Genomic DNA, 229,166 nt, shown 5'->3' with positions numbered 1-229,166 from the left:
GCCGCGACAGCTTCCTCTATCCGCGTCAGGGCGTATATCAGAACCTTTACGCCGAGTTGGCGACCCCGGTCGGTGACCTGCAGTTCTTCAAGGCCGGTTATCAGTACCAGCACTGGTTCCCGATCGGGCGCGACTACGCCCTCATGCTCAATGGCGAGATCGGCTGGGCAAAGGGCCTGGGCGGCAAGCCGATGCCGTTCTACAAGAACTTCTATGTTGGCGGCCTGGGCTCGGTGCGCGGCTTCGAACAGAGTTCCATTGGTCCCAAGGACAATGAGGGCGATGCCATGGGCGGCACCCGCAAGCTGGTCGCCAATGCCGAGTTCTACTTCCCCTTGCCGGGTTCCGGTCAGGACCGCTCCTTCCGCATCTCGACCTTCCTCGATGCCGGCTATGTCTGGGGCGAGGATCTCAACGGTCGTCAACAGAAACTGCGTTTCGGCGATCTGCGCGCCAGTACCGGCTTGGCCGTGTCGTGGAACTCGCCGGTCGGTCCGCTGAAGTTCAGCCTCGGCTTCCCGATCAAGAAGGGCAATGACGATGAGCCCGAGCGCTTCCAGTTTCAACTCGGTTCGATATTCTGACCGGTGCATGGGCCCGGTTCAGGTGGAGGTTTAAGTGAGAGTCCGTACCCTGTCCATTCTTGCTGCGCTGATGCTGGGCGTGAGCGCGCCGGCCGTGTTCGCACAGTCGAAGATCGGTTTCGTCGATTCCGACCGCGTGATGCGCGAGGCCGCGCCGGCCTTGCGTGCCACCGAGCGCTTGGAGCGCGAGTTCGAGCGTCGTGACCAGGAACTGCAGCGCATGGCCGCGGATCTGCAGGCCCTGCAGGACGAACTCGAGCGCAGTGGTCTGACCATGTCGGAGAGCGACCGCCGCAACAAGGAGCGCGCCTTCAACGATCTCAACCGCGACTTCCAGCGCAAGCAGCGCGAGTTCCGCGAAGACCTCAACCAGCGCCGCAACGAGGAGCTGGCGCTGGTGCTCGACAAGGCCAATGCGGCGGTGAAGAAGATCGCCGAGGATCAACGCTTCGACATCATCCTGCAGGACGCGGTTTATGCCAGCCCCCGTATCGACATCACCGACGCGGTGATCCGCGAATTGGCCGGCGCACGCTGAGCGATCGGCAACGCGATGTTCCGCCTCGATGAACTGGTTCACCGCCTTGGCGGCGAGTTGATCGGCGATGGTGCGCTGCAGGTTGCGCGGGTGGCGACGCTGGATCAGGCCGGGGAGGGCGATCTGGCCTTTCTGGCCAATCGCAAGTATCTCGCCCGTCTCGCCCAGTGCCGGGCCTCGGCCGTCATCGTCGCGCCCGATGCGCGCGGGCTCACTGCGCTGCCGCGCATCGTCACCGCCGATCCCTACGTTTATTTCGCCCGTGTCGCGCAGCTGTTCAATCCGCCCGTGCTGCCCGCTGCGGGCGTCCATCCGGCTGCGTGTGTCGAGGCAGCCGTGCCCGCCTCGGCCAGCGTGGCTGCTGGCGCGACCATCGCTGCCGGCGCTAGCATCGGCGAGAACGTGGTCATCGGTCCGGGCTGCCACATCGGGCGCAATGTCGTGATCGGCGACGATACGGGGCTTGAAGCCGGGGTTTGCATCTATCACGACTGCGTGCTGGGCGCACGCTGCCTGGTTCATGCCGGGGTGGTGATCGGCGCCGATGGCTTCGGCTTCGCGCGCGAGCGTGACGGCAGCTGGGTGAAGATCCCGCAGAGCGGGCGGGTGGTGATCGGTGACGACGTTGAAATCGGCGCCAACACCACCATCGATCGCGGCGCGCTCGACGACACCGTGATCGGCGATGGCGTCAAGCTCGACAACCAGATCCAGATCGCCCACAACGTGCGCATCGGAGCCCACACTGCGGTGGCCGGTTGCGTGGGCATAGCCGGCAGCACGGTGATCGGCGCGCGCTGCATGATAGGCGGCCAGGCCGGCATCATCGGTCATCTGCACATCGTCGACGATGTGGTGATCTCCGCTGGTACGCTGGTGACCAAATCCATCCACCGTGCAGGGGTGTATACCGCCAACCTGCCGGTACAACCGCACGCCGACTGGGTGAGGAATTTCGCCCACCTGCGCCATCTCGATGCCCTGACGGACAGGCTGCGTGCGCTCGAACAACGTCTCGACAAGGCAAGCAGCGCCGACTAGTCATGGAAATCAACGAAATCCTGCAATACCTCCCGCACCGTTATCCCTTCCTGCTCGTTGACCGGGTGCTTGAGCTGGAAGAGGGCAAGCGCATCCTGGCGCTCAAGAACGTCACCATGAACGAGCCCTTCTTCCCCGGCCACTTCCCCAACCATCCGGTGATGCCCGGTGTGCTGATCGTCGAGGCGATGGCCCAGGCCGCGGCGCTGCTGTCCTTCAAGACCATGGGGGTGAAGCCGGACGAGAACTCGGTGGTGCTGTTTGCCGGCATCGACAACGTGCGCTTCAAGCGCCAGGTGGTGCCGGGCGACCAGCTCATGTTCGACGTCGAGATCCTGCAGGGCAAGCGCAACATCTACAAGTACAAGGGCGTGGCCCGCGTCGGTGACCAGATCGCCACCGAGGCCGAGCTGATGTGCGCGCTCAAGACCAAGTCATGATCCATCCGACCGCTATCGTCCATCCCGGCGCCCGTCTCGGGGCCGGCGTCGACATCGGCCCCTACGCCATCGTCGGCGAACACGTCGAGATCGGCGACAACACCCGCATCGGCCCCCACGTGGTCATCGAGGGGCACACCCGCATCGGGCGCGACAACGAGATCTTCCAGTTCTGCTCGATCGGCGCACAACCGCAGGACAAGAAGTACGACGCCGAGCCGACCCGTCTGGAGATCGGCGACCGCAACACCATCCGCGAGTTCTGCTCCTTCAACGTTGGCACCAGCCAGGACGCCGGGGTGACCCGCATCGGCAACGACAACTGGGTGATGGCCTACGTGCACGTGGCGCACGACTGCCAGGTCGGCAATCACACCATCTTCGCCAACAACGCCACCCTGGCCGGCCACGTGCATGTGGGCGACTGGGCGATCCTCGGCGGTTTCACCGGTGTGCATCAGTTCGTCCGTGTCGGCGCGCACAGCTTCTGCGGGGTCGGCACCGTGCTGTTGCAGGATCTGCCGCCTTTCGTCACGGTGTCCGGCAATCCGGCCCAGCCGCATGGCATCAACAGCGAGGGCCTGAAGCGCCGGGGCTACTCGTCCGAGGGCATCATGGCGATCAAGCGTGCCTACCGCGCGCTCTACCGCAGCGGACTGAAGCTCGACGAGGCGCGCGAGCGCATTGCTGCGATGGCTGCCGAACACCCCGAGGTCGAACCCTTCGCGACCTTCATCTCCACCAGCGGGCGCGGCATCGTACGCTGAGCAGCGCCACCCGGCCCGAAACCCGAACCCGTACCACCTCCTCGCCGATGCCGCTCAGAATCGCGATGGTCGCCGGAGAAGCTTCCGGCGATCTGCTCGCCAGCCATCTCATCCGTGCCATACGCCGTCATCACCCGGATGCCGAGTTCTTTGGCATCGGCGGCCCCAAGATGCAGGCCGAAGGCTTCGACGCACTGTGGCCGTGCGAACTGCTTGCCGTTCATGGCTATGTCGATGCCTTGAAGCGCTACCGCGAGTTGTCGGGCATCCGCAAGGCGTTGCTGGCGATCATCCGCGCCCAGCGCCCGGCCGCCTTCATCGGTGTTGACGCACCGGATTTCAATCTCTGGCTGGAAGGGCGGGTCAAGGATGGCGGTACGCCCGCGATTCATTTCGTCAGCCCGTCGATCTGGGCCTGGCGAGGCGGGCGTATCCGCAAGATCGCACGCTCGGTCTCGCACATGCTGTGCCTGTTTCCCTTCGAACCGGCGCTCTATGAAAAGGCTGGAGTGCCGGTGAGCTATGTCGGGCATCCGCTCGCCGATGTCTTTCCTCTCCATCCGGATCGCAGCGGCGCCCGCGAAAAGCTCAACCTCGCGCTTGGCATCCGGGTGGTGGCGATGCTCCCCGGCAGCCGCCAGTCGGAGGTGCGCAATCTTGCCGACACCTTCATCGCCACCGCACGACTGCTGCATCGGCGGCATCCGGAGGCGGTCTTCCTGGTGCCGCTGGCGACACGCGAGACCCGCCAGTTGTTCGAGGCCGCCGTGCACCGCAACGATGCCCGCGAGTTGCCCATCCGCATGCTCTTCGGCCACGCGGTGGAGGCCATGACGGCTGCGGACGTGGTACTGGTGGCCAGTGGCACCGCGAGCCTGGAGGCGGCCCTGCTGAAGCGTCCGATGGTGATCAGCTATCGCATCGGCAAGTGGCAGTACCGCCTGATGAAGCGTATGGCCTACCTGCCCTGGGTGGGTCTGCCCAACATCCTGTGCAATGACTCGCTGGTTCCCGAACTGCTGCAGGACGACGCCACTGCCGACAAGCTTGCCGCCGCTGTGGACCGCTGGCTGGGCGACCCGGTGGCCTGCCGGCGTGTCGCCCAGCGCTTCGCCGAACTTCACCTCAGCCTCCGGCAGAACACCGCCGAGCGCGCCGCTGCAGCCATCCTGCCCTACCTCGGTGACGGAGTGCGGTCGTGAGCGCGCCTGCCGGCGCGCTGCTGTGCGGTGTCGATGAGGCGGGGCGGGGGCCGCTGTGCGGTCCGGTGGTCGCTGCAGCGGTGATCCTCGATCCGCAGCGCCCGATTGCCGGGCTGGGGGACTCCAAGAAGCTCTCCGCGAAGACCCGCGAACGCCTTGCCCTGCTCATCCGCGAACAGGCCCTGGCGTGGGCGGTGGCCGAGGCCACGGTAGAGGAGATCGACCGTCTCAACATCCTCCATGCCACCATGCTGGCCATGCGTCGCGCCGTCGACGCGCTGGCGCTTCGTCCCGACGAGGTGCTGGTCGATGGCAACCGCTGTCCGCAGTTGAGCGTGCCGGTGCGCGCCATCGTCAAGGGCGACGCGCTCGAAGCGGCGATCTCGGCGGCCTCCATCCTTGCCAAGACCAGTCGTGATGCCGCCATGCTGGCGCTCGATGTGTGCCATCCGCAGTATGGGCTGGCCGCCCACAAGGGCTATCCCACCGCTGCCCACCTGGCAGCGCTGCGGCGTCATGGCGTGGCGGACTTCTATCGCCGCAGCTTCGCACCGGTGCGCGAGCTGCTTGCCAATCCGCCCCTGTGGGTGGATGAGGAAGGGCGGTGAAGCTGATCTCCTCGCGCGACAACCCTGCCGTGCGCCGCCTGCACGGGCTGGCACATTCGGCGCGTGAGCGCCGTGAACACGGCTGCACGGTGCTCGATGGCGCCCATCTGGTGGGCGCCGCCCTCGATGCGGGGTGGGCGCTGCAAGAGCTGGTGCTCAGCGAAGAGGGCGCCACGTGCGCGGAAAACCGTGTCCTGCTCGAACGCGCGGCGACGGTGCCCGCGCTGCTGCTGCGCGACAAGCTGTTCGCCCATGTCAGTCCGGTCGACACCCCGTCCGGCATCCTCGCCGTGGTGGCAGTGCCACCGTCCCCGCCGGCGGCGCCGTTGAGTGCTACCGTGGTGGTCCTCGACGGCGTTCAGGACAGTGGCAATCTTGGCACCATCCTGCGTACCGCCGCGGCCGCCGGTGTCGGCGACGTGTTGCTTGCTGCCGGCTGCGCGCAGGCTTGGTCGCCCCGTGTGCTGCGTGCCGGCATGGGGGCCCACTTCGCGCTCCGCATCCACGAACGCTGCGACCTCGCTGCCGCGCTTGCGGGCTTTCCGGGGGCAGTGGTGGCCACCGCGTTGGGGGCCGGCAGTATCGATCTCTATGCGGCCGAACTCGGCGGCGCGGTGGCCTGGCTGTTCGGCGCCGAGGGGCGCGGGGTGTCGCCGGAAGTGCTGGCGCTGGCCGATACGCGGGTGTCGATTCCGATGGCGGCGGGCGTCGAGTCGCTCAACGTCGCTGCCGCTGCAGCGATCTGCCTCTTCGAGCAGCGTCGACAGGTGCGACTGCGGGCAAACCCCGCTTGACAGTGCTGCGCAGGGGCGCAGAATCCTCTGTCTTATGCAATACTGGCTCGTTATCGAGCGCGTCCGCGCCTGGCTATCCTGACCACTGAGGAGTTTTCGTTCCGCAGCAAGGCGTTCCACACCGAGGAGACAAGATGACCGCGATTTTTGCCAAGACCCGCAAAGGGCAGGAAGAAATCGAACAGCGCAGCGGGGGACTGGGCCCGCGGCCCAGGCGCGTGCTGATCCTGATCGACGGCAAGCGCCCGCTGGACGAAGTGCGGGCGATGATGCCCGATCCGCGCCTCGACGAGGCGCTCGCGCAACTGCAGGAAGAGGGCTACATCGAGCGTATCGGTGGCAGCGATGCACCTCCGCCAGCGGCGGTGGACGAGGCCGTCGCCGCGCCGGCAGGGCCGGTCGATCCTGCGCAGATGGACAAGGCGCGCAACTTCATGCTCAATGCCCTGCGCACCTTCAATGGCCCCTATGGCAATCTCGGCCTGATGAAGCGCATCAATGAAAGCCGCACGCCTGCCGATCTGCGCGGCTTGCTCGAGGATTGGCTGGCGACGCTGAATCTCACCAAGATGGGGCAACTGCGCTCCGAAGAGCTCAAGGGGCGCCTGCTCGCCGTGCTATGAGGGCAGTTCGAGCGCTCCGGCGACGGCGGCGAGCGAACGGCTGAGCAGGTCGGGCGGGTTCATGGGCGGTCCGTGGAGGCGACGGGGGCGGGCAATGTTGCGCAAAGGGCGGGCCGCTGTCAAACCGCCACTGCCGTCATTTGCTAACATCGGCAAGTTGCCCACTTCCGCACCGGATCCCCATGCTGCTGGTCATCTCCCCCGCCAAGGCGCTCGATTACGAGACGCCGCCCGTCACCGCCCATCACAGCCAGCCGGCCTTCCTCGACGAAGCCGCCGCCCTGATCGATATCCTGCGTCCGCTGGCGCCGCAGGACGTGGCCGCGCTGATGGATCTTTCCGATCAGCTCGCTACCCTCAACGTTGCCCGCTACGCGCAGTGGTCGCGCCCTTTCGATACCCGCAATGCCAAGCAGGCGGTGCTGGCCTTCAATGGCGACGTCTATGAAGGGCTGGATGCAGCCAGCCTGAGCGAGGACGACCTGCTGTGGGCGCAGGATCATCTGCGCATCCTCTCCGGCCTCTACGGCGTGCTGCGCCCGCTCGACCTGATGCAGGCCTACCGCCTGGAAATGGGTACCCGGCTGGCCAATCCGCGTGGCCGCAACCTCTATGCCTGGTGGGGTGAGCTCATCACCCGTGCGTTGCAGGGCGAGCTTGCCGCCCAGCGCGAACGCGGCGAACTGCCGGTGCTGGTCAATCTGGCCTCCGAGGAGTATTTCAAGGCGGTGAAGGCCGACAAGCTCGGCGCGCGCGTGCTCACCCCGGTGTTCGAGGACTGGAAGGGCGGGCGCTACCGCGTCATCAGCTTCTATGCCAAGCGTGCACGCGGACTGATGTGCCGTCACGTGGTGACCCGGCGGGCGGGCGACATCGACGCCCTGAAGGACTTCGCCAGCGAAGGCTACGCCTATGCTGCCGAGGCCTCCGGCGACGATACCCTGGTCTTCCGCCGGCGCGTGGAGTGAGCGTGAAGATCAGCCACAACTTCGACGCCGGTGCCATCGAGGTCGTCGACCTTGCCGACCCGCAGGACATCCGCCTGCGCCTGCGTGCCGACAACGCCGCGGATTTTCGCCAGTGGTTCCATTTTCGTCTTCAGGACGCTGCCGGCGTGGCGCTGCGCATGGTCTTCGAGAATGCCGCGCAGGCGGCTTATCCGGACTGGAACGGCTACCGCTGCGTGGCCTCCTACGATCGCCGCAACTGGTTCCGCATCGCCGCCACGCGCTACGAGGACGGCCGCCTGGTGGTCGAGCACACCCCGGAACGCAACAGCGTCTACTACGCCTACTTCGAGCCCTATTCGCACGAGCGCCATCTCGACCTGCTGGGTTGGGCGGAGATGTCGCCGTTTGCCCAGGTGCGCAGCCTCGGCAGTACCGTCGAGGGACGTGACATCGACATGGTGATGGTCGGCCGCCCCGGGCCGACGCGCCAGCCGGTATGGATCATTGCCCGCCAGCATCCCGGCGAGACGATGGCGGAGTGGTTTGTCGAAGGCCTCCTCGAACGTCTGCTCGACGCCGCCGATCCGGTGGCGCGCAAGGTGCGCGAGCATGCCGTGCTCCACATCGTGCCGAACATGAACCCCGATGGCGCGATCCGCGGCAACCTGCGCACCAATGCCGCCGGGCGCAACCTCAATCGCGAATGGCGCGATCCCGACCCCTTGGCTGCCCCGGAAGTGGCCGTGGTTCGCCAGACGATGATGGATTCCGGCTGTGCACTGTTCCTGGACATCCATGGTGACGAGGAGATGCCCTACGTGTTCTTCTCCTCGGCCGCCGAGGTGCCCGCCTTCACGGCTGAACTGGCCCGCCGGCAGGCGCTATTCGTCGATGCCCTGCTTGCCGCCAGCCCGGACTTCCAGACCGAGCACGGTTATCTGCCCGGGCGCTTCGGCGAGGAGCTGCTGAGCCTGGCGAGCAAGTGGGTGGCCAACCACTTCGGCTGCGTGTCGCTGACCCTGGAGATGCCCTTCAAGGACAACGCCAATCTGCCCGACGGCCAGTGTGGCTGGAGCGCGGCGCGCAGCAAGCGGCTCGGCGGGGCGATGCTGAATGCCGTGTTGCGCCATCTGCAGGGCGGGTGAGCGTCCGGAGGCGTGAGATTTGTCCGTAAGCGGGTTCATGTGCACTCGCAACATTCGGCAGGGCTGATATCATCAAACCTTTGTGCCGCCTGTGGCGGTGAGCCTTCGGGGAAGTAGCGTGGATCTTGCAACACTCATCGGTCTGCTCGGATCGCTGGGCATCGTCGTCGCGGCGATCGTGCTTGGTGCCTCGGCGCTGATCTTCATCAATCCGCCGTCCTTGCTGATCGTCGCCGGCGGCAGCCTCTTTGTCGTGCTGTCGAAGTTCAGCCTGCAGCAGTTCCTCGGTGCCTTCAAGGTCGCCGGCAAGGCCTTCGCCTTCCGCCTGCCGCCCACCGAGGCGCTCATCGAGGAGGTCCTCGACGTTGCCCAGGTGGCGCGCAAGGAAGGCCTGCTGGCGCTGGAGAACCGCGAGATCTCGGTGCCCTTCTTCAAACAGGGCATTCAGCTGATGATCGACGGCCAGCCGCCCGAGATGGTACGCAGCATTCTTGAGAAGGAGCGCCTGCTGACTCTCGATCGCCACCGCTGGGGCGCCAAGGTGTTTACCGCGATGGGCGACGTGGCCCCGGCGATGGGCATGATCGGCACCCTCATCGGCCTGGTGCAGATGCTCTCCAATATGGACGACCCCAAGTCCATCGGCCCGGCGATGGCGGTGGCCCTGCTGACCACGCTGTATGGCGCGATGATGGCGACCATGGTGTTTCTGCCGATGGCCGACAAGCTCAACCTGCGCATGACCGAAGAGGCACGCATGAACGCGCTCCTCATCGATGCCCTGATGGCGATCCAGAACGGCACCAACCCGCGCGTCATCGATCAGCTGCTGAGCAGCTATCTGCCGCCGGCGAAGCGCAAGGCCGACGAGTAAGGCACGGCGATGGATCTGCCCGAAGAGGAAAAAGCCGGCATGCCGGCATGGGTGATGACCTTTGCCGACCTGATGTCCTTGCTGATGTGCTTTTTCGTCCTGCTGCTGTCGTTTGCGGAGATGGACGCCATCAAGTTCAAGGAGATTGCCACCCAGATGGCCAAGGCCTTCGGGGTGCAGCGCGAGGTGCCGGCAATCGAGATCCCGATGGGCACCAGCCCGATCTTCGACAAGTTCTCCCCCGGCACGCCGCAGCCCACGCCGGTCGACAGCGTGCGACAGCAGACCACCCGCGAGGAGCCCCGCCTGCGCACCTTCACCGCCGATGCCGCGACTGAGGCACGGGTGCGCGAAGCGGCCGAGCAGCAGGTGGCGAAGACGGCGCAGACCCTGCGCGAGACCCTCCAGCAGGAACTCGCCGGTGGCATGCTGCAGCTTGAACAGGAGCGCAAGCGCATCGTCATCCGCATCGAGGAGCGCGGCTCCTTCCCCTCCGGCTCGGCCGAGCTGAGTGCCGATTTCGCCGCCATGATCGGACGCATCGGCCAGTCGTTGGCCGAAATTCCCGGCGAGATCGCCGTCGAAGGGCACACCGACGACGTCCCCATCAGCACTGCGCGCTTCCGCTCCAACTGGGATCTCTCCGCCGCGCGCGCCTCCTCGGTGGCCAACGCCCTGCTCGACAGCCGCTCGGTGGCCCCGGCGCGCCTGCGCGTGCACGGTTTTGCCGAAACCCGTCCGCTGGTCGATAACAGCACTGCGGCACAGCGTGCGCTGAACCGGCGGGTAGAGATCGTCGTCGATCTCGCCGGTCCCATGGAGTCTTTCGAAACCCGCGCCCATGAGCTCATCGGTCGCGGCATGGAAGAGATGGTGCAGTACATGGGCTGGCAGACCGACTGAGATACGCCGCCCTCTGGCAATGCGCCGCGGGCCCCGCTCAGTTGCCGCTCTTGCGCATTGCCGCGGCGAGGCGGCTGAACTCGGCACCGAAGTGATGGATCATGTGGCGGAACTCGGCATAGTGCTGTTCGCCGAGCGCGGCACTGGCGGCACCGCCGTCGGCCCACATCACCCCTACCGGGCGGTCCTGCAGGTGCAGGGTGCCGAGCAGGAAGCCGCCCTCGGGAGCGAGCGCCTTGAGCACTTCCGGCAGTTGTCCACGCGCGGCGGGCAGCTTTGCCGGCGTCACCCACAGGCTGCCGCCGCTGCGGCTGACGATGCGGGCGAGGAGGTTCTCGTCGCCGGCGGCGACGCTGAGCTTGCGCGCTTCCACGGCGCCACCCCAGCCGTGGGCGAAGAAACAGTTCAGCTGCGTAGCCCGCGGTGGTTTCAGGAACAGCAGGCAGCGCTGCAGGCCGAGGCCCTTTTCGAGCGTCTGTCCGGTGGCCAGCAGGAAGGCGCGCATGTCGGGGTAGCGCCCGTGCTGGCAGTTCTGCGAAAAGGCTTCGACGATGTCGACATCGGGGGCAGGTGCCGGTGCACTGGCGCCGGGTGCGACGGGCACGGCAGGCGGAGTCGTGCCGGTGGCCGCGTCGGAGGACGCGAAGCCGCTGTAACTGATCACTTCGCGCGCGCCCGGGGCAGCATTCTGGGGTGCTGCCGCAGGGTGTGCAGGCGGGCGGGCGATTTCCTGCGCGGGCGCGGGGTTTGCTGCGGGCTGCGCCTGTGTGTCCGCTGCTGCCGGGCGTGAGCGCGCACGCAGGCTGCGCGGCGGTGCCGGGGGCCAGAACAATTGCTGCGCCGGGGTGAAGCACAGGCTGGCGAACTCGGGCGAGCGGCTGGCACGCACCGCGGTCTGATGCACGCCGGCAATGACGCGGTCGAGGGGCTGGTTGAGATGGGCGGAGACCACGCGCATCAGCAGCAGGGTGCGGCGGCTGTACCAGCCGTCGGTGGCCGACCACGCGAGCATGTGCGCGAGCACGCTTACCGTGGTGCGCTGGCGCAGCCAGCGCGCCACCTTGACCGGCAGCTCGGGGGCCATCGAGGCGGCCCAGGCACAGGCCGCGGAGGCGGCCAGCATGTGGCTGTCCGGGGTGATCGCGCGCAGCAGCATGGCGTCGGCAGGCAGACCGATGTCGCGCGCTACGGCGGCATTGAGTTCATCGATCGAGCAGCCCAGCAGTTCGCGTTCGACGAGCGCACGGTGTTCGCCCGCGCGTGCGCGGCGCTCGATCTGCAGATGGACCTCGGGTGCGACCAGCGGCAGCTTCCAGCGCGCCAGGCCGAGCAGCAGGGCGACCCACTGCAGGTATTCGCCATTGCCGCCGGGATTGGGCCACTCCCAGCTCTCCACCAGCGCGGCGGCCAGGCGGCTGGTGGCGATGGCCTGCAGGCAGGCGCGGTGGGCCGGACGCCCGGCGTCGAAAGGGCGCTTCATGCGCGTGCGCACCAGACTCTGTACCTTGTCGGTGCCGAGAACGTTGAGGGCGTGCTGCAGGCCCTGCACCTCGCCGTCTATGCGCGGCAGGCGGGCAGCCATGACTACGGCATCGAGCGCCAGCGGCAGGTCGGCATTGAGCACGCGGTAGACCTGCTGCAGCGTCGCCGAAGGCAGCAGCAGGGTGTCGCGCGCTTCGCCGGTGCTCAGCACCGGTATCTGCGCCTGGTAGAGATGGCCGCGCCAGTACTCGAGTCCGTGCTTCTCGGGGGCCATCGCAGGAGGCTCAGCGCAGCACGTTGAGGATGCCGTCGAGGCCGCTGTGGTCGAGGCGGCAGTCGGCGGCCTCGCGCACTACCGGCTTGGCGCGGTAGGCCACGCTGAACCCGGCGGCGCCGAGCATGGGCAGGTCGTTGGCACCGTCGCCGGCGGCGATGGCCTGGCTGAGATCGACGCCGTGACGGGCGCAGGCCCCGGCGAGATGGGCGGCCTTGGCGGCGGCATCGACGACCGGACCGCTGATGCGGCCGCTGAGGGTGCCGTTGTCGACCTCCAGTTCGTTGGCCCAGGCCTCGTCGAAACCGAGGCGGGTCTTCAGGCGGTCGGTGAAGTAGGTGAAGCCGCCGGATACCAGCACGGTATAGAAGCCGGCCGCCTTCAGTTCGCGCAGCAGGCGTTCGGCGCCGGGGTTGAGCTGCAGGCGCTCCTCGTAGACCTGGGCGAGGGCGTCCACCGGCAGGCCGCGGAGGAGGGCGACGCGGCGGGTGAGCGATTCGGCGAAGTCGATTTCGCCGCGCATCGCCGCTTCGGTAATGGCGGCCACTTCGCCCTTTACTCCGCAGAGGTCGGCGATCTCGTCGATGCACTCGATGTTGATCAGCGTCGAGTCCATGTCGGTGACGAAGAGGCGGAAGTCGTCCAGCCGTCGCCCGCCCGGCACCCAGGTGTGGTCGAGGTGCTCGCGGGTGCACAGCGGCTCGATGTCGTCATGTGCAACGGCGTCCACCAGACGGAAGGCGTGCGGGGCGAGCTGGACGATGCTGCTCGCCGCACTCAGTGCGGCCAGGGTCTTCAACGTGAGCGCATCGACGCGCGCGCCCTGGATGACCAGATTCATTCGGGCTGACCCCGCTGTGGCAGTACCTCGCGCAGCACATCATGGGCGTTGCGCAGCATGTCGACGGTGGTCTCCCAGCCCACGCAGGCGTCGGTCACCGAACAGCCATAGCGCAGCTGCGAGAGGTCGGCGGGGATGGACTGGTTGCCGGCCTCGATGAAGCTCTCGATCATCAACCCGACCACCGAGCGGTTGCCCTCGCGGATCTGGTGGATGACGTCCTTCATCACCAGTGGCTGGAACTCCGGCTTCTTCCAGGAATTGGCATGCGAGCAATCGACCACCACGTTGACCGGCATCCTGGCCTTTGCCAGCGCCTGCTCGGCGAGCGAAATCGACACCGTGTCGTAGTTCGGCCGGCCGCCGCCGCCGCGCAGCACGACATGGCCGAGGCGGTTGCCGCGGGTGCGCAGGATGGCCGACTGGCCCTTGCCGCTGATGCCGAGAAAACTGTGCGGGCGCGAGGCGGAGATGATGGCGTTGATGGCCACTTCGAGGTCGCCGTCGGTGGCGTTCTTGAAGCCCACCGGGGTGGACAGGCCGGAGGACATCTCGCGGTGGGTCTGCGATTCGGAGGTGCGCGCGCCGATCGCCGTCCATGCGATGAGGTCGCCGTAGTACTGCGGGGCGATCGGGTCGAGGGCCTCGGTGGCGGTGGGCAGGCCGATTTCGCAGACGTCGCGCAGGAAGCGGCGGGCCTTTTCCATGCCTTCGTCGATGCGGAAGGAGTCGTTCATGTAGGGGTCGTTGATGAAGCCCTTCCAGCCGGTCGCGGTGCGCGGCTTCTCGAAATACACCCGCATCACCAGCACCATGGTGTCGGATACCTCGTCGGCGAGCGCCTTCAGCCGGCGCGCGTAGTCCAGCCCGGCGACGGGATCATGGATGGAGCACGGGCCGACCACCACGAAGAGGCGCTTGTCCTTGCGGTCGAGGATGTCGCTGAGTGCCTGGCGTCCGGCCAGCACGGTGGCGGCGGCGCGCTCGGTGAGCGGCACGCGCGCCTTGATCTCCTCCGGAGAGGGCATGTGATCGACGGCGACGATGTTGAGATTCTCGGTCTGGGCGACGGACATGGGGCGCTCCGCAGTGCAGCATTAAAATGCCGATTGTACCTTGAACGCTCCATCTGCCGCAGGTTTGCGGCCGCGTCGGCGGGCTTTCCGGTGACGCCCCCGAACGGGTAATCCACGCTCGGCCGAGGGTTTTTTGTCGACTACATCCAAGGTAATATCAGACAGACTCCATTCGTCCGTCCCCGCTGCGATGTGGGTGCGGCTCTACAAGGTTTTCCAGCATGAAGCGCGTATTGTCGATGCTGCTCGCACTGGCTGCCCTGGCGCTGCCGCCGGCAGCTGCGCAGAGCCTGGCCGTCCCTCAGGCGGTGGCGCTGCCGCCGCTCGCCGCGGAGGCGGTGGTGCTCACCGTGGCAGGGCCTGCCGGCGAGCGCCGGTACTCCCTGGCGGAGCTTGAGGCGCTGGGTACCTTCGGTGTGCACACCTCGACTTTCTGGCCTGTCGATGACGGCCACTATGTCGGCCCCACGCTGGCCGCCGTGCTTGCCGATGCCGGCCTCGGTGAGGCCGCGGCGGTGCGGGTGGTGGCGATGGACGGTTTCTCGCAGATCCTCCCGCGCAGCGACTGGGAGCGCTGGCCGGTGCTGCTCGCTACGCGGCGTGACGATCAGCCCATGCGGCGGCGCGACAAGGGGCCGCTGCGCATCATCTATCCGCGCGACATGGACGCCGCGCTGCAGGACACCCGTTACCGGCTGCGCTGGGTGTGGCTGGTGACGCGCATCGAGGCTGCGGCGCCTTGAGCCGCGCCTTGCGCTTCCTGCAGCGACGGCTGTCGCTGCTGTGGGCCTTCGTGCTGCTCTTCGTTGCCGGCAGCGTTGCCCACCTGTGGGTCAACGTCACGCAGGTGGAAGATGCCCTGCCGCTGGCCTCGTTGCACAAGGAGCGCGACTTCTCCGCGCTGCTCGGCGACGTTTCGCGGCTGGAGGGCGACCTGCGGCTGTATCTTGCCGCACCACAGGACGAGCACTACGAGCGTTTGTTGCTGGCGCTCGATCTCGCCGTGCTGCGCCAGCGCGACAACCGCATCATCTATCTCGGTACCGGAGTGCCCGGGGTGACCGAGATGCATGCCTTGCTCGGCGAGGCGCTTGCCGAACTCGATGTGGCAGTGGCCGACGGGGCGCCCGCGGCGACCGCGCTGCATGCGCCGCTGGCGGCGCTCATTGCCGTGCGTGAGCGTCTGCAGATTCTCAACGACACCGTCTTCCAGCTTTCCATGACCCAGGCGTCGGTGCAGCGCAGCAAGCTCGTCCGCCTGCGCGACACCGTGTCGGCGATGATCGTCCTGCTTGGCGCCCTCGGTGTGGCGCTGGCGCTGTCCTTGCTCCGCCAGCGCCGCAGCATCGCCGCCCTGCAGCTTCGCGACCGCGCCCTGCAGGCCGCCGAAGAGCAGCAGCGTGAACTGCGCGAACGCCTCGAGCGCGTTGCCGACAACGTCCCGGGAATGATCTTCCAGTACCGCCGCGGTGCCGACGGACACCCCAGCCTGCCCTACGCCAGCCACGGCGTGCATGAGATCTTCGGCGTCTCCGCCGAAGCCGCGGCGCAGGACAGCAGCGTGTTGCTCGACGCCATCCATGTCGACGACCGCGAGCGTGTGATCGGCGCCTTCGACGAGTCCGCCCGTAGCTTGCTCCCCTGTCTGGTGGAGTTCCGTGTCGTGCGCGACGGTATCGAGTTGTGGATGGCCAGCCATGCGACGCCCCAGCGCCAGGCCGATGGCGGCACCTTGTGGCATGGCTATACCTACGACGTCACCCGCCGCCGCCTCGCCGAGGAGGAGATCAAGCACCTCGCCTTCTACGACGCGCTCACCGGCCTGCCCAACCGCCGCCTGCTCATCGACCGCCTCCGCCATGCCATGCTGATGGCGGCGCGCAACCACCAGGGTGGCGCCCTGCTGTTCATCGATCTGGACAACTTCAAGACCCTCAACGACACCCGCGGACATGCCTGTGGCGACCTTCTGCTGCAGCAGGTCGCCCGCCGCCTGCTCGATGCCGTGCGCGCCGGCGACACCGTCGCCCGTCTCGGCGGTGACGAGTTCGTGGTGATGCTGGAGAACATCGGTAGTGCGCGCGAGACCGCGGCGCAGCACGCCGAGCAGGTCGGCGAGAAGGTGCTGGCGGCGCTGACCCAACCCTATCTCCTCAACGGCAAGGACTATCACGGCACGCCGAGCATCGGCGTCGCCCTCTTCGACGACTGCGAAGGCGGTCTCGAAGAACTGCTCAAGCGTGCCGATCTGGCCATGTATCAGGCCAAGGGAGCCGGGCGCAACACGCTGCGCTTCTTTGATCCGGCGATGCAGAGCCTGCTGGCGGCGCAATCCGCCCTTGAGGCGGAAATGCGCCAGGGGCTGCGCGCCGGCGATTTCGTCCTCCACTACCAGCCCCAGCTCGACAACGGCGGGCGGCTGGCCGGGGTGGAGGCGCTGGTGCGCTGGCAGCACCCGCAGCGTGGCCTCATTGCGCCGGGTGAGTTCATCGGTCTGGCCGAGAGCAGCGGCCTCATCCAGCCCCTCGGCCAGTGGGTGCTGGAAGCCGCCTGCGAGCAGATCGCGCGCTGGCAGCGCGACCCCGAGCTGCGCCGCCTCAGTGTGGCGGTCAACGTCAGTGCGCGCCAGTTCCGCCATCCCGACTTCGTCAGTCGCGTCATCGGCGCCATCGAACGCACCGCCATCCCTGCCGACCGCCTCAAGCTGGAGCTGACCGAGAGCCTGCTGCTCGACAACGTCGAGGAGATCATTGCCCGCATGAACGTGCTCAAGGCGCGCGGGGTGTGCTTCGCCCTCGACGATTTCGGCACCGGCTATTCCTCCCTGGCCTACCTCAAGCGCCTGCCGCTCGACCAGTTGAAGATCGACCGTTCCTTCGTGCGTGACGTGCTTACCGACCCCAACGATGCCGCCATTGCACGCACCATCATTGCGCTTGGCCAGACCCTGGGCCTGCACGTGCTTGCCGAAGGGGTGGAAACCCGTGACCAGCACGAATTCCTCGTCGCCCATGGCTGCGATGCCTTCCAGGGCTATCTGTTCGGCCATCCCCAGCACCCCGACGTGCTGAACACGGTGGCGCCGGCGCATTGACGCACTCCGGCAGGAGGGGGTGAATGCTGCGATAATGCAGCCCCATCCGTGCTTCACCCATTCAGGTACCCATGCCCATCCAGTGGTTCCCCGGTCACATGACCTCGGCGCGCAAGAAGGCCGCCGAAACCATGGCGCGCACCGATGTGGTCATCGAGGTGCTCGATGCCCGCATTCCCGAGGCCAGCTGCAACCCGATGATCCGCGAGCTGCGCGAGTTCCGTCAGCGTCCGTGCCTGAAGATCCTCAACAAGACCGATCTCGCCGATCCCGAGGCGACGCGCGCGTGGCTGGCGTATTACGAGCGCCAGCCCGGCGTGAAGGCGGTGGCGCTGTCGTGCAAGAAACCCGCCGACGTTGCCCGCGTGCCGCGTCTGGCGCAGGCCCTGGCGCCACACCGCAATGACGGTACCAAGCCCCTGCGGCTGATGATCATGGGCATCCCCAACGTCGGCAAGTCGACGCTGATGAACGCGCTGCTCAACCGCCGTGTTGCCAAGGTCGGCGACGAGCCGGCGGTGACCAAGTCGCAGCAGACCTTCGATCTTGGCGAGCACATGACGGTGACCGATACGCCGGGCATGATGTGGCCGAAGATTGCCTACGATGCCGACGGTTTCATGCTCGCCGCCTGCCATGCGATCGGGCGCAATGCGGTGATCGACGAAGAGGTTGCCGCCTTTCTCGGCAACGTCCTGCTGACGCGCTACGGCGCAGCGGTGGTGGAGCGCTTCAAGCTCAAGGCGCTGCCTGCCGACGGACATGCGCTGGTCGAAGAGGTGGCGCGGCGGCGCGGTTGCCTGATCAAGGGCGGTGGCCTCGATCTGGAAAAGGCTGCCGGTCTGCTGCTCACCGAGTTCCGCGCCGGCATGATCGGTCGCATCAGCTTGGAAACCCCGGAGAGCCGGGCCGCGATGCTGGCCGGTACCCCGCCGCTGGCGAGCGGCGATGAGGGCGATGAGGGCGACGATGTCTGAGCAGGGCGAATTCGAAGGCCGCCTGGTGGAGCTGGAAAGCAAACTCGCCTTTGCCGAGGATCTGCTCGACACCCTCAACATGACGGTGTTTCGCCAGCAGCGCGAAATCGACCGTCTGCAGCAGCACCTCGCACGCCTGCAGGAGCAGCTGCGCAACGCCAGCGCGCCCGCGCAACCCCTCAGCCTGCGCGACGAGATTCCCCCGCACTACTGACTGTCGGCGGGCTCCACGGCGGTATCGGGGGCCGCGCCGTCGGCCAGCAGCGGTGCGTGCAGGCGGGCGAAGTCGCGCGGGGCGACGTACTGCAGCAATTCCTTGCCGCGACTGTCAACGATCACTTCGAGTCCGCGCTCGGGGTAGAGGAAGTGCTCAAGGTTCTCCGCACTGCGCAGCCGCACGGCGGGTTCGCCGAAACGCTGCAGGACGGTCGCGGTGTCGAGGTCGGCGGTAGGGATGAAACCGATGGCGCGGATCGGCGTCTGCAGGGCAAGGGCGAAGTCATCCGGGTGCAGGGTGGCCTTGCGCGTCGTGCTCTCCATGTAGCTGCTGCGTGGCGCACGCTCGCGCATCGCGTCAACGGCTTCCTGCGCCAGCTCCGCGGTGAATACCATCTTGCCGGTGATGAAGCCGGCGCGGGCCTCGGCGTTGAAGGCCTCGAGCGAACTCGTGCCGTCCTTCGGGGTGATCACGGCGATCTCGGTGTCGCCGCCGTAGCGCGTGTGTACGTCGCCGAGGGTCGATACCCCGAGGGTGAAGCCGAACACCGTGCTGTGGCCGTTGGCGTCAACCTCGATCTGCCATGGCAGGGTGGCGCGTTCGCTTTCCTGCTGGGGTTCGGCAAAGGGCAGATAGGCCAGCGGTGCGATGATCAGTAGGGCGACGGCGGCAAGGACGATGGGGATCGGTTTCATCCGGGGGGCTTCTCCTCGGTGGCTCAACGGGTGGCCTGCGCGCCGGACGGCGGGCGGGTGCGGTAGAACTGCAGCGGCGCGCCTTCGGTCTGGCGCAGCACGCTCTTCTTGATGCGGCCGACGACATGCATCTCGCAGGGCTTGCAGTCGAAGCGCAGGGTCAGGCGTTCGCTGCCGTTGACCAGTACCAGCGGTTCGGCACGGATGGTGCCGGCCACCCCGGTAACGCCGGCGGTCTGCTTGGGACACAGGCTGAGGCTGTAGCGCACGCAATGTTTGGTAATCATCAGGCTGGCTTCGCCGAGTTCCTCGTGACTCTCGTAGGCCGCTTCGATGACCTGCACGCCGTGGCGGGCGTAGAAGTCGCGCGCCTTGTGGTTGAAGACGTTGGCCAGATAGCTCAGGCTGTCATCCGGATAGGGTGCCGGCGGCGCCACCGCAGCGGCGCGCGGCAGGCGCTGGCGGGCCGCGGCACGTGCCGCTTCGAGCGCTTCGATCGCCTCGCGGCGCAGGGCGTTGATCGCTGCGGCGGGCAGGAACCAGGGGCGCGGCAGCTCGATGGTGATGTGCGCGGCAGTAAAGATCGTGCCGCCCAGCTTGCCGAGTTGCTCGCGCAGCGCAGCCTCGGCGCGCGCGGCGTCCTTGGCCGCTTCGAAGGCCTGCGCCAGGACGGCGCCGGCGCGGTGGCCGTCTTCGTCCTCGACGTCCAGTGCCAGCCCGTCGGTGCACTCGCGCAGGGTCATCGACAGGGCGATGCGGCGCTCGGCGGATTTCTTCTCCAGCAGGCGGTCCCAGGCCATGTCGGTGTTGCGCGACAGCTCGGTGCCGGCGCGCAGGTCCTTCAGGCGTGCCATGCCGTCGGCCGGCCACACGCGCCAGCGCGCCAGCTGCGCTGCACTGCCCGGCTGCGCCGGGCGTTCGACCTTGTTGGCGCGAAAGCCCACCAGGTTGCGCTGCAGGTCGAAATAGGTGAGGCCGTCGCCGTTGGCCAACTGCACCGCGCTTTCCAGTTCGAAGCTGTCGCGCGCCGTGACCAGCACGTGGCCCACCGGCAGACCGGCCCAGGTCGGCGCGTCGAAGGCGCCGATGTCGTCCTTGCGGCCATTGACGAAGTAATCGGTGGCACCGCGGTTGTAGTTGCGCTGCGGGTCGGGCGTGAAGGTGTAGCTGCAGCGCCCGCTGGAGGCGCGCGCCAGATCGGGACAGGCGGCGAGGATGTCGTCGAGCAGCAGGCGGTAGTGGGCGGTGATGTTCTTCACGTAGCCCATGTCCTTGTAGCGCCCCTCGATCTTGAAGCTGCGCACGCCGGCGTCGACCAGCGCGGCGAGGTTGGCCGACTGGTCGTTGTCCTTCATCGACAGCACGTGTTGCTGGTGGGCGACGATGCGCCCGGCCTGGTCGGTGACGTTGTAGGGCAGGCGGCAGGCTTGCGAACAGTCGCCGCGGTTGGCGCTGCGTCCGGTGTGGGCGTGGCTGATGTAGCACTGGCCGCTGTAGGCCACGCACAGCGCGCCGTGGATGAAGAATTCGATGACGCAGCGCGTCGGGTCGGTGGCGGCGCGGATGGCGCGGATCTGTTCCAGGGTGAGTTCGCGCGCCAGCACGATCTGCGAGAAACCGACGTCCTGCAGGAAGCGCGCCTTTTCCGGTGTGCGGATGTCGGTCTGCGTGCTGGCATGCAGCTGGATGGGCGGCAGGTCGAGTTCCAGCAGACCCATGTCCTGCACGATCAGCGCATCCACGCCCATCTCGTACAGCGCCCAGGCGGTGCGCCGCGCTTCTTCGAGCTCGTCGTCGCGCAGGATGGTGTTCAGCGTGACGAAGATGCGCGCATCGAAACGGTGGGCGTGGCGCACCAGGCTCTCGATGTCGGCCAGGGCGTTGCCCGCACCGGCGCGTGCGCCGAAGGCCGGGCCGCCGATGTACACCGCGTCGGCGCCGTGATTGACGGCTTCGATGCCAATGGCGGCGGAACGTGCCGGGGCAAGCAGTTCGAGCTCGCGGCCGGAGGGAGGGGTGATGGACATGTGCGCAGCGGCTGAGGGTCAGGGCGCAATGATACCGGTTCGGGTGGCCGGGCAGCGCGCGTTCGCAAGGGGAGGGGACGCTGTGCATGGTATGGACCTCTGCGCCGGGGTTCAGATCTGCGTGGCCTGGGCGTCGGCAGTGACCACGTAGCGCAGCGGCCCGCCGGCGCGCACGGCGTTGAACGGCCAGCAGGTCACCAGGGTAAGCTGGCGCCCGTGCGGGGGCTGGCGCAGCGGGCGCAGATCGGTGTGATCGACGACCTCGCGGTGATTGACGAAGTAGCGCAGCACCTCGCCATTGGCGCTCTGCAACTCCAGCTCGCTGCCGTCTTCCAGCCGTTCGAGGAAGGCGAAGTGGGTGTCGCGGTGGGCGCCGAGGACGGTGTTGCCCGGCTCGCCGGGGCTGGCGGTGCCCCACACGTGTCCGGGGCCGAAGGCGATGGTGCGGCCGTCGGCGCCGGCGAGCACGTACAGATCGACGTCCTGTTCGGGTGCGCGCAGGCGTGCCACCGGCCAGGTGTCGGCCCACGGCCACGGCTTGGCGCGTTCCTCGCCGGCCAGCGTGCGCGTCCACGCCTGGGCAATCAGCGCCTGGGCGAGCCAGGCCTTGGCATGGATGTAGCCTGCATGGCCGAACTGCCATACCGTGGCGAGCACGGCGGCGGCGAAGGCGGCGCGCAGCAGGCGCTGGCGCCACGCCGGTGACGTACCGTGGCGGCTGGCGCCCAGGCATCGCGGTGCCGGCCAGGCGCACTCGACGCCGAGAAAGTCCTCGCTGGTGCAGCGGCGGCAGAGGCTTGTGCTTTTCATGGTGTTCTCCCGGAAGCGGATCAGGAAGGCCTTCACAGCGCGGCGGCGGCTTGCGGACGGCGGCGCTGCAGCGCCCACAGCAGGGCGCAGGCAAGGAGGGCGAGGGTGCCAAGGAGGAGGTTCAGGCGGGCGTCGGTGGCGCCCATCGGCAGCTGGCCGAAGACTGCTTCGTGTTCCCAGCCGTGGGGCAGGTTGGTGGGCATGGCGCCGCCTTGCAGGGCGCTGTCGGCGGGGCGCACGGGCGTGCGGTCGACCGCCACCAGGCTGGTGTAGCGGCTGGTCAGGCGGTGGGCGAGGGCAACGGCGATGACTTCCTGGCGCACTTCGTCCTCGGCGGCGCCGGCACGCAGGCTGTCCATCAGCGCGTCGATGCGCTGGCGTGCCCACAGGGCGCCGAGACCACTGCCGGTATTGGCCTGGCGGAGGTCCACCGCGGACTGCCAGCGCACCTCGCGCCCCCAGCCGCTGACCTGCACCTCACCGTCCGCCTTCTTCAGTGCGACGGCCACCACCAGCGGTTCGCCGGCATACAGGTCGGGCAGCTTGCGCGGCCACTGGTCGGCCTCGGTGCCCTCCGGCCAGCGTATTTCGATCCCTTTCAGCAGCGGCGTTTCGAGGCGGGCGAAGAGTTCCGACATGCGCGCCTGAACCTCGTCGACATTGCCGATGTAGGTGAAGGTGCCCCGCCCGGCAGCGGCGGCCTTGCGCATGAAGTGGCTGTTGGGGGCGGAGCCGATGCCAACGGTGAACAGGCGGGCGTCGCCGAGGCGCTCCTCGATGAGGCGGAAGAGGGCTTCCTCGTTGCCCACCGCGCCGTCGGTGAGGAAGATCACCTGGCGCACGCGCGCCGGGTCCTCGCCGCGGTCGAGGGCGGCGCTCAGCGCCGGGGCCATCTCGGTGCCGCCGCGGGCCTGCAGGCTGCGCACCCAGCGGGTGGCCTGTTCGATGCGTTCGGGGGTGGCGTCGCGCACACCGTCGTAGAGGGCACTGGTGATGGAGTTGAATTCGATGACGTTGAAGCGGTCCTGCGGCCCCAGGCGGCGCAGGGCGAGGGCAAGGGCCTCGCGGGCCTGGACGATGGAGGTGCCCTCCATCGAACCCGAGGTGTCGATGATGAACACCACGTCGCGCGGCAGCGGACGTTCGCCGGCCGGAAGCTGCGGCGGCACCAGCATCAGCAGGGCGTGATCAAGCTTTTCGCCGCGCTCGACGAACAGCGCAACGCGCGGGGCCTGGCCGGCGGCCAGCGTCCACGTGAGCACGAAGTCGCGGTTGGCCGGGGTGGCGCCGGCGGCCAGTTCCACGACCCGGCGGCTGGGCGTCGGGGCGCTGCTGCGGATGGCATGGTAAGGGCTGTCGAGGGCGGCCACGGGGACGCCGGCATCGAGCTCGACACGCAGCCGTACCGGGTTGATGAGGCCAGCGGACGGGTGCAGTACCGGCGGGCTGATGCGTCCGGCGTCGGCCACCTGGTCGGTGCCCCGGGTGCGGCCACGATCCTCGCCAGTCAGCGCATCGCCGGGGATGTAGCGCGGGCCGACGACCATCGGGAAGCGCAGGCTGTAGCGTCCGCTGCCGTCGATGATTTGATAGTCGAGGGTTTGCTGGTATTCGATCTCCACCTTCACTTCGGCACCGGGGGGGATGTTGGCGACGCTGGTGGTGAACAGGTTGGGGCGCTCCTGTTCCACCAGTGCGGCGCGCTGGCCGCGCTCGCGGGCCTGTTCGAAAGTGGCGCGGGCCTCCTCGCGTTCGCGGATCTCTCCTTCAACGATGCGTTCGCCGATGCGCAGGCGCATGCGATCGACGGCGGCGTTGTCGGGCAGCGGAAAGACGTAGATGCCTTCCTGCCAGGCTTCGCCGGGGTTGCGGAAGGTCTGCACCACGCGTGCCCGGGCCAGCGGGCCGCTGACGCGGATGTCTACCTCGGTGTCGAGCACCGGTACGGCGTGGGTGCTGCCGTCGGCGGCGCGCAGCAGCAGGGTGCCCTGGCCGGCGGCGGCAGCGGGCATTGCCACGGTGGTGTCGCCGGCGGCGTGCGCGGGGCTGGCGAGGAAGAGGACCAGAGCCCCCAGGGCGAGGGCGATGCCCAGTCCGCCGAGGAGGATGTGTGCCACCAGCGTGGCGATTTCCATGGCGTGATGCCGTGGCCGTTGTGCTGCGGCAGTGATCGTGTTCATCAGTGTTCTCCCTGTATGCAATGAGCGTTGTGCCAGTGATTGCATTACAGCGCCCGATGCGGTCGCCAGCGGGGGCGAAAAGGGGAGAAGTGCGGGCGAAAAGTGGCATAAAAATGGCGTTTGCGCGGCGCCGCAGGAGGTCGCAGATCTTTGCAGATCGGCGACAAGGCCATGACCGGAATGTGTATATAATCCGCTCATATACAATATGAATCGCCTGCCGCATGCTGCCCGGCTCTGCCCGGGCGGCAGCGCATCCAACCCCGAGAGGAGCGTGTCGTGCCCATCCGCTGGACCAGCGATCTGAACACCGGTATCGACGTCATCGACAAGCAGCACATGCGCATCGTCGACTACATCAACGAACTCGAAGAGGCCAGCGCGGCGTCCGACCGCGCAGCCATCGGCCGGGTCATCGACGGCATGATGGACTACACGCTGTCGCACTTCGCCTTCGAGGAGAGCGTGCAGGAAGAGGCCGGCTATCCTTTCTGCAAGGCCCACAAGCGCGTTCATGAGCTCTTCGTGCGGCGGGTCAATCTCTACGCCGAACGCTTTGGCGATGGTGAGGATGTCGCCGTCGAGCTCCACGAACTGCTCAAGAACTGGCTGCTCAGCCACATCCGCCGCGACGATGCCGATTACGCCGGGGCGGTGCGCGCCCACCTGCAGAGCCATGCGCCTGTCGACCCGCCCCCGGCGCCGGCGGGAGGCTGGTTCAGGCGTCTGTTCGGGCGCGCCGCGAACTGAGCGGGCGCGCTACCATTGGCGCTTTGCCGAAGTTCCGGGGCTGCACATGAAACGCCGCATTGCCATCGTCGAGGATGAAGCCGCCATCCGTGCCAATTACGCCGAGGCGCTCACCCGCCAGGGCTATGAGGTTGCCGCCCACGCCGACCGCGCGCAAGCGATGGCCGCCTTCCGGGTGCGCCTGCCCGACCTCGCGGTGATCGATGTCGGCCTTGGCGACGAGCCCGAAGGCGGCTTTACCCTGTGCAGCGAGCTGCGCGCGCTCTCCCGACGCCTGCCGATCATCTTCCTTTCTGCGCGCGACAGTGATTTCGATGTCGTCTCCGGCCTGCGCCTGGGCGCCGATGACTATCTCACCAAGGACATCTCCATGCCCCACCTGCTGGCGCGCATTGCGGCCCTGTTTCGCCGCATCGACGCGCTTGCCGAGGCGAAGCCGCAGGAAGACTGCCTTGAGCGCGGCGCCTTGCGCCTGGACGTGATGCGGCTGGCGGCGCAGTGGCGCGGGGAGGCGGTGGATCTCACCCTTACCGAGTTCTGGATGGTGCATACGCTGGCCAGGACCCCCGGCCACGTCAAGAGCCGCGACCAGCTCATGCACGATGCCCGTCTGGTTGACGACGGCACCATCACCTCGCACGTCAAGCGCATCCGCCGCAAGTTCGCGGCGGTCGATGACGCTTTCGACGCCATCGAAAGCGTCTACGGCATGGGCTACCGCTGGAAGGACGCATGAGCACGCCGGCGCATCCGCGCCTCAGCCTGCGCAGCAAGCTGGCGCTGCTGTCGCTGCTCCTGCTGGCACTGCCGTGGGTGGGCTACCGATACGTCGTCGAGATGGAAGCCTTCATGGTGGATGGCCAGCAGCAGGCCGTCATCGCCACCGCGCGCGCGGTGGCCACGGCGCTGCACGAACGTCCGCAACTGCTCGGGCTGCGCGAATGGGAGCCGTCTTCGGCGGTGGCTGCGGGAGATTCGCTGTTGCCCGGGGAGGAGATCATCGACGTCATGCGCACGCCGCTCGCCGCGCTGATCACCCCGCAGCGCAGTCTCGCCGAGCTGGAGGCCATACTCCGCGGGGTGCAGCGCAGCACCTCGCGCATCAGCGTGGTCAGCCGCGATCTGCGTGTGCTGGCACTGGCCGGCCAGCTCCCCGCGGCCGATGAGGCGCCGGAGGAGGGCGCGGGCTACTGGCTGGCAACCTGGCGGCGCTGGGTCGCGCGCATCGCCCAGGCGCCCGGTGAGGTGGTCGGCGATGACTGGGAGATCATCCGTGGGCGCGAGGTGCACGACGCGCTGATGGGTATCCCCGCCGCTGCCCTGCGCGGCAGTGGCGACGGCAAGGCCTTGCGGGTTTCCGCCGCCCACCCGATCTGGGAGCGTGATCGTGTCATCGGTGCGGTGGTAGTGGAGGAGGACGCCCGCTCCATCGCCTCGCTGCGCCAGCATGCGCTGGAGCGCCTGGTGCTGCTCACGGTGATCGGCTTCGGTCTCGTCGCCTTGCCGGTGCTGGCCTTTGCCTCCCATCTGTCGTCGCGTATCCGTCGCCTGCGCGACGAAGCCGAGCACGCCATCGATGGACAAGGGCGCATCACCACGCTGGTCACCGCCTCGCGCGCGGGCGACGAGGTCGGCGACCTGTCGCGCAGCTTTTCCGCGCTCCTCGAACGCCTCAGCGGCCATCATGCCTATCTCGAGAACATGGCCAGCCGTCTCTCCCACGAACTGCGCACCCCCATCGCCGTGGTGCGCTCGTCGCTGGAGAACCTCGATGCCGCGCAGCTGCCGGAGGATGCCCGCACCTATATGGAGCGCGCCCAGGGCGGGCTTGACCGCCTTTCGCGCATCCTCTCGCGGATGAGCGAGGCGACCCGCCTCGAACAGGCGCTGGCAAGCACTGCCAGCGAGCGTTTCGACCTGCGCGCGGTGCTTGCAGAATGCGTCAATGGTTATCGCGCCGTGCATCCGGCGCAGGTCTTCGAGGCCGAGCTGCCGCCCTATCCGGTGTGGGTGCGCGGTGCGCCCGATCTCGCTGCGCAGATGCTCGACAAGCTCGTCGACAATGCCGTCGATTTCACTGTCGCGGGGGCGCCGATCCGTGTCGTCCTGCAGTTCCAGACCACCACCTGCACGCTGGCGGTGATCAACCGCGGCCCCTTGCTGCCGGACGCCCTCCAGGGGCGGATGTTCGAGGCCATGGTGTCGGTGCGCAAGGCCGATGGCAGTGGCGCCGATCCTCATCTGGGTCTCGGCCTCTACGTCGCCCGCATGATCGCCGCCTTCCACGGCGGCAGCCTCAGTGCCACCAATCTGCCCGGCGGCGACGGCGTCTGCATCAGCGCGACGCTGCGCCTGGCGTGAGCAGGGCGCTTTCTTCGCGGGGGTGTTGCATCGCTGTGGGAAGGGCGGTATAGTTCGCCCCCGTCGCGCAACGCACGGCACGGAGCAAGGCTCCACAGGCAGCACGATACGCGGGAATAGCTCAGTTGGTAGAGCGCAACCTTGCCAAGGTTGAGGTCGCGAGTTCGAGACTCGTTTCCCGCTCCAGACATTCGCTGATGAGGCCTCGATGCCTCATCGGCAGCACGAAAAAGGAGCCGCAAGGCTCCTTTTTCGTTGTCGGGGGCGTCGCCGCCATTCTTGCGGTTATCATATTGCGCCGTACCGGCGGCAGTTGTCCTGCCCCGGGCGACACCTTGTGGAGCAATCGTGAGACTTCTGCTCATCTCCCTGCTGTTCATCCTCGCGCCTGCCTGCCATGCTGCAGGCGCTTATCAGGCGCGTGGTGGCGACATCATCTTTCACACCTCGCGTTCGGCACAGAGCCTGGCGGTGCAGAAGGCCACGGCATCGCCCTACAGCCACATGGGCATGGTGTTCATCCGCGACGGCCAGGCGCTGGTGCTGGAGGCCGTCGAACCGGTGAAGTTCACGCCGCTGGCCGACTGGGTGCGCAGGGGCGAGGGCGGGCGCTTCGTGGTCAGGCGCCTTGTCGATGCCGGACAGGTGCTCACGGCAGCGGCGCTGCAGCGCCTGCTTGCCGAAGGCGAGGCCCTGCTGGGGCGTCCTTACGACCTCTACTTCGAGTGGTCGGACGAGCGCGTGTATTGCTCCGAGCTGGTCTGGAAGGTCTATCAGCGCGCGCTCGGCATCGAGATCGGCGCCCTGCAGACGATCAGCGAATTCGACCTGTCCCATCCGGCCGTCCAGGCCAAGATCCGCGAACGCTGGCCAGGCCAGCCGCCCGCCGACGAGCAGGTCATTTCTCCCGCCGCGATGTTCGCCAGCGATCGCCTGGTAACTGTTTACGAGAACTGAGGCGATGCGTCAGACACTGATTCTGTGGCCTGTACTGGCCCTAGGGCCTGTTCTCATTCGCGCTGGCGGTCGCGCTTGCACCAAATGGCTCGCAGATCAAGGCGCGCCGACGCAGCAAGACTGGCCGTCTTGCAAGGAGGCGCAACGCCGAGATGCGGGCCATTTGGTGCGAGCCCTTCGGGTGGGCCAGTCTGGCCGCGCCGGCGGCGTTGCGCTCGTTGTCAAGGGAGCGGCCATTGACTGCCTCGCGCGCCTTGCCGGCACAGCCAGACTGGCCCACGCGATCCGCCAGCGCGAATGAGAACAGGCCCTAGCCTCGCTGGCCATCGACATCATGGACCGCAACCTGTACGAACGCGCCAATGACTGCCGCTGGTGGGCACTGACGAGCCTGTTCGCAACCCAGCTGGCGCACTGCCGCGCCGACTCCGCGGGGGTCGGCGCGCGCATCACCGCGGTCCTGGAGGCGATCAACGCGCTCTACACGGTGTACGACAACCTCGTCGTCTTCGACGCCGCCGGCGTCGCGCTGGCGGTCTCCAACCCCGAGTATGGCGACTGTCTGGGCCAGACCGTGAACGAGGAATGGGTGCGCCGCTGCCTGAACCTCACCGATACCCAGAGCTACGTGGTGTCGGCCTTCGCCCCCACCCCGCTGTACCGCAACCGCCACACCTACGTCTATGCCGCAGCGATCCCCGGCAACGACGGGCGGGCCTGCGGCGGCATCGGCATCGTCTTCGATGCCGAACCCCAGTTCACCGCCATGCTGCACGACGCCCTGCCGCGCAGCGCCGATGGCGAGGTGCTGGCAGGCAGCTTCGCGGTATTCGCCGACCGCCAGCGCATGGTGATCGCCAGCACCGACGCACGCTTCCCGGTCGGCAGCACGCTGCCGGTGGGCGACGGCCTGCTGCGTCTCGACAACGGTGCGCACACGGCCGACATCCAGCTCATCGGCGACAGCTACCACGCCATCGGCGTGTCCATGTCGGCCGGCTACCGCGAGTACAAATCCGCTGCCGACGCCTACCGCAACGACCTCGCCGCGCTGGTCTTCGTACCGCTGGAGAGCCCCGCGGCAGCGGCAACGGCAACCGCTCCCCAGGACAGCGTACGCCTGCCGCGTCTGCGCCAGAACGCCGCAACGGTGGCCAGCACGGAGATCGCCACCTTCTTCATCGGCGACGAATGGCTGGGCATCGCGGCCAGCCGCGTGCTCGAAGCCGTCGACGCCGTCGGCATCACCCCGGTGCCGGGCCTGCCCGCCCATGTCAGCGGGGTGTTCATGTTCCGCGAGCGCCCGGTACTCGTGCTCGACCTCAAGGACCACCTGCGCCTGCGCCGCCCGGTCGATGCCGGCAGTTACCGCCAGGTCGTGGTGGTGCGCGGACGCGACGAGGCGCCCTTCGGCATCCTCGTCCACCGCCTCGGGGAAATCCCGGAGGTCGCCAACGACCACATCGACCCGGTCAACCAGCTCTACCAGAGCAACGCCGCCCTGGCCGAGTTCGTCGTACGCCCCGAACACGGCGACGAGGCCATCCTCATCGTCCTCTCCCCCGAGCGCATCGTCGCCCGCCTGCTCGGCGGGCAGGCGCTGAGCGCCGAACACGGCAGCATGGCCCTGCAGGTGTTGCAGAGACAGGCGGGCTGATTCAGCAGCACTCCTCCTCGATGCGTTCGAGCAGCGCGAGGGCCTCGTCGTCGCCGTGGGTTTCGAACAGTTCGCGGATCATGTTGATGTAGCTATGTACCAGGAAGAGTTCGTCACAACGCTGGCTGCTGCGTCCTTCCAGCTTGTCGCGGAACTTGTCCCAGAAGGCATTGCTCTGCCCGGGCTGGTCGATGTGGCGGCGCACGTACTGCATCAGCAGACGGGCGTTGCCGTCGCAGTCGATGCCGCAGAAGCTGACGTAGCGGTCCGGCTTGTCGAGGGCCTGGGCGAAGGGGTTGGCGGCCACGGCTGCGGCGTAGGGATTGTCGGACATCGGGGCACTCCGGGCAGAAGGGGTGATGGCGCCATTGTCGCCGCCTGCCGCCGCGCTGTCTGTCAGCCAGCCGACAAACCGCCGGCGCCGGCACGCCGACGCAGCGCTGCCGGATCGAGGATGATCAGCGCACGCCGGCCGTCACGCGCCAGCACACCACTGCGCACCAATCCGGTGAGCAGGGAAGACACCGTCTGCCGCGTGGTGCCGAGCATGCGGGCGATGTCCTCGCTGCGCAGGGCGAGGGGCAGACGCAGCCCCGCGGGCAGGGCCGGATCGATAGCTGCGGCCTGTTCGAGGAGGTAGTGCGCCAGGCGCGCGGGCACGTCGCGGAAGGCGAGATTCTCGATGATGTCGATGGAGCCGGCGAGCAGCCGCGCAAGCACGCGGATGACCACCGGGGTGAGCTGCGGCTCGGCCAGCAGGCGGGCCTGGAAGCTGCGCGTGTCGGCCACCTGCACGCAGCAGTCGGTGACCGCCTCGACCCAGGCACGGCTGTGGGTGGAGAAGATCTCCCCGGGTTCGAGAAAGGCCAGGGTGAGCTCCTTGCCCTCGCCGGCGAGGAAGACCCGCGCGCGCCCGCTCTGCAGCACGAAGACGCGGTCGCCGGCCCGTCCCGGCGTACAGATGAAGCTCCCGCGCGGGTGGTGGCGCAGCTGAGCGCAGGGGAGCAGGTCGCTGGGTGCGGGATGCACGGGTTCAGCCCTCCCCACAACCCACGCCCGGCTTGTCGAAGACGTGTACAGGCTGCCTGTTCATTGTTAGCAGGCGAATGACGCGGTCACCAAACCGGGGGATGGGGGCAGCTCCGCCGCGCACCACCGCACCGGCACGGTGCAGATCGAGGCAGGCCGGCACACGACGCTGCCCGGCAGGGAACGAAGGCGACGCAGCGAGGGGCAAGGAAAGATCGGACATGGATCTGCAGGAGTGGGGCGGCTCATCAAGCCAAGCAATAGCCGGGCCAGCAGAAAGTCAGAAAAGTGTCATTTATGGCATTTTTTTTATTAATTGCAAATATGCAACCAACCCCAATGACCCACCCACACTGGGTTAAACTCCACCCGACGCGTTCAACTACACGGGAGAGCAATCTTGACCATGCCCCGGCTTTCCATCCACTTCAGCGCCGATCCGGCACCGGCCGCACTGTTCGCCCTCGCCGGGCAAGCTCTTGCCGGCGGTGCACGGGCCCTTGCCATCCTCGCTGCCGACGGCAACGACTGTCGCGCGGATGATTTCGACGACTGGTTGCGCAGGCTCGACGTGCCGGTGTGCGGCGGCGTCTTCCCGCAGCTCATCCACGAACGCCGCAACCAGCCGCTCGGCTATCTGGTGATCGGCTTCAGCACCGCGCTGACGGTGGTGGACCTGCCCGGCCTCTCCGACCCCGATGCCGACTACTATGAATCGGTGGAAGCGCTTTTCGATGGCACGGAACCGCCGCACAGCCTGCTGGTGCTGGTTGACGGCATGGCCACCCGCATCGGCGCACTGCTCGACGGCATCTACGATGTCCTGGGCAGCGAACCGGGCTATTTCGGCGGCGGCGCCGGCAGCCTCAGCTTCGTACGCAAGCCCTGCCTGTTCTCCAACCAGGGCATGCTCACCGATCATGCCCAGCTGGTCAGCCTGCCGTGGCCCCTGGACCTCGCCGTCGAGCACGGCTGGCAGCGCTTCGCCGGCCCCTTCGTGGTCACCGCGGCACAAGGCAACATCGTCACCCACCTCGACTTCAAGCCCGCCTTCGAGGTTTACCGGCAGCACGTCGAGGCCGACAGCGGCCAGCGTTTCGACAGCGGCAACTTCTTCAGCATCGCCAAGGCCTACCCCTTCGGCATGGAGCGTCCGGATGGCAGCCTGGTGGTGCGCGACCCCATCACCCGCACCGACAGCGGCGTCACCTGCGTCGGCGAGGTGCCCGCCAACAGCGTGGTGCACCTGCTGCGCGGCCAGCCGGAGGCGCTCATCGACGCTGCCGCGCGTTGCGGCAAGCAGCTCGCCGCCGGCAACGACGCAGTAATGGTGGTGGATTGCATCAGCCGCGTGCTCTTCCTGCAGGACGCCTTCACCCGCGAGCTGGAGGCCGTGCAACAGGCCGTCGGTGCACGTCCGCTGTTCGGCATGCTCACCCTGGGCGAGATCGCCAACGGCGGCAGCACCTGCCTGGAGTTCTACAACAAGACCCTGGTGCTCGCCTCGCCACGGGCCTGAGCATGCCGATGCCGCCGCTTGCCAACCAGAGCCTCGCGCTCGTCGCGCTGCAGTACGAGCTGGCCCTGCTGATCGGGCAGGAGCTGCGCCTCGGGCCAATGCTGCGCCGCTTCTTCCCGCCGGCGCTGAAGCTGCTCGGCTGCCGCGCGGCGCACGTCTGGCTGGACGAGAAGGACGGTGAGGAGCCGGTGCATCGCTTTGCCTACCCTTTGCGCGAGAGCACGCTGCTGGCCAGCGACCCCACCCTGCTGGCGGCGATGAGGCACTACGCCGCCGACCGCCAGCCCAGCGCCTGCGTAACCGGCCCCGACCACAGCCATACCCATTTCATGGCCCTGCCGGGGATCGGCCTGTGCGCACTGGTCCGCCCAGGCCGCCCCATCGACGACAGCATCATCGCCGCCCTCGAACCGATCTTCGCGCGCCTGGCGACAGCCTGCCGGGCGTGCATCAATCACGAAAGCACCGAGCAGCTGCGTGCCCTCGCCGCCGAGAACGAAGTGCGCCTGCGCACCGTACTGGAAACAGTCGGCGAGGTGATCTTCCAGACCGACTGGGCCGGCCGCATGCACTTCGTCAACACCGCCTGGGGCCGTATTACCGGCTTTACCCACAGCGACACGGTCGGCCAGCCCCTGGAGAGCTTCTTCCACGCCGAGGACGCCGCAGCGGCGCTCCCCCTGCTCGACGCAGTCAGGCAGGGGGAGCGCAGCACGACGCGCTTCGAGACCCGCCTGCGCACCGCGGGTACGCAGCGCCCGTGGGTCAGCGTGCAGGTCAGGCGGCGCGACAACATCGGCGCCCTCGACAGTGGCCTCATCGGCACCATGACCGACATCAGCGAACAACGCCAGATGATCGACGAACTGGTTCAGGCGCGCGCCAGCGCTGAAGCCGCCAGCGAAGCCAAGAGCGCCTTCGTCGCCAACATGAGCCACGAGATCCGCACACCGATGAACGGCATCATCGGCCTCGCCCAGCTCACCCTCGAAGAAACCCTGCCCGATGCCGTGCGCCGCAACCTGCAGATGATCCTGGGTTCGGCCGAACACCTGCTCACCATCATCAACGACATCCTCGACTTCTCCAAGATCGAGGCCGGCCGCCTGGAGTTCGCCGACGACAGCTTCGATCTTGCCGCGCTGCTGCGCAGCAGCCTCGCCAGCTTCGACCTCGCCGCGCAGCGCAAGGGCCTGCAGCTGGCGCTGGAGCTCGACCCGCGGCTGCCCCCCCAAGTCCGCGGCGACCCCGCACGGCTGCGTCAGGTACTGATGAACCTGCTCGGCAACGCGGTCAAGTTCACCGCCCGCGGCAGCGTGCGCCTGCTCGGCGAGCTTGGCGAGATCGCCGCCGGACACTGTGCGCTGCGCTTCACCGTCGTCGACACCGGCATCGGCATCGCCGCCGACAAACAGGCCCACATCTTCGAGCCCTTTGCCCAGGCCGACGCCTCGATCAACCGCGCCTACGGCGGCACCGGTCTGGGACTGACCATCTCGCGCCGCCTGGTGGAGATGATGGGCGGCACCCTCGACTTCGACAGCACCCCCGGACAGGGCAGCCGCTTCAGCTTCTGCGCCCGCTTCGCCCTCGCCGAGAGAGGCAGCGCGGCCTTGCCGGCCACCGTCAGCCCGCCTCCCGCGACAACGCCGGCAGCGCCGGCAACGCGTACGCGCAGCCTGAACATCCTGGTGGCCGAGGACAACGAGATCAACCGCCGCCTGATGGACAGCCTGCTGCGCAAGCTCGGCCACCAGGTCAGCTTTGCCCACGACGGCACGGCCGCAGTGCAGGCCTTCAAGGACGGGCCCTTCGATCTGGTCCTGATGGACATGCAGATGCCGGTACTCGACGGCATCGCCGCCACCCGCGCCATCCGCAGCCACGAACAGGACAGCGGCGCCACACCCACCCCCATCGTCGCACTCACCGCCAATGCCATGCAGGGTGACCGCGAACGTTGCCTGGCCGCAGGCATGGACGACTACCTCGCCAAACCGCTGCGCCGCGCCGAACTGGAACGCGTGCTCGACGCCATTGCCGGCCCGGCAGACTGAATGCCCCGCCAGCGGCGGCTGGCGCGCATCGGAGAAGATGCCAAATCTGCATTAATATGCCAATATTCGGCCCCGGCATCATATTTGGCATTTCCAGCAAAATGACCCGCAAGACCCCTTCCGCAGACTATTGCAGCACCACCCAGGCCGCGCGCCAGCTCGGCCTTTCCCTGGGCACCGTCCAGCAGATGGTGGAAAGCGGGGTCCTCGAAGGCTGGAAGACCGCCGGCGGCCATCGGCGCATCCTGCAGTCCTCGGTGGACCGCTTCATCGCCCAGTCGCAGACCGGCACACGCAACGGCAGCGCAGCGCGCCCGCACGGGCAAGCGCTGAAGATCCTCGTCGCCGAGGACGACACCGTCCTGCAGAAGCTCTACCGCCACTCCATCGATGCCTGGCAGCTCCCCGTCAGGCTCGACATCGTCTCCAGCGGCTTCGACGTCCTGCTCGCCATCGGCCGCGACACCCCCGACCTGCTGATCACCGACCTGCGCATGCCGGGCATGGACGGCTTCGAGATGATCCGCCGCATCCGCGACAACCGCCTCGCCGCCGACACCCACATCATCGTCGTCTCCGGCCTGTCAGCGGCAGAGATCGCCGAACACGGCGGCCTTCCCGAAAACATCACCGTGTTCGGCAAGCCGGTACCGATGCGCGAACTCAACGGCTACGTGCTGGCGATGGTGGCGCAACAGCGCCACGCGCGCAGTTGATCCTCGGGCAGAAAAGCCACGCTTATTCTTGACTACTCTCATTTTTGCCAGCTTTGCTGCTTTGCTACCATGCAGACAGGTGGCAAGCCCTGATCAAGAATGCTTCACATCCGCCGTTAACGCCGGTAACGATCTGCCCGGCGGGCAAGGAACGATATGCGCCGACTTCAAGACCTCCCCATCTGGCTGCGCCTGGCAGCCGCGATCTGGCTGATGCTGATCCTGGCCTGGAACACCATGATCATCTGGGAGACGCGGGTCAGCCGCAACACCGCCATCGAGCAGGCCAAGGACTTCGCCAGCACGGTCAATGAGATGACCATGGCGGGGCTGACCGGGATGATGATCACCGGCACCGTGGACCAGCGCGACGTCTTCCTCGACCAGATCAAGGAACTCTCCTCGGTGCGTGACCTGAAGGTGCTGCGCGGCGAGGCCACGGCACGGCTGTACGGCCCCGGCACCGCAACCGAGACCGCTACCGACGAGGCCGAACGCGGCGTGCTCGCCGGCGGCGAGGCGGTGATCCGCGTCGAGCGTGATGCGCACTACGGCGAGCATCTGCGCGTGGTGCTGCCCTCACGCGCCTCGGCCAACTATCTCGGCAAGGACTGCCTGGTCTGCCACATGGTCCCCGAAGGCACCGTGCTCGGCGCGGTGAGCATGCGCATCTCGCTGGACAAGGTCAATGAAGCGGTCGATGACTTCCGCAACCAGATCTTCCTCTTCGCGGTGATGGTGTCGATACCGCTGCTCGGCTTCGTCGTCCTCTTCATCCGCTCCTTCGTCACCCGCCCGCTCTCCGAACTGAGCGCCAGCCTTTCCGAGATCGCCCGCGGCGAAGGTGACCTCAGCCGCCGCCTGAAGGTCGGCGGTCACGACGAGATCGGCTCCACCGCCGGCACCTTCAACCAGATGATGAGCACCATCGGCGGGTTGGTGAAGCAGGTCGGGGAATCGGCCGCAGCGGTAAGCGAATCGACTCGCGGCCTGTCGGCGAGCGCCGCACGCCTGGCGCAGAGCACTCACCGCCAGAACGAGCAGTCGGTGAGCGCCGCCGCCGCGGTCGACGAGATGCTCGGCAACATCACCCACATCGCCTCCAGCACCGAGGACGTCCGCGAACGCTCGCGCGAGAGCCTGGCGCGCTCGCAGGAGGGCCAGCGCAGCCTGGCGCAACTGGTCGGCGAGGTCACCGAGGTGCAGCAGGCGGTGCGCCACATGGCCGATTCGGTGGGCGAGTTCGTCGAATCGACGAAGGCGATCACCACCATGACCCGCGAGGTGCGCGAGATCGCCGAGCAGACCAACCTGCTCGCCCTCAATGCCGCCATCGAGGCCGCGCGTGCCGGCGAACAGGGCCGCGGCTTTGCCGTGGTCGCCGACGAGGTGCGCAAGCTGGCGGAGAAGTCGGCGCGCTCGGCGAGCGAGATCGACGGCATCACCCAGCAGATCACCCGCCAGTCGCAGTCGGTGCAGACCTCCATCCACCGCGGTCTGGAGCATCTCGATTCGAGCCGCAAGGCCGCCGAGGAGGTCTCCGGGGTGCTGGAGGCGGCCAACGCCTCGGTCAGCGAGGTCGGCGAGGGACTCGACAACATCGCCAGCGCCACCGCCGAGCAACGCCGCGCCAGCGAGCAGGTCACGCGCAGCATCGACGCCATCGCCACCATGGCGCAGGAGAACGAACGCGCCATCCAGGACACTGTCGCCGCCGCCCAGGAACTCGAACGCCTGGCATCGGGGCTGCAGGAATCGGTGGCGCGCTTCCGGCTGTAGGTGCATGGGGCGGCAGGTGCTCAAGGCCTCGCAGAGGGCCGCAATGACGCCCGCACGGGTCCTGCAGGGACTGTTGCTGGCCATTGCCATCGCCGTGCTGGCGGGCGCCTGTACCCCCGCCGAGCGCCCTGCGCTGCGGGTAGCCTCCCATGTCTGGCCGGGCTACGAGCTGATGTTCATGGCCCGCCACGAAGGCTGGCTGGACAGCAAGGCCGTGGAGCTCGTCGCCACCGGTTCGGCGACCGAATCCATGCAGTTGCTGGCCAGCGGCGAGGTTGACGGCGCCGCCCTGACCTTTGACGAAGTCCTGCGCCTGCAGGCCAAGGGCACGGATCTCGCGGTGGTGCTGATCTTCAACATCTCCTCCGGCGCCGACATGCTGATCGGCAAGGCCGGGGTCGATTCGCTCGCTGCACTCGACGGCAAACGTATCGGCGTGGAGGACTCCGCCCTCGGCGCACTGATGCTGCACAAGGCACTGCAGGCCGCGGAGCTGCCGCACGGGGCGATCACCGCAGTGCCGATGACGATCGACGCGCAGCATGGCGCCTGGCACGACGGCAGCATCGACGCCGTCGTCACCTACGAACCGCTGGCATCGACACTGCTCGTCGCGGGAGGCGAGCTGCTCTTCGACAGCAGCCAGATCCCCGACACCATCTACGACGTGCTCGCCATCCGTCCGGCAGCGCTGCAGCGGCGCACCGGGCGGGCCGCGCTGCGCGCGCTGCTTGGGGCACATTTCCGCGCCCTCGACCATCTGCGCAGCAACCCCGCCGACGCCGGCTACCGGCTGGCGATCAGGCTGGGCGGCGACGGCCCCACCGCCTTGCGCACCTTCCGCGGCCTGCACTTGCCCGACGTCCATACCAACCACCGCCTCCTTGCGCACGGCGCCCCGCGCCTGCACGCGGTGGCGGCGGAACTGCTTGCCGTCAAGCGCGAGATCGGCGCCATCGCCACCAGCGCCGCGCCAGTACCGCAGATCAGCGCCGAATACCTCCCTCCTCCCAACGGCCAGCGCACACGATGACGGCAAGATCAGCGGAAAGCGACGAATACCCACCGTGTGGCGCGAGCAGTGCGCTGCTTGCCGCTTTCCTGCGAGCGCTCGCCACGCTCTGCATACTGATCTCCGCCCTCCCTGCCCACACCGCCCACAGCATCGTCATCGGCGTTCTTGCCCACCGCCCGGCACACGAGGTCGCGCAGCGCTGGCACCCGCTGGCCGCCTACCTGCAGGAAGAGCTCGGCAAAGGCATTACGGTGCGCGTCATCGCCCTGCCCTACGACGAGCTGGAGGCAGCCCTGGCGCGACAGCAGATCGACTTCGCGCTCACCAACCCGAGCCACTTCATCGCCCTGCGCAACCGCAATCCGCTCTCCGGCGCGCTCGTCACCCTGGTGCCGCGCGCCCAGGGCAGCGGCGCACTCAACAGCTTCGGCGGGGTGATCATCGTCCACCCGCAGCGTGAGGATCTGCGCACACTCGGCGATCTCGTTGACGTACACATCGCTGCGGTGGGTCCGTTCTCGCTGGGCGGCTACCAGGCTCAGGCCGCCCGCATGGTCGACAGCGGCCTGCCACTTCCTGCTGCCGGTCGCCTCAGCTTTGTCGGCACCCCCCATGACCGCGTCGTCGACGCGGTGCTTGGCGGGCACGCCGATGCCGGCTTCGTGCGCAGCGGCGTGATCGAGGGCATGATTGCCGAAGGTCGCTTGAGTGCGGGTGCCGTGCGTGTTCTCGCAGCCGAAACCCTGCCCGGCTACCCCCATCAGCTGTCGACCCGCCTCTACCCCGAGTGGCCGCTGTTCGCCGCCCCGCACGTCAATCCCGATACCGCCCGCCGGGTCGCCGCCGCGCTGCTGCTGCTGGATGCCGATTCGCCAGTCGCACAGGCACTCGACATCCACGGCTTCAGCGCGGCGGCGGACTACGAAGCCGTGGAACGACTGCTGCGCAGCCTGCGCCTGCCGCCTTTCGACGGTGCCCCCCAGTTCACCTGGCATGACGTCTGGCAACGCTACCTGCCGTGGCTGCTTGCCTTTGCCCTCAGCCTCGCCCTGCTCAGCGCTGCGGGCTTCCGTACCGCGCTCCTCAAACGCCGCCACGAGCAGACCCAGCGCCACCTCGCGGCCACCCTCAACGCCATCCCCGACCTGCTCTTCGAGGTCGACGGCGACGAGCGCTTCATCGGCGTACACACCGCAGACCCCGGCCAGCTCTACGCCCCCGCGGAGCGCTTCCTTGGCTGCACGGTGGCGGAGACGCTCCCCGCCGAGGTTGCTGCCGTTGCCAGACAGGCCATTCAGGAGGCACGCCTGCGCGGGCGCAGCCAGGGCCACCGCTACGCCCTGTCAACCGCCAACGGCCTGCGCCACTTCGAACTCTGCGTCGCCCGCAAGGAGGGCTCCGCATCCACGTCGCCGTCCTTCGTCTGCATCGCGCGCGACATCAGCGAGGCCCACCAGACCACCGAAGCCCTGCGCCGGGAGCGCGACCTCTTCTCCACCGGCCCGGTGGTGGTGCTGAACTGGGCACCCGACCTCAGCGGCCGGGTACTCGCGGTATCGAGCAACGTCGGGGCAGTGCTCGGCTACAGTGCTGCCGAACTGTGTGCGGCGAACGTGCGCTACACCGACCTCATACACCCCGACGACGTCATCGCAGTAACCCAAGAACTGCAAGCATGCATGAACGCCGGGCCGGATCACTTCGAGCAGTCCTACCGCCTGCGCACCGGCAGCGGCGAATACCGCTGGTTCCACGACGCCACCCGCATCAGCCGCAACCGCGATGGCGCGGTGGATGCGATCCGTGGCTACCTCTTCGACCAGACCTGGCTGAAGACGCTGGAGCTTGAGCGCGACGCCCAGGCCGCGGCGCTGGCCAAGTCGAATGCCGAACTCGAACAGTTCGCCTACGTTGCCTCCCACGATCTGCGCCAGCCATTGCGCATGATCACCAGCTATGCGCAACTGCTCGAACAGGAACTGGGCACCACGCTGTCGGGCGACACCCGCAGGATGCTCGACTTCGTCGCCGAGGGCGCCACGCGCATGGACGAGATGCTGGTCTCCCTGCTGGAGTATTCCCGCGTTGGCCGCAGCGGGGCACCGCTGAGCGACTTCCCGGTCCGCGAGGCGCTTGAAGAGGCGATCCGCTTCCTTGAGCCGGCCATCGCGGAAAGCGCGGCCGCGGTCGAGATCAGCGGCGAATGGCCGCACCTGCATGCCTGCCGCAACGAACTCGTGCGCCTGTTTCAGAACCTCCTCGGCAATGCCATCAAGTACCGGCGCGCGGGCGAAGCGCCGGAGGTCCATATCGACGCCAGTGCGCATCCGCAGGGCTGGCTGTTCAGCGTCAGCGACAACGGCATCGGCATCGAACCCGCTCAGCGCGAGCGCCTCTTCCGTGTCTTTCAGCGCCTGCATACACGGACGGAGTACGAGGGCAACGGCATCGGCCTGGCGATCAGCCGCAAGATCGTCGAACGCCACGGAGGTCGCATCTGGATTGAAGCCGGACCCGGCGGCCGAGGCAGCCGTTTCCTTTTCATCCTCGCCCCGAGGGCAAACCCCACGCCGAATTAGGGCGCATTCGCATTCTCAATGACAACCGCAAGCCACTCTGCGAAGCACCATTCAGGTGCAGCAGCCCGTCAGACAAGACTTTAGTTGTAGTAAGATGGCTCCGTGACAACAGCTTTGCAGTAATTCTGTCTCCGCCCAGCCCCCGCGGAACTTCCCCCCGATTCGACGCCCGATCAATCAGCGCGAAACGGCTTGCGGGGATGGTTTTGCGCTCCTGGCCGGACTGTCCATCGCACCGTGCGCTGCACCCTTCAAGAGGGCGAGCACAGGTGCGGCATGAAGCAGAACCTTCCGATCACGCAGGTGGAGTACCCGGTCCGCGAGGACTGCTCGATCATTTCCCATACCGATGCGAAGGGCCGCATCACCTATGTCAACGACGACTTCGTTGACTACGCCGGCTTCAGCCGCGAAGAGCTCATCGGTCAGCCACACAATATCGTCCGCCATCCGGACATGCCCACGGAAGCTTTCCGCGACATGTGGGCAACACTCAAGGAAGGACGCGCCTGGCAAGGCGTGGTCAAGAACCGCCGCAAGAACGGTGACCACTACTGGGTCAAGGCCACCGCCACGCCGTTGACCGACGGCGGCTACATGAGCGTGCGGATGAAACCGACGACGGCCGAAGTCAGCGCCGCCGAAGCGCTCTACGCCGCCATGCGGGAAGGCAGCGGCCACCGCCTGCGGCGCGGCTACGTCATCGCCCCAGGGGTTTCCGGCGCATTGCAGGAACTCGGACGGCGCTTCGGCGATCTGTCGCTGCGTGCCAAGGTGCTCCTCCCCACCCTCGCCGGAGGTCTGCTGATCGGCGCTGTCGCCACCGTCAACATGCTGATCCTGAAGGACGAGGTGCTCGCCGAGGCCGGCGAGAACACCGCCGCGGCGATGATCGAGGGCGCCCGCAACGCCCGCCAGTTCTACGTCAGGGCCATTGTTCCGAAGGCCGCGGCACAAGGGCTGCAGCTCACCCACGACTACGACGGCGATCCGCACGGCATCCCGCTGCCGGCGAGCATGATGCGTGCGCTCGCGGAGATGGGCGGCGATGGCGGTGCCACTGCACTGCGTCTGTACAGCGACGCGCCGTTTGCCTTCCGCAACGACGCCCTCGCCCGTATCGACGACTTCGGCCGCGCCGCCCTCGCGCAACTGCGCAGCAATCCGGCCGCCACCTACACGCGCGTGGACACCCTGCATGGACGCCCGGTGCTGCGTCTGGCACGGGCCGACGTGATGACCGAGGCCAACTGTGTTGACTGTCACAATGCCCACCCCGACTCGCCGCGGCGCGACTGGAAGATCGGCGACGTACGCGGCGTCATCGAGGCCAGCGTTCCGCTGGACAGCCTGGCCGCACGCATCCACGGTCCGGCGTTGCGCACCCTTGCCACCTCACTGCTGCTGAGCGCGGCGCTGTTCGGACTGCTGTGGTTCATCGTCGGCCAGCAGAACCGCCGTCTGCAGCGCGTCTGCGAGGTAACGCGGCAGATCGCCGGCGGCGAACTGCGCACCCACGTCCCGCCCGGCAAGGGCGACGAGATCGGCAGCGTATTCAACAACCTGCAGATCATGCGCAACCGCCTGTACGAGATCGCCTTCGAGATGAACCACGGCGCCGGACGGCTGGCGAGCGCCGCCAGCGACCTGGTCGACGCCAGCAGCAGCACCGCCTCCGGCGCGGTGCGGCAATCGAGCGCTGCGGCGACGATGGCGGCCACCATCGAGCAGCTCTCGGTATCGATTGACCACCTTGAAGAGAGTGCGGTGACCGCCCATGAATCGACTTCGGCAGCCGGCGATGCCGCGCACGCGGGAGCCCGGGTGGTCCACGACGCTGCCGGACAGATCTCGCGCATTGCCGAGGCTGTCAGCCACGCTGCCGACAGCCTCGGCGCCCTCAAGGGCATCTCCATCGAGATCAGCAACATTGTCGCGACCATCAAGGAGATCGCCGAGCAGACCAACCTGCTCGCCCTCAACGCCGCCATCGAGGCCGCACGTGCGGGCGAATCCGGCCGCGGCTTCGCCGTCGTCGCTGACGAGGTACGCAAACTCGCCGAGCGTACGGCGGCAGCCACCGTGGTGATAGGCGACATGGTGGCGCAGATCCAGGCGCGCACCGGCAACGCCGTCGGCGAGATGGAAACCGGTGTCACCCGCGTCGATGAAGGCGTGCACGCAGCGCATGGCGCGGGCCGTTCGGTGGCGGACATCCAGCACCGCACCGAGGAGGCAGTCGAGGCCGTGCGCCAGATCCGCGCCACCCTCAAGGAGCAGTCCACTGCCGCGCGCGAAGTCGCGCGCACCGTCGAGGAGATCGCGCAGATGGCCGAACGCAACGCTGCCAGCTCCGAACAGAGCCACGGCGCCAGCCTTCAGGTCAGCGAGATTGCCCGCACGGTCGAGCGCCTCGCTGGCCAGTTCAAGGTCTGAACGGCGCTTGCCAGGCGCCGACACTCTCCGCCATGATCAACCACCGCGCTCTCGGAAGGAGCTGACGATATCGATGACCGCTTCCACTGCTTCAGTACCCGCCTCTCCCGCAGCGGCTCGCATCCTGCTGGTCGAGGACGAATTCGTCATCCGCCGCACGCTCGCCCGCGGCATGGTTAGGGCAGGCTTCGAGGTCTGGGAGGCCGAGGACGCCCTGTCCGCAATGGATGCGGTCGGCGGGCAGGCGCCCTTTGACCTCGCCATCCTCGACGTCAGCCTGCCAGGCATGAGCGGCATCAAGTTCGCCGAGTGGCTGCGGAGCAACGCCAGCACGCCCTTCATCATGCTCTCCGGCAACGCCGACGACACCGTCGTGCAGGCCGCCATCCACTGTGGCGCGCTGTCCTACCTGCTCAAGCCGATCGAGGTCGGACAGATCGTCCCGGTGATACGCGGAGCCCTCGCGCGCGGCGAAGACATCCGCCAGTTGCGCGAAAACCAGCGCCAGATCGAGCACGCCCTGCAGAGCGACCGCTGCACCAGCATGGCCATTGGCGTGCTCATGCAGCGCCATGCCCTGGACGAGCGAGAAGCCTTCGAGCGCCTGCGCCTGGACGCCCGCCGCCATCGCGTTGCGATCAGCACCCATGCCCGCCGCCTGCTTGAGAGCGCCAGCCGCCGCAGGGCAGACAGCAAGGAGGAGAAGGAGGGCAGATGAAGGCGGCGAGCACGAATCTGGACATCCTGCTCGTCGATGACGAGCAGGCCGACGCCTTCCTGGTCCGCAAGATCCTCCGTGACGCGCAGTTCGCCGCCACGGTAGCGCACTGCAGCGACGGCATCGAGGCCCTCGACGCACTGCGCCGCCGCCGCAACGCCTCTGCGGCATTGCCGGACCTGATCCTCCTCGACCTCAACATGCCACGCATGGACGGTCACGAATTCCTCGCTGCGCTCGCCCGCGAGGAGGGCTGCGGGCAGATCCCGGTAGTCGTCCTCAGCACCTCGTCCGCCGAACTCGACATGGACCGCGCCAGCGCCGGCGGCGCCCGCGGTTACCTGACCAAGCAGGCCGACCTGCGCCTGTTCTCTTCCGCCCTGCTGGCACTGGTAAGGCAATACCTGCAACAGGCCGAACTGCCCCCGCGGGCGCGGCCGCCGGCGACCCCGCCACGTAACACACGAATACTGCTGGTCGACGACGAAGCCGCCGACGCGGAACTGGTTGCCATCGCCCTGCGCAAGGCCTGGCAGGGGGAGTTCGAACTTGTCCGCAGCGAAACCCTGGGCGGGGTCTCCGCCCAGCTCGGCGACCGTCTCCCCGATCTGGTGCTGCTCGACCTCGGCCTGCCCGACGCCTCCGGGCTGCACAGCATCGAGCGCATGCGTGCGCTGGTCGGCCGCACCCCCATCGTCGTCCTCACCGGCAACGACGATTCCGACTTTGCCCTTGAGGCCCTCGCCGCCGGCGCCCAGGACTACCTGTTCAAGAGCCGCCTCGTCGCCGCCGACCTGGTGCGGGCGATGCGCCATGCCATCGCCCGCAGCCAGCTCGAAGAGCGCCTTGCCGAATCCGAGGAGCGCATGGCCCTGGCGCTCGCCGGCGCCGAGCTGGGCATGTGGGACTGGGACATCACCCGCCGGCAGATCACGGTGGACACCCGCTGGGCGGCAATGCTCGGGGAAAGCGCCGGCGTACTCGCGGTGGACGCCCAGGGCTGGCTCACCCGAGCCCACCCCGAAGACCTCGGCGCGGCGCTGAATGCCCTCAACAGCCATTTCCGCGGCCTCAGCCCGGGGTTCCGCTTCACCCACCGCCTGCGCCACCTTGGCGGCGGCTGGGTATGGACCCTGGCCGCGGGCAAGGTCCTGCAACGCGACGGCTGCGGCCGGCCGCTGCGCGCAGTGGGCATCATGCAGGACATCGGCGAGAGCAAGCGCATGGAGGCCGACCTGCTGCGCCTGGCCACCACCGACGCGCTCACCACGCTGAGCAACCGCCGCGTCTTCGTGCAGCGCCTGGCCCACGAACTGGCGCGCATCCGCCGCCACTGGCAGGCACCGTCGGCCCTGATGATGCTCGACCTCGACCACTTCAAGCGCATCAACGACCGCTGGGGACACCAGTTCGGCGATCGCGCGCTCTGCCACTTCAGCACCATCCTGCGCAGTTGCCTGCGTGAATGCGACCTGCCCGCCCGCCTCGGCGGCGAGGAGTTCGCCGTACTGCTCCCAGGCACCGACGCCCAGGCCGCGATGACCGTTGCCCGCCGCATCAGGGAACAGCTTGCGCAACAGCCGCTGGCGGCCGAGGATGAGACAGTCGGGATCAGGGTCAGCATCGGCGTCACCACCCTGACCGCAGCCGACCCGCAGCCCGAAGCCTGCATGTCGCGGGCCGATGCGGCCCTTTACCGGGCCAAGCAGCACGGGCGCAATCGCGAGGAATTCATCGAAGATGACCGTGAACACAAGCTTGCCTGAGCACTTGCCGGCCGCCATCGATTACGCTGGCCTGCTCGATACCCTCGCCGAAGGAGTGGTGGTCATCGACAGTGGCGGACGCATCGTGGACGCCAACCCCGCAGCCGAGAGCATCCTCGGCCGCATGGGCAGCACGCTGGTCCACCGCAGCACGCAGGATCCGCACTGGAACGCCATCCACGAGGACGGCACGCCCTTTGCGATCGAAGACCATCCCGCGCTTGCCGCCCTGCGTCTGTGCCGCCCCCAGCGCGGTACGCTGATGGGTGTAACCGCCCTCGACGGCCGCCGCCGCTGGCTGCAGGTCAATGCCGACCCCCTGCTCGACGGGCAGGGTCGGGCCATCGGCGCAATGGCGTCCTTCGCCGACATCTCCACGGTCAAGCGCGCCGAACACATGCTGCGCGCAATCGCCAGCCTGCAATCGGGTTTCATCAGCGCACGCGACATGCGCAAACGCTTCGCCGGTTTGCTCGACGACTGCCTGCAGCTCACCGACTCGGCCTTCGGATTCATCGGCGAAGTCCTGCACAGGGATGATGGCACCCCTTACCTGCGCACCTACGCCCTCACCAACATCGCCTGGAGCGCGGAGACCCGCGCGCTCTATGACGCCAAGGCCGCCGATGGCTTCATCTTCGAACGTCTCGACACGCTCTTCGGCGCCGTACTCACCGGCCGTCAGACGGTGATCGCCAATGATCCCGCCAACGATCCACGCGCCGGCGGCCTGCCCCCCGGCCATCCGCCCCTGCACGCCTTCATCGGCCTGCCCATCGTCGACCACGGCGAGATCATCGCCATGCTGGGCCTGGCCAACCGCCCAGGCGGTTACGACAGCGCACTGGCGGATTTCCTCAGCCCCCTGCTCGGGGCTGCCGGCAAGGTCCTCGCCGCCGACCGCGCACGCAGTGCAGAGAAGTCGCTGCGCGCCAGCCTGCTCGAGCAGAGCCGCAACCTCGCACGCTCCAACGCCGACCTCGAACAGTTCGCCTACGTCGTCTCGCACGATCTGCGCCAGCCCCTGCGCATGATGCACAGCAATCTGCAGATGATCGAGGAAGACCTCCACGACACGCTGGGCGACGAGCACCGCGAGAGCATGCGCTACATCCGCGAGGGCGCACAGCGCATGGACCAGATGCTGGTCGGCCTGCTCGAATACTCGCGCGTCGGCCGCCAGTCCGGCCCTCACGTAGCGGTCAGCAGCCGCGCCGCAGTGGACGAAGCCTTGCGCTATCTGCGCCCCCTGCTCGATGCCAGCGGCGCGCAGGTCGACATCGCCGGCGAATGGCCCATCGTCCTTGCCGGCGAGGCCGAACTGGTGCGCCTGTTCCAGAACCTGCTCGACAACGCCATCAAGTACCAGCCGCGTGGCCAGGCACCGCACATCGTCGTCAGTGCCGCCAGCGAAGACACGCAATGGTGCTTCAGCGTGCGCGACAACGGCATCGGCATCGACTCCGCCGAGCAGGCGGCACGGCTGTTCAGGATATTCCAGCGCCTGCACGGACGCGGCCACTACCAGGGCGACGGCGTCGGGCTTGCCGTCTGCCGGCGTATCGTCGAGCATTTCGGTGGCCACATCGCCCTGCACTCGGCCGGCGAGGGTCAGGGCTGCGAAGTGCGCTTCACCCTGCCCCACCCGGGCGCCGGAAGCACTCCCCATTCCGGGGAGCAATGACAGCGGGAATCCACCGTCCTACTTCATAGGGAATATGCGCGATGCTAGACTGGCGCGGTGATCCTGCGGGCGACCCTGCGCCCTGAGTACCTGGCGATGAAAGTACTGGCCGCTCTGCTGCTCATCCTCGCGACACAACTAGCCAGCGCCGAACCACTGCGTTTTGCGCCGCTGCCGGTGCGCGACGGCGAAACCCTGCTGCGTGAGACCCTGCCCCTGCTGCGCTGGCTGGAGCAGCGCACCGGGCGTGCGCTGGTCATCGTCCAGCCCGCCGACCACCAGCAACTGATGGCCGGCTTCATCCGCGGCGACATCGATCTGGCCGTGCTCGGCCCCCTGCCCTACGTCATGCTGCGCGAACGTTTCGCCGCGGCCGAGCCCCTGGTGCACTGGCTGGAGGTCGACGGCCAGCCGCATTACCGCTGCGCGCTGGTCAGCTTTGCCGGTGACAACATCGCCCTGTCCACCCTGCGCCGCCAGCGCATCGCCCTGACCCAGCCCCTGTCGACCTGTGGCCCGCTGCTCACCGATGCGCTGCTGCGCCGCGATGCCGGCTTCGGCCTCGCCGCTACCCGCGCGGAGTACGTCGGCGGCCACGACAGCGTGGCCCTGGCGGTGATCGCCGGCGAGTTTGCCGCCGGCGGCATGCGCGAATCGATCGCCCACGAATACGCCCACCTCGGCCTGCGCATCGACGCATTGAGCGCGCCCGTGCCGGGCTTCGCCCTGGTGGCGAACAGCGAACGCGTCGATGCCGCGCTGCTCAGCGTGCTGCGCGAGGTACTCAGCGCCGCCTCGGCAACCGACCGCCGGCACTGGGGCCCCACCTACCGCCACGGCGCACGGCCGGCCAGCGATGCCGGCTACGAGCACATCCGCCACCTGATCGCCGACGCCCCGCCCGAGGTGCGCCCCTGATGCGCCCCGCCGGCCTGCGCACCCACTTGCTGCGCGCCGCGGTGGTGCCGCTGCTCGCGCTGGCCGGCATCGCCCTGCTGTGGTCCTTTCTCGACCACAACCACCGGCGCGAGACGCGCATGATGGCCGAGCAGTACGCCAGCAACCTCAGCGTAGCCTATGCCGCGGCGGTGAACCTGCACCGCCTCAACGCCGAAGCCCATTACGAAGCCTATGTCACCACCCCGGCGGTGCTCGACCTGCTGCGCCAGGCCAACGAAGTCGATGCCAACGCCCTGCCGGTGGTGCGCGGACGCCTCTACCGCCAGTTGCTGCCGGTGTATCGCAAGCTGCGGGCCCAGGGCCTGCGCCAATTGCACTTCCACACCTCGCGCAGCGAAAGCCTGCTGCGCTTTCACCGCCCCGAGCGTGCCGGCGACTCCATCGCCGATGTGCGTCCGGCGGTACGCATGGCCAACGAGCGCCTGCGTGCGGTAAGCGGCTTCGAAGGCGGCCGCGTGCTGCCCGGCTTCCGCTACATCTTCCCCATCGTCGTCGACCGCCGGCACTACGGCAGCGTCGAGTTCTCACTGCCCTTCGAGGAGATCCACCGCGAGCTCGACCGCCTGCTGCCGGGCAGCGAGATCGCCCTGATGCTCAGTCGCGCGGTCACCGTCGATCTGGTCTTCGCCGAGCACCGCAACCTGTTTTCGCCTTCGCCCCTGCACCCCGAACTGCTCATCGAGCATCCTGACGTCTCGCGCCTCAGCGGTCGCTTGGCAGACACCGCAAACGCCAGCGCGCTGATGGAGCAACTGAGCCGGCACCACGCCGTGCACGCCGCTATCAGCGCCGGCAGCCACCTTGCCCTGCCTCTGATCATCGACGGCCAGGGCTATCTCGTCAGCCTCCACGCCATCCGCGACATCGCCGGCGAGCGTGCCGGTTTCATCGTTGCCCATACCCAGGCCCCGCAGCTGCTTGCCGCACGCGCCAGCATGCGCGGCGAACTGGCCATCGGCAGCCTGCTCATCCTGCTTTGCGCCTTCGCCGCCCAGCGCCTGCTGCAGCAGCGCCGCGAACTGCGCCTGCAGCGCTCACGCCTGCAGGCCATCACCGAGCACATGGACCAGGGCCTCTACGTGCTCGATGCCGAAGGCCGCGCCACCTACATCAACGGTGCCGCCAGCCGCATGCTCGGCTACACCGCGGAAGAGTTGCGCGGCGAGATCATTCACGACCTGATCCACAACCACGCCCTCTCCGACCACATGCCGCTGGCGCAATGCCCGGCCTTCAACGCCACACGCCAGCTGGAGAGCTTCCGCGGCATCGAGTGGTTCGTCGGGCGCGACAAGCGCCTCTTCCCGGCCGAGCTGAGCTGCCGGCCGCTGATCGAGGATGGCGTGCACATCGGCTCGGTGAATCTCTTCACCGACATCACCGAACGCAAGGCGCGCGAGGATGAACTGGTGCACCAGGCCACCACCGACCCGCTCACCGGGCTGGCCAACCGGCGCCGCTTCATGCTCGAGGCCGAGCATGAGCTCGCCCGCGTGCAACGCTACAACCATGGCGAATCGACGCTGCTGATGATCGACCTCGATCACTTCAAGGACATCAACGACAAGCACGGCCACAGCGCCGGCGACGCCGTGCTGCTGCACCTCGCCGACCTGCTGCGCCACAACCTGCGTGCCCTCGATCTGGCCGGACGCTACGGTGGCGAGGAGTTCGTCATCCTGCTGCCAAGCACTTCGGCCGACGAAGGCTGGCGCCTGGCCGAGCGCCTGCGTCTTGCCCTGGCCAACTCGCCGACCGATTTCGAGGGCCTCAGCATTGCCGTCACCATGAGCATCGGCCTGACCACCCTGCGGGCCGGCGACCGCAGCATGGCGGCGGTCATCGAACGCGCCGATGAGGCCCTCTACAGCGCCAAGGAAGGTGGCCGCAACCGTGTCGAAATGCTCGCTGCGGCGCAACCGGCGGGCACCAATCAGCTCCCGAAGAAGCCATAATGGCGCCATGGCAATACGTCCTTGGATATAGGAGCAAGCCTTGAGTGAAAGCCCCGCGGTAACTGAACACTCATCCGCTACCGAGGCCCGGCGCAAGCTGCTGGTGGTCGATGACGTGAAGTCCTCGCGCATGTTGATCCGCGGCGTGCTCGGCAAGCAGGGCTTCACCGTGCTCGAGGCCGCCGACGGCGCAGAAGGCGTCGCGGTGTTCGAGCGCGAACGCCCCGATGTCGTGCTGATGGACGTGCAGATGCCGGTGATGGACGGCTTCGAGGCCAGCCGGCGCATCCGCGAACTCGACCGCGACGAGGGCACTCCGATCATCATGCTCACCGGCGCCGAGGACATCCAGTCCATCGAACGCGCCTTCGAAGCCGGCGCCACCGACTTCATCACCAAGCCCTTCAGCTGGCCGCTGCTCACCCAGCGCATCCGCTACGCCATCCGCAGCGGGCAACTGATGCGCGAGGTACGCCACAACCGCCTGCGCGAAGCCGCCGCGCAGCGCATCGCCCAGCTCGGCTTCTGGAACTGGCAACCGGAAGCGGACGACTTTGCCTGGTCGGCGGAGGTTGCCGAGATGCTCGGCTGTCCGCTGCACAGCATCGCCACCCTGGAGGGCTTTCTCAAGCTCGTCCAGAGCGACGACCGCGAGCGCACCCGCAAGGCCTTCCAGAGCGCTGCGGCGAGCAACCTGCGGGTGGACCTCGAACTGCGCCTGAGCGGCTGCAACGGCGAGCGCGTGGTGCGCCTGATCGGCGAGCGCGGCGTCGAGGGGCGCGACCTCCACACCTTTTACGGCGCCATCCAGAACGTCACCGAGAACCGCCGCACGGAAGCCCTGGTGGACTACCTCGCGCTCCATGACGAACTCACCGGTCTGGCCAACCGCCGCCTGTTCAGCCAGGCCATCCGCCAGCATCTGGAGAAGTTCCGTACCGAAGGCAGCGGCTGCCTGCTGGTGGCCTGGATAGATCTGAGCCGCTTCCACCGCCACAACGACGCCCTCGGCGAGGCCGGCGGCGACGCTCTCCTCGCCCAGGTCGCCCAGCGTCTGCGCATGCTGGCGGTCGATGGGCTGGTGGCGCGCGTCGGCGGCGACGAGTTCGCCGCACTGCTGCACGGCAGCGACCCGGAAGCCCTCGACCCCCACTTGGAACATATCCTCGACGGCCTCGACCACCCCTTCCGCGTCCTTGACCAGGAGACCTTCCTCGGCTTCAGTGCGGGCGTGGCGCGCTTCCCGGAACACAGCGCGGAGGCCGAACAACTGCTCACCCTGGCCCAGGAGGCGCAACGCATCGCCCGTGCCCAGGGGCGCCGCCTCGTTCATTGCGGCGAGATCACCGCGCAGATGCGCAACGACACCCTGAGCGTCGAACGCGACCTGCGCCGCGCCCTGCAGCAGAAGGAGTTCCATCTCGTCTATCAGCCGCAGATGGACCTGCGCCTGGGCCGCGTGGTGGGCGTCGAAGCCCTGCTGCGCTGGCGCCATCCGGAGCGCGGCATCGTTTCGCCGGTGGAGTTCATCCCCATCCTCGAAGAATCCGGCATGATCGACGCCGTTGGCGCCTGGGTGCTCGACGAAGCCTGCAGTCAGGCGCGTCACTGGGAACTCGCCGGCACACCCTTGCGCGTCGGCATCAATCTCTCGCCGCGACAGTTCCACGATACCGGCCTGTTCGACAGCATCATCACCGCCACCCGCAAATGGGGCGTGGCCCCCAAACACATCGAACTCGAAATTACCGAAAGCCTGGCCATGCAGGACCCCAGCCGCGCCATCGAACTGCTCGCGCGCCTGCGCGGCATGGGCTACAAGATCGCCATCGACGACTTCGGCATCGGCTATTCTTCGCTCGAATACCTGTTGCGCTTTCCGCTCGACACCATCAAGGTCGATCGCGCCTTCGTCCGCAACGTCACCGAATCGCGTGCCGACCGCGCCATCGTGCGGGCGATCACCGTCATCGCCCAGACCATAGGGATCAGCACCATCGCCGAAGGCATCGAGACCCTGCGTCAGTGCGACTTCATCGAAGCCCTCGGTGTCAACGAGATCCAGGGCTACCTGATCGGCAAACCGATGTCGCCGGCCGATATCGAACGCCTCATCACCACCTTCGTGCGCCCCGGCAAGGGCAACTGAGCGCGTTCAGGCCGCGGCGGCGCGAAAGCCCAGCGCGTTATACGCCCCAACGGTCTGCGCCGCGCAGGCCTGCAACTGGGCGAACTGAGCGCCGGCAGCCCCGAGGTCGCCGGCCTTGCCGCTGTGCTCCAGCGCTGCGGCAAGGGCCGCCAGCCCGGCGGCGCCGAGATTGCCGGCGCTGCCCTTGAGCGCATGCGCCTCGGCCGCCACGGCGGCGGCATCGGCTGCACCCAACGCAGCATCCATGGCGGCAAGCTGGCCATCGAGCTGGTAAAGAAAATGGCCGACGATCTCATCGAGATCCTCCGCCAGCGCATCGCGCAGTTCGGCAATGCAGGCTTCGTCGATGCGGGCCAGGGCGGCCCCTTCCTGCGCGCGCTGTCCCGCGCCTGACGCGGACCTGTCCTCACTCATCATGCCACCTCCCGCAATGGACGGGCCATGCCGGCACGACCGTCATCCGCCCCCCCGGCACGCCACCTCAACAGGATCACTTGACCTCCCCTTCAGCAGCCCGACGGCCCGCGCGCAGCCCGCGCGCACGACCGATCTCCTCGATCAGGCGGGCAGCACTGAAGGGCTTCACCACCACGCCGTCGGCACCCTGGCTGATCAGGCGGGTAACGGTGTCGCGGTCGGATTGCCCGGTAACCGCCACCGCGGTAAGGGCGGGAAACTCTCCGCGCAGCACACCCAGCGCAGCAATCCCGTCCATGCCCGGCAGCACCACGTCGATGCACACCACTTCAGGCTGATGGCGGCGGACCAGTTCCAGTCCCTGTTCCGCACTCGGAGCCTCGCCGACCACTTCCAGCCCGGCATGGCGCAACATCGCCCGCAGGGTCATGCGCACCACGGAGTTGTCCTCGATGATGACCACGGTCACGCGCCGCACCTTGCTGCCCTTCACCCGCTCCCCCTCCCGCTGCCGCGCATCTGGCCCCTGTAGGACGGATTATCGCCCACCCGGCGAAGGCGCGCGAGCGCTCATGTCCCGCTCACCTTTCCCTCACCCTCTCCACCCGCCTGCAGGCGGTGGTAGAGCACGACCAGGATGGCCGAACAAGGCTCAACGCGAAGAAGCGAAACCACAGCGGACAAGACAGGATTCACCAGCACTACCACCCGAGGGAGAACCTCAACAAGCCACCGCGACGGACAGTGGTAACTGAGTGCGGTATATAAGCAAAAAGCCATAAATACCAAGTCGTTGTTTTGACTTGCTATTCATGGCTCTTTAGCAGGATTGGCGGAGACGAAGGGATTCGAACCCTTGAGACAGGTTTTGCCCGTCTGCTCCCTTAGCAGGGGAGTGCCTTCGACCTCTCGGCCACGTCTCCGTCAGGAAGGCGCGATCATAGCGACTTCGCGCCTGCCGGTCAAACGCTGTCAGGCTGCGGCTTCGAGGCCGAAGGCCTTGTGCAGTGCACGCACGGCGAGTTCGAGGTACTTGTCCTCGATGGCCACCGATATCTTGATCTCCGAGGTCGAGATCATCTGGATGTTGATGCCTTCCTCGGCCAGGGTGCGGAACATCAGCGAGGCCACGCCCGGGTGCGAGCGCATGCCCACGCCGACGATGGAAACCTTGCACATCGTGCTGTCGCTCTCGATGGCCTTGGCGCCAATGTGCGCCTTGACCCCGTCGAGCACCTTCTGCGCCTTGGCGAGGTCGCCGCGGGCCACGGTGAAGGAGAAATCGGTCGTACCGTCATGGCCGATGTTCTGGATGATCATGTCCACATCGATGTTGGCATCGGCGATCGGGCCGAGGATCTGGTAGGCGATGCCGGGCCTGTCGGGCGCGCCGACGACGGTGAGCTTGGCTTCATCGCGGGCAAAGGCGATGCCGGAGATGACGGGTTGTTCCATGTGCTTGTCTTCCTCAACAGTGATGAGCGTGCCCGCGCCGCCTTCCTCGAAACTGGACAGGACGCGGAGCTTGACCTTGTACTTGCCGGCGAACTCGACCGAGCGGATCTGCAGCACCTTGGAGCCGAGACTGGCCAGTTCGAGCATCTCCTCGAAGGTGATGGTGTCGAGCTTGCGCGCTTCGGGGACGATGCGCGGGTCGGTGGTGTAGACGCCATCGACGTCGGTATAGATCTGGCATTCGTCGGCCTTCAGCGCCGCAGCCAGCGCCACCCCGGTGGTATCGGAGCCGCCGCGGCCCAGGGTGGTGATGTTGCCGTGCTCATCGACCCCCTGGAAACCGGCCACCACCACCACGTTGCCCTCGTCGAGGTCGCGACGGATGGGCGCTTCGTCGATGTTGAGGATGCGCGCCTTGGTGTGCGCCGAATCGGTGAGGATGCGCACCTGGCCGCCAGTGTAGCTCTTGGCCTTCTCGCCAATGTCCTGCAGGGCCATGCACAGCAGGCCGATGGTGACCTGCTCGCCGGTCGACACCACCACGTCGAGTTCGCGCGGATCGGGGTTGGCGGCCACTTCCTTGGTGAGGGCGATGAGGCGGTTGGTCTCGCCGCTCATGGCCGACACCACGACGACCACCTGGTGGCCTTCGGCACGGAATTTCGCCACTTTGCGGGCAACGTTCCTGATGCGCTCCGGGCTGCCTACCGAGGTACCGCCGTACTTCTGAACTATCAGTGCCATCGTCGTATCCAAGTGCCTGTGGATAAAAGACGCAATTCTAGCGAAAGCCGGGTAACTTTGGCAGTCGCCCGCACTCCATGAAGGCAATGAACGAAAAATAACTGTTGCGGTTAACCACAATTACCCGCTTATCCTTCTTGTATGTTTCGGGCATCTTGTTCTATACTACGTGTATCCTACCACTTAAGTTGTAGGACCCCACCAACGTCAGTCGTTGCTGTCTGCCACGCCTGACCCAACTCGACAGGAAGATGCAATGAAGAGCACTGACAAACTCGATGTTCGCGAAATCCGCCGCAAGCTCGGCATGAACCAGTCCCAGTTCTGGTCCAAGATCGGCGTCACCCAGAGCGGCGGCTCCCGTTACGAAAGCGGTCGCAACATCCCGCGCCCGGTCCAGGCCCTCCTCCGCCTGGTGCATGTCGAGCAGATCGACATCAACAAGGTCCGCAAGGAAGACGTGGAAGTGGCCGAGTTCCTCAAGGCCAGCAATCCCGACCTGTTCAAGACCCTGAAGAAGGAAGCGCGCGCCAAGCGCAAGGACCGCGCCTGAATCCCGGGCCGCCCTGCGCGGCCCGCTTCCGGCTCAAGGGCTGACCGTTACGGTCAGCCCTTTTTTTCTGATCTGCGCGGCCACCGCTTCCAGTTCCGCGCCGCTCAGCGCGCTGATGCGCGAAGCTTCCGGCTGCATCGACGGCCGTGCCACGCCGTACAGCAATACGCCGCGCAACAACCCGATGCCAGCCCCTTCCAGGAGCGCCAGGTAGGCATCCACAAAGGTCTGGTCCGGGGCCTCGCCGTCCCAGCGGAAGAAACAGGTCTGCACCCAGGTCGGACAGCGCCGCGCACATTCGGCAAGATTGCGCATCACCCGCTGGGGCTGCAGGCGCACGCCATTGACGCGGGCGAAATCCTCACTGCGCCCGCCATCGACCTTGAACCACACTTCACCGCCGATTTCGCCGAAGCGGGTAATTGCATCCCGCACGCCCGCACGGCCGAGCAGGCTGCCGTTGGTGATCAGCCGCAAGGGCACGGCGGCAAGCCCGTGACGCACCCGCAGGCGGTGCACGCAGTCGATGATCTCGCCCAGCCCCGCAGCGCTGGTCGGCTCGCCATTGCCCGAAAAGGCGATGTCGCGCACCGTGCGCAGACCTTCCGGCACGTGGCGGACGAGGTAGTCGCCACTCACCAGGGCGGTGAGAAAACCGTCCAGTTCGGCCTCCAGCGCGGCGATGTCGATGCGCGGGGCGGCGCCACGGACAAGGTCGGGCACCTGACAGTAGGCGCAATGCCAGTTGCAGGCATTGTTGGGATTGAGGTTGATCCCCACCGAGACCCCCCCGGCACGGCGCGACAGCACCGGATAGACGTAGCGCATGCCCGCAAAGTCGCGGTCATGGTCATCCACGCGCAGCAGAGGAGAGGCGGAAGTCATTGTCGGGGAAGGAAAAACAGCTTCGGCGCGAACGGCCGCGGTGATATAATCCGCGCCCTTTGACGCCGAGATTGATCATGCGCATCACCCGCCGCCTGGAATTCGATGCCGGACACCGGATTCCCGACCACGCCAGCCAGTGCCGCCATCTGCATGGCCACCGCTACGCGCTGGAGGTGACGCTCTCGGGCGACATCATCGACGCCGCCGGAGAAGCGGTCAACGGCATGGTGATGGATTTTGCCGACGTCAAGGCCATCGCCAGCCGGCATGTGGTGGATGTGTGGGATCACGCTTTCCTGGTCTATCGCGGTGACACCGTGGTGGTCGATCTGCTCGCCCGCATCCCGGACCACAAGACCGTCGTACTCGACGTCGTGCCGACGGCGGAGAACCTCGCCCGCCTCGCCTTCCGCATTCTCGACCCTCTCTACCGCGACAGCTACGGCAACCAGCTGCGCCTGGAGCGCGTACGCCTGTACGAAACCCCCAACTGCTGGGCCGACGCGTTACGCGAGGATCACAGCCCGGCACCGTAAACGGCGACGCGGGCGACAGGCCGCTGCGGCCTGCCGCCCGCGCATTGAGCGTGCGTCAGTTGCTGCCCGAGAGCAGTGCCTTCCAGCCCGCCACGGCATAGATCAGGATGGTGGTAACGGCCAGGCCGACACCGAACACCAGCGCGATCAGGAACCAGTCGGCCGGACCACCGGCATCGGTGAAGCCGGACGACGACACCTTGGCCATCAGCACCAGCGCCAGTGCGCCACCGACCAGACCAACGAGTTCGGCACGCACCAGACGGCGGCTGACGATCTTGCGCTCCTTGAGCAGCACCGCGACAAAAGCCGCGATACCGAGCACGGCGGCAAGAATCAGCACCCACAGCAAGGGCCCCAGCATTTCCTGGAAGACCGCGAGGAAGATCCACGGATCGAGTTCTTTCATGTCGTTCTCCGGTCAGGCACGGCCACGCAGCATGGCCAGGTAGGTCGGTTTCAGGGCCATGGTCTTCATCACCCAGCTCACCCACAGCTCTTCGAGCGGGGCGACGATACCGGGGAAGGACGGGGTGAGATTGTCCTGATAGTCGAACTCGATCAGCATGGCGCGGCCCAGGCGGGTGATCAGCGGGCAGGAGGTGTAGCCGTTGTACACCGAATCCGAGGTCTTGCCTTCGATGCTGGCGACCAGATGATCGACGGCCACCGGCACCTGCCACTTCACGCTCGCCGCGGTCTTGCCTTTCGGCACCCCGGCGATGTCGCCGACGCCGAAGACGTTGGGGTAACGCTTGTGTCGCATCGTGCTGCGATCGACGTCCATCCAGCCATCGGCGGCCCAGGGGCCTTCCTGCCACGGCAGCGGGCTGTTGCGCACGGCTTGCGGCGCGCGCATCGGCGGAATGACGTTGATGAAGTCGTAGGGCTGTTCGACCGGACCGTCGGGCGTGCGGAAGGTGGCAACGCGCCGGCCGAGGTCGATCTCTTGCAGCACACGGTCGTAATTGACCTTGACGCCACGCTCCTGGAACAGCATGCGCACCTTCTCATGGACGATGGGCACGCTGAACAGCGCCTTGTTGTGGGCGTTGTAGATGATCTCCGCCTTGCCGCGGTTACCGCGGCGGCGCAGATGGTCGTCGGATATGAAGGTGTACTTGAGCGGCGCGCCGGCACACTTCATTTCGGTCGCCGGACGGCTGAACACGCCAACCCCGCCGCGGTCGGCGAAGTTCGACAGCGCCTCCCAGGTCGCCGCCGCAGCAGCCGGGCTGTGGTAGATGCTGCCCATGCCGTTCTTGCCGATCTGGGCGACATCCATGCCGGGGATGGAATCGTAGTCAAGGATCAGGCCGGTGGCGACGACCAGGTAATCGTAGTCGAAGGCCTTGCCGCTTTCGGTAACGACGCGGTTGCCTTCAGGATCGAACTCGGCGACCCGCTCCTCGACCAGTTCGACACCTGCGGGAAGATATTCCCGGGTGGTGCTGACCACGTAGGACGAGGGCTTGATGCCCGCGGCGACGAGCGTGAAGCCGGGCTGGTAGAGGTGTTCCTTGCGCGCGTCGATGACGATGATCCTGGCACCGTCAAGCTGCTCGGCCAGACGCGACGCGGCCGCCAGACCGGCGGCCCCGGCTCCGGCCACGACGATGCGTGCCGAAGTCTTGACCTTCGCGGCAGCGTGCGCACTTTGCGGACGCAGCAGCACCGCACCGGCGCCTGCGGCGCCCAGCATCAGGAATTTACGCCGGTCTACGGGGATCTGCCCCACGTCTTCCGGCAGGGCCGGGGTTCCTCGCTTACGGATCATGCTCGCCTCCTCCTGGCTGTGGTCAGGGCGCATGCGCAACGGTGGCGCCTACCCTTTTGGACAAATCACTTACGCGGCTGATCATATCATAATAGGCTTATATGTTGATTATTTCACGCAGTCAACGCCTTTCACCCCGCTCAGGCTACGCCCTGCGGGGTGCGGATTCAATAACGGACGGTGTCAGCCGGCGTCGCCGCGATACAGTCCGTCCCGTCCCAACGCGGCATCGAAGCGCGGCCGCACCAGGCGTCTGAAAGCCATCTCGGTGACAAAGGACTCGCGCGAACGCGCTGCCAACTGCGCGTGGCGCCAGCGCTCCTCGGCCACAGTCGATACCGTCCGCCCCTTGATACGGTGGCCGGGGAAGATCAGCGTCTCGCCGGGCAGCGGAAAGATGCGCTGGGTGAGGCTGTCGTACAGACGTGCAGGGTCGGACTCGCTGTTGCCCACCGCACAGCCGCCGACGTCAAAGACATCGCCACAGAACAAGCGGTCACGCCACAGGTAGCTCACACAGGAAGGTGTATGGCCCGGCGTGGCAAGCACGCGCAGGACCTCGTTGCCAAACACCAGGATCTCCCCATGGGCCAGCATGCGCGCCTCGCCGGCACAGTGGCGACCGCCGCCGGCCACCCATTCGGCCGCGGTCAGGCGGGCCAGTTCGGCGCATTCGGCCGCCACCGTGGCGTCCTGGTGGATGTGGGTACGGGCGACGAAGCGCAGTGCCAGACCGCGCTCGTCGAGCAGGGCACGCACCAGCGCCCCCTGCCCGGCGGGCGGATCAATGACCACTGCCTGCTGGGCGAGCAGATCGCCGACGAGGTAGCCCAGCGCGGTGCTCGCAGTGTCTTCAAGGACGCGGAAATACATCGCCGTTACCCCTGCGGGATACCCAGCCGCCACCCCGCAAGGGCCACCGCGAGAACGCAGGCGGTGGCCGAGAACAGCAGACGGAACGGCCAATACACCGGTCGATAGCCAACACCACTGACATAGCCGGCGCTCATTGCCCAGAACATCAGCATCGCCGCGCCGTGGTCGGCGCTGCCGTCGGCTGCGGCCAGCGCCTGCGGATAGACGGTGACACCAAAGGTAATCACCAGCGCCACCAGCAGGGTCAGCGGATTGCTGCGCGTCTGCGGCGCGGTGCGCTCAAGCGCCCGGCTGCCCATCGCCCGGCCCTCCGCCCTCACCGCGACCGGCCAGCGCGGCTCGGGCTTCTTCGTTGTCTATCCACAGGGCGTTGAGGATGGCCAGCAGCACGGCAAACCCCACACCCAGAACCCAGGCGAAATACCACATCGTTCGTTCTCCCTCAGTAGGCGGCGTGTTCGTTCTCGCGGATGTAGGCCGCGGTGACCTTGCCGGACATGACCTTGTAGGCCCAGCTGGTATAGACAACGATGATCGGCATGAAAATCATCGTCGCCCAGAACATGATGGTCAGGGTGAGATGGCTGGACACCGCGTCCCACACCGTGAGGCTGGCATTGGGAACGGTGGAGGACGGCATCACGAAGGGGAACATCGACACGCCGGCGGTACCGATGATGCCGACGATGGCCAGCGACGAAGCGACGAAGGCAGTCAGCGTCCGCCCGCGCATGGCCAGCAGCAGCGCAGCGATCGCGCCGAGATAGGCCAGCGCCGGCACCAGCAGGGTGAGCGGCATGCTGCGGTAGTTGGCCATCCACGCCCCGGCCTCGCGCACCACTTCCTTGCCAAGCGGATTGGGCAGCGCCGCGAAATCGACCACGCTGGCATAGGCATAGCCGGGGATGTACTGCACCCACAGGCCGGCCGCGGTGAAGGTGACGAGCAGCACCATGCCGGCAAGCATCATCGCCATGCGGCTGCGCTGGTACACCTCGCCCTCGGTGCGGTGCATCAGGTAGATCGCGCCGTGGAAGATGATCATCGCACTCGACACCACCCCGCACAGCAGCGCGAAGGGATTCAGCAGTCCCCAGAAGGAGCCGGTGTAGTAAGGCACCAGAGTGTCGTCGAAGTGGAAGGGCACCCCCTGCAGCAGGTTGCCGAAGGCCACGCCGAAGATCACCGGCGGCACGAATCCGCCCACGAACAGCCCCCAGTCCCAGGTGCTGCGCCAGGTGGCATTGTGGATCTTGCTGCGATAGTCAAAACCGACCGGGCGGAAGAAGAGCGCCCACAGCACCGCCAGCATGGCCCAGTAGAAGCCGGAGAAAGCGGTGGCATAGACGATCGGCCAGGCGGCGAAGATGGCGCCGCCACCGGTGATGAACCACACCTGATTGCCGTCCCAGTGCGGGCCGACGGTGTTGATGACGATGCGGCGCTCAACATCGCCCTTGCCGACGAAGGGCAGCAGCGAGCCCACCCCCATGTCGTGACCGTCCATGATGGCGAAGCCGACCAGCAGTACGCCAACCAGCAGCCACCAGATGATTTTCAGCGTTGGATAATCGATGATCATGATCTGCGTTCCCCTCAGGCCTTGGCGCCGGCGTGCCCGCCGTTGCCGTGACCGACTTCATTGAGATAGCGCCCGGTACCGAGACTGCCCGGCCCCTGCCGCGCGAAGCGCACCATCAGGTACATCTCCACCACCAGCAGAAGGGTGTAGAAGCCGACGAAACCAGCAAGCGAACCGTAGAGGCTCTCCACGCTCAGCGTGGACACCGACAGGTGGGTGGGCAGCACGCCGTAGATGGTCCACGGCTGGCGACCGTACTCGGCGACGAACCAGCCCAGTTCGGAAGCGATCCACGGCATCGGCAGGAACCACAGCGCCCAGCGCAGCAGGCCACGCCGTTCGGCGAAATCACCCTTCACCGAATGCCACAGCGCCAGGCCGAAGAGCACCAGCATGGCAAAGCCGAGCGCCACCATGATGCGGAAGCTCCAGAACAGCGGCGCCACCTTGGGGATGGTGTCGCGCGCGGCGCGATCCATCAGCTCGGGGGTTACCTCGTCCATCGACGAGACGTACTTCTTCAGCAGCAGACCGAAGCCGAGGTCATCCTTGACGCGCTCGAAGCGCTCGCGCAGATCGGCATTGCCCGGGTCCGCACGCAGCGCTTCGAGCAGGCGCACGGCCTCTACCCCGACCTCGACGCGCTCGCGGTTGCGCACCACGATGTCGCGGATGCCGGGCATTTCCTGGTCAAACGAGCGCGTGCCGATGATGCCCATCACCCATGGTATGTGCAGGGCGTAGTCGTTCTTCATCTGCGCCTCGTTGGGGATGGCAATGACGTTGAAGCTCGCCGGCGCCGGTTCGGTCTCCCACATCGCCTCCATCGCCGCGAGCTTGGTCTGCTGGGCCTCGCTGACGACGTAGCCGGACTCGTCGCCGAGCACGATCACCGAGCACACCGACGCAAAGCCGAAGGCCGCGGCAATGGAGAAGGAGCGCCGCGCGAACTCCAGGTCACGTCCCTTGAGCAGATACCAGGCGGAGATCGACAGCACGAACATCGCGCCGGTGACATAGCCCGCCGATACCGTATGGACGAACTTGGCCTGCGCGTCGGGATTGAACAGCACCGCCCAGAAGTCCACCAGCTCCATGCGCATGGTCTCGTAGCTGAACTCCGCCCCCACCGGATGCTGCATCCAGCCGTTGGCGACGAGAATCCACAGCGCAGAGAGATTGGTACCCACCGCCATCAGGATGGTCACCATCAGATGCTGCTTGCGCGACAGGCGGTCCCAGCCGAAGAAGAACAGGCCGATGAAGGTCGATTCGAGGAAGAACGCCATCAGCCCCTCGATCGCCAGCGGTGCCCCGAAGATGTCGCCGACGTAGTGCGAGTAATAGGCCCAGTTGGTACCGAACTGGAACTCCAGGGTGATGCCGGTGGTGACGCCGAGGGCAAAGTTGATGCCGAACAGCTTGCCCCAGAAGCGGGTCATGTCCTTGTAGACGACCTTGCCGGTCATCACGTAGGCGCTCTCCATGATCACCAGCAGCCAGACCATGCCGAGGGTGAGTGGAACAAACAGGAAGTGGTACATCGCGGTGGCTGCGAACTGCAGCCGCGACAGGTCAACGAGTTCTTCTGTGACCATCGATCTCTCCGTCAGGGATGGGGGTGCCCCCGGCCTCACCCGCCGAGGCGTGCGCGGCCATGGCATGCCCATCCACGCTGACCTTGTGGTCACGGATGAAGGCCCACCACAGGCCGGTGAGCAGCACCAGCTTGATGAGGATGACCACCACGATTTCGCGCAGCAGTCTGTGGTCCGTCGGACTCATTGTTGGCTCCGGGGTTGATGCTTGTGACGCACGGCCATGCTCGACGCTGAATCACCAGTGCATGCCAGCCGTGCCACACCCCCTATTCAATTGCCGTGCCAGTTCCCCACGGCACTGCCAAACCCATGTATTACTGCATGTTTCAGAGGCGAAACGGTAATAAGGTTTGACTGCCGCACTGCCACGGCGACAGAATGTGGCAGCACCACTGCCATCGACTGCCAGAGGCGACAGCCATGTCCACCGACACCCGCCCCCTGCCGGAGCTCGTCTCCTTTCTCGAGACCCTCGCCGAGCCGCACATCCTGTGCGACCGCCACTACCGCATCATCGCCGCCAACCACGCCTACCGCAGCACCTGTGCAACCGGGCGCAGCGTCGTCGGACGCACCTGCTACGAGGTCTCTCACCACTACAACCTGCCCTGCGACCAGGCCGGCGAATCCTGCCCGCTGGCGCGCAGCCTGAAGTCCGGCCAGCGCGAGCGCGTGCTCCACCTGCACCACACCCCGCGCGGTGAGGAATACGTGAACATCGAACTCTCGCCGATCCGCGACGCGAGCGGCGAGGTGGCCTGGTTCATCGAAAAGATGGAGCCGCTCAACGTCGCCCGCGGCATCTCCGACAATCGTGGACTGGTCGGTCGCGCCCCGGCCTTTCAGCGCATGCTCGAACTGGTCGCCCGCGCCGCCCCCTCCGACGCCAGCATCCTGCTGCAGGGTGAATCGGGCACCGGCAAGGAACTGGTCGCCAACGCCATCCACGAGGCCAGCCTGCGCGCCGAACATCCTTTCGTCGCCGTGGACTGCTCGGGACTGCCGGAGACGCTCTTCGAAAGCGAAGTCTTCGGCCACGAGCGCGGCGCCTTCACCGGCGCCAGCGCACGCAAGCCCGGCCTCATCGAGGCGGCCAGCGGTGGCACCCTGTTCCTCGACGAACTCGGCGACATCCCCCTCGGCATGCAGGTCAAGCTGCTGCGCCTGCTGGAAACCGGCACCTACCGCCGGGTCGGCTCCACGGAACTGCGCCGTGCCGACATCCGCCTCGTCTCGGCCACCCACCGCCCGCTGCAGGAGATGATCGCGCGCGGCACCTTCCGCCAGGATCTCTACTACCGCATCAACACCTTCCCGATCACCGTCCCGGCCCTGCGCGAGCGTCCGAGCGACATCCCCCTGCTGGTTGACTCCCTGCTCGGCCGCGTCGCCCCGACACGCAAGCTGCGCATCTCCGCCGCCGCGATGCGGGTATTGATGGCCTATGCCTTTCCGGGCAACGTGCGCGAACTGCGCAACGTCCTCGAACGCGCCAGCCTGATGTGCGACGGCGACGAGATCGGCCCCGAGCACCTCGCCGAAGAACTCCACGTCCCGCCCCCCGCGGCGACCCTGCCGGCACCTGCCACCACCGGCAACTGGCAGGACATCGAGCGCGACAGCTTCCTCCACGCCGTGCGCACCCACCGCGGCAGCCGGCGCGATCTCGCCACCCGCCTCGGCCTCAGCGAACGCACCCTGTACCGCAAGCTGAAGCAGTTCGGCATTGGCTGAATGAACCGGGCAAGGGCCATGCACGCAGCAAGCACTGCCATGGACCGCCAGTTTTTCTGCCACCGCCCTGCCTCCTCTGGCAGCAACGGCAGAGCAGCGACAATCCGCCAAGGTCTCAACCTTCCGTATTAGTTCTTTTGTTTCAGCGTCTTGCGGAAACAACCGGACATCCGGAGAAAGCTGGCACGCTCCTTGAGTACACCTGTGTCAGAAGCGGGAGTCGCAAAGCCCTGCGGTTGCTGTAACGTCACCTCGACGTTCCCCCCAACCCCACAGCAACCGTTACCGGTATCTCCTCCCTCCAGACTCCCGCTTCATTTTTCAGGGCGGGCATCGCCGATGCCCGTTTTTTTTTGAATTCTCCCTGGAGGATGGTGCCATGTCCGACCATGCCTGCGAACGCCGCCGCCTGCTGCTCGCCACCTCCGGAGCCGGCGTCGTTGCCGCCGCGGCTACCGCCGTGCCGTTCGTCGCCAGCCTTACCCCTTCCGCGCGCGCACGCGCTGCCGGCGCCCCTGTGGAAGCGGATGTCGGCAAGTTGCAACCCGGCGAGATGATGACCATCGAGTGGCGCGGCAAGCCGGTGTGGGTGCTGCGCCGCACGGCCGAGATGCTCGCCGCCCTAGAAGGCCACGAAGACCGCCTCGCCGACCCGGCCTCGAGCGCTTCGCTGCAACCTGACTACACCGTCAACCGCGCCCGCGCGATCAATCCCGAATACCTCGTGGTGATCGGCATCTGCACCCACCTCGGGTGCTCGCCCACCGAACGCATCCGCCCAGGCGCCAGCAGCGGTCTCGGCGAGGACTGGCCGGGCGGTTTTCTGTGCCCCTGCCACGGTTCCATCTTCGATCTCGCCGGCCGCGTTTTCAAGAACCAGCCCGCACCGACAAATCTGGAAATACCCCCACACACCTGGCTCAGTGCCACCAGCCTGCTGATCGGCGACGACGGCAGCGGCACCGGCTGACCAAGGGGGAGACAACGCAGTACTTCACGTAGGAGAGGAGGAGGAAAACCATGAGAACCGTCATCCGGCAAGCCGTCAGGCTGGTGCTGGGCGCAGCGCTGTGCGTGCTGGGCAGCGCCGCACTGGCAGCCACTGCCGACCACACCAAATTCAAGGAACTGCAGGGCCCCTTCAGCAGCGGCGAGGAGGTCACCCGCGCCTGCCTGTCCTGTCACACCGAAGCCGCCAAGCAGGTCATGGCCACGCGCCACTGGACCTGGGAGTACGAGAACCCGCTCGACGGCACACGCCTGGGCAAGCGCACGATGATCAACGCCTTCTGCATCGGCGACCGTCCCAACCAGGCCTTCTGCCAGTCCTGTCACGTCGGCTACGGCTGGCAGGACGACAGCTTCGACTTCACCGCCGAGGAAAAGGTCGATTGCCTGGCCTGCCACAACACCGGCGGCTACCGCAAGCTCGCCGGCCTCGCCGGCCACCCCGCCTACGAACGCATGGAGTATCCCCCCAAGTCGGGCAAGTTCGTCGACGCCACCGACCTCGAGTGGGTAGCCCAGCACGTCGGCGCGACCTCGCGCGAGACCTGCGGCAGTTGCCACTACGCCGGCGGCGGCGGTGACGGCGTCAAGCACGGCGACCTCGATTCATCGCTCAACGCGCCACCGCGCGAACTCGACGTGCACATGGCCGCCGACGGACTCAACTTCGCCTGCAGCGAATGCCACAAGGCCGAGGAGCACGTCGTCCCCGGCAGCCGTATCGCGATGACCGCCGCCGACCCCCACGGCCCCATCCGCCGCGGCCAGCATAGCGACCGCAACCCCGCCACCTGCCAGTCCTGCCACGGCGACAAGCCGCACAAGCAGAGTTTCCTGCACGCCGAACGTCTCAACGCGCACACCGACACGCTGGCCTGCCAGACCTGCCACATCCCGGCCTTCTCGCGTGGCGGCGTGCCCACCAAGATGGCCTGGGACTGGTCGGAGGCCGGGCGCATGAACGCCGATGGCAAGCCCTTCCAGCTCAAGGACGATGACGGCCACGTCATCTACGACAGCAAGAAGGGCAGCTTCATCCTCGGCGAAAACGTGGTGCCGCACTACCAGTGGTTCAACGGCGAAATCACCTATTCCACCCTCGATACGGTGATCGACCCCAGCGCGCCGGTGCCCATCAACACCTTCCATGGCGACGCCCGCGATCCGCGTGCACGCATCTGGCCGTTCAAGCTCTTCCACGGCCGCCAGCCCTACGATGTCGAGCACCGCCAGCTCCTCGTGCCGCACGTCGCCACCCACGCTCTGGAAGGCAGCGACACCGCCTTCTGGCTCAACTTCGACTGGCCGAAGGCCCTGCAGGCCGGCGCCGAAGCAAATAACCGCCAGTTCAGCGGCAACTTCGATTTCGTCGACACCCGCATGCTGTGGCCGATCACCCATATGGTGGCGCCCGCCGAGCAGGCCGTGGCCTGCCAGGAATGCCACAGCGCCAGCGGCCGCCTCGCCGGCGTACCGGGGATCTACGTGCCGGGCCAGGACGGCAACCAGTTGGTACGCACCCTCGGCTGGCTGGCCGTCATCGGCGCCCTCCTCGGCGTGCTGGTGCATGCCACCATCCGCATCCTCACCCACAAGCGGGGGAACTGAACATGAGCGAACAGCACACCGTCCATCGCTTCTACGTATACAAGCGCTATGAGCGCTTCTGGCACTGGTCGCAGGCCGCGCTGGTGATCTTCATGATGCTCACCGGCTTCGAGATCGCCGGCACCTACGAGATCTTCGGCTTCCAGCGCGCCGTCGAGCTGCACACTCTGGCGGCGTGGTCGCTGCTCATCCTGTGGGCATTCACCATCTTCTGGCAGTTCACTACCGGGGAATGGCGGCAGTACATCCCCACCCTGCAGAAGGTGGACGCGATGATCCGCTACTACGCCTGGGGGATTTTCCGCGGCGCACCCCACCCCTACCGCAAGACCCCGCAGAAAAAGCACAACCCGCTGCAGCGCCTGGCCTATCTCGCCCTGCTGTCGATGGTTTCGCCGATCATCTGGGGTTCGGGACTGTTCTACCTGTTCTACGCCTACTGGAAGGACTTCGGCATCGACCGCTGGCTGACCCTGGAGATCGTCGCCACCGTGCACACCATCGGCGCCTTCATGATGCTGGTGTTCTTCATCGCCCACGTCTATCTGACCACCACCGGCCACACCATCTTCGCCCATGTGAAGGCGATGATCACCGGCTGGGAGGAAGAGCACGAGCCCCCCGCTGCCGCACAAAGCGAGCACAAGCCCCGCTGAGGCACCCCACACGGGAGCACCGGCCCGCTCAGGCGGGCCGGTCGCTGTCGGGCATGTCGTAACGGTCGGCGACGTAGGCCGGCCCCTTCATCACCATCACCACGAAGCACACCAGGGCGACGGTCAGCACCGCCGTCCACCACAGCACCACCATCGCCGCCGACCAGATGTCGGCCATCTGCAGGGCACGCAAGGCTTCCGCAGAAAGATCGCCCCCCCAGCGCCAGCGCCCGATGAGCGCCGGCAGCACGCACAGCGCGGTGCCCGCCAGGGTCACCAGAGGCAGGCGACGCAGCACCACGCGTTCAAGTCCGGCGGGCTCGCGCCGCGAGCCCGGCAAGGTCTTCCAGGGTTTGTGCATGATCGTGCTCCTGCGCTCCGGCGCCACCACGACGCCGCTCACACTCTGACCATAGCGCGTCGGCGCGGTTTCCGCAGCACACACAGTGGGAGTCGACGCCCGGCAAGCGTATCGGCACCCGCAGTAGTGACGGTGTGAGAGATGCGGGCTAGACTGCGGCAGCGATCGTCGCCATCCGCGCACCGCCGCAGCAGCCCGTGATTACCGCCCAACGAGGAGCCCACCATGATTGAACACCGCAAACTCAAGGCACTGCCGCTCGCGCTGCTCAGCGCCTTCGTGCTCAGCGCCTGCGTTTCCAACCCCTTCAAGGCCGACAGCGCCGAAGGTGGCGACAGCGCGGCCAAGCCGGCCAGCACGAGCACGTCTTCGAGCTCCGCGCGCAGCAGCGCCAGCGCCATTCCGCCCGGCATGAACGCCGCCGGCGAGGTCGTCGACTCATCCCAGATCGAGGCCGGGCACGGCCAGCAGGTGAAGGGCATCAATGACTGGGAAGGCGAGATCACCGGCAAGCCGTTCCCGGGCAGCAAGTTCACCCAACTCAAGATCGGCATGCCGATGCGCCAGGTCATGGATCTCATCGGCCAGCCCTCCGACCAGGGCTCCTATGTCACCGCCAAGGCCTGGATTCCCTTCTACTTCGGCTCCGACCGCTACCGCCACGAACTGATCTACAAGGGCCAGGGACGGCTGATCTTCTCCGGTGGCTCGGTGGGCGACTGGAGCAGCGGCCATCTCACCTGGATCATCTACAACAAGAACGAGCCGGCCTATCGCTGAGCCCTGCAGCACAGCAAAAAAAACGGCGGGAGTTCCCGCCGTTCTTCCATTCCCACGCGCCCTCCTGCACCCGCTACAGCGCGTAGCGCCGCAGGCGCAACGCGAATTCCTCGAGCTGGCGGATGCCGCTGCGCTCGGCGCGCGCGATCCAGTCGCGCAACTGCGCCAGCAGCTGCTCGCGCGAGGCGTTCGAGCGCGCCCAGATCGCCGCCAGCTCCTCGCGCATCGCCATCACCGTGGCCAGCGCCTTGCTGTCGCGGAGGATCTCCGCAAAGCGCAGCTTCTCACCCTCGGCAAGGCCGCGCTCCTCGCCGCTGAGAACCCAGCGGCGCAGGGCGCGGGCATCGAAGCTGCCCGCATGGCGCTGGCGTAGTTGCTCGATCTCCTCGCTGCAGATGCGCTTCAGCGACGCCATGTAGCGGGTCATGACATCGTAGCGGTGGGTGATCACTGCCTGCAGGGTATCGAAATCGGGCTCCGTCTTGGCAGCGTCGAAGCGCGGCTTGGGTATTACCCGCCGCGGCGTCGCCAGGCCCAGGATGGCGAGGATGCGGATGTACATCCAGCCGATGTCGAACTCGTACCACTTCGCCGACAGTTTTGCCGAGGTGGCGAAACTGTGGTGATTGTTGTGCAGCTCCTCGCCGCCGATGAGGATGCCCCAGGGCAGCAGGTTGGTGGACGCATCGGCGCAGTCGTAGTTGCGATAGCCCCAGAAATGCCCCAGGCCATTGACCACGCCGGCCGCCCAGAAGGGAATCCACACCATCTGCACCGCCCAGATGGTCAGCCCGATGGGGCCGAAGAGCACAAGGTCGACGATCATCATGATCGACACCCCGAGGACGGAGTGGCGATAGACATTGCGCTCCAACCAGTCGTCGGGCGTGCCATGGCCATAGCGCGCCAGGGTCTCGGTGTTCTTTGCCTCGGCGCGGTAGAGCTCCGCGCCCTCCAGCAGGACCTTCAGCAGGCCGCGGGTCTGCGGGCTGTGGGGGTCGTCGACGGTCTCGCATTTGGCGTGATGCTTGCGGTGGATCGCCGCCCACTCCTTGGTCACCATGCCGGTGGTCAGCCACAGCCAGAGGCGGAAGAAATGGCTCGGCAGCGGATGCAGCTCAAGGGCACGGTGGGCCTGGTGGCGATGCAGGAAGATGGTCACCGAGGCAATGGTGACGTGAGTCAGTCCGAGGGCGACGAGGACATAGCCCCACCACGGGAGTTCGATCAGGCCTGGGTACATGGATTGCTTGCCTCGCTACAGCGGAAACAGGGTGTTCAGGGTTGGGGCGGCGCTGTCGCAGTGACTGCGCCCGGGGGCGAAAGTTCTGCCGCCGACGGCAACAGGCGGACTTCACGCTGGGGATAGGGAATCTCGATGCCGGCCTGCCTGAAGCGCCGCCACACCTCGAGATTGATCGCCGAACTGATGCCCAGCGTGCCTTCCTGGGGGTCGCCAATCCAGCATCCGAGGCGCAGATTGATGCCGTTGTCACCAAAGCCGGTGAGAAAGGCCTGCGGCGGCGGGTCGCTGAGCACGCGCGGCTGTTCGGCGGCAACAGCGACGAGTATCGCCATGGCCTGTTCGACATCGGCGCCATAGGCGATCTGGAAGAGCAGCGGCATCGCCACCTTGCTGTCGCTGAAGGTCTCGTTCTGCACCACCGAGCCCACCAGGGTCTCGTTGGGAACCAGCGCCTCGATGCCGCTCGGCGCCCGCAGCACCGTGTAGCGGGTCGTGATCTGGCGCACCACGCCGCGTTCGTTGCCCACCGAGATCATGTTGCCGATGCGGATCGAGCGGTCGAGCAGGATGATGAAACCGGAGACGTAGTTGGCGGCAATCTTCTGCAGGCCAAAACCGAGGCCGACGCCAAGCGCCCCGCCGAACACCGACAGGGTGGTGAGGTCGATGCCGACCATCGGCAGCGCCACCAGGATGGCAACCAGCACCAGCGCCGCCTTGACCACCCGCAGCAGCACCAGGCGGACGTTCTGATCGACCCCCGCGGCGGCGGTGAGACGGCGCTCCAGCTCCCCGGCCAGCCACAGCGCCAGCACCAGACTGAGCGCCACCAGAGCCACGCCCTGCATCAGCATCCACAAGGACAGCCGTTGCCCGCCGACACTGACCGCCAGCGCATCGAGGGCGGCGACCACCCCCGGCAGCCAGCCAAGGATGTGCAGCGCCACCACCCCCCAAGCCAGCGCCGCAAAGAGACGTTCGAAAGCCGCCACCCAGGAACCGCGCCCGACGGCCTGGCGCACCGCGTACACCACCACCCGGATCACCGCCAGCGACAGCAGCAGCGGCACGGCGAGGTTGAGCAGGCTGACGTTGTGGAAGTTGTCGAGCACCGCGCGCGCGGCGACCACCAGAATCAGCGCGCTGAGCGGGAAGACGATGCGCAGCAGGCCGTGACGGCCGAAGCGGCGCACCTCGCTCTGCCCGGCGCGATCGCCACTGCGCACCCGCAGCGCAGTGCGCGCCGCGATGACCCAGGCGGCACCGAGGGCGAGGCCAAGCACGGCGACCTGCCACCACACGGCGACATCGCCAAAATCGGCAATCACCGCGCGGACGAGCGCGGCGAACTCGGGAGCGGGCATTTTCAGGGGTTCCAGGGCAGGCGCTGCACCGCCGTGGCCTTGGCGCGGTGCTGCTGCCAATTGTGCCGGTAAAGCTGCGCCAGCGCACAGTGCTCGCGCAGCACGAGGATGTTCTCGGCGTTGCGCTTCGCCGCCGACCAGGTGAAGTTGTAGGAGCCGGTGACCACCGTGCAGCCAGGCCCGTCGGCATCGACGATCAGCACCTTGTTGTGGGCGGCGGCATAGTCGGTTTCCAGAGCCACCGCAATGCCCGCCTCCAGCAGCGTCGGCAAGGCGTTGCGGCCGCGCTGGTGCATGCCGGCGTCAGCCAGCACCTCCACCGTCACTCCACGCCGGTGGGCGTCCACCAGGGCTGCGGCAAGCGGCCGGCTGGTGAAGATGTAGGCGTGCACCTGGATGCTCCGGCGGGCAGCACCGATGACCCCGACCAGCACCGCCTCGGGGTCGTCGGCAGGCGCAAAGGCCACCTCCACGCTGCCCTGTGCCGGCAGCACCGTGCTTGCCGCAGCGAGCGGTGCCGTGCATGCCAGCGCCAGGGCCAGCAGACGTTCAGGGCGCCGGCGCATCCGCCGGTCCGCTGAGGCGTTCGAACACCGCGGCAAAGAAGCCATCGGTGTCGTGCGCGGCGGGGGACAGGTGCAGACGCTCACCGGCGTCGATGGCGATACCCTGGGCGGCGAGCACCTCGCCCGCGGCAACGGCACGAAACTGCGGGTGAGCGGCGAGGAAGGCGTCGGCGATGGCGTCGTTCTCCTCTTCGAGCAGGCTGCAGGTGGCGTACACCAGGCGTCCGCCCGGGCGCACCAGACGCGCTGCGGCAGCAAGGATGCTGCCCTGCTTGACGACCATCTCGGCGACCGACCCGGGGCTCTGGCGCCACTTCAGGTCGGGGTTGCGGCGCAGGGTACCAAGGCCGCTGCACGGTGCATCGACGAGCACGCGATCGGCCTTGCCGGCCAGGCGCTTGAGCTTGGCGTCATGCTCGTGGGCGATCAGCACCGGATGGACGTTGCTCAGCCCGGCACGCGCCATGCGCGGCTTGAGGCGCGCCAGGCGGCGCTCGGAGACGTCGAAGGCATACAGGCGGCCAGTGGAGCGCATCATCGCTCCCAACTGCAGGGTCTTGCCCCCCGCGCCGGCACAGAAATCCACCACCATCTCGCCACGGCGCGGCTGCACCAGGCAGCCGAGCAGTTGCGAGCCCTGGTCCTGGACCTCGAAACTGCCGTCGAGGAAGGCGGGATGCTTCTGCAGCGCAGGCTTGCCGCCGAGGCGGATGGCCTGCGGCGACAAGGCCCCCGGCGCGGCCTCGAAGCCGTCGGCGCGCAGGCGGGCGAGCAGCGCATCGCGGTCGCTCTTGAGCAGATTGACGCGCAGATCGAGCGGCGCCGGGCGGTTGAGACTGTGCGCAAGGGCGAGCAACGCCGCCTCGTCGCTGCCCGCCAGCAGGCGCTCGGCCAGCCAGTCGGGCAGGTCGGCGCGCTCGGCCACGGAGAGGTCCCCTTCGCCGCTGTCACGGGCCTTCAGCTCGGCCACCCAGTCACGCTCGGTGGTGGACGCCAGGCCCTCGAAGTTGCGCATCGGCCAACCTTCGCCGCGCGCCAGCCAGGCCAGCAGCAACTGGCGCGGGCCGGCTTCCGCTCCGGCGATGCGGCGCAGCCAGCGCAGGCGGCGCAACACCCCGTAGACCGACTCGGCGATGAAACCGCGGTCGCGATGACCGATCTCGCGATGCTCGCGGAAATGCTGCGACAGCACCGCGTCAGCGGGATGCTCGAAAGAGAGCACCGCCCCCAGCACCTGGGTGGCCTGAACCATCAACGGCCGGCTGACACCGGCGGGATTGCGCGCCGCCTCCTCGCTGACGGCGCCCTGGCGCCGTCCCTTTGCTGCTCTGGGTTTCATTGCGTCCTTCCTGTGGTGCGCATGTCGAAGCGCAGTTCGCTGGCCTGCTGATCAAGCACGTCGCCGTCGTCATCGACCATGCGGATGCGTACCGGCAGCATGTTGCGGTCAATGGCAAACCACACCTCGATGCTCATGCTGCCATCGTCCGCACTGGCCTTCAGGCGCCGGGTGCGAAGCTTGCCGAGCGGCACGGTGAGCTCTTCCTCGCCCTCCCAGCTCAGCGTGGAATCTGCCGCCTTGCGCCCGGTGACCACCTGCAACGGGGCAGGCAAGGGGCGGCTGCCGGCAATGGCGATCTGGTGCCAGAGGCTGAGCACGTCCTGGGTGGCCGCGCGCAAGGGCAGCTCGCGGCGGCGCTCCTTGCGGGTCAGCACCAGTTGCCCGGCAGCCCAGTCGAAGCTGGCCTGCTCGGCCGCGCGGCCCTCGCGGGTAACGGTGAAGCGCTGCGGCTGCAGCCCGTCGGCCAGTACCCTGCCCTCACTGCGTTGCACGTACTGCAGGCGCGCGATCAGCGCCGCCATGCCCACGGTGCGCACGCGGGTCTCGATGTGATAGGTGCTGCCATCGTGCGCCCAGCTGTGACGGGCCTCGCCGACCTGCGGGCCATTGCCCATGCTCAGGTTGTAGACGATCTCACCCCGCGCCGGCCAGCCCTGCGCAGCACCCGCAAAGGCCGGCTGCAGGATCGTGCAGAGCGCGGCACCGAGCCCCAGCAGCACATTGCGCCAGCCCTTCATCGGCCGCTCTCCAGTGCCGGCACGCGCAGCGCCGGCGCCGGTGCCGCCTCGTCGCGCAGGATGACGCGGTTGCCATCGATGCGCAGACGCCCGTCGACGAACCAGCGCACCGCCTGCGGATAGATGCGGTGTTCCTCGGCAAGCACGCGCGCCGCCAGGCTGTCCTCGCTGTCGCCGTCGAGCACCGGCACCGCGGCCTGGACGACCACAGGTCCGCAATCGAGCTCGGCGGTGACGAAATGCACCGTTGCACCATGAACGCGAACCCCCGCCTGCAGCGCCCGGCGATGGGTGTGGAGGCCGGGGAAGGCCGGCAGCAGCGAAGGATGGATGTTGAGCAACCGGCCTTCGTAATGCCGCACGAAGGCATCGGTGAGCACGCGCATGAAGCCCGCCAGCACCACCAGATCGGGCGCATGGGCGTCGATCGCAGCGGCCAGCGCGGTGTCGAATGCAGCGCGCTCGGGATAGGCCTGGTGGTCGACCACCGCGGTGGCGATGCCCTGCGCGGCGGCAAACTGCAGGCCCGCGGCATCGGGACGGTTGCTGATCACCGCAGCGATGCGCGCCCCGGGGATGGCGGCACGGACGATGGCTTCCATGTTGCTGCCGCGACCGGAAACGAGAATAACGATGGACTTCATGATCCTGTGGACGGAAAAGTGGGCCCGGCGCGCTCAGCGCACGGGCAGGAAGACGGCGGTGGCCATGTTCTGGACCACCCGCGTGACGGCGCGTTCGGTCTTTTCTTCGAGCACGTCGGAAAGCACTTCGAGCTGGCCGATGATGCGCCCGAACTCGCGCTCGAAACTCAGGTTGGTGACCTCGCCGATCTCGTTGGAGAGCAGCAGCGGCTGCCCGCTGGCGTCACGCGCGCTGGCCAGCTTCCACGCCGCGATCTCGACGTTGCGGGCAGCATTGTAGATGCGCTGGGCGTCGAGTTCATCAAGAAGATAGAACTCCACCTTGTTGCCGAAGGCGGTCTGCACCATGCTCGACAGCCCGACGATGAAGGCAGTGACGCGATCGCCGGGATACTCGGGCTGAAAGGCGATCTGCAGGGCATCGATGTCGCGCCGGTAGCCCAGCTCCTCGAAGCGCCAGCCATGATTGCCGTCGAAGATGCGCGCCACCGCCGTGTCCACCCCGTCGACGCCGATCTTGCGCCACTCGCGCGGATTGCGCCGGTAGAGCTTCTCCGCCAGCCGCCGCAGGCTCATGAAGATGCGCTGCTGGTGGGCTTCGGCAAAGCGGTCGATGTCGCTCTTGACCAGATGCTGGGGCGCGAACAGTGGCAGGCGCCCCTCACGCGGCGCCGTGCCCGGCGACGAACACCCGGCCAGCAGCAATATCCCTGCGCCGACCGCCCGCAGGCAATGCCGCCGCGCCGCGCTGTGGGAAGGACACGACAAGGAACGGAACAGGGGCATAGGCAGATTTTGCACCAAGACAATGGCGGCCCACATGATACCTGACGGGAATGCCCGCGCACTGCGCCCGGGAGGATCTGCGCGGCGCGGAGAGACGGGACGAGGTTCGCGGCGGCGGGCGCTTTCCGCGATAATCGGCATTTGCCTGAGGACAGCCATCGATGAGCGTCATCCACCGCCTGCCCGACCTGCTGGTCAACCAGATCGCCGCCGGTGAAGTCGTCGAGCGCCCGGCCTCGGTGCTCAAGGAGGTGCTGGAGAACGCCGTCGACGCGGGTTCGCGGGCCATCGAGGTACAGCTCGAGCAGGGCGGCGTGCGCCGTATCCGGGTCGCCGACGACGGCTGCGGCATCGACCGCGACGATCTCGCGCTGGCCCTCGAACGCCATGCGACGAGCAAGATCGCCACCCTCGACGATCTCGAACGCGTCGCCACCATGGGTTTTCGCGGCGAAGCACTGGCCGCCATCGCCGCCGTGGCGCGCACCACCATCACCAGCCGCGCGGCCGGCGCCAGCCACGCCTGGCGCATCGACGGCAGCGACCGCAGCCTGGCGCCCGCCGCACTCAACAACGGCACCGTGGTGGACGTCGCCGACCTCTATTTCAATACCCCGGCGCGGCGCAAATTCCTCAAGAGCGAGGGCACCGAGTTCGCCCATTGCGACGAGATGTTCCGCCGTGTCGCCCTCGCCCGCCCCGACCTCGCCCTGCAGCTGAGCCACAACGCCCGCGTCATCCACCGCCTGCCCCCGGGCACGCCGCTGGCCCGTGTCGGCGCGCTGATGGGCGACGACTTCGTCACCCACGCCCGCGAGGTGGAAGCCGAGTCGGGCGCGCTGCGTCTCACCGGCCTGGCCTCGCTGCCGGCCTATTCGCGCGCCAGCCGCGACGCCCAGTACTTCTTCGTCAATGGGCGCTTCGTGCGCGACAAGCTGCTCACCCACGCGGTACGTCAGGCCTACGCCGACATCCTCCACGGCGCCCGCCACCCGGCCTACGTGCTGTTCCTCAGCATCGACCCCGCAGGCGTGGACGTGAACGTGCACCCGGCAAAGATCGAAGTGCGCTTCCGCGACGCCCGCGCCGTGCACCAGTTCGTCTTTCACGCCCTCACCCGCGCCCTCGCCGAATCCGGCGCCGCCGCAGCCGGCACCCCTGCGCCGGGTGCAGCCGTCGACGCGGAAGAGACCGCCCCCGCAGCACAGCGCCCGGCCTTTGCGTCGCCCGCCTATCCGCCCGCCGCTGCGCGCCAGGGCCAGCTGGCGATGGAAGCGGCCAGCCAGGCCTATTACGGTTTCGTCGGCAGTGCGCGCGATACGCCGGCCACCGCGCCGGCCGATCGTCACATGCCCGCCACGCCGCCGGACGACACCCAGGGGCCGCCGCTGGGCTTCGCCCTCGGACAGCTGCATGGCGTCTACATCCTCGCGCAGAACCAGGCCGGGCTGGTGCTGGTGGACATGCACGCGGCCCACGAACGGATCCTCTATGAGCGTCTGAAGACCGTCCTCGACGGCCGCCCGGCAGTGCAGCGCCTGCTGATTCCGGCCGTCTTCGGGGTCGGCGCGCGCGACATGGCGGCGGCCGAAGAGCATGGCGAAGTCCTCGCCGGCATGGGTTTCGAGATTGCCCCCGCGGGCCCTCAGGAACTGGCCGTGCGCAGCGTACCGGCCTTGCTCGCCAATGCGCCGGTGGCCGAACTGGTGCGCAGCGTGCTGGAGGAACTGCGCGAGTTCCCGGCCTCCGAGGTGGTCACCGCGCGGCGCAACGAGCTGCTTGCCACCATGGCCTGCCATGGTGCGGTACGCGCCAACCGCCAGCTCACCGTAGCGGAGATGAACGCCCTGCTGCGCGAGATGGAAGCCACCGAACGCGCCGACCAGTGCAACCACGGCCGCCCGACGTGGACCCAGCTCAGCATGCAGGAGCTCGACCGCTTCTTCATGCGCGGCCAGTAGGCGCCGCGGGGGCAAGCCCCCGTGCCGACTTCAGAGGTGGCGATCGAGGCGCTGCAGCACTACCTCGCGCCCGAGCACCTCGACCACCGCGTCGATCGACGGCGTCTGCGGCACACCAAGCAGCGCCACACGCAGCGGAATCGCCACCTGCGGCATCTTCAGGCCGTGCTCGGCCATGGTGTCCTTGATCGCCTGACTGATCGCCGCCTTGTCCCAGGGCGCAGCGGCCAGCCGCGCGCGCAGGCTGGCAAGCGCCGCCCTCGCCGCCTCGGTGAGATGCTGGCCGAGCACTTCCGGCGCCGCGTGCACGTCGACGACGAAGAGCTCCACTGCATCGGCCAGCTCGTTGAGATTGCTCACCCTCTCCTTGTACAGCGCCACCACCGCTTCAAGCGCCGGGCCGGCCTCCGGGTTCACCCCGCGGCGCGCCAGGCGGCTGGCAACCTCGCCGGCCAGACGGGCGTTGTCGGCCTGCTTGATGTAGTGGGCATTGAGCCAGTTGAGCTTCTCGGTATTGAACTGCGCCGCCGACGGGGTGATGTGGTCGAGGTCGAACCACTCGACGAACTGTTCGCGGCTGAAGATCTCGTCGTCGCCGTGGCTCCAGCCCAGGCGCGCGAGGTAGTTGATCACCGCCTCGGGCAGGTAGCCATCCTCGTCGTACTGCATCACGCTCACCGCGCCGTGGCGCTTGGAGAGCTTGGTGCCGTCGTCGCCGAGGATCATCGACAGGTGACCGTACAGCGGCACCTCGGCGCCCAGCGCGCGCAGCACGTTGATCTGCCGCGGGGTGTTGTTCACGTGGTCGTCACCGCGCAGCACATGGGTGATGCGCATGTCCCAGTCATCGACCACCACGCAGAAGTTGTAGGTGGGGGTGCCGTCGGCGCGCGCAATGATGAAGTCGTCCATCTCCGCGTTGGCGATCTCGATGCGGCCCTTGACCTGGTCGTCCCAGGCCACCACGCCCTCGGTCGGGTTGCGGAAGCGCACCACCGGCTGCACGCCTGCGGGCGGTTCGGGCAGCACCTTGCCCGGCTCCGGACGCCAGCGCCCGTCGTAGCGCGGTTTTTCCTTCCTGGCTTCCTGCTCGGCGCGCAGCGCGTCGAGTTCTTCCCTGGAGGTGTAGCAGTGGTAGGCGGTGCCGGCAGCGAGCATCTGCCCGATCACCTCCTTGTAGCGCGCCATGCGCTGCATCTGATAGAAGGGCCCTTCGTCGGCCTCCAGCCCCAGCCACTGCATGCCGTCCAGGATGGCCTGCACCGCCTCGGGGGTGGAGCGCGCCACGTCGGTATCCTCGATGCGCAGGACGAACTGCCCGCCGTGGCGGCGCGCGTAGGCCCAGGCGAAGAGCGCGGTGCGTGCACCGCCGATGTGCAGGAAACCGGTGGGACTGGGGGCGAAGCGGGTACGGACGGTGGAAGACATCTGAAGGCGCCTGGAACGTGACAAGGAGGCGATTTTACGTCACCCCCCGACGGCAGGCATAGCCGCGCCGCCTCAGCGCCCGGCGTCGAGCCCGACGAAGCGGCTCATCTGCACCAGGATGCCGGCCGTCGCCCCCCAGATGAAGTAGCCCTGCCAGGGAATGGCGTAATACTCGCGCATGCGCCCTTGATACTCGATGCGGTGGCGTTCGCGGTTGGCCGGGTCGAGGACGAAGGACAAGGGCACCTCGAAGGCTTCGGCAACCTCGAAGTCGTCGAGTGCCAGTTCGAAGGGCGGATGCACCAGCCCGACCACCGGGGTGACGCGAAAACCCGTGCCGGTGTGGTAGTCGCCCAATTCGCCGAGCAGTTCGATGCGCTCGGGGTCAAGACCGATCTCCTCCTCGGTCTCGCGCAGCGCGGTCATCACCACCGAACTGTCGTGAGCCTCCACCCGCCCGCCGGGGAAACTGATCTGCCCGGGGTGATGGTGCAGGTGCTCGGTACGCCGGGTCAGCATCACCGTCAGGGCGTCGTCGCGCACCACCACGGGCACCAGCACCGCGGCGGGCCGCAGGGTGCGCCCCGGCTCATGCTCATGCACCGCTGCAGGCACCTCTGCACCAAGAAAACGCTCACGCAGCCACTGCGCACCGAGCGCAGCAGCCGGGGCTGGTTGAAAGGCGGAATTCACCACGGGCACGCGACAACAAGCCTCGGACAGGGCCACGGCCACAGCGGCCACGGCTCACCCCACTCTATGAACTGCGCCTGTCAGCGTCAAGTCCGGCCACCGCGGGCACTCAGCACGCCACCCCGCGATCGACCCGCGGACGCCCCACGCGATTGACGACGACATTGCGTCCGCGCCCGCCCTCGCACACCGTGACGGTACCCATCAGCAGCCCTCCGCCAGATTGCCGGGTGGTGCCGCTGGGCACATAGGAGACGTAGTTGCGCACCGGCGCATTGCCGACCACGGTGAGGCGGTCGGCACGTCCGGCAGCCACGGAAAGTATCGTTTCGCCCGGATCGCGCAGCGCGTTGGCGTTGCCATCGACAAAGACAATCCAGCCGCCGTGCCAGTGCGTTCCCGCCGTGCAGGCGAGTCCGTCGGTGCTTGTGCACAAGGTCACCCGCACACCGCGCCGGATGGACTCGGAACGCGCGTGCACCAGCGCGGCAAAGTACTCATTGGCCGCACTGCTCAGGCGGGCATCGCGCTGCAAGGCCCCCAGGGCCGGTAGCGCGATACCGGCCAGAACGGCCATCACCGCGATCACCAGCATCATTTCCACCAGACTGAAGCCCGTAACCACCGGCTGCCCCCGCCGGCAATCGATCCACGCATGCATGGCCGCCCCTCCAGTAATGACTATTGCATACTAGAAAAGCTGCGCCTCATGTCAATGGCATTGTCACGAATACCCGCAGGAAACGCGGAAGGCAAAAAACAAAAAGGCCAGCATCGCTGCTGACCTTTTGTGCTTCGCGCCGGGAAGAACCCAAAGACTTATGGTGGGCGGTACTGGGATCGAACCAGTGACCCCTGCCGTGTGAAGGCAGTGCTCTACCGCTGAGCTAACCGCCCCTCCGCGAAGAAGGGCGCATTCTAGTAGAGCCCTCAAGGCGAGTCAACACGGCAGGAAACCCTCCCCGACAACGGCAACGCAGCCCCCGGCAAGATCCGTGACTGGTACCAAAGGCCAGTACACAAGACGGCGCTGCTGCATTGAAATGCACCCGGAAACAACCCGAGACCCGCCGCCGATGCCCAAGACTGCGCTGCCGCGCTTCCACCTGCCGACCGCCGACGGCCTCTACCAGGCCATTCCCTTCGTCTTCGTCAGCGAGCGCATGCTCGCCGACATCCTCGCCGAACGCCGCGCCCTGCTCGACGCCCTGCCAACTGCGCAGCGCGCCCGCCAGCAGCAACTCTTCGCGCGCTACGACCCACAGCTCAGCGGCCAGGCCTTCCAGGACATCCTTACCTTGTTCGGGACCAGCGGCAGACGCTGACACCCGCTGTACTGTCGAGGGCGCCGCGGCGGCGGTCGCGGATTGCGGATTGCGGATTGCGGATTGCGGATTGCGGATTGCGGATTGCGGCACGGAGGATGCCAGACTGTCCGGCAGCCTCAGCGAACGGCGGTGCCGGGATGCCTTGCACCAGCAGGGCCGGCTTGGGCGTCTGCGCAGGCGTACGTCCCGCCGTCAGCGCCCGGTCGCAGGCGCATCCCTACACGACGATGACAAGGCAGCAACAGCCGCGACACAATCCAGGCTGCTGCGTGCACTAGGATGCCGGCACCACCCTCAGTAGCAACTTACCGGAGCTTCCATGAAATCCACCAGACTGCTGCCTTTCGCCCTCGCCATGCTGTGCACCGCAGCCCTTGCCCAGGAAGCGCCGCGTGGCGAACGCCCGCAAGGTGACGGCCCGCGCGGCATCGCGCGTTTCGACGCCAATGGCGACGGCGTACTGACCCGCGACGAACTCAAGGACAACCCGCGCATGCTGGAGCGCTTCGACGAACTTGACAGCAACGGCGACGGTCACATCACCGAGGAAGAACTGCGCGCCGGAATGCGCCCCCGCGGCCAGGAAGGCGGCCCACCGCCGCGCTGACCCCCCTTGCACGGGACCGTCATCACAACCCCCGCAAACGACGCCATCCGCCCCCTGCACGACCGAACGCCCGTCATTCTTGCCCCACAGAACTACTCCACATGGCTTGCCAGGGCAACCGAACCTGAACACCTCGACAGCGTCATTTCATCACCCCCTGTCGTCCCGGTTGCACTCTTCCCAGTCTCCAAGGCTGTCGGCAACGTCAAAAACGACAGCCCGGACCTGATAGCGCCTGTCGAGTAGCGAGCGACTGACCTCAAACCCACCGATTCCAGGCCATCCGCAACAAGGCCGCATTGGCCGCATGACGGTCGAACCGCACCGGGTCGACATCCTCGCCGGCCCATTGCAGCAGCGGGCACCCTTCCTCATCCAGCGGTCGCTGCGAAATCTGGTCCATGAAATCCATGTAACCAGGCGCTCCGCCCGCATCCTCAGGCGGACAGGCTCTCTCCCCCGCCGACACATAGGCGTAGCCGCGCTGGTCTCCGTCAAGAGACTCAACACGCTCGACCACAACACGATGCTGCCAGCTGTCGCCGAAATCGCAGAGATAGGAGAAGTGGTCGCCGGTAGTCGCTACGCGGTCCAACCGGACTCTGCGCTCATCGATGACGTCCCGCTCCGGGTCGTCATCCGGGTGCGGTGTTGCATAGGTCTTGCCGCCAATCTCGAACTCATGCAAATGGGCGTCGGTCCAGCCCATCGCGGTTTGGATGTAGTGGTGCAGCTTGCTCAGCGTGGTGTCGCCATCGACGAGCAGCCGACGCCAGACAAGCGGCTCAATGTCCTGAAGCTCGATGCGAAGGGTGTAGGCCTTCATGGCGGTTTTTCGCGACATCCGTCCTCCCTCTTTCCTCTCTACCGACGGCAAACTGATGCCTCATCCTGGCCGCTTTCGCAGCGGTTCGACCAGCGCGCGCAAGTCGTTATGGTCCAGCTCGTGCATCAGGGCAAGCAGTTCTCCGAGTTGCCCCTTGGGGAACCCCTCCCGCGCGAACCAGGCCAGGTAATGCCCGGGCAGGTCTGCAATGAGTCGGCCCTTGTACTTTCCAAAGGGCATCTCCCGGGTCACGAGCAACTCCAGCATTTCCGGGGTCACAGCGCATCCAGCAGCTTCATGAAGTTCCGCTTGCGCTTCCACTCCAGCCGGATTTCCGCCAGTTCGTCGCCGAACATGGCCAGCTGCTTGTGCGCCACGCGCAGCGCGCGAATCTTCTTGACGATGGCGAAGGCCTCCCCGTAGTGAGAACCGCGCGAGCCACCTTCGACCAGATGCGGCAGCAGGCGCTTGTAGAGCGCTATCGCCTCCTCGTGGTGCGTCTTGCCCCGCGCATCGGCCACCGATTGCCACAGGCCGACATCGACCTTGCCCCCGCTAAATGCATCCCACATGGCCCCGGCATCGCCCTCGCGCAGAAAAATGGAGACGATGTCACCCCGGCGGGGTTTGTCCCAGGGACTGCGGCGAACACGGCTATCGGCGGCTTCATCCTCGGCGACCTTCTGCCACAGGAAGTCGAGCGCCCGCTTGCGCAGCGCGGTCTCGCGTTCAATCAGGCCAGCGACTTCCATCAACTTGAAGAAGGGGCCGCAGCCAGGGACCTGCTCGAAGCGCTGCCAGGCGAGCCGCTCGACCTCCGCATGCTGCCCAAGCGCCAGCTGCAGTTCGATGGCAAAGCTCAAGAGGTCGTCATTGCGCTCATTCGGAAACGCCGCAATCCCCTGCTCCACCCAGCGCAGCGCCTCGTCCTTGCGGCCTTGCTCACGAAACAAGCCAGCCAGCGTCATGAAGCACGACGGGGACGACAGATTCTTCGCCTGGATGGCCACCAGCAGTTCGAAGTCATCCACACAGCGGGCGATATCCTTCATCGCCGACTCCACCTGGAAGCGTCGCGTACTCCAGTCGCTGCGATAGTGCTCGGGGCCCAGCGTCGGCAATGCACCCCACTCGCGCTCGACCCGCTGCCGATAGACGGCCAGCCCTTCTTCGCCCAGCGCTTCAGCGTAGTCCGGGAGCACCTCATGAAAGGTGTCCCATTGACCATCCATCTGAAAACTGTACAGGCGCTCTGCCAGGGCAACGGGGTCGGGATGCAGGGCGTTACAGGCAGCCAGATGCACTTTTCGCAGTTCAACAATCGCCGGCATCACCTCGCCGCCGGAATCGTCAATGTGTTGCAAGGCCTCTTCCGCGAGCGCGATAGCCTCCTCGATGACTTCGATGAGTTCCGGCTGGCCGTCGGCGATGCGCTGCGACATCAGTTCTGCAAGGTCTTCCAGGCGATTGGCGTAGTTACCCGCCTCGCGATACTCGATGAAGCCGTTGGTGCGGGTCGCCTGCTCGACCACCTTGCGCAGGTCGGAAAGCCCGGAGCTCTCAGCCACAGTTGCCGCCATCAACAGCTTCTCGCGCAGGGCTTCGTCGCGCCAGGATGCTTCGAGGATTAGCTTGCGCAGTGCGGCAACATCCAACCCCTGCAGGTAAGTCTCAATCCGTGCATCCTGAGATTGCCAATCATCCATCTGCCCCATCAATCCACCAGTGCCTTCAACAACGCATCCCGCGCATCCTGGTAGAACTCGATATCCAGCTTGGTCGCCATGTCGTCCGACAAGTCGAACAGCTGCCGCCGGCAGCTATCTTCACCAGCAAGGCGTGCCCCGAGCAATTCGTTCACGAACGATGATTTACCGGCCTTGAATCGCCCGACAACCGCAACCTTGTAGTCTTCCGGCAAGTCTTGTGTTTTCAGAATCTCGCCAAGTGCTTCGGACGCTCGCTGGCATTCTTTGCCAATCTGCGCCTGCGGCTCACTCGAGCGCCTTACAAGGGCGTCTCTGACTTGGCCAAGATGCATCGTCAGCGTTTGAATATCGGAACGTAATCTCTTCGGCGACTTCATTGACACCCCCTTTTTGCGAGCGATACTTTTCTACTGCTTCTTAATTCTTAATTTGCTGTCGATTCAAACCGCCACCCAGTTCTCCAGCTGCAGGCCGGGGTAGTCGCAGAAGTCGTCTTCGTTGTTGGTGACCAGCACCGCGCCGGCGGCAATGGCGTGGGCGGCGATGAGGCGGTCGAGTGCATCACGACGGCGGTCGCGGATGGCGGCACGCAGGATGCCGAACTGCTCAGCGGCGGCTTCGGTGAACGGCAGCACCGGGATGCGTTGCACCAGCAGGGCGAGCACTTTTTCGTCGTGGTCACGGTTGTGGTGCTGTATCTCCAGTCCGGCTCGCAGCTCGGCGTAGGTAACCACCGACATCAGCGCGTCACCCTGCTGCAAGGCGGCGAGGCGCTGCAACACCTGCGGCGGATGGCGCTGGATGAGGTGAATGCAGATGTTGGTGTCGAGCATGTAGGGCATGGCGTTCAGACCCCGCCCGGCGACCGTGGCGTCTCATCCGTCTCGGACTGCGTTTCGTTCTCGCTGAACACCCCACTCCACTCGCGCTCCTTTTGTTCGTGAAACTCCCGCCCTCCGGCCATGAAGTCCGGGCTGAAGGACGCAAAAATCGCCGGCACATCTGCCAGGGTTTCGCCCTCGACCGGGCGCAACACCAGGGTGTTGCCCACGCGCTCGATTTCGACCTCGGCGGCCGGGTCGAGAAAGGCCAGCTCCTTGGGAATGCGCACGGCCAGCGAGTTGCCACTCTTGAAGATGCGGGTGAGCATGATTCACTCCTAGATGTATATACCGGATATACAAGTTTAGAAGGTGAGTGGCCCTTTTGCCACCTGGGTGAGCAGGGGTTGCTCTACCTCCGCCAGCCGAACACAAACGTCATTCTTCACCCCTTCACCCGACTGTAGTTGGATCAGCACCACACCTTGCAACTGATGCTCGCAGGGTTTGATCGAGATGGAAAGGTTTGTAAACAGTGGTTTATGTAGTGGTTTTACGAGTTCCTACTGCAGCATGTCGCGGGACGCTGGCAGGGCTTCAGCCGAATCGTTCATCAACTCAACGGGATCATGAGCCAGTGGTAGGAAGTGCCTGACGCACCCACAGCACTGATCAGGCACTCGATGGGAAGGTTCACGGGCACCACACCCACGAACCGGGCAAGCCCCGTTGATCAGCCATCTCGGGCACCCGGCGCCAGGGCGCCAGGACTCTCGTGGGACAAGGAGTTTCGTCCACGCCAGTCGCACGGCGTCGACGTGGGACAATCTTGGGACAACTGGAACACGATTTTGCAAAAAAACAACGGCCTTTGCACTTCGCGCCGTGAACGAAAAAACCGCCATAAACGGCGGTTTTTTCTCGGGAATTTTTTGGTCGGGGAAAGAGGATTCGAACCTCCGGCCCCTGCGTCCCGAACGCAGTGCTCTACCAGGCTGAGCTATTCCCCGACACGGTCTTGCCGCCTTGCGAAGCCGATAAATATATCAGTGATTTCGCTCAACTGCAAAGTCCGATAATTGTAGCAGCGCGTCCCTGTAAATGGAAGGGGGCAGCGCATCGAGCGCGTCGATGGCGCGCTGGGCTTCGGCGCGCGCGTGGCGACGGCTCTCCTCCAGCGCACCGGTGGCGTGGATGGCGGCGAGCACGGCATGGAAGTCCTCGCGGCCGCCGTTCTCGATGGCCTTGCGCACTACCGCCGCCTGCTCGGCGCTGCCGTGCTGCATGACATGGATCAGCGGCAGGGTGGGCTTGCCTTCGGCGAGGTCGTCACCGAGGTGCTTGCCGGTGGCGGCTTCGTCGGATGAGTAGTCGAGCACGTCGTCGATGATCTGGAAGGCGGTGCCCAGATGCATGCCGAAGGCGGCGACCTGCGCTTCCTGCACGGCGTCGGCACCGCCGAGCATGGCACCAAGGCGGGCTGCGGCCTCGAAGAGCTTGGCGGTCTTGTAGCGGATCACCTGCAGGTAGCCGTCGATGCCGACATCGGCATCGTGGCAGTTGAGCAGTTGCAGGACTTCACCTTCGGCGATGACGTTGGTGGCGTCGGCGAGCACCTCCATGATGCGCATTTCGCCGACCCCGACCATCATCTGGAAGGCGCGCGAATAGAGGAAGTCGCCCACCAGCACGGAGGCGGCGTTGCCGAACAGGGCATTGGCGGTCTTGTTGCCGCGGCGCAGCTCGGACTCGTCGACGACATCGTCGTGGAGCAGCGTGGCGGTGTGGATGAACTCGACCACGGCTGCCAGCTCATGGTGGTGGGTGCCGCGATAGCCCATCGCTCCGGCGGTGTACAGCACCAGCGCCGGACGCAAGCGCTTGCCGCCGCTGTGGATGATGTACTCGGCCACCTGGCGGATCAGCACCACGTCCGAATGCAGACGCTGGCGGATCACCGCATCGACGGCCTGCATGTCGGCCGCAATGGGGGCGAAAAGCTGCTGGATGGACAAGGCGGATGCGCTCACGGAAAAAGCGGAGATGGTAGGAGGCGCGCGACCGCCCCGTCAAGCTTGCTCACGACCGCCCGCGCGGGGGGCGGACACGCTCCGGACGGTCGGTTATGACACAGTCCACGCCCCAGTCGAAGAGCGTTGCGGCGCGCTGCGCGTCATTGACGGTATACACCGCAAGGCGATAGCCCGCGGCGCGGACGGCGGCGGCCTGGTCACGTTCGAGCAGCGCGGCGTCTGCGTGCACGGCGATCACCCCCAGCTCTTCGCAGCGCGCCTGCCAGTCCTCGTCGAGGCGTTCGCACAGCAATGCGCGCGGCAGTGTCGGTGCCGCCTGTGTGGCAGCCGCGAGCGCGGCAACGGAGAACGACGACAGCAGCGGCGGCAGGACGCTGCCTGCCCACAGTCTGGCGGCATCCGCCGCCACCCGAGCGCCGGTGGCAACATCGTGGCCGCTGGCCGGCTTGATCTCGACGTTGGCGGCCAGGCCCAGCTCACGACAGCGCGCCGCAGCCTCGGCAAAGGTGGGCACACGTTCGCCGGCAAAAGCGGCAGCGTGGCGGCAACCGGCATCGGCACGGCGCACCGCGTCGAGCGTGAGCGCGGCGACGCGGCCGTCGCGGTCGGTAGTGCGGGTCAGGGTTTCGTCGTGGATCAGCACCGGCTGCTGGTCGGCGGTAAGCATGACGTCGAACTCGACGCCACCACAGCCGCAGGCTGCCGCGACTTCCAGGCCGGCAAGGGTGTTCTCCGGCGCCAGCGCGCCACCACAGCGGTGCGCCAGCACCCGCGGCCACAGCCATTGCGATGCCGCGTCGGGACTCATTGCAGCGGCGTTGCCGAGCGCATCACCGCAGTATCGAGTGCTTCCTTGGCGGGCTTGATGTCGGCCCACACCGCGCTGAGCTCTTCGTCGAGCACACGCCGCACCCAGTCGCGCCCGACGATCGCCGAAGCGCCCGAATCGGCGGTGGCCGGGCGGCTGCTGAGCTGCTCCACCGCCACCCGCACATTCTCCAGGTCGTCGGCAAGGAGTTCACCCTGGTGGGCGAGCAGGCCGGCGCGATTGAGGGGCAGGAAGCCGGCCTCGCGCTGCCAGGCGACCTGATTCTCGGGCTGCAGCCAGAAGGCCACGAAGCGCGCCATGGCGCGATACTCCGCAGGACGCTTGCCGGCCGCCACCCACAGGGCGGCGCCGTCGGCGAGGGTATTCTGCGGCACGCTGACGAAGTCGTCATGGAAGGGCAGACGCAGGACGCCGACGTCGAGCCCGGACTGGCGGCGGAACGCCGCCCAGCTCGACGACGACGCCGCGATCACCGCACAGTCACCGCTGGCAAAGCGGCGTTCGGCCTCGGCTGCAGGGCCGAAGATGTGCAGGTAGCGGGCGCGGTACCAGCTCGCCATCATCGCCACGTGCTTGATCTGCACCATGCCGTTGAAGGACGGCGCATCGCTGCGCCCGCGCCGCGCGGTGACCGGCACGTTGTGCCAGGCGCTGAGGTTCTCCACCATCACGCGACCGGGCTCGGCCACCGTGTAGGGACAGCCGTGACCGGCATCGAAGAGCTGGCCGAGGGCATGCTGGAGGTCGTTCCAGGAGTTCAGTGGCACGTCCGGGTTGAGACCGGCGCGCCGGAAGGCGTCGCGATTGACGTACAGCACCGGGGTGGAATAGCCCACCGGCAGGGCGAGCAGGCGCCCCTGGGCATCGACCGGCTTGCGCGACATCATCACCGGCGGGCGCATGGTCTGCAGGCCGATGCCGGCCTCGCGCATGAGCTGGTGGAGCGGACGGTAGCGCGCCGCACCGGCAAGGAAGCGGTCTTCCTGCTCGCCGCCGAGGATCAGCATGTGGGGCAGTCCGTCGCCACTGTCCCAGTCGCGCCGGCTGAGCACGATGCGGTAGTCGCTGCGTCCCTCGTTGTAGCGGTCAACGAGGTTCTGCAAGGCCTCGCCGGCCACTGCATCAAGGCCATGGACCAGCTCCAGCTCGGTCACCTGGCCGGCACGCTGGGCCAGGGGTTGCGCCCCGGCCACTGCGGGGACGATGATGGCCAGCAACACGCCGGCACCACGAACCAGTTTCAGTACGCCATCCACAACTCGCTTCATGTCGGTCATCTTGCAACTAAGGGTGTCAAGATTCTCGCTCATCTGACGTTACTGTTGGTGAACCCCGCAGCTGCGGACGCAGGCAAGGTGTCCGCAATGTTCTGCGAGAGCGGCCCGGCGGCTGCCTGCAGGCGGCATGCGCAGCGCACCGCAACACCCGCTCCGGCGCACAGGTGCAGCGGAACAGGGGCATCAGCGGGGACCGCCACGGGGTCACGGCGGTGATTGCAGGTCGAATTTGAAAGAAGTCGTAAGCAGATGGTTCTTGAGGAACATGAACAAGCGCTCGATTGAGGAACCCAGGATCATGTCTATGCCCGCAAGACGCCTGCTGCTCGTGCTGCTGCTGCCGCTGCTGCAGGGCTGCGAGCAGATGGCGGAGCTCCTCGAACTGCCCAATCCGCAGAAGGAAGCGGAAGCGGCCGAAGCCGAAGGGCGCGCCATCGGCGGCGCCTGCCGGCATGCCGGACGCGCGCTGGAGGACTGCTACACGCTCAACCCGAAGGCGCTGAAGTCGGCGGTATTCGCCGGCTGGCGGGAAATGAACGACTACATGATGGCCAACAACATCGCCGAGGTGCCCGCCCAACTCACGCCACCGGCGGTGATCACGGCGGTACCGGCGGAAGCCGATCACGCTCCGGGCATCATCCCCGGCCAGCCCTTCACCCCCATCCAGCCGCCGCGCTGAGCGGCGCCACATTCACGGCGCCGGATTGCCGTGGCGCAGGTGGATGGCATCGATCTCGGCAAGCAGTTCGTCATCCGGACGCAGCGCCCAGGCGGAGAGGTTCTCGTCGAGCTGGGCCAGCGTGGTCGCGCCGATGATGGTACTGGTGACGCAGCCGCGGTGATATGCCCAGGCCAGCGCCATGCGCGCCGGGCTGAGGCCGCGACGGCGCGCCAGATCGACGTAGGCCGCCACCGCCGGCTGCACGCCGGGTTTGCCGTAGCGCTGACCAAAGCCGGCAAAGGCGGTCAGCCGCCCCGCGGCCGCCGGATCGGCAAGATACTTGCCCGACAGATGGCCGAAGGCCAGCGGTGAATAGGCCAGCAGGCTCACCTGCTCGCGGTGGCAAACCTCCGCCAGGCCGTACTCGAAAACGCGGTTGAGGAGGTTGTAGGCGTTCTGGGTGGACAGCACCCGCGGCAAACCATGCTCGCGCGCCAGCCGGACGAACTCCATGACCCCCCAGGGGTGTTCGTTGGACAGCCCGACGTGGCGCACCTTGCCCTCCGCAACCAGTTCGGCCAGGGCCTCGAGCTGTGCGCGGATCGGCGTGCAGGCGCGCTCACGCGCCGGCTCGAACTGCCATTGGCCGAACATCGGCTGGTTGCGCTCGGGCCAGTGCAGCTGGTAGAGATCGATGTAGTCGGTGCGCAGGCGCCGCAGGCTGCCTTCGACGGCTGCGCGGATGTTGGCGCGGTCGAGCGCCGGCGGGCCGCCGCGGATCCATTCCAGGCTGCGTGCCGGCCCCGCCACCTTGGTGGCCAGCACGATGCGTTCGCGCGGCTGGTGCGCCAGCCACTGGCCGACGATGGTCTCGGTGGCGCCATAGGTCTCCGCGCGCGGCGGCACGGCATACATCTCCGCGGTATCGATGAAGTTGATGCCGCGCTCGACGGCCATGTCGAGCTGGCTGTGCGCCTGCGCGGCACTGTTCTGCTCACCGAAGGTCATCGTGCCCAGGCACACCGCCGAAACCTTCAGGGCGCTGTCGCCCAGCATTCTGTATTCCATTCCTCAACCTCCATCCATCAAAGAACGCGCTAGGAGCCCTGCCCGGCGCGGGCTTATCATCCGCGCTTTGGTCGCGATGATACGCCCGCCCGGGCGCCTCCCACACACTCCATGTCCACCCCCACCTCCCTCGGCCTGCAGGTCTCCGGCCTGCTTGGCCTGTGCCGCGCCGGCTTCGAAAAGGAACTCGCCGCCGAACTCGACGAACTGGCCGCCGACGCCGGACTGATCGGTCACGTACGTGCGCGCCCGAACTCCGGCCTGGTGATCTACGAGACCTACGAGGCGGTGCCGGCCGCACTCTTCGAAGGCATCGCCGACTGGCGACGGCCGGTGTTCGCGCGCCAGCTCATGCTGTGGTTCGGCCGCGTCGACGACCTCCCCGAGCGCGACCGCGCCACGCCGCTGCTCGATGCCGTGAAGGCGGCCGGACAGCGCTTCGGCGAACTGGTGCTGGAGACCCCGGACACCGACGAGGCCAAGCAACGCTCGGGATTCTGCCGCCGCTTCACCGAGCCGCTCGCCCGCGTGCTGGAGAAGACCGGTGCGCTGCGCACCGGCAAGGCCGGCCTGCCGGTGCTCCATGTCGTCTTCGAAAGCGCCACCACCGCCTGGCTGGCCGCTGCCATGCCGCAGCACAGCTCGCCGTGGCCGATGGGCATCCCGCGTCTGCGCATGCCCGGGGGCGCACCGAGCCGGTCCACGCTGAAGCTCGCCGAAGCCTTCATGACCCTGCTCAACGAAGCTGAGCGCGAGGCCACCCTGCGCGCAGGCCTGCGCGCCGTCGACCTGGGCGCCGCGCCCGGTGGCTGGACATGGCAGCTGGCCACCCGTGGCATGCACGTGATCGCCGTAGACAATGGCCCGCTGGCCGATTCCGTGCTCGCCACCGGGATGGTCGAGCATCTGCGCGCCGACGGCTTCACCTGGCGCCCGCAGCGTACCGTGGAGTGGATGGTGTGCGACATGGTCGACCAGCCTTCGCGGATCGCCTCGCTGGTTGCCGAATGGGTGGCCACCGGACGCTGCCGGCGCGCCATCTTCAACCTCAAGCTGCCGATGAAGCGCCGCCTCGACGCCGTCGAGCAATGCCGCACGCTGATCCGCAAGCGTCTGGCCAGCGTCGGCAGCTACGACCTGCGCATCAAGCATCTCTACCACGACCGCGAAGAGGTCACCGCCTATCTCGCCCTGCACAAGTAGGCGCCTGATGGGGGAGTGTATAATCGCGCCTTTCCAACGCGTCCGCCCAGCGGAACCAGAAAGGCGCCCATGAGCTTCGCCGAACTCGGCCTCATACCCGAACTGCAGAAGGCCGTAGCCGATGCCGGCTACACCGAACCCACCCCCATCCAGCGTCAGGCCATTCCCATCGTCATCGCCGGCCACGACGTCATGGGGGGCGCACAGACCGGTACCGGCAAGACCGCCGGCTTCACCCTGCCGCTGCTGCACCGCCTCGCCCGCCACGCCAACACCAGCACCTCGCCGGCGCGCCACCAGACCCGCGCGCTGATCCTCGCCCCCACCCGCGAGCTGGCGATGCAGGTGTATGAGTCGGTGAAGACCTACTCCAAGCACGTTCCCCTGCGCGCCGCGTGCATCTACGGCGGCGTGGACATGCGCGCGCAGATCCAGGAACTGCGCACCGGCATCGAGATCGTCATCGCCACGCCGGGGCGCCTGCTCGATCACGTGCAGCAGAAGACCATCAACCTCTCGCAGGTCGAGATGCTGGTCCTCGACGAAGCCGACCGCATGCTCGACATGGGCTTCATCCCCGACATCAAGCGCATCCTCGCGCTGCTGCCGGCGAGCCGCCAGAGCCTGCTGTTCTCGGCGACCTTCTCGGACGAGATCAAGAAACTCGCCGACCAGATGCTGAAGAACCCCCAGCTCATCGAGGTCGCCCGCCGCAACATGGTCTCCGAGACCATCACCCACGTCGTCCATCCGGTCTCCGCGGGCATGAAGCGCAATCTGCTCGCCCATCTGCTGCGCCACAACCCGGACACCCAGGCGCTGGTGTTCGTCGATACCAAGATCGTCTGCGGCCGCCTCGCCCACTTCCTCGAACGCCACGGCATCGCCGCCGACGCCATCCACGGCGACAAGAGCCAGCAGCAGCGCACCGAAACCCTCGAAGCCTTCAAGAGCGGCCGCCTGCGGGTGCTGGTGGCCACCGACGTCGCCGCCCGCGGCATCGACATCGACGAACTGCCCTACGTCATCAACTTCGAGCTGCCGCATACCGCCGAAGACTACGTGCACCGCATCGGCCGCACCGGCCGCGCCGGCCACAAGGGCAATGCGGTGTCGCTGGTGTGTACCGAGGAAAAGCACTGGCTGGCCGAGATCGAGAAGCTCATCAAGCTGAAGATTCCCCAGGAGGTGGTTCCCGGTTTCGACCCCGAAGCGGAGTTCTTCGAGGCCGGCAGCCGTGGCGGCCGCGGTCGCGGTCACCGCGACCTTGCCGAGCGCAGCATGCCGGCACGTGAACCGCGCAGCGAAGGGCGCAGCGAACGCAGTGAACGCAGCGAAGGGCGTACCAGCACCAGCGCGCGCGCGGGCAATGCACGGCGCGGTCAGCGCAGCACGGTGGCCGCCGACGGCTTCGACTTCAGCAAGCCCTACGAGCCCGCCAGCCCACCCGCCGCCACCGCGCCGCTCGCCACTCCGGCACCCAGCGAAGCGCCGCGCCCGCGCAACGGACAGCGCCCGGTGGCCTTCCTGCTTGGCGGTCTGGGACGGAAATAGGCCCTCCCGACCCGGCTATTCCGGGCTATTGCAAAAGGCATTTCAAGTATCGTTCACGTCAGCCGTTAAGACGTTGGTACTCATGGAATGCCTTTCGCGATGAATGTAGCCCCCGACCCGCAGGGCCGTGACAACCCGGAAGAACCTTTCGTGCCGGACTTTTCCGAAGGCGCGGAGACCGGGCTCTACCTGGCCTTGCTCGAACTCCTCGACGAAGGGCTGATCATCACCGGCGACGAGGTCATCCTCGAGGTCAACAGCGCCGCCTGCCGCCTCCTCGGGCGCGACTACCGCCAGCTCGCCGGCCAGCCTCTGGCCGACATCTTTCCCTCCGAACGCGCCTTCATCAACGCCCGCGCCCGCCTCTTCATCCAGGGCGAGATGCGCGGCTGCCTGCAACTGGCCACCCCGAGCGGACCCCGCAACCTGCGTTTTGTCGCCGCGGCGCGCCTGCGCCCAGGCATCCACGCCCTCATCATCAGCCCCGACCACGCCGCCGAGCTTCATCACGACGCCATCGACGATCCGGTGTGGCCGCGGCTGGCCGCCGCGCTCGAACAGCCGGTGCTGGTCATCGACCAGCACGAGCGCGTCGCCGCCGCCAACGCTGCCGCCCTGCGCACCCTCGACTGCGAGCGCAGCGCCCTCAGCGGCCAGCCGCTGGCAAGTTGCGCCGAGGTCGTCTGGCCGGCGCCCGACGCCGCCCAGCTGGCCACGCTGACGCTGGGCAACGGCAACACGCTGTCGGCCCGCGTGCTGCCCGGACCGCGCCCGCAGTGGCGGCTGCTGATCCTGCCGCCGGTGGCGGCGATCGCCCCTGCCGTTGGCGCAGCGCCAGCAACCGACAGCGGCGACTGCTTCCGCCGCATCTTCGCCGACAGCCCGCTGCCGACCCTGCTGTGCGAAGGCGAGGCGCTCCGCATCGTCGCCGCCAACGGTGCCGCCACGCGCCTCTATGGCTATGACGACGACACCCTGCGCGGCCTGCACGCCGCCGATCTGCGCGCCGCCGACACCTCCGGCCGCCCGCACAGCGCCAGCGGCATCTGGCGCCAGCGCCGCGCCGACGGCAGCGAATTCGATACCGAAGTGCTGTGCTATCCCCTGGAGTCCCCTGCCCACCCCGACCGCATGGTGCTGATGCACGACCTGCCGGAACAGCCGCTGCTGGCTTCGCGCCTGCGCCTGCCGGTGGATGTCTTCGACAACTCGGTGCAGGCCATCCTGGTATGCGATGCCGACAACCGCATCATCACCGTCAACAAGGCCTTCACCACCATCACCGGCTACACCCTCGACGAGGTACGCGGCAAGGATCCCGCCCTGCTCGGCGCCGGCACCGGCGATGACGGCTTCGCCGACGAGATGTGGCAGGCGCTGGAGCGCAGCGGCCAGTGGCAGGGCGAAATCTGGAACCGCCGCAAGAACGGCGAAATCTATCCGGAGTGGCTCAGCGTTGCCGCAGTGCGCAGCACAGGCGGGCGCGTGCTCCACTACATCGGCATGTTCTCCGACCTCACCTCGCGCCGCCAGGCCGAGGCGCGGGCCGACTACATCGCCACCCACGACACCCTCACCAGCCTGCCCAACCGGCGCCTCTTCGAACGCCGCTTCGACGAGGCCGCAGCGCGCGCGCGCAGCACCCACCGCAGCCTCGGCATGCTGCGCATCGATCTGGACGGCTTCAAGGCGGTCAACCGCGAACATGGCGACAACAGCGGCGACGCCATCCTGCAGCAGATCGCCCGCCGCCTCCAGCTCGCCCTGCCGCGCGGGGCCACGGTGGCGCGCGAGCGCAGCGACACCTTCCTGGTGCTGCTCCCCGAACTCGGGCGCAGCAATGAACTGAGCAGCGCCGCCGAAACCCTGCGCGCGACCATCGCCCAGCCCTTCGAGATCGATGGCCGCAGCCTGAGCGTGGCAGCGAGCATCGGCATCGCGGTCTTCCCCGAGGATGGCGGCAGCTTCGAGGTCATCGCGCGCAATGCCGAAGCCGCCCTCGCCCACGCCCGCCAGCTTGGCGGCAACCACCACCAGTTCTACACCGACGAGATGAGCACCGAGGTCCTCGAACGCATGGCCTTCGAGCTCAACCTCAGCCACGCCGTCGAGCGCGACCAGCTCGAAGTGCACTACCAGCCGCTGGTCGACGGGCGCAGCGGCGCACTGCGCGGCGGCGAGGCCCTGCTGCGCTGGCGCCATCCCGAGCTCGGGCTGATCCCCTTCCGCCGCCTCCTCGGTGCCGCCCGCGAAAGCGGCGTGATCGCCGAACTGGGCGACTGGGTGCTGCACGCGGCCTGCCGCGACGCCGCCCGCTGGCCGGCCGTAGACGGCCATCCGGCCCTGCTCACCATCAACATCGCCATCGAACAGATCATCCAGGGCAACCTGCCCGAGCGCGTCGCCGCAGCGCTGCGCGACAGCGGACTGCCGGCGGCGCAGCTGGAACTGGACATTGACGAGATCATCCTGAAGGAAGAGCACGGCCGCATCCACGCCGCCCTCAAGGCCCTCGCCGCAATGGGTGTGCGCCTGGCCATCGACGGCTACGGCCAGGGCCTCAGCTCCATCCCCCGTCTGCGCCGCCATCCGCTCCACGCCATCAAGCTCGACCCCGCGCTGGTGCGCGACGTCGGCGCCAGCGAGGATGCCGAAGCGGTGGTCGAGGCCATCGCCAGCATGGCCGGCGTGCTCGGTCTGGAGATACTCGGCCGCGGTGTCGAAGGCGAAGCCCAGCAGGCCTTCCTCTGCGCACTCGGCTGCAGCCTGCAGCAAGGGCCGCTGTTCGGCCGCCCGCTGGCTGCCGACGAATTCGTCGCCTACCTCGACGAACGCAGCGGCGGCTGAACGCCGCCCTCACCATCTTCGGCGGCCAGCGCGGCCAGTTCGGCGAGCGCCTCGGCCGACCAGGCGATCCAGCTTTCCTCATAGCGGATGCCGGCCTTGAGGATCAGGTGCATCACCCGCGCCTTGCGCGACAGCACCCGCCCGGGGGCAAAGTCCTCTGCCTCGATGGCCCGGTAGGCGCGCAGCTTGTCGCGGTGCACGGCCATGTGGCGGGCGATCTCGCGCTCCAGGCCGAGCGGACCGGCAATCGCCTCGGCACGCAGGCGCACCATCAGCTCGTCGCGCAGGGGTTGCAGGGGCGCCTCCTCGCCGGCCCAGCGCAGCAACTCCTCCCGCCCCGCAGCCAGCACTGCGTAACTGCGCTTGCGGCTGCGTCCGCCGGGCGCCGGGGGCGCCGAGGCAATCCATCCAGCAGCCTCCATGCGCGCCAGCTCGCGGTAGATCTGCTGGTGCGTGGCCTGCCAGAACTGGCCGATGGCCTTGTCGAAGCGGCGTGCCAGCTCGAAGCCGGTGGCAGGAGTTTCAAGCAGCGAGGTGAGCAGGACGTGGGCGAGCGACATGGGCAGAGTCTATGCCCGCGGCAGCCAGAAGTGCAACTTGTTGCATTGCTGCGAGGCCTGCACTAAATTGTGCAACCAGTTGCATAACAACATCACAGGAGACAGCCCGATGAGCGCCTACCCGCACCTGCTCAGCCCCCTCGACCTCGGCTTCACCACCCTGCCCAACCGCGTGCTGATGGGCTCCATGCATGTCGGCCTGGAGGAGGTGGACAACGGTTTCGAGCGCATGGCGACGTTCTACGCCGAGCGCGCGCGCGGCGGGGTCGGCCTCATCGTCACTGGCGGCATCGCCCCCAATGATGCCGGCCGCCCCTTCCCCGGCGGTGCAGTGCTCAAGGACAGCCACGAGGCCGCACGCCACCGGGTGGTCACCGACGCCGTGCACCGGGCCGGCGGGCGCATCGCCATGCAGATCCTCCATTTCGGCCGCTATGCCTACCACCCCGAACTGGTCGCGCCCAGCGCACTGCAGGCCCCCATCGCGCCCTTTGCCCCCCATGCGCTGAGCAGCGCGGAAGTCGAGGACACCATCGCCGACTTCGTGCGCTGTGCGGCGCTGGCACGCGAGGCCGGTTACGACGGCGTCGAGATCATGGGCTCCGAAGGCTACCTGATCAATGAGTTCATCTGCGCCACCACCAACCAGCGCGACGACGAATGGGGCGGCGACTACGGCCGGCGCATGCGCTTTGCGGTGGAGATCGTCCGCCGCGTGCGCGAACGCGTCGGCGCCGACTTCATCATCATCTACCGCCTGTCGATGCTCGACCTGGTCGAGGGCGGTTCAAGCTTCGACGAGGTGGTGCAGCTCGCCCGCGCCATCGAAGCGGCCGGTGCCACGCTGATCAACAGCGGCATCGGCTGGCACGAGGCACGCATCCCCACCATCGCCACCTGTGTGCCGCGCGCCGCCTTCAGCTGGGTCACCGCCAGGTTGCGCGGCGAGGTCGGCATTCCGCTGATCACCACCAACCGCATCAACACCCCGGAAGTGGCGGAGAAGCTGCTCGCCGAGGGGCATGCGGACATGGTGTCGATGGCCCGCCCGCTGCTCGCCGACCCCGACTTCGTCGCCAAGGCCGCCGCCGGCCGGGCCGACGAGATCAACACCTGCATCGCCTGCAACCAGGCCTGCCTGGACCACACCTTCAGCGGCAAGATCACCTCCTGCCTGGTCAATCCGCGCGCCTGCCACGAAACCGAGCTGCGCATCGAGCCCACCACCGTGAAGCGCCGCATTGCCGTCGTCGGCGCCGGCCCGGCGGGGCTGGCCTGCGCCACCACGGCCGCGCAGCGCGGCCACGCGGTGACCCTGTTCGAGGCCGCCGAACGCATCGGCGGCCAGTTCAACATCGCCATGCGCATCCCCGGCAAGGAGGAGTTCGCCGAAACCCTGCGCTACTTCGGTCGCCAGATCGAACGCAGCGGTGTCGATCTGCGTCTGGCCACCCGGGTGAGCGCCGCCGAGCTCGTCGGCCACTACGACGAGGTGGTGCTGGCCACCGGCGTGACCCCGCGCACGCCGCCCATCGAGGGTATCGACCACCCCAGCGTTCTGAGTTACCTCGACGTGCTGCGTGACGGCAAGCCGGTCGGCAAGCGGGTGGCCATCATCGGCGCCGGCGGCATCGGCTTCGACGTCGCCGAGTTCCTCACCCACGCCGGCACCAGCCCCAGCCTGGTGCCGGAGAAATTCTTCGCCGAGTGGGGCATCGACCCCGAATACCGCCAGCGCGGCGGCCTCACCGCAGCGCACAGCGAAGCCGTGCCGCGCGAAGTCTGGCTGCTGCAGCGCAAGCCCACCAAGCCCGGCAAGGACCTCGGCAAGACCACCGGCTGGATCCACCGCACCGCACTCAAGCAGCGCGGCGTGAAGATGCTCGCCGGGGTCGAGTACCTGCGCATCGACGACGCCGGCCTGCACATCCGCGTCGGCGGCGAGACCCGGCTGCTGCCCGTCGACAACGTCGTCATCTGCGCCGGCCAAGAGCCGCTGCGCGACCTGGAAGAGGCCCTCAGGGCCGCAGGCATGCCGGTGCACCTCATCGGCGGCGCCGATGTAGCTGCCGAACTGGACGCCAAGCGGGCGATCAAGCAGGGCACCGAGCTCGCCGCGTGCATCGAGACGCTGGCCGCCACGCCGCCGGCCGCAACGCCCCTGCCCGGCCAGCCGCTGCTGTCGACGCTGAAGCTGAGCATCGACGGGCAGGTCGCCATCGTTGCGCTGAACCGCCCCGACAAGGCCAACGCCATGAACATGGCGATGTGGCAGGAGCTGCGCCAGGTCATGCAGTGGGTGGACCGCACGGCGCAGCTGCGCGCGGTGGTGCTGCATGGCGAGGGCCGCCACTTCACCTCGGGCATCGACCTGGAGATGATGATGGGGCTGCTGCCACAGGTGCGCGATGCCTGCGAGGCGCGCACGCGCGAGAAGCTGCGTGATCTGATCCTCGACCTGCAGGACACCCTGAGCAGCCTCGAGCGCTGCCGCAAACCGGTGCTCGCCGCCATCCACGGCGCCTGCGTCGGCGGCGGGGTGGATCTGGTGTGCTGCGCCGACATGCGCTACTGCGCCGCGGATGCGCGCTTCTCGGTGCGCGAGATCGACCTCGGCATGGTCGCCGACGTCGGCACCCTGCAGCGCCTGCCGCGCCTCGTCGGCGAGGGCATGGCACGCGAACTGGCCTATACCGGGCGCGACTTCGGCGCCGAGGAGGCGCAGGCGATGCGGCTGGTGAACCGGGTCTTCGACAGCCCGCAGGCGCTGCTTGCCGGTGTCTGCCGGATCGCCCGGGAGATTGCCGCCAAGTCGCCGCTGTCGATCCGCGGCGTCAAGCAGGTGATGAACCACAGCCGCGACCATTCGGTGGCCGACGGGCTGGACTACGTCGCCAACTGGAACGCCGCGATGCTGCTCTCCGAGGATCTCAACGCGGCGATCCGCGCCGGCATGACCAGGCAGGTGCCGAAGTTCAGGGACTGACGGCTATGCCCACAGCGGCGGCTCGTCCATCAGGGCGATCTGCTCGCGCAGTTCGAGGATGCGGTCCTGCCAGTAGCGCTGCGTGTTGAACCACGGAAACGCCGCGGGAAAGGCGGGATCGTCCCAGCGCCGCGCCAGCCAGGCGCAGTAGTGGAGCAGGCGCAGGGTACGCAGGGCCTCGACCAGATGCAGCTCGCAGGTGGCGAAGTCGTGGAAGTCCTCGTAGCCGGCAAGCACGTCACCAAGCTGCCGGCTCATGTCCTCGCGGCTGCCGGAGAGCAGCATCCACAGGTCCTGCACGGCCGGCCCCATGCGCGCGTCGTCAAAATCGACGAACTGCGGCCCGCGCACCTCGCCGCCTTCGCTCCACAGCACATTGCCCATGTGGCAATCGCCATGCAGGCGGATCTGCGCCACCTTGCCGGCACGCTCGAAGCAGTGGCGCACGCCGTCAAGCGCCTGCGCCACGGTGCTCGTCCACGCCGGCAGCAGGTCGGCGGGAATGAAACCGTGGTCGAGCAGATAGGCGCGCGCCGCCTCGCCGAACTCGGCAATGCCCAGCGTCGGCCGCGCCTCGAAGCGGCGCAGCGCGCCGACCGCGTGGATGCGCCCGAGAAAGCGCCCCATCCACTCCAGCGTGTGCGCATCGGACAGTTCCGGGGCGCGCCCGCCAACGCGCGGGTAGAGGGCGAAACGCAGCTCCTCGTGATGCTGCAGCGTAGCCCCGGCAAACGCCAGCGGCGCCACCACCGGCAGCTCGCGCGCCGCCAGCTCGGCGACGAAGGCGTGCTCCTCGCCGATCGCCGCATCCGACCAGCGCCCGGCACGGTAGAACTTCGCCACCACCATGCTGCCGTCGTCAAGACCGATCTGGTAGACACGGTTCTCGTAGCTGTTGAGCGCCAGCATGCGGCCGTCGGTGCGCAGGCCGAGGCTGTCTACGGCATCGAGGATGCGCGCCGGGGTGAGCGTGGCAAATGGCGTCGTGCTGACCGTCTGCGGCGCCCGCGCTGCCGCTGACGGGTTCTTCCGCTTCCTCATGGCCTGCGCCTGGCCTGGCCGAGTTGCCCCGGCCTCACCCCCAGCGCAGCGCAGACACTGCCCGTCAGCGCCTTCAGGCGCGCATGGACGGCAGACATGGCATCGGCAAACCCCTCGCGCTCAAGGGAAACCCGGTGCAGCACCTCATCTGCATCTTCGCTGTCATCGTTGAAATCGTGGAAGTGGATGAGCACACGCCGGTCATCGAAGGCCATGTAATGGGCCATGGAGAGGTATTTGTAATGTTGCTCAGAGTGCTCGGCAGCGTCGTCATTGAGAATGGTCAGCGAGCCCGGAGAAGCGCGATAGCGCCGCAGCGCATCGACGGTGTTCTCCAGCATCTGCATGCCCACGGGCTCTGAACCGGAGAAGGTACGCGAACCGGTGGGCGCAGCGCTGTCGAAGATCTCGACTTCCACGGACCATGACAGGCAGTCGGACAGCAGACGCTCATCCACCGCCTCCTTGTGCTGTGCGACGAAGGCTCTCAGTGCTTCGACGTAGGCACCAAAGAATGCCTTGCCGCTGCTGTCGGCGAGGAAATCGAGCGATACCCTGGCCATGTCGACGGTAACCCCGTCATAGCTCACCCATGACTCGGCAAGCAGTGCATCGGCGGGAATCGGAGGCAGCTGCAACGGGCTGTTGGTGGCCCACAATCCCCAGAGCTTCTTCACGGTGATCGCGCGCAGGACGCCAAAGCTGCCACCTACCCGGTAGCGCGGATCAATCAGGGCCGCAGGCCCGGCGTTGTCAGTCATACGAATGGGATTCCAGTGCCGTCGCAAAGGCGCGATTATATGACACTGCAAACCACAGCCCGGGCGTCAATGGGGCACCCCGTCGAGCCTGCGGCCGCAGCTCAGTAGTCGAGCAGGCTGCGGCAGGTCTCACGGCGCCCGGAGAGGGCGGAGAAGCGCGCCAGGCGGTCGCGCACGAAATCGTCGCTGATCGCGCTGCTGGCGCACCACTCGCGCAGCTGCATGGCCTGGGAGACGAGTTGCAGGCGCAGCGAGATGCTGGCCAGGGTGTGGAAGGGGTAGGCACTGGTGTCGCGCCAGTTCTCGTCTTCCTCGTCCGCCGCGGCGGGCGCGTCAACGGATGCGGCCGCCGCCTCGACCGCTTCGCCGGCTGGCACGACCGGCGCAGCGGCCTCCTGGGCGACGGCCGCGGTGAAACAAAGCAGAAGCGTCAGGGGCAGGATGCGGAGCGTCTTCATGCCCCTGATAACGGCAGCGCCGGCGGCCGACTTGAGCGGCCGCCGGCATTGCCGCTCAGCTCTCCAGTGCCTTGACGTGGGTGATCACCTCGGCAATGGCCTGCTGCGCACTGCCGTACAGCATGCGGCAGTTGTCCTTGTAGAAGAGCGCGTTCTCGATGCCGGAGTAACCCGCACCCTTGCCGCGCTTGACCACGATGACGTTGTGCGCCATGTCCACATTGAGGATGGGCATGCCGTAGATCGGGCTGGACTTGTCGGTACGCGCCACCGGGTTCACCACGTCGTTGGCGCCGATAACCAGGGCGACGTCGGCCTGCGGGAACTCGGCGTTGATCTCCTCGAGGTCGAAGATCTTGTCGTAGGGCACCCCGGCTTCGGCGAGCAGCACGTTCATGTGGCCCGGCATCCGCCCGGCCACCGGATGGATGGCGAACACCACCTCCACCCCGCCCTCTTCCAGCAGTTGCGCCATCTCCCACACCTTGTGCTGGGCGCCGGCCACGGCCATGCCGTAGCCGGGGACGATGATGACCTTGCTGGCGTAGCGCATCACCGATGCCGCATCGAGCGCGGAGAACTCCCGCATGCTGCCTTCGATGGCCTCGCCACCGCCCGCGGCCGCACCGCTGATCGGGGTGAACAGCACGTTGGAGATCGGCCGGTTCATCGCCTTGGCCATCAGCTGGGTAAGCAGCGTACCCGAGGCACCGACGACGATGCCGGCGACGATCAGCGCGGGATTGCCCAGGACGTAGCCCTCAAAGCCCACTGCCAGACCGGTGAAGGCGTTCAGCAGCGAGATCACCACCGGCATGTCGGCACCGCCAATGGGGCTGGTGAGGATGACGCCGAGCACCAGGGCGAGGACGAAGAAGGCGACGATGAGTTCGCCCTTCACCTCGCCGGCGGCGACGATGACGCCACCCAGCCCCACCACCGCAAGCGCCAGCAGGATGTTGACGGCGTTCTGCGCCGGCAGTCGCCAGGCCGACTTCATGATCCCCTGCAGCTTGGCGAAGGCCACGCAGGAGCCGGAGAAGGCTACCGAGCCGATCAGCGCGCCAAGTACCGCGAGGGTGGTGACCACGGTGCCATGAACCTCGCCGCGGGCAAACTCCAGCGCCGCAATCGCCGCCGCAGCGCCACCGCCCATGCCGTTGTAGATGGCGACCATCTGCGGCATGTCGGTCATCTTCACCACCTTGCCGGACCACCACGCCAGGGCGCCGCCGGAGGCGATGGCGACGATCATCAGGCCAAAGTTCTGCATGCCCGGAGTGGCAAAGGTGACCAGGGTGGCGGCAATCATCGCCAGCCCGGCCCAGACGATGCCGCGCCGCGCGGTGACCGGGGAGCTCATTGCCTTGAGGCCAAGGATGAAGACCACGGCGACGGCAAAATAGGATGCATCGATGAACCACTTGGCGGTCATTGCGCGCCCTCCTTCGCTTTACCGGCCTTGTTGGCGCCGGGCTTGAACATTGCCAGCATGCGTTCGGTGACCACATAACCGCCGGCCGCATTGGCCGCGCCGAGGAACACCGCGACGAAACCGATCGCCAGTTGCAGCGGGCTGTCGGGGTCGGCATGGCCGAGCACCACCATGGCCCCGACCAGCACCACGCCGTGGACGAAGTTGGAGCCGCTCATCAGCGGCGTATGCAGGATCACCGGCACGCGCGAAATCACCTCGTAACCGGTGAACGCGGCCAGCATGAAGATATACAGTGCAGTAAAGCCTTCCATGTGCCTCTCTCCGCTTACAGTCCCAGCGCCTGCTTCACCGCGGCGTGGCGAAGCTCGCCGCCGTGGGTGAGGCAGCAGCCCGCCATCACCTCGTCCTCCCAGTCGAGCGCCAGGGCGCCGTCCTTGATGAAGGGCGAAATGAAGTTGAACAGGTTCCTGGCATACATCTCCGAGGCATGCACCGGCATGCGGCTGGCGATGTGGGTGGGGCCGATGACCAGCACGTCGCTGATCCATACCTTCTCGCCGGCCACCGTACCCTCGACGTTGCCGCCGCTCTCGGCGGCCATGTCGACAACCACCGCACCGGGCTTCATGCGCGCGATCATCTCGGCGCTGATGATCTTCGGCGCCGCCTTGCCGGGAATCGCCGCGGTGGTGATCAGTGCATCGCACTGCGCCACCGCCTTGGCCAGGCGTTCGGCCTGGCGGGCCTTCTCGTCGTCGCTGAGTTCGCGCGCGTAGCCCCCACTGCCGGCTGCGGAAACCCCGGTATCGACGAACTTGGCACCGAGGGACTCGACCTGCTCGCGGGTCTCCGGACGCACATCGTAGGCCTCCACCATGGCGCCGATGCGGCGCGCCGTGGCAATGGCCTGCAGGCCGGCGACGCCGGCGCCGATGACCAGCACCTTGGCCGGGCGGATGGTCCCGGCAGCGTAGGTCAGCATGGGGAAGAACTTCGGGCTGTGGTCGGCGGCGATCAGCGCGCACTCGTAGCCGGCTACCGCGGCCTGGCTGGAGAGCACGTCCATCGACTGCGAACGGGTGATGCGCGGCAGCAGTTCGAGCGCAAAGGCGGTGATCCCCCTTTCCATCAACTGACGGGCGCGCTCGGCACTGCTCCACGGCTGCAGCATGCCGAGCAGCACGCTGCCCGGCTTCATCGCCGCAATGCACTCGGTGCTCGGGGGCTGCACACACAGCAACACGTCGGCGGTGCCGAACACCGCCGCCGCATCGGCAGCCAGTTCGACACCGTCAAAGACGCTGTCAGGGAAATGCGCCGGCACGCCGGCGCCCTTCTGCAGTACGACCTGGGCACCCAGGGACTGGTACTTCTTGACGACCTCCGGCACGACCGACAAGCGTCGTTCACCGGCCAGGCTTTCGCCAGGCACGCCGATGATCAGGGGCATGGGGCTTCCTCCCGCACAATATGGGTCTATCGGTTGCGCGCCGCCCCTGCCATGTGTGCAACGTGCCGGCACTTCCCGGTGCCTGCCGTTGCTTAGTTATATGACTCCCTGCCGCGCACCAGAACAGTGCCCGACCAGCGCACGTCGGATAATACCGATATTCTTACCATACGCAACCGTATTGAGGGCAAACCCCTACTCAACGCATGGTCTTGAGAAATCAGCGCACCGCCGCAGCCTGCCGCGCGGCAACGGTGACCGGGGCCTCGACCAGCTTGATGATCGCCACGGTGATGTTGTCGCCGTAACCGTCGGAACGTTCGCGGGCGTTGTTGATCAGCACCTGCGCCGCTTCGCGGGCGCTGAGGGCGGCCACCGCGCCGCCGATCTCCTCGTCGGAGAAATAGCCCCACAGGCCGTCAGAGCACAGCACGAAGCTGTCCCCGGCAACCAGCGGGAGCTGGCGGCCATGGTCGACGCGGGGTTCGCGCTCGCTGCCGAGGCAGGAGAGCAGGACGTTGCGCTGCGGGTGGTTGAGCGCCGCGGCTTCGTCGAGGCGGCCCTTGCGTTGCAGCTCACCGACGAGCGAATGATCCTGGCTGCGCGAGACCAGTTCCGAGCCGCGGAAATGATAGAAGCGCGAATCGCCGCAATGCGCCCAGTCGGCGCGCCCGGGCTGGAGCATGAAGACCACGGCGGTGCTGTGCGGATCCTGCTCGCTGGTGAAGCGGGTAAGCTTGATCACCAGGTGGGCCTCGTTGATGATCGCTTCAAGGAGGTGGGCAGGGGTTTCGGACTGCGGGGCATAGGCCTCGAAGTTCTGCCGCGCCTTGAGCAGCACCTGCTCGGCGGCCATGGCGCCGCCGGTGTGCCCGCCCATGCCGTCGGCAAGCACCGCCATCATCGTCCCCGGGCGCGTCGGATGAGCGAACAGCGCGACGCGGTCCTGCTGTTCCTTGCGGTCTCCGGTGTGGCGGGCAACGCAGGTTTCGATGGTAAGCGGCATGTTCTCGGCAAGCGGCGTGAGAGCGGCTCATCATAGCAAGGCGGCGCGGCGCCTGCGCGCTCCCCGCAGAGGGGACGCGCAGTGTCGATCAGCGCGCGTGAAATAGATCACGCCCGGACACCGAAACCCGCCCCCTGGAAGACCCGCCGCACTACAGCTTTAGTTGTAACACGGAGTCAGAGCGGAAAGCCGTTCAGACGCGCATCAACGAGCTCGATCCAGTGTCTGACGGGGATCTGCGTCCCGCCCTGCAGGTGGGCGATGCAGCCGATGTTGGCCGAGGCGATCAGACGCGCCCCGCCTTCGCCGAGGGCGGCGAGCTTGTTGTCACGCAGAAGGGTGGACAGCTCAGGCTGCAGCAGTGAGTAGGTTCCCGCCGAGCCGCAGCACAGATGAGCGTCGCGCACCGGCGTGAGGACGAAGCCGGCGGCGGCGAGCAGTTCTTCGACCACGCCGCGCACCTTGAGGCCGTGCTGCAGCGTACAGGGGGCATGCCAGGCCACGGCGAGGGCCTCGCCACGGCGGCGGGCGAGCAGTTCGCGCAGGCTGGCGGCGGCAGCGGCGACCACCGCACTGATGTCCACGGTCAGCGCGCTGATGCGTGCGGCGCGCTCGGCATAGGCGGCATCGCCGGCGAGGAGGTGGCCGTAGTCCTTGACCTGCACGCCACAGCCCGAGGCGGTCATGACGATGGCCTCGATCTCGCCACGCTCGACCAGCGGCCACCAGGCGTCGATGTTGCGGCGCGCATCGGCATGACCGCCGGCCTGGTCGTTGAGGTGATGGCGCACTGCCCCGCAGCAGCCCGCGCCGGGTGCTTCCAGCAGCGAGATGCCGAGGGTGTCGAGAACGCGCGCAGCGGCCGCATTGATCGACGGCGCCATCGCCGGCTGCGCGCAACCGGCGAGCGCCAGCATGCGGCGCGGATGGCGCGGGCGCGGCCACGGGCCGGCAGGACGCGCCGCCGGCACCTTGGCCTTGAGGCTTTCCGGCAACACGGCGCGCACCGCCCGCCCGGCGCGCATCGCGGCAGAGAACAGGGGCGCGCGGGGAATGAACTCGCGCAGCAGCCAGCGCGTGGCGCGCTCGACGCCGCGGCGCGGCACACGCTCCTCGACAATGGCGCGGCCGATGTCGACCAGGCGGCCGTAGGCCACCCCGGACGGGCAGGTGGTCTCGCAGGCCCGGCAGGTCAGGCAGCGGTCGAGGTGCTGACGGGTCTTCTCGGTGACCGGCTGGCCTTCGAGGGCCTGCTTGATCAGGTAGATGCGCCCGCGCGGCCCGTCCAGCTCGTCGCCAAGGAGCTGATAGGTCGGGCAGGTGGCAGTGCAGAATCCGCAGTGCACGCACTTGCGCAGGATCTCGTCGGCTTCGCGCCCGGCCGCGCTGTCGCGGATGAAGTCGGCAAGCTGGGTCTGCATGGTCAGAATTCCTGGTAGAGCCGTCCGCGGTTGAACACGCCCGCGGGGTCGAAGGCCGCCTTCAGGCGGCGATGGATGGCGAGCGGGGGTGCGGCGAGCGGCTGGAAGACCTCGCTCTGGCGATCACCGCCGCGGAACAGCACGGCATGGCCGCCAAGCTCCGCGGCGCGCGCGCGCATGCGCTCCACCGGTGCCGCGGAGCGCAGCCAGCGCTGGGCGCCGCCCCACTCGATGAACTGCTCTCCGGGCAGCTTCAGCGCCGGCGCAGCGCTGGGGACGGAGAGGCGCCACAGCGCCGCGCCACCGACATCGAGGCCGAACCACGGCAGGGTCTGCTCACGGACGCCGAGCCAGAAGGCTGCAGCCTCCTGGGCGCCCACCTCCTCGCCGCCCAGGCTGGCGCAGGCGGCGCGCACGGCAGCCTGCGCCCCCGACAGACGCAGGCTGAGCACACCGTCGGCCCAGGCCGAGGCCGACAGCGGCAGGGCTTGACCGCCCCAGCGGTTGAGCTGCTCGATTGCCGCACTCTCGCCGAGTTCGAAACGCAGCGTGGTCTCCGCGAACGGGCGGGGCAGCACCTTCAGCGATACCTCGAGCAGCACGCCGAGGGTGCCCAGGCTGCCGGCAAGCAGGCGCGGCACGTCGTACCCGGCAACGTTCTTCATCACCTCGCCACCGAAGCGCAGCACTTCGCCGCGGCCGTCGAGCATGCGCACGCCGAGGACAAAATCGCGCAGGCCCCCCGCGCTGGCGCGCCGCGGCCCCGACAAGCCGGCGGCAACCATGCCGCCGACGGTGGCTCCGGAGCCGAAATGAGGCGGTTCGAAGGCCAGCATCTGCCCCGCGGCGGCAAGCTCCGCCTCCAGTTCGGCAAGCGCTGTGCCGGCGCGCACGGTGACCACCAGTTCGCTCGGCTCATGGCTGACGATGCCGCGCAGGGCGCCGGTATCGAGGCGTTCGCCAGTCACCGCGCGCCCATAGAAGTCCTTGCTGCCACCACCGCGGATGTGCAGCGTGTGCCCGCCCGCGGCGGCCGCACGGATGCGTTTCGACCACTCGGCGATGAGCCCGTCCATGCTTTCCTTCATTGCCTGTCCACCTGCTCTGCTAATCGATCGTCGTGCCGCGTCAGAAACGCGGCAGCTCGGGATGCGCCAGCTCGCCACCGCTGATCCGCATGCGGCCGTACTCGGCGCAGCGGTTGAGGGTGGGGATGGCCTTGCCGGGATTGAGCAGGCCGGGCGGATCGAAGGCCGCCTTGATGCGGAAGAACTGGCGCAGTTCGGCGCTGGCGAACTGCGCGCACATCTGGTTGATCTTCTCCACGCCGACGCCGTGCTCGCCGGTGATGGTGCCACCGAGGGCCACCGACAGTTCGAGGATCTCGGCGCCAAAGGTCTCCGCACGTTCGAGCTCGCCGGGCTGGTTGGCATCGAAGAGGATGAGCGGGTGGAGGTTGCCGTCACCGGCATGGAAGACGTTGATGCAGCGCAAACCGTAGCGCCCTTCCATGGCCTGGATGGCTTCCAGCATCTCGCCCAGGCGCTTGCGCGGGATGGTGCCGTCCATGCAGTAGTAGTCGGGCGACAGCCGCCCGGCAGCAGGAAAGGCGGCCTTGCGCCCGGCCCAGAACTTCAGGCGCTCGGCCTCCGAGGCGGAGACGCGGATCTCGGTGGCGCCACTGGCGGCGAGCACCTCGCGCACGCGGGCGATCTCTTCGGCCACCTCCTCGGCGGTGCCGTCGGACTCGCACAGCAGGATGGCCTTGGCGTCCAGCGGGTAGCCGGCATGGACGAACTCCTCGACCGCCGCAGTGGCGGGCTGGTCCATCATCTCCAGGCCGGCGGGAATGATGCCCGCGGCGATGATCGCCGCCACCGCATCACCGGCCTTGATGACGTCGTCGAAAGCGGCCAGCACGCACTGCGCCAGCTGCGGCCGCGGGGTGAGCTTCACCGTCACCTCGGTGGCCACCGCCAGCATGCCCTCGGAACCGGTAATCAGCGCCAGCAGGTCGTAGCCCGGGCTGTCCAGCGCATGACTGCCGAACTCGACGATCTCGCCATCGATGCTCACCCCACGCACGCGCAGCAGGTTGTGCACGGTGAGACCGTACTTCAGGCAATGCACCCCGCCGGCGTTCTCGGCGACGTTGCCACCGATGGTGCAGGCGATCTGTGACGACGGGTCGGGAGCGTAGTACAGCCCGTGCGCCGCCACCGCCTCGGAGATGGCCAGATTGCGCACGCCAGGCTGGACGACGGCGGTACGCGCGAGCGCATCGACGTGGAGGATGCGGTTGAAGCGCGCCAGCGACAGCAGCACCCCGCGCGCATGCGGCAGAGCACCGCCGGAGAGGCCGGTGCCGGCACCGCGCGCGACCACCGGCACGCCCAGTTCGCGGCAGGTCCGCAGCACTGCCACCACCTGCTCCTCGCTGGCCGGCAGCGCCACCGCCAGCGGCACCTGGCGATACACCGAGAGGCCATCGCACTCGTAGGGGCGCAGGTCCTCCACTTCGTACATCAGCGCCCCGACCGGCAGCACCCGCGCCAGGGCCTCGATCACGGCGACCTTGTCGATGGCGCTGAAATCGGCCTCGCGCTCGCCGACCACGGGCTGGTCGTCAGCCCTGCTCTGGGTTTCCAGCATGCTTGCAGATCCTTTGAGGGGCGGCGGAGAGAGCGCCGGCAGAGGTTGAAGAAGTCGCCCGGATGCTACGCCAGAGCAGCGCGCGGCGGACATTGGGGCAATCCACCATGGCGCCTTCAGGCGCGCAGCCAGCCCAGCCCGGATTCGGTATCGGCGCCACGCGGACGGTACTCCGCCCCCACCCAGCCGGCATAGCCAAGGCGATCGAGCTCGGCGAACAGCCAGGGGAAGTTGATCTCGCCGCTACCCGGTTCGCCGCGCCCCGGATTGTCGGCAAACTGGATGTGGCCGATGTGGGGCAGCAGGCGGGCGATGCTGCGGGCGAGATCGCCTTCCATGACCTGGGCGTGATAGATGTCGTACTGGATGAAGAGACGGTCGCGCGCCGCCGCGGCGACCAGTTCGGCTGCCAGCGTGCAGCGGTCGACGAAGAAGCCCGGGACGTCGCGCGTGTTGATCGCCTCGACCAGCACGTCAATGCCCCGTGGCGCGCATGCATCGACGGCATGGCGGAGATTGCCGATCAGGGTCGCACGCAGCGCCGCCGCGTCCGCTGCCGGCGGCGCCACCCCGGCCAGGCAGTTGAGCCGCGTGCAGCCGAGTGCGGCGGCGTATTCGAGTGCCCGTGCCACCCCGGCGCGGAACTCGTCCTCGCGCCCGGGCAGGCAGCCCAGCCCGCGCTCGCCCGCCGCCCAGTCACCGGCGGGAAAATTGAACAGCACCACCTCGACACCGGCGCCGCGCGCCGCGCGCGCCACCTCGTCAGCCGGCCAGTCGTAGGGGAACTGGCACTCCACGGCAGCAAAACCCGCCCGCGCGGCAGCCTCGAAACGCTCCAGAAAAGGACGCTCGGTAAACAGCATGGACAGATTGGCACTGAAGCGCGGCATGACGGACTCCGGACGCAGCGGCAAATGGACGAAGAGCGGATTGTGCCCGCCCGCGCCCGCGCCGGCCACTGCCACACAGGGCGATTTGCTACCATGCGCAGCTTCACCGGTGCACCGCCCGCCCCATGCCGCCCACCCTGCCGGAACGCCTGTTTCCCTTCCTCGCCTGGCCGCGGCAATGGTCGCCGGCCAGCGTGCGTGGCGACGTCGTTGCCGGCATCACCGTGGCCCTGGTGATGCTGCCGCAGGCGCTGGCTTACGCGCAGCTCGCCTCGCTGCCCCCCTACATCGGTCTCTACGCTGCCTTGCTGCCCGCCGTCGTCGGCGCGCTGTTCGGCTCCTGCGGACAGCTGTCTACCGGCCCGGTGGCGCTCACTGCCCTGCTCAGCGGCGCCAGCCTGCTGCCGCTGGCGCGCCCCGACACGCCCGAGTTCATCGCCCTCGCCGCGCTGCTGGCGCTGCTCGCCGGCCTCATTCAACTCGCCCTCGGCGCGCTGCGTCTGGGCTGGCTGCTCAATCTGCTCTCGCATCCGGTGCTGATGGGTTTCATCAACGCTGCGGCACTGATCATCTGCCTGTCGCAACTGCCGCCGCTGCTCGGCCTGGCAATGCCGCGCTCAGCCCACTTCCTCGCCGATCTCGCCGCAGCCTTTGGCGGCGCCGCCCGCCCACACCTGCTCTCGGCCCTGTTCGGCGGCGGCGCCCTGCTTGCCCTCATCGCCCTGCGCCGCATCGCGCCCGCACTGCCCGGCGTATTGCTGGTGAGCGTCGCGGCAACCGCGCTCTCCGCCGCGCTCGGCTTCGCCGCCGCCGGCGGCCGGGTGGTCGGTGAGATCCCCGCCGGACTGCCGACCCTCGCCCTGCCCGCGCTCGACCTGCACGCCGTGGTGGCGCTGCTCCCGGCGGCCTTCGTGATCGCGCTGGTGAGCTTCATGGAGGTCACCTCCAGCGCCCGCCTGATCAGCGCCCGCACCCGCCAGCGCTGGGACCACAACCAGGAGCTGATCGGCCAGGGCCTGGCCAAGCTCAGCGCCGCGCTGTGCGGCGCTCTGCCGGTCAGCGCATCGTTCTCGCGCTCGGCACTGAACCATGCCAGCGGTGCCCGCAGCGGTCTGTCGGCAGTGGTCTCGGCCGCCGTGATACTGCTCGCCCTGCTCTACCTCACTCCCCTGCTCCACCACCTGCCGATACCCGTGCTGGCCGCAGTGATTCTCCTCGCCGTCGCCAACCTGCTCGACTTCGGCGCCCTCAAGCGCGCCTGGCGCGCCAGCCGCGACGACGGCCTCGCCGCACTGCTGACCTTCGTCGCCACGCTGGCCTTCGCGCCCAACATCCAGAACGGCATCCTCACCGGGTTGCTGCTGTCACTGGCGCTGATGCTGTATCGCGGCATGAATCCGCGCATTGCCCTGCTCGGCCTGCACCCCGACGGCACCTACCGCGATCTGGAACGCTTCGCGCTCGCCCACCCGCATCCGAATCTGGTCATCCTGCGCTTCGACAGCCCGCTCACCTTCGTCACCGCCGCCACCTTCGAGGAAGGCATGCTGCGTGCCGCACGCGCGCAGGACGAGGTGCGCGTGGTACTGGTCTCGGCCGCCGGCATCAATGCCATCGACGCCAGCGGGCTGCACGCGCTGGGCGGCGTGCTTGAGCGTCTGCACGCACAGTCCTGCCGGCTCGCCTTCTGCGGCCTCAAGAAACAGGTCATCGACGTGCTCCAGCGCGACGGCCTGTGGGCGCGACTGGGTGAAGCCGCCAGCTACCGCACCGAACAGCAGGCCGTCGACGCCCTCCTGAAGACCCTGCCAGACGGGCAAAGCACCTGATTTTGCGTTGACTTTTGCTGCTCTGCTCCCTAGAATGCGCGATTCTTTGCAAAACCCATCAACTGGAGCAACACCATGTACGCGGTGATAAAAACCGGTGGCAAGCAGTATCGCGTCACCACCGGCGAAAAGATCAAGGTAGAACAGATACCGGCCGACGTGGGCTCCGAAATCACCATCGACCAGGTTCTCATGGTCGGCGAGGGCGAGTCGGTCAAGATCGGCACCCCGGTGGTTTCCGGCGCTACCGTCAAGGCTTCCGTGGTTTCCCACGGCCGTCACGACAAGATCATGATTTTCAAGATGCGCCGCCGCAAGCACTACCAGAAGCACCAGGGCCATCGCCAGAACTACACCGAAATCCGCATCGAAGCGATTTCGGCCTAAGTCAAGACCAGGAGGTAATTCGTCATGGCACACAAAAAAGCTGGCGGCAGTTCCCGTAACGGTCGCGACTCAGAATCCAAACGACTTGGCGTCAAGCGCTACGGCGGTCAACAGGTCCTCGCTGGCAACATCATTGTCCGCCAGCGCGGCACCGAGTACCACCCGGGCGAAAACGTCGGCATCGGCAAGGATCACACCCTTTTCGCACTGAAGGACGGCACCGTCCAATTCACCGTCAAGGGCCCGCAAAAGCGCCGCACCGTGGTCATCGTGCCCGCTGCCGCCTGATTCCGCCCCGCAGTCCGAAAAGCCCTATCCTTGCGGTAGGGCTTTTTTGTTTCCGGCCATCACGGGCAAGCACTCATGAAGCTCCCTGACCAAGCACGCATCGAGGCCAGCGCCGGCAACGGCGCAGTGCAGGCCTGCCGCCGTGGCGTCCACACCGAGGTCCATTCCGCATGAAATTCTTTGACGAAGCGCGCATCGAGGTCATCGCCGGCGACGGCGGCAATGGCATCGCCTCCTTCCGCCGCGAGAAGTTCGTCCCCCGCGGCGGCCCCGACGGTGGCGACGGCGGCCGCGGCGGCAGCGTGTTCGCAGTCGCCGACCGCAACCTCAACACCCTCATCGACTTCCGCTACACCCGCACCCACCGCGCCCAGCGCGGCGAAAACGGCGGCAACAAGGACTGCTACGGCAAGGGCGGCGAGGACATCGTGCTGCGCATGCCGGTGGGCACGGTGATCACCGACCAGGAGAGCGGCGAACTGATCGCCGACCTCGACGAGGACGGCAAGCGTGCACTGATCGCGCGCGGCGGCAAGGGCGGACTGGGCAACATCCACTTCAAGTCCAGCGTCAATCGCGCCCCGCGCAAGCGCACCATGGGCGAGGAAGGCGAACGCCGCTCGCTGCGCCTGGAGTTGAAGGTGCTGGCCGACGTCGGCCTGCTGGGGATGCCCAATGCCGGCAAATCCACCTTCATCCGCTCCGTATCGGCCGCCAAGCCGAAGGTCGCCGACTACCCCTTCACCACCCTCGCCCCCAATCTTGGCGTGGTGCGTACCGACGAGGGCCGCAGCTTCGTCATCGCCGACATCCCCGGACTCATCGAGGGCGCCGCCGAAGGCGCGGGCCTGGGCCACCAGTTCCTGCGCCACCTCGCCCGCACCCAGGTACTGCTGCATCTGGTGGACCTCGCCCCCTTCGATCCCGATGCCGATCCCGCGCGCGACGCCCTCGCCATCGTCGAGGAACTGCGCAAGTACGACGATGAGCTGTACGCCAAGCCACGCTGGCTGGCGCTCAACAAGCTCGACCTGATCGCGCCGGAAGAGCGCGCGCAGCGCGTTGCCGACTTTCTCGCCGCCTACGGCCCGGTCGACCGCCACTTCGAGATTTCCGCCCTCACCGGCGACGGCTGCAGGCCGCTGATCTTCGCCCTGCAGGACTTCATCGACACCGAACGGGCCCGCCTGGAGGCCGAACGCGCCGAACGCCGCGCCGCCTTCGAGGCCGCCCAGGCCGCCCTGCTTGCCGAACGCCTCCGCCCCATGGAGCCGCCGCTGGATGACGACGGCGACGACGACGATGGCGCATGCCACGACGACGAAGACGACTGCGACGACACCCTCCCCCGCGACTGAATCCGACACCCGCCATGAGAACCAAGATCCGCGACGCCCGCCGCCTGGTGGTGAAGGTCGGCAGCACCCTGGTGACCAACAACGGCACCGGGCTGGACAAGCAGGCGATGGCCGACTGGGCCCGCCAGATCGCCGCACTGCGCGCTGGCGGCCGGAAGATCGCCCTGGTCTCCTCCGGCGCCATTGCTGCCGGCATGCAGCGCCTCGGCTGGAGCAAGCGTCCGCACGAAATGCACCGCCTGCAGGCCGCCGCCGCAGTCGGCCAGATGGGCCTCGTCGAAGCCTATGAAGAAGCCTTCGCGCGCCATGGCCTGCACACCGCGCAGATCCTCCTCACCCACGAGGATCTCGCGGACCGCAAGCGCTACCTCAACGCCCGCTCGACCCTCAACACCCTGCTCGACCTCGGCGTGGTGCCGATCATCAACGAAAACGACACCATCGTCACCGACGAGATCAAGTTCGGCGACAACGACACCCTCGGCGCCCTGGTCGCCAACCTCATCGAAGCCGACGCGCTGATCATCCTCACCGACCAGAAGGGCCTGTACACCGCCGACCCGCGCCGCGATCCAGCCGCCGAACTGATCTCCGAAGGGCAGGCCGAGGACCGCCGCTTCGAGGCCATGGCCGGCGGTGCCGGCAGCGGCATCAGCAAGGGCGGCATGATCACCAAGGTACGCGCCGCCCAGCGCGCCGCCCGCAGCGGCGCCCACACCTGCATTGCCAGCGGCCACGAGAGCGACGCCCTCACCCGCCTCGGCGACGGCGAACAGCTCGGCACCCTGCTCTACGCCAGCAGCACCCCGCTGCAGGCCCGCAAGCAATGGCTGGCCGACCATCTCCAGCTCGCCGGCAGCCTGATCCTTGACGAAGGCGCCGCCGCCGCCCTGCACGCCGGACGCAGCCTGCTCGCCGTCGGCGTCATCGAAGTGCGGGGCGAATTCGAACGCGGTGCCGCGGTCTCCCTGCACGACGCCAGCGGCCAGGAACTCGGCCGCGGACTGATCAACTACAACAGCGCCGAAGCCCGCCGCATCGCACGCCAGCCGAGCAGCCGCATCGAGGCCATTCTCGGCTACATCGACGAGCCGGAGCTCATCCACCGTGATCACATGGTGGTGCGCGCGGCGGGCTGAGGGCCGGCATCTGACGGACGTCGAATTTCTTTACACCCCGGCCTCACCCCACCTTCACTCACGCTTCACTACAGACCAAGAATAGAATTTTTTCTTATTGTTTTCAAAGCATTGAGAAAGAGCACAAAAACCTGGCCCGCGAGTTGCTTATAGTTGGCCCAGAAAGACCCAGCTATTGAACGCCCCAGCCAAGGAGCTCAACCATGTTCAAGAAAACCGTGCTTGCCGCGCTGCTCGCAGCTCCGCTGTCCGCACTGGCACTGCCCACCACCTTCAGCGACGTTTCGCTGGGTGGCAGCAATACCGTCACTTTCGATCAGCTGCAGATCTCCGGTGGCGGCTCGACCATCGTCCTGACCGACTCCAACTTCAACGGTGCCCTGGATATCGGCGACACCTTCGTCGAGACCGGCCTGATCGCCGGTGTCGGTTTCACTGACACCTTCGGCAACCCGATCTCCGACACCGGCCTCAACGTCGCCGGCGGCTACGAGCTGTGGGCTGTATTCGATCCGCTGGTCGGCTTCGTCTCCGGCGCCACCTTCGGATCGGTCGGACCGCTGACCGTTCAGACCTTCACGGTCAACTTCACCATGCCCTCGAGTGTCAGCATCTTCTACGACACCTCCATCGGCGGCGGCTACAACGCCGGCACTTCCGATCTGATCGGCCTGGCCACCATGCCGACGGCCAGCAGCTTCTGCACGGTGACCCGTACCAGCGGGATCGGAACCCCGCAGGAAACCGGCAGCTGCGTCCTTGAGTTCCAGTTCGATGCCGCTGGCGTGACCGCCCCCGGCGTATGGACGCGCGACGGTGTTGATGTCGGCGATCTGTCCGGCGTGAATCTGCGTGTCGACATCAACGTCGACCGCTTCAGCCCGGCCTTCTTCAGCCCGTTCTACTCCGAGATCGGCGGCACGCAGGTGGTCAATATCGACCACAACGGCTCCGCCCAGTTCCTGCCTGAGCCCGGCAGCCTCGCCCTGGTCGGCCTTGGCCTCTTCGGCGCCGCCGCCCTGCGTCGCCGCAAGCAGCAGGCCTGATCAGCGTCAACGCAGTACCCAAGCCGCCGATGCATTGCATCGGCGGCTTTTTGCCGTCCTGGCCTTGATGGCGCATACTGGCAGAGCCTGCGGCTCCGGGAGAACATCATGCCAAGCATCAACATCGCCCGCACCATCGCCAGGGAGTTGCTGAGCTTCACCCCCTGCGCGCGCACACCGGAACCGGACCTGGTGATGGCCGATGCCGAGCAGGTGCAGGCGTATACCGAGGCCGGGCGCGAATGTGGGGTAATGGCACCGGTCTATCTGCACCATTGCAGCCAGGTCTGCGACGTCATCCGCCCCGGCGACACCGTGGTCGATCTGGCCTGCGGACCGGCGACGCAGCTCGCCCAGGTGGCACGCCTGAATCCCGACTGCCATTTCATCGGCGTCGACCTGTCGGCCGAGATGCTGCGCAAGGCGCGCGCCCATGTTGCCGATCTGCAGCTCGCCAATGTCGAGTTCCGCGACGGCGACATCAGCCGCCTGGAGATGTTCGGCAATGCCAGCGTGGACGCGGTGATGACCACCATGGCCCTGCACCATCTGCCGACCCGGCAGTTGCTCCTCGACACTTTTGCCGAGGTGGCACGCATCCTCAAGCCCGACGGCGGCGTTTATCTGGTCGATTTCGGTCACCTCAAGTCGGAGCGTTCGATCCGCGAATTCGCCTATCAGTACGCCGACCGACAGCCCGAGATCTTCACCATCGACTACCTCAATTCGCTGCGCGCAGCCTTTCCTGTGGCCGATTTCCGCGCCGCGGCGCAGGCCCTCGACGGCCGCGCACAGGTCTACACGACCTTGCTGGTTCCTTATATGGTGGCGCTCAAGAGCGCACCGCGACGCGCGCCCGACAGCGCCCTGCAGGCACGCCTGCGCGAACTCCACGACGCCATGCCGGCCTACCACCAGCGCGATTTCAAGGATCTGTCGACCTTCTTCCGGCTCGGCGGCCTGCGCAGCGCACATCTGCCGCGCTGAAGCCTCGCACTACGACTTCATCAACGCGTCAAGGCTCTGCCGCAGGGAGCGCGACCACGGCGGCGCCGACTCCCCGATGCGGCACAGGAAGGCAAAACTGTCCTGCGCCCCGGCACCGACACTGCGCTCGAAGGCCTCGGCAAGCTCGGCGGCCTGCCGCCGTATGCCTTCGTCGGCTGAGAAGCTGCGCCCATCGCGCACATACCAGCGGAAGATGACTGGTGTCATCTCCGGCTGCAGGTGCAGGCCGAGGCGGGTCACCGTCAGCCACATGCGCTGCATCGCCGCCCCGGCACGTACGTGGTCCTCGATGCCGGCCGGGGCCCTGCGCGCACGCATCAGCACGTGCGCAGAGCAGGCCAGCGCGGGAATGTAGTCGAGCTGGATACGCGGCGGCACGGTGCCAAGCAGGAAACGATTGAAGAAGCGCACCCGCGCCCAGCTCTGCATCACCCAGCGCATCAGCAGGCCAGTGGCACGATCGACGCCCACCGCACGCTCGGGAATGCGGTCCGCGCTGTAGCGCGCGCCCCACTCGATGATCTCGCGATGTACTGCGAAGGCCTCCGGGCAGGTCAGGCGGATGTGGGCGTTGTGCCACATCACCGCCGCCATCGCCCGCCGCGCGGCAAAACTCTCGAAGAACTCCAGCGCGTAGTCCTCGCCTACCGCCTGCTGCAGCGCCTCGCGCTGTGCCGCACTGAGCGGAGTGGTGCGCATCGGCCGGCGTTGCACCGCACGCTGCTCGATGAAGGGCAGCAGCGCGTGCGGCTGCACACCGGGTTCCGCGCTCAGCGCCACGTCATAGACCGGCGCCCGCTCCTCACTGCCCGGGCGCAAGGACCACTGCGCACGCAGCCCAAAGGCGCTCGCGGCGATCTCCAGGGTAGCCAGCAAGGCGCCATGAGCCATGTGACTGGCGTGGCCGTCGAAGTCATACAGGCACCAGTCGCGGGTGTCATGGCCATGGATGACGATGCCTCCGCCCGCCGGCAGCTCGAAACGCCAGGGCTGGGTGTTGTCGCCGCTGGGCGCCCAGCGCGCCAGATCGAGGATGCGGTGCAGGGTATCGTCCGTGTTCATCGTGCGGCCTCCGTGGCTTTCTTCATCCGGGCGAGCTGGCGGCGCGCCACCCACAGCCCGATGCGTTGCAGCAGATTGCGATTGCCACCCGGACGCCAGGTGGTCGCCAGACGGTTGCGGTAGGCGTCGAACTGATAGCCGCGCGGCGCCACCACCAGCCGCCCCCTGCGCAGCAGAATCTTCAGTACCTCGGTAGCGGTGAAGCCGGCACAGATCTGACATGCGGCGATCGTCGACGGCCCCCGCCGCTCGGCCAGATTGACCCGCGACGGGTCGGCCAGATAGGCACGCTGCAACATCGCCGGAGACAGGCCGAGGAGGAAACGGATGGCCATTTCCTCCTCGTCGCAACCGTCGAGGCGGAAATACTCCTCGAAGGACATCCCGCCCGGCATGAACACCAGTACCGCCGCACCCATCCCCAGCGGCGCCGCGGTCACCGCGGGTATGCCGCGCCTGTGGCAGGCGGCAAACACCGCGCGGCGCGCGGCGAAGGCGAAGAAGTCGAGCCCGTCAACATAGACATCCACACCATCGAGAAAGGCGTCGATGTTGTCATCGCCGACCCCTTCCGGAAACGCTCGCAGGGCGAGGCCGGGGTTGATGTCCAGCGCCATGCGCTGCAGTACCTCGACCTTCGGCTGGCCGAGCGAGGACACCAGCGCGCCGGCCTGGCGGTTGAAGTTGACCACATCGAAGCGGTCAAAGTCGGCAATGCTGAAGGCACCGATGCCCAGCCGCGCCAGCGTGAGCAGATGCACGCCACCGACTCCGCCCAGCCCGGCGATGGCCACCCGGCTGCGGCGCAGCGTCTGCTGCTCGTCAGCCGTTGTCCACCCGAGGTTGCGCGAGAACGCGGCATCGTAGTCGAAACCCTCTGTCACCCCTATTTCTCCTTCATGTCCTGCGGCCCGTGCAGCTATGATAGAAGCTCATGCGCAGAGTGAAACGGCATCTTGGCTTCCATTCTGAATCACACCCTGCAAGTCTTCTCCCTCGCCGCCCGAAATGCAAGCCGGCAGCGCCGTCGCGCGCTGCTCGCACTGCTCATCATCTGCGGCGGGGTGATCGCCTACCTGCTCGCCGGCGGCTTCATCCACTGGATACTGCTGAACATGCGCGAGATGACCATCCACTCGCAGCTCGGGCACGTCCAGGTCACCCGTCCGGGCTACTTCCAGGAGGGGCTCGGCGACCCCTACAACTACCTGCTCCCCGACGACACCACGGTGGCGGCGCGGGCAGCCGGCGACAGTGCACTCACGGTGGCGCCGCGGCTCGCCTTCAGCGGTCTGATCAGCCACGGCGACGACACCATCTCCTTCATCGGCGAAGGCATAGACCCCGCACTGGAAGCACCGATCTCCGCCGCCATCACCATTGTCGCCGGCCGTGACCTCACCGCCAGCCCGGGCAGCTCCGTCCTCCTTGGCGAGGGACTGGCCGCCAACCTGGGAGCGGGCCCCGGCGATACCGTGGTGCTGCTCGCCACCACCGCCAGCGGCGGCATCAACGCCGTCGAACTGCAGGTTGCCGGCATCTTCGCAACCATCACCAAGGAGTACGACGACACCGTACTGCGCACGCCGATTGCCGTCGCCCGCGAGCTGATCCGCGTGCAGGGGGCCACCAGCTGGGTGATCCTGCTCAATGACACCGCCGCCACCGACCGCAGCATCGAGCGCATGCGCGCACAGCTGCCTGCAGGAGAGTTCGAAGTCATCCCCTGGCATGCGCTGGCCGACTTCTACAACAAGACCGTCGAACTGTTTTCCAAGCAGGTCGGCGTGGTCCGCCTGCTGATCGCGCTGATCGTCATTCTCAGCATCTCCAACACCCTGTCGATGGCGGTCATCGAGCGCACCAGTGAAATCGGCACCTCGATGGCCCTCGGTGTGCGCCGGCGCGGCATCCTCGCGCTGTTCATCGTCGAAGGCATGCTGCTCGGCGTGGTCGGCGGCGTGATCGGCGTCGTGCTCGGTTACGCCCTCGGCGAAGTGGTATCGCTGATCGGCATTCCGATGCCGCCCCCACCCGGCATGGCGCGCGGCTACATCGGCGAGATCGCCATCTCCCCCGCTCTGGCGATGGACGGCTTCATCCTTGCCTTCTTCACCACCCTGCTGGCCGGCCTAGCCCCGGCGTGGAAGGCCTCGCGCATGAACATCGTTGACGCCCTGCGCCACCAGCGCTGACTGCCATGCTCTTCAAGCTCGCCCTGCGCAACATCTTCCGCCAGAAACTGCGTACCGCGATGACGCTGGCGGCAATCGTCTTCGGGGTCAGTGGGCTGATCCTCTCCGGGGGCTTCGTACATGACATCTTCCACCAGCTCGGCGAAGCCATCATCCACTCGCAGACCGGCCACGTGCAGGTCTTCCGCAAGGACTTCCTTGACCGCGGCACGCGCCAGCCCGACCGCTTCCTGATCGACCAGCCGGAGCGCCTGGCGGCCACCCTGGCCGAACACGAGGCGGTCGCCGAGGTCGCCGCGCGGCTGAACTTCGCCGGCCTGATCAACAACGGCCGCCGCGACCTGGCCATCATCGGCGAGGGCATCGAGCCCGACAAGGAGGCCCGCCTCGGCACCTATCTGCAGATCACCGCCGGACGCCAGCTCGAGGACGGCGACGAATTCGGCATGCTGCTCGGCCAGGGCGTCGCGCACGCCATGAACCTGCGCCCTGGCGACCAGGCGACACTGGTGATGACCACCGCCGATGGCGCCATGAACACTCTGGACTTCGACATCGTCGGCGTCTTCCAGAGCTTCTCGAAGGACTTCGACGCCCGTGCAGTGCGCATTCCGCTGGCGGCGGCGCAGACCCTGATGGACACCCCGGGCGCCAACGTACTGGTGGTGACCCTGCACCACACCGCCGACACCGACAGCGCCCACGCCGCGGTGCGGGCGCGCATCGACGCGGCAAGCATGGAGGCACGCAACTGGCGCGAGCTGTCCGACTTCTACGACAAGACCCTGCAGCTCTACGACCGCCAGTTCGGCGTGCTGCAGTGGATCATCCTTTTCATGGTGCTGCTGTCGGTGGCCAACAGCGTCAACATGAGCGCCTTCGAACGCCTGGGCGAGTTCGGCACCCTGCAGGCACTGGGCAACCGCAAGCGCGACGTGTTCCGCCTCATCGTGGTGGAGAACCTCGTCCTCGGTGCGCTCGGCGCCACCCTCGGGGTCGTGATCGGCATCACGCTGGCGCTCATCATTTCCGCCATTGGCATCCCCATGCCGCCGCCGCCCAATGCCAACGTCGGCTACACTGCGTTCATCCGCGTCATCCCCGCCACCGTGCTCACCGCCTTCCTGATCGGCTTTGCCGCCACCGTGCTGGCAGCGGTCTTTCCCGCCCGTCGCGTCTCGGCCACGCCGGTGGTGGAAGCCCTGCGCCAGACCAACTGAGTTGCCCACATGCTGCTCTTCGAACGCTTCAACCTCGGGCACGGCTTCCGCAAGTATTTCCGCATCGCCCCGGCCGTCGACGACACCCTGCGAGACCGCGTCTATCGCATCCGCCACGAGGTGTACTGCGAGGAACTGAAGTTCGAACCCGAACGCCCCGACCGCCGCGAGACCGACGAATTCGACGCGCGCAGCCTGCACTGCCTGCTCACCACCTCGCAGGCCCCGGAGCAGCCGGTCGGCTGTACCCGGCTGGTGCTCACCCGCAGCGCCGACGAACTGCTGCCCTTCGAGCACACCTGCGCGCACACACTCGACCGCCGCATCATCGACCCCGCGCGCCTGCCCCGGGAGCGTATTGCCGAGGTCTCCCGCCTCGCCGTGCGTGCCACCTACCGCCGCCGCCGCGGCGAAGCGCGCGACGCCGCCCCCATTCACGACGAGGATTTCGGCGCCGCCGACCGCCCGCGCTTCCCCTACATTCCCATCGGGCTCTACCTCGGTGCCGTGGCCTTGGCCGCACGCAGCGGCGTCGATACGCTCTTCGTCCTCACCGAACCGCGGCTGGCGGCGCATTTCGGCAAGCTCGGCGTGGAAATCCGCCAGATCGGCGGAGGTGTCGATCACCGCGGCCTGCGGGTGCCGTCGATGATGGACGTACACGCCATCATCAAGAACATGCGCTTCATCGTAAAGCCGATCTGGCGGGTGATCCAGGAAGAGATCGAACGCGGCTTCGAGGAAGGCGCCGGCAGTTCAGGGCTCTCCGACCCGCCCACCACCTCGCGCTGAGCCCTTGACGCCGGCGTCCGCCGCACCATCGGCATCTTCCGCCAGCGCATCGCCCAGCACGCCGGTCTGCGGGCGCGTCCCGACACGGTGCGCAGCACGCGACAGCGCATGTGCAGCCAGCGGCGCAGTAGCCAGCAGCACCAACAGGGCAAACATTGCCTCCAGCGCCGCCTCGCCGCTGGTTGCCGCGGCAACGCCGCCAAGCACCATCGCCGCCCCCAGCGCCCCCGCCTTGCTCGCCGCGTGCATGCGCGTATAGCAGTCGGGCAGGCGCAGCACGCCAATGGCGCCGATAAGACAGAACAGCGTGCCGGCGAGGATCAGCACACTCGCCAGCCAGGCCAGCGGCGACGCACTCATCGCCGCACCTCCGGCACATCCGCAGCGCGCCGCTCACCGCTCGCCAGTTCCCCGGCGAGACGCTCCGCCTCACCCTTGCGCGGCGCAAACATCAGCATGAAGGCCGTGGTACCGAGGAAGGACACCAATGCCAGCACCACCGCGGCATCGAGCAGCGCAGACTGCGCGGTATGCAGCGCCAGCAGCGCAACCACCGCCACCCCCAGCAGGGTCAGCGCATCGATGGCCACCACGCGGTCGGGCGCGGTAGGCCCGCGCAGCAGGCGCACCACGATCAGCGCCGCACTCGCGCCCTGCAGCACGAAGGCCAGCGGCAGCACCCAACCCGCACCGACGATCTCCACATTCATTGCACTTCCTCCCTTGCCGGCCGCCCCGCGTCCAGCCACGCCAGCAGGCGCGCCTCGATGCGCCGCACGCTGTCCTCCACCGCCGAGGCCCCATCGGTATCCAGCGCATGGACGTAGAGGACACCGCCTGCGGCATCGTAATCGAGAGCCAGGGTGCCCGGCGTCAGCGTCAGCAGACACCCCAGCAGGGTAGCCACGCGCTCGTCGCGACGCACCAGCCTGACCCGCAGCACTGCCGGGGCGATCGCCACCCTGCGCGCCAGCACCAGGCGGGCCACATCGAGGCTGGCCTTGAGGATCTCCAGCGCGAACCAGCCCACGAAGCACACCCCGAGCTCCAGCCTCACGACATACGCGCGCATCCCCAGCAAGCGCGAGGACAGGCGCAGCAGCACGTAGATCAGCACGAAGGCCAGCACCACCCCCGAAGGCGACAGCGCATCGGCGAAGGCAGCCAGGCCGACGGCAAGCAGCAGATGAACCGCCAGCATCTCAGCGCCCTCCCGCGGCAAACACCGCGCCTGCGTACGCCGACGGATCGGCAAGCTGCGCCGCGGCAGCCACCGCATACGCCATCACCGGCCCGGCCGCCAGGCCGATCGCCACGGTGATCGCCGCCAGTACCGCCACCGCGGCATAGGCCGGCGCACTGCCGGTTGCGCGGCGCAATGCGCCCTCACCCTGGGGGTGGGCCTTGAGGAAGGCCTCGTTCCAGATCTTGCTCATCGACAGCAAGGTGAACACCCCGGTGATCAGGGCCACCGCGGCGGCAATCCAGGCGCCGGTGTCGAGGCTGGCCTTGACCAGCACGAACTTCGCCCAGAACCCCGACAAGGGCGGAATGCCTGCGAGCGACAGCGCCGGGATGGCGAACAGGATTGCCAGCCAGGGCGCGTGGGCGTACAGCCCGCCCATCGCCGCGAGGCGCTCCGAGCCGGCAATGCGTGCCGCCAGCCCGCCGATGAAGAACAGGTTGGCCTTCACGACGATGTGATGGATGAGATAGAACACTGCCCCGGCCAGCGCCAGCGGCGTGGCGAGCGCGAGCCCCAGCACCATGTAGCCGACCTGGCTGACGATGTGGAAGGAGAGGATACGGCGCACTTCGGTCTGCGCCGCCGCGCCCAGCACCCCCACCAGCATGGTGAAGCAGGCCACCCACAGCAGCACCTCATGGGCCAGTCCGGCCTGCGGCCAGACCAGCGTGACGATGCGGATCAGCGCATACACCCCGACCTTGGTGAGCAGACCGGCGAACAGCGCCGACACCGGCGTCCACGCCACGTGGTAGGACGCCGGCAGCCAGCCGAACACCGGGAACAGCGCGGCCTTGATGGAGAAGGCCAGCAGCATCAGCACCACCGCCACGATACCGCCCGCGGGCACCTCCCCGGCTGCGGCGTGCACTGCCAGCTCGGCCATGTTGAGGGTGCCGGTGGCGCCGTAGAGCAGGCCTGCGGCAAGCAGGAAAAGCAGGGTCGCGAGCAGGTTGAGGAACACATACACCACCGTGCCCGACAGGCGCCGCGCCCCGCCGCCGAGGACCATCAGCGCGAAGGAGGCGATCAGCAGCACCTCGAACCAGACATAGAGATTGAACACGTCGCCGGTGATGAAGGCGCCGCAGACGCCGGTCAGCAGTCCCTGCACGAAGAGGTGGAAATCGCGCCCCACCGCCGGGTCGCCGGGGCGGCTCACGCCATACACCACTGTCGCCAGCCCGATCACCCCGGTGATCGCCACCATCGCCGCGGCCAGCCGGTCGATGACCAGCGAGATGCCGTAGGGCGCCTGCCACCCCCCCATCTGTCCGGCGAGGATGGCGCCGTCGGCAACCTTGCCGACCAGGGCCAGGCCAACCACGGTCAGCGCCGCCGCACCAAGCACGCTGAGCGCCGCCACCAGCGGCGGATTGCGCCGCCACAACATGCACAGCACGAGGGTAACGAGAGGAATCGCGATCGGCGCGACCAGCCAGGCGTTCATGCCCCCTCCTTGCCGTCGGCGGGCAGATCAGGCGCAGGCGCCTCGGCAACACGGGTGATGCGGTCGGTCTCGGTGCTGTCATGCTCTTCGCGGGTGCGCTTGAGCACTGCCAGCGCGAAGACGAACAGCGCAAAACCGATGACGATGGCGGTCAGCACCAGCGCCTGCGGCAGCGGATTGGCGGCCGCTTCCGGCACCACCCCGCCGGGCACGAAGGCAGCGGCCTGCCCACCGAGGCGGCCGGCAGTAAGCACGGCGAGGTTGATGGCGTTGCCAAGCACCACCACGCCCAGCACCACACGCACCAGATTGCGGTCGAGAAGCAGCCAGACACCGATGGCCACCAGCACGCCGACGGTCAGCGCAGCAATCAATTCCATGTCAGTCCTCCTCGCTTTCCAGCAGGCGGAACAGCATGTGCAGCACCGCACCCAGCACGGTCAGGAACACCCCGACGTCGAACAGCAGCGGCGTCCCCAGCGGCAGCCCCGCCGGCGCCGCCCACAGCCCGGTGAGGAAGGCCTCGCCGGCGAGCAGACCGAGCAGGCCGGCGCCCAGTGCACACGCCAGACCGGCGCCCACCAGCCAGGCCGGCGACACGCGCAGCAGACGGCGCACCAGCGGCACGCCGAAGCCCAGGGCCAGCAAGACCAGCCCGGTGGCCGCCACCAGCCCGCCGATGAAACCACCGCCGAGAAGGTTGTGGCCGCGCCACAGCAACACCAGCGAAACAAGCGTCAGCAGGGTCGCCAACGGCCGCATGCCCTGGCGCAGGAACACCGAATCGAAACCGGCACGGCCCTGCTGGCGGCTCATCGCCGGTCCGCGCCCCTCGCCCAGCAGCGTTGCCGCGGCAAGACCGGCGAGGCCGACGACGAGGATCTCGCCGAGCGTGTCGAGCGCTCGGAAATCGACCAGGATCACGTTCACCACGTTCGCCCCGTGTCCGCCGGGCAGGCTGTTGTGCATGAACCACGAGGCGATCCCGCCCGGCAGCGGCTGACTGACCGCAGCCAGCACCAGCAAGGTCGCCGCAACCCCGAACAGGCCGGCCACCACAGCGTGATAGCGCCGCACCAGCGGCGCGCGCGAACCCACCACCCGCATCGGCGGCATGCGCCGCAGCACCAGGGCGAGAAAGACCACGGTGAGGGTTTCCACCATCAACTGGGTCACCGCGACGTCGGGCGCGTTGGCAGCCAGGAAGAAAAGCGCCAGCCCCAGCCCCGACAGCCCCAGCGCCGCCACCAGAGCCAAGCGCCCACGCATCACCGCAGCCCCGGCCGCGCCGCACACGGCCAGCGCGCAGCCCGCCAGCCCGGCCGGCGACAAGGGCGCATAGGTATCCGCCGCAGCGAGCAGGCTGCCGGGCATGGCAATCACGGCGAGCACTGCCACGGCGGTGGCGACCAGCGCCAGCAGGCTCATGTGCAGGCGCAGGGAGCCGTGCTGGAAGTTGCCCGCGAGGGTGCCGGCAAAGACGAACAGGCGCTTCAGCATGCGATCCCAGATGAGGTCACCGCTGATCCGCCAGAACACCCGCAGACGCGCCAGACGCAGGCGCACCTGGTAACGGAAGACATAGGCCAGCGCCCCCAGCGAGACGGTCAGCGCGCTGGCCACCAGGGCCGGGGTGATGCCGCCCCAGAGATACAGGTTGACCTCCACCGGACCGCGCGCCACCGCCTGCACTGCGGCATTGACCAGCCACACCTCGGGCAGGTTGTTGAAAGCCCCGAGCGCAAAGCCCCCCAGCGCCAGCACCATCGGCCCCGCCCACATCGGCGCGCTGACCTCGTGCGGCACGCGCGGATAACGTCCCTTGCGGCCCAGGAAGGTGCGGATGAAGACCAGCCCGGCGGCGGTCAGCAGCAAGGCATTGGTGGCGATCATCACCCCGGTGCTCAGCCAGCCCAGCGGGCCGAGTTCGATCAGCCCGGTGTACTTGAACTCCTTCGCTATGAAGCCGAAGAACGGCGGCAGACCGGCGTTGGAGAAGGCCGCCAGGGCCACCGCCGCGCCGGTCAGCGGCATGAAGCGGATCAGCCCTCCGAGGCGCCCCAGTTCGCGGGTGCCGGTAGCGTGGTCGACCGCACCCACGGCCATGAACAGCGCGCCCTTGTAGAGCGAATGCGCAAGCAGGTAAATGACGAAGGCCTGCAGCCCGTAGGTCGTGTTGGTGCCGATCAGCATGGTGAGCTGGCCGAGCACGGTCACCGTGGTGTAGGCGAGGATGCGCTTCAGGTCAGTCTGGCGGATCGCCAGCACCGCCCCCACCAGCGCGGTCGCCGCCCCCACCACCACCAGCACCGTGCCCCAGCCCTCGGGCCCGCCGAACACGGGATTGAGGCGGGCCATCAGATACACCCCCGCCTTCACCATGGTCGCGGAGTGGAGGTAGGCCGATACCGGCGTCGGCGCCGCCATCGCATTGGGCAGCCAGAGATGGAAAGGCAGTTGCGCCGACTTGGTGAAGCAGCCGATGAGGATCAGCACGACGATGGCCGGATAGAGCACGTGGCCCTCGACCGCCGCGGCCTGCAGCGCGGAGAATTGCCAGCTGTCGCTGACCACGCCGAGCAGGATGAGCCCGGCGAGCAGCGCCAGCCCGCCGCCACCGGTGATCAACAGGGCCTGCAGTGCCGCACGGCGCGAATCGCTCTTCTCGTGCAGGAAGGCGATCAACAGGAAGGAGGCAACGCTGGTGAGCTCCCAGAACACGAACATGGCGATGAAGTCGTCGGCCAGCACCAGACCCAGCATCGCCGCCATGAAACCGAGCAGGTAGGCATAGAAGCGCCCGAGGTGATGGTGGTCGGACAGATAGGCGCCGGCGTAGAGCACGATCAGCGTGCCGATGCCGGAAACCAGCAGCGCGAAGAGGAGCGACAGGCCGTCGAGACGGAAGGCCAGCGTCACCTCCAGCGCCGGCACCCAGGCCAGCGCCTCGATGAGTTCGCCGCCACCGGCCACCACCGGCACCTGCAGCACGAACCAGACGAAAGCCGCCAGCGGCGCCGCGGCGAGCAGGAAACCGGCGCGGTCGTCGAGCACGCGCGACAGGGCCGGCGCCAGCAGCATCGCCAGCGCGATACCCAGAACCGCGTTCAGCACCCCTGCAAACTCCGGCAGTACATGGTCAATCGCCTCCCCTTACAAACGAAACGCCCGCAACGGGCGCCTGCTGTGTTCTTGAACCTGGAAACCTCAGTTGGACGTGCTCGAGTGTGCGTCTGGCGCGTCGTCTGGCAAGGCGCGACAAGGCAGCATGGCTAGCCCCTGCAAGGAGGAGCAACGCGGCCAGGCGGCGCGCCAGGCGTGCAATCGGGCGCGTAGCGGGCTCACAGCCGGGTGATCGCTGTCGAGGGCACCTACTCCAAGCCCTGTAAGGCGTCCGCGATCACTTAGAGCGATCAACTGAGGTTTCTGGTTTAAATGTATCTCATGGACAGGCGAAGCGCACTGCGGGTTCCCCTTATCGAAGCGCCCCTGTCTCCCAGCGTCCCCGCAGCGCTTCGATGCGGCGGCGGTTGACGCCGAAATCCTTGCGCCCCAGGCGGCTGGCGGAGCGCAGGTCGATCGCCGCGGCATCACCCGCGGCGTGGAACTCGAGGTCATCGACGAAGCCCAGCCAGGGCGTGCGTGCCTCGGCATGGATGTAGTCGTCGCGCGCGACGATCACGGTGATGCCCGGCGTCGTGCGCAGCAGCCCGGCCAGCGCCTGCATGGCCGCCGCCGGGGGCTGCCCGCGCAGCGCCAGGGGGGCAATGCGGGCGTAGTCGGCCTGCGGGTGGTCCGGATGGAGGGCAGTCTGGCTGCTTACGCTGTTGGGCGTTACCGCGGGCGCCTTCAGACGGCCATCGGCGACGCCCAGGTCGTGCGGGCGCTGCCCCGCGAAGAGGCCGAAGCGGGCACCGGCGAGCACCGCCACAACCGCCAGGAGACAGCCGAGGAGAAAAATCTTCATGCATACGCCCTCACGTGACGAGGCCCGCACGGGGCGGGCCTCGGGTACTGCGGCAGAGCCGGACGGCCGCTCAGCCGGCCAGCGCGGACCTGATCTGCTCCAGCGTGCTGGGATCGTCGATGGTGGTCAGATCGCCCGGATCGCGGCCTTCGGCCAGCGCCTGGATGGAACGGCGCAGCATCTTGCCGGAGCGGGTCTTGGGCAGTCCGGTGATGAAGTGCACGCGGCTGGGACGGGCAATGGCACCGAGCATGTTGTCGACGGTCTTCATCACCGCCTTCTCGAGCTCGGCACGCTTCTCGGCGCTATCCACGTCATCGGCATTCTTGACCACGGCGAAGGCCATCGGCATCTGTCCCTTGACCTCGTCGGCGACACCGACCACGGCCACTTCGGCAATCGCCGGGTGGGCCTGCACGGCCTCCTCGATCTCGCGGGTGCCAAGACGGTGGCCGGCGACGTTGATGACGTCGTCCATGCGACCGAGGATGGTGTGATAGCCGTCGGCATCCTTGATACCCCAGTCCGACGACGAGTACACCACCGGGTCGGTGAACAGGCTGAAGTAGGTGGACACGAAGCGCTCGTCCTGGCCCCACACCGTCGACAGGCAGCCCGGCGGCAGCGGCGGCACGATGCCGACGATGCCCTTCTCCTCGGCACCGCACTCGCTGCCATCCTCGCGGAAGATGCGCAGGTCGTAGCCGTACACCGGGAAGGCGGGCGAGCCGAGCTTGATGCGGCTCTCCTCGACGCCGCGGCAGATCGCCAGCATCGGCCAGCCGGTCTCGGTCTGCCAGTAGTTGTCGATCACCGGGATGCCGAGCTCGTCCATGATCCACTTGTGGCTGGTCTCGTCGAGCGGCTCACCGGCGAGGAACAGGTGCTTGAGGGAGGACAGGTCGTACTTCTTCAGGAAGGCCGGATCCTGCTTCTTCAGCACGCGCACCGCGGTGGGCGCGGAGAACATCACGTTGACCTTGTACTTCTCGACGATCTGCCACCAGATCCCGGCATCCGGACGCAGCGGCGTGCCTTCGTACATGATGGTGGCCATGCCGGCGACCAGCGGGCCATAGACGATGTAGCTGTGACCGACCACCCAGCCGATGTCGGAGGTGGAGAACATGGTCTCGCCCTTGCCGCCGGTGAAGATGTGCTTCATCGACGCGGCCAGCGCCACGGTGTAGCCACCGGTATCGCGCTGCACGCCCTTGGGCTTGCCGGTGGTGCCGGAGGTGTACAGGATGTAGCTGGGCTCGGAGGATTCCAGCCAGGTCACCGGTACCTGGGCGTCCATGTGCTTGGCGCGCAGGCTGGCGTAATCGACGTCGCGCCCCTCGACCCTGGGGAAACCCTTGTCGAGGCCGCGGTCGACCAACAGCACCTTGGCGGGCGGGAACTCTGCCAGCTTGCAGGCCTCATCCACCAGATGCTTGTAGGGCACCGGCTTGCCGTTGCGCATGCCGGCGTCCGAGCTCACCATCAGCACCGGCTTGGCGTCGTCGATGCGGGTGGCCAGCGAGCCGGCGGCAAAGCCGCCGAAGACCACCGAGTGGATGGCGCCGATGCGCGCGCAGGCGAGCATCGCAAAGGCGGCCTCGGCGATCATCGGCATGTAGATCAGCACGCGATCGCCGCGCTTCACCCCGAGTTCGAGGTAGATCGCCGCCATGCGCTCGACTTCGCGCTGCAGTTCGGCGAAGGAGTAGACCTTCTCTTCGTTGGTCTCGGTGGAGATATAGACCAGCGCGCGATCATTCGGGCGCTCGGCGGCGTGGCGGTCAACGGCGTTGAAGCACAGGTTGGTCTCGCCACCCTTGAACCACTTGACGAACGGCGGGCGCGAGAAATCGCAGACCTGTTCGGCCGGCTTGTTCCAATGCACCAGTTGGGCCTGCTCGGCCCAGAAACCGTCACGATCCTCGATGGAACGGCGGTGGAACTGCTTGTAATCGCTCATGCGCATCCTCTCCCTTCTGTGTTGTCCCCAAATACATGAAACGGGTGCGGTGCCGCAGGGCTCGGCCCGCACGATGTGGTCCGGCGGTCCGCACGCGGCCGCAGGCTCCTGTTATATCGATGTCCGGGTATATTCCTGGTCGTCGCCTTCGGTGGCCGGCTCGGGAACGTGCTTGCGCAGTTCGTCCAGCGGCATGCCGCAGCGCAGGTTCGATTCTATCAACTCGAACAGCGGCATGAGGGTAGCGACCACTTCGGGCAGGCGTACGGCGACCTCGTCGGCACCACCGGCCTTGAGCTGGAAGAGCGCGTGGTCGATGCTGACCACCTGCTTGAAGAACCTGTCGACGAAATCCTGGCCGACCTCGCCCTTGTCCGCGACCACGCGGTTGCCACCCGCCGCCCGCCCTTCCAGGGCGCGCTGCACGGCGATGCCGATGAGGTGGCTGACGGTGTGCATGCCGTCGACCGAAGAGCTCGCCACCCCGGCGGTGACGCTGATGCGGATGCGCTCGTCGCGGTAGGTCATCACCAGCTTGTCCATGGCCTTCTGCATGCGCAGCGCGAAGGCGATGCAGCCGATGACGTCGGTACTTGGCGACAGCACCGCGAACTGGTCCGGGGCGAGCTGGGCGATGGTGTCCTCCTGACGCACCTTGCTGCCGAGGATCTTGGACAGTTTGCGGGTCACCAGCTGGGCGACATGGCGACCGTGCCATTCGACGAGCTGCTCGTAGTGGTCGATCTCAATCACCATCGCGCTGATATCGACCTGATGCCGGCGTGCCAGAGCCATTTCCTGTTCCGCGTGCCAGTTCAGATAGGATTCATTGGCCAGTCCGGTGGCCGGATCGACCGGGCTTTGCGCAGCAAGCGCCGCCCGGCTTTCTTCCAGGTCACGACTGGTCTCGGCGAGCCGCGCCAGCGACTCGAGACGGGCCACCAGCTCGGTAGCGCCGATGCCCTTGGTGATGAAATCGTTTGCCCCCAGACGATGGGCGCGCTCGCGCGACTCGTCGTCCTCCTCGCCGGAGATCACCACCACCGGCAGGTCGTGCACCCGGGTCAGCCTGGAGCCACGGATGCGCTCGAGCAGGCCGTAGCCATCGAGCCGCGGCATGCCGATGTCGGTGATGACGATGCGGATGTCGGGGTCGATGACCAGCGCCTCCCAGCCCGCCTCGCCGTCGGTCTCCTCGCGCACCAGGAAGCGCCCGCGCAGGTTGCGGATCAGCGACGCCCGCACCATGCGCGAATCGTCGACGATCAGCACCTTGGGCAGGGGCAGGTTCTGTGCTTCTTGCTCGCTCATGCGCGGCGGAACTCCCGGTCGATCAGGCAATGCGGACCACCGTGCGCCCCTTGACCTCGCCACGGATGTAGGCGTCAAAGGCGGACGGCAGTTCGTCGAGCGTAAGGGTACGCGTCACCGCAGCGAGGTGACGCGGTTTGAGGTCGGTGGCCAGACGCTCCCAGACCCGCTGACGGGTGGGGAAGCCCATGTAACCCGAATCGATGCCGAGCAGGCTGACCCCGCGCAGGATGAAGGGGAACACGGTGGTGTTGAGGTTGAAGCTGGCGGCATTGCCGATGCTCGCCACCGTGCCGGCCTGCTGCATGGTGGCCAGTACCCAGTGCAGGATCTGTCCGCCGACGTTGTCCACCGCACCGGCCCAGCGCGCCCCTTCGAGCGGGCGCACCTTGTCGAAGTCGATGCTCGAACGCAGCATGATCTCTGCCGCCCCGAGGCCCTTCAGGTAGTCGCTCTCGGCGGCCTTGCCGGTCAGCGCAACGACGTGATAGCCCAGCCGGGCGAGCATGTCGATGGCCAGCCCGCCGACGCCCCCGGTGGCCCCGGTGACCAGCACCGGGCCGTTTGCCGGCGCCAGGCCGTTATCCTCCATGCGCACCACGCCGAGCGCCGCGGTGAAGCCCGCGGTTCCCAGCGCCATGGCCTCGAAGAGATCCAGCCCTGCCGGCAGGGGCACTACCCAGGCCGCCGGTACGCGCGCATATTCGGCATAACCGCCGTGATGCGAGACGCCGATATCGAAGCTGGTGGCGATCACCGCATCGCCGGGGCGGAAGCGCGCGTCGGCGCTGTCGACCACCTCGCCGGCCATGTCGATGCCGCCCACACAGGGAAAGCGGCGGATGATCTTGCCGGCACCAGTGGCGGCCAGGGCATCCTTGTAGTTGATGCTGGAATAGCGCACCCGGATCAGCACCTCGCCGGCATCGAGCTGGTCGACGGTCAACGGCTGCAGCGCGCAGACGACCTTGCGCTGGTCATCCTGTTCGATCAGCAGGGCCTTGAATGAGGGCGTCACGACGAATCTCCCGGAGCCGCGCGCATGCACAAGGCAATACGCTTTTCGGCGAAGAATATCCGAGGATTATAGCGAAATCGCGCGTCAGCTCCGCGCCGACACGCAATTTCCGCGTTCTGCCATTTGCATTCCCGACGCAGCGGTCGATAATCGACTCATCAACACCACAGGTGCAGCCCATGGCCCTGCTCGACAAAGCACTGGATTCCGTCGACGCCTACGTCGCCCACTTCTCCGCCCGCCCCCTGCCGGTGCTGCGCCGCACCGTCGTCGAGCTGGCCGAGATGCAGGGCGAGATGGACAAGCTCAGCGGCAAGCGCATCGCCGCCACGGTGCTGCGCGACCCGCTGATGACCATCCGTCTGCTCACCTACCTGCAGACCCATCGCCGGCAGGCCCAGAACCACGACATCACCACCATCGACCGCGCCATCATGATGATGGGGCTGGAGCCCTTCTTCCGCATCTTCGCCGAACTGCCCACCGTCGAAGACACCCTCGCCGCCCACCCCAAGGCCCTCCTCGGCGTGCTCAAGGTCATCGGCCGCGCACGCCGTGCGGCGCATTTCGCGCGCGACTGGGCCATCGTCCGCCACGACCTCGACGTGGACGAGATCACCGTCGCCACACTGCTGCTGGAAACCGCCGACATCGTCTGCTGGATCTGCGCCCCGGCCCTCACCGCCGAGGTCTATGAACTGCAGCGCCGCGATCGCAACCTGCGCAGCGTGGTCGCCCAGCGTGCGGTGTTCGGCGCCACCGCCAAGGAAATCCAGACCGCCCTGGTGCACGCCTGGAAGCTGCCCGAACTGCTGATCGACCTGATGAACGAGAACAAGGCCGACAACCCGCGCGTGCGCAACGTCCTGCTGGCCGCCGATTTCGCCCGCCACGTCGCCCACGGCTGGGACGACGCCGCGCTGCCCGATGACATTGCCGCCATCGAACGCCTCATCCACCTCGGCCGCGAACAGCTGCTCGCCCGCCTCGGCGCCCCCGCCGAGGTCATTCCGCGCTTTGTCGGCGGCTGAACGCCCTCTCAGCCGCAGAACACCAGATTAGTGAAATCGATCAGCAGTTCCGGCTGCTGATAGGCGACGAAGAGCGCGCCGAGCACCGCCAGCGCCACCAGCACCAGGGCAAGGCGCAGCAGCACGCGCACGGAGCGCCTCATGAGGCCGCCCCGGCGCGCACCAGCGCGCGCTCGCGCACCGGCAGGCAGAGCAGCGCCGCCACTACCGAGAGGCCGATCGACAGCCACCAGGCCTGCTCATAGCTGCCGGAAGCGTCGAAGATGCGCCCGCCCAGCCAGGCCCCCAGGAAGCCGCCGATCTGGTGGCCGAGAAAGACGATGCCGTACAGCATGCCGACGAACTTGAGACCGAAGATCTGCGCCACCAGGCCGTTGGTGAGCGGCACCGTGCCCAGCCACAGCAAGCCCATGATGGCGGCAAAGGCATACAGCACCACGGGGCTCAGCGGCAGGAAGAGAATGGCCAGGATGGCGACCACGCGCAGCGCATAGATCCACGCCAGCAGCCATTTCTTGCTGTACAGCCCGCCCAGCCAGCCAGACAGGAAGGAGCCGGCGATGTTGAACAGGCCGATCAGCGCCACCGCGGTCATGCCGATGTTGGCCGAGAGCCCGCCATCGACGACGAAGGCCGGCAGATGCAGCATGATGAAGGCGGTCTGGAAGCCGCAGACGAAGAAGCTCCAGAACAGGAAGTGAAAGCTCGGCGTGCGCGCGGCCTCGTTGAGCGCCTCGCCGAAGGTCTGATTGCCATGGTTGCTCCCCGCGGTGCCGGTGACCGCGCGCGCCAGCGGGATGATCAGCGCCACACCGAGGGCCAGCCACAGCAGCGCCGACTGCCAGCCCACACCGACGATCAGCGCCTGCCCCACCGGCAGCACCGCGAACTGCCCGAAGCTGCCGCCGGCACTCGCGATACCCAGCCACAGGCTGCGCTTTTCCGGCGGCGCCATGCGGCCGACCACGCCGAGCACGACACTGAAGGTGGTGCCGGCCAGCCCCATGCCGACCAGCAGGCCGGCCCCGGCATTGAGGCCCAGCGCACTGTCCGCATGCGCCATGATCACCAGCCCGAGCACGTACAGCAGCGCCCCGCCGGCCAGCGTGCGCCCCGCCCCCCAGCGGTCGGCAAAAGCCCCGGCAAAGGGCTGGAAGAGGCCCCACATGAGGTTCTGCAGGGCGATCGCAAAAGAGAAGGTTTCGCGCGACCAGCCCTGATCGGCGGTCATCGGCGGCAGGAAGAGTCCACCGGTATGGCGCACCCCCATCGCCAGGGTGAGGATCAGGGCACCGCAGGCCAGCACCACGGCGGGGCGGCGCAGCAGCGGCAGGGAGGCATCGGCTGGGGTCAAGATCGCTGTCCTGTGGCTCTGGCCTTTGCCCCGGCAGGCGGACCGCACACCGCAACAGCGCCGCAACAGCCCGTCATCGGGCCGCGCTGGCGCGTGGGTGCTTGCCGGGCAATGGCCTCGATCGTCATTGCTGAAGGCACCGCAGGCATGATGCCGCGGCCGTTCGAGTATAAGATGCGCGCGGGAACAGGGAGGATACAGTGATGAGCGTTTCCGGCGCCTTGCTGTCAGCGGCCATCGTCGTGCTGCTGATCTACGGCATCGTCATCTACAACGGCCTCGTGCAGCTCAAGCACAACGTCGCCCGCGCGTGGTCGAACATCGACGTGCTGCTCAAGCAGCGCCATGACGAGCTGCCCAAGCTGGTGGCGGTATGCCGCCAGTACCAGCAGTTCGAACAGGACACCCTGGTGCGCGTCACCGAGGCGCGGGCGCGCGTTGCCAGCGCCCGCGAGGATCACGACGTGCCCGCCCTGGGCGCCGCCGAAGGCATGCTGCGCGCCGGCCTCGGGCAGATCTTCGCAGTTGCCGAGGCCTATCCGGAGCTCAAGGCCAACGAACACTTCATGCAGCTGCAGACCCGCATCACCGCGCTGGAGAACGCCATTGCCGACCGCCGCGAGTGGTACAACGAGTCGGTCAATGTGCACAACATCCGCATCGAGCAGTTCCCCGACCTCCTCGTCGCCCGCCTGTTCGGCTACCAGGCCCAGCCGCTGCTGCGCTTTGCCGCCGCAGAAACCGCCGACGTGGACGTGAAGGCGCTGTTCCGCGCCTGATCCCCGCAGCATGCTGACCCGCCTGCGCCGCGACCTCGGCAACATCAGCCTGCCGCTGATCCAGCTCGGCCTGGTGTTCGTCGCGCTGCGTCTGGACCGCGACCTCGGCACCCTGACGGCCATCGCCCTGCTGCTGCTCACCGGTCTCTATGGCTGGTGGCGCTCGCTGCGTCATGCCCGCCTGATCGCCGACACCCCCACCGCGCGGATCGCCTCGGCCGCGCAGGGCTATACCGAGCTGCGCGGCCGCGGCCGCCCGCTCGCCGGCCCGCCGTTGCGCTCACCGATCAACGGTCTGCCGGTGCTGTGGTACCGGGTGGTCACCGAACGCCGGCGTGCCGACGGCAAGTGGTATCGCGCCGGCACGCAGGAAAGCGAGGTCTCCTTCCTGCTCGATGACGGCAGCGGCGAATGCGCGGTCGATCCCGAGGGCGCCAAGATGCTGGTCAAGCGTCGCGACGTCTTCCCCCAGGGCCAGGAGCGCCACACCCAGTGGTCGCTGATCGAGCACGACCCGCTCTATGTCATCGGCGAGTTTTCCACCGTCGGCAGCATCTCGCCGCAGCTCGACACCTCGCGCCAGGTCGGCGAACTGCTCGCCGACTGGAAGACCCGCCCGCAGGAGCTGCTGGAACGTTTCGATCTCGATGGCGACGGCGAGATCAGCCTGCAGGAGTGGGAACTGGCGCGCGCCCAGGCCCGCCGCGAGGTCCTCGCCCGCCAGCGCGAGGTGCTTGCCGCCCCCGAGGCCCACGTGATGCGCAAACCCGCCGGGCGCCGTCTCTACCTGATCTCCGACCTCGACCCCCAGCGCCTCGCCCGGCGCTATCGCTGGTGGGCACTGTTCCACCTTCTGGTGTTCTTCGGCGCGGTCGTCGCAGCCGCGCTTGTGGCCGCCCTCGGCGAGTTCTGATTCACCCCCCGGCGCGCGTCTCCAGCGCCTCCCAGCGCAGCATTGCGGCCTCCAGCTCGCCGTCGATGGCCTCCAGGCGCGCCTTGCACTGCGCCACTTCCTGCGGTGCGTTCTGATACAGCGCCGGATCGGCCATGCGCGCATGGAGGGCAGCCTGCTCCGCTTCCAGCTCACCGATGCGCACCGGCAGGGCCTCGAGCTCGCGCTTCTCGTTGAAGCTGAGCTTGCCGGCGCGCGCCGCCGGCGCCTTCTCCGCCACCGCTGCAGGCCGCGCGGCGGCTGCCGGCACTACCTTGGGCGCGCGCGCGGCATCCTCGGCCTGCGCCTGGCGGACGCGCTGCCAGTCGGCATAGCCGCCGGCGTATTCGCCCCAGCGCCCGTCGCCTTCGGCGGCAATCACCTGGGTGACGACGTTGTCGAGAAAGGCACGGTCGTGACTGACCAGGAAGAGCGTGCCCTGATAGCCGGCGAGCAGTTCTTCGAGCAGGTCGAGGGTCTCGATGTCGAGGTCGTTGGTGGGCTCGTCGAGCACCAGCACATTGGCCGGGCGGGCAAACAGCCGTGCCAGCAGCAGGCGGTTGCGCTCGCCGCCGGAGAGCGACTTGACCGGTGAGCGCGCACGCTGCGGGGCGAAGAGGAAATCGCCCAGATAGCCGATGACGTGCTTCCTCTCGCCGCCGATCTCGACGTAGTCCGAACCCGGGCTGATGACCTCGGTGAGCGGCAGTTCGGGATCGAGCTGTTCGCGCAGCTGATCGAAATAGGCCACCGTCTGGCGGGTGCCGCGGCGCACCGTGCCGCTGTCGGGTTCGAGGTCGCCGAGGATGAGTTTCAGCAGCGTGGTCTTGCCGGCGCCATTGGGGCCGATCAGGCCGATGCGGTCACCGCGCAGGATGCGGGTGGAGAAGTCCCGCACCACCGTGCGTTCGCCGTAGCGCTTGCTCACCTCGGTGAGCTCGGCAACCATCTGGCCGCTCTTCTCGCCGCTGTCCACGGCCAGGTTGACGTTGCCGAGGCGGTCACGACGGGCGGCACGCTCCCGGCGCAGCGCCTCCAGCCGCCGTACCCGACCTTCGTTGCGCGTGCGGCGCGCCTCGACGCCCTTGCGGATCCACACCTCCTCCTGCGCCAGCACCTTGTCGAAGCGCGCGTTGGCCTTTTCCTCGACCTCCAGCTCCTCGCCCTTGCGGCGCTGGTAGTCGGCGAAACGCCCCGGATAGCTCGCCAGGCGGCCGCGGTCGAGCTCGATGATGCGGGTGGCGACGTTGTCGAGGAAGACACGGTCGTGGGTGATCACCACCACCGCGCCGCGAAAATCGCGGATCAGGGCCTCCAGCCACAGGATGCCGTCGACGTCGAGGTGGTTGGTGGGTTCGTCGAGGAGCAGCAGGTCGGGTTCGGCGACCAGTGCACGCGCCAGCGCAACGCGCTTCACACCGCCACCGGAGAGGCTGGAGACGGAAACGTCGGCGGCCAGACCGAGGCGGTCGAGCATCTGTTCGACACGCTGGTTGAGACGCCAGCCGTCGGCCGCCTCGACGGCGTGCTGGAGGTGGTCGAGACGGGCCAGCGCAGCATCGTCGGCACGCTCGGCGACCGCCACCATCGCGGCGTGGTAGTCCACCAGCAGGCGCGCAGCGTCGCCGAGGCCGGCAGCCACGGTGGCGAAGACTTCGCCGGCGAGATCGAAATCAGGCTCCTGCGGCACGTAGGCCACCTTCAGGCCGTCCTGACGCCACACCCGCCCGTCGTCCAGCGTCGCCTGCCCGGCGAGCGCGCGCAGCAGACTGGACTTGCCGGAGCCATTGCGCCCGATCAGCGCCACACGCTCGCCGGCGTCGAGCTGGAAATCGGCGTGATCGAGCAGATCGACGTGACCAAAGGCGAGACAGGCGTTTTCTACGGCAAGCAGCGGCATCAGCGGGCGTGGGTGGAAATGAACGAGGAGCCGATTCTACCGGTCTGCTACCATCAGTGCCCCCATCGGTTGATAATGCACCGCAACAAATCCTTCTTACGGCGCAGAAGAACCCCTTTGAAACAATCGCTTGAAGCCATCCTGCAGCAGTTCTGCACGCCCCCGGCCGACGATGTCGCGCCGTGGGTGGCGCTCATCGACCACCTCCGCCCGCGCCGCGCGAGCAACACCGTGCAGGCCGGGCAAAGCCTGCAGCGCCTGATCGATCTGCTCGCTGCCCGCGACGACCTGCGCCAGTGCATGAGCGCAGCGCTGGCGCGCCTGTTCCGCGAGCGCAAGCAGGTATCGCTGTACGTCGCCTCGGGCCTGTTGCCGTCGACCGGCTTCTTTTCCGAGACCGCGCGGCGCATCTCCGGCCGCCTGCTGCCCGAAGTCGTCGACACCACCTACATGAAGGACGTGCTGAGCGTGGTGTTCCACCGCGTCGATGACGAGGTGTGGGTCAACGCCATCGACGACGCGCAGTGGGAGGCGCTCTTCAGCCTGCTCTTCCCCGTCGAGGAGACCGACCACGGCAGGCCGCCGCAGGTACTCGACGAGATCATCGAAGCCCTGCGCGTGCTCTCCTACCACGTCTCGTCGATCGGGCTGGAGCCCGAACTGGTGCGCATCGACCCCACCCTCGAGCAGCACGAATCGCCCTTCCTGGCACAGAACGCCGAAGTGCTCGCCTACCTTGCCCACTACCGCGCATGGTGGGCCGACCCCGGTACGGCCCTGGAAGACGAACGCCACCTCACCGTGATGCTCGACCAGTGCGCCGAGGTGCTGCAACGCATCCGCCGCCGCGCCAGCAAGATCGGCACCAGCCTGACACTGACCTTCAAGCTCGAACGCCTGCGCCAGCATCTCGACCGCATCGCCTGCCTGCTCGATCTCCTCGCCCGCCTGCGCGCCGACCGCAACGCGGTATCGGTGGCCAGCCAGGCGGTGGCGCTGTTCAAGACCCTGGTGCACGCGGAGTGCCGCAAGAACAACCTCTCCGACTACTGGGGGCAGAACGTCGAGCTGCTCTCCCTGCGCATGACCGAGAGCGCCAGCCGCACCGGTGAGCGCTACATCACCGCCACCCGCGGCGAGTACTTCGGCATCCTGCGCTCGGCCATCATCGGCGGCTTCATCATCGCCCTGATGGCGGCGCTGAAGATCATCCTTGGCCGCCAGGGCTTTGCCCCCCTCAACGAGGCGCTGACCTTCTGCCTCAACTACGGCATCGGCTTCGCCCTCATCCACGTCCTTGGCGGCACCGTGGCCACCAAGCAGCCGGCCATGACCGCCAACGCGATTGCCGCCTCGATCGGCGAGGCGCGTGGCAAGTCACGCAGCCTCGACGCCCTCGCCGACCTCATCGTACGCACCGCGCGCAGCCAGTTTGCCGCCATCCTCGGCAACGTCGGCATCGCAGTGCCGCTGGCAATGCTCATCGCCCTCGCCATCCACAGTCTCGGCGGCGCACACTTCGTCAGCACTGATGAGGCCCACAAGCTCCTCGCCGAAGTGGATCCGCGCGGCGGCGCGCTGTTCTTCGCCGCCGTCGCCGGCGTGTGCCTGTTTCTCTCCGGCCTCATCGCCGGCTACTACGACAACCTCTCGGCCTACAACCGCATCCCCCAGCGCCTGCGCCAGCTGCGCTGGCCGCGCCGCCTGCTCGGCGAAGCTCGCATGGGGCGGGTCGCCAGCTACGTCGAGAACAACCTCGGCGCACTCGCCGGCAACTTCTTCTTCGGCTTTCTGCTCGGCGGCGCCACCGCGCTCGGCGTGCTCTTCGGCCTGCCACTGGACATCCGCCACATCGCCTTCTCGTCGGCCTACGTCGGCTACGCCTCGGCGGCACTGGACTTCATGATGAGCTGGCAGATGGTGGCCGTGACCGCCGCCGGCGTCGCCGGCATCGGCCTGGTGAACCTCGCGGTGAGCTTCTCACTGACCCTCTACGTCGCCATGCGCGCGCGCCGCATCACCTTCGACCACGCACGCAGCCTCGGCCGCCTGGTGCTGCAGCGCCTGCTCACCCGCCCGCACGAATTCATCCTGCCACCGCGCGGCGAGCGCAGCAGCGAGCCCCCACCGCCGCCGCCCGCAACCGAGCTTGCCGTGCCCTCAAGACTGCCAGCGGCCGGCGACACGCTTGGTGAGCCGCCCGCCAACCGCTAGAATGCGCCCCTCTCCCTGTAGTTCAATGGATAGAACGGCCGCCTCCTAAGCGGCAGATCTGGGTTCGATTCCCGGCGGGGGGACCATGCTGACCGATGCGGCTGCACGCACAGCACAGGACCAGAAACCGCACAGCCAGACGCTGCGCGGTTTTTATTTCACCTGCTGATAGACAGTGCAATTATAAAAACAAGCTCGCCATTGCCTGAGTCAATCAAGCTCATTGCTAAAACCCTGCTCATCTGTCTGCTACGCTTCAGTCGTGGGCTGATACTGCCCCTGCAGCGCAGCAGGAACACTGGCAGGTATTGAACGGCTCCCGGTTCTTTCCCCATGACCGGCGCGTCAGATGGGAAAACAGACAATCGATGACAGGAGGTGAGCAGCATGAATGACAAGAATGCCAGTGGCAGCGGTCAGTGCCCGGTGATGCACGGTGGCAACACCGCCGCCGGCAACTCGGTGATGGCGTGGTGGCCGAACGCGCTGAACCTCGACATCCTCCACCAGCACGACCGCAAGACCAACCCGCTGGGCGAGGACTTCGACTATCGTGAAGAGGTCAGGAAACTCGACTTCGTCGCGCTGAAGAAGGACCTCACCGAGCTGATGACCAACAGCCAGGAGTGGTGGCCGGCCGACTGGGGACACTACGGCGGCCTGATGATCCGCATGGCCTGGCACTCTGCAGGCACCTACCGGATCGCTGATGGCCGCGGCGGTGGCGGTACCGGCAACCAGCGCTTTGCGCCAATCAACTCCTGGCCCGACAACGTCAACCTCGACAAGGCCCGCCGCCTGCTGTGGCCGATCAAGAAGAAGTACGGCAACAAGCTCTCCTGGGCCGACCTGATCATCCTCGCCGGCACCGTCGCTTACGAGTCCATGGGCCTCAGGACCTACGGTTTCGCCTTCGGTCGCGAGGACATCTGGCATCCGGAGAAGGACACCTACTGGGGCTCCGAAAAGGAATGGCTGGCCCCCAGCGGCAGCGAAGGCAGCCGCTATTCCGGTGAACGTGACCTCGAAAACCCGCTCGCCGCGGTGATGATGGGGCTCATCTACGTCAACCCCGAAGGCGTCGACGGCAAGCCCGACCCGCTCAAGACCGCACACGACGTGCGCATCACCTTTGCCCGCATGGCGATGAATGACGAGGAAACCGTTGCCCTGACCGCTGGCGGGCACACCGTGGGCAAGTGCCACGGCAACGGTAACGCCGCTGAACTGGGTCCCGACCCGGAAGCCGCCGGCGTCGAAGAACAGGGCCTGGGCTGGAACAACAAGACCAGCCGCGGCATCGGCCGGAATACGGTAACGAGCGGTATCGAAGGCGCGTGGACCACTCACCCTACGCAGTGGGACAACGGCTACTTCCACCTGCTGCTCAACTACGACTGGGAGCTCAAGAAGAGTCCGGCCGGGGCGTGGCAATGGGAACCGGTGAACATCAAGGAAGAAGACAAGCCGGTCGATGTTGAGGACCCCTCGATCCGGTACAACCCGATCATGACCGACGCCGACATGGCAATGAAGATGGATCCGGAGTACCGCAAGATCTCCGAACGTTTCTACAAGGATCCGGACTACTTCAGCGAAGTCTTCGCCCGCGCCTGGTTCAAGCTCACCCACCGCGACATGGGCCCGAAGGTACGCTACATCGGCCCCGAGGTACCCGCCGAAGACCTCATCTGGCAGGACCCCGTGCCCGCCGGCCGCAAGGACTACGACGTCGCTGCGGTGAAGGCGAAGATCGCCGCCGCCGGCCTGACGGTCGGTGACATGGTCGCCACCGCCTGGGACAGCGCCCGCACCTTCCGCGGTTCGGACAAGCGCGGCGGCGCCAATGGCGCGCGCATCCGCCTGGCCCCGCAGAAGGACTGGGAAGGCAACGAACCGGCACGGCTGGCCAGGGTGCTCGCGGTGTACGAGAAGATCGCCGCCGAAAGCGGCGCGAGCGTGGCCGACGTGATCGTGCTGGGCGGCAATCTCGGCGTCGAGCAGGCCGCCCGCGCCGCCGGCTTCGCGATCGAGGTACCCTTCGCCCCCGGCCGTGGTGACGCCACCCAGGCACAGACCGACGTCGAGTCCTTCGAGGTCCTCGAACCGGTGCATGACGGCTTCCGCAACTGGCTGAAGAAGAACTACGTCGTCCAGCCCGAGGAAATGCTCCTCGACCGCGCCCAGCTGCTGGGCCTCACGGCCCCCGAGATGACCGTGCTGATCGGCGGCATGCGGGTGCTCGGCAGCAATCATGGTGGCAGCAGGCATGGCGTGTTCACCGATCGCGTCGGCGCGCTGACGACGGACTTCTTCGTCAATCTCACCGACATGGCCTACAGCTGGAAGCCGACCGGGCGCAACAGCTACGACATCGTTGAGCGCAGGAGCGGGCAGACGAAGTGGACGGCGACGCGGGTCGATCTGGTGTTCGGTTCCAACTCCATCCTCCGTGCCTATGCCGAGGTCTATGCGCAGGACGACAACAAGGAGAAGTTCGTCAGGGACTTCGTCGCCGCCTGGACCAAGGTGATGAACGCCGACCGTTTCGATCTCGCCTGAAGGCCCCGAACTGGCGGCACGAGGCCCCTTCCGGCACAGCCGGAAGGGGCCTCGCTGCATTCAGCGATGAAGAGGACGGGCTTCGACAGGCTCAGCCCGAACGGTATTTGATTGCCGGGTTAATAGTTCCGCAGACTGGCAAGCATGGCGCGCAGGTAGCTCACCGGGATGGCGTAGCTGATTCCCGACGGATCGCTGAGCACGCTTTCCTTGGTGCTCTTGACGAACACCATGTTGACGATGCCGATCACCTCGCCGCTGCCCGGATCATAGACCGGGCTGCCGCTGTTGCCCGGATAGGCGGTGGCGTCGAGCTGGTAGATCTCGAAGCGGTCGCCGCCGAGGCGGCGGATGAGTGCCGGATTGAGGTCGCGGGAACTGGCCTGCGGAATGCCGATGGGGGTGATCGCGGCGATGATGCCGCGGTGGGTGACCGGCGAAAAACCCAGCGCGTTGCCGATCGGGAAGCCGGTGAAGGCGATGTCCTGACCCTCGCGCACGTTGTCGGCGCCAGCCAGCGTCAGCACCGGCAACGGCTCGCCGTCGATGCGCAGCACCGCGAGGTCGCGGCCGCGATCGCTGGCGGCAACCTGGGCACGGCGCACGCTGCCGCCCTGGGCATTGCCCACCGCAATGGCGAGGGTCTCCATGCGCGCGCTGTCGAGCACATCGGGAATCACGTGGGCGTTGGTGGCAATCAGACGCCCGTCGCCCACGGCAAAGCCGGTACCGAGAAAACGGAAGGAGGGGTTGCGGTTGGCCATGAAGGTGCCCACCGCAACCACCGCGGGGCGGATGCGCGGCACGGTGTCGGCCAGTTGTGCCCCCGCCAGCGCCGGCAGCAGGGCGGCACAGCCGCCGCCAAGCAGCAGGGCAAGGGTGCGGCGACGGTTTGCGCAGCTCATGAGTCGTGCTCCTCCTGGCGGGCCAGGCGCAGCGCGCGGATGGTCGCGCTCGGCGCCACCACGCCGGCATCGAAGGGGTGGGCGGTCTGCTGGGCGAATCCCAGCACGCGGTCGACATAGTCGCGCGTTTCACGGAACGGCGGAACCCCACTGTAGCGATCCACCGCCCCTTCGCCGGCATTGTAGGCAGCAACGGCAAGGCGTACGTCACCCTCGAAATAGGCCAGCAGCCAGCGCAGGTAACGCAGCCCGCCGCGGATGTTCTGTTCCGGATCCCAGGGCTGGCGGACGTTGAAGCGTGCGGCAGTGTCGGCGATGAGCTGCATCACGCCCATGGCGTTCTTCGGCGACAGGGCCTGCGGATTGAGGGCCGATTCGGCCACCGCGATGGCCAGCGCGAGGCGCGGGCTGACGCCGTACTGCGGCGCCAGCTCGACCACCAGCGCAGCGATGCGACGGCGCTCCGGCCCCAGGCGGGCAAGGTAGGCATCGGCATCCCAGAGGTCGGCATACTGCAGGTGGGCCGGGGGGTGCAGGCATTCCGGCACCTCGCCGACGTACTCGCCGGTAAAGCGCAGCATGCGTTCGGCGTGGGCGTGCCCGAGGTAGGCCGCCATCGCGAACAGGGTGCCGGCATGGGCGTCGCTGCGTTCTACGCCGCGGCCGTTGGCGTACATCCAGGCCAGGCCGTACATGCCTTCGGCGTCGCCAAGGCGGGCGGCTTCGCAATACATCGCCGCGGCACGCGCGGGTTCGCGCGGCACCCCTTCGCCGTGCTCGTAGGCCACCGCGGCACGGGCGAGATAGGCGGCATGCGCGGCGAAGGCCTCGCCCACGGGATCGGCGAGCGCCGTGCCGGCGGCGCCGAGCAGGGTCGCCAGTACCAAGCCGTGGATCGCCTTCATCCGCCCTGCCCTCCCGTGTGCAGACCCGCCCTGTTCAGTGTGGCACAGGCTGCTACAGACGCCACACCCGCGCGCCACCGGCATGCAGCGCGGCGACGTCGTAGACCGACTTGACGTCGGCAAACACGCCGCCTGCGACCAGCTTGCCGAGCAGCGCAGCCTCACCCATGCGGCGGTATTCGGCGTGACTGACCGCAGCGACAATGGCCTGCGCGCGCGGCAGCGCCTCCCACGGGGTCAGCGCAACGCCGTACTCGTGCTCGGCTTCGGCCGATTCGGCCACCGGGTCGTGGACATGGACGCGGCAGCCATAGCTTTGCAGTTCGCGGATGACGTCGATGACCTTGCTGTTGCGCAGGTCCGGGCAGTTCTCCTTGAAGGTGAGCCCGAGCACGATGACGTCGGCGCCGTTGATCGCGCTGCCGGCGGCGATCATCTGCTTCACCGTCTGCTCGGCAACGTACTTGCCCATGCCGTCGTTGATGCGTCGCCCGGCGAGGATGACCTGCGGGTGGTGACCGAGCATCTCGGCCTTGTGGGTGAGGTAGTAGGGATCGACGCCGATGCAGTGGCCACCGACCAGGCCGGGGCGGAAAGGCAGGAAGTTCCACTTCGTGCCCGCCGCTTCGAGCACCTCCAGGGTGTCGATGCCGATCTTGTGGAAGATGATCGACAACTCGTTCATCAGCGCGATGTTGAGGTCGCGCTGGGTGTTCTCGATCACCTTGGCGGCCTCGGCGACCTTGATCGAGCTGGCCGGATAGACCCCGGCGCTGATCACCGCGCCATAGATCTCCTGCACCTTGGCCAGCGTCGCCGGGCTGTCGCCGGAGACCACCTTGACGATGCGGGTCAGGGTGCGTTCCTTGTCGCCGGGGTTGATGCGCTCCGGGCTGTAGCCGACGAAGAAGTCCTGCTGCCACTTGAGGCCGGATTCGCGCTCGAGGATGGGGATGCACACCTCTTCGGTGGCGCCCGGATAGACCGTCGATTCATAGACCACGATGGCGCCGCGTTTGAGGTGGCGGCCGACGGTCTGCGAGGACTTCTCCAGCGGAGTGAAATCGGGCTTGTGGGCCTCATCGACCGGCGTCGGCACGGCGACGACGATGAAGTCGGCCTCGGCGATCACCGCCGGGTCGGTATGGCAGCTCAGTTGCGTGGCGGCGCGCAGATCCGCCGACGACACCTCGCCGGTGGGATCGACGCCGTTGCGGTAGCTGGCGACCTTCTCGGCGGAGAGGTCGAAGCCCAGGGTACGGAACTTCCTGCCGAATTCGACGGCAAGCGGCAGGCCGACGTAGCCCAGGCCGATGACTGCGATGGTGGTCATGATGCGGTGTTTTCCGTTTCTCTAGGAGGCTGTGGTGGCGTTCACAGGCCGCCGCGCAGGGCGGTGGCTTCGGTATGCAGCGGCGTGCCGGCGGCGCTCTGCTGCAGCACGGTATCGAGTTCGCGACGGGCCTCGTCCTTGCGGCCGAGACCGAGATAGGCCTTGGCCAGGCTGAGGCGCAGCTGGCCGAGGGCCGGTGCCAGGCTTACCGCGCGATTGAGATTGGCCAGGCCCTGGTCGACCTGCCCGCGCTCGACCTGCAGCACCCCCAGGGTGTCGAGGATGGCAGGGTTGTCGGGGGCCAGTGCCAGCGCGCGCTCGGCGAGCTCGACGGCATCGGCGTCGCCGAGCTGGCCGGCGACCCAGGCGAGGTTGTTGAGCACCAGGGCGCTGTCCGGGGCGATGGCGAGGATCTCGCGGTAGATGCGCCGCGCATCCTGCAGGCGACGCTCGGCGAGCGCGCGTTCGGCAAGATAGCTGCGCACGACGACATCACGCGGCTCGCTGCGCAGCCACTCGCCAAGCAGGCGCTCACCTTCGGCATTGCGCCCGGCACGCAGCAGCGCGGCGTGCTGCTTGGCAAGCAGTTCGCCATTGCGGTTCAACTGCAGCGCGCGCGCGTAGGCCGCGGCAGCCGCCGGCCACTCGCCCTTGCGGGCGAGGATGTCGCCCTCGGCGACCACCCCGGGCAGTTCGGCGCCCTTCACGCGCTGCATCGCGCGGGCATGGACAAGGGCATCGTCTTCGCGCTGCTGTTCGAGCAGGATGGCGAGCAGGCGGCGATTCGCTTCGGCAAAGTCCGCTCGCACGGCCAGCGCGCGGCGCAGCGCCTGTTCGGTCCCGGCAACGTCCTTCATCGCCCAATGCACGCCGGCCATCTCGACATGGGGCGCCGGCGACTGCGGCAGCAGGCTGGTCAGCCGGCCGTAGGAGCTGAGCGCCTGCTGGTGCTCGCCGTGGGCGAACTGCGCACGCGCAAGCGCTTCCACCGCGCCGGGGTCGTTGTTGTTGGCAGCGGCGGCTTCCTGCGCCACGGCGAGGGCTCTGCGGGTATCGCGCACACGCAGGTGGTGGCGCACCAGCGCCAGCTTGGGCGGCAGCGCGGCAGGCGCCGCAGCGGCGGCACGCTCGAGGGTGGAGAGGATGTCGGCGTCGCTGGCGCCGCTGATCTGCTTCAGTTCGGCAGCCGCCAGATAGGCATCGATATTGCGCGGATTGGCCTTGATGAAGGCTTCGAAGCGCGCCACTGCAGCCTCGGTCTGCTGTTCGGCGACGTCGACGCGGGCAAGGTTGATCACTGCGGCGAGCAGGTCGGGACGCAGGCGCAGGGCCTCGTCGAAGGACGCACGGGCAGCGCCGAAGTCACGGCGGGCAAGCATCACGCCGCCCTTCAGGTTATGGGCTTCGGCGTTCTGCGGATGACGGCTCAGCAAGGTATCGACGGCGCGCAGCGCGGCGTCGAAGTTGTTGGCCCGCAGATGGGCGAGCACCAGCGCGGTGTCGGCCTGCGCACCGTCGGGGTCGAGCACGGTGGCCGCTTCGAGATCGGCAAAGGCCGCGGCATCGCCACGCGCCAGGCGCGCAACGCCCAGGCGCATGCGCGCCTCGGCGCTGTCGGGATCGAGGCGGGTGGCACGCGCGAAGGATTCCGCGGCGCCGTCGAAGTTGCCGTTGGCGAGCTGCACCTGGCCGATCACCGTAAGACTGGCAGGGTCGTCGGCATTGGCGTCGATCAGCGGCCGCACCACCTCCAGCGCACGGCCGGGCTGGGCAGTGGCGAGCAGCGAGAGACCAAGCAGGCGAAGGGCCTGGACCTGCCCCGGCATGCGTTCGAGGACCTTGTTGAGGTGCACCTGCGCGGTCACATGCTCGTTGAGGCGGAACAGCGTGGTGCCGGCAAGGAGCTGGCCGGGGAGGAAGTTGGGCGCCCGTTCGAGCGACTTCAGCACGGCGTCGCGCGATTCGGCAATGCGGCCGTCGCGGAAATCGAGAGAGGCCTGCAGGTAGAGCGTGCTGGGGCTGTCGGGGGCAGTGCGCTTCATCTGCTCGACCTCGGCACGGGCTTCGTCGATGCGATCCATGCGCAACAGCAGATTGGCCAGTTCATAGCGCACCGGCAGTTGCGCGGGGTCGAGCTCGAGCGCCGCGCGCAGCGCATCGATGGCGGCCTCCGGGCGCTGGCGGGCAAGCATCACGTCCACCTTCAGCACGTGGGCCTCGAAGGCCTTCGGGTCGCTGCCGAGTACGGCCTCGACGTCGGCTTCCGCGCCATCGAGATCGCCAGCGAAGAACTTGGTGCGCGCCAGGCCGATGCGCGCGACGAGGTTGTCGGGATCGGCGGCGAGCGCGCCTTCGTAGGCGGTGCGCGCCGGCTGCAGGCTGGCCTTGGCAAGATAGGCCTGACCAAGGCCGCTGAGCACGGTGGCCTGGGCGTTGGCATCGGCGAGGGTGACGCTGGCGTAGCGCTCGATGACGCGGTCGAACTCGGCGCTCTGCACCAGCGCCCGCACCAGCCAGGGGCTCACCTGCTCGGCCGGGTAGCCGAGCTCCTCGGCGCGCTGAAGCTCCTTCACTGCCCCGGGCACGTCACCCAGCTGGAGGTTGACCTGGCCGAGCAGGAAGCGCGCCTCGGCCAGCGAGCCGTCCTTCTGCAAGGCATTCTTGAGCTGGATGCTGGCCGCCTGGAGGTCCTGGCTGGCGAGATAGCCGCGCGCCGAGGCCAGCATCTTCTCGGGGGAATCGCTGCACCCGCCGAGCAGGCTGGCAACGAGGGCGGCGACGAGCAACGGGCGCAGCGGGGTGCGGCGCGGAAACGCGGAGGCAGGCACGGTCAGGACTCCTTCTTGAGGCCGAAGCGGTTCATCAGGTCATACAGCGACGGGCGGCTGATGCCGAGGATTTCGGCCGCCCGGGCGATGTTGTTGTTGGTGCGGGCGAGCACGCGCACCACGGCCTGGCGCTCGGCTTCGTCGCGCACCTGGCGCAGGTTGAGGTAGGAGAGGTCGGCCTCTCCGGCTTCGAGCCCGAGGTCGTCGGCGGTGATGCGGTTGCCGTCGGCCATGATCACCGCGCGCTTGAGGCAGTTCTCCAGCTCGCGCACATTGCCCGGCCAGCGGTGGGCGGCGATGGCGTCAAGCGCATCGTCGGAGAATTGCATGCTGCCGCGGCCGTTGTCGCGCGCAAAACGCTGCACGAAGGCATGCGCGAGCAGGCTGGCATCGCCCTCGCGGGCACGCAGCGGCGGGATGTCGATGACGATCTCGGCGAGGCGGTAATAGAGGTCCTCGCGGAACAGGCCTTCGCCGATGCGCGCCTTGAGGTCGCGGTGGGTGGCACAGACCACGCGCACGTCGACGGGGATCTCCTCGCGCCCGCCGATGCGCTCGATGACCCGTTCCTGCAGGAAGCGCAGCAGCTTGGCCTGCAGGGCCATCGGCAGATCGCCGATCTCGTCGAGGAAGAGGGTGCCCTTGTGGGCGGTCTCGATCTTGCCCGGGGTCTGCTTCACCGCACCGGTGAAGGCACCCTTCTCGTAGCCGAAGAGCTCGCTTTCGAGAAGGTTCTCCGGAATCGCCGCGCAGTTGATCGCCACGAAGCGCCCTGCGGCACGCGGCGACAGCGCATGCACGGCGCGCGCCAGCACCTCCTTGCCGGTACCGCTCTCACCCAGCAGGGCCACGGTGACCGCCGCGGCGGCGACCTTCTCCACCGTGCGGCAGACCTTCAGCATCGTCGCGTCGCGGGTGATCAGACCGTCCAGCGCACTGCCGCGGGCGGCCTGCAGACGCTGGTTCTCGTTCTGCAGGTCATGGAGGCGGAAGGCGCGCTCCAGGGTCAGGGTAAGCAGCTCGGGCTCGAAAGGCTTGGCGAAGAAATCGTAGGCCCCCATGCCGACCGCGCGCACGGCGTTCTCGCGGTCGTGCTGGCCGGTGAGCACCACCACCTTGGTATCAGGGGCCAGCGCCAGCATCTCGCCGAGGAGGCGGAAACCCTCGCTGACGTCGTCGGGGGCCGGCGGCAGGCCCAGATCCATGGTGACCACCGCCGGTTCGTGACGGCGCAACTGCGCGATGGCGCTTTCGCGGTCGCTGGCCACCACCGTTTCAAAGGCGTCGAAGGCCCAGCGCATCTGCTTCTGCAGCGCGGGGTCATCCTCGACGATGAGCAGGATACGCTTATCGGACATGTCTGGGATCCGTCATCACTCCATCGCGGCCGGGGGCACGGCAAGCGCACCGGGCGCCGCGCGCTGCCTCCGCGGCAGCCTCACCCGCACCCGTGTTCCCCGCCCTTCCTCACTATCGTATTCAACGCTGCCGCCGAGCTCGCGCAGGTACTGGGCGGTCTCATACACCCCCAGCCCCATGCCGCCTTCCTTGGTGGTCTGGAAGGGACGCGAAAGACGTTCGCGGATGAAGGCCGGCGACATGCCACAACCCGTGTCGGCGACCTCGATGTCCACGAAAGCGTCATCGGCTTCATGCAGTTTCAATGTCACATTACCACTCTCAGGGGTGGCGTCGAGGGCATTTTGCACGAGATGCCCCAACACGCGCTCCAGCCGTTCGGCATGGGCCATGACCTCGATGGCGGCAGCAGGCGCAGCGAGCAGTTGCGGACGTGGCAGGCGCGCACGCCGCGCACCGACGATACGCTGCAGCACGGCAACGACATCGACCGCGCGCACCGCATCGATGGAGCGCTTCTCCTGCAACTGCGCCATCAGCGCGCGCATGCGGCTCTCGACGTGGGCAACGGTCTCCAGCATGTCCTGCTGGAACTCGGGATTGTCGCGATGACGTTCGGCGTTCTTGAGCATCAGCGAGAGCTGCGCGACGAGGTTCTTCAGGTCGTGGACGACGAAGGCCGACATGCGGTTGAAGGCGTCGAACTTGCGCGCCTCGATCAGCGCCTCGGTGACCTGCATGCGCGCCAGGTAACTGGCCGCCTGACGCTGTGCGGTCTTCAGGAGGTCGAGCACCTCCCAGTCGATCTCGAAGGGCACGCGCGCGGCGTTGAGGACGACGAAGCCGGTCAGCGTATTGGCCGAGCGCAGCGGAATGACCAGCCAGGCATCTTCCAGGGTAAGCAGCCACTCCGGCAGGGCAAGATCGCCATAGCGCGTGCGGTGCACACGGAACTCCTCGAGGTCGATGACCCACTCGCGCTCGGCGAGGAAGCGGCACAGGCGGCCATCGGCCGGCTCCTCGGCATCGCAGCCCGGCGTGTTGAGGCGCGAATGCGGCACATAGCGCCCTTCGGCATCGCGCAGCCAGAGGATGCCGCCGGGACTCTCGACGAGATCGGAAAGCGCCTTGATCACCGACTGCCCGAGGTCCAGCCCCTCGTCCGCGGCTGCCAGCGCCTGGGTGAAGCGCAGCCACTCGGTGCGGTAGTCGTAACGGTAGGGAAAGAGATGCTTGTTGAGCAGCACCCGCAGGCGCGCGCGGGTGGCACCGGAACCCGCCAGCACGCCAAGCAGCAGCAGGCCGGCGAAGAGCAGGGTCATCTGCAGCGCCCTGCCCCAGTCGCCACCGACAAAACGCACGTAGTAGCCCGCCGCGGCGATCACCAGCAGATAACCGCCGGCCACCGCCAGTGCGGTGGAGTGAAAGACCACCTCGCGCGACACCGAAATGCGCAGCGTCCACGACGGGTTGCGCGCCGCCGACATCGCCACCAATGGAATCACCAGGGTATGGACCACGCCGCGCACCGACCAGACGTCGATATCGGGGCGGGCGAAGAGGACGCCGTCGGCGAAAAAGTAGAGTTCGAACATCCAGCCGGCGACCAACCCCAGGCACAAGGGCTTCAGCGCCCAGCGCGCATCCGCCGGCAGGCTGCGGAAGAGCTGCTCGACCAGCACCATGCCGAACACCGCGCTGCCCATGAAGGCTCCCAGGGCAAGCTTGCCGAGCAGCGCCGGTTCAAGGCCGAAGGCATCCGCAGGCAACAGCACCGGCAGTGCCAGCGCAACGACCACCAGCACCGCCGCGCGCCGCGCCCAGCGCCCCTTGTCGCCATGCAGGGGCTGCAGCAGCACGAGCAGGAAAAGGAACCACGAGGCGACGCGGAGGATCTCCAGCGCACCGACCACGCGGGTCAGCCAGGGTGCCGGCGCCCATGCCAGCAAGGCCGAACCCGCGGCCCACAGCGCCCCGCAGCAGACCGCCAGCAGCAGCACGCCTCCGGCGCGCCCGCCGCGCCAGCCACCGAGCAGATACAGTGCAAAGACAACGTGGGCCGCCGCGGCGAGGCCGTAGCCCCACACCGCAATGGATGGCAGTTCAGGAAACATCGGGCCTCGACTTCAAGAGGCAGAGCCAGGCTGCCCCGACGGCCGGCACGCCCTGCCGGTCAGTGCGCACCCTCACCGGTCAGCACGACGCGCACGGTTTCAAAGAGGATCAGCGTGTCGAGCACGAAAGTGTGGTTCTTCACGTAGTACAGATCGTACTGCAGCTTGTTGACGGCGTCATCCACCGAGGAGCCATACTGGTAGCGCACCTGTGCCCACCCGGTGACGCCGGGCTTGACACTGTGGCGCACGGCATAGAAAGGAATGTCGCGGGTCAGCTGATCGACGAAATAGGGACGCTCGGGACGCGGCCCGACCATGCTCATCTGCCCGGCAAGAACATTGAAGAGCTGCGGCAGCTCGTCGATGCGCAGGCGGCGGATGACACGCCCGACGCGGGTAGTGCGGTCGTCGTTGGCCGACGCCCAGCGCGGCTTGCCGTCGCGCTCGGCGTCGCGCCGCATGCTGCGGAACTTGATCACCTTGAACACCCGCCCGCCCTGGCCGACACGCTCCTGGCGGTAGAACACCGGCGCACCGTCCTCGATGAGGATCAGCAGCATGGTGAGCAGCATGATCGGCAGGGTCACCACCAGCAGCACCATTGCAGCAACGAGATCGAAGGCACGCTTGATAAAGGCGCGCAGCCAGCCCTGGCGGAAACCGTCGCCGAAGATCAGCCAGCTCGCCTTCAGCGAATCGATGCGCACCTGGCCGGTGACGCGCTCGAAGAAGCAGGTCAGATCCTGCACCTGAATGCCGTGCAACTTGCAGTCGAGCAGTTCGCGCAGCGGCAGCACCCCGCCGCGGCGCTCGCGCACCGCGACGATGACCTGACCGACACGATGCTGGCGCACCACGTCGAGGAGGTTCTGGCCCTGCCCCACCAGGCGCGCACTGCTGACCTCCTGCGCGGCCTCGCTCTCCGGCAGATAGAAGCCCACCACCTCGACACCGCTGGACGCCGGGCGCGACAGCGCGCGCTCAACAGAGACCGCGTCCGCGCCGCCACCGACGATCAGCGCCCGGCGGGTGAAAAAGGCGTTTTCCTGGCGGCGGTTGAGCGCCCCACGCAAGGCCAGCACCCCGCCCATCAGCGTCAGCACGGTAAGCTGGATCGCCTCCGAGGCGAAGTAGTCCCACGGCAGCACCAGAAACACCCCGTAGGCCACCGGCACGCTCACCGCCAGCCCGAGCACCACGCGCACGAAAGCATCTCGCGGCGAGCCGCCGCACGGACGGTAGAGGCCCAGCACGCTGTTGAGCGCGATCATCGCCACCGCGAAGAGCATCGCCGAGGGCACCACCAGCGCCCATTCAACCTTGGCCCCCCGGAACTGCAGCGCAATCGCGACGCTGACCGCAAAGCACAGCAGGACAACGTCCATGAGGATCTTGAGGACGGTGTGAGAGGGGAAGTAATGACTGAATACCTTGAGCACGACCTGACTCCCGATCCGGAGAAGCCGGATCCGACGTTGCACACATTTTCTCACACCTTATATGACGCCAAGAATACCTGTCGTTAAACCCGTCACACTGCAGTGTAGCCGTCCCCTGTCCGCCTTTAGCACCATCCTGGGGAGTTTCCGCCGACATTCGCGCCAGGCTTGCCTTTGGGCCAGTAACTGTATATTGTTACACCACACAGGAAAATCGCGAGACGCCCCATGAAAGCGCGCATCACACTCCTCCTCACCACCTGCGGCAGCCTCGGCGGCCTCTTGCTGGGCACCGGCAACCCCGGCGCAGCGGCCTGCATCGCCACCTTCGCCCTGGCCCTGAGCGCCGCCCTGCGCGCGCAGGAGCTCAGCGCCTCCGAAGGCTGCTGATGCCGCCACCCGGCAAGACCAACGGCGGACGCCGCAAGTCCGCCGCTGCGCCACGCCTCACTTGTTTGTATTGACCTGGCAATCAAGGCTCTCCTGAACGCAGCCGAAGGACAGGCTTGTCGAGGGGCTCAGCCCGAACGGTATTCGATTGCCGGGTTGATCGATGCCACCACTACATTCGCCATATACGCGGATCGGGGTTTACGACAGCCGGCGACAATGCCCATACTGGGGGCAATCACTGCCTTGCCGCCCCGCCCATGCCACGTCCCGCCTTACCCTGCTCCGCCGTGGCGCCCAGCCGACTGCCGGCTCTTGGCGCGGTCGCAGGCCTGTGCGCGCCCGCACAGGCCTCCGCGGGCGCAGCCGCCGAATGGCCGCTCGCCGCCCTGGTCACCGTTACCCTGCTGGCCACTGTCCTCGCCGGCACCATACTGCTGTGCCAGCAATTGTGCCGCGAACGCCGCCGCCATCAGCAACGCGCGGCGCACAAGTCCGCCCAGACGGAGGCTCTCTGCGAAAGCCTGCAGCGCTTCGAAGGCTTTGCCAACGCTACGGACTGCGGCTTCGGCATGGCCGAACTCGACGGCACCATCACCTACGTCAACCCGGCGCTGACACGCATGATCGGCGAGGCGCGGCCGGAAGACGCTGTCGGCCGCAGGATCGCCGACTACTACCCGCCCGAACTTCACGACAAGTTGCTCAACGAGGTGCTGCCAACGGTAATGCGCACCGGCCACTGGAGCGGCGAGATGCGCCTGCGGCGGTGCGACGGCGACCTTCTCGACGTCGAGGAGAACTACTTCTTCGTGCGCGACGAGGAAGGCACGCCGCGACTGATCGCCAACATCCTCACCGACATCCGTGCGCGCAAGAGCACCGAGGCACAGCTGCGCCTGATGGCCAGCGTCTTCGAACACAGCGGCGAAGCCATCCTCATCACCGATGCCAGCAACGCCATCATCACCGCCAACCGCGCCTTCACCGCCCTCACCGGCTACAGTCTCGACGAAGTACGCGGCCGCAACCCGCGCATCCTCTCCGCCGGCCTCACCTCAGAGAGCGTCTATCGCCACATGTGGCGCTCGATCGACAGCTCCGGTTACTGGCAAGGCGAGATCTGGGACCGCCGCAAGGACGGCGCCATCTACCCGAAGTGGCTGAGCATCAGCTCCATCCGCAACGCCGCCGGCGAGACCACCCACCACATCGCCAGCTTCACCGACATCACCGAGCGCAAGCAGATCGAAGAGCGCATCCAGCACCTGGCCCACCACGACCCCCTCACCGGCCTGCCCAACCGCCTGCAACTGGAGGGCCGCATCCGCCAGGCGCTGGCCGACGCCCGCCGTGACGGCAATGCCCTCGCAGTGGTCTTCGCCGACCTCGACAACTTCAAGTTCATCAACGACAGCCTCGGCCATCACATCGGCGACCGCCTGCTCATCAGTGTCGCCGAACGCCTGCGCGCTGCCGTGCGCGACAGCGACATCGTCGCCCGCCTCGGCGGCGACGAGTTCATCATCGTCCTCACCCGCCTCGACGATGCCCAGGTCGCCATCGCCCTGTGCGAGAAGATCCGCCAGCATGTCGGCGAACGTTTCGACATCGACGGCCACGCCCTGCACACCACGCTCAGCCTCGGCGTCAGCCTCTACCCCCTCGACGGCCGCGACGCCGACACCCTGATGCGTGCCGCAGATGCCGCCATGTACCACGCCAAGGGCGAGGGGCGTAACAACATCCAGCTCTTCGACAGCCGCCTCAACGAAGCCGCCGCCATGCGCGTGCGCACAGAAACCCGCCTGCGCGACGCCCTCGAACACGGGCACTTCCTCCTCCACTACCAGCCCCAGTTCACCACCATCGGCGAGCACATCGTCGGCGTCGAGGCCCTGCTGCGCTGGCAGCCCCCCGACGAGGAGATGGTCCCTCCCAACCAGTTCATCCCCCTCGCCGAAGACACCGGGCTCATCGTCCCCATCGGCGCCTGGGTGATCGACGAAGCCCTCGCCCAGCTCGCCCGCTGGCGCAGCGCCGGCATCGACGGACTGCGCATGTCGATCAACCTCTCCGCCCATCAACTGCGCCTGCGCGAACTGCCCCGCCTGATCGGCCGCAGCATCGAACAACACGGCCTGCAGCCGGCCGACCTCGAACTCGAAGTCACCGAATCCGTCGCCATGCGCGACCCCGAGAGCACCATCGGCATCCTCACCCAGTTGCGCGACATGGGCATCGCCCTGGCCATCGACGACTTCGGCACCGGCTACTCCTCGCTGTCCTACCTCAAGCTGCTGCCGATCAGCCGCCTCAAGCTCGACCGCAGCTTCGTGCACGACATCGAGAGCAACCCCAACGACGCCGCCATCAGCGCCGCGACCATCTCGCTGGCCCACACCCTCGGTCTGGAAGTCGTCGCCGAAGGCGTCGAAGGCCCCGCGCAACTCGGCATGCTCACCCAACTCGGCTGCGATCTGCTGCAGGGCTACCACTTCAGTCGCCCCCTCGCCGCCCCCGCCCTCGCCGACTTCGTCCGCGACTGGCGCGCCAGCCACTGAAGCCCACCCGCAGGGCTTCCACTGCCCTTGCTTTGTCGATACAATGGCGGGCTTCCACGGACAGGTGGATGAGTGGTTTAAGTCGCACGCCTGGAAAGCGTGTTCAGGGTAATACCCTGACGCGGGTTCGAATCCCGCCCTGTCCGCCAGACACCCATGAAAAACGCGCCCCCTGGCGCGTTTTTCGCTTCCGACTGGCACGCGCCGTGGCATCCCCGCCACACTCGACGAAAGTCAGCACGCGCCTTCGCGCAACACCGACCACCCCGACGACAGCGCCTCGGCCTGCTGCAGCACCGTCTGCACCGCCGCGTCCTGCAGGTCGGGCGGGTAGCCGTACTTGCGCAGGATGCGCTTGACCAGCACCCGCATCCGCGCGCGGGCCGCTTCGCGGTGCGCCCAGTCCACCGTGACGTTCTCGCGCAGGCTCATCAGCAGTTCGTGGGCGATCAGCCGCAGCTTGTCGTCACCCAGCATCTGCACCGCGCTTTCGTTCTCGGCCAGCGCGTCGTAGAAGGCGATTTCCTCGTCGGACAGGCCGGACTCCTCGCCGCGTTGACGCGCCGCACGGATGTCCTTGGCGAGCGCGATCAGCTCCTGCAGCACCTCGGCGGTGGTGATGGCGTTGGCGTGGTAGCGCGCCACGGCGTCTTCCAGGCGCTCCGAGAACGCGCGGGTCTCGACCACGTTGGCTTTGCTGCGCGAGCGGATGCCGTCGTTGAGCAGTTTGCGCAGAGCCTCCAGCGCCAGGTTCTTCTTCTCCATCTGCTGCACTTCGGCGAGGAACTCGTCGGAGAGGATGGAGATGTCCGGGCTCTTGATACCCGCAGCGGCGAGGATGTCCACGATCTCGGTCGATACCACCGCGCGGCTGACGATCTGCTGGATTGCCAGCTCGCGCTCCTGCCGGGTCGCGCCGGAGGCGGTCGCGCTCTTCACCAGCGCGGCGCGGATGGCCTGGAAGAAGCCGACCTCCTCGCGGATCCGGCGGGCCTCGTCGGAGGCCGAGGCCAGCGCGAACGCCTTGGACAGCGCCAGCACCGCATCCTGGTAGCGGCGATGGACGTTCTTCTTGCCTTCCGGGGTCTTTTCGGCCGCGGCCAGCTTCTGCTGCAGGGCGAGTATCCACTCGATGGCGCCGGCCATCATGGCCAGGCGTTGCAGCGGCGTGCCGCCCAGCGCGGAGAGATAGTCGAAGCCGTGGTACATGTCGCGCACCACCTCGTACTTCTCCAGCAACACCGCGACCGCCTGGGCCTCGTCGACGCCGGTGTTCTCCTGGTCCTTCCGGGAATACTGCTGCAAGGCCGACTTGAGGCTTTGCGCGATGCCGATGTAGTCCACGATCAAGCCGGCCGGCTTGTCGCGGAACACCCGGTTCACCCGCGCGATCGCCTGCATCAGGCCGTGCCCCTGCATCGGCTTGTCCACATACATGGTGTGCATGCAGGGCGCGTCGAAGCCGGTCAGCCACATGTCGCGCACGATCACCAGCTTGAGCGGGTCCTGCGGGTCGCGCGCCCGCCTGGCGAGCAGATCGCGCCGCGCCTTGTTGCCGATGTGCGGCTGCCATCCGGCCGGGTCGGAGGCGGCGCCGGTCATCACGATCTTCACCGCACCGGCCTTGTCGTCGTCGCTGTGCCAGTCGGGGCGCAGCCGGATGATCTCGTCGTAGAGCTTCACGCAGATGCGCCGGCTCATGCACACCACCATCGCCTTGCCATCCAGCGCCGCGACGCGGTCCTCGAAGTGGGCGACCATGTCCTGCGCCACCAGCGCCAGGCGCTTGTCGCTACCCACCAGCGCCTCCACCGTGGCCCATTTCTGCTTGAAGCGCTCCTGCTCGGCCTCGGAGTCGTCCTCGGTCAGCGCATCGACCTCGGCGTCGATCTTCGGCTTCTCGTCCTCGTCCAGCTCGATGCGCGCCAGCCGCGATTCATAGTAGATCGGCACCGTGGCGCCGTCCTCCACCGCGCGGCTGATGTCGTACACGTCGATGTAGTGGCCGAACACCGCCGGGGTGTTCACGTCGTCCGCCTCGATGGGCGTGCCGGTAAAGCCGATGAAGGAGGCATTGGGCAGCGCATCGCGCAGGTACTTGGCGAAGCCGTAGGAGATCTCGCCGGTCTTCGCATCCACCTTGGCCTTGAAGCCGTACTGGCTGCGGTGCGCTTCGTCCGCAATCACCACCACGTTGCGCCGCGTGGTGAGCGGCTCGCCAAGCTCGCCGAACTTCTGCAGGGTGGTGAAGATCACCCCGCCGGAGGCCCGGTTCAGCAGCTTCTGCAAGTCCTCGCGGCTCTCGGCCTGCACCGGCGTCTGGCGGATCAGGTCGCGGCACATCGAAAAGGTGGCGAAGAGCTGGTCGTCCAGGTCGTTGCGGTCGGTGAGCACCACCAGGGTCGGGTTGGCCATCGCCGGGTGGCGGACCAGTTGCCCGGCGTAGAAGGCCATCAGCAGGCTCTTGCCGGAGCCCTGGGTGTGCCAGATCACCCCCGCGCGCCGGTCGCCCCTGGCTTGTGTCGCCACGGAAGGCAGTCCATAGTTCGCCGGGTCTTCGGCCACGCCCTGCACCGGCGCCGAAGCACGCAGGGTGGACGCCACCGCATGCCGCACCGCGTGAAACTGGTGATAGCCGGCGATGATCTTGGCCAGCCCCGCGCCGCCGCTTTTATCCAAAGTGTTGCCGAACACGGTGAAATCCCGCAGCAGGGACAACAGCCGGCCCTGCTCGAACACGCCCGCTATCAGCGTGGACAGTTCCGGCGCGCCCTTCGGCGCCACCGCGCTACCGTCGGTGGTGCGCCAGGGCATGAAGCGCTCCAGGTCGGCCGAGAGCGAGCCCACCCGCGCCGCGATGCCGTCGGAGGTCACCAGCAGCGCATTGCTGTGGAACAGCGCCGAAATCTGCTGCTTGTAGGTCTGCAACTGATTGAAGGCGCCCACCAGCGTAGCGTTGTCGCTGCCCGGCGCCTTCAACTCGATCACCGCCAGCGGCAGGCCGTTCACGAACACCACCACATCCGGGCGCCGCTTGTTCTGCCCGTTGATCACCACGAACTGGCTCACCGCCAGCCAGTCGTTGCGCTCAGGGTGATCGAAGTCGATCAGCGCCACCTTGCCGGCGGTGAGCGTGCCACGCTGCTCGCCTTCGGTCGCGTAGTACTCGACGTCCACGCCTTCGGTGATCAGCCTGTGCAGGCGGCGGTTCTCTTCCAGCAGCGCCGGCAGTTCGGACTGCATCAGCTTGCGCACGGCGTCCTGCCGCGCCTCGGCAGGCAGGCCGGGATTCAGGCGCGCCACCGCGTCCTCGAAGCGCTTCCTGAACACCACCTCGTCGTGGCTCTCGCGCTCCGGCTGCCTGCCGTCCGGGCCGACGACGTCATCCGAAACAACGGCATAGCCCAGCCCGAGCAACTGTTCCAGCAGCGCCTGTTCGACTTCGGCTTCGGAAAGAAACGCCATCAACTCGGCTCCTTGGTGGTGTGTTCCAGGACAGAAGCCAGCCGCGGGATCGATGCCGGCCATAACGCAGGATCAAGGAATACCTGGGGTGCGTCCTCGACTTGACCGCCGTAGCCGCCAGGGCTAAGATCCGCGGCAATACGACCGACGCCTCTGCACTCTGTGTACGCGTCGGTTTTCATTTGTGCGCCACCTGCCGCTTCCACAACGGCGATGTTTCCCAGCCAGGGAATGTCCCGAGTTCCGCTGTCGAAAAGACGACAGGAAACTCCTTCTCCAGCAGCTCCACAAACCGCTGCCCCCATCCCGAGTTGGGGCAGATCACGTTCAGCAAGCGCTGCATCAGGCAAAAGTAGAAGAACGGCCGGGCCTTGTTCAGTGTCACAGGCCAGCCGGCGGGGATGGGCGACAGCTCCAGCACGTTGATGTTCCACAGGCGGCTGTGATGTGCCGCCACATTGCGGATGAAGTTCAGGCTGCGCAGCCACTGCGCGAATGCGACGCCGTCGGGCGCTCCATACATGCTCGCGATGCTCTGCTGGTCCGCGTGCTGCATGCCTGCGAACAGTTTCGACAACAGGCCGAAATCCCAGACTTCGATGGCGGCCCAGATCGGCAGGGCACCGTACTGTTGCATGTGATGCGCGACGAACGGCTCCTTTCGGGCGCGTTGCAACATGGACTGATATTTGCCCAACCAAACCTGATGCTGTGTCTTGCCCTTGTCCGGCCCCTTGGTGATCTGCTTCTTCGTGAAGTTGCCATGCAGGCAGGCCGGATTCTCGTGCGCGCGCGCATCGCGTTGCCCGAGCAGGTGCGCCACATCCACACGCACGGCCATCTCGATACGCTCCAGCGCATCCAGGGCCAGCAGGCGCAGCTTCTTGTCGAACACATACAGCCGCACCACATCCTCGAAGCGGCTGCCCGGCACAAACGCATCCAGCCGCACGGCCTTGCCCTGCGCCTGCGATGCCACCGGGTCGATGACCCGCAGCGGATACCAGTAGCCACTCAACCGGTAGTACCCCAGGCGTTCCAGATAATCCAGCGCCGCCGCGCGATCATCCACATGCAGGCCGCGTGCTTGCAGTTGCTGCAATTGCTCAGGGAAGGAGAGCCAGGGCTTGAGAGGCTTCAAACCAGTGGTTCCTTACCAGTGCCGGACAGAAACGCCATCGCCTACGCCTCCTTCGTGCTGCCCGGCAGGGCGAGCATGTTCTCGATCAGGCGGATCATCACGTCCTTGTTCCTGGCGTCGGACTCCGCCACCAGCAGCGCCAGCGCCGCCAGGCCCACGTCGTTGATCACCGCTTCGCCGTTGCGGAGCAAGCGCCCGTTGCGCGCCAGGAAATCCACGAACAGAAAGGCCCCGCTGCGCTTGTTGCCGTCCGCGAACGGGTGGTTCTTGATGACGAAGTACAGCAGGTGCGCGGCCTTGGTCTCGACGCTGGGATAGGCCGGCTCACCGAACACGCTCTGGTCGAGATTGCCGAGCAGTGCGGCAAAGGCGTCGCCGCGCTCGCGCCCGAAGAGTTCGGACGCCTCGCCGCGCGCCATCAGGTCGGCCTTCAGCCGCGCGATGGCGGCCTGTGCCTCGTCAAGCCGAGGCAGCACCCCGCCCGGGCAACCCGCCGGGGCGGTCAGCAGCCCTTCGTCGTAGCGTTGCAGCCACAGGAAGGTGTGGGTGTAGCGCGCAATCACATCCACCAGCCCGCGGCCCTGCTCGGCGGTCAGCGCCTCGCCCGCGGCGGCCTTGCGGACCAGTTGCAGCGCGGCTTCCAGTTCGGCGGCATTCTTCTCGAAGCGTTCGCGGTCCAGGCTGTAGCCCTGCGTCAGATGCTCGCGCAGCACGAGGTTTGCCCACTGGCGGAAGCGGGTACCCTGGATGGACTTGACCCGGTAGCCGACCGAGATGATCACGTCGAGGCTGTAGAACTTCACCGGTTTGTCCGAGCCGGCAATGTGCAAATTTTGCACATTGCTTTTCTCGTCCAGCTCGCCATCGGCAAACACATTGCGGATGTGCTTGGTGATCACCGAGCGTTCGCGCCCGAACAGCAGCCCCACCTGCTCCTGCGTGAGCCAGACCGACTCCCGGTCCAGCCGCACCTCGACGCGGGCCTTGTCGCCCTCGTAGATGACGATCTCGGACGTGGGTTTCACAGGCCGCGCTCCTTGAGGAAGGCTTCCGCATCCGGCACGCGCAACTCGCCGGAGATGAGTTTGGGCAGCAGGGTGTCGCGGAGTTGGGCGAGCGTCGCAATCGCCTCGGCATTGGCCTTGATGCTCTTGAATGCCGGCGCGACAACGCGCGAGAAAGCGTCCCATACCGCTTCATTCGAGGGCGCCGCAATCTTGAATGCGGCCACTGAGTCAGCCTGAACACGCTGCCGACCGGAGGTGCCGGTCATGCTCCGGATGGCCTGCTCTCGAAAAGCCGCGTCGCGTGCCAGCAAGTACCCGAATTCCGGCGGCACGGAAGCCTTGGACCGCATCACGATGTACTCAGTGGAACCCCAGCCCACGGCGTCATCCGGCAGGCACTGGACAAACGCCGTCTTGCCGTTCTCCAGGCACGGCGTAATCCGGGCCAGCAGGGTGTCTCCGTTGCGAAAGCGCATGCCACTGCCGAACGGCCGCGATACCGGCGGCTCAGGCCAACTTCCTGACGTCGGGAGTGCGGCCATCTCGATATATGGTGCCTCCGTCCCCTTTCGCAAAGGCTCGGACGGGTTGAACTCGATGAGTTGGCTTGCCCGTGTGTATTCCCACCCCTCCGGGATCTCCCCCAACTCCGATTCGACGAGCCGGTCGGAAAAGAGGGCGTAGAGGTGCGCGGGCAGGCCGGGCAGCGATTGGCCGCGCTGCCAGCGGCCCTCCAGCTTGGCCCGCACCGGCTCGAAGTCCACGAACCACGCCTTGAACAAGGCACGGGCCATCGCCTCCAGCGTCTCGTTCGCCCGCCGGTTGAGTTCGATCTTGTCGTCCATCGTGCCGAGGATGTGGGCGATGGCGCGTTGTTCGGGGAGAGGCGGCACCGCAATGGGTAAGGCACGAATAGTGGGAAGATTCAGTCGCTCGGCGACACTTCCATCACGGTGACCATGAATGTGGGCGGCCATGACAGGAGAATTCAGCCAGTGGCGCAGAAATCGAAAGTCAAGCTTGCTCGCCAACGGCCGGATCAGGACCATCCGTTGTCCAAGGCAAACGCGCACTTTTTCAGGCACCTCAGCCGCGATACCGAAGTAGGTGCCTTCCCTGCTGTAAAGAAGATCACCGCGCCGCGGCAACGCCCTGACCGTTCGCTCTCTGAAGGTCTCCTCAGAAACGTGAGCTGCTTGCTCTGTACGGAATACACCCGTAATGATGTCTTGGGTGCGGACGACCAACGGGCCGGCGTCCACAAGCTTTGGGGTCGAGTGAGGACAATCGAATACACCCTCACAAAGATCGTCGAGTCGCCCCCATGACCACCCGGTCGGCAAGCACTCCAGTCCATGTGGAACATGCAGCGGCTTGGCAGCAGTGCCACGATCACCCGCCATACCCAATCTCCCCCTGTTCCTCAAACAGCCGCAGATACGGCTCGAACACGAACCGCCGGTTGCGCGCGTAGCCGGTGATCTCGCGCAGCAGGCCGATGCCTTCCAGCCGGTTGACGATCTGGTTGGCGCCGGCGGGGGTGAGGTTGAGCCAGTCGCGCACCGTGGCGACGGTAACGATGGGGTGGTCGAAAAGGCGGTCCATTACGCGCTGGCCGTTGGCTGCGGCGCGACCCAGCCCTTCGGTGATGCGGGTGCGGAAGGCTTCGCGCATGCGCAGGATGGCGGCGGCGGTCTGTGCGGCCTCGCGGCTGACGCAGACGATGCCTTCCAGGAAGAAGGCCAGCCAGCCTTCCCAGTCGCCGTTATCGCGCACCGCCTGCAGGCGCTCGTAGTATTCGCTGCGGTGCTGCTTGAAATAATGCGAAAGGTAGAGCACCGGCTTGTTGAGCAGTTGTTTTTCCGTAAGCAGGAAGGTGATGAGCAGGCGTCCCACGCGGCCGTTGCCGTCGAGGAAGGGGTGGATGGTTTCGAACTGGGCATGGGCCAGCCCCACCTGCACCAGCGGGGGCAGGCCGGCGCCGTTGTGCAGGAACTTCTCCAGGTCGGACAGGGCGGCCGGCACCTCGTGCGGCGGAGGCGGCACGAAGGTGGCGCTGGCCAGCGTGCAGCCGCCGGGCCCGATCCAGTTCTGGCTGGTGCGCAGTTCGCCCGGCGTCAGCCCCCCGCCGCGCACGCCCTGCATCAGTTCGGTATGAATCTCGCGGATCAGACTGACGGAGATCGGCAGCTCGGCCAGCCGCGCCAGACCGTGGTTCATGGCACGTACGTAGTTGGCTACTTCGTTCACGTCCCTGGGGGTATCGGGGTCGAACAGTTGTGCTTCGGCAGCCAGCAGGTTCTGCAGCGAGCTTTGCGTGCCTTCGATCTGGCTGGAGAGCACGGCCTCCTTGCGCACGTACATGAACACGAACAGGTCGGGATTGGGCAGCGTGAACACGGCGCCGTCCAGCCGCCCCAGGGCGTGGTCGGCCTCCGACAGACGCTCGCGCAGCGCACCGGAGAGATCCGGTGGCGGCTCCGGTGGCAGGGGCGCAGGGACGAAGGCCCGATAGCCGGTGGGCTGCTGCAGGTAACGGCCGGCCCGGAAGCGCATGGCGTGAGTTGCGTTCATCAAGGATAGTGTTCGATGCGTGAGTTAAACACAGCGTTTAATATAGAGAAAGATCTTAACCATATTCAACGCAGTGTTCAAAAGCCCAGCGCCTTGAGGTTGGCCTCAATCGCCGCATCCAGCCGGGCCGCTTCCGCCCGCTGCGCCCGCCACTGCGCCGACAGCCGCGCCATCTTCTCCTCGAAGGGCTCGCCGTCCTCCTCCTGTTCCGCCGCGCCGACGTAGCGCCCCGGCGTCAGCACGTGACCGTGCTTGCGGATCTCGTCCAGCGTGGCGGACTTGCAGAACCCAGGCAGGTCCGCGTACTCGCCGGCCGCCGCCTCGCCGCGCCAGGCGTGGTAGGTGTCGGCGATCTTCTGCACTTCCTCGTCGGTCAGCTCGCGCCGGGTGCGGTCCACCAGCACGCCCATCTTGCGGGCGTCGATGAACAGCACCTGGCCGCGGCGGTCGCGCAGGCCACCCGGCTTTCCATGCGCGGGGTTCTTGTTGCGCGCCAGGAACCACAGGCAGGCGGGGATCTGGGTGGAGTAGAAGAGCTGGCCGGGCAGCGCCACCATGCAGTCCACCACGTCGGCCTCGACCATGGCGCGGCGGATCTCGCCTTCGCCGGACTGGTTGGAGCTCATCGAGCCGTTGGCCAGCACCACGCCGGCGGTGCCGTTGATTGCCAGGTGGTGGTAGATGTGCTGCAGCCAGGCGTAGTTGGCGTTGCCCACCGGCGGCGCGCCGAACTTCCAGCGCGGGTCTTCGCGCAGGCGGTCGCCGCCCCATTCGGAGATGTTGAACGGCGGGTTGGCGAGGATGAAGTCGGCCTTGAGGTCGCGCAGTTCGTCCTTGTGGAAGCTGCCTTCGTTGTTCCAGCGGATGTCGGAATCGATGCCGCGCACCGCCAGGTTCATCTTGGCCAGTCGCCAGGTGGTGTAGTTGGATTCCTGCCCGTAGATGGCGATGTCGCCGATGCGCCCGCCGTGCTCCTGCACGAACTTTTCCGACTGCACGAACATGCCGCCCGAGCCGCAGCACGGGTCGTACACCCGGCCGGCGACGCCGCGCGCGGGGTCGGGCAGCGGTTCGAGCATCTCGACCAGCACGCGCACCACCGAGCGGGGGGTGTAGAACTCGCCGCCGCGCTTGCCTTCGGCGCCGGCGAACTGGCCGAGGAAGTACTCATACACCCGGCCAAGGACGTCCCTGGAGCGGTCGCCGGCCTCGCCCAGCGCGATGCCGGAGATGAGGTCGATGAGCTCGCCCAGCATCACCTTGTTGAGCGCGGGGCGGGCGTAGTCCTTGGGCAGCACGCCCTTGAGCGATTCGTTGTCCTTCTCGATGGCGCGCATGGCCTCGTCGATCAGGCTGCCGATGGTGGGTTGCTTGGCGCTGGCCTGCAGGTGCGACCAGCGCGCCTCCCTGGGCACCCAGAACACGTTGTCGGCGAGGTATTCGTCCTTGTCCTCGGCGGCCTGCGGGTCTTCGGCGAGCAGCGCGGTGTGCTTGGCCTCGAAGGCGTCGGAGATGTATTTCAGGAAGATGAGCCCGAGCGCGACGTGCTTGTAGTCGGAGGGCTCCATATTGCCGCGCAGCTTGTCGGCGGCCTTGAAGAGTTCGGCCTCGAAGCCGAGGCTGCCGCCGTTGGCGTTTCTGCCGCTGTTGCTGGTCTTGCTGGTCTTGCGTTGTGCCATCGTGGTCTTGTCTTGGGGTTGAACGGTTTGCGCCGCGCGCACCGGCTCGCCGGCCAGGGGCGGTGCGATTGCGTCGGTGGCCTGCGCGCGGCGCACCGAACCGCCGCGCCCCTGCCCTTTCAGCAGCACGCCCTCGTCCACCAGGGCGCCGTGGGCCTGCCAGTAGTCATCCTCGCCGATCGACAGCCCCTCGGACTGCAGCAGGGCTTCGATCTCGCGGCGCAGCGCGGTGTTGCCGATGGTGGAACCGTCGGCGGGCACGATGGAGAACATCGCGCGCTTGACGCGATCTTGCAGGCTGGGCACGGAAAGGACTCCCTGGACGTCTTGTACGCTGCCAATGAAGGCAGCTTTGGGGGTCGATTATGGCGTGCGGGGGCTGCATCTGTCATGCCGGCACAGGCGCCCGGTCGCTGCAGAGGCGCTGACCGGGCTAGACCGCCGCCCCTCTGTCGGGCTGCACGGGCAGCAGGCGCGCCAGCAGCGCGGTGACCACCACGGCAAAGAGCAGGCGCGCCCACAGGATGGCGGACAGGTCCGCGCCCATCAGCAGGATCAGCAAGGTGTCCTCGATGACGCTGTGACAAAGACCGAGAAAGCTCATCGCGAGGAAGACATCGCGCCGCGACAGCGCGCCCGAACGCGCCTCGCGGATCAGCAGCCCGGCGCCGAAGGTAAGCCCCAGGGTGGCGCCGATGATGGTGATGTTGCCGGCCTCACGGCCGACGCCGATCAGGCGCAGCAGGGGCGCCAGCAGCCAGTGCATGAGACGCTCGACGCCGATCGCACGCAACACGCGCAGCAGGGCCATCAGCGCGGCGATGACGAAGAACACCACGATCAGCATCAGGAGCTGGTCGTGCACCCACTGCCCCAACGACGCGCTGCCGCCGGCCGGTGGCGTCCACAGCATGCGCGCGGGTTGCTGCAGGGTGGCGGTAGCGCCGTAGAGCAGGTTGAGCACGGCGCCGAGAGCGAGCGCGCCGCCGAAGCGCAGCGCCAGCGTAGCCCCCCAGCCTACCCCGGTGGCGCGCGCCACCGCGCCTTCGACGGGCAGCGAGTGGGCGACCAGGATCATGCTGCCGAGCACGCTGACCTGGGCGACGCTGAGCGAGGCTTGCGCGCCCAACTCCACATAGACCGCCAGCGCAGTGTAGATGTTGGTGAGCATCGCCGCTGCCCACACGATACCCATCGCATCGGGCAGGCCGACGAGGGTCATCAGCGGCGACAGCGCCAGGGCCAGCCAGGCCGTGGCCCCGGCCATCTCCAGCGCCTTGACCACCACCAGCGCCGGCACCATCACCCGCAACAGGCTCAGATACACGCCGCCGACATCGCGCCCGAAGGCCCGCGCGCCGCCGATCAGACGCTCAGGCATGGTCACCACCGCAGCACATCCTGAGGTTGCAGAAGCACTTCTCCCCCTTGGCAGTCACGACACTGCCATTTCCGTCAGCACACCGCCACACGCTGCCACAGCGGCAGCCTGCCGACAGCATACCACCGCGCCGCTGCACGCCCTGCGGCCCGCCCCGGGCTGGCCCGCTTCTTGAAAGGACATCTGTCCCAACACAGGAGTCAACGCATGAAGATCGCCGTAAGCAGCCAGAACTTCCGCACCATCACCGCACATGCCGGCAAGAGCCGGCGCTTCCTGCTCTTCGATGCGACCACGCCGTGCTCGCCACAGGAATGCGAACGCATCGAACTGGCCGCGGAGATGGTCTTTCACAACTTCCGCGGCGGGCCTCATCCGCTCGACGGCGTCGCCGCCATCCTCACCGCGAGCGCCGGTGGCGGCTTCGTCGCACGCATGGCCGCGCGCGGCACCGAGGTGGTGGTGTGTGAAGGCAGCGACCCGCGCAGCGCCGTGCGCGATTACCTGAGCGGGCTGCTCAAGCCTGCCGTCGTCACCTGCCATGACCATGACCATGGCCACGACGGCGACGGTCACGCCTGCTGCGCATGAAAGACGAGGCCGCGACCTTGACGGTCGCGGCCTCGCGCTGACGCATCACCTCGCGGTACAGGATCACTCAGGCACGCAGATACGCCCCTGCCAGGCCGCGCGCAGGGTGTTGAGCACCAGCAGCGCGAGCACGGCGCTGAGGGCGGTCAGCAGCACCCAGGCCAGCACGGTGTAGAACGGCGCCGGGTTGCGCGCGCCCATCTCGAAGGTGGCCAGCGTCATCGCCGCGAGAGGGAAGGAATATGCCCACGCGGAGATGAAGAAGGGCAAGCGGAAGAAGCGCAGCGCGTTGCTGGCCAGCAGCAGGGTCAGGAACAGGGCGGTGAAGTACAGCACGCGGGCAAAGCCATCGACCGTGCCGGTCAGCGCCAGGTAGGAGAGAAAACCCACCGCCGGCGGCGCGATGAGGATGAACAGCGTGGGGGTCAGGCGCGCCGGCAGCGGCTCATGGAAGAACAGGCGGTACATCACGATGGTCATCAGTACCAGCCAGAACACCAGGCCGATGCTGAAGAAGAACCAGCTGATGTCGACCGGGGCGACATGCACGCCGGCAACCGGCACCAGGATGTTGCCGACCACGGGGATGAACCACGCCGGATTGGCGTGCTTGATCTCGTAGTGGGTGTGATGGATCCAGCCACTCATCGCCCACAGGGTGAAGGCGAGATGCAGGGCCGCACCCGCGGTCCACATCCACCCCGCGAGCACGGGCGCGGCGGGCAGCCAGGCGGTCGCGAGCAGCAACAGCCCGATGGAGATCGCCGGGAAGAAGTTCAGCCGCACCGGGTGGCGGCGCTCGGCGGCCACCTCGCCGGGGTGGCGCAGCAACTTGGCGGCGTACATGAACAGCAGGAACACGTACAGTGCGCTTGCCGCCCAGCGCAGCAGTTCGCCGACACCCAGCGGCATGCCGCCGAGATGGTGAGCCTTGAGCCAGGCCAGGGTCAGACCGGCCATGCCCATGACGGTGGAGAACAGCGCCACGGGGAAGTGAGCCAGGCGGCCGGCCTGGTCGCCATGCGGAGATGCGAGGGTGGAATCCATGGGAACAGGGTCCTGCAGTCAGTAACGGATCTGGATGTCGATCGGCCCGGCGGACTCGCCGCCGACTTCGAAAGCGCTGTCGGCAAAGGCTGGCGGACCCGACACCGCAGGATTGCGCGACAGCCCGTAACCCTCGGTGGGAAACATGCCGAAGCGCCGGTTCAGTGCGCCGTTGCCATCCTCGTCATGGTAGGCCATCACCGCATAACTGCCCGCCGGCAGACCTTCGAAGCGTACGCTGACGGTGCCCGCCAGCGCGGCGGTGTCGATCAGCGCATAGGCCTGCTCTTCCTTGCGGAAGCTGCGCGGCTCCGAGTACAGGCCGACGCGCACGCTGCCACGCTCATGCTGCACGCCGTGCAGCCTTACCTCCAACACGTGACCGTTGCCCTGCGCCGCGGCGCTTCCGCCCAGGGCGAGCAACATCACCATCAAATGGCTCTTCATTCCGACCTCTTGCGACAGATATGCCGGAAACTATAAGTACGCACTAATATTAATCCCAATAGTTAATAGCTTTCAAGGCGATAGCCATCATTGATTGATGTGCCACTGCCTGCCATCGCGCCATCATACTGCCAGGACTGTCTGCCAATGGCAGACGAGCACCCCGAACGATCGAAGCAAGTTACTGTATTCATTGAACTATCAAGTTGCGTCATAACTGGCACGAAGCTTGTATGTCCCCGGCACCCCCTACTCCAACAGAGAGAACACAATGAAGAAAACCCTCGTCGCCCTCGCGCTCGCCGCTGTCACCGGCGTGGCCAGTGCCGAACCCCAGGCAGTCACCGTGGTCCTCAGCTCGGGCAGCACCATGACCCAGGGCATGGCCATGGTGCTGGCCAATCAGATGCAGGAACAAGGCGCCCAGGTCGACATCCTGCTGTGCGACCGCGCCGGAGACCTGGCTCTGCGCGAAGCCGGCGGCGAGGCCCTCAAGCCCAACAACGTGACCCCCGCGCAACTGCTCGACGCCGCGCTGAAGAAAGGCGCCCGCGCCTCGGTATGCGCCCTCTACCTGCCCAACACCGGCCGCACCCCGGCCAGCCTGAAGGACGGCATCACGGCGGCGCGCCCGGACGCCATGGGCGCCGCCCTGCTTGAAGGGCAGCGCAAGGTCATCGCCTTCTGAAAGGAACGCGGCGCAGCTTGAAATCGGCTGCGCAGACCGGATATCGGGGACAGCCGCCGCAACTGGCGACGGCTGTCCACCCATCCCGCGGAGTCCGCCCATGAGCACCACCCACCTCGTCTGCCCGCACTGCCACGCCGTCAACCGCCTGCCCAGCGCACGCCTGGGCGAACGACCCAACTGCGGCCAGTGCGGCCAGGCACTGTTCACCGGCTCAGCGCTGGCCCTCGATACCGCGAGTTTCGCCAAGCACCTGACGCGCAACGACATTCCCCTGCTGGTCGATTTCTGGGCGCCGTGGTGTGGCCCCTGCAAGGTCATGGCGCCGCAGTTCGCCCAGGCCGCCACCCTGCTTGAACCACAGCTGCGCCTGGCCAAGGTGGATACCGAGGCCGAGCCGCAACTGGGCGCCCAGTACGGCATCCGCAGCATCCCCACGCTGGCGCTCTTCGTCGGCGGACGCGAGCGCGCCCGCCAGGCTGGCGCCATGGCGGCGCAGGACATCGTGCACTGGGTGCGCAGCCAGCTCTGAGCGCACCTGCTCAAGCTCCACAATCAATTACGCCGCACCGTTCGCCCTGAGCCCTTCGGCTGCACTCAGGACAGGCTTGCCGAAGGGCGACTGCCGGCAGTGCACTTGCGGGCTTGCACAGGCTCAGCCCGAACGCTTGGCCGAACGCTGCGCGGCACAGCGCGCGAGCAACTCCGGCGCGAAGGGGTCACAGTAGCCGAGGCGGTCGGGGCGATGCGGGGCGGGGTCGACGAAAGGCTCCTGCCCACGCACGAGTTCGCCCACCACCCGACCGATGCCGCCGCTGCAGGCAATCCCCGCACCGTTGCAGCCGCTGGCAACGAACAGGCCGGCAAGCCCGGCAAAGCCGCCCAGCACCAGATGCCCATCGACGGTATAGGTGGACGGGCCGCTGACGTGATGGGCGATACCGACCTCGTCGAGCGCAGGAAAGAAGGATCGCAGCGCCGGGGCACCCGCACTCAGGCTCTCCCAGCCCGCCGGGTCGGCGCCGTCGAAGACGAAGCCCGCCAGATCGGCTGGCAGGCGCCGCGCGTCGACCGCCACAGAGGACTCCTCGCGCAAGCCGAAGAGCAGCGCGCCCAGTTCGGGGCGCGCATAGGCACGCGCTTCCGGGATCACCGCAATCGGGGCTGCGCGCGGAAACAACGAATGCACCGCGGTGATCCAGTACTGGCTGCGTACCGGCGCCATCGGCAGGGCCAGCCCGAGCAGCGCGGGAAGCAAGGCCGCCCAGGCGCCGGCGGCATCGACCACCACGTCCGCGCCGATGTGCTCCCCTGCGCTGCTGCGCACGCCGGTCACGCGCGCGCCCTCGACAAGCACGGCAGCTAGCTCGAAGCCCGTCCGGCAGGCCACCCCGCGGCGCTGCGCGGCGCGCAGATAGGCACTGGCGAGCAGGTAGGGTTCAACGTACGCCTCAGCGGGAAAGAACAGCCGCCGCACACACGACGCCGCATCCAGCCACGGCAGGCGCGCCTGTGCATCGCTGGCGCCGAGGTTCTCCACGGCCACGCCCTGCGCGCGCATCGTCGCGGCCAGGCGATCGAGCGCTGCCACCGCATGGTCGCGCGCGACGTGTACGGCGCCGACTTCGGCAAGTCCGACATGTTCGCCGAAATCGGCCTCGAGCATGGCAATGTCGGCACGGGTCTGGCGCACCAGCGGCAGCAGGTTGAGGTTCTCGCGCGCCTCGCCGACCAGTGCCGCCGCCAGGCTGGTAGCCGCACCAGCCGGAGCGGCGCGCTCACACAGCAGCACGCGCTCGCCCTCGCCGGCGCAGGCCAGATGAAAGGCCACGGCAGCACCGATGATGCCGCCACCGACAATGACGATGTCGCGCCCGCTCACGTCTGCGCCGGGCGCCGGTCCTGCACCCCCATCTGTGCCAGCGCATCGCCGACGGCATGCACGGCCTGGACGATCTCGGCCTCACCGATGGCGCCGATGCAGCCGACGCGGAAGGTTTCGATGCGGGTCAGCTTGCCCGGATAGAGGATGAAGCCGCGCGCACGCACGGCTTCATAAAGACGCGCAAAGGTGTACGCGGGATCGCGCGGGGCGTGGAAGGTGACGATGATCGGGGCCTGGATCGCCGCATCGAGCAGGGGCGTGAGCCCGAGCGCCGCCATGGCCACCAGCAAGGCGTCGCAGTTGGCACGATAGCGCGCCAGCCGCGCCGCTTGACCGCCTTGCGCAGCGTACTGGTCAAGCGCAGCGTCGAGCGCGGCGACGACGTGGGTGGGCGGCGTGAAACGCCACTGTCCGGTGCGTTCCATGTACTGCCACTGGTCGTGAAGATCGAGCGACAACGAGCGCGAGCGCCCTTCGCTGGCCGCCAGCACGTCACCGCGCACGATCGCGAAGCCCATCCCCGGGGGTCCTTCGACGCACTTGCCGCTGGCCGCCACCAGGGCATCGAAACGGATCCTGCGCGCATCGATGGGCAAGGCGCCGAAGCTGCTCATCGCATCGACGAAGAGGGCACGACCGGCACGCTCGACCACCGCAGCGATTTCATCGAGCGGATTGAGGATGCCAGTGGAAGTCTCGCAGTGGATTGCGCCGACGTGGGTGATCTGCGGCTCCGCGGCAAGGCGTGCAGCGAGCGCAGCGACATCCACGGCACGGTCCTCGGCACACTCCAGCACGCTCACCGCCAGCCCCATCAGGCGCGCGGCGCGTGCCATGCGCGTGCCGTAGGCGCCGTTGACCAGCACCAGCAGGTGGCCCGCGGGCGGCACCAGGGTGCCGAGCACGGCCTCCACGGCAAAGGTGCCACTGCCCTGCATGGGCACGCAGACATGGCTGCCGGCGCCATTCACTACCGCCAGCAGGGCGGCACGCACGCGCGCGGTAATGGCGTTGAAGCCGGCATCCCAGGAACCGTGATCGCGCAGCATCGCGCAGCGGGTCGCCAGCGAGGTGGTCAGCGGGCCGGGGGTCAACAGGATGGGGTCGCGGTCATGGACGGGCATGATGGGCAGGGTACTTTGCAGGGGCGTTCACGGACGGGCCTGCCGCCATGCCTGGGTGCGGCGCAGCAGCAGATGGGAGAAGACGGCGTAGAGCAGGCAGACCAGCGTCGAAGTGGCAACGATGAGGGTGGCCATCGCCGCCGCGGGGCCGATCTCGCCGGCTTCATCGAGGTGGAGGATGGATACCGCCGCCGGCAGCGTGTGGGAGGCATAGATGAACACCAGCGCCGACACCGTGGTCATCGCATTGACGAACAGATAGCGGCCGATCTCCAGTACCGCCGGCAGGCACACCGGCAGGGTCACCCGCCACAGGGTCAGGAACCCCGACACCTTGAGCGACGCGGAGACCGCCTCGAACTCGCGGTCGATGGCCTTCAGCGCGGTCACCGCGGTGAGATGGCAGGACGAGTAGTAGTGCACCACGTTGGCCACCACCATGATCGCCATGGTCTGGTAGAGGCCGCCGAGCGGGTTGTCCGGCGCATTGAAGAAGATCACGTAGCCCAGCCCCAGCACCAGCCCCGGCACGCCCATCGGCAGCGCCGCCATCAGGCGCAGGAAGGGCCGCAGGACATCGGCGCCGCGGGTCTTCTCGAGCAGCCAGGCGGTGAAGAAGATGAAGGCGGTGCCCAGCAGCGCCGTCGCGGCAGCCATGCGCAGGCTGTTGTAGTAGGCGCTGATCACCCCCGCCTCGTCGAGGCCGAAGACGTAATGGCGCAGCGTGGGAGCGAGGTTGTACGGCCAGAAGGTGACGAAGGACGTGTAAACCGCCATCCCCAGCACCGCCAGCAGCAGCCCGGCGACCACCGTACAGTAGAACAGTCCGAGACCATCGCGCAGGCGCGCGGGGCGGGCCACGTAGGGCACCGCACGGGCGGTCAGCGCGGCCTGGGCGCGGCGCTGCATGCGCCAGTCCACAATGAAGGCGAACAGTGCCGGCAGCAGCAGGATGAGGCCCACCACGGCACCGCGGTTGAAGTTCTGCTGGCCGATGACCTGCTGGTAGATATCCACCGCCAGCATGCGGAAGTTGCCGCCGATGACCTTGGGAATGCCGAAATCGCTGATGGTGTAGGAGAACACCACCATCGCCGCCGAAATCAGGCCGTACTTCGCCCCCGGCAGGGTGACGGTGAGAAAGCGCCGCCAGCGCGACGCCCCGAGGGCATCGGCAGCTTCGTACAGGCGCCCGTCGGCATTGGCGAGCGCGGCGGTGAGGATCATCAGCGCATGGGGAAAGGTCGCATAGCTGGCCGAAAGGATGATCCCCGGCGCACCATATATCGACACCCCGCCCATCAGCACCTTCAGCGCGCCCTGGTTGCCAAACCACTGGATGAAGGCGATTGCCGCCACCAGCGAGGGGCCGAGCAGTGGTGACAGGCCAGCCAGACGCAGCAGGCTGCGCCCCGGCATGCAACTGCGCTGCAGCGCATAGGCAAAGGCAAAGGCCGCCGGCACGGTAATCAGCGTCACCGTTGCCGACACCCACAGCGAGTTCCATACCGACTCGGCCAGCCCCGGCATCTCCAGATAGGCGGCAAACTGCGCCAAACCGGCAAAGTTGCCCTCGCGGTCCTGCACCGCCAGCACCAGCATCGCTGCCAGCGGCGCGAGCAGGAACAGCGACAAGGCGGCGCACACCAGCACCAGCAGCCACTGGGCGAGACGCCCGTCGAGCTCGGCGAGCGCGGGCATGCGCCAGCGCGCGGCGTGATTGGCGGCCATCCTCACCCTTCTCCCGCGATCACGCGCAAATGACGGCGGTCCACGCCGACGCGGACGATGGCACCGGGGGGCAGTTCGGTGCCGTTGAGATAGTTCTGCGAAAACTGCGCGGTGAGCTCGACGCCCTCCATGCGGTCCGGCTTCATCACCACGGCGACGTGGGCGCCGAGGAACTCGACCTTGCGCACGTGGGCATAGAAACTGTTGGGAGCACTGTCGGTGACACCAAGCAGGGTGATGTCCTCGGGGCGCAGGTACAGGCGCACCGCCGCTCCCGGCGAAAGGTCCCTGGCCTGTTCGCAGTCCAGCACGTGCGGGCCGACCTGCACGCGGCCGCGTTCATGCACGGCTCCGTCGAGCACATTCACGCGGCCGATGAAGTCGGCCACGAAGGGCGTCGCCGGGGCGCGATAGACCTCACGCGGCGTACCCACCTGTTCGATGCGCCCATGGCTCATCACCACGATGCGATCGGCAACTGCCAGGGCTTCTTCCTGGTCGTGGGTGACCATCACCGTGGTCACTCCAAGCTTGTCCTGCAGGGCACGGATCTCGCCGCGCAGGCGCACACGTTCGAGTGCATCGAGTGCCGACAGCGGTTCATCGAGCAGCAGCAGCCCGGGGGCCGTCGCCAGCGCGCGCGCCAGCGCCACGCGCTGCTGCTGGCCACCGGAGAGTTGTGCCGGGTACTTGCCCTGGATGCCGGGCAGGCCGACCAGTTGCAGGAGCTCCTCGACGCGACGCGCCCGCGCGCTGCGATCGAAACGGCGGTTGTCGAGCCCGTAGGCGATGTTGTCGGCAACGCTGAGATTGGGAAAGAGGGCGTAGGACTGGAAGACGATGCCGAAATCGCGCGCCGCCACCGGCCACTGCGAGATGTCGTCGCCATCCTGCACGATGCGCCCGCTGTCCTGGCGGTCGAGACCGGCAATGGCCCGCAGCAGGGTGGTCTTGCCACAGCCCGAAGGGCCGAGGAAGACCACGAACTCGCCGCGCTCGATGCTCAGATCGACGCGATCGAGGGCAGTGAAGCGGCCGAAACGCTTGCTCAGCGCTTCAATGAGGAGATAGCTCATAAGCGTCGGGGGAGCAGGCCCTCCGGAATTGCCCGGAGGGCCCCTGCCTCACTTGGGCTCGGACTTGGTGGCGTAGCGCTTCTGCCACTCGGCGAGAATGGCGTCGCGATTGGCAGCCATCCAGGCGAAGTCGTTATTCACCAGACGCTGCTCGTAGTCGGCCGGCACGTGGGTGAGGCGGCTGGCAAAGCCAGGCACCGCAACCACCGCAAAGTTCTTCGCATAGAGCTGCATGGCATCGTCGCTGATCGCCCAGTCGAGGAGCTTGCGCGCCGCCTCGAGCTTCTTCGTCCCGCTGACGATGCCGGCCGCTTCCAGATCCCAGCCCAGGCCTTCACTGGGGTACACCACCTCGATCGGCGCACCCGATTCGCGCGTCGCGTTGGCACGGTATTCGAAGGAGATGCCCACCGGGAACTCGCCGGCACCGGCCATGCGGCAGGGCTTGGAGCCGGAGTGGGTATAGACCGCGATGTTGTCGTGGAGGCGGTCCATGTATTCCCAACCGGCCTGCTCGCCGAAGATCTGCAGCCAGGCGGTGACGTCGAAGAAGCCGGTGCCGGAAGAGGCCGGGTTGGGCATCACCACCTTGCCGCGGAACTCCGGACGGGTCAGGTCACGCCACGACTCGATCTTCGGCAGACCGAGCTTCTGCGCTTCCACGGTGTTGTAGCAGATCGCCGCTCCCCACACGTCCATCCCCACCCACTTCGGCGGGTTGGCCTGATCACGGTACTCGGCGCGCACACGTTGCAGGCCGGCCGGCGCATAGGGCTGCAGCAGCCCTTCGCGGTCGAACACCGCCATGCTCGAAGCGGCCACCCCCATCACCACGTCGGCCACCGGATTGGACTTCTCGGCGAGCAGCTTGGCGGTGATGATGCCGGTGGAGTCGCGCGTCCAGCGGATCTCGATGTCCGGATGGACCCTGTTGAAACCTTCCTGATAGGCCTTCAACTGGTCGGTCTCGAGGGCGGTGTAGACGTTAAGGGTGACCTTCTGCGCATGCGCGGGCAGCGCCAGGGCGCCGGCCACGCCGACTGCGGTCAGCAGTTGCAGCATCGTGCGTCGTTTCATGGTCTTGCTCTCCGTGATGATGGATGGATCCTCGGGTGTTCTCGCCCCGCGGCACCGCGGCAGAGCTTGCGCCGCGGCGGTTACCGATTTGTGGCAGGGCGGCCTGTAACCGCCGTGCAAACAAGCCCCGCTAAGCTGGACGCAGTCTAGATTTTGTTTATTGCATATTGTTGACAATCAACAATCACCCACGCCACCATCTGCAGCAACTTCCACCCGCCCCCATTGCCCCCATGGACACCACCTCCCCGGAAAGCCCCATCGCCATGCTGCAGCGCCTGTCGCTGCCCGGCCTGGTGACCGCCGAACTCGAACGCATGATCCTCGACGGCAGCCTGCTGCCCGGCGACAAGCTCAACGAGATGGCGCTCGCCGAGCGCCTCGGCGTCTCCCGCGGACCACTGCGCGAAGCTTTCCGCGCCCTGGAAGAGGCCGGCCTGCTGCGCCAGGAAAAGAACCGCGGCGTCTTCGTGCGCGAAATCGGCGCGGAAGAAGCTGCCGAGATCTTCGACGTGCGCGCCAGTCTTGAGGCGCTGGCCGCCCGCCAGCTCGCCGCGACCCGCCCGCCGGCGGCCATCGCACACCTGCAGCAGCTCCTCGGCGAACTCGCCGACGCCCACGCGCAGGCCGACGGCGACCGCTACCACGCCCTTAACCTGAAATTCCACGACACCCTCGTCGCCGCCGCCGGCAACCGCACCCTGAGCGCACTCTATCGCCGGCTGGTGAAGCAGATCGGTCTCTTCCGCCGCCTCAACCACCGCGATCCGGCCGTACTCGGCACTTCGCTTGACGAACACGGCCGCATCCTCGCGCTGATCATTGCCGGCGACAGCGCGGCCGCAGCCGTGGCCATCGAACGTCACGCCCTCGACAGCAAGGCGCGCATGCTCGCGCGCGCCCACGCCAGCCACCCCGCCTGAAGCCCCACCCACGGAGTTCCGACCTTGGACAACACCATCCTCGTCAATGGCCGCCCTTACCGCCTGCCCACCGCGCCGGTGGTGGTGGTGTGCATCGACGGCTGCGAACCGGCCTACCTCGACGCCGCCATCGCCGCCGGGCAGGCACCGTGGTTCGCCCGCCAGCGCGCCTCCGGCACCTGGCGCCAGGCCGATTGCGTAATACCCAGCTTCACCAATCCCAACAATCTCTCCATCGTCACCGGCGCACCGCCATCGGTACACGGCATCTGCGGCAACTACCTGTGGGATGCCGAGCGCGGCGAGGAAGTGATGATGAACGACCCGCGCTGGCTCACCGCGCCAACGCTGTTCCCGGCCCTGCAGGCCTCCGGATGCACGGTGGCGGTGATCACCGCCAAGGACAAGCTGCGTGCCCTGCTCGGCCACGGCATGGCGGGCGGCATCTGCTTCTCCGCCGAAAAGGCCGCAGCGGCCGATCTCGGCGCCTACGGCATCGACGACCTGCCAGCCTTCGTCGGACTGCCGGTGCCGTCGGTGTATAGCGCCGAGCTTTCGGAGTTCGTCTTTGCCGCCGGCGTGAAGCTGATGGAGAAGATCGCCCCGCAGGTGATGTACCTGTCGACCACCGACTACATCCAGCACAAGCACGCCCCCGGTGCCACGGCGGCAAACGCCCTCTACGCCGCCATCGACACCCACCTTGCCCGCCTCGACGCAATGGGCTGCATCGTCGCGGTGACCGCCGACCACGGCATGCAGGCGAAGCATGGTGCCGACGGCCGCCCTCAGGTCGCCTGGCTGCAGGACACCCTTGACGACGCCCTCGGTAACGGACGCAGCCGCGTCATCCTGCCCATCACCGACCCCTATGTGGTGCATCACGGCGCCCTCGGTTCCTACGCCACCGTCTATGTCGACGCCGGCGCCGTCGACGCCGCCGCCGCGGCCATCGCCGCGCTGCCACAGGTGGAAGCCGTGCTCACCCGCGCGCAGGCCGCGGCACGCTTCGAACTGCCGCCGGCGCGCATCGGCGACCTGGTGGTGCTTGCCCACGCCGACGCCGTCCTCGGCACCGCCGCCCGCCGCCACGACCTCAGCGCCCTGGACGCCCCTCTGCGCTCGCACGGCGGCCTCTCCGAGCAGCGCGTGCCGCTGCTGCTCAACCGCCCGTGCCCGAGCCTCGCGGCGGAGCGCGCGCTGCGCAACTTCGACGCTTTCGACCTCGCCCTCAACCACGCGGCCTGAGACCTCCCCGCCATGAGCCTGCTTTCCGCCCTCGCCGGCATCCGTGCCGGTCATCCCATCCATGCCAGCCTGCAGATCGCCGGACACACGGTCGACAGCCCCCGGCGCATCGACGTCCGCAGCCCCTACAGCGGCGCCCTGGTGGGCAGCGTGCCAATGGTCACGGCCGCCGACGTGGAGCGCGCGCTACGCACCGCAAAGGCCTGGCGCAGCCCGCTCAGCCGCCACCAGCGCGCCACCATCCTGCTCGCCACCGCAGAACGCCTGCGCGCCGCCAGCGAAGCGGTGTCCGACCTCATCAGCGCCGAATCCGGGCTCTCCAAGGCCGACACCCGCTATGAGGTGGGGCGCGCCTGCGACGTGTTCACCTTCGCCGCCCACGAAGCCCTGCGCGACGACGGCGCCACTTTCTCCTGCGACATCACCCCGCACGGGCGCAGCCGCAAGGTGTTCACCACCCGCGAGCCCCTGCTCGGCGTGATCAGTGCCATCACCCCCTTCAACCACCCGCTCAACCAGGTCGCCCACAAGGTCGCCCCGGCCATCGCCAGCAACAACCGCATGGTCCTCAAGCCGTCGGAGAAAACCCCGCTGTCGGCCCTGCTGCTGGCCGAGATCCTGCGCGACGCCGGTCTGCCGGCGGAGATGTTCACGGTGCTCACCGGCGACCCCGCAGACATCGCCGCCCCCCTTCTCAGCGCCGCCGAGGTCGATCTGGTCAGCTTCACCGGCGGCGTCGCGGTGGGCAAGCAGATCGCCGCACGCGCGGTCTACAAGCGCCAGGTGCTCGAACTTGGCGGCAACGATCCGCTGATCGTCATGGAGGACGCCGACCTCGACGAGGCCGCCGCACTGGCGGCCTCCGGCTCCTACAAGAACTCCGGCCAGCGATGCACGGCAATCAAGCGCATTCTGGTGCAGGAGACGGTGGCTGCGCCCTTCATCGCCCGTCTCGTCGAAAACACCCTCGCGGTGCGCCACGGCGACCCCTTCGACGAATGCAACAGCATGGGCACGGTGATCGACGAGGCTGCCGCCATCGCCATCGAGGCGCGCGTCAGTGACGCCATCGCGCGCGGCGCGCGCCTGCTCTGCGGCCACCAGCGCAACGGCGCACTGTACGCACCGACGGTGCTCGACCGCGTCGATCCGTCGTGGCCGCTGGTGGCGCAGGAGACCTTCGGCCCGGTGTCGCCGGTGATCCGCTTCCGCGACATCGACGAAGCCATCGCCATCGTCAATGCGGTGCCCTACGGCCTGTCCTCGGCAGTGTGCACCAACCGCATGGACTGGATCACCCGCTTCGTCCGCGAACTGCAGGTCGGCACGGTCAACATCCGCGAAGTCCCCGGCTACCGCCTCGAACTGACGCCCTTCGGCGGCATCAAGGATTCCGGCCTGGGCTACAAGGAAGGCGTACTGGAGGCCATCAAGGGCTTCACCAACCTCAAGACCTGGTCGCTGCCGTGGTGACACTGCCCGACCGCAGCGAGGGCGACATCAACCTCACCCCGCGCCGCCAGGCCTGGCAGGACGCCACCCTCGACGAAGCCACGCGCGCGCTGCTCGCCGAGGACGCGCGCTGGTTCCTCCACCAGTCGATGTCCACCCCGTGCCTGGATGCCCTCGCCGGTGCCGCCGGCAGCACCCTCACCACTGTCGACGGACGCCGCCTGCTCGACTTCCACGGCAACAGCCTGCACCAGGTGGGTTACGGCCACCCGCGCGTCAAGGCCGCGGTCATCGACATGCTCGACCGCCTGCCCTTCTCGCCGCGCCGCTTTACCAACGACACCGCGGTGAGCCTCGCCCGCCGCCTGTGTGAAAGCGCCCCCGGCGACCTCGACAAGGTTCTCTTCGCCCCCGGCGGCACCTCGGCGATCGGCATGGCGCTGAAGCTCGCCCGTGTCGCCACCGGTCGCCACAAGACCCTGTCGATGTGGGGCAGCTTCCACGGCGCCTCGCTCGATGCCATCTCGCTGGGCGGTGAAGCGGCCTTCCGGCGCGGCATCGGGCCGCTGCTGCCGGGCGCCGAGCACGTCCCGCCCTGCGACCCCGGCGACTGCCCGTTTGGCTGCAGCGGACGCTGCGCGCTGCGCTGCGCGGACTACGTCGACTATGTGCTGGAAAAAGAAGGCGACGTCGCTGCGGTGGTGGTGGAGACCATCCGCTGCACCGACGTGCAGATCCCCCCTGCGGACTACTACCGCCGCCTGCGGGCGGCCTGCGACCGCCACGGCACTCTGCTGATCCTCGACGAGATCCCCATCGCCCTCGGGCGTACCGGCCATCTCTACGCCGTCGAGCGCTACGGCATCGTCCCCGACATGCTGGTGCTCGGCAAGGGCCTCGGCGGCGGCCTCTTTCCCCTTGCCGCGCTGCTCGCCCGCGCCCATCTCGACGTCGCCGGCCACATCTCGCTGGGTCACTACACCCACGAAAAGAGCCCCCTCGCCTGCGCCGCCGCCCTGGCAACGCTGGACGTCCTCGATGCGGAAGAGCTTCCCGCTCGCAGCCTGCGTCTCGGCGAGGCCCTGCGCATCCGTCTCGAAGGCCTGCGCGCGCACTGCGCGCTGATTCACGAGGTGCGCGCCGCCGGGTTGCTGGTCGGCATCGAACTGCGCCGCCCCGACGGCCGCCCGGCCGAGGACGAAGCCGAGATGGTGCTCTACCGCTGCCTCTCCGCCGGTCTCTCGTTCAAGATCGGTCAGGGCAACGTGCTGGTCCTTGCCCCGCCGCTGAACATCAGTGACGCCGATCTCGACCGCGCCTTCACCATCCTCGCCGACGCCCTGTGCAGCCCCGCGGAGTAAAAGAGCACCGGCCCCGCTTCAGCCCGCAGCGCGTTCCGCCACCATGAGGAACAGCGGATAGCGCCGCGCGCCCTTCTCCATCGTGAACACGGTGTCGAAGCGCACAGCGCAAAAACCCGCCGCCTCGGCGAGCGCGGCCAGCGTGCTGCGTTCGAAGCCGTTGTGGCCGTCGAAGCCCTCGCCATGAAAGGAACCGTCCTCGGCGTCGAGGTCGGCAATGCACAGGCTGCCTCCGGGCGCGAGCAGGGCGTTGAGGTCGGCCAGGGCACGCGCACTGTCGGCAATGTGGTGCAGGGTCATCAGCGAGAACACCACATCGTAAGGGCCGGCCGGCGCCTCCCCAGCGCCCAGTTCGAAGTGCAGCGGCGCCACATTGGCGATACCCGCGGCGGCGATCTTGTCGCGCAGCACCGCCAGCATGCCCGGCGAATTGTCGGCCAGGGTGAGGTGGGCGAACTCGTCTCGCAGCGCAAAACCAAGCAGTCCGGTGCCGCAGCCGAACTCCAGCGCCCGCATCGACGGGCGTAGCGCCACCATGGCGCGGATGCCCGCTGCCACCGCCTGCGCACGCGCATGCTTGACGGGGTCGTCATCCCAGGCAGTGGCCTTGTGGTCGAATTGATTCATCGTCGGTGCAAATCGGTAGCGTTGTGTGTCTGGCCGCAGCGCCGTCACGCGGCGCTGGCTACAATGCAAAAACCATTACCCCGCAAGGATACCCCCATGAGCCTGTTCAAGTTCATCAAGGATGCCGGCGAACGCCTGTTCGGCAGCGGCGAAGCCCAGGCCGCAACCCCGGCCGCCGGTGCGCCTGCCGCGCGCCCCGACCCGGCAGCGGCCAACGCCAGCGCCGCTGCCGCCATCAAGACCTATATCGAGAAGATGCAACTGGCTCCGGCCGATCTCGCCGTCGCCTTCGACGGCGCCACTGCCACGGTCACCGTCTCCGGCACCGCGCCAGACCAGGCCACCCGCGAACGCATCCTGCTCGCCGCCGGCAACGTGCGCGGCGTCGCCGACGTTGACGACCGCATGCAGGTCGCCAGCCCCGCCCCGGAAGCGCGCTTCCACACCGTGGTGCGCGGCGACACCCTGTCGGCAATCGCCAAGACCTACTACGGCAACGCCAACCGCTATCCGGCAATCTTCGAAGCCAACAAGCCCATGCTCAGCCACCCGGACAAGATCTACCCCGGGCAGGTGCTGCGCATTCCCGCGCTCGACTGAACACCCTCAGCGCGTCAGCAGCCACTGCGCTGCGACAGCGGCCGCATCCTCGGTGAACGCACCGTCGAGGATGGCGGCCGCGACTTCGTCGACGTCAAGCAGGACAAACTCCGCCACCTCGCCATCGCTGTTGCCCGGCACGAAATCCTCCGCCACAACGAGGTGATGGACATGCAGCCATTCGTCGTGCATGCCCTCATCCTCCTCGCGCCGGGCATGGAGCGTGGTCAGCGCACGAGCCTGTGCCGCGAGCCCGGCGGGGATGCCGGCCTCCTCCGCACATTCGCGCCGCAGCGTCAGCGCCGGCGTCTCGCCGCTGGCCACGCCACCGGCGACGAGATTGTCGAGCAGGCCGGGATCAATGGCCTTGGCCAGCGAACGCCGGGCGATCCACATGCGCCCCGCGGGCGTTGTCGCATTCAGATGCACGGCGTGGCTGCGCAGGCCGTAGCGGCGGAACACGCCACGCTCCAGCCGGCACAGGCCGGGGGCAGCGGTGGCGTTGCCACACACCTCGTAGGTCTCGTCGCGCCAGGCGCGGAACCAGCCTTCGGCCCGCAGCAGCGCCACCTGCGCGTTCCAGCCCTGCTGCAGCGCCGCGCCGTCGACAGCGCTCTCCAATCCTCGCCGGCCACAGACGAAAGGGCCGGCGCACGCCGCCACCCGCGCGGCAAAATCGGCGCGCAGCGCACCGATGCGCTCAGCGCCGGCGAAAAGGGGGACATACGGTGCCGGCACGGGTTTCCGCAACCCGTCGACAATGGCCTGCAAGGCCTTGGCGGTTGCCGGACTCACAGACGTCTCAGGGGCGCCCGCCCATGGCCTCGCCCATGCGGACCGGCGCACCGGGCTGCCACGCCGGATTGAAGGCGATGGTGTCGCGCGGAAACAGCATCACCACCGTCGAACCGAGCAGGAAGCGCCCCATCTCCACCCCCTTCTCCAGCACTACCTCGGCCTCGTCATAGTGCCATTCGCGCAGCGTGCCGCTGCGCGGCGGATTGACCACGCCATGCCATACCGTCGCCATGCTGCCGACGATGGTCGCACCGACCAGCACCAGCGCAAAGGGACCGTTCTCGCTCTCGAAGATGCATACCACGCGCTCATTGCGCGCAAACAGCCCCGGCACCCCGCGCGCGGTGGCCGGATTGACCGAGAACAGGGCCCCGGGAACGTGGATCATGCGGCTCAGGCGGCCGCTGCAAGGCATGTGGATGCGGTGGTAGTCGCGCGGGCTGAGATACAGGGTGGCAAAGCTGCCGCCCGCGAAGCGCGCCGCCAGTGCGGCATCGCCACCAAGCAGCGCGCGGGTACTGTAGTGGTGGCCCTTGGCCTGGAAGATCTGCTCGCCGTCGATGGCGCCGAACTGGCTGATCGCCCCATCGACCGGGCACAGGAAGGCGCTGTCGGCAAGGGGGCGCGCATCCGTGCGCAGCGGGCGGGTGAAGAAAGCGTTGAAGCTGTCGTAGGCGGCAATGTCCGGATTCGCCGCTTCGCTCATGTCGACCTTGTAGCGGCGCACGAACCAGCCGATCACCCGGGTGGTCAGCGCCCCGCCGCGCCAGCCGGCAAACGTCCCCGCAGCAACGGTAAGGGCCTGCTTGGGCAGCAGGTACTGCAGGGCAACGGCGATACGTTCTGACACGGCAACGGTCCGGTAGTGGGCAGGGAGCGATTATAGCCAAGGGGGTCGTTCATGGCAGCGCACACCGATTGGCGCTATTCTTGGCGTTTTGCGCTGACGCGAAAAGGGCATTGAATGGCGGACTGGGGTCACGGCATACGGGCAAAATCCACCATCGCACTGCTGATCGCCTGCCTGGTTGCGCTGGTCCCGGCAGTGTTGATCGGCATGCAGGTGGTCGAGCGCATCCGCGGCCACTTCGGCGAGGCCTACGCGCGCAACTTCACCGAGCTCCACGGCGAACGCATCCTCGGCCCGCTGGCCCGCGAGCTGGCGCTGGCGCGTCGCTTCGCCGGTGCGCTGCCGATGCGCGAATGGCTGCGCGACGAGGACAACGCCACGCTGCGCAGACGTGCCTTCGAAGAGGCCGAAGCCTATCGCGCCGACTTTCTCGACCGCAGCTACTTCATCGCCAGCCGCGGCGGACTCGCCTTCCACTTCAACGACACCACCACCCCCTACAGCGAGGCGCCACGCTACCTGTTCGACCGCGACAAGCCGGACGACGCGTGGTTCTTCTCCACCATCGCGGCAGAGGCGACGGAGAACCTCAACCCCAATCCCGACCGCTGGCTGCATAAGATCAAGGTGTGGATCAACGTCGTCGTCGTCGACCAGGGCGAACGCCTCGGCGTCGCGGGCACCGGCGTCGACCTGTCGACCTTCATCCAGTCCTTCATCCGCACCGCCGAACCCGGCGTGACGCCGATGATCGTCGACACCAGCGGCGCCATCCAGGCCCACCCCGACAGCGCGCGCATCGCCTTCGGCTCCGGCGCCACCGGCGACGCCGCAGCCACCGCCACCCTGCCCGCCCTGCTGTCCTCGGCGGCCGAACGCGAAGCCCTCGCCGGTGCGCTGCAGCGCGCCAGCGCCGCCCCCGGGCAGGTGCAGATCATCGAGGCGGTGCTCGACGGCCGCCGCCAGCTGCTCGCCCTCACCTATCTCGACGCCCTGCGCTGGCACCTGGTCACCGCCGTAGACCTCGACGCCGCACGGATCATCGAAGGTGGCTGGCTGAAAGCCGCCATCGCCGCGCTGGTGGTCGTCGTGCTGCTCCTCCTGGGCGCCTTCGCGGTGGCTGTCGACCGCCTCCTGCTGCGCCCCCTGCGCGGCCTTCACCAGTCCGCCACCGCGCTCGCCGAAGGGCGCTACGACGTCTCCCTGCCACCACCCGGGCGCGACGAACTGGGCGACCTCAACCGCGCCTTCGCACGCATGGCGACCCAGATCAGGAACCACACCGCCGATCTGGAAGAAAAAGTGCGCTCGCGCACCCAGGCGCTCAGCGAGAGCCATGCCGCGATGGCCGAAGCGCAGAAGAAGGTCAGCGACTCCATCCAATACGCCAGCCTGATCCAGCGCGCGCTGCTGCCCGACCGCCAGCTCGCCAGCCTGCTCGGCGAACACCACTTCGTGCTGTGGCGCCCACGCGACGTCGTCGGCGGCGACTTCTACCTCTTCCGCGCCGAAGGCGATCACTATCTCGTCGGCGTGGTCGATTGCGCCGGCCACGGCGTTCCCGGCGCACTGATGACCATGCTCGCCCGCGCCGCCCTCGACGACGCCATGAACCGCCACGGCATCGATGCCCCCGCCACCTTGCTCGCCCACGCCGACCGCAGCCTGCGCGGCATGATCGACCAATCCACGCTGCCGCGCGCCATCGCCACCAACATGGACGTCGGTCTCGTCTGCGTCGACCGCGGTGCCCGCCGCCTGCGCTTTGCGGGGGCCAAGATCTCGCTCTACTGGAGTGACGGAGAGGAGGTCGGCGAACTCGCCGGCGCACGCCGCGCGCTGTGCGACCGCCGCGGCGGCGAGTACAACGAGCACAGCGTCGAGCTGCGCCCCGACCTCACCTACTACCTGGTCACCGACGGCTACCTCGACCAGGCCGGTGGCGACGAAGGCTTCGGCTTCGGCAACAGCCGCTTCGCCGAACTGCTGCGCAGCCACGCCCGCCTGCCCATGCACGAGCAATCGACCGCCCTCGACCACGCCCTCGAAAGCTACCGCGGTACCCACGCCCAGCGCGACGACATCACCGTGCTCTCCTTCCGCATCGACTGAACACAGGCCCTGCATGAACACCATCGACTTTTTCGGCGTCCGCGAGCTCTTCACCCACAACAACATCCTGCTGTGCTTCAACGGCCCGATCTCGCGCAGCCTCATCGAAGAGATCGGCAACGCCCTCAAGAACTACCTCGAAGCCGCCGCCGTGCAGCCCTCCGCCGTCATGGACGTCTTCGGCACCTATGTCGAGATGACCCAGAACATCCGCCACTACGCCAGCCTGCGCGGCTATGGCGAGGCCGACAGCTCGGCGACCATCATCGTCGCCCGCGACAGCGCCGACGCCTACCTGATCCAGGCCGGCAACATCGTCGAAGCCGCCGACGGTGCCGCGCTGCTCGAACGCATCGCCCTCCTCGCCAGCCTCGACAAGGCCGCCCTCAAGGCCGCCTACAAGGAGCAGCTGCGCAAGCCGCGCGCCGAAGGCGCCACCACCGGCGCCGGCCTCGGCCTCATCGACATGGCACGCAAGGCCACCCGCCCGCTCGCCGCCAACCTCACTCCGCTTGACGACGGCAAGGCCTTTTTCAGCCTGCAGGCCGTCATCTGAACCGCCCTCCGCTAGAATCAGACCATGAACGACCTCAACATCCCCGGCACCCAGACCACCCCGTCCATCGTCTCCGACCATGCACAGGGCATGCTCGCCATCGCCGGCGACTCCTACCCGGAAAACTCCTTCGAGTTTTTCACCGCCACCATCGAGTGGATCGAAGGCTACCTCGCCGGCAGCGACCGCCCGCTGCACCTCGAACTGCGCCTGATCTACATGAACACCAGCTCGGTGAAAGCCATGATGGACATCTTCGACCTCCTCGAAGAGGCCCACGGCAAGGGCCGCAAGGTCTCCGTCGACTGGTTCTACAACCCGCGCAACGAACGCGTCGAGATGCTCGCCGAGGAGTTCCGCGAAGACTGCTCCTTCCCCTTCAACATCGCCGCCCGCGAATAAACATGCGTCCTGCCGCACCCGGCCCCGCCGACGAGGAAGCCGCCATTGCCGCGGCCGAAACCCTGCTCGCCGACCCTGGGCACCGCGACCACCCGCTACGCGCCGCGCTCGCCGACCTGCTCGCCGTGCACCGCGCCCAGCAGGAACGCGTCGAGCGCCTGGTGCGCATCTCCGACGGCTACCACAGCCTGTCGCGCACACACAGCAGCAACCTCACCGAAAAGTTCGAACGCCAGGTGCGCCGGCTGGAAAAACTCGCCCGCATCTCCGACCTCTACCAGAGCAACCTGCGCGAACTCACCGAGGCCCTGCGCGAGACCTCGCTCAAGGACCCCCTTACCGAACTGGGCAACCGCCGCTACCTGATGGACCGCCTGAAGGAAGAGACCGAACGCGCGCGTCGCAAGGACAGCCCGCTGTGCGTCGCCCTCCTCGACGTCGACCATTTCAAGCAGATCAACGACCGCCACGGCCACGACACCGGTGACCAGGCGCTGTGCCGCATCGCTGCGGCAATGCGCGCCAACGTGCGCGAGTACGACACCATCGGGCGCTGGGGCGGAGAAGAATTCCTCCTCCTCTTTCCCGACACCGGCGAGGCCGAAGCCACACTCACCGTCGAGCGCGTGCGCGAAGCCATCGCCGCCATCGACCTCGACCTCGGCCACGCCCCACCCCTCGGCCTCACCGCCAGCATCGGCCTTACCCGCCAGCGCAGCGGCGAGACCTACTCGGCCACCGTCAACCGCGCCGACGACGCCCTGCTCTCCGCCAAGCAACTCGGCCGCAACCGCAGCGTCGTACTATAGTCACCGCAACGCCGCCCACTGCCGCACGCATCGCATCAACTGCAAGGAGCCCGAGCATGGAAAACGAAACCCGCAACACCCCCGAAAGCGAACCCACGCTGACCCCGCCGCCCGCCACCAAGGCGCGCAGCGCACTGGCCCCGCTCACCGAAATCAGCCTGCCGCTGTGGGTCAGCCTGGTGCTCGCCGTGCTCGTCATCATTGTCTTCATCTGGAAGGGCGTCGCGGTTTCCGCCGTCGAACGCGGCATGGAAACCGAACGCCAGGCCCTGGAGGCCAGCCGCGCTGCCGTGCAGGTGGAAACCCAGGCCACCATCGCCCGCCACAGCGACAACACCCACGCCCTCTTCGGCACCGCACTGGCGTGGGCCATCCGCGGCGACATGATCCGCAACAACCTCGACCAGATCGACCAGTACTTCAACGAACTGGTGCGCAATGAGCGCATCGATCTCGTCCTCCTCGCCGACCCCGCCGGCAAGGTCCTCGTCTCCAGTGACCGCGCCTTCCTCGACGCCCCGCTGCCCGGCCACATTCCCGCCGGCGCACTGCAGGAACCGCGCGTCACCGTCAGCGCCGCCGAAGACGGTCAGAAGCGCCTGGTCGTCCCCATCCAGGGCCTCAACAGCCGCCTCGGCACCGTCGTCCTCACCTATCGCGACCCGAGCTGATCCGCTCCCCCTGCCAATGACACGGCCGCCCACGGGCGGCCGTCTTTATTGTGCAGGGAAACTATGCCGTCCGCTCAAGCGACCAGGCGGTAACGGTGATGTGATCAATAAATGAACGCATTACCCCTTGCCTCCCGCAGTGGGAGCAGGAATCCGCCCGAGCGGCGCGGGCGTATTATCGACGCGAAGCAAAGCGGCACGCCTTTCATCGTCCGCCTGCACCACCTGCCATTTCTTCTCTGATGCTCATATAGATCGCCATGCACTCGCCATGAGCGCCACCGGAGGTGGCAGAACGCGCCAGAGCGGATATGGACTCATCGACATGCCTCAATTCAAGCTCCACAGACTCCTCGATATAAGGAATCGTACACAGGTCAGATGCTGAAAACACCCCGGGCACAAGACCCAGAACGGCATCTGGATTCCGGACCAAGGCTCTTGACAACGCGAACCTCAGAGAGAGCGCAGTGGAAGCATCGGCCCATCCGGCCATTAGTGACGAAGCACGAATCGAAACCTCGTCACCACCTTCCATCTCGTCGAGGAGGGATTCAAACTCGCCAGTGGTGACAATATGGTCAAAGTAAGGCTTGCCTTCCAGCTCCAGCCTTTCAACTGCCTTCCCCGAACCACTCCCGGCAAATGAGCAGCCGCTGACAAGCAGAAAAACGAGGAAGTAACGCGCAAATTTCATTCCACCCCCTTACCGGACCAAAACCACCTTTCTCACGCCAACGGCTTGTAGCTGCTCAGTGCCCCTCGCCGCCGGGCAGTTGCGGATAGCGGACGAAATCCACCAGGTCCTGGATTTCCTGCGGTGGTGGCGGGGTGAGGAGGCTGATGACGATGATCACCAGAAAGCCCAGCGGCACACCGAAGGCGCCGGCGGCGATGGGGGCGATGCCGAGCCAGGCGTTTTCCATGGAGCCGCCGAAGAAGCTGTGGGTGCTGACGACGTAGTAGAGGGTGATGCCAAGGCCGGCGAGCATGCCGCAGACGGCGCCGGGGCGGTTGGCGCGCTTCCAGAAGATGCCCAGCACCAGTGCCGGGAAGAAGGCGGCTGCGGCGATGGAGAAGGCCAGGCCGACCATGAAGAGGATGTTGTCGGGGCGCAGCGAGGCGACCCAGGCGGCGACCACGGCGACCACCAGCAGTTGCGACTTGGAGATCACCAGGCGGCGGTGGGTGGAGGCGCGCGGATTGACGACCTTGTAGTAGAAGTCGTGCGAGAGGGCGTTGGAGATGGTGAGCAGCAGGCCGTCGGCGGTCGATAGCGCTGCAGCGAGCCCACCGGCGGCGACGAGGCCGGCAACGACGTAGGGCAGACCGGCGATCTCGGGGGTGGCGAGGACGATGACGTCGGTGTTGATGGTGAGCTCGGCCAGTTGCAGGATGCCGTCACCGTTGAGGTCCTCGATCTTGACCAGCCCGACCTTGCCCCACGAGGCCACCCAGGCGGGCAGTTCGGTGAGGCTGGAACCGACGAGGTTGCTGTACACCTCCCACTTGGCGAACACGGCGTAGGCTGGTGCGGTGACGTAGAGCAGGAAAATGAAGAACAGCGCCCAGAACACCGAGCGCCGTGCTTCCACCACCCCGGGGGTGGTGTAGTAGCGCATCAGGATGTGCGGCAGCGCGGCGGTGCCGACCATCAGCACGAAGACCAGGGCGATGAAGTTGTTGCGCGAGCGGGCGACCTCTTCCGGGGTGTCGCCGGGGTGGGCGGTGGCATGGCGGGGTGGCGGGCGGGCGCGCTCGAGGGCGTGGGCGCGCTGTTTCTCCCAGCGCGCGCGGGCCTCCTCGGCGGTGCGCGGGAGGTCACGCAGGGCGCGCTCGGTAAGGGCGATCTCGCGCGCGCTGCCGTCTTCGAGACGCAGGGCGTTGAGGCGTTCGATCAGCGCGGCACGTTCGGCATCGAGCGACACCGGCAGTTCGGCGATCTTGCGGCCGAACTCGTCGGCGCGGTAGCGGTACTGGCGGCGCACCTCGATTTCGCTGGCTTCGTTCATCAGTTCGTCCTCGCGCTCGCTGATCTGCCCCAGCACGGTGCCATACACGGCCTGCGGCAGGGGGATGCCGGTGACCTTGTAGGAGAGGATGACCACCGGGACGAGGTAGGCGATGATGAGGATGACGTACTGGGCGACCTGGGTCCAGGTGACCGCGCGCATGCCGCCGAGGAAGGAGCACACGAGGATGCCGGCAAGGCCGATGAAGAGGCCGATTTCGAATTCGACGCTGACGAAACGGCTGGTGACCAGGCCGACACCGTAGATCTGCGCCACCAGGTAGACGAAGCTGGCGAGCACGGCAGCGGCAAGCCCGACCATGCGGGCGAAGTTGCCCTGGTAGCGTTCGCCGAGGAAGTCGGGGATGGTGTATTGGCCAAACTTGCGCAGGTAGGGGGCGAGCAGCAGGGCCACCAGCACGAAGCCGCCGGTCCATCCAGTGACGAAGGCCAGCCCTTCGAAGCCGGCAAAGTAGAGGGTGCCGGCGAGGCCGATGAAGGAGGCCGCGCTCATCCAGTCCGCGGCGGTGGCCATGCCGTTGAACACTGCCGGTACGCGGCGCCCGGCGACGTAGTATTCGGAGACATCGGAGGTGCGGCTCATCACCCCGATGCCGGCATAGATGGCGATGGTGGCGAACAGGAAGATGTGGCCGATGGCGGCCTGCGACATGCCGAGGTACTCGCCGATGGCGAGCAGCATGATGAAGGCCGCGAAGCTGCCGGTGTACCAGCCGTAGTAACGCCGCAGCTGATGGGAGAACTGGGTGCCCGAACTCATCGGCACTCCGCCGCCGGCCGCACGCCGCGAGCGGGCTCAGGGCCGGCGCACGCCGCCTTGCCCTGCCCCGCTGCGGACCCGGTCAGCGCACAGGTCAATACTTGATCCTCGCGTAGTAGGTCTGCTGGGCAGCTTCGCGGGCTTCGCGCAGGGTGCGGATGCCGCGCTCGGCAAGCAGCGGGATGAGCTTGATGAGCACGTCGGCGGTGACCACGGCGTCGGCCAGCGCGGTGTGGCGGCCGTCATTGACCAGCCCGAAGCGCTGCGCGATGGCGTCCAGGCTGTGCGATTCCTGATTGGGGTGGACCACCGCGGAAAGCAGCAGGGTGTCAAGCACGGGCTGATCGAAGCGCAGCCCGGTGGCGGCTTCCTTGAGCTGCAGGAAGCGCATGTCGAAGGCGGCGTTGTGGGCGACCAGCACGGTGTCTGCGGCAAAGGCATGGAAGGCCGGCAGGACCTTGTCGATGGTGGGCTGGCCGTGCAGCATCTCGGCGCTGATGCCGGTGATCTGCACGGCCTGGCGCGGCATGTGGCGGCGCGGGTCGACGAGCTGCTCGAAGGACTCCTGACGCAGCAGCTTGCCGTTGAGCACGCGGGTGGCGCCGATCTGGACGATCTCGTCGCCTTCGGAGGGGTTGAGCCCGGTGGTTTCGGTGTCGAAGACGGTGTAGGCCAGCTCGGAGAGCAGGCAGTCGTCCAGCTCATGGGCCCGGGCGCCCCAGGAGAAGAGGTCGAAGTCGTAGTACTCGGGGCGGCTTTCGGTGGGGCCGGCAGCCTCCAGGGCCTGCTCCTGAGGCAGCGCGGCGGGCAGCAGGAGACGGAAGAAGGCACGGTGACGGACCTTCTCGCGCTCCAGCCACATCTCGCCGCCGTGGCGGTCGATGACGTCGCGCACCGCCAGCGGGCTGCTCTCGCCGGCGAAGCGCATCGGTTCGAGCTCCCAGCTCATCACCGTCTCGGTGCTCATCGCCTGCCCCGACCAGATCAGGTCGAGATGCACCAGGCGCTCGCCGGCGGCGCTGAGGCGGAAGCGCACCTCGCGGACCTCGAACTCGTCGGAGAGGCGGCTGGCGAGATAACCGATGGCCTGCAGCAGGGAGAAACTGTCCACCTTCACCCACAGGGTTTCGTCGATATCCTCCAGCTTGGTGGGCAGGTTGAGGAGGTTCTCGATGCGGCGCTGGGCGGCGGAAACGAGGTCTGCGCCAAGCATGTCTTCGAGCGGCCAGCGCGACTTGAGGGCGTCGGCAAACTCGCTGGCGGCGCCGTCGAGGCGCTCGCTCATGGCCTTCACCTCGTCGCGGATGACCTTGCGGAAGCGCACCCGCAGTTCGTCCTGAAGGTCGGCGTAATCGAGCATCTCGGCGGCGGCGCGGACGTTGGCGAGGGCGGCGCGGTTGCCTTCGGTGAGGGTGTGGATCATGTGGTCACGCTGCGCTTCCTTGTCGAAGTCGCGGGTGATGTTGTCCAGCATGATGATGAAGCCGCCGAGCTGGCGGCTGTCGGCGGTACCGCCTTCGGCGCTGCCGTGCTGGAGCACCGGAGCCATCTGCACGCGGATGAGCTGGCCGCTGGCGGTGGTGGTGACAAAGTTGGCCACCGGCTGGACGGCGTGGCGGCGCAGGCGCTGTTCGATGTTCTCCAGCGCGTGGGCGATCAGGTTGCGGTCGAAGACGGTGTAGATGGAGCGCCCGAGACCGATCAGCTCCCCGCCACCGGCAACACCCGGAGCCGCCGAAAAGGCGCGGAACTGCGCGCGCGCGCTGGCGTTGTAGAGCAGGATGCGGCCGTCCAGATTGCACACCACGACGCTCTGGGTGATCTCCGACATCAGCGCCGCGAGGCGATTCTTCTCTTCTTCCACGCGCCCCTTGGCTCGGGCGATCTGCGCTTCGACGTCAGCCATCATGGCGTCGCGCTGCTCGGCCAGTTCGTTGGCCACCGCCACCACGGCCTGCACCTCCGGCGGCCCCGAGGGGGTGACGCGCAGGTTGCGGTTGGCGCCAAGCATCAGGCGCAGCTGTTCACCGAGGCGCTCCAGGCCCTTGACGTAGTGACGGAAGAGATCGCGCACCACCACCACGCCGAGTCCGAAGCCGAAGGCGGTGACGAGGGTGCCGAGCGGCAGGTGCGGGGCAATGGTCTGCAGCAGGGTGTCGCGCTCGGCGCCCTCGGTCGCGATCCAGATCAGCGCCGCGGTCAGCACGAAGGGGCCGGTCATCAGCAGGCCGAGCACCACCACCGCGAGGGCAAAGCGCATCCGTGCCGACATTGATCAGGCCTCCGCGAGCATGGCACGCACCTTCTCGACGAGGTCGCGGGTGGAGAAGGGTTTGGTCATGTAGGCGTCGGCGCCCATTGCCAGTCCGCGCGCAACCTCGGTGTCGCGCCCCTTGGCGGTAAGCATGAGGATGCGCACGGCCTTCAGCGCGGGATCGGACTTGACCTCCTGACAGACCTCGAAACCGCCCTTGCGCGGCATCATGACGTCGAGCAGGACGAGGTCGGGCTGTTCGGCGCGGATGCGCGCAACAGCCTCTTCACCGTCGCTGGCGATGCTGACCTCGTAGCCCTCGCGCTTCATGAGAAATTCCAGCGAGATGACGATGTTCTGCTCGTCATCGACTATCAGTATTTTCTTCGACATCCTTGTCTCCCCTGTTGTCTATTCTATTGCATTGTCCGCACCTTCTGCGCCTTCGGTGGCCGCGGCGAGCGGCAGTTCGAAGGAGAAGGTGGCCCCCTCTGCGGGGGGCGATTCGACCCACATGCGACCGCCGAAATGCTCGACGATCTGCTTGCTGATCGGCAAACCCAGGCCGGTGCCCTGCGGCCGCGAAAGGGCGTCACCGCCCTGACGGAACTTCTCGAAGATCACCGGCATGAAGTCGGCGGCGATGCCCGGACCGTTGTCGCTCACATCCACCCGCAGGCTGCCCTCGCCGGCGCTCAGACGCACGCTGATGCGCCCGCAGCCCTGGGGCACGAACTTGGCGGCGTTGGAAAGCAGATTGAGCATCACCTGCACCAGGCGGTCGTGATCGGCACGCAGCAGCGGCACCGCCGCGGGCAACTGCACGTCGACGGTGGCACCGCGATCGCGGAACAGTTGCGCGGTGGTGCTGACGGCGTGCTCGACGAGCTCGCGCAGGTCGATGTCCGAATTGTGCCACTCCGCGTGGCCGGATTCGATCTTCGCCATGTCCAGCACCTGGTTGACCAGACGGGTCAGGCGTTCGGTTTCGGAGACGATGATGCCGAGGAAGCGGGTGCGCTCGGCGAGGTCGATCTTCGGATCGTCGTGGAGCATCTCCGAGAAGGCGCGGATGGAGGTCAACGGCGTGCGCAGCTCGTGGGTCACCGAGGACATGAAGTCGTCCTTCAGGCGGTCGAGCTCCTTGAGACGCTCGTTGGCGCGGCGCAGCTCGTCGGTGGCAGCCTCCAGCTCGCGCGATTTTTCTTCGAGCTGGTGCGAGTAGGCGCGCACCTGCGAGGCCTCGTCGAGGATGTTCATCACCTCGTCGAGGCCGAGCGGCTCTTCCTGCGCCACCGAGGACACCATCACCCGCGCCGAGGCGCTGCCGATGGCACCGGCGAGGAGGGTTTCGGCAAAGTGCACGAGACCGGCGTCGGCTTTCAGGTCTTCGACGCGCGCCACACCGCGCGAGCGCGCATAGCCGGCAAAGGCCTCCTCGGCCCGCCGGCTGCCAAGAAAGCGCGCCACCAGCGGCTGCAGGTCGGCAACCTCGGCGCTGCCGCGCCAGAAGCTCGCCGGCACGCCGCCCTGGCCACGGCGGAAGACATCGACAAAGAGGGTGGCCTGACTGGCTTCCTGCCCGGTGGGGGCGCGCAGCAGCGAGACCAGCACGTAGAAGCCGATGTTGGCGGTCATGCTCCAGAACAGCGCATGGCTGATGTTGTCCAGCCCCTGGAGGCCAAAGAGCTGTTCCGGGCGCAGCCAGGCGAGGCCGAACAGGCCGTGGTCGAGGAAGCTGGCATCGAGCCAGCCGGACTTGGCGAACGACGGCAGCAGCAGGGTGTAGGCCCACAGCACGAAGCCGGCCAGCAGACCGGCAAGCGCGCCGTCGCGGGTACCGCCGCGCCAGTACATGCCACCGAGCATGGCCGGAGCGAACTGGGCCACCGCGGCAAAGCTGATCAGGCCGATGGAGACCAGCGCATAAGCCTCGCCGGCGAGGCGGAAGTAGAGGTAGCCGAGCAGCAGCACCAGCACGATGGCGCCGCGGCGGATGGCCAGCAGCAGGCCGGTGAGGTCCGGATATGCGGCTTCCTTGAAGCGCTTCAGGCGCAGCAGCAGGGGCATCACGAGGTCGTTGCAGACCATCGTCGAGATGGCGATGGTCTCGACGATGACCATTCCGGTGGCCGCCGAGAGGCCGCCGACGAAGGCCAGCAGCGCCAGCGCGCGCTGCTCATGGACCAGCGGCAGGGTGAGCACGAAGGTGTCCGGATCCACGGTGCCGCTGCCGAACAGCAGCAGACCGCCGAGCGCGATGGGCAGCACGAAGATGTTGATCGCCAGCATGTAGGTGGGGAACAGCCAGGTGGCGCGGCGCAGGTGCTGTTCGTTGACGTTCTCCACCACGGTGACCTGGAACTGCCGCGGCAGGAAGATCACCGACAGCATCGCCAGCAGGGTAAGCGCAAACCAGCCGCCATAGCCCCCGGTGCTACCGCCGGAGACGGTAAACAGGCCGGCGAGGTCGGCATCGGCAAAGGCACGCGCGAAGATGTCGCCAAAACCGTCGAAGAGCCCGTAGGTGACGAACAGGCCGACCGCCATGAAGGCCACCAGCTTGACCACCGATTCGAAGGCGATCGCCGCCACCATGCCCTCGTGGCGCTCGGTGGCGTCGAGGTGGCGGGTGCCGAAGAAAACGGTGAACACTGCCAGCACGAGGGCGATGTAGAGCGTGCTGTCGTGCAGCCAGGAGCCCGCGTGAATGGCGCGGTAGCCGGCGTCGTGCTCGCCGATCAGCAACGCATAACCGCTGGAGATGGCCTTCAGCTGCAGGGCAATGTAGGGCACGGTGCCGACCACGGCGATGACGCTGACCAGGCCGCCGAGCAAATGGCTCTTGCCGTAGCGCGAGGCGATGAAGTCGGCGATGGAGGTAATGCGGTATGCCTTGGCGATGCGGATCATCTTCAGGATGATCAGCCATGACAGCGCAAAGCCCAGTGTCGGCCCCAGATAGATGGGCAGGAACCAAACCCCGCCGGAGGCCGCGCGCCCGACACTGCCGAAGTAGGTCCACGCCGTGCAGTACACCGCCAGCGAGAGGGCGTAGGTCCACGGGTTGGCGATGATCGAGCGCCCCTGATCGGCGCGACGATCGCCGAAATGGGCGACCGCGAAGAGCAGCAGCAGGTAGGCGAAGGAGACGCCGACGATCAGCGCACCGGAGAGCATGGTCGGGGCTGCCTCAGCGCGATCCGCGTTCGACGATCCAGGCGATCAGCGCGATCATCGCCGCCCACACCGCGAACACGTAGATGTACAGCAGTGGAAAGCCCAGCGTCAGCGTGGCAACGTCGAACAGCGACAGCAGCGGATAGTTGAACAGCAGCATGCCGCCCAGAAAGACGCCTGCCAGACGCTGCCCGGCGAGTCCCTTGCGCATGATGCACCTCCATTTCCGCTACGGCCATACGGATATATTAGCCCGGCAGGCCATTGCCGTCCGGACCATGGGCTTTTCCACTTCGCTCAGGACAGCCCTGCGGCAGGCCGCCGGCAAGGCTGTATCGGCCAGGAAGGGAAGAAAAAAGGCGCGTCTTGCGGCGCGCCTTTCTCCTCCTCCCCACGCCGGCGGAGCCGGCTTGCCTCGTTATTGTTGCCGGTTCGGCCTCTGCGGGCCGGTTACCGGTAGTTCCGCCGTCAGGCGGAGGTCTTCAGCTGCTCCAGGATCGCCGGATTCTCGAGGGTCGACGTATCCTGGGTGATCTCCTCACCCTTCGCCAGCTGACGCAGCAGGCGTCGCATGATCTTGCCCGAACGGGTCTTGGGCAGGTTCTCGCCAAAGCGGATGTCCTTGGGCTTGGCGATGGGGCCGATTTCGTGACCGACCCAGTTCTGCAGTTCCTTGACCATGGCCTTGGCGGCATCGCCGGTGGGGCGCTCGCCCTTCAGCACCACGAAGGCCACGATGGCTTCGCCGGAGACCTCGTCCGGACGGCCGACCACGGCGGCTTCGGCAACATTCTCGTGAGCCACCAGGGCGGATTCGATTTCCATCGTGCCCATGCGGTGGCCGGAGACGTTGAGCACATCGTCGATACGGCCGGTGATGGTGAAGTAGCCGGTGTCCTTGTCGCGGATCGCGCCGTCGCCGGCGAGATACAGCTTGCCCTTGAAGTCGTCCGGGTAGTAGGACTTCTTGAAGCGTTCGTCGTCGCCCCACACGGTACGGATCATCGACGGCCACGGACGCCTGACCACCAGGATGCCGCCCTGGCCGTTGGGCACTTCGGTACCGGTCTCATCGACCACCGCAGCCTGGATGCCCGGGAAGGGCAGCGTGCAGGAACCCGGCACCATCGGGGTGACGCCCGGCAGCGGGGTGATCATGTGGCCACCGGTCTCGGTCTGCCAGAAGGTATCGACGATCGGGCAGCGGCTGCCGCCGACGTTCTCGTAGTACCACTCCCAGGCCGCCGGGTTGATCGGCTCGCCCACCGAGCCGAGGATGCGCAGGCTGGTGAGGTCGTACTTGTTCGGATGCACGGCCGGGTTGTTGTCCGCGGCCTTGATCAGCGAACGGATCGCGGTCGGCGCGGTGTAGAACACGGTGGCCTTGTGGTCCTGGATCATCTTCCAGAAACGGCCGGCGTCCGGGTAGGTGGGCACGCCTTCGAAGACGATCTCGGTGGCGCCGCAGGCCAGCGGGCCATAGGTGATGTAGGTGTGGCCGGTGACCCAGCCGATGTCGGCGGTGCACCAGAAGACATCGTTCGGCTTGATGTCGAAGGTGTACTTCATGGTCAGCACCGCATGCAGCAGATAGCCGCCGGTGGAGTGCTGCACGCCCTTGGGCTTGCCGGTGGAGCCGGAGGTGTAGAGCAGGAACAGCGGGTGTTCGGCTTCGACCCACTCCGGCTCGCAGGTGTCGGCCTGACCGGCGACCAGGTCGGTGTACCACTGGTCGCGTCCGGCGGCCATGGTGACATCGCCACCGGTGCGCTTGACGACGACGACATTCTTCACGGTTTCGCAGCCGCCCAGCGACAGCGCCTCGTCGGCGATCGCCTTCAGCGGCAGGGCCTTGCCGCCGCGGAACTGGCCGTCGGAGGTGATCAGCGCCACCGCCTGGGTATCGCTGATGCGGTCACGCAGGGCCTGGGCGGAGAAGCCGCCGAAGACCACCGAGTGGGTGGCACCGATACGGGCGCAGGCCTGCATGGCGACGATGCCTTCGATGGACATCGGCAGATAGATGACGACGCGGTCGCCCTTCTTGACGCCCATGCCGCGCAGCGCGTTGGCGAACTTGCAGACGCGGGCGAGAAGATCCTTGTAGGTGACCTTGGTGACTTCGCCGCCGTCGGCTTCGAAGATGATGGCGACCTTGTCGCCCAGACCCTTGTCGACGTTGCGATCGAGGCAGTTGTAGGAGGCGTTCAGCTTGCCGTCGGCAAACCACTTGAAGAAAGGAGCATTGCTCTCGTCCAGCACCTGGTTGAAAGGCACCTTCCAGTCCAGCAGCTCGCGCGCCTGGCGCGCCCAGTAGCCTTCGTAGTCCTGCTCGGCTTCCTTGCACAGCGCCAGATAGGCATCCATGCCGGACACGGCGGCGTTCTTCACCACGTCGGCCGAGGGGTTGTAAACACGCAGCTGCTGTTCGTTGGACATTCTTTCCTCTCCTAACTGTTCTATTAATTAGGTTGAAGCGCGCTCCCGGAGGGAGCCGTCGGCAACACCGACCTTCTGCACTTCTTCGCATCTACCGCCGCGAACTGGGCGCTATTGAAGAATATCTATCTTACACACGACTTACAGACAGATCTCTGCGCCGTTACCCGGTCCGGGCGCCGGGGCGATGCTAGAATTCCGGGTTTTCGTGTGCCCCGCCCGGGGCCTGCCCGCCCCCCACTACGGAGAACCTCGCCATGACCGTGATTCGCGAAGAAGACCTGATCCAGTCCGTCGCGGATGCCTTCCAGTACATCAGCTACTACCACCCGCTGGACTACATCAAGGCGCTGGGCGAAGCTTATGAACGCGAGGAAAGCCCGGCCGCGAAGGACGCCATCGCGCAGATCCTCACCAACTCGCGCATGTGCGCCGAGGGCCACCGCCCCATCTGCCAGGACACCGGCATCGCCGTGGTGTTCCTGAAGGTCGGCATGGACGTGCGCTGGGACGCCAGGATGAGCGTGCAGGACATGGTCAATGAAGGCGTGCGCCGCGCCTACAACCACCCGGACAACAAGCTGCGCGCCTCGGTGCTGCTCGACCCGGCCGGCAAACGCCAGAACAGCAAGGACAACACGCCGGCGGTGGTGCATTACGAGATCGTCCCCGGCCACCATGTGGAAGTGATCTGTGCAGCCAAGGGCGGCGGCTCGGAGAACAAGACCAAGATGGCCATGCTCAACCCGTCCGACTCCATCGTGGACTGGGTGATCAAGACCGTGCCGACCATGGGCGCCGGCTGGTGTCCGCCGGGCATCCTCGGCATCGGCATCGGCGGCACGCCGGAGAAGGCCATGCTGCTGGCCAAGGAGTCGCTGATGGCGCCGGTGGACATCCATGAACTGAAGGCCAAGGCGGCCAGCGGTGCCACCCTCACCCGCGTCGAGGAACTGCGCCTGGAGCTGATCGAGAAGGTCAACGCGCTGGGCATCGGTGCGCAGGGCCTGGGCGGTCTGACCACCGTGCTCGACGTCAAGATCATGGACTACCCCACCCACGCGGCCAGCTTGCCGGTGGCGATGATCCCCAACTGTGCGGCGACCCGCCACGTGCATTTCCACCTCGACGGCTCCGGCCCGGCCAAGCTGGAAACGCCGAAGCTGGAAGACTGGCCCGACGTCACCTGGAAGGCCGACACCAACGTCGCCACCCGGGTGAACCTCGACACCCTCACCAAGGAGGAAGTCGCCTCCTGGAAGCCGGGCCAGATCCTGCTCCTCAACGGCAAGATGCTCACCGGCCGCGACGCCGCGCACAAGCGCATCCAGGACATGCTGGCGAAGGGCGAGAAGCTGCCGGTGGACTTCACCAACCGGGTGATCTATTACGTCGGCCCGGTCGACCCGGTGCGCGACGAAGTGGTCGGCCCGGCCGGCCCCACCACCGCCACCCGCATGGACAAGTTCACCCGCATGATGCTGGAGCAGACCGGCCTGATCTCCATGATCGGCAAGTCCGAGCGCGGCCCGGTGGCGATCGACGCCATCCGCGACAACAAGTCCGCCTACCTGATGGCGGTGGGCGGTTCGGCCTACCTGGTGTCGAAGGCGATCAAGGAAGCGAAGGTGGTCGGTTTCGAGGACCTCGGCATGGAAGCCATCTACGAGTTCACTGTCGAAGACATGCCGGTGACCGTGGCGGTCGATTCCAGCGGCACCAGCGTGCACAACACCGGCCCCAAGGAGTGGCAGGCGAAGATCGGCAAGATCCCCGTCGTCACCGCCTGAGCGCCCCCCCCGCAGCACACCCGCCCCGCCCTCCCGGCGGGGTTTTTCTTGCCGCGCCGGGCGCCGCCCTGGCCCGCATTTCTCACACTGGCACGTCACGAGGGGGTCGAGGCGCCGTCGTGGTGCGCCGCACGGAGCGAGCGGCGCCGAAGGCGTAGCTGACACTACGTCGAGGCGGCGCGAGCGAGTACGGCGTGCCACGGCGAGCGTATCGGCACCCGCAGCAGGGACGGGGTGAGACATGCGGGCTTACGCTGCCGGCGCGCGTACAATCGACCTCGAAACCACCCGTGGAGAACCCTCCGGTGAGTCATCGCTGCCCTGCCCTTGCCGCCTTCCTCAGCGCCGCCGTGCTCGCCCTCGGCGGCTGCGCGGATGTTGCCGAACGGCACTGGCAGGCGACCGAAGAGGGCGGGCTGTTCGCCGCCAGCTTCGACCCTGCCGGTGAGCACCTGCTCACCGCCAGCGTCTTCCACGGCGCCAGCCTGTGGCGGGTGAGCGATGCCACCCGCCTCCATGACTGGCAGCACGGCGAAGACGCCGGCGCCCTGGTGGCCACCGCCTTCTCACCCGACGGCCAGCACGCCGCCACCGCCGAGCGCCACCGCATCGTCCTCTGGGACACCGCCAGCGGCCGCGCACTGGGCTTCTGGTCCACCACCGGCGGCATCCAGGCGCTCGCCCTGTCAGCCGGCGGCCGCCGGCTGCTGGTCGGCCTGCACGACAACCACGCCCTCCTCATCGATACCGCCAGCGCACAGCCGCTGGCGCGCATCCGCCACGGCAGCGCGGTGACGGCGGTCGCCATCAGCGCCGACGGACGCTTCGGCGTCACCGGCGCCAGCGACGGCATTGTGCAGTCGTGGACGCTCGACAGTGGTGAGGCAGGGCTGAGCTGGAAGTTCGATGGCGCAGTCACCGTGCTCACCCTGGCGGGCGACGGCAGCCTGCTGTTCGGCGCCCGCGCGCATGGCAAGGGACAGATCTGGCGCTTGCCCGACGGCCAGCCCGTGGCCACCATCGGCCAGCCGCGCACCACCATCGTCAGCGCCCGCTTCGCCGCCGACAACGGCACCCTGCTCACCGGCCTGCCCGGCGGCCGCATCATGCTGTGGAGCAGCGCCAGCGGCGAATTGCTGCACCACTGGCAGGCCGCCCAGCCCACCGGCACCCGCGCCAGCGGCCTGAGCACGTTGGCGGTGGCCTACGGTGCCCGTCCGGGCAGCGTGCTGGGGGCCTATTCGGACGGCAGCGTGCGCACCTGGGTGCGCTGAGCGAGTCCACACGGAAGCAAGAAGCCGGCGCGCATGCCAGGCCGGCACCGCCCCGCCGCTGCGCTATCATCGCTACAGTCCCCTCACCACCGGCACCACCGTGAGCGCTCCGACCCCCAACTGCAACGCCTGCGCGCACTTCTACATCACCCACGACGCCACCTTTCCGTACGGCTGCCAGAAGCTCGGCTTCAAGAGCAAGCGCCTGCCCCAGTACGAGGTGCTGGCCTCCTCCGGCTTGCCCTGTCTGGTCTTCCAGCCCAAGGGGCGCAGGCGCGCGCCGCCGCGCTGAGGCACGCGCTGCGCGGGCGCAGGCTCCTGGGCTATAATCCGCCGCGCGCCGGCATAGCTCAGTTGGTAGAGCAGCGCACTTGTAATGCGAAGGTCGGGGGTTCGACTCCTCTTGCCGGCACCACTCCCCCATCACCTCGCCCTGTTGCACGCAGACCCGCTCAGGGCTGGCGGCGGGGCGCAGGCGCCGCCCTTCCCTCCCGCACCACGCCTGCCGCAGGCGCAAGGGCGGCCCCCGAGTCGCGATGTCCGCAGCCCTCTCCGGCCTGTTCCTTTCCGCCCTCCTCGCTGCGACCCTGCTGCCGATGCAGTCGGAGGCCGTGCTGGTCGGCTTGCTGGTGCTCGGCACCTACCCGGTCTGGGCACTCCTGGCCGTAGCCACCCTCGGCAACGTGCTGGGCGCGCTGGTAAACTGGCTCCTTGGCCGCGGCATCGAACGCTGGCACGACAGGAAGTGGTTCCCATTGCGCGGCGAACGCCTGGCCAGCATGCAGGCGCGCTACCACCGCTATGGCCGCTGGTCGCTGCTGCTGAGCTGGATGCCGGTGATTGGCGACCCGCTCACCGTTGTCGCCGGGGTGATGCGCGAACCGCTGTGGAGTTTCCTGCTGTTGGTCACCATCGCCAAGTTCGGCCGTTACCTGACACTGGTCATGCTGACCACAACGATGGCCTCATGATCACGCTCGCAACCCCGGCTGGACTGCCGCCTGCCGCGCTGGCATGCGCGGACTGTCCGAAACCGCACATCACGCTTCCGGATCTGACCCCGCGCCGGCAGCCAGCTGCGCGGCCATGGCCTGCAGGCGAACCTCGATGGCATTGCGCAGGGCGGGGTCGAAAGCGGCCAGATCGAGGCGTTCATAGAGCGCCAGACCCTCGCTGGCGAGCCAGACGATCAGCGCCCCCACGGCGTCCGCGTGCTCGTCCTGTACTCCGGCCAGCGCTGCGGCAATCTCCGGGCGCACACCGTCGAGCAGGGCCGGACGCTCCGCTGCGGCGGCGAGAATGGCAAGCAGCACACTGTCGTCAACATCGGCATAGAGGCGCAGGCGCGCCTGCAGCAGGCGCTGCAGCAGGGTGCTGTGCGGCGCCGCCTCGCGGGCCTCGGCACGGAACTGCAGCGAACGTTCCACCACCCGCCCGAGCATGCCTTCGAGCAGCGCCTCCTTGCTGGGGAAGTGATAAAGCAGCCCGCCCTTGCTGATGCCGGCCTCGTGCGCCACCGCATCGAGGGTGAGATGGCTGGCACCGGCAGCCTCGATCACCCGCGCAGCAGCCTGCAGGATGGCCAGGCGCGACTGCGCGCCCTGTCGTTTACCGGCCATTCAGTGGTCTCCCTGTGAGGTGGCGGCACGGATGCCGAAGATGCGCGCATAGAACACCGGCACCGCCACCAGGGTAAGCACGGTGGCGAAGGCCAAGCCGCCGATGATGGTCACCGCCATGGAGGCGAAGAAGGCATCCCACAGCAGGGGCAGCATGCCCAGCACGGTGGTCAGGGCGGTGAGCACCACCGGGCGGATGCGGCTCACGCTGGCCTCCATCACCGCTTCGCCGCAGGCCGCCTTGCCGCTGCGGCGGTTGTCGATCTCGTCGATCAGCACGATGGCGTTCTTCATCAGCATCCCGGAGAGGCTGAGCAGCCCGAGCAGCGCAGTGAAGCTGAACGGCATGCCGGTCAGCAGCAGTCCGGCAGTCACCCCGCAGATCGCCATCGGCACGATCAGCCACACCACCAGCGCCTGCCGCCAGGCGTTGAACAGCAGCACGGTGATCACCAGCATGACCAGGAAACTGCCTGGCAGCGTGGCGCCCAGCGAGGTGCGCGAGCGCTGCGAGTTCTCGTACTCGCCACCCCACTCCAGGCGATAGCCATGCGGACGCGCGATGCCCTCGACGGCGGCGCGCACCTGGCGCAGGGCAGCGTCGGCGGTCAGCCCGGCGGCCGGCTCGCCCTGCACGGTGAGGGTGCGCACGCGGTCGCGGCGCTGGATGAGGGCTTCCTCATGGTCGACGGCAAAACCGTCGACAACCTGCGCGAGCGGGATGTAGCGGCCCTCGGCGGCGCTCCAGATCAGGCGGTCGTCGAGTCGCGCGGCCTCCAGGCGCTCGGCCTGCGGCGGGCGCAGGATGATGGGAATCTGGCGCTCGTCCTCGTAGAAGCTGCCGCTGCGGATGCCCACGGTAGCGAAGGCCGTGGCTTCGGCAAGATCGGCGCGGGTGACGCCGGCGGTGCGCGCGTGCGCCTCATGCCAGCGCGGCACCAGCACCAGTTCGCGCTGGCGCCAGTCGTGGCGCAGATCGACAACGGCGCCGGAGTGTTGCATCAGCGCCTGCGCACGCTCGGCGAGCGCGCGCAGTTGCATGGGGTCGGAACCGGAGAAGCGCGCCTCGATCTTGGCACCGTCGCCGGGGCCGAACATCAGCCGGCGCAGGTAAATCTCGCTGTCCGGCAGGGCGGTACGTACCTCCCCCTGCACTTCGGCCATCAGCGCATCCATGCGCGCGCGGTGCTGCGGATGCAGGCGCACGATGAGGTGGCCGAGGGCGGCATTGGCGGCCTCCGGCGAGTAGGTGAGCATGAAGCGCGCACCGCCCTGACCGACGTAGCTGGTCACCGATTCGACCTCCGGACGACGCAGCAATGCGGCCTCGATGGCGATGACGTCGCGCTCGGTGGCGCGGATGTCGCTGCCCTGGGGCTTGAAGTAGTTGATGGTGAATAGCGGTGTATCGGACGGCGGCAGGAAATCCTGCTTGACCGCGGTGAAGCCGGCGATCGCCAGCGCGGTGAGCGCCACCAGCGCGGCGATGGTCTTCCACTGGTGGCGCAGGGCCAGCGCCAGCATGGCGCGGTAACGCTGGTAGGCCACGCCGCCATAGAGCGCGTCGCCATCGCCGCCACGCAGACGGCCGAACAGGTAGTGGCCGAAGAGCGGCGTCACGGTGACCGCCAGCAACCAGCTCAGCAGCAGCGAGATGGCAATCACCGCAGCGAGGGAGAAGAGGAACTCGCCGGTGACGTCCTGCGACAGGCCGATGCCGGCAAAGGCCATCAGGCCGATCACGGTGGCCCCCAGCAGCGGCATCTGCGTGCGCGTGGTGGCTTCGGCGGCGGCCTGGCGCGCGCGCAGGCCGCGCTGCATGGCGACCAGCATCGACTCGGCAACGACGATGGCGTTATCCACCAGCATGCCCATGGCGATGATCAGCGCCCCCAGCGAGATGCGCTGCATCTCCATGCCGAAGAGCTTCATGAAGAACACCGAACCGAGCACGGTGAGCAGCAGCGTGGCGCCCACCGCGACGCCGATGCGCCAGCCCATGGCCAGACACAGGACGGCGATGACGATGCTCACCGAGAGCACCAGGTTGGCCATGAAGCTGTCGATGGATTCGGCCACCACGACGTGCTGCTGGTAGATCGGCTGGATGTCCACGCCTGCGGGAATGCGCAGCCGCAAGGCGTCGAGATAGGCCTCGACCACCGCCCCGACCTCGACGATGTTGGCGTCGGCAAGCGCCGACACCGCCAGCGTGAACGCAGGCTGGCCATTGTGGCGGATGAGATGGGCGGGAATCTCGTTGTCGCTGCGGATGACCGTGGCGACATCACCCACGCTGAGCTCGCGGGTCGTGCCGGGAATGCCGATGCGCAGATCCTCCACGGCATCGGCCGAACCCAGCAAGGCCTGGCTGCGCAGCCGCACGCGGCGGTCGCCAAGGACGACGTCGCCGGCCTGCACCACCACGCTCTCGACCTGGATCAGCGCCGCCAGTTGCGACAGCGACAGCTCCAGCGCGCTCAGTCGTTCGCGGGGAATCTCGACGTAGATGCGCTCTTCGAGCACGCCGGCGGTCTCCACCCTCGCCACCCCGGGCAGGGTGAGCAGTTCGCGGCGCAGGAAATCGGCCAGCTCGTAGCGCTCGCGGGTGGTGAAACCGTCGGCGCGCACGGCGTAGTAGATGCCGAAGACGTCACCGAAATCGTCGATCACCTGCGGCGCCTTGGCCCCCGGCGGCAGGCGCGGCTGGACGTCATGGACGCGCCGGCGCAGCTCGTCCCAGGTCTGCGCCACCTCGGCGCCGCGGTAGCGGTCCTTGATCTCCACGGTGATGCGCGAGTTGCCCGGCGTCGAGCGCGACTCCAGATGCTTGAGCTGGGGCAGTTGCTGCAGGGCGGTTTCGAGCAGCTCGGTGATCTGCTGCTCGACCTCGACAGCGCTCGCACCCGGGTAGTCGGTGAGGATCACCGCCTGCTTGATGGTGAAGGCGGGATCTTCGAGTTTGCCGATGCTGACCACCGCCCACAGACCGCCGAACAGGCAGAAGAGGATCAGCATCCAGGTGTGGACGGGTTTCTCGATGGCGTGGGTGGCCAGGGACATCGCGCCAGCCCCGCTCAGTAGCCGGAAAACGGGCGCACGCGCTGCCCCTCGTGCAGATGGGCGACGCCGGCGGTGACGATGCGGTCGCCGGCCCGCAGGCCGTCGACCACCATGATGGCGTCGTTGCGCACGTTGCCGACCAGCACGCGCTGGCGGCTGACGCTGCCGCTGCCTTCGTCGTAGCGCCAGACGTGCAGCACGCCTTCTGCAGAGGTGTCGAGCGCGCCAAGGGGAATCCAGATCGCCTCCAGGGCCAGCGCCTCGCGCGCGCTGATGCGCACCGGCAGGGTCATCCCCGGCAGCAGCAGACGATCCTGCGGGCGCGGCATGGCAAAGCTGACGCGGTAGGTCTGGCTGACCGGATCGGCCTCTGCGGCGTGTTCGAGATACTGCAGTTCGAGCACCTCGCCAGTGCTCTCGTCGAGCACCGCATGGGCGCGGTGGCGCTCGAAGCCGCCGGCGTGGCGGACCAGCATCTCCGGCACATGCACGTGCATGCGCAGCTCGGCAAGGTTATGCACGCGCAGCACCGGGGCGCCAGCCTGCAGCATGGCGTGACGCTCCTGCAGGCGGCGGGTGACGAGGGCATCGAAAGGGGCCGCCAGGCGGGCATGGCCAAGGTTGCGCTGGGCCTGTTCGAGGGTCAGGCGGGCCTCACGTGCGGCCAGCTCGTAGCCGTCGAGCATGGCCTCGCTGACGAAGCCCTGCGCATTGAGCTGACGGCCGCGCTCGAGGTCACGCGCCGCGCGCGCCGCGGCGACTTCGGCCTTCTCGACCTGGAGACGGAAGTCGGTGGGATCGAGGGCGGCGAGCAACTGCCCGGCTGGCACCGTCTGGCCCTCCTGCACCGGCAGCGTCTGCAGCCGTCCGCCGACCTGAAACGCCAGATCGACGGTGCTGGCGGCTTCCACCTGGCCGACGAAGAAACGCCCTGCCATCATCCGGTCAGGTTCCACCACCATCATGTGCACCGGCAGTTCGGGTGCCTCGGCGGCAGGCGGCGCGGCGCGCTCGCCACACCCGGCGAGCGCCAGTACGCTGCCGGCAAGCAGCACAAGCGAACGGGCGGTGAACACTCCGGGAGCCATGACTTTCCTCGCAATACGCAGGCAGGCTCCAATACTATACCGTCCAGACGGTATAGTCATCCGCGCGCGCAATGCCTTGGGGTGCTGGCTGCCGCGCCTCAGCTGCGCACGCGCGCAGTCAGCGCACCGGGGCCGAACTCGGCCTCCACCGCGCGCTGGTTGTCGGCCGCCCAGGCCACCGCGCGGGCGGCGTTGTCGATGCGGCGGTCGAGCAGATGACCGTCCGCGGCGAGCATCTCGGCGGCATCACCGAAGGCCTGCGCGACGTTGGCGAGGGTCTGCAGCGCGCCGCTGCGGTTGGCCCCCAGAGCGGCGGCAAAGGCGGCTTCGTCGAGCACCGCCTGACCATCGGCGGTGAAGCTCAGCCCCATGTCGGTGAAGCCCAGGGCGTGACCGCCGTTGCCCGCGCCATGAAAGATGGAGCCGACCTCGCGGCGCAGCGAAAAACGCGCCACCTCGCCGGCCTGGTTGTCGGCCAGCAGCCCGCCGGCTTCGAAATAGGGGTCGAACTCGGCATCCCAGGCGTTGTAGCGCGCAATGAAGCCCTGCACGGCGGCGGTCACCGCGGCATCGTCGGCGCCGCCGTCGATCTGCCCGAGCGCACGGCTGGCCTCGCCTAGCTCGGCGACGCGCGCGCGCAACTGCTCCAGCACCCTGGCCTCGTCACCGATTTCACCGACGCGCGCGTTGTAGCGTCGCATGAAGGTGGCGTTGCTGGCCTCGAGCTGGCCGAGCACGGCATCGAGGCGGGCGGACGCCAGCCCGCCGCCCAGCCCCGCCGCCGCACCGCCGGCACCGGGATGGAGGGCGAGTTGGGCATTCAGCAGGGTGTTGAAGAAATCGTTGTTCGCGGCACCGGCGCGCCTGCCCCCTGCGTCCGTGGCAGTCAGCGTGGCCAGCGCGTTGAGGCGGAAGACGGCGAGATCGAGATCCATGCGGGAGCTCCGGCGCGGGGGTGATGCTTCAGTATAGAGCGCCCGTCGCCGCAGCTCCGGCAAAATGGTGTGACGGCGCGCTCAGGCGTGCGCGGCGTGGGTGCCGCCGGCGTGGCGTGGCGCGCTGCCGCTGCGATAGCGCGCCACGCCGAGGTCGTCGGCGCGGATGGCGGGCTGACGACCGCAGACCAGATCGGCAAGCAGGCGCCCGGAGCCGCAGGCCATGGTCCAGCCCAGCGTGCCGTGGCCGGTGTTGAGGTACAGCCCGGGGATCCCCGAGGGGCCGACCAGCGGCGTGCCGTCCGGGGTCATCGGCCGCAGTCCGGTCCAGAATTCGGCGCGCGGCAGGTCGCCACTGCCGGGGAAGAGATCGTCCGCGACCATCTCCAGGGTGGCGCGCCGGCGGGCGTCGAGGGACAGGTCGAAACCCGCCAGCTCGGCCATGCCGCCCACGCGGATGCGCTGCTCGAAGCGCGTCACCGCGACCTTGTAGGTTTCGTCGAGCACGGTGGACAGCGGCGCCGCGGCGGCGTCGGTGAGCGCTGCGGTGAGCGAATAGCCCTTCACCGGATACACCGGAATGTCCAGCCCGAGGGGCTGCAGGAAGGGACGCGAGTAGCTGCCCAGCGCAAGCACGTAGCGATCGGCCTCCAGGCGTTCGTCTGCGGCGCGCAGCGCGCGGATGCGCCCGCCTTCCATCTCGAAACCATCCACCGCCAGGCCGTGGCGGAACACCACCCCCTGCTCCGCCGCCAGCGCTGCCAGATGCCGGGTGAACAGGGCGCAGTCGCCGGTTTCGTCATTCGGCAGGCGCAGCCCACCGGCGAGCTTGTGCTTCACCCGCGCAAGAGCAGGCTCGGCTCCGGCCAGGGCATCGCGGTCGAGCAGTTCGAAAGGCACGCCGCACTCCTCCAGCACGGCAATGTCGCGTGCCGCGGCGTCGAGCTGCGCCTTGCTGCGGAACAGCTGCAGCGTGCCGCGCATGCGTTCCTCGTAGTGGATGCCGGTGCTGCTGCGCAGCTCGCGCAGGCAATCGCGGCTGTACTCCGACAGACGCATCATGCGCTCCTTGTTCACCGCATACGCCGCCGGCGTGCAGTTGCGCAGCATGGCCAGCATCCAGCGCAGCTGGAAGAGGCTGCCGTCGGCACGCACGGCCAGCGGCGCGTGGCGCTGGAACAGCCACTTCACCGCCTTCAGGGGAATGCCCGGGGCCGCCCACGGTGTGGAGTAGCCCGGCGAGACCTGACCGGCGTTCGCATGACTGGTCTCCATCGCCGGCGCCGGCTGGCGATCGACCACGGTAACGCGCGCACCGGCGCGGGCCAGATAGTAGGCGGTGGTGGTGCCGATGACGCCGCTGCCGAGGACGAGTACGTGCATGAGTATCTCCACAAGAGCACGATTGCATTGAATATGTGAAGTCTAGTTCGCATATCACAGTGCTTTTCACTAAACTAGTGCCTTCTAAAAGTGATTTTTATCGTCAAACACCCTGACGGCCATGCCTGGGAGTGACATGCGCGACCTCGACCGCATCGACCGCAAGATTCTCGATCTGCTGCAGAAAAATGCCCGCATGGCGATGACCGAACTGGCCGACAAGGTCGGTCTTTCGGCCAGCCCGTGCACCGAGCGCGTGCGCCGCCTGGAGCGCGACGGCGTGATCACCGGCTACCACGCCCACGTCAACCCGCACGCCCTCGGACGCAGCCTGCTGGTGTTCGTCGAAATCAAGCTGTCGGCCAAGTCCGGCGAGGTCTTCGAGCGCGTCAAGAACGAGATGCGCTTCGTTCCCGAAGTCATGGAGTGCCATCTGGTGTCGGGGGATTTCGACTACCTGGTGAAGGCCCGCATCGCCGAGATGAGCGAATATCGCCGCCTCCTCGGCAACATCCTGCTCAAGCTCCCCGCCGCTGCAGAATCGCGCAGCTACGTGGTGATGGAAGAGATCAAGGAAACCCTCTACCTGCCGGTGTCGCCGTCCTGACGGTCAGCGTGCCGCGCGCACGGCGTCGACCTGCGCCGCAGTGCCGAAAACGAAGGCGTCCATGGCCAGGATGCCGTACTCGATGCCGCCGTCGATGCGCCATGCGCTGCCCCCAGCCGCGCCCGCCGCGGCGGCGACCAGCAGGGGCCAGAAATGCTCCGCGGTGGGGTGCGCGCGCAGCGCCGCGGGGGCACGTTCGAGGGCATGGAGGAGATCGTCGTGCGCTCCGGCGGCAATGGCCCTCGCCACCCATGCGCTGAACTCGCGCACGTAGGGCTGGTCGGCGCCGCGTGAATGGCGGAAATCGGCAAGATTGTGGGTCAGGCTGCCAGAGCCGACCACCAGCACGCCTTCGTCACGCAAAGGGGCAAGCGTCTGCCCCAGCCGCCACGCCGCCACGGCGTCCAGCGCCAGCGGCAGCGAGACCTGGAACACCGGCACATCTGCGCCTGGAAAAAGATGCAGCAACGGCACCCAGGCACCGTGATCGAGTCCGCGCACCTCATCGGCCTGCACCGCCCACCCCGCGGCACCGAGCAAGCCGCACGCCCGCCCGGCCAGCCCGGGGTGGCCGCTGGCCGGGTAACGCAGTTCATACAGCGCCGCCTCGAAGCCGTGGAAATCGTGAATGGTCGGCGGCTGCGCGGACGTTCCCACACGCAGGTCCGCCGTCTGCCAATGCGGCGACAGCACCAGCACCGCGCGCGGCCGGGGCAGGCGTGCGCCGACTGCCGCAAGAGCAGCGCCGGCCGTCCCCGGCCGCAAGGCAAAGGTCGGCGCACCGTGGGAAACGAACAGCGACGGCAATCCACTCATCACTCCTCCTCAGCCCAGGCGGGCGGCGATCCAGCTGTCCGCCGAGGCTCGGCCACCGCCGCTGAACAGCAGCGCAAGCGCAGCGGCGAGCAGCACCAGCGCGAACTCGTAGCCGTTGTTGCTGATGAACAGGCCGTGTTCGAAGTGGACCGCGAACACCGCCACCGTCATCGCAAACGCCAGCGCCGCCGCTGCAGGGCGCACCAGCAAGCCGGCGAGCAGCGCCAGACCGCCGAAGAACTCCGCTGAGCCGGCCAGCAGCGCCATCAGATAGCCCGGCGAGAGGCCGATGGAGTCCATCCAGCCGGCGGTGCCGGCCAGACCATGACCGCCGAACCAGGCGAACAGCTTCTGCGCTCCGTGCGCAGTGAAGATGATGCCTACCGGGATGCGCAACACCAGCGCCGCCCAGCCCGCATCGGAAGAAAACAGACCGCGAATGGATTGAATGTTCATCTGCAATGCTCCTGAGAGTGTTGCCCGCGCACAGCATGAAGCACACGGGCGGATTAACGAAAACGGTCGGACAGCGGCCGTTGACACACTCTATTTACGCAGCAGATCAAGATAAAGTAGGCTTCAGACAATCAACTATTCCATTTACTGGAACAATGTCACGCCTCCAGCAGATGCAGACCTTCGTCGCCGTCGCTGAAGCCGGCAGCTTTGCCGCCGCAGCCGAACAACTGGGCAGCTCGCGTCCGGCCGTCTCCCGCCAGATCGCCGAACTGGAGCGCCGCCTCGACGTCCGCCTCCTCCACCGCACCACCCGCCGCCTGTCGCTGAGCGCCGAGGGGGAAGTCTTTCTGGCGCGCTGCAAGCGCCTGCTCGGCGACCTCGATGAGGCAGAAGCGGAGATCACCGTACGCAGCGGCCAGGCCATTGGCCTGCTGCGCGTGAACGCCCCGGTGAGCTTCGGCATCGCCCGCCTGGCGCCCTTGTGGGGGCGCTTCCAGGCGCGGCACCCGCGCGTCGAACTGGACATCACCCTCTCCGACCGCATCGTCGATCTGGTCGAGGAGGGCTACGACCTCGCCATCCGGATCTCCCGCCTGCCCGACTCCACCATGATCTGCCGCCGCCTGTCGTCGACCCGCCTGCTGCTGTGCGCCTCGCCCGCATACCTGGCGCGCGCCGGCACCCCCACGCACCCCGGCGAGCTGGCCGCGCACGCGACACTGGCCTACAGCTACTTCGCCGGCGGCGACGAATGGCCCTTCCACGGCCCCGACGGTCCCATCAGCGCACGCGTCCGCCCGACCCTGCGCAGCAACAACGGCGACACCTGCGTCGCCGGCGCCCTCCAGCATCAGGGCATCGTCCTGCAGCCCGACTTCCTCGTCGACGAACATCTCGCCAGCGGGCAGCTGGTCGAGCTCATGCCGGCCTACCGCTCCCTGGAGCTGGGCATCTATGCGGTTTATCCAAGCCGCAAGCACCTCACCCCCAAACTGCGCCTGCTCATCGACCACCTCGCCGCACACTTCTCCGCCAGCGCAGACCCGCCGGCCTGACTGACAGCAGTCGCGTGCCGGCGTAAGATCGGCACGTATCCAGGGCGCTGGACCCTCTCCTCTCCTTGCACGCACCATGATGCCCAGAAGGAAGTTCATTGCCGCAGCCTCACTTGGCGCCGCAGGTGTCGCCGCGGGCGGCTTCGCGCTCGCTGCGCGCACTGCGCGCGCCCGCTACGAAGCCCTGGTCGACACCACCTGGCGGCACGGCACGGACACTGCGAACAGCCATCGCGCACGCCTGCTGGAACTGGTGCGCTACGCCACGCTTGCGCCTTCCAGCCACAACACCCAGTGCTGGAAATTCCGCCTCCGGGAAGACGCCGTGTCGATTCTTCCCGACTTCCAGCGCCGCTGCCCGGTGGTCGATCCGGACGACCACCACCTCTTCGTCAGCCTTGGGTGCGCCGCCGAGAACCTCATCCAGGCCGCCGCGGCCCGGGGCCTGCACGCCGAGGCAGCCTTCACCGCGGCCGGCGACGAGGCGCTGACGATCGCCCTGACCCCTGCCCGTGCGACAGCTTCACCGCTGTTCGAGGCCATTCCGCTCCGCCAGACGACGCGGGCGGAGTTCGACGGCAAGGCGCTCACCAGCGCGGAGCTGCAACTGCTGGAAAAGGCCGCCGCCGGCACCGGCGTCCGCGTCCTGCTGCTCACCGCACGCAGCGCCCTGGAGCAGGTGCTCGACTTCGTCATCGCCGGCAATAGCGCGCAGATGGGTGAGCCCGCCTTCGTCGACGAACTCAGGGACTGGATACGCTTCAACGGCGCGCACGCGGCGCGCAGCGGTGACGGGCTGTTTTCCGGCTCCTCGGGCAACCCCTCGATGCCGGAGTGGCTCGGCAGACGGATGTTCGACCTCTTCTTCACCGCGGCGGCGGAAAACGACAAGTACGCGCGCCAGATCCGCAGCGCCGCCGGAATCGCGGTGTTCGTTTCCGAGCGCGACGACAAGCCGTCATGGATCGAAGCCGGACGCGCCTTCGAGCGCTTTGCGCTGCAGGCTGCCGCACTCGGGATCCGCCACGCGCACCTGAATCAGCCCGTCGAAGTATCCTCGCTGCGCCCCGCCTTCGCCGCCGCACTGGGCCTGAGCGGCGGCCGGCCCGACCTGGTGGTCCGCTTCGGGCGCGGCACGCAGATGCCGCGCTCCCTGCGACGCCCGCTCGAAGCGGTGCTGCTGTGAGCCTGCGGCAAGACGTCCGCACACCCGCCCCCGGCCATCCCGCGCCGCCCCGCACTGGCAGGGAAAGGCAGGCACGCCGCGGTGCGGCAAGGAAGGCGCCATGACCCTCCTCAGCCTTGCCCTGGCAGCCCTCGCGGCAAGCGTGTGTGCGCTGATCGCGCTGCGTGCCCGCGACGCGCTCGCCGAGCGCGGCGAATGGAGGCGACTGGCCGCACTGCAGCCAGACAGCCCCGCCCCGTACGATCCGGCAATGGTCGCCGGACTGCCGGAAGCGGCGCAGCGTTTCTTCAACTTTGCCATCCGCCCCGGCACCCCCCTCCTCACCGTGGCGGAGATCGGCATGGGCGGCGAGTTCAGCCTCGGCTCGCGCGCACAGCCCAACTACCGCCCGATGGCAGCGCGCCAGATACTCGCTGCCCCACAGGGCTTCCTGTGGACGCTGCAGATCCCCGGCGCAGTGCCCTTGTCCGGCTCCGACAGCGGCAGATGGACGCGCTTCCGCATCCTCGGCCTGATCCCGGTCGCCCGCATCGGCGACGATGCCGACCATGCGCGCGCGGCCTACGGCCGCTATGTCGCCGAAGCGCTGTTGTGGACCCCGGCGGCACTGCTGCCAGCACCGGGCATCACCTGGACAGCGGTGGATTCCGACACTGCCCGCGTCACCGTGGCGCATGCAGGGCTGTCGCAGACCGTGGAGCTGAGGGTGGATGCTGCAGGACAGCCGGCCGACATCCGCTTCCTGCGCTGGACCAATGCCAACCCGGAGCGCAAGTACCGCCTCCAGCCCTTTGGCGCCCTGCCCGGGGACTTCCGCGAAGTCGAGGGCTTTCGCCTGCCCTTCCGCGTCGACGCCGGCAACCTCTTCGGCACCGACGCCTACTTCCCATTCTTCAAGGCAAGGCTGAGCGCATTGCGCTTTCCGCCCCCGCCGCCCCGCAGGGTTTCATGACCCCCAGCACAGCCGCTCTGTGGCGGCTGGCCTCCCGCTGCCACAGCCTGCCCTGCCCGATGTGGCTGCGCTGGCTGGTTGAGCTGGACAACCCATTCACGCACACCAACCGCGCCCGGTTCATCGTCGAGACGCTGGCCCTGGCGCCCGGGATGGCCGTCGTGGACGCAGGCTGCGGCCCTGGTCGCCTGACGGTGCCGCTTGCTCAGCGCGTCGGCCCCGACGGTCGCGTCGTCGCGCTGGATATCCAGCCCGGTATGCTCGCCAGGGCACGACAGAAGACCGAGGCAGCACACCTGGGCAATGTCGACTTCGTCGCAGCCGCGCTCGGCGACGGCAAACTCCCCGCCTGCCACTTCGACCGCGCCAGTTTAACCAAGGACCTTAGCTTAGAGGTATCCGCAAGCGACTGATTTATATGTTATCCAGCCTTGCTTCGGCGCGTTTCGTTTAGACAACGATGGTGCATGGAACTGTTCTTTGAGTCCGGCCTGTCGTAGCAGCTCGAAGCCGAAGCAAGTCGAGGCGATGTACGACCAGCCCCGCAAGCAATATGTGTGCTGTTCGGTTTTGACGCCGTAGCAAGGGGGGACGTCCCGGGTAGTGGTGCAAGAGCTGCGGGAGGTGGGGCCGCCCGATGTGCGTAAGCCTGGGTTCAGGGCGGGTTCTGGCCGACGTCTCCGGGCTTCCGGAAACCGCTTCGGTTGGCACGATTTGTGGGGTACCCCCAAATCGATTTACGCCAATTTACGCCAGACCCACAAAGCACAAAGGCTTACGCATCGCGTAAGCCTTTGATTTTATTTGGTTGCGGGGGCAGGATTTGAACCTGCGACCTTCGGGTTATGAGCCCGACGAGCTGCCAGACTGCTCCACCCCGCGTCGGAGAAGCAAAACTATAGCTCATCGAAACAACCCGGTCAAGAAATGTTTACGGGAAAGTTACCGCAGGCGCAGTCGGTGTGGCCGCGCCTTGCGCGCGGCCGCACTCTCGCTCAGTAGGTCTTGTAGGGCAGGAACTTGCCGCTCATGGTGATGCTGACGCGGTCGCCCGCTTCGTTGGGCTCGCGCTGCAGGTCCATCTTGAAGTCGATGGCGCTCATGATGCCGTCGCCGAATTCTTCGTGAATGAGTTCCTTGAAGGTCGTGCCGTAGACGTTGATCAGTTCGTAGAAGCGGTAGATCAGCGGATCGGTGGGCACGGCGGTGGGTAGCGAACCCTTGTAGGGCACGACCTGCAGCATGGCGACGGCGTCCTCGGGCAGATCCAGGGCCTTGCCGATGGCTTCGGCCTGGGCGGCGCTGAGGGTCATCTGGCCGAGCAGTGCAGCGGTGCTCCATTCCTTGCTGTGGCCGACGACTGCGGCCAGTTGCGTCCAGCTCAGTTTCTTCTTGATCTTGGCGGCGAGGATGAGGGCGGTGACTTGTTCGCGGGTCATGGTGATCTCCTTGTCAGGCAGAGGCTTTGTGGATGCGGGTGGGATTGCTGTGCGGGGGCTGCTGCTGGGCCGAGGGCAGCGGCAGGATCTCGGCGCCGGCGGATTCCAGTCCGGGGCGGACCAACGGCGGATGCAGGGGGTCGTGATCGACGGCGGCACCGTTGGCGAAGTCGTGCGAGCGGTTCACCAGGAAATCCACCAGGTGGTTGCGGATGCGGTAGAACTGCGGGTTGTGGTGCATGGTGGCGCGGCTGCGGTCGCGCGGCAGGGTGACTTCGACGATTTCGGCGATGCGGGCGTAGGGGCCGTTGCTCATCAGCACGATCTTGTCGGCGAGGAGGATGGCTTCGTCGACGTCGTGGGTGATCATGAACACGGTCTGGTGGGTGGCCTGCACGATGGCCAGCAGCTCGTCCTGGATGGTGCCGCGGGTCAGGGCGTCGAGGGCGCCGAAGGGCTCGTCGAGGAGGAGCATCTTCGGTTCGATGGCAAAGGCGCGGGCGATGCCTACGCGCTGCTTCATGCCGCCGGAGAGTTCCGCCGGCTTCTTGTCCATGGCGTGGCCGAGACCGACCATCTCCAGGTACTTGGTGCTGTGGGCGTGGATCTGCTGCGCGCTCCATCCGGGCCAGCGCGAGCGCACGCCGAATTCGACGTTCTTCAGTGCCGACAGCCAGGGCAGCAGGGCATGGCCCTGGAAGACCACGCCACGGTCGAGCGAGGGGCCGCGGACTTCCTTGCCGTCCATGATCACCAGCCCGTCGCTGGCTTCGTCGAGGCCGGCGAGGACGTTGAGGATGGTGGTCTTGCCGCAGCCGGAGTGGCCGATGATGCAGGCGAACTCGCCCTTCTCGATACCGAAGTGGATGTTCTCGAAGACGGTGAGGTCGCTCTTGCCGCGTTCGCCGGGAAAGCGCTTGGCAAGCCCTTCGACCTTGAGGAAAGGTGCACTCATGGGTTCATCACTCCTTGTAGGTCACCGCGCGTGCCAGGCGCGCCAGGGTGTTGTCGAGCAGCATGCCGATGAGGCCGATGAAGAGGATGGCGCTGATGATGTTGGCGATCGACAGGTTGTTCCATTCGTTCCACACGAAGTAGCCGATGCCGGTGCCGCCGACGAGCATCTCGGCGGCGACGATGACCAGCCAGGCGATGCCGATGGAGATGCGCATGCCGGTCATGATGGTGGGCGCGGCGGCCGGCAGGATGACGTGGAAGGCGGTGCGCAGGCGCGATACTTCGAGAGTGCGGGCAACGTTGATCCAGTCGCGCCGCACGGAGGCGACGCCGAAGGCGGTATTGACCAGCATCGGCCACAGCGAGCAGATGAAGATCACGAACACCGCCGAGATCCCCGAGTCCTTGATGATGTAGAGGGCGAGCGGCATCCATGCCAGCGGCGAGATCGGCTTGAGGATCTGGATGAAGGGGTCGAGCGCCTTGTACACCAGCGGCGACATGCCGATGACGAAGCCCAGCGGCACAGCCACCAGCGCCGCCAGCCCGAAGCCCATCAGCACGCGGGCGATGGAGTGGCCGAGCTGGATGCCGATGCCCTTGTCGTTGGTGCCACGGTCGTAGAACGGATCGCTGAGATGTTCCCACAGCTTGGCGCCGACGTCGGCGGGGGTCGGCATCGCCGACTTGCCGCCGCTGGCCGCGGCGGCGCCGATCAGTGCGGCGTACTCGTCATCGACCACCACCGCGCCCTGCTCCTGCTTGGTGGCCAGTTGCCAGAGGCCGATCAGCAGGGCGAGGAAGAGCACCGACAACAGCGGCGCCAGCCAGGGTTTCTTGTCGCTCATGGTGCTCAACTCCTGCGGATCGCGAAGCTCTCGATGTAGGCCTCGGGCTTGCTGGGATCGAAGGGCTTGCCCATCACCTCGAAGGACTTCGCCGGATTCTCCGGCGCCACCATGCCGACCTCCTTCATCAGACGGGTGGCGTCGGTGGCGAGGAAGACCTCGCGGGCGACGCGGGCGTAATCGACATCGCCGCGGATCTGCCCCCAGCGCTTCATCTGGGTGAGGATCCAGACCGCGAAGGATTCGTAGGGGAAGGGATCGAAATCAATGCGCCGGGGATCGCGGACGATGTTGCCGAGACCATCGGCAAAGGTGCCGGTCAGCACCTGCTCGACCACCGTCACCGGCTGGTTGAGGTAGTTGGCGGGGGCGATGGCGGCAGCGATCTCCTTGCGGTTCTCGGCCTTGCGGGCGTAGGCGGTGGCGTCGAGGATGGACTTCAGCAGCGCCTTGTAGGTGTTCGGCATGGTGGTGACGAACTCGCGGCTGGCGGCGAACGCGCAGCACGGGTGACCGTCCCAGATTTCCTTGGAGAGCATGTGGATGAAGCCGACACCGTCATACACCGCGCGCTGGTTGACCGGATCGGGGGCAAGGAAACCATCGATGTTGTCGGCACGCATGTTGGCGACCATCTCCGGAGGCGGCACGGAGCGGATCTGCACATCACGGTCGGGATCCAGGCCGTGCTCCGCGAGGTAGTAGCGCAGCAGGTAGTTGTGCATCGAGTAGTCGAAGGGGACGGCGAACTTGAAACCCTTCCACTGCTTGGGATCGCGCTTGTCCTTGTGCTTGACCGACAGGGTGATGGCCTGGCCATTGATGTTCTCCACCGCCGGCATGGTCCAGGGGATGGGGTTGGAGCCGGCGCCCACCGAGATTGCCAGCGGCATCGGCGAGAGCATGTGCGCGGCGTCGTACTCCTTGGCCAGCGCCTTGTCGCGGATCACCGCCCAGCCTGCGGTCTTGACGACCTCCACGTCGAGCCCGTACTTGGCGTAGTAACCCAGCGGGTGCGCCATGATGATCGGCGTGGCGCAGGTGATGGGGATGAAACCGACCTTGAGCTTGGTCTTCTCCAGCGCGCCGGTGCTTTCCGCAAAGGCCTCCTTGGCTGCGGCGAGCGGGAAGATGCTGGCGATGGCGGCCATCGCCGTGCTGCCACCGACGGCCTTCAGGAAGCTGCGGCGCTGGGCATCCTGCGGAAACAGCGCACGCATCACCGCACCCTCCACCGCGCGATCCTGCATCTCGCGCATTTCGAGGGCTTCGGCATGGTCGTGTTCGGCCTGACTGTGGTGGCGGCCGCAACTGCAACCACCGCGGTGCAGACTGACCTTGTAGTCGAACGGATTGCGGAAGGCAGACATGATCAACTCCTTCTAGAGGTTCAGGCGGACTTCAGGCGGGTTGCCGCCGGGGCGGCGTATTCGATGTCGTGCTCGTACTGGGCGTAGGCGCGCTGGTACTCCATGACCCGCGCCACCTCGTGGATGAAGGTGGCGTCGTAGCCGGCGCGGCGCAGCAGATGGAAGCCGAGTTCCATCCCGGCGCTGATGCCCCCGGCGGTGACGACGCGCCCGGCATCGACGACGCGGGCACGGCTGATGCGGCAGGCGGGGGCGATCTCGGCAAGGCGGTCGATCGGCGTCTTGCCGAGATGAGAGGCCTCCAGACGATCGGGCTCCTTGCGGTTGGTGGCTGCCAGACCGTCGAGCAGACCCATCGCGGCGTAAATCCACGAACCCGTGCACACGCTGGTGAGCAGGCAGTCGGCGGGCAGCGCACGGATATAGTCATGCAGGCGGCGGTTGTGCATCTCCTGACGGGTGCCGAAGCCCCCCGGGATGAGCAGCGCGTCGAGCGCCGGCTGATCGGCGAGACTGTAGTTGGGCAGCACGGTGATGCCGGCCTGGGTCGCCACCGGGCGCATGGCCTCGGCGATGAGGAAGACGTCGAGCTCGGGGTCGAAGCGACGCGCCACCGAGAGCACCCCGCACGGCGCCGCGTAGTCGATGACTTCGGCGTCCTTGAACACATACACGCCCAGTCTGAAACCTGCCTTACGCATTTGCTGCCTCCCGCAATCGGCCTTGCCAACGGTTCCCATCATGCGTTCCGGCTGAGCGCGGCGGTATCGCGGATGTCGTGATTGTGTTGTAGTGCCAGCACTACATGCGCTGATGCTGGTCACTGCCGGCGAGGCCGAAGAGCTGGTGGCGATTGGCGTAGTTGGCCAGCTCGACGATGCTGCGTACCTGGAGCTTGTCGAAGATGCGCGCGCGGTAAGTGGAGATGGTGTTCGCCGACAGGCTGAGCTGCACGGCGATGTCCGACACCGAATGGCCGCGGGCGAGCAGTTCGAGGACCTGGAACTCGCGGTTCGACAGGCTCTCGTGCGGCGCACGGTCGTCATTGCTGCGCACACTGCGGGCGAGCAGCTCGGCGATGCCTGGCGTCAGATACACGCCACCACTCCCGACCCGCACGATGGCGTCGAGCAGCGCCTCGGGTGAGCACCCCTTGTTGAGGTAGGCGCCGGCACCGGCGCGGATCGCGCGCACGCCGAACTGCGACTCCGGATACACCGACAGCATCACCACCCCGACCCCGGGAAACTCCGTGCGCACCGTCTTCAGGACATCGAGCCCGTCGCGCTCGCCGAGGGCGATGTCGAGCAGCATCACATCCACCGCGCGCTCGCGCAGCGCGCGCAGCGCCGCCGCACCATCGGCGGCCTCGCGGATGTCGCCGATGGCCGGCGCCTCGGAGAGGATCTGGATGAGGCCGCGGCGGATGATCATGTGGTCATCGACTACCAGCAGGCTCAGGACGCGGGCGCTCATGCCAGCACCTCCGGCAGCGTCAGGATCACCGTGGTACCAAAGCCGCGGCGGCTGTCGATGTGCAGTTCGCCGCCCAGCGCACGGGCGCGTTCGTACATGCCGAGCAAGCCAAAGCTGGTCGGCGTCGCCGGCACGCCCATGCCGCGGCCGTCATCGCCAATGGCGATCACCAGCGTGCGTCCCTGCGCATGCGCATCGACATCCACGCGGTGGGCGTCGGCATGACGCTGCACATTGGTGAGCACTTCCTGCGCTATGCGGTAGATGGCAATCTCGGCCTCGCGCCCAAGCCGGCAGCGCTCCACCTCCGGAGCGATGCGGGCAAGGCAGAGCAGACCACTGCGGCTCTCGGTCTCCTGCAGCAGGCATTCGAGCGCCGCCCACAAACCGAGGTGATCAAGCACGCCGGGGCGCAGGTCGTTGAGGATGCGGCGCATCGCCCCCATCGCGGTCTGACCGATGTCGAGCGCCGCATCAATGTGCGCGCACACCTTGGCATCATCCTCCAGGCGCTGGCGCAACCAGTTCAGTTCGAGCTGCATGGCGGTAAGCGAGGCGCCGAGGTCATCGTGGATGTCACGCGCAATATGCGCACGCTCCTCCTCACGCACCCGGTTGAGGTGGGCGGAGAGCCGCCGCAAGGCCTCACCGGCCTGCTGCAGACGCGCATTCGCGGCCGACAGTTCGGCGGTGCGCTCGGAAACCCGGCGCTCCAGATCCTCGCGCGCGGCCTGCAAGGCGGCCTCGGTGCGCTTGCGCTCGGTGATGTCGTTGAAGGTCACCACCGCACCGACTACCCGCCCCTCTTCACGGATCGGATAAGAGGCGTACTCGGCCGCAAACGAAGTACCGTCACGCCGCCACAGCACCTCGTCATCCACCCGGCAGCCCCGCCCTTCCTTGAAGGCGCGGAAGATGCGGCAGTCGTGCACCGGCATCAGCTCGGCATCGGCGTGGGAGTGGTGGATGAGGTAGTGCATGTTGCGCCCCAGCACCTCATCCGGGGTATATCCAAGCGCTTCGGCACCGGCGCGGTTGATGAAGATGCAGCGCCCGCGCAGATCGATGCCGTAGATGCCCTCACCGGCCGACTCGAGCAACATCTCCAGCTGCCGCCGCCATGCTGCGTGGTGTGATAGATGGTGCAGATCCCCGAACATCCCTGACTCCGTTGGCTGTCAGGGAGCAGTTCGCAAGAACGGTGCCTGTTCGGAAAAGCGCGCAGGCCGGGCAGCTGGGGGCTAAAACCGGGCTACGACGCCCCATTCATGCACGCTCATGGTGCATGAATCCCAACAGCGTGCCTGTTACACCGGGGAGCGCTTCAGCACACCCCGGCTAGCCACGCCCTCAGTCAAGCCAGCGTGCGAGCGTTGCCTCGAGGCTTGCACGCGTATATGGCTTGGTGAGAAAGTCGTTCATGCCCGCGCTTATGCAGCGTTGGCGGTCTTCCGCAGAGGCATTTGCGGTCAGCGCCACCACCGGAATGCGCAAATCACTCTGGCGCATCAGCCGGGTGGCGGTGTAACCATCCATCACCGGCATCTGGCAGTCCATCAGTACCAGATCAAAACTCTCCTGCGCCAACACCTCAAGTGCCACCTGGCCGTGATTGGCAAGCCTGGCATCAAGACCGAACGTCTCCAGCAGCTTCATCGCCAGCTTCTGATTGATCAGGTTGTCCTCAACCACCAAGACACGCTTGCCGACGAAGTTGTGTTGAACCGGCACACCTTCGGCCCCGCCCTCTGGCGCGGCGCACGGAATGCACGGCAAGCTCAGACAAAACTCGCTGCCCTGCCCAAGCGTGCTGACAACCTCAACATCCCCCCCCATGAGCAACGCGAGTTCCCGAGAGATCTTCAAGCCCAGACCACTGCCGCCGTACTTGCGGCTGGTTGAGTTGTCCGCCTGAGAGAAACTCTGGAACAACCTCCCCAGCGTTTCTTCCGTCATCCCGATTCCGCTGTCACAGACGCTGATCAGCAGCTTCCCCTCCCGTTCGGCAACCAGAAGTCGTATTTCACCGTGCTCGGTGAACTTGAGCGCATTGGAAACCAGGTTATTGAGCACCTGCCGCAGGCGCAGGGAATCACCCTGCACCCATACCGGCACGCCCTCAGCGATGTCGAGCCGCAGCTTCAGCCCCTTCGCCGTTGCGGCGTGGGAGAACACCTCCGCAAGCTCGCGGCACAAGCCATGAAGATCCAGGGCACGCTGCTCGATATTCATCTTGCCGGCCTCGATCTTGGAGAAATCGAGTATGTCGTTGACCAGACCCAGCAGCAGGCCGGCGGAACTCTGTGCCAACCTGACCTGTTCAGCCTGTTCGGCACTCATCTTCGTATGCTCAAGCAACGACAACATGCCGATCACGCCGTTGATCGGGGTACGGATCTCATGGCTCATATTGGCGAGAAACTGCCCCTTGGCCAGGTTCGCTTGCTCCATGGTGTGATGAGAGCGTTGCAACTCAATCGCTGCAGCTTCAATCCCGTCGCGCAGCGAGGCCAGATCGCCCCGGTAATCTGTCTTCATACGCCGCGCGAAATCGCCACCCGCTATACCGCCGATCACTGCGGATGCTTCATTCAAAGCGCGCTCTACGTTTGCCAGCAAGGCATTGAAATTTTCGGCCAGAAGGCCCAGCTCATCGGGTCTCCTGACCTCGACTCTGCCCGAAAATCGGCCTGATGAAATGACGTCATTGATCGTGCTGACGATCTCGAACATTGGCATCACCAAACGTCGCCGTACCACCAGCATCAGCAATCCGACCACCAGTGTTACCGCTGCGGCGAGCGCCAAACTGAGCAAGTACATCGACCGACGCCCCTGTGAGATGTCACGCGAAACCACCTCTGCCGACGCGCGCACCACCGATCGCCCAATCACCTGATCTGCCTTGTCGAGTGCGGGCATATCAATGAGGATATACCCATCGACCAGACGAGCCTCAGATGCGGTGCCGACCGGCGCCCCCCGCGAACGCCGCACCCACTCAGCCGCCTCGCCATCGAACCACTCACGGTGAGCGAGCAGATACTCATCGTCGAACTCTGGACTTACCTCGTAGGTCGCGGGAATGGTTCCCCGGAAACGCTCCTGCAGCGCCGCACGGCTAAGCAGCAGCGTCCACTCCAGACCGGCTTCGCGCAATGCGCGAACAACCGACCCCACCCCCTGGGTTACTGACACCAGACCGAGAACACGCCCTTCATGCATCACGGGCGCAAAACCGATCACGCCTACACCTGCATTTCCGATACCAAAGGTCGCTGCAGCCTCGCGGGTCTGCAGAACACGCGCTGCAAGTGGGTGCGGCGCTCGCTCTCCAAAAAATGCAGGATCCCAGGAGCGCGCGTAAATCACACCATCGGCACCGATGACCTGCGCACGGATACTTCGATAGGCCGAAATCGCCGAGAAGTCCTCAGTAACCGTGCGGATCCCGGACAAGGCAAGTTCGCGATCACCCGCCAGCAGTCCGCCGACCACGCGCGGATCACGCGACAACCCCGCAGCGAAGGAAAGTACCGAGTCTTCCTTGGCGCGCAAGCGCAACGAAACCTCGCGTTCAGCAAGAATGATCGCCTCCGCCCTCGACTTTTCCTCAATCGGCAACACCGTGCTGCGATACATCACCAGCAACAAGATGGCGATAAGACCGGCAGTAAGTAGCGCCGCGGAGGTCAGTAAGGAGCGAAAGACGGATTGCTGCATGCGTAACGAGTCGGGCAAGAGATGTACACCCGATATCGTAGCGCGTAATGGACGACTGCGTTCCAACAGTTGTGGACGTCAAAAAGCCGCTCGATCGTGGTGATCGAGCGGCTTATCGGCATGGGTTAGTCTGACGATGACCTACTTTCGCGAGGGGAACCTCACTATCATCGGCGCGGTCTCGTTTCACGGTCCTGTTCGGGATGGGAAGGGGTGGTACCGAGACGCTATGGTCGTCAGACTTTGAG

The 229,166-nt window shown here is 67.3% G+C and carries 205 protein-coding genes, 8 tRNA genes and 1 rRNA gene (1 of these 214 running past the window's edge); 94 read left to right on the top strand and 120 right to left on the bottom strand.

Features of this window, described 5'->3' with window-relative positions; genetic code table 11:
• The 13 genes from bamA to C8261_RS06525 all read left to right on the top strand — a co-directional run.
• On the top strand, positions 1-584 hold the 3' end of the coding sequence (bamA, locus tag C8261_RS06585) for an outer membrane protein assembly factor BamA (RefSeq protein ID WP_107492863.1). Its footprint begins 1,762 nt before the window's first position; the window shows 584 of its 2,346 coding nt (coding positions 1,763-2,346); its start codon lies beyond the left edge, outside the window; its stop codon occupies positions 582-584.
• A 34-nt stretch (positions 585-618) separates the two neighbouring features.
• Positions 619-1,122 (top strand): OmpH family outer membrane protein, encoded by a 504-nt coding sequence (locus C8261_RS06580; protein WP_107492862.1) that lies wholly within the window; start codon positions 619-621, stop codon positions 1,120-1,122.
• Positions 1,123-1,137: 15 nt separating this feature from the next.
• Positions 1,138-2,163, top strand: coding sequence for a UDP-3-O-(3-hydroxymyristoyl)glucosamine N-acyltransferase (gene lpxD, locus C8261_RS06575; RefSeq protein ID WP_107492861.1), 1,026 nt, complete (start codon positions 1,138-1,140; stop codon positions 2,161-2,163).
• Positions 2,164-2,165: 2 nt separating this feature from the next.
• Positions 2,166-2,603 carry a 3-hydroxyacyl-ACP dehydratase FabZ gene (gene fabZ, locus C8261_RS06570; RefSeq protein ID WP_107492860.1) on the top strand — a complete coding sequence of 146 codons (438 nt, stop codon included), beginning with the start codon at positions 2,166-2,168 and terminating at the stop codon, positions 2,601-2,603.
• Complete coding sequence (gene lpxA, locus C8261_RS06565) at positions 2,600-3,370, top strand: acyl-ACP--UDP-N-acetylglucosamine O-acyltransferase (RefSeq protein ID WP_107492859.1); 771 nt, start codon at positions 2,600-2,602, stop codon at positions 3,368-3,370. The genes fabZ and lpxA overlap by 4 nt, the downstream gene beginning before the upstream one ends.
• Positions 3,371-3,417: 47 nt before the next feature.
• Positions 3,418-4,572, top strand: a complete 1,155-nt coding sequence (gene lpxB / locus C8261_RS06560; RefSeq protein WP_107492858.1) for a lipid-A-disaccharide synthase — start codon at positions 3,418-3,420, stop codon at positions 4,570-4,572.
• Positions 4,569-5,180: a ribonuclease HII gene (gene rnhB, locus C8261_RS06555; protein WP_107492857.1), complete on the top strand. Its 612-nt coding sequence runs from the start codon at positions 4,569-4,571 to the stop codon at positions 5,178-5,180. Before lpxB ends, rnhB begins: the two co-directional genes overlap by 4 nt.
• On the top strand, positions 5,177-5,974 hold the full coding sequence (locus C8261_RS06550) for a TrmH family RNA methyltransferase (RefSeq protein ID WP_107492856.1): 798 nt from the start codon (positions 5,177-5,179) through the stop codon (positions 5,972-5,974). Before rnhB ends, C8261_RS06550 begins: the two co-directional genes overlap by 4 nt.
• 134 nt (positions 5,975-6,108) lie before the next feature.
• Positions 6,109-6,597, top strand: a complete 489-nt coding sequence (locus C8261_RS06545) for a hypothetical protein (RefSeq protein ID WP_107492855.1) — start codon at positions 6,109-6,111, stop codon at positions 6,595-6,597.
• 182 nt (positions 6,598-6,779) lie between these two features.
• Positions 6,780-7,565: a peroxide stress protein YaaA gene (yaaA, locus tag C8261_RS06540; protein ID WP_107492854.1), complete on the top strand. Its 786-nt coding sequence runs from the start codon at positions 6,780-6,782 to the stop codon at positions 7,563-7,565.
• Between the two features lie 2 nt (positions 7,566-7,567).
• Positions 7,568-8,692, top strand: a complete 1,125-nt coding sequence (locus tag C8261_RS06535; protein WP_107492853.1) for a M14 family metallopeptidase — start codon at positions 7,568-7,570, stop codon at positions 8,690-8,692.
• A 118-nt stretch (positions 8,693-8,810) separates the two neighbouring features.
• A complete protein-coding gene (gene pomA / locus C8261_RS06530) occupies positions 8,811-9,566 on the top strand; it encodes a flagellar motor protein PomA (RefSeq protein ID WP_107492852.1) in 756 nt (251 codons plus the stop codon).
• 9 nt (positions 9,567-9,575) lie between these two features.
• Positions 9,576-10,469: a MotB family protein gene (locus C8261_RS06525; RefSeq protein WP_107492851.1), complete on the top strand. Its 894-nt coding sequence runs from the start codon at positions 9,576-9,578 to the stop codon at positions 10,467-10,469.
• 37 nt (positions 10,470-10,506) lie between these two features.
• On the opposite strand, the gene C8261_RS06520 is transcribed toward C8261_RS06525, so the two are convergent.
• The 3 genes from C8261_RS06520 to C8261_RS06510 are packed head-to-tail and all read right to left on the bottom strand — an operon-like array spanning position 10,507 to position 14,142.
• Positions 10,507-12,225, bottom strand: coding sequence for a hypothetical protein (locus tag C8261_RS06520; RefSeq protein WP_107492850.1), 1,719 nt, complete (start codon positions 12,223-12,225; stop codon positions 10,507-10,509).
• 10 nt (positions 12,226-12,235) lie between these two features.
• The gene (gene serB, locus C8261_RS06515; RefSeq protein WP_107492849.1) at positions 12,236-13,066 is read right to left on the bottom strand and encodes a phosphoserine phosphatase SerB; all 831 of its coding nucleotides are present in this window, start codon (positions 13,064-13,066) and stop codon (positions 12,236-12,238) included.
• Positions 13,063-14,142, bottom strand: coding sequence for a 3-deoxy-7-phosphoheptulonate synthase (locus tag C8261_RS06510; protein WP_107492848.1), 1,080 nt, complete (start codon positions 14,140-14,142; stop codon positions 13,063-13,065). Before C8261_RS06510 ends, serB begins: the two co-directional genes overlap by 4 nt.
• A gap of 221 nt (positions 14,143-14,363) precedes the next feature.
• Here C8261_RS06510 and C8261_RS06505 point away from each other — a divergent pair, with 221 nt between their 5' ends.
• The 4 genes from C8261_RS06505 to C8261_RS06490 all read left to right on the top strand — a co-directional run bounded on the left by C8261_RS06505 (position 14,364) and on the right by C8261_RS06490 (position 18,427).
• Positions 14,364-14,885: a molybdopterin-dependent oxidoreductase gene (locus C8261_RS06505; RefSeq protein WP_146161655.1), complete on the top strand. Its 522-nt coding sequence runs from the start codon at positions 14,364-14,366 to the stop codon at positions 14,883-14,885.
• Positions 14,882-17,236 (top strand): putative bifunctional diguanylate cyclase/phosphodiesterase, encoded by a 2,355-nt coding sequence (locus C8261_RS06500; RefSeq protein ID WP_146161654.1) that lies wholly within the window; start codon positions 14,882-14,884, stop codon positions 17,234-17,236. Before C8261_RS06505 ends, C8261_RS06500 begins: the two co-directional genes overlap by 4 nt.
• 71 nt (positions 17,237-17,307) lie before the next feature.
• Complete coding sequence (gene ylqF / locus C8261_RS06495; RefSeq protein ID WP_107492846.1) at positions 17,308-18,213, top strand: ribosome biogenesis GTPase YlqF; 906 nt, start codon at positions 17,308-17,310, stop codon at positions 18,211-18,213.
• Positions 18,206-18,427, top strand: a complete 222-nt coding sequence (locus C8261_RS06490) for a SlyX family protein (RefSeq protein ID WP_219905154.1) — start codon at positions 18,206-18,208, stop codon at positions 18,425-18,427. Before ylqF ends, C8261_RS06490 begins: the two co-directional genes overlap by 8 nt.
• Here the strand turns inward: C8261_RS06490 and C8261_RS06485 are convergent.
• The 4 genes from C8261_RS06485 to C8261_RS06470 form a co-directional block, all read right to left on the bottom strand.
• Complete coding sequence (locus C8261_RS06485; protein ID WP_107492844.1) at positions 18,421-19,125, bottom strand: hypothetical protein; 705 nt, start codon at positions 19,123-19,125, stop codon at positions 18,421-18,423. The genes C8261_RS06490 and C8261_RS06485 overlap by 7 nt on opposite strands.
• 23 nt (positions 19,126-19,148) lie before the next feature.
• Positions 19,149-21,152, bottom strand: coding sequence for a peptidase U32 family protein (locus C8261_RS06480; protein ID WP_107492843.1), 2,004 nt, complete (start codon positions 21,150-21,152; stop codon positions 19,149-19,151).
• Between the two features lie 111 nt (positions 21,153-21,263).
• Positions 21,264-21,962: a class GN sortase gene (locus C8261_RS06475; RefSeq protein WP_107492970.1), complete on the bottom strand. Its 699-nt coding sequence runs from the start codon at positions 21,960-21,962 to the stop codon at positions 21,264-21,266.
• Positions 21,963-21,994: 32 nt separating this feature from the next.
• Positions 21,995-24,142, bottom strand: a complete 2,148-nt coding sequence (locus C8261_RS06470; protein ID WP_181358869.1) for a marine proteobacterial sortase target protein — start codon at positions 24,140-24,142, stop codon at positions 21,995-21,997.
• A 279-nt stretch (positions 24,143-24,421) separates the two neighbouring features.
• Here C8261_RS06470 and C8261_RS06465 point away from each other — a divergent pair, with 279 nt between their 5' ends.
• The 6 genes from C8261_RS06465 to C8261_RS06440 all read left to right on the top strand — a co-directional run bounded on the left by C8261_RS06465 (position 24,422) and on the right by C8261_RS06440 (position 29,867).
• On the top strand, positions 24,422-24,892 hold the full coding sequence (locus tag C8261_RS06465; protein ID WP_107492841.1) for a bacteriohemerythrin: 471 nt from the start codon (positions 24,422-24,424) through the stop codon (positions 24,890-24,892).
• Between the two features lie 46 nt (positions 24,893-24,938).
• Entirely contained in the window at positions 24,939-25,628 is a 690-nt protein-coding gene (gene pdsR / locus C8261_RS06460) for a proteobacterial dedicated sortase system response regulator (RefSeq protein ID WP_107492840.1), read from the top strand.
• Positions 25,625-27,253 (top strand): histidine kinase dimerization/phospho-acceptor domain-containing protein, encoded by a 1,629-nt coding sequence (locus tag C8261_RS06455; protein ID WP_107492839.1) that lies wholly within the window; start codon positions 25,625-25,627, stop codon positions 27,251-27,253. Before pdsR ends, C8261_RS06455 begins: the two co-directional genes overlap by 4 nt.
• Positions 27,254-27,363: 110 nt before the next feature.
• Positions 27,364-27,439 (top strand) — tRNA-Gly (locus C8261_RS06450).
• Between the two features lie 162 nt (positions 27,440-27,601).
• The gene (locus tag C8261_RS06445; protein WP_219905153.1) at positions 27,602-28,210 is read left to right on the top strand and encodes a YiiX family permuted papain-like enzyme; all 609 of its coding nucleotides are present in this window, start codon (positions 27,602-27,604) and stop codon (positions 28,208-28,210) included.
• A gap of 334 nt (positions 28,211-28,544) precedes the next feature.
• Positions 28,545-29,867, top strand: coding sequence for a chemotaxis protein CheW (locus tag C8261_RS06440; protein WP_107492838.1), 1,323 nt, complete (start codon positions 28,545-28,547; stop codon positions 29,865-29,867).
• A gap of 1 nt (position 29,868) precedes the next feature.
• Here the strand turns inward: C8261_RS06440 and cowN are convergent, their stop codons facing one another.
• A complete protein-coding gene (gene cowN, locus C8261_RS06435) occupies positions 29,869-30,201 on the bottom strand; it encodes a N(2)-fixation sustaining protein CowN (protein WP_107492837.1) in 333 nt (110 codons plus the stop codon).
• Positions 30,202-30,263: 62 nt separating this feature from the next.
• Positions 30,264-30,896: a Crp/Fnr family transcriptional regulator gene (locus C8261_RS06430; protein WP_146161653.1), complete on the bottom strand. Its 633-nt coding sequence runs from the start codon at positions 30,894-30,896 to the stop codon at positions 30,264-30,266.
• Between the two features lie 406 nt (positions 30,897-31,302).
• On the opposite strand from C8261_RS06430, the gene C8261_RS06425 reads away from it, so the two are divergent.
• The 13 genes from C8261_RS06425 to C8261_RS06365 all read left to right on the top strand — a co-directional run bounded on the left by C8261_RS06425 (position 31,303) and on the right by C8261_RS06365 (position 52,229).
• Positions 31,303-32,415, top strand: a complete 1,113-nt coding sequence (locus C8261_RS06425; RefSeq protein WP_107492835.1) for an FIST signal transduction protein — start codon at positions 31,303-31,305, stop codon at positions 32,413-32,415.
• An 8-nt stretch (positions 32,416-32,423) separates the two neighbouring features.
• On the top strand, positions 32,424-34,472 hold the full coding sequence (locus C8261_RS06420) for a PAS domain-containing hybrid sensor histidine kinase/response regulator (protein ID WP_181358867.1): 2,049 nt from the start codon (positions 32,424-32,426) through the stop codon (positions 34,470-34,472).
• Positions 34,473-34,573: 101 nt separating this feature from the next.
• Complete coding sequence (locus C8261_RS06415; RefSeq protein WP_107492833.1) at positions 34,574-35,188, top strand: response regulator; 615 nt, start codon at positions 34,574-34,576, stop codon at positions 35,186-35,188.
• A gap of 156 nt (positions 35,189-35,344) precedes the next feature.
• On the top strand, positions 35,345-36,967 hold the full coding sequence (locus C8261_RS06410) for a methyl-accepting chemotaxis protein (RefSeq protein WP_107492832.1): 1,623 nt from the start codon (positions 35,345-35,347) through the stop codon (positions 36,965-36,967).
• Between the two features lie 43 nt (positions 36,968-37,010).
• Entirely contained in the window at positions 37,011-38,000 is a 990-nt protein-coding gene (locus C8261_RS06405) for an ABC transporter substrate-binding protein (protein ID WP_181358866.1), read from the top strand.
• A complete protein-coding gene (locus C8261_RS06400; RefSeq protein WP_107492830.1) occupies positions 37,997-40,561 on the top strand; it encodes a PhnD/SsuA/transferrin family substrate-binding protein in 2,565 nt (854 codons plus the stop codon). Before C8261_RS06405 ends, C8261_RS06400 begins: the two co-directional genes overlap by 4 nt.
• A gap of 276 nt (positions 40,562-40,837) precedes the next feature.
• The gene (locus C8261_RS06395; RefSeq protein WP_107492829.1) at positions 40,838-42,997 is read left to right on the top strand and encodes a methyl-accepting chemotaxis protein; all 2,160 of its coding nucleotides are present in this window, start codon (positions 40,838-40,840) and stop codon (positions 42,995-42,997) included.
• A 73-nt stretch (positions 42,998-43,070) separates the two neighbouring features.
• Positions 43,071-43,715: an ANTAR domain-containing response regulator gene (locus tag C8261_RS06390; protein ID WP_107492828.1), complete on the top strand. Its 645-nt coding sequence runs from the start codon at positions 43,071-43,073 to the stop codon at positions 43,713-43,715.
• Positions 43,712-45,481 carry a GGDEF domain-containing response regulator gene (locus C8261_RS06385; protein WP_107492827.1) on the top strand — a complete coding sequence of 590 codons (1,770 nt, stop codon included), beginning with the start codon at positions 43,712-43,714 and terminating at the stop codon, positions 45,479-45,481. The genes C8261_RS06390 and C8261_RS06385 overlap by 4 nt, the downstream gene beginning before the upstream one ends.
• Positions 45,456-47,165, top strand: coding sequence for an ATP-binding protein (locus C8261_RS06380; protein WP_181358865.1), 1,710 nt, complete (start codon positions 45,456-45,458; stop codon positions 47,163-47,165). Before C8261_RS06385 ends, C8261_RS06380 begins: the two co-directional genes overlap by 26 nt.
• A 57-nt stretch (positions 47,166-47,222) precedes the next feature.
• Positions 47,223-48,083 carry a PhnD/SsuA/transferrin family substrate-binding protein gene (locus tag C8261_RS06375; protein ID WP_181358864.1) on the top strand — a complete coding sequence of 287 codons (861 nt, stop codon included), beginning with the start codon at positions 47,223-47,225 and terminating at the stop codon, positions 48,081-48,083.
• The gene (locus C8261_RS06370; RefSeq protein ID WP_107492824.1) at positions 48,083-50,080 is read left to right on the top strand and encodes a sensor domain-containing diguanylate cyclase; all 1,998 of its coding nucleotides are present in this window, start codon (positions 48,083-48,085) and stop codon (positions 50,078-50,080) included. The genes C8261_RS06375 and C8261_RS06370 overlap by 1 nt, the downstream gene beginning before the upstream one ends.
• 40 nt (positions 50,081-50,120) lie before the next feature.
• Positions 50,121-52,229 carry a putative bifunctional diguanylate cyclase/phosphodiesterase gene (locus tag C8261_RS06365; RefSeq protein WP_146161652.1) on the top strand — a complete coding sequence of 703 codons (2,109 nt, stop codon included), beginning with the start codon at positions 50,121-50,123 and terminating at the stop codon, positions 52,227-52,229.
• Between the two features lie 6 nt (positions 52,230-52,235).
• Here the strand turns inward: C8261_RS06365 and C8261_RS06360 are convergent, their stop codons facing one another.
• The 4 genes from C8261_RS06360 to C8261_RS06345 form a co-directional block, all read right to left on the bottom strand.
• Complete coding sequence (locus C8261_RS06360) at positions 52,236-52,643, bottom strand: Hpt domain-containing protein (RefSeq protein WP_181358863.1); 408 nt, start codon at positions 52,641-52,643, stop codon at positions 52,236-52,238.
• 76 nt (positions 52,644-52,719) lie between these two features.
• Positions 52,720-53,139, bottom strand: coding sequence for a response regulator (locus tag C8261_RS06355; protein WP_235864854.1), 420 nt, complete (start codon positions 53,137-53,139; stop codon positions 52,720-52,722).
• Between the two features lie 337 nt (positions 53,140-53,476).
• Positions 53,477-53,569 (bottom strand) — tRNA-Ser (locus tag C8261_RS06350).
• A 49-nt stretch (positions 53,570-53,618) separates the two neighbouring features.
• Positions 53,619-54,845: an aspartate kinase gene (locus C8261_RS06345; RefSeq protein WP_107492821.1), complete on the bottom strand. Its 1,227-nt coding sequence runs from the start codon at positions 54,843-54,845 to the stop codon at positions 53,619-53,621.
• A gap of 256 nt (positions 54,846-55,101) precedes the next feature.
• On the opposite strand from C8261_RS06345, the gene C8261_RS06340 reads away from it, so the two are divergent.
• Complete coding sequence (locus C8261_RS06340; RefSeq protein ID WP_107492820.1) at positions 55,102-55,398, top strand: helix-turn-helix domain-containing protein; 297 nt, start codon at positions 55,102-55,104, stop codon at positions 55,396-55,398.
• Between the two features lie 33 nt (positions 55,399-55,431).
• On the opposite strand, the gene C8261_RS06335 is transcribed toward C8261_RS06340, so the two are convergent.
• Entirely contained in the window at positions 55,432-56,283 is an 852-nt protein-coding gene (locus C8261_RS06335) for a radical SAM protein (RefSeq protein WP_107492819.1), read from the bottom strand.
• A 77-nt stretch (positions 56,284-56,360) separates the two neighbouring features.
• Between C8261_RS06335 and queD the strand changes: the two genes are divergently transcribed.
• Complete coding sequence (gene queD / locus C8261_RS06330) at positions 56,361-56,822, top strand: 6-carboxytetrahydropterin synthase QueD (RefSeq protein ID WP_107492818.1); 462 nt, start codon at positions 56,361-56,363, stop codon at positions 56,820-56,822.
• Positions 56,823-56,877: 55 nt separating this feature from the next.
• Here queD and C8261_RS06325 read toward each other — a convergent pair whose 3' ends face one another.
• The 8 genes from C8261_RS06325 to cydP all read right to left on the bottom strand — a co-directional run bounded on the left by C8261_RS06325 (position 56,878) and on the right by cydP (position 62,842).
• Positions 56,878-57,231 carry a DUF5368 domain-containing protein gene (locus tag C8261_RS06325; RefSeq protein ID WP_107492817.1) on the bottom strand — a complete coding sequence of 118 codons (354 nt, stop codon included), beginning with the start codon at positions 57,229-57,231 and terminating at the stop codon, positions 56,878-56,880.
• Between the two features lie 12 nt (positions 57,232-57,243).
• Entirely contained in the window at positions 57,244-58,599 is a 1,356-nt protein-coding gene (locus tag C8261_RS06320; RefSeq protein ID WP_107492816.1) for an NAD(P)/FAD-dependent oxidoreductase, read from the bottom strand.
• 183 nt (positions 58,600-58,782) lie between these two features.
• Positions 58,783-59,472, bottom strand: a complete 690-nt coding sequence (locus C8261_RS06315) for an MBL fold metallo-hydrolase (protein ID WP_107492815.1) — start codon at positions 59,470-59,472, stop codon at positions 58,783-58,785.
• Positions 59,473-59,477: 5 nt separating this feature from the next.
• Positions 59,478-59,774, bottom strand: coding sequence for a cyd operon YbgE family protein (locus C8261_RS06310; RefSeq protein WP_107492814.1), 297 nt, complete (start codon positions 59,772-59,774; stop codon positions 59,478-59,480).
• On the bottom strand, positions 59,755-59,904 hold the full coding sequence (gene cydX / locus C8261_RS17845) for a cytochrome bd-I oxidase subunit CydX (RefSeq protein WP_107492813.1): 150 nt from the start codon (positions 59,902-59,904) through the stop codon (positions 59,755-59,757). Before cydX ends, C8261_RS06310 begins: the two co-directional genes overlap by 20 nt.
• A 13-nt stretch (positions 59,905-59,917) precedes the next feature.
• Positions 59,918-61,057, bottom strand: coding sequence for a cytochrome d ubiquinol oxidase subunit II (gene cydB, locus C8261_RS06300; RefSeq protein ID WP_107492812.1), 1,140 nt, complete (start codon positions 61,055-61,057; stop codon positions 59,918-59,920).
• A gap of 14 nt (positions 61,058-61,071) precedes the next feature.
• Positions 61,072-62,655, bottom strand: a complete 1,584-nt coding sequence (locus tag C8261_RS06295; RefSeq protein WP_107492811.1) for a cytochrome ubiquinol oxidase subunit I — start codon at positions 62,653-62,655, stop codon at positions 61,072-61,074.
• Positions 62,633-62,842 (bottom strand): cytochrome oxidase putative small subunit CydP, encoded by a 210-nt coding sequence (gene cydP, locus C8261_RS06290; protein WP_107492810.1) that lies wholly within the window; start codon positions 62,840-62,842, stop codon positions 62,633-62,635. Before cydP ends, C8261_RS06295 begins: the two co-directional genes overlap by 23 nt.
• Before the next feature lie 236 nt (positions 62,843-63,078).
• Between cydP and C8261_RS06285 the strand changes: the two genes are divergently transcribed.
• The 4 genes from C8261_RS06285 (at position 63,079) to C8261_RS06270 (ending at position 67,664) form a co-directional block, all read left to right on the top strand.
• The gene (locus tag C8261_RS06285; protein ID WP_107492809.1) at positions 63,079-64,392 is read left to right on the top strand and encodes a sigma-54 interaction domain-containing protein; all 1,314 of its coding nucleotides are present in this window, start codon (positions 63,079-63,081) and stop codon (positions 64,390-64,392) included.
• A gap of 379 nt (positions 64,393-64,771) precedes the next feature.
• Positions 64,772-65,362, top strand: a complete 591-nt coding sequence (petA, locus tag C8261_RS06280) for a ubiquinol-cytochrome c reductase iron-sulfur subunit (protein ID WP_107492808.1) — start codon at positions 64,772-64,774, stop codon at positions 65,360-65,362.
• Positions 65,363-65,412: 50 nt separating this feature from the next.
• Entirely contained in the window at positions 65,413-67,008 is a 1,596-nt protein-coding gene (locus tag C8261_RS06275; RefSeq protein WP_107492807.1) for a tetrathionate reductase family octaheme c-type cytochrome, read from the top strand.
• A gap of 2 nt (positions 67,009-67,010) precedes the next feature.
• Positions 67,011-67,664: a cytochrome b/b6 domain-containing protein gene (locus C8261_RS06270; protein ID WP_107492806.1), complete on the top strand. Its 654-nt coding sequence runs from the start codon at positions 67,011-67,013 to the stop codon at positions 67,662-67,664.
• Between the two features lie 28 nt (positions 67,665-67,692).
• On the opposite strand, the gene C8261_RS06265 is transcribed toward C8261_RS06270, so the two are convergent.
• Positions 67,693-68,025 (bottom strand): hypothetical protein, encoded by a 333-nt coding sequence (locus tag C8261_RS06265; protein ID WP_107492805.1) that lies wholly within the window; start codon positions 68,023-68,025, stop codon positions 67,693-67,695.
• A gap of 225 nt (positions 68,026-68,250) precedes the next feature.
• Here C8261_RS06265 and C8261_RS06260 point away from each other — a divergent pair, with 225 nt between their 5' ends.
• Positions 68,251-68,805, top strand: a complete 555-nt coding sequence (locus C8261_RS06260) for a hypothetical protein (protein WP_107492804.1) — start codon at positions 68,251-68,253, stop codon at positions 68,803-68,805.
• 73 nt (positions 68,806-68,878) lie between these two features.
• Here the strand turns inward: C8261_RS06260 and C8261_RS06255 are convergent, their stop codons facing one another.
• Genes C8261_RS06255 through C8261_RS06225 form a run of 7 tightly spaced genes read right to left on the bottom strand, consistent with a single transcriptional unit; the run spans position 68,879 to position 75,490 of the window.
• Positions 68,879-70,048 (bottom strand): DesA family fatty acid desaturase, encoded by a 1,170-nt coding sequence (locus C8261_RS06255; protein ID WP_107492803.1) that lies wholly within the window; start codon positions 70,046-70,048, stop codon positions 68,879-68,881.
• A gap of 35 nt (positions 70,049-70,083) precedes the next feature.
• Positions 70,084-71,415: a mechanosensitive ion channel family protein gene (locus tag C8261_RS06250; RefSeq protein ID WP_107492802.1), complete on the bottom strand. Its 1,332-nt coding sequence runs from the start codon at positions 71,413-71,415 to the stop codon at positions 70,084-70,086.
• Between the two features lie 2 nt (positions 71,416-71,417).
• The gene (locus tag C8261_RS06245; RefSeq protein ID WP_107492801.1) at positions 71,418-71,981 is read right to left on the bottom strand and encodes a phospholipase D family nuclease; all 564 of its coding nucleotides are present in this window, start codon (positions 71,979-71,981) and stop codon (positions 71,418-71,420) included.
• Positions 71,965-73,320, bottom strand: a complete 1,356-nt coding sequence (locus C8261_RS06240; RefSeq protein WP_107492800.1) for an RsmB/NOP family class I SAM-dependent RNA methyltransferase — start codon at positions 73,318-73,320, stop codon at positions 71,965-71,967. Before C8261_RS06240 ends, C8261_RS06245 begins: the two co-directional genes overlap by 17 nt.
• Entirely contained in the window at positions 73,317-74,060 is a 744-nt protein-coding gene (locus tag C8261_RS06235) for a DUF3108 domain-containing protein (RefSeq protein WP_107492799.1), read from the bottom strand. Before C8261_RS06235 ends, C8261_RS06240 begins: the two co-directional genes overlap by 4 nt.
• Positions 74,057-74,704, bottom strand: a complete 648-nt coding sequence (gene purN, locus C8261_RS06230; RefSeq protein WP_107492798.1) for a phosphoribosylglycinamide formyltransferase — start codon at positions 74,702-74,704, stop codon at positions 74,057-74,059. The genes C8261_RS06235 and purN overlap by 4 nt, the downstream gene beginning before the upstream one ends.
• Positions 74,705-74,737: 33 nt before the next feature.
• On the bottom strand, positions 74,738-75,490 hold the full coding sequence (locus C8261_RS06225) for a hypothetical protein (RefSeq protein ID WP_235864853.1): 753 nt from the start codon (positions 75,488-75,490) through the stop codon (positions 74,738-74,740).
• A 161-nt stretch (positions 75,491-75,651) separates the two neighbouring features.
• On the opposite strand from C8261_RS06225, the gene mutL reads away from it, so the two are divergent.
• On the top strand, positions 75,652-77,451 hold the full coding sequence (gene mutL, locus C8261_RS06220; protein ID WP_107492797.1) for a DNA mismatch repair endonuclease MutL: 1,800 nt from the start codon (positions 75,652-75,654) through the stop codon (positions 77,449-77,451).
• 30 nt (positions 77,452-77,481) lie between these two features.
• Here mutL and gltX read toward each other — a convergent pair whose 3' ends face one another.
• The 4 genes from gltX to C8261_RS06200 form a co-directional block, all read right to left on the bottom strand.
• Positions 77,482-78,879, bottom strand: coding sequence for a glutamate--tRNA ligase (gene gltX / locus C8261_RS06215; protein ID WP_107492796.1), 1,398 nt, complete (start codon positions 78,877-78,879; stop codon positions 77,482-77,484).
• A gap of 72 nt (positions 78,880-78,951) precedes the next feature.
• Entirely contained in the window at positions 78,952-79,494 is a 543-nt protein-coding gene (locus C8261_RS06210) for a CoA pyrophosphatase (RefSeq protein WP_235864863.1), read from the bottom strand.
• Positions 79,495-79,681: 187 nt separating this feature from the next.
• Positions 79,682-80,233, bottom strand: coding sequence for a GspH/FimT family pseudopilin (locus C8261_RS06205; RefSeq protein WP_107492965.1), 552 nt, complete (start codon positions 80,231-80,233; stop codon positions 79,682-79,684).
• A gap of 161 nt (positions 80,234-80,394) precedes the next feature.
• Positions 80,395-80,469: transfer RNA gene (locus tag C8261_RS06200), tRNA-Val, on the bottom strand.
• Between the two features lie 179 nt (positions 80,470-80,648).
• Between C8261_RS06200 and C8261_RS06195 the strand changes: the two genes are divergently transcribed.
• The 3 genes from C8261_RS06195 (at position 80,649) to C8261_RS06185 (ending at position 81,753) form a co-directional block, all read left to right on the top strand.
• Complete coding sequence (locus C8261_RS06195) at positions 80,649-80,897, top strand: hypothetical protein (RefSeq protein WP_107492795.1); 249 nt, start codon at positions 80,649-80,651, stop codon at positions 80,895-80,897.
• 322 nt (positions 80,898-81,219) lie between these two features.
• Positions 81,220-81,507, top strand: a complete 288-nt coding sequence (locus C8261_RS06190) for an EF-hand domain-containing protein (protein ID WP_107492794.1) — start codon at positions 81,220-81,222, stop codon at positions 81,505-81,507.
• 6 nt (positions 81,508-81,513) lie between these two features.
• Positions 81,514-81,753 (top strand): SOS response-associated peptidase family protein, encoded by a 240-nt coding sequence (locus tag C8261_RS06185; protein ID WP_235864852.1) that lies wholly within the window; start codon positions 81,514-81,516, stop codon positions 81,751-81,753.
• Between the two features lie 13 nt (positions 81,754-81,766).
• On the opposite strand, the gene C8261_RS06180 is transcribed toward C8261_RS06185, so the two are convergent.
• From C8261_RS06180 to C8261_RS06135, 10 genes are all read right to left on the bottom strand, one after another.
• The gene (locus C8261_RS06180) at positions 81,767-82,333 is read right to left on the bottom strand and encodes a plasmid pRiA4b ORF-3 family protein (protein WP_235864851.1); all 567 of its coding nucleotides are present in this window, start codon (positions 82,331-82,333) and stop codon (positions 81,767-81,769) included.
• A 60-nt stretch (positions 82,334-82,393) separates the two neighbouring features.
• Positions 82,394-82,600: a DUF3820 family protein gene (locus C8261_RS06175; RefSeq protein WP_219905152.1), complete on the bottom strand. Its 207-nt coding sequence runs from the start codon at positions 82,598-82,600 to the stop codon at positions 82,394-82,396.
• Positions 82,601-82,608: 8 nt separating this feature from the next.
• Complete coding sequence (locus C8261_RS06170) at positions 82,609-84,048, bottom strand: DUF6880 family protein (RefSeq protein WP_146161651.1); 1,440 nt, start codon at positions 84,046-84,048, stop codon at positions 82,609-82,611.
• A complete protein-coding gene (locus C8261_RS06165) occupies positions 84,048-84,419 on the bottom strand; it encodes a dynamin family protein (RefSeq protein WP_107492790.1) in 372 nt (123 codons plus the stop codon). The genes C8261_RS06170 and C8261_RS06165 overlap by 1 nt, the downstream gene beginning before the upstream one ends.
• Positions 84,420-84,482: 63 nt before the next feature.
• Entirely contained in the window at positions 84,483-84,884 is a 402-nt protein-coding gene (locus C8261_RS06160) for a PIN domain-containing protein (RefSeq protein WP_107492789.1), read from the bottom strand.
• A 5-nt stretch (positions 84,885-84,889) separates the two neighbouring features.
• Complete coding sequence (locus C8261_RS06155; protein ID WP_107492788.1) at positions 84,890-85,192, bottom strand: antitoxin; 303 nt, start codon at positions 85,190-85,192, stop codon at positions 84,890-84,892.
• A 604-nt stretch (positions 85,193-85,796) separates the two neighbouring features.
• Positions 85,797-85,873: transfer RNA gene (locus tag C8261_RS06150), tRNA-Pro, on the bottom strand.
• A gap of 36 nt (positions 85,874-85,909) precedes the next feature.
• A complete protein-coding gene (locus C8261_RS06145) occupies positions 85,910-86,878 on the bottom strand; it encodes a polyprenyl synthetase family protein (protein WP_107492787.1) in 969 nt (322 codons plus the stop codon).
• A 64-nt stretch (positions 86,879-86,942) separates the two neighbouring features.
• Positions 86,943-87,704: a glycerophosphodiester phosphodiesterase gene (ugpQ, locus tag C8261_RS06140; protein WP_107492786.1), complete on the bottom strand. Its 762-nt coding sequence runs from the start codon at positions 87,702-87,704 to the stop codon at positions 86,943-86,945.
• Entirely contained in the window at positions 87,701-88,969 is a 1,269-nt protein-coding gene (locus C8261_RS06135) for an extracellular solute-binding protein (RefSeq protein ID WP_107492964.1), read from the bottom strand. Before C8261_RS06135 ends, ugpQ begins: the two co-directional genes overlap by 4 nt.
• A gap of 337 nt (positions 88,970-89,306) precedes the next feature.
• Here C8261_RS06135 and C8261_RS06130 point away from each other — a divergent pair, with 337 nt between their 5' ends.
• Positions 89,307-89,684, top strand: coding sequence for a hypothetical protein (locus C8261_RS06130; RefSeq protein ID WP_235864850.1), 378 nt, complete (start codon positions 89,307-89,309; stop codon positions 89,682-89,684).
• 12 nt (positions 89,685-89,696) lie between these two features.
• Here C8261_RS06130 and C8261_RS06125 read toward each other — a convergent pair whose 3' ends face one another.
• A complete protein-coding gene (locus C8261_RS06125) occupies positions 89,697-90,734 on the bottom strand; it encodes an aldo/keto reductase (RefSeq protein ID WP_107492784.1) in 1,038 nt (345 codons plus the stop codon).
• A gap of 111 nt (positions 90,735-90,845) precedes the next feature.
• Between C8261_RS06125 and rlmM the strand changes: the two genes are divergently transcribed.
• From rlmM to C8261_RS17295, 3 genes are all read left to right on the top strand, one after another.
• A complete protein-coding gene (gene rlmM / locus C8261_RS06120; RefSeq protein ID WP_107492783.1) occupies positions 90,846-91,937 on the top strand; it encodes a 23S rRNA (cytidine(2498)-2'-O)-methyltransferase RlmM in 1,092 nt (363 codons plus the stop codon).
• 69 nt (positions 91,938-92,006) lie between these two features.
• On the top strand, positions 92,007-93,491 hold the full coding sequence (locus C8261_RS06115; RefSeq protein ID WP_107492782.1) for a DEAD/DEAH box helicase: 1,485 nt from the start codon (positions 92,007-92,009) through the stop codon (positions 93,489-93,491).
• Between the two features lie 99 nt (positions 93,492-93,590).
• Positions 93,591-96,338 carry a putative bifunctional diguanylate cyclase/phosphodiesterase gene (locus C8261_RS17295; RefSeq protein ID WP_181358862.1) on the top strand — a complete coding sequence of 916 codons (2,748 nt, stop codon included), beginning with the start codon at positions 93,591-93,593 and terminating at the stop codon, positions 96,336-96,338.
• Here the strand turns inward: C8261_RS17295 and C8261_RS06095 are convergent.
• Positions 96,311-96,898 carry a PadR family transcriptional regulator gene (locus C8261_RS06095; protein ID WP_107492781.1) on the bottom strand — a complete coding sequence of 196 codons (588 nt, stop codon included), beginning with the start codon at positions 96,896-96,898 and terminating at the stop codon, positions 96,311-96,313. The two genes, C8261_RS17295 and C8261_RS06095, sit on opposite strands and share 28 nt — an antisense overlap.
• Positions 96,899-97,007: 109 nt before the next feature.
• Here C8261_RS06095 and C8261_RS06090 point away from each other — a divergent pair, with 109 nt between their 5' ends.
• Positions 97,008-99,884 carry a crotonase/enoyl-CoA hydratase family protein gene (locus C8261_RS06090; RefSeq protein ID WP_107492780.1) on the top strand — a complete coding sequence of 959 codons (2,877 nt, stop codon included), beginning with the start codon at positions 97,008-97,010 and terminating at the stop codon, positions 99,882-99,884.
• A gap of 3 nt (positions 99,885-99,887) precedes the next feature.
• On the opposite strand, the gene C8261_RS06085 is transcribed toward C8261_RS06090, so the two are convergent.
• The 11 genes from C8261_RS06085 to hyi form a co-directional block, all read right to left on the bottom strand.
• Positions 99,888-100,925, bottom strand: coding sequence for a serine/threonine protein kinase (locus C8261_RS06085; RefSeq protein WP_107492779.1), 1,038 nt, complete (start codon positions 100,923-100,925; stop codon positions 99,888-99,890).
• Positions 100,922-101,686: a hypothetical protein gene (locus C8261_RS06080; RefSeq protein ID WP_107492778.1), complete on the bottom strand. Its 765-nt coding sequence runs from the start codon at positions 101,684-101,686 to the stop codon at positions 100,922-100,924. Before C8261_RS06080 ends, C8261_RS06085 begins: the two co-directional genes overlap by 4 nt.
• 101 nt (positions 101,687-101,787) lie before the next feature.
• A complete protein-coding gene (locus tag C8261_RS06075; protein WP_235864849.1) occupies positions 101,788-102,144 on the bottom strand; it encodes a hypothetical protein in 357 nt (118 codons plus the stop codon).
• Between the two features lie 55 nt (positions 102,145-102,199).
• Positions 102,200-103,579, bottom strand: a complete 1,380-nt coding sequence (locus C8261_RS06070; protein WP_107492776.1) for an NAD(P)(+) transhydrogenase (Re/Si-specific) subunit beta — start codon at positions 103,577-103,579, stop codon at positions 102,200-102,202.
• Positions 103,576-103,893: an NAD(P) transhydrogenase subunit alpha gene (locus C8261_RS06065; RefSeq protein ID WP_107492775.1), complete on the bottom strand. Its 318-nt coding sequence runs from the start codon at positions 103,891-103,893 to the stop codon at positions 103,576-103,578. Before C8261_RS06065 ends, C8261_RS06070 begins: the two co-directional genes overlap by 4 nt.
• 14 nt (positions 103,894-103,907) lie before the next feature.
• On the bottom strand, positions 103,908-105,032 hold the full coding sequence (locus C8261_RS06060; protein ID WP_107492774.1) for an NAD(P) transhydrogenase subunit alpha: 1,125 nt from the start codon (positions 105,030-105,032) through the stop codon (positions 103,908-103,910).
• Positions 105,033-105,252: 220 nt separating this feature from the next.
• Complete coding sequence (locus C8261_RS06055; protein WP_107492773.1) at positions 105,253-106,038, bottom strand: PP2C family protein-serine/threonine phosphatase; 786 nt, start codon at positions 106,036-106,038, stop codon at positions 105,253-105,255.
• A gap of 176 nt (positions 106,039-106,214) precedes the next feature.
• Positions 106,215-107,459 carry a glycolate oxidase subunit GlcF gene (gene glcF / locus C8261_RS06050; RefSeq protein WP_107492772.1) on the bottom strand — a complete coding sequence of 415 codons (1,245 nt, stop codon included), beginning with the start codon at positions 107,457-107,459 and terminating at the stop codon, positions 106,215-106,217.
• Between the two features lie 2 nt (positions 107,460-107,461).
• Entirely contained in the window at positions 107,462-108,535 is a 1,074-nt protein-coding gene (gene glcE, locus C8261_RS06045) for a glycolate oxidase subunit GlcE (protein WP_107492962.1), read from the bottom strand.
• A 52-nt stretch (positions 108,536-108,587) separates the two neighbouring features.
• Positions 108,588-110,111, bottom strand: a complete 1,524-nt coding sequence (locus tag C8261_RS06040; protein WP_107492771.1) for an FAD-linked oxidase C-terminal domain-containing protein — start codon at positions 110,109-110,111, stop codon at positions 108,588-108,590.
• A gap of 116 nt (positions 110,112-110,227) precedes the next feature.
• A complete protein-coding gene (gene hyi, locus C8261_RS06035; protein WP_107492770.1) occupies positions 110,228-111,001 on the bottom strand; it encodes a hydroxypyruvate isomerase in 774 nt (257 codons plus the stop codon).
• A gap of 125 nt (positions 111,002-111,126) precedes the next feature.
• On the opposite strand from hyi, the gene C8261_RS06030 reads away from it, so the two are divergent.
• From C8261_RS06030 to C8261_RS06000, 7 genes are all read left to right on the top strand, one after another.
• Positions 111,127-112,830 carry a SulP family inorganic anion transporter gene (locus tag C8261_RS06030; protein WP_107492769.1) on the top strand — a complete coding sequence of 568 codons (1,704 nt, stop codon included), beginning with the start codon at positions 111,127-111,129 and terminating at the stop codon, positions 112,828-112,830.
• A 75-nt stretch (positions 112,831-112,905) separates the two neighbouring features.
• Positions 112,906-113,217: a 50S ribosomal protein L21 gene (gene rplU / locus C8261_RS06025; protein WP_107492768.1), complete on the top strand. Its 312-nt coding sequence runs from the start codon at positions 112,906-112,908 to the stop codon at positions 113,215-113,217.
• Between the two features lie 24 nt (positions 113,218-113,241).
• Entirely contained in the window at positions 113,242-113,505 is a 264-nt protein-coding gene (rpmA, locus tag C8261_RS06020; protein ID WP_107492767.1) for a 50S ribosomal protein L27, read from the top strand.
• A gap of 170 nt (positions 113,506-113,675) precedes the next feature.
• On the top strand, positions 113,676-114,863 hold the full coding sequence (cgtA, locus tag C8261_RS06015) for an Obg family GTPase CgtA (protein WP_107492766.1): 1,188 nt from the start codon (positions 113,676-113,678) through the stop codon (positions 114,861-114,863).
• A 14-nt stretch (positions 114,864-114,877) separates the two neighbouring features.
• Positions 114,878-116,002: a glutamate 5-kinase gene (gene proB, locus C8261_RS06010; protein ID WP_107492765.1), complete on the top strand. Its 1,125-nt coding sequence runs from the start codon at positions 114,878-114,880 to the stop codon at positions 116,000-116,002.
• Between the two features lie 203 nt (positions 116,003-116,205).
• The gene (locus C8261_RS06005; protein ID WP_107492764.1) at positions 116,206-117,048 is read left to right on the top strand and encodes a PEP-CTERM sorting domain-containing protein; all 843 of its coding nucleotides are present in this window, start codon (positions 116,206-116,208) and stop codon (positions 117,046-117,048) included.
• 108 nt (positions 117,049-117,156) lie between these two features.
• Complete coding sequence (locus C8261_RS06000; protein ID WP_107492763.1) at positions 117,157-118,035, top strand: class I SAM-dependent methyltransferase; 879 nt, start codon at positions 117,157-117,159, stop codon at positions 118,033-118,035.
• A gap of 9 nt (positions 118,036-118,044) precedes the next feature.
• On the opposite strand, the gene C8261_RS05995 is transcribed toward C8261_RS06000, so the two are convergent.
• Entirely contained in the window at positions 118,045-119,118 is a 1,074-nt protein-coding gene (locus tag C8261_RS05995; RefSeq protein ID WP_107492762.1) for a nitroreductase family protein, read from the bottom strand.
• Complete coding sequence (locus tag C8261_RS05990) at positions 119,115-120,002, bottom strand: ThiF family adenylyltransferase (protein WP_107492761.1); 888 nt, start codon at positions 120,000-120,002, stop codon at positions 119,115-119,117. Before C8261_RS05990 ends, C8261_RS05995 begins: the two co-directional genes overlap by 4 nt.
• Positions 120,003-120,074: 72 nt before the next feature.
• On the opposite strand from C8261_RS05990, the gene C8261_RS05985 reads away from it, so the two are divergent.
• From C8261_RS05985 to C8261_RS05975, 3 genes are read left to right on the top strand one after another with little or no spacing between them, the layout of a single operon-like run.
• Positions 120,075-121,313: an ABC transporter permease gene (locus C8261_RS05985; RefSeq protein WP_328588053.1), complete on the top strand. Its 1,239-nt coding sequence runs from the start codon at positions 120,075-120,077 to the stop codon at positions 121,311-121,313.
• A gap of 5 nt (positions 121,314-121,318) precedes the next feature.
• Positions 121,319-122,533: an ABC transporter permease gene (locus C8261_RS05980; RefSeq protein WP_107492760.1), complete on the top strand. Its 1,215-nt coding sequence runs from the start codon at positions 121,319-121,321 to the stop codon at positions 122,531-122,533.
• A gap of 9 nt (positions 122,534-122,542) precedes the next feature.
• Positions 122,543-123,325 carry a PEP-CTERM/exosortase system-associated acyltransferase gene (locus tag C8261_RS05975; protein WP_107492759.1) on the top strand — a complete coding sequence of 261 codons (783 nt, stop codon included), beginning with the start codon at positions 122,543-122,545 and terminating at the stop codon, positions 123,323-123,325.
• Here C8261_RS05975 and mnhG read toward each other — a convergent pair.
• The 10 genes from mnhG to C8261_RS05925 form a co-directional block, all read right to left on the bottom strand.
• Positions 123,290-123,685 (bottom strand): monovalent cation/H(+) antiporter subunit G, encoded by a 396-nt coding sequence (gene mnhG / locus C8261_RS05970; RefSeq protein ID WP_107492758.1) that lies wholly within the window; start codon positions 123,683-123,685, stop codon positions 123,290-123,292. The two genes, C8261_RS05975 and mnhG, sit on opposite strands and share 36 nt — an antisense overlap.
• Positions 123,682-124,035, bottom strand: a complete 354-nt coding sequence (locus C8261_RS05965) for a monovalent cation/H+ antiporter complex subunit F (protein WP_107492757.1) — start codon at positions 124,033-124,035, stop codon at positions 123,682-123,684. The genes mnhG and C8261_RS05965 overlap by 4 nt, the downstream gene beginning before the upstream one ends.
• Complete coding sequence (locus C8261_RS05960) at positions 124,032-124,526, bottom strand: Na+/H+ antiporter subunit E (RefSeq protein WP_107492756.1); 495 nt, start codon at positions 124,524-124,526, stop codon at positions 124,032-124,034. The genes C8261_RS05965 and C8261_RS05960 overlap by 4 nt, the downstream gene beginning before the upstream one ends.
• 1 nt (position 124,527) lies before the next feature.
• Positions 124,528-126,021: a proton-conducting transporter transmembrane domain-containing protein gene (locus tag C8261_RS05955; RefSeq protein WP_107492755.1), complete on the bottom strand. Its 1,494-nt coding sequence runs from the start codon at positions 126,019-126,021 to the stop codon at positions 124,528-124,530.
• The gene (locus tag C8261_RS05950) at positions 126,018-126,401 is read right to left on the bottom strand and encodes a sodium:proton antiporter (protein WP_107492754.1); all 384 of its coding nucleotides are present in this window, start codon (positions 126,399-126,401) and stop codon (positions 126,018-126,020) included. Before C8261_RS05950 ends, C8261_RS05955 begins: the two co-directional genes overlap by 4 nt.
• A 1-nt stretch (position 126,402) precedes the next feature.
• Positions 126,403-129,102, bottom strand: coding sequence for a hydrogen gas-evolving membrane-bound hydrogenase subunit E (gene mbhE, locus C8261_RS05945; protein WP_107492960.1), 2,700 nt, complete (start codon positions 129,100-129,102; stop codon positions 126,403-126,405).
• A 394-nt stretch (positions 129,103-129,496) separates the two neighbouring features.
• The gene (locus C8261_RS05940) at positions 129,497-129,988 is read right to left on the bottom strand and encodes a DUF1499 domain-containing protein (protein WP_107492753.1); all 492 of its coding nucleotides are present in this window, start codon (positions 129,986-129,988) and stop codon (positions 129,497-129,499) included.
• A gap of 70 nt (positions 129,989-130,058) precedes the next feature.
• Positions 130,059-131,957: a propionate--CoA ligase gene (locus C8261_RS05935; protein ID WP_268987175.1), complete on the bottom strand. Its 1,899-nt coding sequence runs from the start codon at positions 131,955-131,957 to the stop codon at positions 130,059-130,061.
• Between the two features lie 105 nt (positions 131,958-132,062).
• Entirely contained in the window at positions 132,063-133,262 is a 1,200-nt protein-coding gene (locus tag C8261_RS05930) for a GGDEF domain-containing response regulator (protein ID WP_107492751.1), read from the bottom strand.
• Between the two features lie 22 nt (positions 133,263-133,284).
• Positions 133,285-134,280, bottom strand: coding sequence for an oxidoreductase (locus C8261_RS05925; protein ID WP_107492750.1), 996 nt, complete (start codon positions 134,278-134,280; stop codon positions 133,285-133,287).
• A gap of 179 nt (positions 134,281-134,459) precedes the next feature.
• Between C8261_RS05925 and C8261_RS05920 the strand changes: the two genes are divergently transcribed.
• Positions 134,460-135,311, top strand: a complete 852-nt coding sequence (locus C8261_RS05920; protein ID WP_107492749.1) for an HDOD domain-containing protein — start codon at positions 134,460-134,462, stop codon at positions 135,309-135,311.
• 8 nt (positions 135,312-135,319) lie between these two features.
• Here the strand turns inward: C8261_RS05920 and C8261_RS17730 are convergent, their stop codons facing one another.
• Together C8261_RS17730 and C8261_RS05915 are read right to left on the bottom strand one after the other, a co-directional pair.
• Positions 135,320-135,454, bottom strand: coding sequence for a hypothetical protein (locus tag C8261_RS17730; protein WP_268987174.1), 135 nt, complete (start codon positions 135,452-135,454; stop codon positions 135,320-135,322).
• Positions 135,451-136,665, bottom strand: coding sequence for an MFS transporter (locus tag C8261_RS05915; RefSeq protein ID WP_107492748.1), 1,215 nt, complete (start codon positions 136,663-136,665; stop codon positions 135,451-135,453). Before C8261_RS05915 ends, C8261_RS17730 begins: the two co-directional genes overlap by 4 nt.
• Before the next feature lie 203 nt (positions 136,666-136,868).
• On the opposite strand from C8261_RS05915, the gene C8261_RS05910 reads away from it, so the two are divergent.
• On the top strand, positions 136,869-137,444 hold the full coding sequence (locus C8261_RS05910; RefSeq protein ID WP_107492747.1) for a LemA family protein: 576 nt from the start codon (positions 136,869-136,871) through the stop codon (positions 137,442-137,444).
• A 10-nt stretch (positions 137,445-137,454) separates the two neighbouring features.
• Positions 137,455-138,357: a hypothetical protein gene (locus C8261_RS05905; protein ID WP_107492746.1), complete on the top strand. Its 903-nt coding sequence runs from the start codon at positions 137,455-137,457 to the stop codon at positions 138,355-138,357.
• Between the two features lies 1 nt (position 138,358).
• On the opposite strand, the gene C8261_RS05900 is transcribed toward C8261_RS05905, so the two are convergent.
• Positions 138,359-140,275, bottom strand: coding sequence for an ATP-binding cassette domain-containing protein (locus C8261_RS05900; protein ID WP_107492745.1), 1,917 nt, complete (start codon positions 140,273-140,275; stop codon positions 138,359-138,361).
• Between the two features lie 117 nt (positions 140,276-140,392).
• Between C8261_RS05900 and C8261_RS05895 the strand changes: the two genes are divergently transcribed.
• The 3 genes from C8261_RS05895 (at position 140,393) to katG (ending at position 145,051) form a co-directional block, all read left to right on the top strand.
• Entirely contained in the window at positions 140,393-142,489 is a 2,097-nt protein-coding gene (locus C8261_RS05895) for a site-specific recombinase (RefSeq protein WP_408003209.1), read from the top strand.
• Between the two features lie 11 nt (positions 142,490-142,500).
• Positions 142,501-142,575 (top strand) — tRNA-Arg (locus C8261_RS05890).
• Positions 142,576-142,876: 301 nt separating this feature from the next.
• Positions 142,877-145,051 (top strand): catalase/peroxidase HPI, encoded by a 2,175-nt coding sequence (gene katG / locus C8261_RS05885; RefSeq protein WP_107492743.1) that lies wholly within the window; start codon positions 142,877-142,879, stop codon positions 145,049-145,051.
• A gap of 119 nt (positions 145,052-145,170) precedes the next feature.
• Here the strand turns inward: katG and C8261_RS05880 are convergent, their stop codons facing one another.
• From C8261_RS05880 to C8261_RS05850, 7 genes are read right to left on the bottom strand one after another with little or no spacing between them, the layout of a single operon-like run.
• Complete coding sequence (locus C8261_RS05880) at positions 145,171-145,956, bottom strand: S1C family serine protease (RefSeq protein ID WP_107492742.1); 786 nt, start codon at positions 145,954-145,956, stop codon at positions 145,171-145,173.
• The gene (locus tag C8261_RS05875) at positions 145,953-146,861 is read right to left on the bottom strand and encodes a lytic transglycosylase domain-containing protein (RefSeq protein ID WP_107492741.1); all 909 of its coding nucleotides are present in this window, start codon (positions 146,859-146,861) and stop codon (positions 145,953-145,955) included. The genes C8261_RS05880 and C8261_RS05875 overlap by 4 nt, the downstream gene beginning before the upstream one ends.
• A gap of 52 nt (positions 146,862-146,913) precedes the next feature.
• Positions 146,914-148,194, bottom strand: coding sequence for a nucleotide sugar dehydrogenase (locus C8261_RS05870; RefSeq protein ID WP_107492740.1), 1,281 nt, complete (start codon positions 148,192-148,194; stop codon positions 146,914-146,916).
• 41 nt (positions 148,195-148,235) lie between these two features.
• On the bottom strand, positions 148,236-151,022 hold the full coding sequence (gene prsT, locus C8261_RS05865) for an XrtA/PEP-CTERM system TPR-repeat protein PrsT (protein WP_181358860.1): 2,787 nt from the start codon (positions 151,020-151,022) through the stop codon (positions 148,236-148,238).
• Positions 151,023-151,024: 2 nt separating this feature from the next.
• Positions 151,025-152,380: a PEP-CTERM-box response regulator transcription factor gene (gene prsR / locus C8261_RS05860; protein WP_107492738.1), complete on the bottom strand. Its 1,356-nt coding sequence runs from the start codon at positions 152,378-152,380 to the stop codon at positions 151,025-151,027.
• A gap of 15 nt (positions 152,381-152,395) precedes the next feature.
• A complete protein-coding gene (gene prsK / locus C8261_RS05855) occupies positions 152,396-154,495 on the bottom strand; it encodes an XrtA/PEP-CTERM system histidine kinase PrsK (protein WP_235864848.1) in 2,100 nt (699 codons plus the stop codon).
• A 59-nt stretch (positions 154,496-154,554) separates the two neighbouring features.
• On the bottom strand, positions 154,555-155,937 hold the full coding sequence (locus tag C8261_RS05850) for a TIGR03013 family XrtA/PEP-CTERM system glycosyltransferase (RefSeq protein ID WP_107492737.1): 1,383 nt from the start codon (positions 155,935-155,937) through the stop codon (positions 154,555-154,557).
• A gap of 228 nt (positions 155,938-156,165) precedes the next feature.
• Between C8261_RS05850 and C8261_RS17290 the strand changes: the two genes are divergently transcribed.
• From C8261_RS17290 to C8261_RS05840, 3 genes are all read left to right on the top strand, one after another.
• Positions 156,166-156,327 carry a hypothetical protein gene (locus C8261_RS17290; protein WP_181358859.1) on the top strand — a complete coding sequence of 54 codons (162 nt, stop codon included), beginning with the start codon at positions 156,166-156,168 and terminating at the stop codon, positions 156,325-156,327.
• Positions 156,328-156,587: 260 nt separating this feature from the next.
• Complete coding sequence (locus tag C8261_RS05845) at positions 156,588-158,891, top strand: putative bifunctional diguanylate cyclase/phosphodiesterase (protein WP_107492736.1); 2,304 nt, start codon at positions 156,588-156,590, stop codon at positions 158,889-158,891.
• A gap of 58 nt (positions 158,892-158,949) precedes the next feature.
• Positions 158,950-159,040: transfer RNA gene (locus tag C8261_RS05840), tRNA-Ser, on the top strand.
• Between the two features lie 85 nt (positions 159,041-159,125).
• Here C8261_RS05840 and C8261_RS05835 read toward each other — a convergent pair.
• The 7 genes from C8261_RS05835 to C8261_RS05805 form a co-directional block, all read right to left on the bottom strand.
• Positions 159,126-162,356 carry a type I restriction endonuclease subunit R gene (locus C8261_RS05835; protein ID WP_107492735.1) on the bottom strand — a complete coding sequence of 1,077 codons (3,231 nt, stop codon included), beginning with the start codon at positions 162,354-162,356 and terminating at the stop codon, positions 159,126-159,128.
• Positions 162,357-162,534: 178 nt separating this feature from the next.
• Positions 162,535-163,497 (bottom strand): Abi family protein, encoded by a 963-nt coding sequence (locus C8261_RS05830; protein WP_219905150.1) that lies wholly within the window; start codon positions 163,495-163,497, stop codon positions 162,535-162,537.
• A gap of 41 nt (positions 163,498-163,538) precedes the next feature.
• Positions 163,539-164,522, bottom strand: a complete 984-nt coding sequence (gene rhuM, locus C8261_RS05825) for a RhuM family protein (RefSeq protein ID WP_107492734.1) — start codon at positions 164,520-164,522, stop codon at positions 163,539-163,541.
• Entirely contained in the window at positions 164,519-165,751 is a 1,233-nt protein-coding gene (locus C8261_RS05820; RefSeq protein ID WP_146161650.1) for a restriction endonuclease subunit S, read from the bottom strand. The genes rhuM and C8261_RS05820 overlap by 4 nt, the downstream gene beginning before the upstream one ends.
• Before the next feature lie 145 nt (positions 165,752-165,896).
• Positions 165,897-167,078, bottom strand: a complete 1,182-nt coding sequence (locus C8261_RS05815; RefSeq protein WP_219905149.1) for a Fic family protein — start codon at positions 167,076-167,078, stop codon at positions 165,897-165,899.
• A 77-nt stretch (positions 167,079-167,155) separates the two neighbouring features.
• On the bottom strand, positions 167,156-169,063 hold the full coding sequence (locus C8261_RS05810; protein ID WP_235864847.1) for a class I SAM-dependent DNA methyltransferase: 1,908 nt from the start codon (positions 169,061-169,063) through the stop codon (positions 167,156-167,158).
• Between the two features lie 127 nt (positions 169,064-169,190).
• Positions 169,191-170,138: a hypothetical protein gene (locus C8261_RS05805; protein ID WP_107492955.1), complete on the bottom strand. Its 948-nt coding sequence runs from the start codon at positions 170,136-170,138 to the stop codon at positions 169,191-169,193.
• 207 nt (positions 170,139-170,345) lie between these two features.
• On the opposite strand from C8261_RS05805, the gene C8261_RS05800 reads away from it, so the two are divergent.
• On the top strand, positions 170,346-170,729 hold the full coding sequence (locus C8261_RS05800) for a NifB/NifX family molybdenum-iron cluster-binding protein (RefSeq protein ID WP_107492732.1): 384 nt from the start codon (positions 170,346-170,348) through the stop codon (positions 170,727-170,729).
• Between the two features lie 63 nt (positions 170,730-170,792).
• On the opposite strand, the gene C8261_RS05795 is transcribed toward C8261_RS05800, so the two are convergent.
• Both C8261_RS05795 and C8261_RS05790 read right to left on the bottom strand, forming a co-directional pair.
• A complete protein-coding gene (locus C8261_RS05795; RefSeq protein WP_107492731.1) occupies positions 170,793-171,776 on the bottom strand; it encodes an SLAC1 anion channel family protein in 984 nt (327 codons plus the stop codon).
• A gap of 18 nt (positions 171,777-171,794) precedes the next feature.
• Positions 171,795-172,223 (bottom strand): DUF2141 domain-containing protein, encoded by a 429-nt coding sequence (locus C8261_RS05790; RefSeq protein ID WP_107492730.1) that lies wholly within the window; start codon positions 172,221-172,223, stop codon positions 171,795-171,797.
• A 271-nt stretch (positions 172,224-172,494) separates the two neighbouring features.
• Here C8261_RS05790 and C8261_RS05785 point away from each other — a divergent pair, with 271 nt between their 5' ends.
• Together C8261_RS05785 and trxC are read left to right on the top strand one after the other, a co-directional pair.
• Complete coding sequence (locus tag C8261_RS05785) at positions 172,495-172,911, top strand: hypothetical protein (protein ID WP_107492729.1); 417 nt, start codon at positions 172,495-172,497, stop codon at positions 172,909-172,911.
• Between the two features lie 100 nt (positions 172,912-173,011).
• Positions 173,012-173,443: a thioredoxin TrxC gene (gene trxC, locus C8261_RS05780; RefSeq protein ID WP_107492728.1), complete on the top strand. Its 432-nt coding sequence runs from the start codon at positions 173,012-173,014 to the stop codon at positions 173,441-173,443.
• A gap of 123 nt (positions 173,444-173,566) precedes the next feature.
• Here the strand turns inward: trxC and C8261_RS05775 are convergent, their stop codons facing one another.
• From C8261_RS05775 to C8261_RS05755, 5 genes are read right to left on the bottom strand one after another with little or no spacing between them, the layout of a single operon-like run.
• Positions 173,567-174,793 carry an NAD(P)/FAD-dependent oxidoreductase gene (locus C8261_RS05775; RefSeq protein WP_107492727.1) on the bottom strand — a complete coding sequence of 409 codons (1,227 nt, stop codon included), beginning with the start codon at positions 174,791-174,793 and terminating at the stop codon, positions 173,567-173,569.
• Complete coding sequence (locus tag C8261_RS05770) at positions 174,790-175,920, bottom strand: 2-aminoethylphosphonate--pyruvate transaminase (protein ID WP_107492726.1); 1,131 nt, start codon at positions 175,918-175,920, stop codon at positions 174,790-174,792. Before C8261_RS05770 ends, C8261_RS05775 begins: the two co-directional genes overlap by 4 nt.
• A gap of 27 nt (positions 175,921-175,947) precedes the next feature.
• Complete coding sequence (locus C8261_RS05765; RefSeq protein WP_107492725.1) at positions 175,948-177,651, bottom strand: putative 2-aminoethylphosphonate ABC transporter permease subunit; 1,704 nt, start codon at positions 177,649-177,651, stop codon at positions 175,948-175,950.
• Between the two features lie 2 nt (positions 177,652-177,653).
• Positions 177,654-178,727: a putative 2-aminoethylphosphonate ABC transporter ATP-binding protein gene (locus tag C8261_RS05760; protein ID WP_107492724.1), complete on the bottom strand. Its 1,074-nt coding sequence runs from the start codon at positions 178,725-178,727 to the stop codon at positions 177,654-177,656.
• Positions 178,728-178,775: 48 nt separating this feature from the next.
• Complete coding sequence (locus C8261_RS05755) at positions 178,776-179,804, bottom strand: putative 2-aminoethylphosphonate ABC transporter substrate-binding protein (RefSeq protein ID WP_107492723.1); 1,029 nt, start codon at positions 179,802-179,804, stop codon at positions 178,776-178,778.
• A 233-nt stretch (positions 179,805-180,037) separates the two neighbouring features.
• Here C8261_RS05755 and C8261_RS05750 point away from each other — a divergent pair, with 233 nt between their 5' ends.
• From C8261_RS05750 to pbfA, 4 genes are read left to right on the top strand one after another with little or no spacing between them, the layout of a single operon-like run.
• Complete coding sequence (locus C8261_RS05750; RefSeq protein WP_107492722.1) at positions 180,038-180,727, top strand: FCD domain-containing protein; 690 nt, start codon at positions 180,038-180,040, stop codon at positions 180,725-180,727.
• Positions 180,728-180,751: 24 nt separating this feature from the next.
• Complete coding sequence (gene phnA / locus C8261_RS05745) at positions 180,752-181,975, top strand: phosphonoacetate hydrolase (protein WP_107492721.1); 1,224 nt, start codon at positions 180,752-180,754, stop codon at positions 181,973-181,975.
• A gap of 12 nt (positions 181,976-181,987) precedes the next feature.
• A complete protein-coding gene (gene phnY, locus C8261_RS05740; protein ID WP_107492720.1) occupies positions 181,988-183,448 on the top strand; it encodes a phosphonoacetaldehyde dehydrogenase in 1,461 nt (486 codons plus the stop codon).
• Positions 183,442-184,788, top strand: a complete 1,347-nt coding sequence (gene pbfA, locus C8261_RS05735) for a (R)-1-hydroxy-2-aminoethylphosphonate ammonia-lyase (protein WP_107492719.1) — start codon at positions 183,442-183,444, stop codon at positions 184,786-184,788. The genes phnY and pbfA overlap by 7 nt, the downstream gene beginning before the upstream one ends.
• Positions 184,789-184,806: 18 nt before the next feature.
• Here the strand turns inward: pbfA and C8261_RS05730 are convergent, their stop codons facing one another.
• The gene (locus C8261_RS05730; protein WP_107492718.1) at positions 184,807-185,415 is read right to left on the bottom strand and encodes a class I SAM-dependent DNA methyltransferase; all 609 of its coding nucleotides are present in this window, start codon (positions 185,413-185,415) and stop codon (positions 184,807-184,809) included.
• Between the two features lie 96 nt (positions 185,416-185,511).
• Between C8261_RS05730 and lysM the strand changes: the two genes are divergently transcribed.
• Positions 185,512-186,015 carry a peptidoglycan-binding protein LysM gene (lysM, locus tag C8261_RS05725; protein WP_107492717.1) on the top strand — a complete coding sequence of 168 codons (504 nt, stop codon included), beginning with the start codon at positions 185,512-185,514 and terminating at the stop codon, positions 186,013-186,015.
• A gap of 6 nt (positions 186,016-186,021) precedes the next feature.
• Here the strand turns inward: lysM and C8261_RS05720 are convergent, their stop codons facing one another.
• Together C8261_RS05720 and asd are read right to left on the bottom strand one after the other, a co-directional pair.
• Positions 186,022-186,810, bottom strand: a complete 789-nt coding sequence (locus C8261_RS05720; protein ID WP_146161649.1) for an NUDIX hydrolase — start codon at positions 186,808-186,810, stop codon at positions 186,022-186,024.
• A 7-nt stretch (positions 186,811-186,817) separates the two neighbouring features.
• Positions 186,818-187,663, bottom strand: a complete 846-nt coding sequence (gene asd, locus C8261_RS05715; RefSeq protein ID WP_107492715.1) for an archaetidylserine decarboxylase — start codon at positions 187,661-187,663, stop codon at positions 186,818-186,820.
• 114 nt (positions 187,664-187,777) lie between these two features.
• Here asd and siaA point away from each other — a divergent pair, with 114 nt between their 5' ends.
• The 5 genes from siaA to C8261_RS05690 are packed head-to-tail and all read left to right on the top strand — an operon-like array spanning position 187,778 to position 192,213.
• The gene (siaA, locus tag C8261_RS05710; RefSeq protein ID WP_107492714.1) at positions 187,778-189,775 is read left to right on the top strand and encodes a biofilm regulation protein phosphatase SiaA; all 1,998 of its coding nucleotides are present in this window, start codon (positions 187,778-187,780) and stop codon (positions 189,773-189,775) included.
• Positions 189,776-189,788: 13 nt separating this feature from the next.
• Entirely contained in the window at positions 189,789-190,331 is a 543-nt protein-coding gene (gene siaB / locus C8261_RS05705) for a biofilm regulation protein kinase SiaB (protein ID WP_107492713.1), read from the top strand.
• Positions 190,332-190,355: 24 nt separating this feature from the next.
• Positions 190,356-190,733, top strand: a complete 378-nt coding sequence (siaC, locus tag C8261_RS05700; RefSeq protein WP_107492712.1) for a biofilm regulation phosphoprotein SiaC — start codon at positions 190,356-190,358, stop codon at positions 190,731-190,733.
• A gap of 2 nt (positions 190,734-190,735) precedes the next feature.
• Positions 190,736-191,542: a biofilm regulation diguanylate cyclase SiaD gene (siaD, locus tag C8261_RS05695; RefSeq protein ID WP_107492711.1), complete on the top strand. Its 807-nt coding sequence runs from the start codon at positions 190,736-190,738 to the stop codon at positions 191,540-191,542.
• A 56-nt stretch (positions 191,543-191,598) separates the two neighbouring features.
• Positions 191,599-192,213 (top strand): hypothetical protein, encoded by a 615-nt coding sequence (locus C8261_RS05690; RefSeq protein ID WP_107492710.1) that lies wholly within the window; start codon positions 191,599-191,601, stop codon positions 192,211-192,213.
• Positions 192,214-192,418: 205 nt separating this feature from the next.
• On the opposite strand, the gene C8261_RS17135 is transcribed toward C8261_RS05690, so the two are convergent.
• From C8261_RS17135 to acs, 7 genes are all read right to left on the bottom strand, one after another.
• Positions 192,419-192,910, bottom strand: a complete 492-nt coding sequence (locus C8261_RS17135) for a hypothetical protein (protein ID WP_146161648.1) — start codon at positions 192,908-192,910, stop codon at positions 192,419-192,421.
• Between the two features lie 55 nt (positions 192,911-192,965).
• Positions 192,966-195,005, bottom strand: coding sequence for a sodium:solute symporter family protein (locus C8261_RS05685; protein ID WP_107492709.1), 2,040 nt, complete (start codon positions 195,003-195,005; stop codon positions 192,966-192,968).
• A gap of 94 nt (positions 195,006-195,099) precedes the next feature.
• Positions 195,100-197,277, bottom strand: coding sequence for a 3'-5' exonuclease (locus tag C8261_RS05680; protein ID WP_107492708.1), 2,178 nt, complete (start codon positions 197,275-197,277; stop codon positions 195,100-195,102).
• Between the two features lie 3 nt (positions 197,278-197,280).
• On the bottom strand, positions 197,281-197,652 hold the full coding sequence (locus C8261_RS05675) for a response regulator transcription factor (protein ID WP_107492707.1): 372 nt from the start codon (positions 197,650-197,652) through the stop codon (positions 197,281-197,283).
• 18 nt (positions 197,653-197,670) lie between these two features.
• A complete protein-coding gene (locus C8261_RS05670; protein WP_107492706.1) occupies positions 197,671-200,439 on the bottom strand; it encodes a sensor histidine kinase in 2,769 nt (922 codons plus the stop codon).
• A 13-nt stretch (positions 200,440-200,452) separates the two neighbouring features.
• Complete coding sequence (locus C8261_RS05665) at positions 200,453-200,650, bottom strand: hypothetical protein (RefSeq protein WP_181358858.1); 198 nt, start codon at positions 200,648-200,650, stop codon at positions 200,453-200,455.
• Positions 200,651-200,907: 257 nt separating this feature from the next.
• Positions 200,908-202,878 carry an acetate--CoA ligase gene (acs, locus tag C8261_RS05660; RefSeq protein WP_107492704.1) on the bottom strand — a complete coding sequence of 657 codons (1,971 nt, stop codon included), beginning with the start codon at positions 202,876-202,878 and terminating at the stop codon, positions 200,908-200,910.
• A gap of 257 nt (positions 202,879-203,135) precedes the next feature.
• On the opposite strand from acs, the gene C8261_RS05655 reads away from it, so the two are divergent.
• From C8261_RS05655 to C8261_RS05635, 5 genes are all read left to right on the top strand, one after another.
• Entirely contained in the window at positions 203,136-204,668 is a 1,533-nt protein-coding gene (locus tag C8261_RS05655) for a fumarate hydratase (RefSeq protein ID WP_107492703.1), read from the top strand.
• Between the two features lie 305 nt (positions 204,669-204,973).
• Positions 204,974-205,942 (top strand): WD40 repeat domain-containing protein, encoded by a 969-nt coding sequence (locus tag C8261_RS05650; RefSeq protein ID WP_107492702.1) that lies wholly within the window; start codon positions 204,974-204,976, stop codon positions 205,940-205,942.
• A gap of 100 nt (positions 205,943-206,042) precedes the next feature.
• A complete protein-coding gene (locus tag C8261_RS05645; protein ID WP_107492701.1) occupies positions 206,043-206,234 on the top strand; it encodes a hypothetical protein in 192 nt (63 codons plus the stop codon).
• Positions 206,235-206,281: 47 nt separating this feature from the next.
• Positions 206,282-206,357: transfer RNA gene (locus C8261_RS05640), tRNA-Thr, on the top strand.
• A gap of 121 nt (positions 206,358-206,478) precedes the next feature.
• Positions 206,479-206,913 carry a YqaA family protein gene (locus C8261_RS05635; RefSeq protein ID WP_107492700.1) on the top strand — a complete coding sequence of 145 codons (435 nt, stop codon included), beginning with the start codon at positions 206,479-206,481 and terminating at the stop codon, positions 206,911-206,913.
• 69 nt (positions 206,914-206,982) lie between these two features.
• Here the strand turns inward: C8261_RS05635 and C8261_RS05630 are convergent, their stop codons facing one another.
• The 5 genes from C8261_RS05630 to C8261_RS05610 form a co-directional block, all read right to left on the bottom strand.
• Positions 206,983-207,561 (bottom strand): TetR/AcrR family transcriptional regulator, encoded by a 579-nt coding sequence (locus C8261_RS05630; RefSeq protein ID WP_107492699.1) that lies wholly within the window; start codon positions 207,559-207,561, stop codon positions 206,983-206,985.
• Complete coding sequence (locus C8261_RS05625; RefSeq protein ID WP_107492698.1) at positions 207,562-210,624, bottom strand: efflux RND transporter permease subunit; 3,063 nt, start codon at positions 210,622-210,624, stop codon at positions 207,562-207,564.
• Between the two features lie 14 nt (positions 210,625-210,638).
• Positions 210,639-211,712 carry an efflux RND transporter periplasmic adaptor subunit gene (locus C8261_RS05620; protein WP_181358857.1) on the bottom strand — a complete coding sequence of 358 codons (1,074 nt, stop codon included), beginning with the start codon at positions 211,710-211,712 and terminating at the stop codon, positions 210,639-210,641.
• A gap of 98 nt (positions 211,713-211,810) precedes the next feature.
• On the bottom strand, positions 211,811-212,647 hold the full coding sequence (locus C8261_RS05615; RefSeq protein WP_107492696.1) for a hypothetical protein: 837 nt from the start codon (positions 212,645-212,647) through the stop codon (positions 211,811-211,813).
• An 81-nt stretch (positions 212,648-212,728) separates the two neighbouring features.
• The gene (locus C8261_RS05610) at positions 212,729-214,030 is read right to left on the bottom strand and encodes a D-amino acid dehydrogenase (protein WP_107492695.1); all 1,302 of its coding nucleotides are present in this window, start codon (positions 214,028-214,030) and stop codon (positions 212,729-212,731) included.
• A gap of 136 nt (positions 214,031-214,166) precedes the next feature.
• On the opposite strand from C8261_RS05610, the gene C8261_RS05605 reads away from it, so the two are divergent.
• Positions 214,167-214,637 (top strand): winged helix-turn-helix transcriptional regulator, encoded by a 471-nt coding sequence (locus C8261_RS05605; protein ID WP_107492694.1) that lies wholly within the window; start codon positions 214,167-214,169, stop codon positions 214,635-214,637.
• A gap of 3 nt (positions 214,638-214,640) precedes the next feature.
• Here the strand turns inward: C8261_RS05605 and C8261_RS05600 are convergent, their stop codons facing one another.
• A complete protein-coding gene (locus tag C8261_RS05600) occupies positions 214,641-215,453 on the bottom strand; it encodes a dioxygenase family protein (RefSeq protein ID WP_107492693.1) in 813 nt (270 codons plus the stop codon).
• Between the two features lie 9 nt (positions 215,454-215,462).
• Positions 215,463-215,909 carry a DoxX family protein gene (locus C8261_RS05595; protein WP_107492692.1) on the bottom strand — a complete coding sequence of 149 codons (447 nt, stop codon included), beginning with the start codon at positions 215,907-215,909 and terminating at the stop codon, positions 215,463-215,465.
• Positions 215,910-216,064: 155 nt separating this feature from the next.
• On the opposite strand from C8261_RS05595, the gene C8261_RS05590 reads away from it, so the two are divergent.
• From C8261_RS05590 to C8261_RS05575, 4 genes are all read left to right on the top strand, one after another.
• Positions 216,065-216,967, top strand: a complete 903-nt coding sequence (locus tag C8261_RS05590) for a LysR family transcriptional regulator (protein ID WP_107492691.1) — start codon at positions 216,065-216,067, stop codon at positions 216,965-216,967.
• 76 nt (positions 216,968-217,043) lie between these two features.
• The gene (locus tag C8261_RS05585; protein WP_181358856.1) at positions 217,044-218,153 is read left to right on the top strand and encodes an Acg family FMN-binding oxidoreductase; all 1,110 of its coding nucleotides are present in this window, start codon (positions 217,044-217,046) and stop codon (positions 218,151-218,153) included.
• Between the two features lie 100 nt (positions 218,154-218,253).
• A complete protein-coding gene (locus tag C8261_RS05580; RefSeq protein ID WP_107492690.1) occupies positions 218,254-219,105 on the top strand; it encodes a DUF6544 family protein in 852 nt (283 codons plus the stop codon).
• Positions 219,102-219,518 carry a class I SAM-dependent methyltransferase gene (locus C8261_RS05575; RefSeq protein WP_107492689.1) on the top strand — a complete coding sequence of 139 codons (417 nt, stop codon included), beginning with the start codon at positions 219,102-219,104 and terminating at the stop codon, positions 219,516-219,518. The genes C8261_RS05580 and C8261_RS05575 overlap by 4 nt, the downstream gene beginning before the upstream one ends.
• 392 nt (positions 219,519-219,910) lie before the next feature.
• Here C8261_RS05575 and C8261_RS05570 read toward each other — a convergent pair.
• The 10 genes from C8261_RS05570 to rrf form a co-directional block, all read right to left on the bottom strand.
• Positions 219,911-219,987: transfer RNA gene (locus tag C8261_RS05570), tRNA-Met, on the bottom strand.
• A gap of 113 nt (positions 219,988-220,100) precedes the next feature.
• Complete coding sequence (gene cynS / locus C8261_RS05565) at positions 220,101-220,544, bottom strand: cyanase (protein ID WP_107492688.1); 444 nt, start codon at positions 220,542-220,544, stop codon at positions 220,101-220,103.
• A gap of 13 nt (positions 220,545-220,557) precedes the next feature.
• The gene (locus tag C8261_RS05560; protein ID WP_107492687.1) at positions 220,558-221,499 is read right to left on the bottom strand and encodes an ABC transporter ATP-binding protein; all 942 of its coding nucleotides are present in this window, start codon (positions 221,497-221,499) and stop codon (positions 220,558-220,560) included.
• A gap of 7 nt (positions 221,500-221,506) precedes the next feature.
• Positions 221,507-222,349, bottom strand: coding sequence for a nitrate ABC transporter permease (ntrB, locus tag C8261_RS05555; RefSeq protein ID WP_107492686.1), 843 nt, complete (start codon positions 222,347-222,349; stop codon positions 221,507-221,509).
• Between the two features lie 5 nt (positions 222,350-222,354).
• On the bottom strand, positions 222,355-223,719 hold the full coding sequence (locus C8261_RS05550; protein ID WP_107492685.1) for a CmpA/NrtA family ABC transporter substrate-binding protein: 1,365 nt from the start codon (positions 223,717-223,719) through the stop codon (positions 222,355-222,357).
• A gap of 20 nt (positions 223,720-223,739) precedes the next feature.
• A complete protein-coding gene (locus C8261_RS05545; protein ID WP_107492684.1) occupies positions 223,740-224,420 on the bottom strand; it encodes a DJ-1/PfpI family protein in 681 nt (226 codons plus the stop codon).
• 100 nt (positions 224,421-224,520) lie between these two features.
• Positions 224,521-225,195 (bottom strand): response regulator, encoded by a 675-nt coding sequence (locus C8261_RS05540; protein WP_107492683.1) that lies wholly within the window; start codon positions 225,193-225,195, stop codon positions 224,521-224,523.
• Positions 225,192-226,298, bottom strand: a complete 1,107-nt coding sequence (locus C8261_RS05535) for a sensor histidine kinase (protein ID WP_219905148.1) — start codon at positions 226,296-226,298, stop codon at positions 225,192-225,194. The genes C8261_RS05540 and C8261_RS05535 overlap by 4 nt, the downstream gene beginning before the upstream one ends.
• A gap of 247 nt (positions 226,299-226,545) precedes the next feature.
• Positions 226,546-228,918 carry an ATP-binding protein gene (locus tag C8261_RS05530; RefSeq protein ID WP_107492681.1) on the bottom strand — a complete coding sequence of 791 codons (2,373 nt, stop codon included), beginning with the start codon at positions 228,916-228,918 and terminating at the stop codon, positions 226,546-226,548.
• 128 nt (positions 228,919-229,046) lie between these two features.
• Positions 229,047-229,159 (bottom strand): 5S ribosomal RNA (gene rrf / locus C8261_RS05525).
• Between the last annotated feature and the right edge of the window lie 7 nt (positions 229,160-229,166).

It is taken from the genome of Pseudothauera lacus, assembly GCF_003034845.1.
Lineage (GTDB): Bacteria > Pseudomonadota > Gammaproteobacteria > Burkholderiales > Rhodocyclaceae > Pseudothauera > Pseudothauera lacus.
The sequence above is the reverse complement of the archived record's forward strand: the minus strand, read 5'-3'. Positions and strand labels throughout refer to the sequence as shown.

What these genes read in the sequence shown, in the direction of transcription:
- C8261_RS05540 (WP_107492683.1), bottom strand. Translation starts at nt 225,195, where the DNA reads ATGAGCGCCCGCGTCCTGAGCCTGCTGGTAGTCGATGACCACATGATC.
- C8261_RS06410 (WP_107492832.1), top strand. Translation starts at nt 35,345, where the DNA reads ATGCGCCGACTTCAAGACCTCCCCATCTGGCTGCGCCTGGCAGCCGCG.
- C8261_RS05535 (WP_219905148.1), bottom strand. Translation starts at nt 226,298, where the DNA reads ATGTTGCTCGAGTCGGCCGGTGAGGGCATCTACGGCATCGATCTGCGC.
- C8261_RS05765 (WP_107492725.1), bottom strand. Translation starts at nt 177,651, where the DNA reads ATGGCCGCCAATCACGCCGCGCGCTGGCGCATGCCCGCGCTCGCCGAG.
- C8261_RS06415 (WP_107492833.1), top strand. Translation starts at nt 34,574, where the DNA reads ATGACCCGCAAGACCCCTTCCGCAGACTATTGCAGCACCACCCAGGCC.
- C8261_RS05905 (WP_107492746.1), top strand. Translation starts at nt 137,455, where the DNA reads ATGCTGACCCGCCTGCGCCGCGACCTCGGCAACATCAGCCTGCCGCTG.
- siaB (WP_107492713.1), top strand. Translation starts at nt 189,789, where the DNA reads ATGAACACCATCGACTTTTTCGGCGTCCGCGAGCTCTTCACCCACAAC.
- C8261_RS06255 (WP_107492803.1), bottom strand. Translation starts at nt 70,048, where the DNA reads ATGTACCCAGGCCTGATCGAACTCCCGTGGTGGGGCTATGTCCTCGTC.
- C8261_RS05770 (WP_107492726.1), bottom strand. Translation starts at nt 175,920, where the DNA reads ATGCCCGTCCATGACCGCGACCCCATCCTGTTGACCCCCGGCCCGCTG.
- C8261_RS05965 (WP_107492757.1), bottom strand. Translation starts at nt 124,035, where the DNA reads ATGAATGTGGAGATCGTCGGTGCGGGTTGGGTGCTGCCGCTGGCCTTC.
- C8261_RS05835 (WP_107492735.1), bottom strand. Translation starts at nt 162,356, where the DNA reads ATGGCGTTTCTTTCCGAAGCCGAAGTCGAACAGGCGCTGCTGGAACAG.
- C8261_RS05900 (WP_107492745.1), bottom strand. Translation starts at nt 140,275, where the DNA reads ATGCCGCTGCTTGCCGTAGAAAACGCCTGTCTCGCCTTTGGTCACGTC.
- C8261_RS06225 (WP_235864853.1), bottom strand. Translation starts at nt 75,490, where the DNA reads ATGCCCCTGTTCCGTTCCTTGTCGTGTCCTTCCCACAGCGCGGCGCGG.
- C8261_RS06370 (WP_107492824.1), top strand. Translation starts at nt 48,083, where the DNA reads ATGCGCCCCGCCGGCCTGCGCACCCACTTGCTGCGCGCCGCGGTGGTG.
- lysM (WP_107492717.1), top strand. Translation starts at nt 185,512, where the DNA reads ATGAGCCTGTTCAAGTTCATCAAGGATGCCGGCGAACGCCTGTTCGGC.
- C8261_RS06180 (WP_235864851.1), bottom strand. Translation starts at nt 82,333, where the DNA reads ATGAAGGCCTACACCCTTCGCATCGAGCTTCAGGACATTGAGCCGCTT.
- C8261_RS06270 (WP_107492806.1), top strand. Translation starts at nt 67,011, where the DNA reads ATGAGCGAACAGCACACCGTCCATCGCTTCTACGTATACAAGCGCTAT.
- C8261_RS06320 (WP_107492816.1), bottom strand. Translation starts at nt 58,599, where the DNA reads ATGATCCGTAAGCGAGGAACCCCGGCCCTGCCGGAAGACGTGGGGCAG.
- C8261_RS06085 (WP_107492779.1), bottom strand. Translation starts at nt 100,925, where the DNA reads ATGAGGAAGCGGAAGAACCCGTCAGCGGCAGCGCGGGCGCCGCAGACG.
- lpxB (WP_107492858.1), top strand. Translation starts at nt 3,418, where the DNA reads ATGCCGCTCAGAATCGCGATGGTCGCCGGAGAAGCTTCCGGCGATCTG.
- trxC (WP_107492728.1), top strand. Translation starts at nt 173,012, where the DNA reads ATGAGCACCACCCACCTCGTCTGCCCGCACTGCCACGCCGTCAACCGC.
- C8261_RS05845 (WP_107492736.1), top strand. Translation starts at nt 156,588, where the DNA reads ATGCCACGTCCCGCCTTACCCTGCTCCGCCGTGGCGCCCAGCCGACTG.
- C8261_RS05935 (WP_268987175.1), bottom strand. Translation starts at nt 131,957, where the DNA reads ATGCGCATGAGCGATTACAAGCAGTTCCACCGCCGTTCCATCGAGGAT.
- C8261_RS05875 (WP_107492741.1), bottom strand. Translation starts at nt 146,861, where the DNA reads ATGAAGGCGATCCACGGCTTGGTACTGGCGACCCTGCTCGGCGCCGCC.
- C8261_RS06315 (WP_107492815.1), bottom strand. Translation starts at nt 59,472, where the DNA reads ATGTATTTCCGCGTCCTTGAAGACACTGCGAGCACCGCGCTGGGCTAC.
- C8261_RS05750 (WP_107492722.1), top strand. Translation starts at nt 180,038, where the DNA reads ATGGACACCACCTCCCCGGAAAGCCCCATCGCCATGCTGCAGCGCCTG.
- fabZ (WP_107492860.1), top strand. Translation starts at nt 2,166, where the DNA reads ATGGAAATCAACGAAATCCTGCAATACCTCCCGCACCGTTATCCCTTC.
- C8261_RS05585 (WP_181358856.1), top strand. Translation starts at nt 217,044, where the DNA reads ATGATGCCCAGAAGGAAGTTCATTGCCGCAGCCTCACTTGGCGCCGCA.
- C8261_RS05550 (WP_107492685.1), bottom strand. Translation starts at nt 223,719, where the DNA reads ATGTCTGCCTTCCGCAATCCGTTCGACTACAAGGTCAGTCTGCACCGC.
- queD (WP_107492818.1), top strand. Translation starts at nt 56,361, where the DNA reads ATGCGCATCACCCGCCGCCTGGAATTCGATGCCGGACACCGGATTCCC.
- C8261_RS06470 (WP_181358869.1), bottom strand. Translation starts at nt 24,142, where the DNA reads ATGAACACGATCACTGCCGCAGCACAACGGCCACGGCATCACGCCATG.
- C8261_RS06390 (WP_107492828.1), top strand. Translation starts at nt 43,071, where the DNA reads ATGACCGCTTCCACTGCTTCAGTACCCGCCTCTCCCGCAGCGGCTCGC.
- serB (WP_107492849.1), bottom strand. Translation starts at nt 13,066, where the DNA reads ATGAATCTGGTCATCCAGGGCGCGCGCGTCGATGCGCTCACGTTGAAG.
- C8261_RS06380 (WP_181358865.1), top strand. Translation starts at nt 45,456, where the DNA reads ATGACCGTGAACACAAGCTTGCCTGAGCACTTGCCGGCCGCCATCGAT.
- C8261_RS06005 (WP_107492764.1), top strand. Translation starts at nt 116,206, where the DNA reads ATGTTCAAGAAAACCGTGCTTGCCGCGCTGCTCGCAGCTCCGCTGTCC.
- C8261_RS06055 (WP_107492773.1), bottom strand. Translation starts at nt 106,038, where the DNA reads ATGCCGCTTACCATCGAAACCTGCGTTGCCCGCCACACCGGAGACCGC.
- C8261_RS06525 (WP_107492851.1), top strand. Translation starts at nt 9,576, where the DNA reads ATGGATCTGCCCGAAGAGGAAAAAGCCGGCATGCCGGCATGGGTGATG.
- mnhG (WP_107492758.1), bottom strand. Translation starts at nt 123,685, where the DNA reads ATGAGTGCGTCGCCGCTGGCCTGGCTGGCGAGTGTGCTGATCCTCGCC.
- C8261_RS05805 (WP_107492955.1), bottom strand. Translation starts at nt 170,138, where the DNA reads ATGCCTGAGCGTCTGATCGGCGGCGCGCGGGCCTTCGGGCGCGATGTC.
- rpmA (WP_107492767.1), top strand. Translation starts at nt 113,242, where the DNA reads ATGGCACACAAAAAAGCTGGCGGCAGTTCCCGTAACGGTCGCGACTCA.
- C8261_RS06345 (WP_107492821.1), bottom strand. Translation starts at nt 54,845, where the DNA reads ATGGCACTGATAGTTCAGAAGTACGGCGGTACCTCGGTAGGCAGCCCG.
- C8261_RS05665 (WP_181358858.1), bottom strand. Translation starts at nt 200,650, where the DNA reads ATGCGCAAGGGACTCGCCGGGCAGCGTCTGGCAGGCGTCTTTCTGGGC.
- C8261_RS06405 (WP_181358866.1), top strand. Translation starts at nt 37,011, where the DNA reads ATGACGCCCGCACGGGTCCTGCAGGGACTGTTGCTGGCCATTGCCATC.
- C8261_RS17295 (WP_181358862.1), top strand. Translation starts at nt 93,591, where the DNA reads ATGAATGTAGCCCCCGACCCGCAGGGCCGTGACAACCCGGAAGAACCT.
- C8261_RS06165 (WP_107492790.1), bottom strand. Translation starts at nt 84,419, where the DNA reads ATGAAGTCGCCGAAGAGATTACGTTCCGATATTCAAACGCTGACGATG.
- C8261_RS05595 (WP_107492692.1), bottom strand. Translation starts at nt 215,909, where the DNA reads ATGAACATTCAATCCATTCGCGGTCTGTTTTCTTCCGATGCGGGCTGG.
- C8261_RS06115 (WP_107492782.1), top strand. Translation starts at nt 92,007, where the DNA reads ATGAGCTTCGCCGAACTCGGCCTCATACCCGAACTGCAGAAGGCCGTA.
- katG (WP_107492743.1), top strand. Translation starts at nt 142,877, where the DNA reads ATGAATGACAAGAATGCCAGTGGCAGCGGTCAGTGCCCGGTGATGCAC.
- C8261_RS17290 (WP_181358859.1), top strand. Translation starts at nt 156,166, where the DNA reads ATGAAAGCGCGCATCACACTCCTCCTCACCACCTGCGGCAGCCTCGGC.
- lpxA (WP_107492859.1), top strand. Translation starts at nt 2,600, where the DNA reads ATGATCCATCCGACCGCTATCGTCCATCCCGGCGCCCGTCTCGGGGCC.
- C8261_RS05590 (WP_107492691.1), top strand. Translation starts at nt 216,065, where the DNA reads ATGTCACGCCTCCAGCAGATGCAGACCTTCGTCGCCGTCGCTGAAGCC.
- C8261_RS17135 (WP_146161648.1), bottom strand. Translation starts at nt 192,910, where the DNA reads ATGAAATTTGCGCGTTACTTCCTCGTTTTTCTGCTTGTCAGCGGCTGC.
- rplU (WP_107492768.1), top strand. Translation starts at nt 112,906, where the DNA reads ATGTACGCGGTGATAAAAACCGGTGGCAAGCAGTATCGCGTCACCACC.
- C8261_RS06125 (WP_107492784.1), bottom strand. Translation starts at nt 90,734, where the DNA reads ATGGAATACAGAATGCTGGGCGACAGCGCCCTGAAGGTTTCGGCGGTG.
- C8261_RS05975 (WP_107492759.1), top strand. Translation starts at nt 122,543, where the DNA reads ATGCTGCTCTTCGAACGCTTCAACCTCGGGCACGGCTTCCGCAAGTAT.
- ugpQ (WP_107492786.1), bottom strand. Translation starts at nt 87,704, where the DNA reads ATGAGTCCCGACGCGGCATCGCAATGGCTGTGGCCGCGGGTGCTGGCG.
- C8261_RS05630 (WP_107492699.1), bottom strand. Translation starts at nt 207,561, where the DNA reads ATGGCCGGTAAACGACAGGGCGCGCAGTCGCGCCTGGCCATCCTGCAG.
- C8261_RS06195 (WP_107492795.1), top strand. Translation starts at nt 80,649, where the DNA reads ATGCCCAAGACTGCGCTGCCGCGCTTCCACCTGCCGACCGCCGACGGC.
- C8261_RS05955 (WP_107492755.1), bottom strand. Translation starts at nt 126,021, where the DNA reads ATGAACGCCTGGCTGGTCGCGCCGATCGCGATTCCTCTCGTTACCCTC.
- siaD (WP_107492711.1), top strand. Translation starts at nt 190,736, where the DNA reads ATGCGTCCTGCCGCACCCGGCCCCGCCGACGAGGAAGCCGCCATTGCC.
- C8261_RS05760 (WP_107492724.1), bottom strand. Translation starts at nt 178,727, where the DNA reads ATGAGCTATCTCCTCATTGAAGCGCTGAGCAAGCGTTTCGGCCGCTTC.
- C8261_RS05680 (WP_107492708.1), bottom strand. Translation starts at nt 197,277, where the DNA reads ATGTCGGCACGGATGCGCTTTGCCCTCGCGGTGGTGGTGCTCGGCCTG.
- C8261_RS05940 (WP_107492753.1), bottom strand. Translation starts at nt 129,988, where the DNA reads ATGAAGATTTTTCTCCTCGGCTGTCTCCTGGCGGTTGTGGCGGTGCTC.
- C8261_RS05560 (WP_107492687.1), bottom strand. Translation starts at nt 221,499, where the DNA reads ATGAGTGCACCTTTCCTCAAGGTCGAAGGGCTTGCCAAGCGCTTTCCC.
- C8261_RS06285 (WP_107492809.1), top strand. Translation starts at nt 63,079, where the DNA reads ATGTCCACCGACACCCGCCCCCTGCCGGAGCTCGTCTCCTTTCTCGAG.
- C8261_RS06545 (WP_107492855.1), top strand. Translation starts at nt 6,109, where the DNA reads ATGACCGCGATTTTTGCCAAGACCCGCAAAGGGCAGGAAGAAATCGAA.
- hyi (WP_107492770.1), bottom strand. Translation starts at nt 111,001, where the DNA reads ATGCCGCGCTTCAGTGCCAATCTGTCCATGCTGTTTACCGAGCGTCCT.
- rlmM (WP_107492783.1), top strand. Translation starts at nt 90,846, where the DNA reads ATGTCCACCCCCACCTCCCTCGGCCTGCAGGTCTCCGGCCTGCTTGGC.
- C8261_RS05815 (WP_219905149.1), bottom strand. Translation starts at nt 167,078, where the DNA reads ATGAACGCAACTCACGCCATGCGCTTCCGGGCCGGCCGTTACCTGCAG.
- C8261_RS06340 (WP_107492820.1), top strand. Translation starts at nt 55,102, where the DNA reads ATGAAGAGCACTGACAAACTCGATGTTCGCGAAATCCGCCGCAAGCTC.
- C8261_RS05575 (WP_107492689.1), top strand. Translation starts at nt 219,102, where the DNA reads ATGACCCCCAGCACAGCCGCTCTGTGGCGGCTGGCCTCCCGCTGCCAC.
- cydP (WP_107492810.1), bottom strand. Translation starts at nt 62,842, where the DNA reads ATGAGTCCGACGGACCACAGACTGCTGCGCGAAATCGTGGTGGTCATC.
- C8261_RS06360 (WP_181358863.1), bottom strand. Translation starts at nt 52,643, where the DNA reads ATGAGTGAGGACAGGTCCGCGTCAGGCGCGGGACAGCGCGCGCAGGAA.
- phnY (WP_107492720.1), top strand. Translation starts at nt 181,988, where the DNA reads ATGAGCCTGCTTTCCGCCCTCGCCGGCATCCGTGCCGGTCATCCCATC.
- C8261_RS06295 (WP_107492811.1), bottom strand. Translation starts at nt 62,655, where the DNA reads ATGGTCACAGAAGAACTCGTTGACCTGTCGCGGCTGCAGTTCGCAGCC.
- C8261_RS06475 (WP_107492970.1), bottom strand. Translation starts at nt 21,962, where the DNA reads ATGAAAAGCACAAGCCTCTGCCGCCGCTGCACCAGCGAGGACTTTCTC.
- lpxD (WP_107492861.1), top strand. Translation starts at nt 1,138, where the DNA reads ATGTTCCGCCTCGATGAACTGGTTCACCGCCTTGGCGGCGAGTTGATC.
- C8261_RS05545 (WP_107492684.1), bottom strand. Translation starts at nt 224,420, where the DNA reads ATGCGTAAGGCAGGTTTCAGACTGGGCGTGTATGTGTTCAAGGACGCC.
- C8261_RS05530 (WP_107492681.1), bottom strand. Translation starts at nt 228,918, where the DNA reads ATGCAGCAATCCGTCTTTCGCTCCTTACTGACCTCCGCGGCGCTACTT.
- gltX (WP_107492796.1), bottom strand. Translation starts at nt 78,879, where the DNA reads ATGTCTTCCACCGTCCGTACCCGCTTCGCCCCCAGTCCCACCGGTTTC.
- C8261_RS06275 (WP_107492807.1), top strand. Translation starts at nt 65,413, where the DNA reads ATGAGAACCGTCATCCGGCAAGCCGTCAGGCTGGTGCTGGGCGCAGCG.
- cydB (WP_107492812.1), bottom strand. Translation starts at nt 61,057, where the DNA reads ATGATCATCGATTATCCAACGCTGAAAATCATCTGGTGGCTGCTGGTT.
- C8261_RS05635 (WP_107492700.1), top strand. Translation starts at nt 206,479, where the DNA reads ATGTCCGCAGCCCTCTCCGGCCTGTTCCTTTCCGCCCTCCTCGCTGCG.
- C8261_RS06455 (WP_107492839.1), top strand. Translation starts at nt 25,625, where the DNA reads ATGAGCACGCCGGCGCATCCGCGCCTCAGCCTGCGCAGCAAGCTGGCG.
- C8261_RS05995 (WP_107492762.1), bottom strand. Translation starts at nt 119,118, where the DNA reads ATGAACACGGACGATACCCTGCACCGCATCCTCGATCTGGCGCGCTGG.
- C8261_RS05655 (WP_107492703.1), top strand. Translation starts at nt 203,136, where the DNA reads ATGACCGTGATTCGCGAAGAAGACCTGATCCAGTCCGTCGCGGATGCC.
- C8261_RS05950 (WP_107492754.1), bottom strand. Translation starts at nt 126,401, where the DNA reads ATGGAATTGATTGCTGCGCTGACCGTCGGCGTGCTGGTGGCCATCGGT.
- C8261_RS06420 (WP_181358867.1), top strand. Translation starts at nt 32,424, where the DNA reads ATGCCGCCGCTTGCCAACCAGAGCCTCGCGCTCGTCGCGCTGCAGTAC.
- C8261_RS06000 (WP_107492763.1), top strand. Translation starts at nt 117,157, where the DNA reads ATGCCAAGCATCAACATCGCCCGCACCATCGCCAGGGAGTTGCTGAGC.
- C8261_RS05600 (WP_107492693.1), bottom strand. Translation starts at nt 215,453, where the DNA reads ATGAGTGGATTGCCGTCGCTGTTCGTTTCCCACGGTGCGCCGACCTTT.
- C8261_RS17730 (WP_268987174.1), bottom strand. Translation starts at nt 135,454, where the DNA reads ATGAGGCGCTCCGTGCGCGTGCTGCTGCGCCTTGCCCTGGTGCTGGTG.
- cowN (WP_107492837.1), bottom strand. Translation starts at nt 30,201, where the DNA reads ATGTCCGACAATCCCTACGCCGCAGCCGTGGCCGCCAACCCCTTCGCC.
- C8261_RS05675 (WP_107492707.1), bottom strand. Translation starts at nt 197,652, where the DNA reads ATGTCGAAGAAAATACTGATAGTCGATGACGAGCAGAACATCGTCATC.
- C8261_RS05610 (WP_107492695.1), bottom strand. Translation starts at nt 214,030, where the DNA reads ATGCACGTACTCGTCCTCGGCAGCGGCGTCATCGGCACCACCACCGCC.
- cgtA (WP_107492766.1), top strand. Translation starts at nt 113,676, where the DNA reads ATGAAATTCTTTGACGAAGCGCGCATCGAGGTCATCGCCGGCGACGGC.
- C8261_RS05580 (WP_107492690.1), top strand. Translation starts at nt 218,254, where the DNA reads ATGACCCTCCTCAGCCTTGCCCTGGCAGCCCTCGCGGCAAGCGTGTGT.
- C8261_RS06250 (WP_107492802.1), bottom strand. Translation starts at nt 71,415, where the DNA reads ATGCCCGCTCCCGAGTTCGCCGCGCTCGTCCGCGCGGTGATTGCCGAT.
- siaC (WP_107492712.1), top strand. Translation starts at nt 190,356, where the DNA reads ATGAACGACCTCAACATCCCCGGCACCCAGACCACCCCGTCCATCGTC.
- proB (WP_107492765.1), top strand. Translation starts at nt 114,878, where the DNA reads ATGAGAACCAAGATCCGCGACGCCCGCCGCCTGGTGGTGAAGGTCGGC.
- C8261_RS05800 (WP_107492732.1), top strand. Translation starts at nt 170,346, where the DNA reads ATGAAGATCGCCGTAAGCAGCCAGAACTTCCGCACCATCACCGCACAT.
- C8261_RS06260 (WP_107492804.1), top strand. Translation starts at nt 68,251, where the DNA reads ATGATTGAACACCGCAAACTCAAGGCACTGCCGCTCGCGCTGCTCAGC.
- C8261_RS05920 (WP_107492749.1), top strand. Translation starts at nt 134,460, where the DNA reads ATGGCCCTGCTCGACAAAGCACTGGATTCCGTCGACGCCTACGTCGCC.
- C8261_RS05605 (WP_107492694.1), top strand. Translation starts at nt 214,167, where the DNA reads ATGCGCGACCTCGACCGCATCGACCGCAAGATTCTCGATCTGCTGCAG.
- C8261_RS06485 (WP_107492844.1), bottom strand. Translation starts at nt 19,125, where the DNA reads ATGAAACCGATCCCCATCGTCCTTGCCGCCGTCGCCCTACTGATCATC.
- cydX (WP_107492813.1), bottom strand. Translation starts at nt 59,904, where the DNA reads ATGTGGTATTTCGCCTGGGTTCTGGGTGTGGGGTTTGCCGTGCTGCTG.
- petA (WP_107492808.1), top strand. Translation starts at nt 64,772, where the DNA reads ATGTCCGACCATGCCTGCGAACGCCGCCGCCTGCTGCTCGCCACCTCC.
- C8261_RS06070 (WP_107492776.1), bottom strand. Translation starts at nt 103,579, where the DNA reads ATGACCGCCAAGTGGTTCATCGATGCATCCTATTTTGCCGTCGCCGTG.
- mutL (WP_107492797.1), top strand. Translation starts at nt 75,652, where the DNA reads ATGAGCGTCATCCACCGCCTGCCCGACCTGCTGGTCAACCAGATCGCC.
- C8261_RS05730 (WP_107492718.1), bottom strand. Translation starts at nt 185,415, where the DNA reads ATGAATCAATTCGACCACAAGGCCACTGCCTGGGATGACGACCCCGTC.
- C8261_RS06440 (WP_107492838.1), top strand. Translation starts at nt 28,545, where the DNA reads ATGGACCGCAACCTGTACGAACGCGCCAATGACTGCCGCTGGTGGGCA.
- C8261_RS06490 (WP_219905154.1), top strand. Translation starts at nt 18,206, where the DNA reads ATGTCTGAGCAGGGCGAATTCGAAGGCCGCCTGGTGGAGCTGGAAAGC.
- prsK (WP_235864848.1), bottom strand. Translation starts at nt 154,495, where the DNA reads ATGTTTCCTGAACTGCCATCCATTGCGGTGTGGGGCTACGGCCTCGCC.
- cynS (WP_107492688.1), bottom strand. Translation starts at nt 220,544, where the DNA reads ATGACCCGCGAACAAGTCACCGCCCTCATCCTCGCCGCCAAGATCAAG.
- C8261_RS05755 (WP_107492723.1), bottom strand. Translation starts at nt 179,804, where the DNA reads ATGAAACGACGCACGATGCTGCAACTGCTGACCGCAGTCGGCGTGGCC.
- C8261_RS06240 (WP_107492800.1), bottom strand. Translation starts at nt 73,320, where the DNA reads ATGAAACCCAGAGCAGCAAAGGGACGGCGCCAGGGCGCCGTCAGCGAG.
- C8261_RS06090 (WP_107492780.1), top strand. Translation starts at nt 97,008, where the DNA reads ATGAGCGCCTACCCGCACCTGCTCAGCCCCCTCGACCTCGGCTTCACC.
- C8261_RS06175 (WP_219905152.1), bottom strand. Translation starts at nt 82,600, where the DNA reads ATGCTGGAGTTGCTCGTGACCCGGGAGATGCCCTTTGGAAAGTACAAG.
- C8261_RS05870 (WP_107492740.1), bottom strand. Translation starts at nt 148,194, where the DNA reads ATGACCACCATCGCAGTCATCGGCCTGGGCTACGTCGGCCTGCCGCTT.
- C8261_RS05790 (WP_107492730.1), bottom strand. Translation starts at nt 172,223, where the DNA reads ATGAAGAGCCATTTGATGGTGATGTTGCTCGCCCTGGGCGGAAGCGCC.
- glcE (WP_107492962.1), bottom strand. Translation starts at nt 108,535, where the DNA reads ATGGACGGGCTCATCGCCGAGTGGTCGAAACGCATCCGTGCGGCCGCC.
- C8261_RS06065 (WP_107492775.1), bottom strand. Translation starts at nt 103,893, where the DNA reads ATGGAAGGCTTTACTGCACTGTATATCTTCATGCTGGCCGCGTTCACC.
- C8261_RS05620 (WP_181358857.1), bottom strand. Translation starts at nt 211,712, where the DNA reads ATGGCTCCCGGAGTGTTCACCGCCCGTTCGCTTGTGCTGCTTGCCGGC.
- C8261_RS06385 (WP_107492827.1), top strand. Translation starts at nt 43,712, where the DNA reads ATGAAGGCGGCGAGCACGAATCTGGACATCCTGCTCGTCGATGACGAG.
- glcF (WP_107492772.1), bottom strand. Translation starts at nt 107,459, where the DNA reads ATGCAGACCCAGCTTGCCGACTTCATCCGCGACAGCGCGGCCGGGCGC.
- C8261_RS05960 (WP_107492756.1), bottom strand. Translation starts at nt 124,526, where the DNA reads ATGCTGGCGGTTCATCTGCTGCTTGCCGTCGGCCTGGCTGCCTTCGCC.
- C8261_RS05625 (WP_107492698.1), bottom strand. Translation starts at nt 210,624, where the DNA reads ATGTCCCTGGCCACCCACGCCATCGAGAAACCCGTCCACACCTGGATG.
- C8261_RS05615 (WP_107492696.1), bottom strand. Translation starts at nt 212,647, where the DNA reads ATGGATCTCGATCTCGCCGTCTTCCGCCTCAACGCGCTGGCCACGCTG.
- C8261_RS06325 (WP_107492817.1), bottom strand. Translation starts at nt 57,231, where the DNA reads ATGAAAGAACTCGATCCGTGGATCTTCCTCGCGGTCTTCCAGGAAATG.
- C8261_RS06505 (WP_146161655.1), top strand. Translation starts at nt 14,364, where the DNA reads ATGAAGCGCGTATTGTCGATGCTGCTCGCACTGGCTGCCCTGGCGCTG.
- C8261_RS06190 (WP_107492794.1), top strand. Translation starts at nt 81,220, where the DNA reads ATGAAATCCACCAGACTGCTGCCTTTCGCCCTCGCCATGCTGTGCACC.
- C8261_RS06205 (WP_107492965.1), bottom strand. Translation starts at nt 80,233, where the DNA reads ATGCATGCGTGGATCGATTGCCGGCGGGGGCAGCCGGTGGTTACGGGC.
- C8261_RS06480 (WP_107492843.1), bottom strand. Translation starts at nt 21,152, where the DNA reads ATGTCCATCACCCCTCCCTCCGGCCGCGAGCTCGAACTGCTTGCCCCG.
- siaA (WP_107492714.1), top strand. Translation starts at nt 187,778, where the DNA reads ATGGCGGACTGGGGTCACGGCATACGGGCAAAATCCACCATCGCACTG.
- C8261_RS06265 (WP_107492805.1), bottom strand. Translation starts at nt 68,025, where the DNA reads ATGCACAAACCCTGGAAGACCTTGCCGGGCTCGCGGCGCGAGCCCGCC.
- yaaA (WP_107492854.1), top strand. Translation starts at nt 6,780, where the DNA reads ATGCTGCTGGTCATCTCCCCCGCCAAGGCGCTCGATTACGAGACGCCG.
- C8261_RS06075 (WP_235864849.1), bottom strand. Translation starts at nt 102,144, where the DNA reads ATGAAGACGCTCCGCATCCTGCCCCTGACGCTTCTGCTTTGTTTCACC.
- C8261_RS05930 (WP_107492751.1), bottom strand. Translation starts at nt 133,262, where the DNA reads ATGAGCGAGCAAGAAGCACAGAACCTGCCCCTGCCCAAGGTGCTGATC.
- C8261_RS06160 (WP_107492789.1), bottom strand. Translation starts at nt 84,884, where the DNA reads ATGCCCTACATGCTCGACACCAACATCTGCATTCACCTCATCCAGCGC.
- C8261_RS05690 (WP_107492710.1), top strand. Translation starts at nt 191,599, where the DNA reads ATGGAAAACGAAACCCGCAACACCCCCGAAAGCGAACCCACGCTGACC.
- C8261_RS06245 (WP_107492801.1), bottom strand. Translation starts at nt 71,981, where the DNA reads ATGCGCCGGCGCCCTGAACGTCTGCTGGCCCTGGCGCTGGCATGCACG.
- C8261_RS06235 (WP_107492799.1), bottom strand. Translation starts at nt 74,060, where the DNA reads ATGAAGGGCTGGCGCAATGTGCTGCTGGGGCTCGGTGCCGCGCTCTGC.
- C8261_RS06510 (WP_107492848.1), bottom strand. Translation starts at nt 14,142, where the DNA reads ATGTCCGTCGCCCAGACCGAGAATCTCAACATCGTCGCCGTCGATCAC.
- C8261_RS06170 (WP_146161651.1), bottom strand. Translation starts at nt 84,048, where the DNA reads ATGGGGCAGATGGATGATTGGCAATCTCAGGATGCACGGATTGAGACT.
- C8261_RS05980 (WP_107492760.1), top strand. Translation starts at nt 121,319, where the DNA reads ATGCTCTTCAAGCTCGCCCTGCGCAACATCTTCCGCCAGAAACTGCGT.
- C8261_RS06040 (WP_107492771.1), bottom strand. Translation starts at nt 110,111, where the DNA reads ATGCTGGAAACCCAGAGCAGGGCTGACGACCAGCCCGTGGTCGGCGAG.
- C8261_RS06095 (WP_107492781.1), bottom strand. Translation starts at nt 96,898, where the DNA reads ATGTCGCTCGCCCACGTCCTGCTCACCTCGCTGCTTGAAACTCCTGCC.
- C8261_RS05795 (WP_107492731.1), bottom strand. Translation starts at nt 171,776, where the DNA reads ATGGATTCCACCCTCGCATCTCCGCATGGCGACCAGGCCGGCCGCCTG.
- ylqF (WP_107492846.1), top strand. Translation starts at nt 17,308, where the DNA reads ATGCCCATCCAGTGGTTCCCCGGTCACATGACCTCGGCGCGCAAGAAG.
- mbhE (WP_107492960.1), bottom strand. Translation starts at nt 129,102, where the DNA reads ATGCTGCTGGCGCCGGCCCTGTCGCGCGTGCTCGACGACCGCGCCGGT.
- C8261_RS06520 (WP_107492850.1), bottom strand. Translation starts at nt 12,225, where the DNA reads ATGGCCCCCGAGAAGCACGGACTCGAGTACTGGCGCGGCCATCTCTAC.
- C8261_RS06130 (WP_235864850.1), top strand. Translation starts at nt 89,307, where the DNA reads ATGCCCGCAAGACGCCTGCTGCTCGTGCTGCTGCTGCCGCTGCTGCAG.
- C8261_RS06030 (WP_107492769.1), top strand. Translation starts at nt 111,127, where the DNA reads ATGCCGCCCACCCTGCCGGAACGCCTGTTTCCCTTCCTCGCCTGGCCG.
- purN (WP_107492798.1), bottom strand. Translation starts at nt 74,704, where the DNA reads ATGAAGTCCATCGTTATTCTCGTTTCCGGTCGCGGCAGCAACATGGAA.
- C8261_RS05910 (WP_107492747.1), top strand. Translation starts at nt 136,869, where the DNA reads ATGAGCGTTTCCGGCGCCTTGCTGTCAGCGGCCATCGTCGTGCTGCTG.
- C8261_RS06335 (WP_107492819.1), bottom strand. Translation starts at nt 56,283, where the DNA reads ATGACTTCCGCCTCTCCTCTGCTGCGCGTGGATGACCATGACCGCGAC.
- C8261_RS05785 (WP_107492729.1), top strand. Translation starts at nt 172,495, where the DNA reads ATGAAGAAAACCCTCGTCGCCCTCGCGCTCGCCGCTGTCACCGGCGTG.
- pdsR (WP_107492840.1), top strand. Translation starts at nt 24,939, where the DNA reads ATGAAACGCCGCATTGCCATCGTCGAGGATGAAGCCGCCATCCGTGCC.
- C8261_RS06060 (WP_107492774.1), bottom strand. Translation starts at nt 105,032, where the DNA reads ATGCCCCTGATCATCGGCGTGCCTGGCGAAAGCCTGGCCGGTGAACGA.
- C8261_RS06155 (WP_107492788.1), bottom strand. Translation starts at nt 85,192, where the DNA reads ATGCTCACCCGCATCTTCAAGAGTGGCAACTCGCTGGCCGTGCGCATT.
- C8261_RS06080 (WP_107492778.1), bottom strand. Translation starts at nt 101,686, where the DNA reads ATGACTGACAACGCCGGGCCTGCGGCCCTGATTGATCCGCGCTACCGG.
- acs (WP_107492704.1), bottom strand. Translation starts at nt 202,878, where the DNA reads ATGTCCAACGAACAGCAGCTGCGTGTTTACAACCCCTCGGCCGACGTG.
- C8261_RS05670 (WP_107492706.1), bottom strand. Translation starts at nt 200,439, where the DNA reads ATGCTCTCCGGTGCGCTGATCGTCGGCGTCTCCTTCGCCTACCTGCTG.
- prsR (WP_107492738.1), bottom strand. Translation starts at nt 152,380, where the DNA reads ATGTCCGATAAGCGTATCCTGCTCATCGTCGAGGATGACCCCGCGCTG.
- C8261_RS05880 (WP_107492742.1), bottom strand. Translation starts at nt 145,956, where the DNA reads ATGAGCTGCGCAAACCGTCGCCGCACCCTTGCCCTGCTGCTTGGCGGC.
- C8261_RS05685 (WP_107492709.1), bottom strand. Translation starts at nt 195,005, where the DNA reads ATGAGTTCGGGCACCCAGTTCTCCCATCAGCTGCGGCGTTACTACGGC.
- ntrB (WP_107492686.1), bottom strand. Translation starts at nt 222,349, where the DNA reads ATGAGCGACAAGAAACCCTGGCTGGCGCCGCTGTTGTCGGTGCTCTTC.
- C8261_RS06425 (WP_107492835.1), top strand. Translation starts at nt 31,303, where the DNA reads ATGCCCCGGCTTTCCATCCACTTCAGCGCCGATCCGGCACCGGCCGCA.
- C8261_RS06395 (WP_107492829.1), top strand. Translation starts at nt 40,838, where the DNA reads ATGAAGCAGAACCTTCCGATCACGCAGGTGGAGTACCCGGTCCGCGAG.
- C8261_RS06310 (WP_107492814.1), bottom strand. Translation starts at nt 59,774, where the DNA reads ATGGGCAGCCGGGCGCTTGAGCGCACCGCGCCGCAGACGCGCAGCAAT.
- C8261_RS06400 (WP_107492830.1), top strand. Translation starts at nt 37,997, where the DNA reads ATGACGGCAAGATCAGCGGAAAGCGACGAATACCCACCGTGTGGCGCG.